188 protein-coding genes and 1 tRNA gene are annotated in these 188,408 nt (G+C 61.0%); 52 read left to right on the top strand and 137 right to left on the bottom strand.

Going from position 1 to position 188,408, the window contains the following annotated elements; genetic code table 11:
- Positions 1-175: 175 nt before the first annotated feature.
- From AC1RTP_RS20110 to AC1RTP_RS20120, 3 genes are read left to right on the top strand one after another with little or no spacing between them, the layout of a single operon-like run.
- Positions 176-532 carry a COG4315 family predicted lipoprotein gene (locus tag AC1RTP_RS20110; protein WP_498609856.1) on the top strand — a complete coding sequence of 119 codons (357 nt, stop codon included), beginning with the start codon at positions 176-178 and terminating at the stop codon, positions 530-532.
- A 4-nt stretch (positions 533-536) separates the two neighbouring features.
- On the top strand, positions 537-1,034 hold the full coding sequence (locus AC1RTP_RS20115; protein WP_498609858.1) for an RNA polymerase sigma factor: 498 nt from the start codon (positions 537-539) through the stop codon (positions 1,032-1,034).
- Complete coding sequence (locus AC1RTP_RS20120) at positions 1,031-1,840, top strand: anti-sigma factor family protein (protein WP_498609860.1); 810 nt, start codon at positions 1,031-1,033, stop codon at positions 1,838-1,840. The genes AC1RTP_RS20115 and AC1RTP_RS20120 overlap by 4 nt, the downstream gene beginning before the upstream one ends.
- Here AC1RTP_RS20120 and AC1RTP_RS20125 read toward each other — a convergent pair.
- Positions 1,837-2,334, bottom strand: a complete 498-nt coding sequence (locus AC1RTP_RS20125) for a winged helix-turn-helix transcriptional regulator (protein WP_057264480.1) — start codon at positions 2,332-2,334, stop codon at positions 1,837-1,839. The genes AC1RTP_RS20120 and AC1RTP_RS20125 overlap by 4 nt on opposite strands.
- A 231-nt stretch (positions 2,335-2,565) precedes the next feature.
- Here AC1RTP_RS20125 and AC1RTP_RS20130 point away from each other — a divergent pair, with 231 nt between their 5' ends.
- On the top strand, positions 2,566-3,333 hold the full coding sequence (locus tag AC1RTP_RS20130) for a response regulator transcription factor (RefSeq protein ID WP_498609862.1): 768 nt from the start codon (positions 2,566-2,568) through the stop codon (positions 3,331-3,333).
- On the opposite strand, the gene AC1RTP_RS20135 is transcribed toward AC1RTP_RS20130, so the two are convergent.
- Positions 3,317-5,878 (bottom strand): TonB-dependent receptor plug domain-containing protein, encoded by a 2,562-nt coding sequence (locus AC1RTP_RS20135; protein ID WP_498609864.1) that lies wholly within the window; start codon positions 5,876-5,878, stop codon positions 3,317-3,319. The genes AC1RTP_RS20130 and AC1RTP_RS20135 overlap by 17 nt on opposite strands.
- 328 nt (positions 5,879-6,206) lie before the next feature.
- Between AC1RTP_RS20135 and AC1RTP_RS20140 the strand changes: the two genes are divergently transcribed.
- From AC1RTP_RS20140 to AC1RTP_RS20155, 4 genes are read left to right on the top strand one after another with little or no spacing between them, the layout of a single operon-like run.
- Entirely contained in the window at positions 6,207-6,590 is a 384-nt protein-coding gene (locus tag AC1RTP_RS20140) for a BlaI/MecI/CopY family transcriptional regulator (protein ID WP_498609866.1), read from the top strand.
- The gene (locus tag AC1RTP_RS20145; RefSeq protein WP_498609868.1) at positions 6,583-7,830 is read left to right on the top strand and encodes a TonB family protein; all 1,248 of its coding nucleotides are present in this window, start codon (positions 6,583-6,585) and stop codon (positions 7,828-7,830) included. The genes AC1RTP_RS20140 and AC1RTP_RS20145 overlap by 8 nt, the downstream gene beginning before the upstream one ends.
- Positions 7,831-7,834: 4 nt before the next feature.
- A complete protein-coding gene (locus AC1RTP_RS20150; RefSeq protein ID WP_498609869.1) occupies positions 7,835-8,548 on the top strand; it encodes an SIMPL domain-containing protein in 714 nt (237 codons plus the stop codon).
- Between the two features lie 10 nt (positions 8,549-8,558).
- A complete protein-coding gene (locus AC1RTP_RS20155) occupies positions 8,559-10,652 on the top strand; it encodes a TonB-dependent receptor plug domain-containing protein (protein WP_498609871.1) in 2,094 nt (697 codons plus the stop codon).
- Here AC1RTP_RS20155 and pnuC read toward each other — a convergent pair.
- Complete coding sequence (gene pnuC / locus AC1RTP_RS20160; protein WP_498609873.1) at positions 10,649-11,215, bottom strand: nicotinamide riboside transporter PnuC; 567 nt, start codon at positions 11,213-11,215, stop codon at positions 10,649-10,651. The genes AC1RTP_RS20155 and pnuC overlap by 4 nt on opposite strands.
- Positions 11,205-12,704: a tetratricopeptide repeat protein gene (locus tag AC1RTP_RS20165; protein ID WP_498609875.1), complete on the bottom strand. Its 1,500-nt coding sequence runs from the start codon at positions 12,702-12,704 to the stop codon at positions 11,205-11,207. The genes pnuC and AC1RTP_RS20165 overlap by 11 nt, the downstream gene beginning before the upstream one ends.
- Before the next feature lie 204 nt (positions 12,705-12,908).
- Between AC1RTP_RS20165 and AC1RTP_RS20170 the strand changes: the two genes are divergently transcribed.
- Complete coding sequence (locus tag AC1RTP_RS20170) at positions 12,909-13,661, top strand: substrate-binding periplasmic protein (RefSeq protein WP_498609877.1); 753 nt, start codon at positions 12,909-12,911, stop codon at positions 13,659-13,661.
- Here AC1RTP_RS20170 and AC1RTP_RS20175 read toward each other — a convergent pair.
- The 3 genes from AC1RTP_RS20175 to AC1RTP_RS20185 all read right to left on the bottom strand — a co-directional run bounded on the left by AC1RTP_RS20175 (position 13,658) and on the right by AC1RTP_RS20185 (position 17,291).
- Positions 13,658-14,569: an alpha/beta hydrolase gene (locus AC1RTP_RS20175; RefSeq protein ID WP_498609879.1), complete on the bottom strand. Its 912-nt coding sequence runs from the start codon at positions 14,567-14,569 to the stop codon at positions 13,658-13,660. The genes AC1RTP_RS20170 and AC1RTP_RS20175 overlap by 4 nt on opposite strands.
- Positions 14,570-14,771: 202 nt before the next feature.
- The gene (locus AC1RTP_RS20180; RefSeq protein WP_498609881.1) at positions 14,772-15,149 is read right to left on the bottom strand and encodes a PH domain-containing protein; all 378 of its coding nucleotides are present in this window, start codon (positions 15,147-15,149) and stop codon (positions 14,772-14,774) included.
- A 57-nt stretch (positions 15,150-15,206) separates the two neighbouring features.
- Positions 15,207-17,291 carry a putative bifunctional diguanylate cyclase/phosphodiesterase gene (locus AC1RTP_RS20185; RefSeq protein WP_498609882.1) on the bottom strand — a complete coding sequence of 695 codons (2,085 nt, stop codon included), beginning with the start codon at positions 17,289-17,291 and terminating at the stop codon, positions 15,207-15,209.
- 190 nt (positions 17,292-17,481) lie between these two features.
- Here AC1RTP_RS20185 and AC1RTP_RS20190 point away from each other — a divergent pair, with 190 nt between their 5' ends.
- Entirely contained in the window at positions 17,482-18,120 is a 639-nt protein-coding gene (locus tag AC1RTP_RS20190; protein ID WP_498609884.1) for a hydrolase, read from the top strand.
- 18 nt (positions 18,121-18,138) lie between these two features.
- On the opposite strand, the gene AC1RTP_RS20195 is transcribed toward AC1RTP_RS20190, so the two are convergent.
- The 5 genes from AC1RTP_RS20195 to AC1RTP_RS20215 are packed head-to-tail and all read right to left on the bottom strand — an operon-like array spanning position 18,139 to position 21,211.
- Positions 18,139-18,549, bottom strand: a complete 411-nt coding sequence (locus AC1RTP_RS20195) for an ExbD/TolR family protein (RefSeq protein WP_498609886.1) — start codon at positions 18,547-18,549, stop codon at positions 18,139-18,141.
- Complete coding sequence (locus AC1RTP_RS20200) at positions 18,549-19,286, bottom strand: MotA/TolQ/ExbB proton channel family protein (protein WP_498609888.1); 738 nt, start codon at positions 19,284-19,286, stop codon at positions 18,549-18,551. Before AC1RTP_RS20200 ends, AC1RTP_RS20195 begins: the two co-directional genes overlap by 1 nt.
- A gap of 21 nt (positions 19,287-19,307) precedes the next feature.
- Positions 19,308-20,081 (bottom strand): energy transducer TonB, encoded by a 774-nt coding sequence (locus AC1RTP_RS20205; RefSeq protein ID WP_498609889.1) that lies wholly within the window; start codon positions 20,079-20,081, stop codon positions 19,308-19,310.
- Positions 20,082-20,093: 12 nt separating this feature from the next.
- Positions 20,094-20,753, bottom strand: coding sequence for a cytochrome b/b6 domain-containing protein (locus AC1RTP_RS20210; protein ID WP_498609891.1), 660 nt, complete (start codon positions 20,751-20,753; stop codon positions 20,094-20,096).
- Positions 20,754-20,764: 11 nt separating this feature from the next.
- The gene (locus AC1RTP_RS20215; RefSeq protein WP_498609892.1) at positions 20,765-21,211 is read right to left on the bottom strand and encodes a rhodanese-like domain-containing protein; all 447 of its coding nucleotides are present in this window, start codon (positions 21,209-21,211) and stop codon (positions 20,765-20,767) included.
- Here AC1RTP_RS20215 and AC1RTP_RS20220 point away from each other — a divergent pair.
- The 11 genes from AC1RTP_RS20220 to AC1RTP_RS20270 all read left to right on the top strand — a co-directional run bounded on the left by AC1RTP_RS20220 (position 21,210) and on the right by AC1RTP_RS20270 (position 35,099).
- Entirely contained in the window at positions 21,210-21,368 is a 159-nt protein-coding gene (locus AC1RTP_RS20220) for a hypothetical protein (RefSeq protein WP_498609894.1), read from the top strand. The two genes, AC1RTP_RS20215 and AC1RTP_RS20220, sit on opposite strands and share 2 nt — an antisense overlap.
- Before the next feature lie 214 nt (positions 21,369-21,582).
- Positions 21,583-24,378: a TonB-dependent receptor domain-containing protein gene (locus AC1RTP_RS20225; RefSeq protein ID WP_498609895.1), complete on the top strand. Its 2,796-nt coding sequence runs from the start codon at positions 21,583-21,585 to the stop codon at positions 24,376-24,378.
- Positions 24,379-24,548: 170 nt separating this feature from the next.
- Positions 24,549-27,299, top strand: coding sequence for a TonB-dependent receptor (locus AC1RTP_RS20230; protein ID WP_498609896.1), 2,751 nt, complete (start codon positions 24,549-24,551; stop codon positions 27,297-27,299).
- Between the two features lie 180 nt (positions 27,300-27,479).
- Positions 27,480-29,777: a DUF1549 and DUF1553 domain-containing protein gene (locus AC1RTP_RS20235; protein ID WP_498609898.1), complete on the top strand. Its 2,298-nt coding sequence runs from the start codon at positions 27,480-27,482 to the stop codon at positions 29,775-29,777.
- 43 nt (positions 29,778-29,820) lie between these two features.
- Positions 29,821-31,266, top strand: a complete 1,446-nt coding sequence (locus tag AC1RTP_RS20240; protein ID WP_498609900.1) for a DUF1501 domain-containing protein — start codon at positions 29,821-29,823, stop codon at positions 31,264-31,266.
- A gap of 12 nt (positions 31,267-31,278) precedes the next feature.
- Positions 31,279-31,662 (top strand): hypothetical protein, encoded by a 384-nt coding sequence (locus tag AC1RTP_RS20245; RefSeq protein ID WP_498609902.1) that lies wholly within the window; start codon positions 31,279-31,281, stop codon positions 31,660-31,662.
- A gap of 4 nt (positions 31,663-31,666) precedes the next feature.
- Entirely contained in the window at positions 31,667-32,284 is a 618-nt protein-coding gene (locus AC1RTP_RS20250; RefSeq protein WP_498609904.1) for a c-type cytochrome, read from the top strand.
- Between the two features lie 18 nt (positions 32,285-32,302).
- The gene (locus AC1RTP_RS20255) at positions 32,303-32,896 is read left to right on the top strand and encodes a peroxiredoxin (protein ID WP_498609906.1); all 594 of its coding nucleotides are present in this window, start codon (positions 32,303-32,305) and stop codon (positions 32,894-32,896) included.
- 16 nt (positions 32,897-32,912) lie between these two features.
- The gene (locus tag AC1RTP_RS20260) at positions 32,913-33,890 is read left to right on the top strand and encodes an SMP-30/gluconolactonase/LRE family protein (RefSeq protein WP_498609908.1); all 978 of its coding nucleotides are present in this window, start codon (positions 32,913-32,915) and stop codon (positions 33,888-33,890) included.
- A 30-nt stretch (positions 33,891-33,920) separates the two neighbouring features.
- Positions 33,921-34,400: a c-type cytochrome gene (locus AC1RTP_RS20265; RefSeq protein WP_498609910.1), complete on the top strand. Its 480-nt coding sequence runs from the start codon at positions 33,921-33,923 to the stop codon at positions 34,398-34,400.
- Positions 34,401-34,403: 3 nt separating this feature from the next.
- A complete protein-coding gene (locus AC1RTP_RS20270; protein ID WP_498609911.1) occupies positions 34,404-35,099 on the top strand; it encodes a lectin in 696 nt (231 codons plus the stop codon).
- Between the two features lie 60 nt (positions 35,100-35,159).
- Here AC1RTP_RS20270 and AC1RTP_RS20275 read toward each other — a convergent pair whose 3' ends face one another.
- The 21 genes from AC1RTP_RS20275 to AC1RTP_RS20375 all read right to left on the bottom strand — a co-directional run bounded on the left by AC1RTP_RS20275 (position 35,160) and on the right by AC1RTP_RS20375 (position 55,168).
- The gene (locus AC1RTP_RS20275; protein WP_498609912.1) at positions 35,160-35,804 is read right to left on the bottom strand and encodes a tetratricopeptide repeat protein; all 645 of its coding nucleotides are present in this window, start codon (positions 35,802-35,804) and stop codon (positions 35,160-35,162) included.
- Positions 35,801-36,190, bottom strand: coding sequence for a cytochrome c-type biogenesis protein (locus AC1RTP_RS20280; RefSeq protein ID WP_498609914.1), 390 nt, complete (start codon positions 36,188-36,190; stop codon positions 35,801-35,803). The genes AC1RTP_RS20275 and AC1RTP_RS20280 overlap by 4 nt, the downstream gene beginning before the upstream one ends.
- Positions 36,180-36,698, bottom strand: coding sequence for a DsbE family thiol:disulfide interchange protein (locus tag AC1RTP_RS20285; RefSeq protein WP_498609916.1), 519 nt, complete (start codon positions 36,696-36,698; stop codon positions 36,180-36,182). Before AC1RTP_RS20285 ends, AC1RTP_RS20280 begins: the two co-directional genes overlap by 11 nt.
- Entirely contained in the window at positions 36,695-38,671 is a 1,977-nt protein-coding gene (locus AC1RTP_RS20290; RefSeq protein WP_498609917.1) for a heme lyase CcmF/NrfE family subunit, read from the bottom strand. The genes AC1RTP_RS20285 and AC1RTP_RS20290 overlap by 4 nt, the downstream gene beginning before the upstream one ends.
- The gene (gene ccmE / locus AC1RTP_RS20295; protein WP_498609919.1) at positions 38,668-39,099 is read right to left on the bottom strand and encodes a cytochrome c maturation protein CcmE; all 432 of its coding nucleotides are present in this window, start codon (positions 39,097-39,099) and stop codon (positions 38,668-38,670) included. The genes AC1RTP_RS20290 and ccmE overlap by 4 nt, the downstream gene beginning before the upstream one ends.
- Positions 39,096-39,269 (bottom strand): heme exporter protein CcmD, encoded by a 174-nt coding sequence (gene ccmD / locus AC1RTP_RS20300; protein ID WP_498609921.1) that lies wholly within the window; start codon positions 39,267-39,269, stop codon positions 39,096-39,098. Before ccmD ends, ccmE begins: the two co-directional genes overlap by 4 nt.
- On the bottom strand, positions 39,266-40,051 hold the full coding sequence (ccmC, locus tag AC1RTP_RS20305; RefSeq protein WP_498609923.1) for a heme ABC transporter permease CcmC: 786 nt from the start codon (positions 40,049-40,051) through the stop codon (positions 39,266-39,268). Before ccmC ends, ccmD begins: the two co-directional genes overlap by 4 nt.
- A 23-nt stretch (positions 40,052-40,074) precedes the next feature.
- On the bottom strand, positions 40,075-40,740 hold the full coding sequence (ccmB, locus tag AC1RTP_RS20310) for a heme exporter protein CcmB (protein WP_498609925.1): 666 nt from the start codon (positions 40,738-40,740) through the stop codon (positions 40,075-40,077).
- Positions 40,737-41,387, bottom strand: coding sequence for a cytochrome c biogenesis heme-transporting ATPase CcmA (ccmA, locus tag AC1RTP_RS20315; protein WP_498609927.1), 651 nt, complete (start codon positions 41,385-41,387; stop codon positions 40,737-40,739). Before ccmA ends, ccmB begins: the two co-directional genes overlap by 4 nt.
- Entirely contained in the window at positions 41,384-42,481 is a 1,098-nt protein-coding gene (locus AC1RTP_RS20320) for a sigma-54 interaction domain-containing protein (protein WP_498609929.1), read from the bottom strand. Before AC1RTP_RS20320 ends, ccmA begins: the two co-directional genes overlap by 4 nt.
- A gap of 177 nt (positions 42,482-42,658) precedes the next feature.
- Positions 42,659-43,558: a DUF2145 domain-containing protein gene (locus AC1RTP_RS20325; RefSeq protein ID WP_498609931.1), complete on the bottom strand. Its 900-nt coding sequence runs from the start codon at positions 43,556-43,558 to the stop codon at positions 42,659-42,661.
- Positions 43,525-43,974 carry a hypothetical protein gene (locus tag AC1RTP_RS20330; protein ID WP_498609933.1) on the bottom strand — a complete coding sequence of 150 codons (450 nt, stop codon included), beginning with the start codon at positions 43,972-43,974 and terminating at the stop codon, positions 43,525-43,527. The genes AC1RTP_RS20325 and AC1RTP_RS20330 overlap by 34 nt, the downstream gene beginning before the upstream one ends.
- Positions 43,975-44,027: 53 nt before the next feature.
- Entirely contained in the window at positions 44,028-45,617 is a 1,590-nt protein-coding gene (locus AC1RTP_RS20335) for a hypothetical protein (protein ID WP_498609934.1), read from the bottom strand.
- Between the two features lie 96 nt (positions 45,618-45,713).
- A complete protein-coding gene (locus AC1RTP_RS20340) occupies positions 45,714-46,583 on the bottom strand; it encodes a CPBP family intramembrane glutamic endopeptidase (RefSeq protein ID WP_498609936.1) in 870 nt (289 codons plus the stop codon).
- Positions 46,574-47,734: a hypothetical protein gene (locus AC1RTP_RS20345; protein WP_498609938.1), complete on the bottom strand. Its 1,161-nt coding sequence runs from the start codon at positions 47,732-47,734 to the stop codon at positions 46,574-46,576. Before AC1RTP_RS20345 ends, AC1RTP_RS20340 begins: the two co-directional genes overlap by 10 nt.
- Positions 47,734-48,510, bottom strand: a complete 777-nt coding sequence (locus AC1RTP_RS20350) for an enoyl-CoA hydratase (protein WP_498609940.1) — start codon at positions 48,508-48,510, stop codon at positions 47,734-47,736. The genes AC1RTP_RS20345 and AC1RTP_RS20350 overlap by 1 nt, the downstream gene beginning before the upstream one ends.
- 77 nt (positions 48,511-48,587) lie before the next feature.
- Positions 48,588-49,784, bottom strand: coding sequence for an acetyl-CoA C-acyltransferase (locus tag AC1RTP_RS20355; RefSeq protein ID WP_498609941.1), 1,197 nt, complete (start codon positions 49,782-49,784; stop codon positions 48,588-48,590).
- A gap of 27 nt (positions 49,785-49,811) precedes the next feature.
- Positions 49,812-50,309, bottom strand: coding sequence for a PaaI family thioesterase (locus tag AC1RTP_RS20360; RefSeq protein WP_229204662.1), 498 nt, complete (start codon positions 50,307-50,309; stop codon positions 49,812-49,814).
- Positions 50,310-50,315: 6 nt separating this feature from the next.
- A complete protein-coding gene (locus tag AC1RTP_RS20365) occupies positions 50,316-52,715 on the bottom strand; it encodes a 3-hydroxyacyl-CoA dehydrogenase/enoyl-CoA hydratase family protein (RefSeq protein ID WP_498609943.1) in 2,400 nt (799 codons plus the stop codon).
- 13 nt (positions 52,716-52,728) lie between these two features.
- Positions 52,729-54,519 carry an acyl-CoA dehydrogenase C-terminal domain-containing protein gene (locus tag AC1RTP_RS20370; RefSeq protein ID WP_498609945.1) on the bottom strand — a complete coding sequence of 597 codons (1,791 nt, stop codon included), beginning with the start codon at positions 54,517-54,519 and terminating at the stop codon, positions 52,729-52,731.
- A gap of 58 nt (positions 54,520-54,577) precedes the next feature.
- The gene (locus tag AC1RTP_RS20375) at positions 54,578-55,168 is read right to left on the bottom strand and encodes a TetR/AcrR family transcriptional regulator (protein ID WP_498609947.1); all 591 of its coding nucleotides are present in this window, start codon (positions 55,166-55,168) and stop codon (positions 54,578-54,580) included.
- A gap of 328 nt (positions 55,169-55,496) precedes the next feature.
- Between AC1RTP_RS20375 and AC1RTP_RS20380 the strand changes: the two genes are divergently transcribed.
- Positions 55,497-55,982 carry a hypothetical protein gene (locus AC1RTP_RS20380; protein WP_498609948.1) on the top strand — a complete coding sequence of 162 codons (486 nt, stop codon included), beginning with the start codon at positions 55,497-55,499 and terminating at the stop codon, positions 55,980-55,982.
- A 9-nt stretch (positions 55,983-55,991) separates the two neighbouring features.
- Here AC1RTP_RS20380 and AC1RTP_RS20385 read toward each other — a convergent pair whose 3' ends face one another.
- Genes AC1RTP_RS20385 through AC1RTP_RS20395 form a run of 3 tightly spaced genes read right to left on the bottom strand, consistent with a single transcriptional unit; the run spans position 55,992 to position 58,348 of the window.
- Entirely contained in the window at positions 55,992-56,372 is a 381-nt protein-coding gene (locus tag AC1RTP_RS20385; protein WP_498609950.1) for an RNA-binding S4 domain-containing protein, read from the bottom strand.
- Entirely contained in the window at positions 56,369-57,532 is a 1,164-nt protein-coding gene (gene clsB / locus AC1RTP_RS20390; protein WP_498609952.1) for a cardiolipin synthase ClsB, read from the bottom strand. Before clsB ends, AC1RTP_RS20385 begins: the two co-directional genes overlap by 4 nt.
- A gap of 3 nt (positions 57,533-57,535) precedes the next feature.
- Positions 57,536-58,348 carry an endonuclease/exonuclease/phosphatase family protein gene (locus AC1RTP_RS20395; RefSeq protein WP_498609954.1) on the bottom strand — a complete coding sequence of 271 codons (813 nt, stop codon included), beginning with the start codon at positions 58,346-58,348 and terminating at the stop codon, positions 57,536-57,538.
- Between the two features lie 75 nt (positions 58,349-58,423).
- Here AC1RTP_RS20395 and AC1RTP_RS20400 point away from each other — a divergent pair, with 75 nt between their 5' ends.
- Positions 58,424-59,191 (top strand): CPBP family intramembrane glutamic endopeptidase, encoded by a 768-nt coding sequence (locus tag AC1RTP_RS20400; protein WP_498609956.1) that lies wholly within the window; start codon positions 58,424-58,426, stop codon positions 59,189-59,191.
- Positions 59,188-59,865: a penicillin-insensitive murein endopeptidase gene (locus AC1RTP_RS20405; RefSeq protein WP_498609958.1), complete on the top strand. Its 678-nt coding sequence runs from the start codon at positions 59,188-59,190 to the stop codon at positions 59,863-59,865. The genes AC1RTP_RS20400 and AC1RTP_RS20405 overlap by 4 nt, the downstream gene beginning before the upstream one ends.
- On the opposite strand, the gene AC1RTP_RS20410 is transcribed toward AC1RTP_RS20405, so the two are convergent.
- The 12 genes from AC1RTP_RS20410 to ubiE form a co-directional block, all read right to left on the bottom strand.
- Complete coding sequence (locus AC1RTP_RS20410; protein ID WP_498609959.1) at positions 59,858-60,763, bottom strand: DUF3667 domain-containing protein; 906 nt, start codon at positions 60,761-60,763, stop codon at positions 59,858-59,860. The two genes, AC1RTP_RS20405 and AC1RTP_RS20410, sit on opposite strands and share 8 nt — an antisense overlap.
- Positions 60,764-60,796: 33 nt before the next feature.
- A complete protein-coding gene (locus AC1RTP_RS20415) occupies positions 60,797-62,497 on the bottom strand; it encodes an ATP-binding protein (RefSeq protein ID WP_498609961.1) in 1,701 nt (566 codons plus the stop codon).
- Positions 62,494-63,780: an HD-GYP domain-containing protein gene (locus AC1RTP_RS20420; protein WP_498609963.1), complete on the bottom strand. Its 1,287-nt coding sequence runs from the start codon at positions 63,778-63,780 to the stop codon at positions 62,494-62,496. Before AC1RTP_RS20420 ends, AC1RTP_RS20415 begins: the two co-directional genes overlap by 4 nt.
- A 77-nt stretch (positions 63,781-63,857) precedes the next feature.
- On the bottom strand, positions 63,858-64,307 hold the full coding sequence (gene nudB / locus AC1RTP_RS20425) for a dihydroneopterin triphosphate diphosphatase (RefSeq protein ID WP_498609964.1): 450 nt from the start codon (positions 64,305-64,307) through the stop codon (positions 63,858-63,860).
- Positions 64,308-64,408: 101 nt separating this feature from the next.
- A complete protein-coding gene (gene aspS, locus AC1RTP_RS20430; RefSeq protein WP_498609965.1) occupies positions 64,409-66,214 on the bottom strand; it encodes an aspartate--tRNA ligase in 1,806 nt (601 codons plus the stop codon).
- A 27-nt stretch (positions 66,215-66,241) separates the two neighbouring features.
- Positions 66,242-66,829, bottom strand: coding sequence for a DUF502 domain-containing protein (locus tag AC1RTP_RS20435; RefSeq protein ID WP_498609966.1), 588 nt, complete (start codon positions 66,827-66,829; stop codon positions 66,242-66,244).
- 21 nt (positions 66,830-66,850) lie between these two features.
- The gene (locus AC1RTP_RS20440; RefSeq protein WP_498609968.1) at positions 66,851-67,138 is read right to left on the bottom strand and encodes an FmdB family zinc ribbon protein; all 288 of its coding nucleotides are present in this window, start codon (positions 67,136-67,138) and stop codon (positions 66,851-66,853) included.
- 33 nt (positions 67,139-67,171) lie between these two features.
- Positions 67,172-67,678 (bottom strand): methyltransferase, encoded by a 507-nt coding sequence (locus tag AC1RTP_RS20445; protein ID WP_498609970.1) that lies wholly within the window; start codon positions 67,676-67,678, stop codon positions 67,172-67,174.
- 166 nt (positions 67,679-67,844) lie between these two features.
- Positions 67,845-69,404 (bottom strand): ubiquinone biosynthesis regulatory protein kinase UbiB, encoded by a 1,560-nt coding sequence (ubiB, locus tag AC1RTP_RS20450; RefSeq protein WP_498609971.1) that lies wholly within the window; start codon positions 69,402-69,404, stop codon positions 67,845-67,847.
- The gene (locus tag AC1RTP_RS20455; protein WP_498609973.1) at positions 69,401-70,006 is read right to left on the bottom strand and encodes a ubiquinone biosynthesis accessory factor UbiJ; all 606 of its coding nucleotides are present in this window, start codon (positions 70,004-70,006) and stop codon (positions 69,401-69,403) included. The genes ubiB and AC1RTP_RS20455 overlap by 4 nt, the downstream gene beginning before the upstream one ends.
- A gap of 79 nt (positions 70,007-70,085) precedes the next feature.
- The gene (locus AC1RTP_RS20460) at positions 70,086-71,042 is read right to left on the bottom strand and encodes a Tim44 domain-containing protein (protein WP_498610140.1); all 957 of its coding nucleotides are present in this window, start codon (positions 71,040-71,042) and stop codon (positions 70,086-70,088) included.
- A gap of 11 nt (positions 71,043-71,053) precedes the next feature.
- Positions 71,054-71,788 carry a bifunctional demethylmenaquinone methyltransferase/2-methoxy-6-polyprenyl-1,4-benzoquinol methylase UbiE gene (gene ubiE / locus AC1RTP_RS20465; RefSeq protein WP_498609975.1) on the bottom strand — a complete coding sequence of 245 codons (735 nt, stop codon included), beginning with the start codon at positions 71,786-71,788 and terminating at the stop codon, positions 71,054-71,056.
- 133 nt (positions 71,789-71,921) lie between these two features.
- Here ubiE and AC1RTP_RS20470 point away from each other — a divergent pair, with 133 nt between their 5' ends.
- From AC1RTP_RS20470 to AC1RTP_RS20480, 3 genes are all read left to right on the top strand, one after another.
- On the top strand, positions 71,922-72,170 hold the full coding sequence (locus AC1RTP_RS20470) for a hypothetical protein (RefSeq protein ID WP_028101568.1): 249 nt from the start codon (positions 71,922-71,924) through the stop codon (positions 72,168-72,170).
- Between the two features lie 83 nt (positions 72,171-72,253).
- Positions 72,254-72,757: a hypothetical protein gene (locus AC1RTP_RS20475; RefSeq protein WP_498609977.1), complete on the top strand. Its 504-nt coding sequence runs from the start codon at positions 72,254-72,256 to the stop codon at positions 72,755-72,757.
- Entirely contained in the window at positions 72,726-72,989 is a 264-nt protein-coding gene (locus AC1RTP_RS20480; protein WP_498609979.1) for a hypothetical protein, read from the top strand. The genes AC1RTP_RS20475 and AC1RTP_RS20480 overlap by 32 nt, the downstream gene beginning before the upstream one ends.
- A 1-nt stretch (position 72,990) precedes the next feature.
- On the opposite strand, the gene AC1RTP_RS20485 is transcribed toward AC1RTP_RS20480, so the two are convergent.
- The 4 genes from AC1RTP_RS20485 to AC1RTP_RS20500 all read right to left on the bottom strand — a co-directional run bounded on the left by AC1RTP_RS20485 (position 72,991) and on the right by AC1RTP_RS20500 (position 78,572).
- Complete coding sequence (locus AC1RTP_RS20485; protein ID WP_498609980.1) at positions 72,991-73,410, bottom strand: gamma-butyrobetaine hydroxylase family protein; 420 nt, start codon at positions 73,408-73,410, stop codon at positions 72,991-72,993.
- Positions 73,407-73,865, bottom strand: coding sequence for an HIT family protein (locus tag AC1RTP_RS20490; protein ID WP_498609982.1), 459 nt, complete (start codon positions 73,863-73,865; stop codon positions 73,407-73,409). The genes AC1RTP_RS20485 and AC1RTP_RS20490 overlap by 4 nt, the downstream gene beginning before the upstream one ends.
- Positions 73,862-77,869, bottom strand: coding sequence for a DUF3683 domain-containing protein (locus AC1RTP_RS20495; RefSeq protein ID WP_498609983.1), 4,008 nt, complete (start codon positions 77,867-77,869; stop codon positions 73,862-73,864). The genes AC1RTP_RS20490 and AC1RTP_RS20495 overlap by 4 nt, the downstream gene beginning before the upstream one ends.
- Positions 77,870-78,077: 208 nt before the next feature.
- Positions 78,078-78,572, bottom strand: a complete 495-nt coding sequence (locus AC1RTP_RS20500; RefSeq protein WP_498609985.1) for a YqaA family protein — start codon at positions 78,570-78,572, stop codon at positions 78,078-78,080.
- Between the two features lie 139 nt (positions 78,573-78,711).
- On the opposite strand from AC1RTP_RS20500, the gene ilvA reads away from it, so the two are divergent.
- From ilvA to rapZ, 5 genes are all read left to right on the top strand, one after another.
- A complete protein-coding gene (ilvA, locus tag AC1RTP_RS20505; protein ID WP_498609987.1) occupies positions 78,712-80,244 on the top strand; it encodes a threonine ammonia-lyase, biosynthetic in 1,533 nt (510 codons plus the stop codon).
- A 210-nt stretch (positions 80,245-80,454) separates the two neighbouring features.
- Complete coding sequence (queF, locus tag AC1RTP_RS20510; RefSeq protein WP_498609988.1) at positions 80,455-81,288, top strand: NADPH-dependent 7-cyano-7-deazaguanine reductase QueF; 834 nt, start codon at positions 80,455-80,457, stop codon at positions 81,286-81,288.
- A gap of 95 nt (positions 81,289-81,383) precedes the next feature.
- Positions 81,384-81,866, top strand: a complete 483-nt coding sequence (locus AC1RTP_RS20515) for a PTS sugar transporter subunit IIA (RefSeq protein WP_498609990.1) — start codon at positions 81,384-81,386, stop codon at positions 81,864-81,866.
- Between the two features lie 3 nt (positions 81,867-81,869).
- Entirely contained in the window at positions 81,870-82,805 is a 936-nt protein-coding gene (gene hprK, locus AC1RTP_RS20520; protein WP_028101576.1) for an HPr(Ser) kinase/phosphatase, read from the top strand.
- Between the two features lie 26 nt (positions 82,806-82,831).
- Complete coding sequence (gene rapZ, locus AC1RTP_RS20525; RefSeq protein WP_498609992.1) at positions 82,832-83,695, top strand: RNase adapter RapZ; 864 nt, start codon at positions 82,832-82,834, stop codon at positions 83,693-83,695.
- On the opposite strand, the gene AC1RTP_RS20530 is transcribed toward rapZ, so the two are convergent.
- Positions 83,696-84,190, bottom strand: a complete 495-nt coding sequence (locus AC1RTP_RS20530; protein WP_498609993.1) for an arsinothricin resistance N-acetyltransferase ArsN1 family B — start codon at positions 84,188-84,190, stop codon at positions 83,696-83,698.
- Between the two features lie 77 nt (positions 84,191-84,267).
- A complete protein-coding gene (locus AC1RTP_RS20535) occupies positions 84,268-84,642 on the bottom strand; it encodes a VOC family protein (RefSeq protein WP_498609995.1) in 375 nt (124 codons plus the stop codon).
- A gap of 139 nt (positions 84,643-84,781) precedes the next feature.
- On the opposite strand from AC1RTP_RS20535, the gene AC1RTP_RS20540 reads away from it, so the two are divergent.
- The 3 genes from AC1RTP_RS20540 (at position 84,782) to AC1RTP_RS20550 (ending at position 87,203) form a co-directional block, all read left to right on the top strand.
- Complete coding sequence (locus tag AC1RTP_RS20540) at positions 84,782-85,522, top strand: hypothetical protein (RefSeq protein WP_498609996.1); 741 nt, start codon at positions 84,782-84,784, stop codon at positions 85,520-85,522.
- Between the two features lie 45 nt (positions 85,523-85,567).
- Positions 85,568-85,897 carry a hypothetical protein gene (locus tag AC1RTP_RS20545; RefSeq protein WP_498609997.1) on the top strand — a complete coding sequence of 110 codons (330 nt, stop codon included), beginning with the start codon at positions 85,568-85,570 and terminating at the stop codon, positions 85,895-85,897.
- A gap of 289 nt (positions 85,898-86,186) precedes the next feature.
- Entirely contained in the window at positions 86,187-87,203 is a 1,017-nt protein-coding gene (locus tag AC1RTP_RS20550) for a metal-dependent hydrolase (RefSeq protein WP_498609998.1), read from the top strand.
- Here the strand turns inward: AC1RTP_RS20550 and AC1RTP_RS20555 are convergent.
- The 9 genes from AC1RTP_RS20555 to AC1RTP_RS20595 form a co-directional block, all read right to left on the bottom strand.
- Entirely contained in the window at positions 87,200-87,661 is a 462-nt protein-coding gene (locus AC1RTP_RS20555; protein ID WP_498610000.1) for an Lrp/AsnC family transcriptional regulator, read from the bottom strand. The genes AC1RTP_RS20550 and AC1RTP_RS20555 overlap by 4 nt on opposite strands.
- Positions 87,658-88,743, bottom strand: a complete 1,086-nt coding sequence (locus AC1RTP_RS20560) for an enoyl-CoA hydratase/isomerase family protein (protein ID WP_498610002.1) — start codon at positions 88,741-88,743, stop codon at positions 87,658-87,660. The genes AC1RTP_RS20555 and AC1RTP_RS20560 overlap by 4 nt, the downstream gene beginning before the upstream one ends.
- A 65-nt stretch (positions 88,744-88,808) precedes the next feature.
- Positions 88,809-89,168, bottom strand: a complete 360-nt coding sequence (hpf, locus tag AC1RTP_RS20565; RefSeq protein WP_498610004.1) for a ribosome hibernation-promoting factor, HPF/YfiA family — start codon at positions 89,166-89,168, stop codon at positions 88,809-88,811.
- A 72-nt stretch (positions 89,169-89,240) separates the two neighbouring features.
- Positions 89,241-90,737 carry an RNA polymerase factor sigma-54 gene (locus tag AC1RTP_RS20570; protein ID WP_498610005.1) on the bottom strand — a complete coding sequence of 499 codons (1,497 nt, stop codon included), beginning with the start codon at positions 90,735-90,737 and terminating at the stop codon, positions 89,241-89,243.
- 9 nt (positions 90,738-90,746) lie between these two features.
- On the bottom strand, positions 90,747-91,502 hold the full coding sequence (gene lptB, locus AC1RTP_RS20575; RefSeq protein WP_498610007.1) for an LPS export ABC transporter ATP-binding protein: 756 nt from the start codon (positions 91,500-91,502) through the stop codon (positions 90,747-90,749).
- A gap of 2 nt (positions 91,503-91,504) precedes the next feature.
- On the bottom strand, positions 91,505-92,113 hold the full coding sequence (gene lptA / locus AC1RTP_RS20580; protein WP_498610009.1) for a lipopolysaccharide transport periplasmic protein LptA: 609 nt from the start codon (positions 92,111-92,113) through the stop codon (positions 91,505-91,507).
- A 12-nt stretch (positions 92,114-92,125) separates the two neighbouring features.
- On the bottom strand, positions 92,126-92,719 hold the full coding sequence (gene lptC / locus AC1RTP_RS20585) for an LPS export ABC transporter periplasmic protein LptC (RefSeq protein ID WP_498610011.1): 594 nt from the start codon (positions 92,717-92,719) through the stop codon (positions 92,126-92,128).
- Positions 92,720-92,731: 12 nt separating this feature from the next.
- The gene (locus tag AC1RTP_RS20590) at positions 92,732-93,268 is read right to left on the bottom strand and encodes a KdsC family phosphatase (protein ID WP_498610013.1); all 537 of its coding nucleotides are present in this window, start codon (positions 93,266-93,268) and stop codon (positions 92,732-92,734) included.
- Positions 93,268-94,290 carry a KpsF/GutQ family sugar-phosphate isomerase gene (locus AC1RTP_RS20595; RefSeq protein ID WP_498610014.1) on the bottom strand — a complete coding sequence of 341 codons (1,023 nt, stop codon included), beginning with the start codon at positions 94,288-94,290 and terminating at the stop codon, positions 93,268-93,270. Before AC1RTP_RS20595 ends, AC1RTP_RS20590 begins: the two co-directional genes overlap by 1 nt.
- Before the next feature lie 57 nt (positions 94,291-94,347).
- Between AC1RTP_RS20595 and AC1RTP_RS20600 the strand changes: the two genes are divergently transcribed.
- A complete protein-coding gene (locus AC1RTP_RS20600) occupies positions 94,348-96,327 on the top strand; it encodes a monovalent cation:proton antiporter family protein (RefSeq protein WP_498610016.1) in 1,980 nt (659 codons plus the stop codon).
- A gap of 111 nt (positions 96,328-96,438) precedes the next feature.
- Here the strand turns inward: AC1RTP_RS20600 and AC1RTP_RS20605 are convergent, their stop codons facing one another.
- From AC1RTP_RS20605 to AC1RTP_RS20615, 3 genes are read right to left on the bottom strand one after another with little or no spacing between them, the layout of a single operon-like run.
- Positions 96,439-97,578, bottom strand: coding sequence for a GGDEF domain-containing protein (locus tag AC1RTP_RS20605; RefSeq protein WP_498610018.1), 1,140 nt, complete (start codon positions 97,576-97,578; stop codon positions 96,439-96,441).
- A 19-nt stretch (positions 97,579-97,597) separates the two neighbouring features.
- Positions 97,598-98,449 (bottom strand): MOSC domain-containing protein, encoded by an 852-nt coding sequence (locus AC1RTP_RS20610; RefSeq protein WP_498610020.1) that lies wholly within the window; start codon positions 98,447-98,449, stop codon positions 97,598-97,600.
- 59 nt (positions 98,450-98,508) lie between these two features.
- On the bottom strand, positions 98,509-99,915 hold the full coding sequence (locus tag AC1RTP_RS20615) for an NYN domain-containing protein (RefSeq protein ID WP_498610021.1): 1,407 nt from the start codon (positions 99,913-99,915) through the stop codon (positions 98,509-98,511).
- A gap of 66 nt (positions 99,916-99,981) precedes the next feature.
- On the opposite strand from AC1RTP_RS20615, the gene AC1RTP_RS20620 reads away from it, so the two are divergent.
- Complete coding sequence (locus tag AC1RTP_RS20620; protein WP_498610023.1) at positions 99,982-100,467, top strand: nuclear transport factor 2 family protein; 486 nt, start codon at positions 99,982-99,984, stop codon at positions 100,465-100,467.
- Between the two features lie 5 nt (positions 100,468-100,472).
- On the opposite strand, the gene AC1RTP_RS20625 is transcribed toward AC1RTP_RS20620, so the two are convergent.
- From AC1RTP_RS20625 to ychF, 3 genes are all read right to left on the bottom strand, one after another.
- On the bottom strand, positions 100,473-102,818 hold the full coding sequence (locus tag AC1RTP_RS20625) for a BACON domain-containing protein (RefSeq protein ID WP_498610025.1): 2,346 nt from the start codon (positions 102,816-102,818) through the stop codon (positions 100,473-100,475).
- A gap of 342 nt (positions 102,819-103,160) precedes the next feature.
- The gene (locus tag AC1RTP_RS20630) at positions 103,161-105,797 is read right to left on the bottom strand and encodes a BACON domain-containing protein (RefSeq protein WP_498610027.1); all 2,637 of its coding nucleotides are present in this window, start codon (positions 105,795-105,797) and stop codon (positions 103,161-103,163) included.
- Between the two features lie 126 nt (positions 105,798-105,923).
- Positions 105,924-107,015, bottom strand: coding sequence for a redox-regulated ATPase YchF (gene ychF / locus AC1RTP_RS20635; RefSeq protein ID WP_498610029.1), 1,092 nt, complete (start codon positions 107,013-107,015; stop codon positions 105,924-105,926).
- A 69-nt stretch (positions 107,016-107,084) separates the two neighbouring features.
- Here ychF and AC1RTP_RS20640 point away from each other — a divergent pair, with 69 nt between their 5' ends.
- The 3 genes from AC1RTP_RS20640 (at position 107,085) to AC1RTP_RS20650 (ending at position 112,350) form a co-directional block, all read left to right on the top strand.
- Positions 107,085-107,624: a DinB family protein gene (locus AC1RTP_RS20640; protein ID WP_498610031.1), complete on the top strand. Its 540-nt coding sequence runs from the start codon at positions 107,085-107,087 to the stop codon at positions 107,622-107,624.
- Between the two features lie 113 nt (positions 107,625-107,737).
- Positions 107,738-110,968 (top strand): DUF2339 domain-containing protein, encoded by a 3,231-nt coding sequence (locus AC1RTP_RS20645; RefSeq protein ID WP_498610033.1) that lies wholly within the window; start codon positions 107,738-107,740, stop codon positions 110,966-110,968.
- Positions 110,965-112,350, top strand: a complete 1,386-nt coding sequence (locus AC1RTP_RS20650) for a DUF3999 family protein (protein WP_498610035.1) — start codon at positions 110,965-110,967, stop codon at positions 112,348-112,350. Before AC1RTP_RS20645 ends, AC1RTP_RS20650 begins: the two co-directional genes overlap by 4 nt.
- Here the strand turns inward: AC1RTP_RS20650 and pth are convergent.
- Together pth and AC1RTP_RS20660 are read right to left on the bottom strand one after the other, a co-directional pair.
- On the bottom strand, positions 112,347-112,931 hold the full coding sequence (pth, locus tag AC1RTP_RS20655) for an aminoacyl-tRNA hydrolase (protein WP_498610037.1): 585 nt from the start codon (positions 112,929-112,931) through the stop codon (positions 112,347-112,349). The two genes, AC1RTP_RS20650 and pth, sit on opposite strands and share 4 nt — an antisense overlap.
- 95 nt (positions 112,932-113,026) lie before the next feature.
- Complete coding sequence (locus tag AC1RTP_RS20660; RefSeq protein WP_498610039.1) at positions 113,027-113,491, bottom strand: YybH family protein; 465 nt, start codon at positions 113,489-113,491, stop codon at positions 113,027-113,029.
- A 76-nt stretch (positions 113,492-113,567) separates the two neighbouring features.
- Between AC1RTP_RS20660 and AC1RTP_RS20665 the strand changes: the two genes are divergently transcribed.
- On the top strand, positions 113,568-114,392 hold the full coding sequence (locus AC1RTP_RS20665; protein ID WP_498610041.1) for an N-acetylmuramoyl-L-alanine amidase-like domain-containing protein: 825 nt from the start codon (positions 113,568-113,570) through the stop codon (positions 114,390-114,392).
- 44 nt (positions 114,393-114,436) lie between these two features.
- Here AC1RTP_RS20665 and AC1RTP_RS20670 read toward each other — a convergent pair whose 3' ends face one another.
- The 6 genes from AC1RTP_RS20670 to AC1RTP_RS20695 form a co-directional block, all read right to left on the bottom strand.
- Positions 114,437-115,030, bottom strand: a complete 594-nt coding sequence (locus AC1RTP_RS20670; protein ID WP_498610043.1) for a 50S ribosomal protein L25/general stress protein Ctc — start codon at positions 115,028-115,030, stop codon at positions 114,437-114,439.
- 112 nt (positions 115,031-115,142) lie between these two features.
- On the bottom strand, positions 115,143-116,093 hold the full coding sequence (locus AC1RTP_RS20675) for a ribose-phosphate pyrophosphokinase (protein WP_498610045.1): 951 nt from the start codon (positions 116,091-116,093) through the stop codon (positions 115,143-115,145).
- 110 nt (positions 116,094-116,203) lie between these two features.
- Positions 116,204-116,280, bottom strand: a tRNA-Gln gene (locus tag AC1RTP_RS20680).
- A 77-nt stretch (positions 116,281-116,357) separates the two neighbouring features.
- Complete coding sequence (gene ispE, locus AC1RTP_RS20685) at positions 116,358-117,236, bottom strand: 4-(cytidine 5'-diphospho)-2-C-methyl-D-erythritol kinase (protein WP_498610046.1); 879 nt, start codon at positions 117,234-117,236, stop codon at positions 116,358-116,360.
- Entirely contained in the window at positions 117,236-117,832 is a 597-nt protein-coding gene (locus AC1RTP_RS20690) for an outer membrane lipoprotein LolB (protein WP_498610048.1), read from the bottom strand. Before AC1RTP_RS20690 ends, ispE begins: the two co-directional genes overlap by 1 nt.
- A complete protein-coding gene (locus AC1RTP_RS20695) occupies positions 117,832-119,613 on the bottom strand; it encodes a tetratricopeptide repeat protein (protein WP_498610049.1) in 1,782 nt (593 codons plus the stop codon). The genes AC1RTP_RS20690 and AC1RTP_RS20695 overlap by 1 nt, the downstream gene beginning before the upstream one ends.
- 74 nt (positions 119,614-119,687) lie before the next feature.
- Between AC1RTP_RS20695 and mutM the strand changes: the two genes are divergently transcribed.
- The 3 genes from mutM to mutY are packed head-to-tail and all read left to right on the top strand — an operon-like array spanning position 119,688 to position 123,555.
- On the top strand, positions 119,688-120,521 hold the full coding sequence (gene mutM, locus AC1RTP_RS20700; RefSeq protein ID WP_498610051.1) for a bifunctional DNA-formamidopyrimidine glycosylase/DNA-(apurinic or apyrimidinic site) lyase: 834 nt from the start codon (positions 119,688-119,690) through the stop codon (positions 120,519-120,521).
- Positions 120,522-120,531: 10 nt separating this feature from the next.
- A complete protein-coding gene (locus AC1RTP_RS20705; RefSeq protein ID WP_498610053.1) occupies positions 120,532-122,460 on the top strand; it encodes a dynamin family protein in 1,929 nt (642 codons plus the stop codon).
- Positions 122,461-123,555, top strand: coding sequence for an A/G-specific adenine glycosylase (gene mutY, locus AC1RTP_RS20710; RefSeq protein WP_498610055.1), 1,095 nt, complete (start codon positions 122,461-122,463; stop codon positions 123,553-123,555).
- A gap of 54 nt (positions 123,556-123,609) precedes the next feature.
- Here mutY and AC1RTP_RS20715 read toward each other — a convergent pair whose 3' ends face one another.
- The 9 genes from AC1RTP_RS20715 to AC1RTP_RS20755 form a co-directional block, all read right to left on the bottom strand.
- Positions 123,610-124,242 carry a TMEM175 family protein gene (locus tag AC1RTP_RS20715; protein ID WP_498610056.1) on the bottom strand — a complete coding sequence of 211 codons (633 nt, stop codon included), beginning with the start codon at positions 124,240-124,242 and terminating at the stop codon, positions 123,610-123,612.
- A gap of 61 nt (positions 124,243-124,303) precedes the next feature.
- Positions 124,304-125,434 carry a deoxyguanosinetriphosphate triphosphohydrolase gene (locus tag AC1RTP_RS20720; RefSeq protein WP_498610058.1) on the bottom strand — a complete coding sequence of 377 codons (1,131 nt, stop codon included), beginning with the start codon at positions 125,432-125,434 and terminating at the stop codon, positions 124,304-124,306.
- A gap of 1 nt (position 125,435) precedes the next feature.
- Positions 125,436-127,055: a bifunctional shikimate kinase/3-dehydroquinate synthase AroKB gene (gene aroKB, locus AC1RTP_RS20725; protein WP_498610142.1), complete on the bottom strand. Its 1,620-nt coding sequence runs from the start codon at positions 127,053-127,055 to the stop codon at positions 125,436-125,438.
- Between the two features lie 41 nt (positions 127,056-127,096).
- On the bottom strand, positions 127,097-129,352 hold the full coding sequence (locus AC1RTP_RS20730; RefSeq protein ID WP_498610060.1) for a beta strand repeat-containing protein: 2,256 nt from the start codon (positions 129,350-129,352) through the stop codon (positions 127,097-127,099).
- 38 nt (positions 129,353-129,390) lie between these two features.
- Positions 129,391-131,562, bottom strand: a complete 2,172-nt coding sequence (locus AC1RTP_RS20735; protein ID WP_498610062.1) for a type IV pilus secretin PilQ — start codon at positions 131,560-131,562, stop codon at positions 129,391-129,393.
- Positions 131,559-132,086: a pilus assembly protein PilP gene (locus tag AC1RTP_RS20740; protein ID WP_498610064.1), complete on the bottom strand. Its 528-nt coding sequence runs from the start codon at positions 132,084-132,086 to the stop codon at positions 131,559-131,561. The genes AC1RTP_RS20735 and AC1RTP_RS20740 overlap by 4 nt, the downstream gene beginning before the upstream one ends.
- Positions 132,083-132,772 carry a type IV pilus inner membrane component PilO gene (locus tag AC1RTP_RS20745; protein ID WP_498610066.1) on the bottom strand — a complete coding sequence of 230 codons (690 nt, stop codon included), beginning with the start codon at positions 132,770-132,772 and terminating at the stop codon, positions 132,083-132,085. Before AC1RTP_RS20745 ends, AC1RTP_RS20740 begins: the two co-directional genes overlap by 4 nt.
- 10 nt (positions 132,773-132,782) lie before the next feature.
- A complete protein-coding gene (locus AC1RTP_RS20750) occupies positions 132,783-133,427 on the bottom strand; it encodes a PilN domain-containing protein (protein WP_498610068.1) in 645 nt (214 codons plus the stop codon).
- The gene (locus AC1RTP_RS20755; protein WP_498610070.1) at positions 133,427-134,506 is read right to left on the bottom strand and encodes a pilus assembly protein PilM; all 1,080 of its coding nucleotides are present in this window, start codon (positions 134,504-134,506) and stop codon (positions 133,427-133,429) included. Before AC1RTP_RS20755 ends, AC1RTP_RS20750 begins: the two co-directional genes overlap by 1 nt.
- Positions 134,507-134,864: 358 nt before the next feature.
- Between AC1RTP_RS20755 and AC1RTP_RS20760 the strand changes: the two genes are divergently transcribed.
- Positions 134,865-137,132: a penicillin-binding protein 1A gene (locus tag AC1RTP_RS20760; RefSeq protein ID WP_498610143.1), complete on the top strand. Its 2,268-nt coding sequence runs from the start codon at positions 134,865-134,867 to the stop codon at positions 137,130-137,132.
- Between the two features lie 24 nt (positions 137,133-137,156).
- On the opposite strand, the gene cyaY is transcribed toward AC1RTP_RS20760, so the two are convergent.
- Positions 137,157-137,489, bottom strand: coding sequence for an iron donor protein CyaY (gene cyaY / locus AC1RTP_RS20765; RefSeq protein ID WP_498610072.1), 333 nt, complete (start codon positions 137,487-137,489; stop codon positions 137,157-137,159).
- A gap of 39 nt (positions 137,490-137,528) precedes the next feature.
- Between cyaY and lptM the strand changes: the two genes are divergently transcribed.
- Together lptM and lysA are read left to right on the top strand one after the other, a co-directional pair.
- Positions 137,529-137,705, top strand: a complete 177-nt coding sequence (gene lptM, locus AC1RTP_RS20770; RefSeq protein WP_498610074.1) for an LPS translocon maturation chaperone LptM — start codon at positions 137,529-137,531, stop codon at positions 137,703-137,705.
- 4 nt (positions 137,706-137,709) lie between these two features.
- Positions 137,710-138,978, top strand: coding sequence for a diaminopimelate decarboxylase (gene lysA / locus AC1RTP_RS20775; protein WP_498610076.1), 1,269 nt, complete (start codon positions 137,710-137,712; stop codon positions 138,976-138,978).
- 223 nt (positions 138,979-139,201) lie between these two features.
- Here lysA and msrQ read toward each other — a convergent pair whose 3' ends face one another.
- From msrQ to AC1RTP_RS20805, 6 genes are all read right to left on the bottom strand, one after another.
- Entirely contained in the window at positions 139,202-139,840 is a 639-nt protein-coding gene (msrQ, locus tag AC1RTP_RS20780; RefSeq protein WP_498610077.1) for a protein-methionine-sulfoxide reductase heme-binding subunit MsrQ, read from the bottom strand.
- Entirely contained in the window at positions 139,840-140,775 is a 936-nt protein-coding gene (gene msrP / locus AC1RTP_RS20785; protein WP_498610079.1) for a protein-methionine-sulfoxide reductase catalytic subunit MsrP, read from the bottom strand. The genes msrQ and msrP overlap by 1 nt, the downstream gene beginning before the upstream one ends.
- A gap of 132 nt (positions 140,776-140,907) precedes the next feature.
- Entirely contained in the window at positions 140,908-143,922 is a 3,015-nt protein-coding gene (locus AC1RTP_RS20790) for a TonB-dependent receptor (RefSeq protein ID WP_498610081.1), read from the bottom strand.
- 225 nt (positions 143,923-144,147) lie between these two features.
- A complete protein-coding gene (gene ccsB / locus AC1RTP_RS20795) occupies positions 144,148-145,467 on the bottom strand; it encodes a c-type cytochrome biogenesis protein CcsB (protein WP_498610083.1) in 1,320 nt (439 codons plus the stop codon).
- A gap of 26 nt (positions 145,468-145,493) precedes the next feature.
- Positions 145,494-147,584: a cytochrome c biogenesis protein ResB gene (locus tag AC1RTP_RS20800; RefSeq protein WP_498610084.1), complete on the bottom strand. Its 2,091-nt coding sequence runs from the start codon at positions 147,582-147,584 to the stop codon at positions 145,494-145,496.
- A gap of 105 nt (positions 147,585-147,689) precedes the next feature.
- The gene (locus tag AC1RTP_RS20805; RefSeq protein WP_498610086.1) at positions 147,690-148,355 is read right to left on the bottom strand and encodes a c-type cytochrome; all 666 of its coding nucleotides are present in this window, start codon (positions 148,353-148,355) and stop codon (positions 147,690-147,692) included.
- 130 nt (positions 148,356-148,485) lie between these two features.
- Here AC1RTP_RS20805 and yihA point away from each other — a divergent pair, with 130 nt between their 5' ends.
- Entirely contained in the window at positions 148,486-149,187 is a 702-nt protein-coding gene (gene yihA, locus AC1RTP_RS20810; protein ID WP_498610088.1) for a ribosome biogenesis GTP-binding protein YihA/YsxC, read from the top strand.
- On the top strand, positions 149,184-150,182 hold the full coding sequence (gene hemB / locus AC1RTP_RS20815) for a porphobilinogen synthase (protein ID WP_498610089.1): 999 nt from the start codon (positions 149,184-149,186) through the stop codon (positions 150,180-150,182). The genes yihA and hemB overlap by 4 nt, the downstream gene beginning before the upstream one ends.
- Positions 150,183-150,352: 170 nt before the next feature.
- Here the strand turns inward: hemB and AC1RTP_RS20820 are convergent, their stop codons facing one another.
- The 7 genes from AC1RTP_RS20820 to AC1RTP_RS20850 all read right to left on the bottom strand — a co-directional run bounded on the left by AC1RTP_RS20820 (position 150,353) and on the right by AC1RTP_RS20850 (position 160,587).
- The gene (locus AC1RTP_RS20820) at positions 150,353-151,816 is read right to left on the bottom strand and encodes a high affinity choline transporter 1 (RefSeq protein ID WP_498610091.1); all 1,464 of its coding nucleotides are present in this window, start codon (positions 151,814-151,816) and stop codon (positions 150,353-150,355) included.
- A gap of 191 nt (positions 151,817-152,007) precedes the next feature.
- Positions 152,008-152,910, bottom strand: coding sequence for a hypothetical protein (locus tag AC1RTP_RS20825; RefSeq protein ID WP_498610093.1), 903 nt, complete (start codon positions 152,908-152,910; stop codon positions 152,008-152,010).
- 93 nt (positions 152,911-153,003) lie between these two features.
- The gene (locus tag AC1RTP_RS20830) at positions 153,004-156,141 is read right to left on the bottom strand and encodes an efflux RND transporter permease subunit (RefSeq protein ID WP_498610094.1); all 3,138 of its coding nucleotides are present in this window, start codon (positions 156,139-156,141) and stop codon (positions 153,004-153,006) included.
- Positions 156,138-157,313, bottom strand: coding sequence for an efflux RND transporter periplasmic adaptor subunit (locus tag AC1RTP_RS20835; protein WP_498610096.1), 1,176 nt, complete (start codon positions 157,311-157,313; stop codon positions 156,138-156,140). Before AC1RTP_RS20835 ends, AC1RTP_RS20830 begins: the two co-directional genes overlap by 4 nt.
- Positions 157,314-157,322: 9 nt before the next feature.
- The gene (locus AC1RTP_RS20840) at positions 157,323-158,693 is read right to left on the bottom strand and encodes a sensor histidine kinase (protein WP_498610098.1); all 1,371 of its coding nucleotides are present in this window, start codon (positions 158,691-158,693) and stop codon (positions 157,323-157,325) included.
- Entirely contained in the window at positions 158,693-159,415 is a 723-nt protein-coding gene (locus tag AC1RTP_RS20845; RefSeq protein WP_498610100.1) for a response regulator, read from the bottom strand. The genes AC1RTP_RS20840 and AC1RTP_RS20845 overlap by 1 nt, the downstream gene beginning before the upstream one ends.
- 104 nt (positions 159,416-159,519) lie before the next feature.
- Positions 159,520-160,587: a hypothetical protein gene (locus tag AC1RTP_RS20850; RefSeq protein WP_498610102.1), complete on the bottom strand. Its 1,068-nt coding sequence runs from the start codon at positions 160,585-160,587 to the stop codon at positions 159,520-159,522.
- Between the two features lie 59 nt (positions 160,588-160,646).
- Here AC1RTP_RS20850 and AC1RTP_RS20855 point away from each other — a divergent pair, with 59 nt between their 5' ends.
- The gene (locus AC1RTP_RS20855; protein ID WP_498610104.1) at positions 160,647-161,243 is read left to right on the top strand and encodes a Spy/CpxP family protein refolding chaperone; all 597 of its coding nucleotides are present in this window, start codon (positions 160,647-160,649) and stop codon (positions 161,241-161,243) included.
- A gap of 292 nt (positions 161,244-161,535) precedes the next feature.
- Here the strand turns inward: AC1RTP_RS20855 and AC1RTP_RS20860 are convergent, their stop codons facing one another.
- The 30 genes from AC1RTP_RS20860 to rplC all read right to left on the bottom strand — a co-directional run bounded on the left by AC1RTP_RS20860 (position 161,536) and on the right by rplC (position 178,568).
- Positions 161,536-162,348 carry a hypothetical protein gene (locus AC1RTP_RS20860; RefSeq protein WP_498610106.1) on the bottom strand — a complete coding sequence of 271 codons (813 nt, stop codon included), beginning with the start codon at positions 162,346-162,348 and terminating at the stop codon, positions 161,536-161,538.
- A gap of 132 nt (positions 162,349-162,480) precedes the next feature.
- Positions 162,481-164,361, bottom strand: coding sequence for a protein-disulfide reductase DsbD (dsbD, locus tag AC1RTP_RS20865; RefSeq protein ID WP_498610108.1), 1,881 nt, complete (start codon positions 164,359-164,361; stop codon positions 162,481-162,483).
- Between the two features lie 128 nt (positions 164,362-164,489).
- Complete coding sequence (gene rplQ / locus AC1RTP_RS20870) at positions 164,490-164,885, bottom strand: 50S ribosomal protein L17 (protein WP_090436005.1); 396 nt, start codon at positions 164,883-164,885, stop codon at positions 164,490-164,492.
- Between the two features lie 181 nt (positions 164,886-165,066).
- Complete coding sequence (locus AC1RTP_RS20875; protein ID WP_498610110.1) at positions 165,067-166,044, bottom strand: DNA-directed RNA polymerase subunit alpha; 978 nt, start codon at positions 166,042-166,044, stop codon at positions 165,067-165,069.
- Positions 166,045-166,146: 102 nt separating this feature from the next.
- Positions 166,147-166,770 (bottom strand): 30S ribosomal protein S4, encoded by a 624-nt coding sequence (rpsD, locus tag AC1RTP_RS20880; protein ID WP_498610112.1) that lies wholly within the window; start codon positions 166,768-166,770, stop codon positions 166,147-166,149.
- Between the two features lie 222 nt (positions 166,771-166,992).
- Positions 166,993-167,397, bottom strand: coding sequence for a 30S ribosomal protein S11 (gene rpsK / locus AC1RTP_RS20885; RefSeq protein ID WP_028101645.1), 405 nt, complete (start codon positions 167,395-167,397; stop codon positions 166,993-166,995).
- 14 nt (positions 167,398-167,411) lie between these two features.
- Positions 167,412-167,777, bottom strand: a complete 366-nt coding sequence (gene rpsM / locus AC1RTP_RS20890) for a 30S ribosomal protein S13 (protein ID WP_028101646.1) — start codon at positions 167,775-167,777, stop codon at positions 167,412-167,414.
- Between the two features lie 15 nt (positions 167,778-167,792).
- Positions 167,793-167,906: a 50S ribosomal protein L36 gene (gene rpmJ, locus AC1RTP_RS20895; RefSeq protein WP_082507582.1), complete on the bottom strand. Its 114-nt coding sequence runs from the start codon at positions 167,904-167,906 to the stop codon at positions 167,793-167,795.
- 36 nt (positions 167,907-167,942) lie between these two features.
- Entirely contained in the window at positions 167,943-168,161 is a 219-nt protein-coding gene (infA, locus tag AC1RTP_RS20900) for a translation initiation factor IF-1 (RefSeq protein WP_005663428.1), read from the bottom strand.
- Positions 168,162-169,496 carry a preprotein translocase subunit SecY gene (gene secY, locus AC1RTP_RS20905; RefSeq protein WP_498610116.1) on the bottom strand — a complete coding sequence of 445 codons (1,335 nt, stop codon included), beginning with the start codon at positions 169,494-169,496 and terminating at the stop codon, positions 168,162-168,164.
- A 26-nt stretch (positions 169,497-169,522) separates the two neighbouring features.
- On the bottom strand, positions 169,523-169,954 hold the full coding sequence (gene rplO, locus AC1RTP_RS20910; protein WP_028101648.1) for a 50S ribosomal protein L15: 432 nt from the start codon (positions 169,952-169,954) through the stop codon (positions 169,523-169,525).
- A 26-nt stretch (positions 169,955-169,980) separates the two neighbouring features.
- Positions 169,981-170,157 (bottom strand): 50S ribosomal protein L30, encoded by a 177-nt coding sequence (gene rpmD, locus AC1RTP_RS20915; RefSeq protein ID WP_035373423.1) that lies wholly within the window; start codon positions 170,155-170,157, stop codon positions 169,981-169,983.
- Between the two features lie 14 nt (positions 170,158-170,171).
- A complete protein-coding gene (gene rpsE / locus AC1RTP_RS20920; RefSeq protein WP_057264732.1) occupies positions 170,172-170,690 on the bottom strand; it encodes a 30S ribosomal protein S5 in 519 nt (172 codons plus the stop codon).
- Positions 170,691-170,700: 10 nt separating this feature from the next.
- On the bottom strand, positions 170,701-171,063 hold the full coding sequence (gene rplR, locus AC1RTP_RS20925) for a 50S ribosomal protein L18 (protein WP_028101651.1): 363 nt from the start codon (positions 171,061-171,063) through the stop codon (positions 170,701-170,703).
- Positions 171,064-171,076: 13 nt separating this feature from the next.
- Positions 171,077-171,610 carry a 50S ribosomal protein L6 gene (gene rplF, locus AC1RTP_RS20930; protein WP_498610118.1) on the bottom strand — a complete coding sequence of 178 codons (534 nt, stop codon included), beginning with the start codon at positions 171,608-171,610 and terminating at the stop codon, positions 171,077-171,079.
- An 11-nt stretch (positions 171,611-171,621) separates the two neighbouring features.
- On the bottom strand, positions 171,622-172,017 hold the full coding sequence (gene rpsH, locus AC1RTP_RS20935) for a 30S ribosomal protein S8 (RefSeq protein ID WP_155452624.1): 396 nt from the start codon (positions 172,015-172,017) through the stop codon (positions 171,622-171,624).
- 14 nt (positions 172,018-172,031) lie between these two features.
- Complete coding sequence (gene rpsN, locus AC1RTP_RS20940; protein WP_055937643.1) at positions 172,032-172,337, bottom strand: 30S ribosomal protein S14; 306 nt, start codon at positions 172,335-172,337, stop codon at positions 172,032-172,034.
- A 6-nt stretch (positions 172,338-172,343) separates the two neighbouring features.
- Positions 172,344-172,883, bottom strand: coding sequence for a 50S ribosomal protein L5 (rplE, locus tag AC1RTP_RS20945; RefSeq protein ID WP_028101655.1), 540 nt, complete (start codon positions 172,881-172,883; stop codon positions 172,344-172,346).
- A 6-nt stretch (positions 172,884-172,889) separates the two neighbouring features.
- Positions 172,890-173,204 carry a 50S ribosomal protein L24 gene (gene rplX / locus AC1RTP_RS20950; RefSeq protein ID WP_055937637.1) on the bottom strand — a complete coding sequence of 105 codons (315 nt, stop codon included), beginning with the start codon at positions 173,202-173,204 and terminating at the stop codon, positions 172,890-172,892.
- Positions 173,205-173,215: 11 nt separating this feature from the next.
- Positions 173,216-173,584, bottom strand: coding sequence for a 50S ribosomal protein L14 (rplN, locus tag AC1RTP_RS20955; protein ID WP_028101657.1), 369 nt, complete (start codon positions 173,582-173,584; stop codon positions 173,216-173,218).
- A gap of 249 nt (positions 173,585-173,833) precedes the next feature.
- Positions 173,834-174,100: a 30S ribosomal protein S17 gene (gene rpsQ / locus AC1RTP_RS20960; protein WP_055937633.1), complete on the bottom strand. Its 267-nt coding sequence runs from the start codon at positions 174,098-174,100 to the stop codon at positions 173,834-173,836.
- Positions 174,097-174,288, bottom strand: a complete 192-nt coding sequence (rpmC, locus tag AC1RTP_RS20965) for a 50S ribosomal protein L29 (protein ID WP_028101659.1) — start codon at positions 174,286-174,288, stop codon at positions 174,097-174,099. Before rpmC ends, rpsQ begins: the two co-directional genes overlap by 4 nt.
- Positions 174,289-174,300: 12 nt before the next feature.
- Entirely contained in the window at positions 174,301-174,720 is a 420-nt protein-coding gene (gene rplP, locus AC1RTP_RS20970; protein ID WP_028101660.1) for a 50S ribosomal protein L16, read from the bottom strand.
- Between the two features lie 2 nt (positions 174,721-174,722).
- Complete coding sequence (rpsC, locus tag AC1RTP_RS20975; RefSeq protein WP_055937629.1) at positions 174,723-175,523, bottom strand: 30S ribosomal protein S3; 801 nt, start codon at positions 175,521-175,523, stop codon at positions 174,723-174,725.
- Between the two features lie 9 nt (positions 175,524-175,532).
- Positions 175,533-175,865, bottom strand: a complete 333-nt coding sequence (gene rplV / locus AC1RTP_RS20980) for a 50S ribosomal protein L22 (protein WP_207232949.1) — start codon at positions 175,863-175,865, stop codon at positions 175,533-175,535.
- Positions 175,862-176,137 carry a 30S ribosomal protein S19 gene (gene rpsS / locus AC1RTP_RS20985; RefSeq protein WP_093556914.1) on the bottom strand — a complete coding sequence of 92 codons (276 nt, stop codon included), beginning with the start codon at positions 176,135-176,137 and terminating at the stop codon, positions 175,862-175,864. The genes rplV and rpsS overlap by 4 nt, the downstream gene beginning before the upstream one ends.
- A gap of 9 nt (positions 176,138-176,146) precedes the next feature.
- Positions 176,147-176,974, bottom strand: a complete 828-nt coding sequence (rplB, locus tag AC1RTP_RS20990) for a 50S ribosomal protein L2 (RefSeq protein ID WP_057264743.1) — start codon at positions 176,972-176,974, stop codon at positions 176,147-176,149.
- On the bottom strand, positions 176,974-177,291 hold the full coding sequence (rplW, locus tag AC1RTP_RS20995; RefSeq protein WP_057264745.1) for a 50S ribosomal protein L23: 318 nt from the start codon (positions 177,289-177,291) through the stop codon (positions 176,974-176,976). The genes rplB and rplW overlap by 1 nt, the downstream gene beginning before the upstream one ends.
- Positions 177,288-177,908, bottom strand: a complete 621-nt coding sequence (gene rplD / locus AC1RTP_RS21000) for a 50S ribosomal protein L4 (RefSeq protein ID WP_498610124.1) — start codon at positions 177,906-177,908, stop codon at positions 177,288-177,290. The genes rplW and rplD overlap by 4 nt, the downstream gene beginning before the upstream one ends.
- Positions 177,909-177,911: 3 nt before the next feature.
- On the bottom strand, positions 177,912-178,568 hold the full coding sequence (gene rplC / locus AC1RTP_RS21005) for a 50S ribosomal protein L3 (RefSeq protein WP_055937618.1): 657 nt from the start codon (positions 178,566-178,568) through the stop codon (positions 177,912-177,914).
- Between the two features lie 257 nt (positions 178,569-178,825).
- On the opposite strand from rplC, the gene AC1RTP_RS21010 reads away from it, so the two are divergent.
- Positions 178,826-180,190, top strand: coding sequence for a family 43 glycosylhydrolase (locus AC1RTP_RS21010; RefSeq protein WP_498610126.1), 1,365 nt, complete (start codon positions 178,826-178,828; stop codon positions 180,188-180,190).
- 45 nt (positions 180,191-180,235) lie between these two features.
- On the top strand, positions 180,236-180,604 hold the full coding sequence (locus AC1RTP_RS21015) for a DUF2784 domain-containing protein (RefSeq protein ID WP_498610128.1): 369 nt from the start codon (positions 180,236-180,238) through the stop codon (positions 180,602-180,604).
- A 410-nt stretch (positions 180,605-181,014) separates the two neighbouring features.
- Here the strand turns inward: AC1RTP_RS21015 and creD are convergent, their stop codons facing one another.
- The 7 genes from creD to AC1RTP_RS21050 all read right to left on the bottom strand — a co-directional run.
- Positions 181,015-182,379 carry a cell envelope integrity protein CreD gene (gene creD, locus AC1RTP_RS21020; protein WP_498610130.1) on the bottom strand — a complete coding sequence of 455 codons (1,365 nt, stop codon included), beginning with the start codon at positions 182,377-182,379 and terminating at the stop codon, positions 181,015-181,017.
- A gap of 44 nt (positions 182,380-182,423) precedes the next feature.
- Complete coding sequence (gene creC, locus AC1RTP_RS21025) at positions 182,424-183,827, bottom strand: two-component system sensor histidine kinase CreC (protein WP_498610132.1); 1,404 nt, start codon at positions 183,825-183,827, stop codon at positions 182,424-182,426.
- Positions 183,824-184,513, bottom strand: coding sequence for a two-component system response regulator CreB (creB, locus tag AC1RTP_RS21030; RefSeq protein ID WP_498610134.1), 690 nt, complete (start codon positions 184,511-184,513; stop codon positions 183,824-183,826). The genes creC and creB overlap by 4 nt, the downstream gene beginning before the upstream one ends.
- Positions 184,510-184,713: a hypothetical protein gene (locus tag AC1RTP_RS21035; protein ID WP_498610136.1), complete on the bottom strand. Its 204-nt coding sequence runs from the start codon at positions 184,711-184,713 to the stop codon at positions 184,510-184,512. Before AC1RTP_RS21035 ends, creB begins: the two co-directional genes overlap by 4 nt.
- A 68-nt stretch (positions 184,714-184,781) precedes the next feature.
- Positions 184,782-187,580 (bottom strand): TonB-dependent receptor plug domain-containing protein, encoded by a 2,799-nt coding sequence (locus AC1RTP_RS21040; protein ID WP_498610138.1) that lies wholly within the window; start codon positions 187,578-187,580, stop codon positions 184,782-184,784.
- 294 nt (positions 187,581-187,874) lie between these two features.
- Positions 187,875-188,192 (bottom strand): 30S ribosomal protein S10, encoded by a 318-nt coding sequence (rpsJ, locus tag AC1RTP_RS21045; RefSeq protein ID WP_028101676.1) that lies wholly within the window; start codon positions 188,190-188,192, stop codon positions 187,875-187,877.
- A 117-nt stretch (positions 188,193-188,309) separates the two neighbouring features.
- Positions 188,310-188,408 (bottom strand): EF-Tu C-terminal domain-related protein (locus AC1RTP_RS21050; RefSeq protein WP_498610145.1); only part of this gene is annotated, 99 nt, incomplete at its 5' end.

The following is a 188,408-nucleotide window of genomic DNA, read 5'->3' on the forward strand; positions in this document are numbered from 1 at the left end:
ATCTTCCTCCTGCTTTCCCTTTCCTGCCCGCTCATCGCTTTTCTGGCACTGGAGGGGAGGCGTCCATTTCATTCTCCGTGACAAAATAGGCAGAAAAAATATTTTAGGGAGGATGGAATAAGCCGACCAAACGCTACGTATACGCAATACTTCCCACCTGTTAAGGAGACTTGCAATGAAACTGATCGCCCTGACCCTGGCCGCCCTGCTGAGCACCGCCGCTTACGCCGCCGAGCCCCTGAAGAAGGCTGACGGCGTGTACGTTGATGCCGCCGGGATGACCGTCTACACCTTCGACAAGGACGTTGCCGGCAGCGGCAAGAGCGCCTGCGTCGATGGCTGCCTGAAAAACTGGCCAGCCGTCGCAGCCAGCGGCGACCTGGCCGCGCCATGGTCCTCCATCACCCGTGACGACGGCAGCAAGCAACTGGCCTACAAGGGTAAGCCTGTCTACCTGTTCGTGGGCGACAAGAAGGCTGGCGACCGCGCCGGCGACAATATGAAAGACATCTGGCACGTCGTTAAGGATTGAGTGGATGCAGGAACTGCATGAACGCCTGTTGGCATGCCTTCCGCGCCTGCGCCGATATGCGCGGGCGTTGACCGGCGATAGCGCCAGCGCGGACGACCTGGTCCAGGACACCGTGGAACGCGGCTGGTCGCGTATCGGCCAGTGGCGTCCCGATGGCGAGCTGCGCGCCTGGCTGTTCGGCATCATGCACAACCTGCACATCGACCAGCTGCGGCGCGCCCCGCCGCCCTCCGTGGAACTGGAAGATGGCGACCTGCCGGCCGCGCCTTCCACTGGATCGCTGGAAGTGCGCGACCTTGAGCGCGCCTTGCAACAGCTGCCATCCGCCCAGCGCGAAGTGCTGCTCCTGGTGGCGCTCGAAGAGATGCGCTACGAAGACGTGGCGGCCATGCTCGATATCCCGCTTGGCACGGTGATGTCGCGCCTGAGCCGCGCACGCGAGAATTTGCGGCGGCTGATGACGGGCCAAGCGCCCGCCGCCACTCTGAAGGTCGTGAAATGAACGAAGCCGAATTGCAAGCCTGGGTCGATGGCCGCCTGCCGCCGGATCGGCAAGCAGCGGTCGAACGCTACCTGGCCGACCACCCCGCTGAAGCCGCGCGCCTGCAAGCCTACCGCGAACAGAACGTGGCACTGCACGCGCTGTTCGATGACCTGCTCGAGGCCGAGGTACCCGAGACGCTGGCCCCATTGCGCCCAAACGCCTCTTCATCCGCCACGCCGCCTGCCGGCGCCCAAGGCGCGCCCGCCTGGAGCATCCCCGCCTGGCGCCGCATGGCCGCGATGGTGGTGGTGGCCGTCGGCGCCGGCCTGATTGGCGGCACGGCTGGCTGGGCGCTGCGCGGTGCCGGCACTGGCAGCGGCCCCTCGCTAGCCCTGGCCGCACTCCCGCGCCAAGCCGCCATCGCCCACGCCGTCTACACGCCCGAAGTAAAGCACCCGGTGGAAGTCGGCGCCGACCAGCAGCAACACCTGGTCACCTGGCTGTCAAAACGCCTGGGCAAGCAACTGCGTCCGCCGCAACTGGCAAAGCAGGGATATGAGCTGGTAGGCGGCAGGCTGCTCCCGGGCGACAACGGCCCCGTCGCCCAATTCATGTACGCCGACGCGAGCGGCCAGCGCCTGACCATGTACGTCAGCTCGGGACAAAAGCAGAATCGCGACACGGGCTTCCGTTTCGCGCAAGAGGGAAATGTGGGAGTGTTTTACTGGATCGACGGCAGCTTCGGCTATGCGCTGTCAGCCGCCGTCGGTAAGAAAGAGCTGTCGCAGATCGCGAACGCGGTCTACGAACAGCTCCAGCCTTAGTTAGGCATGCGGCGGCCGGCTTCAGTGATACGGTTACGCATCACTTCCGGTGCTGCAGGCCCCGGCGCGAACATATAGTCCTCATCATTGATGGCAAGGCCGCTATTTGCATCGACGAGAACCTGGTCAGCCGGCTTGCCGGTTTCACGGCTCACCACCAGCAAGCTGGCGCCTTCCGGCGACAGATGCTCATTCCCCCAGGCAATGAAAGCCAGCAGCACAGGTTTGAAGTCACGGCCAGCCTTGGTCAGGATGTACTCATAGCGTGGCGGACGGGTGCTGTACTGGCGGCGCTCCATCAGGCCGCCCTCGACCAGACCGGCCAGGCGACGGGTCAGCATGTTCGGCGCGATCTTCAGGCTCTTCTCAAATTCATCGAAGCGGGTCAGGCCATAGAACGCATCACGCAGAATCAGGATGCTCCACCACTCGCCCACCTTGCCGAGGCTACGCGCGATCGGGCAAGGCATTTGGCCAAAGTCGGTATGTTTCATATTGCCTCCTAGTTGATTGGATCGTCTGGTTTAACCAGTTGAATGCTTCAGGCTCAATTGAACATCGAAAACACCCTCAAAAGACTCACCAAAAATCACTCTTGCAAGGAACGTAGCTATCTTCTTTCCATTCTGCGTTGTTGCGGCGCACATAACCTTTGGCGGAAGCGACAATTCCTTTGCTAGATGTGAATTGCGCAACTTTATTTGAAACATGGGCATAATGAGCCCATGTACCTGACCAGCGACGCCCAAGTGCGAAATATCCTCATCGTGGATGACTCCGCGTTTGAGCAGCGCATGCTTGTGGACTTATTGAGCGAAATGCCCTACCGAGTGTCGGTGGCCTTTAATGGTGAACAAGGCTATCAGTTGGCGTTGACCGGCCTGCCTGACCTGATCCTGCTCGACGTGCGCATGCCGAATATGGATGGCTATACCTGCTGCAGGTTGCTCAAAGCCAACCCCGCCACACGTGATATTCCCATCATTTTCCTGAGCGGCACCGAGGCGGTGGAAGACCGCATCATGGGTCTTCAGCTGGGCGGGGTGGACTTTGTCAGCAAGCCCTTCACCCCTGGTGAACTGGCGGCACGCATCCACGTGCACCTGAATTTGATGAAGCGTCCTCCGCAAGAGGCAATGGGCAATGAGCCGGCAGATACCGACTCGGTCATCGTAAATGCAGCCAAGCGCCTGATCTACGACAACCTGGCCGCCCTGCCCGGCCTGGCGGAAATCGCCGCCAGCGTTGGCACCTACCGTGAAAAGCTGAACCAGCTTTTCCGCACCCACACCGGCATGACGGTGTTTGCCTATATCCGCGAAGCGCGCATCCAGCGCGGCATTCACCTGCTGCGCGATACCGACATGGATGTGCAGGATATCGCGCTGCTGCTGGGCTTTGCCAATGCCGGCAATTTCGCCACTGCCTTCCGCGAGCGGATGGGTACTACTCCCAGCAGCTACCGCACCTCAATCCTTAAAACTTGTGATTGAGTTTGACTGACGCGAAACGGCCGCGCGGGTCGCCTTGCGTGTAGTCGAAGAAGGCGAACGAACTATCCCACGAAGGTTTGCGGTCAAACGCATTGGCCACGATCAGGTTCACGCTGGTGGCTGCGCTGATCTTGTAGCCCACGTTCAGGTCCACGGTGGCGAATGGCTTCACGCGTTCGCCGGGGCGGGTGGTCTGCTCGTAGCCGTCGACATAATTCCATGCGACGTTGGTGTTCCATTGGCCCAGCTCCCAGGTAGCGCTGGTGGTGCCGCGCCATTTCGGAATGGAGCCGAAGTCATTGGTGCCTGCACCGTTGGTCAGCGGCTCGCCTGGCGACAGCGGCTGCTCGTACTTGAACACGCGGCTCAATTGCGCGTTCAATGTCACGGTGCCGTAAGCAGTCTTCGGCAACTTGTGGCGCAGGTCAACGTCGATGCCGCTTACCACGCGTTCGCCCTGGTTGGCGTACTGGCGGTACAGGGTCAGGATACGGCCCTGTGCATCGCGCACCACCTTCTCTGGATGGGTCGTTTCGTTGGCCAGGATGGTGTCGGTGCTCTCGGTATCGATCACGCCCTTGGTGCGAATGTGATAGAAGTCCACGCCCACGCTGCTGTTGGCCGTTGGCGATACCACAAACCCCAGGTTGAAGTTTTTGGAACGCTCAGGCGACAGCTCGGTATTGGCGACCGTGATATTGGTCACGCCGCGCGGCTGGGTCGGCGTGATCGGGTCTTTTGCATCGATCACGGAGCCGTAGCTGACCGAAGTCGAATTGGTGATCTCAGGCAGCGACGGCGCGCGGAAGCCGCGCGACACGGTGCCGCGCACCAGCAGCCACGGGGCGGCCTGGTAACGCACGCTGGCCTTCGGCGAGAAGGCGGAACCGAAGTCGCTGTACTTGTCTGCGCGACCGGCCAGGTTGACGGTCAGGTCTTTCAGCACCGGCACATTGAATTCGGCGAAGGCCGCGCTCACCTGGCGCTTGCCCTGGATGATGTTGATCGCTGGACGCAGCTCGGTACCCGACAGTACGGCGGTGGACGTATTCGAATTCATTTCTTCCTGGCGCCATTGGCCGCCGAAGGCGAAGCCCAGAGCGCCGGCAGGCAGCTGCGCCAGTTCTTTCGAGGCGTTGAAATCGGCCACGGTAAGCGTCGATTCCGCCGGACGCAGGGTCGACAGGCGCAGGCGGTTGCGCACTTCCTCGCTGTTCTTCGACTGGTCGGCGAAGTTGTAGCTGCCATCTGCCAGAACTTTTTCAAATTCGTAGCGGTTGACGAAGTTCTGCACTGTTTCTTTCAGCTTGCTGCCGGAGCGGGCGATGGAAGCGTCATAGTCCCAGCCGTTCCACGCGCCCTTGATGCCTGTCAGCACACGGTAGAAGTCCACCTTGTCCTGCTTCTGGCGCGCGCCAAGGTCGAACAGGGTTGCGGTGAAAGGCAGCGGAGTCGGACTCGGATTGTTCGGGTGGCCAACCGGCAGCACCACGTTGATGTTATCCAGCTTCTGCAAGGCGTTGTTCCATGCGCGCAGGCCGCTGCCCACGGTCAGCGGGGCGCCGAAAGTCTGCTCGGCCCACGAGTAGCCGTACAGGCCTTCCGCATAGACTTCGGTGACTTCGTTCAGTTTCAGGGTGCCGCGCAGCGAGGTGTGCACGCGCTCCACACCCGGGATCAGAGTGCGGTATTCTGCCGGGTTAAAGGCCAGCACCTTGCCGCTCTTGCCAGGGGCGATGTCGCCGTAGTTCTGCACTTGCAGCGGGCCTTGCACGCCGCCCAGTTGCCTGGTCGGATCGGAGGTGCCGTAGTAATTGGTCGGCGTCCAAGCCAGCGTGCCGTTGGCATTGCCGCGGAAGTCGCTGCCGCGCAGGTAGGACACATCGGTTTGCTGCAGCTTGTCGCGCTTCAGCGCATCGAGCGAAAACACCACGCTCCAGCCCTGTTCATCCAGGCTGCCAAAGCCCGTCTGCAGCGAGGCGCTGCGTTCCAGCTGGCCGGTGCCCTGGGTAGAAGAGCCGATTTGCGCACTCACCTCGGTACCCTTGAATTCCTTGTACAGGATGATGTTGACGACGCCGGCCACCGCATCGGAACCGTAGACGGAAGACGCGCCATCCTTCAGCACTTCAATGCGCTGCACCGCTGCCAGCGGCAGCGAATTCAGGTCGACGAAGACTTCCTGCAGGTCCTGCGCGGTGGCGTAGGAAGAGACGCGCTTGCCGTTCACCAGGATCAGGGTGTTCTTCTGCCCCAGGCCGCGCAGCGACAGACCCGCCGTGCCGGCCGAAAAGCTGCCGGTGTACTGCTCGTTATAGCTGTTGCCGCTGTTGGCGGAAATGGTGCGCAGCACGTCGGCCACGGTGGTCTTGCCGGTGGCCGCCAACTCCTTGGCGCTCAGCACCTGCACGGCGCTGGCGCCTTCCTTCTGCGAGGTGCGGATATTCGAACCGGTGACGACGACGCGGGCCAGTTCTTCTTCAGCGATTGCGAATTGCGGGAATGCGGCCGCGATGGCCAGGGTAATGCTCAGGGGCTTGATCATTGTTCTTCCTTTTGGGTGTGCAGCGCCCGGCCTGCCTTATGGGCGGCTTGGGCAAAACGGTATTGCGGGGATGGGGGAAAGGCTTAGCAGCGGCACATGAACTGCGCCATGCAGCTCATGGTGACGGTGTGGCGGTGATGTGTGACTAGCGTTTTCATGCGGCAACTATAAGGGAGCCATTTCATTTCTGAAACGAATTAAATTTCAGACCTATATGCATTTTGAATATATAGACAGCCATGTCTACTTTCCGCCACAGGGAAAACACCGAAGTATACAACTCTGTCTAGACAGGCTATTCTAGTCAAAACGTTAGAAGGAAATAAACATGGCTAGCATTCCGAAACCTACTCCGGCCGAGCTGGAACTGCTGCAAGCGATCTGGCCGCTGGGCTCCGCCACCGCCAAGCAAGTGCATGAAGCGATGCTGGCCGAGAAGCCAGACCTGGCTTACGGCGCCGTGCTGCGACTGATGCAGATCATGCACGGCAAAGGCTTGCTGATCCGCGACGAGAGCCAGCGCTCCCACATCTACGCCCCCGCCGTGGCGCGCGAAGCGATGCAGGGCAATATGCTGCAAGACCTGTTGCAGCGCGCCTTCGCCGGTTCCGCCAAGGCGCTGGTGCTGGCGGCACTGAAAAGCGGCATTTCGAAAAAAGAGCGCACCGAAATCGAAGAGCTGCTGAAGCAGGAGGACAAGCCGAATGAATAACATCATCAACGCCGCCGGCTGGACCCTGATCCACTTCCTGTGGCAAGGCGCACTGGTCGGCATCGCCACAGCCGCCCTGCTGCGCATGATGCGCGGTTTCAGCCCCAGCTCGCGCTACACGGTGACCTGCCTGGCGCTGCTGGCCTGCCTGCTGTGGCCTGCCTACGAATTCGCCAGCGCGCTGCAAGCGCCGACCCGTCCCTGGCAAGTTCTTCTCGCAGCGCCCACAAACGAAGTGTTTGCGCACAGTGAACTCCTGACCAATATAGACAACCGCCTGCCGCTGCTGGTCAGCGCCTGGCTTGCCTGCGTCTGCGCGCTGGCCCTGCGCAGCGCATTCGGCCTCGCCTGGATCGCACGCACCCGCCGCACCGGCGGCCGCGACGTGCATTGGCAGCAGCGCCTGTCGCAACTGGCGGCGCGCCTTGGCATCCGCCGCGAAGTATCGCTGCGCATTGTTGAAGCGCTGGCCAGCCCGATTACTGCGGGCTGGTGGCGCCCCGTCGTACTGATGCCGGCCGCGCTGGTGGCGCGCATGCCGCCCGAGTTGCTGGAAGCCCTGCTGGCGCACGAACTGGCCCATGTGCGCCGCCACGATTTCCTGGTCAACCTGCTGCAGAACGTGGTCGAGATCCTGCTGTTTTACCACCCTGCCGTGTGGTGGCTGTCGCGCCGCATCCGCCACGAACGCGAACTGGTGGCCGACGCCATCGCCGCCGACTTGACGGGCGAACCGCGCCGCCTTGCACTGGCCCTGTCCGAGCTGGAAAAGATGCAGTTCGCCACGCAGCGCCTCGCGCTGGCCGCCGACGGCGGCGACCTGACGCAGCGCATCCGCCAACTGGTCGTTCCGCAGGAGCAGCACGGCAACTGGAAAGCACTGCTGGCCGTCCTGAGCGTGGCAGCGGCCTGCCTGACCGGCTACGCCAATGCCCGCGTTGAAGCGGCCAATACGCCTGAGGCGCGCACGCCAGCCATCGTCGACTTCAAGAGCTGCTCCAAACCGCTGTGGCCCCAAGACGACTTGCAAGCCGAGCATACCGGCACCGTCACGCTGAAATTCCATATCAGCGAAAGCGGCAATGTGACCGATTCCAAAGTCGCCCGTTCCAGCGGCCACCCGGGCCTCGACCAGGCAGCACAAGTGGGCATTTCCAAGTGCCATTTCAAACCCGCCAAGGTGCGCGGCAAGCCCGTCGCCACCTGGCAGCAAATGCAGTACGTCTGGACCCTGGAGTGATCGCATGAAGTTAAGCACCACCATTGCAGCACTGGCGCTGTGGGCCGTATCGGCCGCCTGCAGCGCGCAGGCAACGGGCGCCGGCCTGCCGCCGCATCCCTTCGTCAGCACCAGCGGCAAGGCCCAGCTGTGGATGCGTCCCGACATCGGCGAAGTCAAATTCGAAGCCGGCTCGCAGGATGCCAGCTCTGGGGCGGCAGCCGCACAATTGCAGGAAGTGAGCGCCAGCGTGATGCAACTGCTCGCCGATCACGGCGTGCAGGCAGAGGATGTCGAGTCCTACGAAGTCGAAAAGAAGACCGTTCCCGTCGACGGCGAAAAGCCGACCGTCTATTCGATGGGCCGCCTGTTCCATGCCCGCGTACGCGACCTGGCGCAGTGGCCGGACCTGATCGCGAAGCTGGTCGAAAAAGAGCACATCACCAATATCAGCTCCACTTTCGACCGCACCGACGGCGACGACATCAACACCCAGTTGATGGCCGCCGCTGCCGACGACGCGCGCAGCAAAGGCAACTCCCTTGCCAAGGCGTTCGGCCGCAAGCTCGGTCCAGTGGTCGCAGTCGCGCGCGGCCCGCTCACGCAAATTGCCGCGCCTTTCCTCGAAATGCAGCAAGGCCGTGAAACCCGCGGCACCGCCCCGCAGACAGGCAACTACAGCGTGCCCGATTCCATCGCCTATTCACAAACCGTGAATGCCATCTTCGTCCTGAAGTAAGACTAAACCCATGAAACTCCGCACAATCGCCTGCGCGGCGATGGTCTTCACACGCGCCTACGCCCAGGAAATCCCGCCTATCGTGCAGGTTAAAGCCAGCGCCGACCTGCAGCGCCAGCGCGACACAGCCGCCCGCACCACCATTACGCGGGAGGAAATCCTCAAGTTCGGCGATGCCAGTGCGCTCGACGTGCTGAAGCGCCTGCCCGGTGTCTCCGTCAGCGACGGCGCTCCGCGCATGCGCGGTCTCGGCGCGGGCTACACGCAAATCCTCGTCAACGGCGACCGCCCACCGCCGGGCTTTTCGCTGGATAACCTGACGCCCGACATGATCGACAAGATCGAAATCATGCGCGCGGCGACAGCGGAGCACAGCACGCAGGCCGTGGCCGGCACAATCAACATCGTGCTGCGCAAGTCGGCAAGCAAGCCGTCGCGCGAATGGCGCACCTCCGCCACCGCGCCCGCACACCTGCCGTCGCGCAGCGCCAGCCTCGGGCTGGCCGACAAAGGCGACGCGCACAGCTACACCTTCAACGCCAGCGTCACACAAGGTAACAACCACCGCCCGGAGCATAGCGACGTGCTGGAAACCAGCGCGGCGGGCACGGTCACCAGCCAGCGCGTCGAAGAGGAACGCAGCCGCAACCGCTTCCTTTTCCTCAATATGAACAGCCGCGTGAACTGGACCCTGTCCCCCGATGAAACATTGGGCTGGCAAACCTTTGCCAGCGCGGTGCGCTTCCACGCCGACCGTGCGCGTGAAGTGCAGCTTACCGGCGGCTCTGTACTTCCCTATGCCAGCTCAGGCTATTGGCGCAAGGACGAAGTGGAAAACCTGCGCACGGAAGTCAACTGGTCGCGGAAATGGGGCGATGGCGGCCGCATCGAATCGACAGCGAGCATCAGCGGCGACCAGGCGCAGCGCGACCGCAAGTCAAGCTACGACATGCGCGCCGGCGAACGCACCCTCGACCGGCGTTACGATGTTGACGGGAGCAGCCGGCGCGCCAGCTGGATCGGCAAACTGGCGCTACCGCCGGCACGGGGCCATTCGCTTGGCCTCGGCTGGGACGTCTCATCCAGCCGCCAGCGCGAACACGAGTTGCAGGACGAAACGGCGACAGCCGAAGCGAACGCCGCGGATTTCGACCGCGCGTCGCATGCACGGCTGCGCAGCCTGGCGGCCTATGTGCAGGACGAATGGGAGATTGGCGAAGGCTGGTCGGTGTATGGCGGCTTGCGGCGCGAGACAAGCGAAACGCGCAGCAGCGGATCGGACTTTTCCGCCGTGACCACGCGGGCCGGCGTAACCAGCCCTATCCTGCAGGCCTTGTGGAAGCTGCCTGGCGAGCAGCGCCGCCAGTTCCGCTTTGCATTGGCGCGAACCTACAAGGCGCCCACCACGAACCAGCTCATGCCGCGCCGCTTCCTCAGCCTGGTCAACACAGAACTGACGCCCGATTCGAGCGGCAATCCGAACCTCCGGCCCGAACTGGCGCGCGGCCTGGACATCGCCTTCGAATCGTACGGAAAAGACGGTGCGCTGTTTTCGCTGGCTGCGGGAACGCGCCAAATCACTGATGTGATCTTCAACGCGGTCGGCGAGCAGGATGGGCGCTGGGTTTCCTCGCCTTCCAATTTCGGGAAGGCGCGCACCAACAGCCTGGAGCTGGAATGGAAAGGCCCAGTCCCCACCACACCGCTGCGCTTTTCGCTCAATGCTGGCCGTTACTGGTCGCATGTCGATGCAGTACCCGGCCCCGATAACCGACTGGCGCGGCAGCCTCGCTGGACAGCAAATGCCGGCGGCGAATACCGCTCAGGCCCCTGGAGTGCGGGCGCTAGCTTGACTTACAGCGCAACGGGCTGGGTCCGCACTACGCAATGGCAGTCGGTCTACAACAGCGCTGAACGCAATCTTGAAGCCTACACCAGCTATCGCCCTTCGTCGGCGAGCCAAGTGCGCATCACAGCCGGCAACTTGCTGCGCCAGCCATCGCTTTCAAGGAACGTCTATACGGACGCAAACGGCCGCAAGACAAATGCGACAAGCATCGGCAACCCGGCCTGGATACGCGCCAGCTACGAACGCCAGTTCTAAACGCCGGAGGCACGCTGGCGGCGCCAGTGGCGCCACGCGACGAGAGCATTGATCCAGTAGGCTGCGTACAACGCAGCCGTCAGGTACAGCCCACGGCTGGCGTAGAGCGGCACCGAGACAGTATTCACCAGCAGCCACACCGGCCAGTTCTCGATGCGGCGCCCCATCAGCAGCACCTGGGCGATGACGGAGAACATCAGCACGGCCGAATCGATGAAGGGTGCGTAGGCATTGGTGTAATGCTTCAGCATCAGTCCATACGCAGCGGTAGCGGCAGCGCCGCCCAGCGCCATCTTCGCCAACGTGGCCAGGCGCGTGGTGCGGATATGCAGCGAATGGCCATGGTCGCCCCGCAACCACTGGCGCCAGCCGATGATGCAGGTGATGATAAAGAACAGCTGCAGCGCGACGTCGGCATACAGCTGCGATCCGTAGAACAGTACGGAGAACAGCGAGCAGCCGACAATGCCGCTCCACCAGGAATGAATGCTGTTGCGTCCCGCCAGGACGATGGACACCGCCATCACCACATTGGCGATGATTTCAAGGGCGCTAATCTGCATGGGTGCCCAATACGATCAGCAAGCCGCGCATGTCTTCGCCGCTTTCCTGGCGCAGCGTGCTCGGAGTGATTTCGCGGATAGCGAAGCCGTGGCTGCGCGCCAGCGCCTCGATGCCGGCGCGCGAATGCGCGTAGCGCCCGGAGGCGCGCAGTGCGAAGGCTTCCGCGCCCTCGTGCTCCTCCACCGAAAACGCAAAGACGCCGCCGTTGCGCAGCGCCAGCCGCGCCACCGAAAACACGGGCTTCAAATCGCCCACGTAGACAAACACGTCGGCCGCCACAATCACGTCGGCGCTGTCTGGACGCACCCGCAGGTAGCCCACCATCTCGCCGCAATACAGCCCGTCGTACAAGCCCGTATCGCGCGCCTTGTCCAGCATGTGCGGCGACAGGTCTACCCCTTCCAGCAGGCAGGCCAGCGGCCGCAGCAGCGGGCCGCACAAGCCGGTGCCGCAGCCTGCATCCAGCACATCGAGTTCGCCCAAGGGAAGGTGACGGCGCAGCGCCTCCACCAGCAAGGTCGGCGTGCGGTAGCGCAGCACGTCGACGAGATGATGGTTGAAATCGCCGGCGTATTGGTCGAACAACGCCTTCACGTACGCAGCAGGCGAGGCTCCCGGCGCCTGCTGCGCGCCCATGATGGCCAGCATATAGCCGACGGTACCGGGATCGGCGCCAAAGTCCAGCGCGGCCTGGTAGGCTTCGACCGCTTCCTCGTGGCGGCCCATGGCACGCAGGGTATTGGCCATGCCCAGCTGGGCACGCGCATAACGGGGACGCACGGAAAGGGCGTCGCTGAAACTGGCCAGCGCCTCGTCAAGTTCCTGTAGCCGCAGCAGCAAGGCGCCGCGTGCGCACCAGGCTTCCGCATATTCTGGCTGCAGTTCCAATGCGCGCTCCAGGCCCTCCAGCGCATCTACCGGTTTGCCCAGTGCAAGCAGCGAAACCGAAGCGCCATGCAGGGCTTCCGGGTAAGCACGCTTCACCGCCAGCGCGGCGCCAAAGCTGTCCAATGCTGCCTCATGGCGGGCGATCGATTGCAGGGCCAGGGCGCGGTTGCACAGGGCTTCCGCATAACCTGGCGACAGGCGCAGCGCGGCGTCGTAGCTATCGAGCGCCTGGTCGATATGCCCCAGGTGGCGCAGGACATTGCCACGGTTGCTCAGGGCCATGGCGTAATCCGGTTGCAGCGCCAAGGCGCGCTCGAAACTGGCCAGGGCCTCCTCATAGCGTCCCATATCCTGCAGCACGACGCCGCGATTGCAGTGGGCCTTGGGACGGGCGGCGTCGAGGGAAAGCGCGCCGTCGATCATGGCCAGGGCGCGATCGGGCTCACCCTGCTGGCGCGCCAACACGCCGCTCAAGTGCAGTGCATCGAAATTAAGCGGCTCGGCGCGCAGCACATCGTCGTAGAGCGCTTGCGCGCGTCCCAGTTCGCCCTGCTGGTGGAAGGCGACGGCTTGTTTCAGGAGTACATGGATTTCAGTCATGGCCCGTATTACACCAAGCCGTCACACGGGCGTCAAACCGCCGTCACATTCGGCCGCCAAAATGCGTGCATCTGGCGCTCCGGCGTCACTACCGGGGCCGGCGGTCGGGAAATATACCGGCACCACATTGACCAGCTTTCCGCTTTACAGCGACGCTTTCATCTGAAACACTGTCCAAGTGGATACTTTCGGATGCCCTCAGCCATGAGGCTGTTGCTTACTGCCCTACTGATTCAACTTGCCAGTCCTGTTGGCGCCTGCACCCTGCGCCTGGCGCCTGAAGAATGGCCACCCTATTTTTATCATAATGACAAGTCCGTGCTGGGCGGCGTCGATTTCGAACTACTCCAGGCCATACTCAGCCATGCCGGCTGCATCTTGCAGCTGGAAAAAGAAATGCCTATTGCACGGCGCAATGTCCTGTTCCAGCAAGGCAAACTCGACTTACTGATGGCTGCCTCGGCCACCGAAGAGCGGCGCGGTTTCGCCCGTTTCAGCCTTCCTTACCGGCAGGAGACCGTGGGCCTGTTCACGGTGCCGGAAAAAATGGACAAGCTACGCCATATCGACAGTTTCCAGGCCATGGCCGCCCAGCACGCCAGCTTGCTGGCGCCCCGCCTGGGTTTTTACGGCGAGGATTATGAGCGCGCCATTCCGGCGCTGAATGCCGAAGGCCGGCGCAGTACCTTCAGCACCTTCGACCAGGGCATCAAGATGCTGGAAGCCGGGCGCGCCGACTTGATCATGGGGGACGCCAACGCCCTGCGCCATGTCGCACGCCAGCTGAATGTGAAAATCGTGCAGCTGCCCTACATCCCCTACCGTGCACCGGTGCACCTGATGCTGAATGCGGCGAGCACCACGCAAGCGCAACTCACGCGTATCAACCAGGCCATTAACCAGCTCGAACAAAACGGCGCACTGCCTGCCATCCGCGCCCGCTACGGCGTCAATTAATCGAGGAATTCGCCTACGGCTTCATAAAGCTGCGTGCGCGCCGCTTCCATGTGCATGACGTGGGTGCCGCGCGGTATGACCGCGTAACGTTTGCTGCGTGCGGCATGCATTGCGCCGAGCATCTGGCGATAGTCCGCATCGTTTGGCCAGGCATCCCATTCTCCGCGCACCAGCAACACCGGCATTTCCAGCCGGCCGGGGTCGTAATAGGAACGGCCCCGCAACAGGTCCGCCAGGTCGGCGCTGGGTCCGGAGGGGAAACGCACCGACCCTTCGCTACGGCCATCCGAAGCCAGCCAGTGTGCGCCCCAGCGCTGGAAGACATCGGCATGCAGCTGCGGCGGCTCCTGCTGCGGACGCAGGCTGTCCATGGCGGCGATGCGCTGTGCCGGCGTCAGTTCCTCGTAGGCGCTTGCGGGGGCTTGCGGCAGGCCGCTGGTGTCCGCTGGCGCGGGGCGTGGCGTGATCGCCGCAAACAACACCAGCTTTGCCACCTTTTCCGCATGGTCCTGCGCATAGCGCGCCGCCACCGAGCCGCCCCAGGAGTGCCCGACCAGCAGCACCTGCTGCTTGCCGCTGCGGCGCAAAATCGCGTCGACGGCGTTGCCCACATCCTGCGCCACTTCGCGCGCGCGGCCCGGCGGCGACTCTGTATCGGCAGCGTAGCGATCCGACAGGCCGTAGCCGGGAAAATCCAGCGCATACACGTCGTAACCGCGCACCGCCAGCCAATCCATCCAGGACTGGCCATCCATGCGGAAATCGAAAGACAAGCCGGATGGAAAGGAAGACCCATGCACGAACAGCACGGGCAGCGCGCCATTGGCGCGGTCAGGCCTGGTATGGCGGACGCGCGCCACCAGCGCGGGCTGGTGGCTGGGGATGTCGATCACTTCGTATACTGGCATATCCGGCTCCCGTAAAAGCCATCATGCTAGCTGGCGTGTTCACGCAACAATTCGTCCGCGAACGAATGGTGGAAGCCTCAGCAGCCTCGGGACACGTGCAGCCACTGGCAGGCCCACATGCTGACCCGCTGCAGCATTCCGACGGGGTCGCCCCATATAAAAAGGGCGGCGACGGCCAGCAACAGAATGGTGACAAAGAGCTTCATTTGAGGACGTAGCTCGCGAGGACGGCCTGCACTTCATAGATGCTCAGGCGCTTGTTGAATTTCTGGCTGAATGGTTCAGAAGTGCTGGAAATCCAGATCTTCAGTTCAGCGTCCAGGTCCAGCGTGCCGCCAGTCTCGATGCTGAAATGCGTCACGCTCTTGTATGGGATGGAGTGATACTCCTTCTTGCTGCCGGTGACGCCCTGGATATTCACGACCACCAGGCGCTTGTCGGTAAATACGAAATAATCGCGCAGCAGCTGGTAAGCATGTTCGACACGCTCATTGGGCGCGAGGATTTTCGCGAAGTCTTCCCGCAGGTCCGCCACGTCGATCTTGGACGCGTTACCCAGCATGCCGTCGAGGATTCCCACTTCCGCTCCTATTCTCAATAATGTAACTGGAATCTACCACGAAGCGGCGACTCCCGGTCAAGCGGCGGCAGCTTCCCTTTCTTCCATCAGGTAGTTGGTAGCTGCGTATGCGGCAAGCGGGCGAGCGAAATAATAGCCTTGCAACAGGTCGCATCCCAGGTCGCGCAATTGCGCCGCCTGACCAGCGTCTTCCACACCTTCGGCGACAAGTTCCAGCCCGAGGTTGCGCGCCAGGCCGACGGCGGTGGCGCAGATTTCGAGGTCTTTTTCGGATTCGCCGATATCGCGTACAAAGCTGCGATCGAGCTTGAAGGAATGCACCGGCAGCATCTTCAGGTAGCCCAGCGAGGAATAGCCGGTGCCGAAATCATCAATCGACAGGCGCACGCCGAGGCTGCGCAAGGATTCCAGTTTCTCGATGGAGTGTTGCGGATCCTGCATCAGCACCGACTCGGTGATTTCCAGCTCAAGGTCCGCGCCCATCAAGCCGGCACGCTGCAGGGCTGCCTGCACGTTGTCGCGCAAGTCGCTTAGCAGCAGCTGCTGCGCCGACAGGTTGACCGCCATGCGCACCTCGCTGAAGCCCAGCGCGCGCCAATCCTGCAACTGCTTGCAGGCTGTTTCGAGCACCCAGGCCCCGATCGCTGCAATGGAGCCGGTCGCTTCGGCCAGCGGGATAAATTTGTCCGGCATCACCAGGCCCAGTTCCGGATGCTGCCAGCGGATCAGCGCTTCCATGCCCATCACGCGTTCGGTCTTGGCGCAAACCTGCGGCTGGTAGTGCAGGAAGAATTCGCCATTTGTCAGCGCTTCCTTCAGCTCATTCTCAAGGCCGATACGCTCGCTCAGCGACTGCTGCAGGGAGGGACGGAAGACGCGCAGGTTGCCCGGTCCAAGGTCACGCGCCTCGTGCAGCGCCAGCCCCGCCGAAGCGAGCAGATCTTCCGCTGTATTGGCGTGGTCGGGATAAATGGCCACGCCGGCGCTGAAGGTCATGTTCAATACGGTGCCGGCAGCGGTGAACGGCGCCTTGATCGCTGCCAGCACGCCCTCCACTTCGCGCTCGATGCCCGCCAGGGTCTTGTGGCCCGCAATGCCGACCGCAAAACGCGCGCTGCCCAGGCGCGCCACCAGGCGGCGCTTGCCGCAATGGTCGCGCAGGCGCTGCGCCACTTCAATCAGCACCTGGTTGCCGGCCTCGTAGCCGCGCGTTCCGTTAATGATCGCAAGTCGGTCCAGGTCCAGCAGCAGCACTGCCGTGCGGGTCAGGCTCGACTCGCTCCAGACGAACATTGCGCGCAGTTTTTCCAGCGCGCCTTCGCGGTTCGGCAGGCGTGTCAAGGCGTCATTAGTGAGGGCGCGCTCGAAACGCTGGCTGGACAACTTGTGGCTCTCCACTTCGCGCTCCAGGGCGGCGCTGATGCGGATTTTTTCGGACAGGCGCTGCGTCGCTTCGCGCCGGATCAGCAGCAGGAAGGAGGCGGCCAGGAACAGGAAACCGAACCCGGTCAGGTACGGCAGCTTCAGCATGCCCTTGTCGGCGGCGCCACCCAGTGCCCCGGCCACTGCGACCAGGGCCACCGAAGTCCATACCAGGCGGCTCCTGAAACGCGCGCGCTGGCGCCAGTCACGGACGCAAATCACGGCCGCCAATACGGCCGCTCCCAGCAAAAGCAGGTGGTTGAACCGGTACGCAATCGTCGTTTCGCCCGAAAGCAGGAAGGCGCGCTCGCCCCATGCCAGGTCGACGGGTGCATCGACCGCCAACTCCGAAAAACGGTAGCCGAACGGCGCGACCAGGTTATCGAGTACCAGAACAAGCGAAACCAGGGCGACGCCGTAACTTACACGCAGCGCGACAGGACGCTTGTCGAGCAAGGCGAGCAGGTACCAGACCTGCGGCACCAGCGACAGGGAGAAGAAATTGACCCATTTATGCGCCCGGATAGCCTGTTCCACGTCGAGCGCCAGCTGCTGCTGCACATTCGCGTACTGGAAGAACGAAAAAGTCAGGCAAATGAGGGCGAATGTCCAGCATGCCCGCACATAGGAGCTGTTGCGGGCGAGCATCGCGGCCTGGAATGCGGACATTGCTAACGCTCCCACGGAGATCAGGTAGAGCGAAGCAAGGGGGGTATTCATACGGTCATCGGCTTACTTTTGGGCAAACCCGGCTATTTTATTACATCGCCCTTAAGCCGCCATCACATTGTTCTCGAAATGGAACACTGTCGACCAAAAAATTGCCGGTATCGCACATGCACTTCATGGCACATACTGAACTGGCTTTGTCCCTTGAACGGCCCACGCCCTTAACCAGAAGGAGACTACCATGACAAGCGAAGCTATTCGTGATCCGAAGAAAGACGACTTGCTCACCCCGCAAAACTCGGCATTCGTCATCATCGACTACCAGCCGGTGCAAGTGAATTCCATCGCATCGATGGACCGCCAACTGCTGGTCAACAATATCGTTGGCACCTGCAAGGCTGCCGTTGCGTACGGACTGCCGATTGTGCACTCAACCGTCAACGTGAAAACCGGACTGAATAAACCGCCTATCCACCAGATCGGCAAAGTGCTGGGTGACTTTCCGACCTATGACCGCACCACCATCAACTCCTGGGAAGACATCGAATTCCGCAAGGCGGTGGAAGCTACTGGGCGTAAAAAGCTGATCATGACCGCGCTGTGGACCGAGGCCTGCTTGACCTTCCCTGCTCTCGACGCCCTGCGCGAAGGGTATGAAGTTTATGTGGTGGCCGATGCGGTGGGCGGCACCTCCGTTACCGCCCACGATATGGCGCTGCGCCGCATCGAGCAGGCGGGCGGCAAGATGATCAGCGTGGCGCAGCTTTTCTGCGAACTGCAGCGCGACTGGCAGCGCAAGGATACAGTGCCTGCTTTCATGAACCTGTTCATTGAGACCGGCGGCACCGCCGGCCTGCAATTCGGCTACGACCGCGCCTAAGCGGAATCCGGGAGCCGGCTAGCCGGCCGGCTCCGTCAGCACCGACAGCTTGGTCACGCCGGAGCGCTGGATGTGTGCAATTACCTTCGCTACCGAACGATAGGGCACGCCCTCATCGGCTTGCAGGCTGAGTGCAAGATCCGGGTTGCCGCCCACCAGGACGTGCAGTTCACCCTCCAGCGATTCAAGCGGTACTTCGCGCTTATCGATAAAGATGCGGTTTTCCCCGTCCAGGCTCACCGTCACGCTCTTGTTGGGCGTGGCCGGGGTCGTGGTGGAGGTCTTGGGAAGATTGATCCGCACCGCGTTGTTCAATAGCGGGGCCGTGAGGATGAATACCACCATCAGCACCAGCATCACGTCCACCAGCGGAGTGATGTTGATTTCGCTGACCACGTCGCCGCTATCCCTGCCAGTAGTGAAAGCCATTATGCCGCTGCTCCTGCCGGCAGGCCGGCTGTCGATGCGCCCTGCGACGGAACGCTGCGCTGCTGCGCCCTGGCCGCCGGAGGATTCGCCACGCGGAAGTTGTTGCGCTGCGCGAGATTGACGAAGTCGGTCGCGTAATTATCCAGTTCGGCGGCCGTGACTTTCAGGCGGCGCACATAGAAGTTAAACGCCAGCACGGCAGGCACCGCGACCGCGATGCCGACGCCGGTGGCAATCAGCGCCTCGCCGATCGGGCCGGCCACCACGTCGATGCTTGCCGAGCCGCTGGCGCCAATTGCACCCAGAGCGTGGATGATACCGAACACGGTGCCGAACAGGCCAACGAAGGGCGCAGTGGAGCCGATGGAAGCCAGGATCGCCAGGCCGCTTTCCAGCGACTGGTATTCCTTATGGATTTGCTGGCGCAGGTAGCGTTCCAGCAGTTCACGGCGGCCCCAGTCGTGTTCCAGGTCGGCGCCGGCGTCGGCATCGCTCACATACAGGGCTTCGAAGCCAACTTCTGCCAAGCGCGATTTCGGGCTGGCGCCATTGGGCAGCGCGGCGGCCGCATCCAGCGAGGCGGCGCTCCAGAATGCTTTGCCGAAGGCCTTATCGCGCTTGCTCACACGGTAGTGCTGTACGCCCTTGGCGGCGATGAGCACCCAGGTCACCACGGAGAACAGCACCAGCGCGTACAGGGAGCCCTGCACGATCAGTTCGAGGTAATGGGATTGCATTGACGGTTCCTTTCAGCAGATTCACGAGAGTTTGAAATTCAGTGGGACTTTCACCCAGCCGTCGATCGGCGTCTGTCCGCGGCGGGCGGGCTCGAAGGCCCAGCCTTGCACGGCCTTGACGGCGGCATCGTCCAGGATTTTGTGGCCGCTGGACTTTTCGACGTTGATGGCGGCAGGTTTGCCGGTGGCAAGCACCTGCACCTTCAGGATCACCTGCCCTTGCAGGCCGCGGTCCTGGGCTAGGGCCGGGTAGTCCGGCGCGGGGTTGTTGCGGTAGCCCGCAAAGCCGCGCGGTTCTGTGACCGGTTCCAGCGCCGGCGGTGCTGGCGGTGCAAGCACAGGAGCGGGCGCCGGCGGCTGCGGCGTGGTGGCAACCGCCACCGTGTCGGCGCTTGGGGGGCCGGATTCGACCACCTCGCGCACGACCGGCACGGGCTGTCGTACCGGCGCCGGCACCGCCTTTGCTACCTGCGGCTGCGGTTTGGGCGGTTCCGGAGGCGGCGGTGGCGGTGGAGCGAATTCCAGCGCCAGGGGTTCGGCCTTTGGCGGCGGAAGCCTTGCGTCGGCAGGCAGATTCTGCACGCCGATGATGACGGCGGCATGCAGTAGTACAGCGGCGCTGGCCAGCAGGCCCAGGCCCGCCTTGTTCTGCAATCCCCGCTTCAGCAGGTCCGGCCGGACGGCGGCGGCGGTGGGCTGCGGCGCTTTCACCACCGGGCGCGGCGTGCTGCGCGTCCGGCTTCGTCGCGGTGCATAAGACGCCGAATGGATACTGTCGAATGTCAGGGTTGTCATGGGATTCCTTTCTCAGATTTTTGCCAGGCCGGCGCCGCTGGCAAGGCTCATCGCCAGTACGGCGACACCGACGGCGCCCGCGAGCGCGCTCCAGTGCCAGGTGGCGACGCCTTGCCCTGTGGGCCTGGCGGCGTTCTTCCAGCCGGTGACCATCGGCTTGACCAGGTTGGTCTTGCGCAGCAAAAGGTAGGCCGCGATGGCCGCCACATGCAGCGCGATCAATCCAAACAGCACGTAGGCCAGCTTCTGGTGCAAGCCAGTCAGCTGCAGCGAGCGCGCTTCGTCAACCAGGTTGGCCAACGGCCCCTGGAAGGAGATTTCATCGTTTCCAAACAGCCCGGTGCCCGCTTGCGCAAGCAACAGGGCCAGCAAGGCAAACACGGACAGCGCGCCCAGCGGGTTGTGACCGTGGCCCTGCCATTCGCCCGCAAGATAGGCGCGCAGGCGGCCTGGTGTCGGGGCGAAATTCACAAAGCGCGCGGCCGCCGCACCGGCCAGGCCCCACACCAGCCGGAACGCCACCAGTCCGATAATGGCAATGCCCGCATAACTGTGGATGGTCATCCAGTCGCCGCCCACCAGGCCGGTCGCAATCGCCACCGACACCGACAGCACCAGCGACCAGTGGAACAAGCGGGTTGGCAGGTCCCAAACGTAAATGCGGGAACTCATAAGAGGCTTCCTTATTGCGGTGCTGCCTGGGCGACTGGGCGTGCAGGCGGTGGCGTTACGCGCGTGATTTTGCCGCCCTGCGCCTCGTAGTCTTCAGACCCGGTGGCGCCGGCCACCTTGTAGCCCTTGCTGGTCAACAGGTCGCCGACGGCGCCTGCGCGGTGGGCGTGGTTCGACACGGTCAGGATCACGCGGTCTTTCGGTATGTAGGCCAGGTTTTGCTCAACTTCCTTGGCCTGTACATTCAGGTAGACCGGAAAGCTGCCTTTGGCGGTCAATTCGTCGGGACGGCGCACGTCGACCACCAACAGCTTTTCCGGCTTGGCCAGCAGCTTGTCGACTTCGGCGCGCTCCAACTGCTTCGTCTTGTATTTCCACTCCTGCGGCGCCTGCTGCGCGAAGGACGATGCGGCCGCCAGGACCAGGCTGAAGGTGATCAGGGATTTCAGGGCTTTCATGGCATTCCTTAAAAAGCGCAGTGCGCGAATCGCACCGCTGTCGCCATGGGTGATCGCAACTACCGTGCCAGTTGCTGCTGCAACGCCGCAAAACCGGCTGCAAGCCGCGCCGTTACTGGCCTCCCGGCCAAGCTGCCGCCACCGTCCCGCGCATTGAGCACTATTGCAACTGGTGCCCGGGCAGCAAGCGCCATACTGCGCTGCTGCAAACGCAGCACCTTGCGACTTTGTTGCCGCAACAGCAGTCACGCCTATCCGGTGCTGCGGCGACATCAGTGAAAACAGCCGACTTCCAGCAACGACGGGGCTTACTTCAATGGCATGGTCCTTGCGACGCGTAAGGCATTTTCACCATGACCTGGACGCCATACATGCATAAGCAAATTCATCGCCGTCATATCATTCGCCTGCTGCCGATCGTCGCAGTGCTCGCGAGCAGCGGGATCACCGCCCACGCTGCCGGACAGTCAAACGAACCCGCCATTGCCGAACTGCGCGCAGAACTGGCCCGCATCCAGGCCGAGAATGCACGCCTGCGGCAAGCGCTCGCCGCGCAAACGCCGTCCCCTGTGCCGGAGGCCGAGCCTGCGGCCGCGCCAACGACGCCAGCCGCGCCGGAAGAGGAGGCGCAGGCCCTGGGCGCGGTCACGGTACGTGGGCGCAAGAAGATAGAGACGCTGAAGGACGTGCCGGTTTCCTTCTCCGTCGTCAGCGGGCAGGAACTGGACCGCGAACTAGCGCAGGATTTATCCTCCATCACCAAGCGCGGCGCCAACGTGCAATTCAACCAGAACAACACGCGCGGCGCCTCGCTGTCGGTGCGCGGCCTGGGCAAGCGCTCCTTCACCGAGACGCAGGACCCGAGCGTCGGCGTCGTAGTGGACGGCGTGAGCTACGGCCTGTCGCAGCTGGCCAACTTTGACTTCTACGACGTGGAGTCGGTCGACGTGACGCGCGGCCCGCAGGGCACCCTCGGCGGCAAGGGCGCCAGCTCCGGCGTCGTCAGCATCAACACGCGCAAGCCTTCGTTCTACCCCACGGCCGACTACTCGCTCACCTATGGCCGAAACGAAACCGTGATCGCCAAGGCCAACTTCGGCGGTCCGGTGATCGAGGAGCTTCTGGCCTGGCGCGGCTCCTTCATCGTGCACCGCGCACGCGGCTACTACGATAACAATTTCGACCACAACTACAGCCTGTATAACAAGAACCGCGTCAGCGGCCGCACGCAGTTCCTGTTCACCCCGAGCAGCACCTTCAACGCACGCATCAGCCTCGACGTGGAACCGCACGCCCCGCAGCTGCAGAACGGACTGACCTTTTACAAGAATGCGCCCGATACCTTCGCCGACGGCAGCCTGACCGACCCGAGCGGCACTACCGCACGCGCCAAACTGGCCGGCTTCCGCAATGCCGCCGGTGCCTTCACCGGGCCGCGCGACTGGTTCGTGGGGCGCTCGTTCAATGGCGCGCCCTACACTTACGATAACAACTACATCGGCGACGACCGCATCAACTTCAATGAAAACCAGGGCCAGACCGTGCACAGCAAAGGTGCCTCGGCGGAACTGGTGTGGGACTTGCCGGGACATACCTTCAGCTCACAATCGGCCGTGCGTACCTACTCCTTCGATGCGCACAATGACGAGGGCACGCCATTCGACATCAGCCGCAACGGCGGCGGCGGCGTCGATTACAAGCAATTTACGCAGGAATTCAAACTCAAGTCGAAGCCGGGCGGCGCCTTCGACTACGTGACGGGCCTGTTCCATATCCGCACCGACGATGACATTGCCTCTAAATCCGGCTGGGGCTCGGATGCCGGCGCATGGTTCGCCACCAATGCCCAGTACAACACTCTTGACCGCAACGCCGGCGCCAACCGGGGCGCCGGCCGTTCGCTGCTGAAGGATTCCCTGGATGACCTGGTCGTCAAGGGCGACACCGTGGTGCACACCAATAGCACCGCCATCTTCGGTAACACAAGCTGGCATGCGACCGACGCTTTCAGCCTGACCGGCGGGCTGCGCGTCACACGCGAGGACCGCACCACCACCGATACCCGGGTCCTGACGGCCAATGGCGCCGGCGCTGCGCTCAATCCGGTGGCGGTGCGAGGCGTGGCGCTGGGTGGCTTCAACAGCACAGGAAGCGGAACGCTGGCACCCGGCAACAGCCCCGAACAACTGGCGCTGGCCGATGCCGTCGCCTACAAGTACTTTGGCGCCGCATCCTACGGCAGCCTGACCGCGGTCCAGCGGGCGCAGGTAGCGGCCGCCAAGGCGCTGCGCGCTGGCCAGATCGGCCAGTTGATTCCTGGCGTCGAGAGCCGGTACAAGGACACGCTCTACACCGGCGCCCTCGCGCCTTCCTACCGCTTCAACGACCAATACACCGCCTACACCTCCTGGCAGTATGGAGAAAAGTCCGGCTCCGCCCTGAACGTGAACGGCGTCAATGCCAATGTGCGCCCCGAAAAGACCCATGCCTTCGAGGTCGGCCTGAAAACCAGCCTGCCGCAATACGGCCTCGTGCTGAATACAGACCTGTTCCTGATGAAGATCAAGGATTACCAGTCCGCCGTACGGGTGGTCGATGAATTCACCACCGCCACCAATATCTCCAATAACCAGACCAACCCGATCGCCTACGTCACCGCCCAGGGGAATGTGCCGCGCGCACGCGCCAAGGGCTTCGAGTTCGACGGGGTGTACAGCGGCATCCAGAACCTGTCGGTGCGCTTCTCCGGCGCCTGGAACGACGCCCGCTATACCAGCTTCCCGCAAGCGGCCAAGCCCGAAGAACTGGCCTACCTGCCGGGCGCCTATATCGACCAGAGCGGCCTGCCGCTTCCGGGCGCCGCCAAGTGGACCGGCAATATCGGCGCCGAATACCGCAGGCCGGTGGAAGGCAAGGAATATCATGCCAGCTTCAATACCGCCCTCACCAGCCGCTATAACAATACGGACACCCTGTCTTCCTATGGGTGGGTCAGCGGAGGAGCGACCACCGACCTGTCGTTCGGCATCGGCTTCAAAGGCGGCTTCGACGTCAGCCTGGTCGTGAAGAACGCCTTCGAAAACCGCAAGCATGAACCGGCATGGCTTAGCTACTCGCCCAATCCGTATCCGCTCTGGTATGGCGTAACCTTCAGCGGAAAGCTGTAAAGGGCCATATGCATATATGGCTTTCGCCATGAACGGTTCGGTGCAGTGAAGACTGGGTGCTGTTGCGCTGCCAACAGCACCTGTCTGAGGAATCCTTTACCTAAAGGCTTTCTGCTCTGGCACGCCAATTGCAAAACTGAGGCTATTCCCTTGTTGAACGAAAGCCTCGCATGCAGAACCATAAAAAACGCCGCTCCCCGCTCCCATTCCGCCTGTCGCCGATCGCCGCCACCCTGGCCGGCGCAGCCCTCCTGACATCGTCTCCGCTGTACGCCGCAGACCCGACGGTCGCCGAATTGCAGGCCGAAATAGCGCGCCTCAAGCAGATCATCGCAGCGCAGAATCCGCAGACTGCAGCTGCAGCCGCTCCGGAAACTGCTGCCGCTTCGGAAGCGGCGCCTGCGCCGGCTGCGGAAGAATCGCAAACCCTGGGTGAAGTCACAGTGCGCAGCCGTAACCGCCTGGAGCGGCTGCAGGACGTTCCGCTGTCGGTATCGGTCGTCACTGGCAAGGAACTGGACCGCCTGCAGGCGACCGACATCAAGTCGCTGACACAACGCGCCGCCAACGTCTCCTGGAACCAGGGCAACCAGCGCACCGCCAGCCTGGCCATTCGCGGCGTCGGCAAGCAAGGCCAGACCGAAGCCCAAGATCCGAGCGTCGGCCTGATCGTCGATGGCGTCAACTACGCTTATAACGCCCTGTCCTCCAGCTTCGACTTCACCGACGTCGATGCGGTTGAAGTCACGCGCGGTCCGCAAGGCACGCTGCTGGGCAAGAACACCAGCGTCGGCGTAGTCAACGTCACCACCCGCCGCCCTTCCTTCACTCCGGATGCATCGTGGTCGTTGACCCTGGGCCAGCAGGATACCGTGCAGGGGCGCTTTGCCGCCGGCGGCCCTATCGTCGACGGCTTGCTGGCCTATCGCGCCAACCTCTCGGTCAGCAAGGGTGCGGGCGACATCAAGAACGCCTACAACCGCGATATCACCTACACCAACAAGGACCGCGTTTCCGGCCGCCTGCAATTCCTGCTGACGCCCGATCCGTCCTTCAGCGCGCGCATCGCCCTCGACGTGCAGCCGCGCGCCGGCGAAACCACCAACGGCCGCACTATCAACACGCCAACGCCGAACGTCTATTCCAACGGCGCCCCCAATACGCTGGCCACCGACGCAGCCGTCCGCTTCGCACGCCGCTGGTTCACGCAGCAGACCGGCTACACCTACCAGGACAATTTCCTGAACGAGAAGAACGGACAGGTCAACAACGACAACCAGCGCCCCCTGGTCACCGGCAGCAACGGCGCTGCGGCGGAACTGAACTGGACCCTGGACAAATTCAATATCACGTCCATCAGCGCCTACAAGGACTATCACTTCAACGCCACCAACGACGAGGGCACGCCGTTCGACGTGCATCGCAACTCGGGCGGCTTCTGGAACGATTACCGCCAGGTGACGCAGGAGCTGCGATTGAGCTCCCAGCCGGGCGGCTTTGTCGACTACCAGACCGGCATTTTCCTCATGAAGGTGAACAACCAGGCCGACTACCGCCGTGAGTGGGGCAACGACGCCGGCGCCTGGTATGCCAACGCCGCGCAGTACAACCGCCTCGACGCCAACGCCGCCGGCCGCTACCTGCTGCAAAACTCGCTCGACCGCCTGCAGATGTCCTTCAACTCGCCGGCCGGCACACAGGATATACGCAATAAGAGCGCCGCCATCTTCGCGCAGGCCAACTGGCACTTCTCGGATCCGCTGACCGTCACCACCGGCCTGCGCTTCACGCGTGAAGACCGCCGCAACACCGGCAGCACCCTGGTCAACAACTACGGCAACGCGCCGGAACTGAATCCCGTCTCGATCAATGGCGTCTCCTTTGGCGGCTTTGCGACTGCCGCCAATGGCTCCCTACTGGCCAGCAATAGCGCGGACCAACTGGCCCTGGCCAACAAACTGGCCGCCAAATACTTCAACGCCGCTTCCTATAGCGCACTGAGCGCCGCACAGCAGCAACAAGTGGCAGACGCGAAAGCCATCCGGGCATCCCAGATCGGCGTGATCTTCCCATCGACCGAAGCGGCGCCGTTCAAGGACACCCTGCCCGCCTTCGTGCTGAGCCCTTCCTACAAGTTCAACAAGGACCTGACGGCTTACGCTTCGTGGCAGTACGGTGAGAAGGCCGGTATCTCCCAGCTGACCAATGGCGTCTCCAACCTGGTGCGCAAGGAGAAGACCAGCGCTTTCGAAACCGGCATCAAATCCGCACTGCTGGACCGCAAGCTCCTGATCAACGCCAACCTGTTCCTGATGAATATCAAGGACTACCAGCAAGCCGTGCGCGTACTTGACGTGTACACCACAAACTTGAACAACGACGGCCAGCTGTATTACACCACCGCCACTGGCAATGCGCCGAAGGTGCAAGCCAAGGGACTGGAGTTCGACGGCGCCTACTCGGGCATCCCGTACACGACCTTGCGCTTCTCCGGCGCCTATACCGACGCTTTCTACAAGGACTTCAAGCAGTCGGCGCAACCGGCGGAAAACGGCTATCCAGGCGCTGCGCCTTACCGCGACGTTACGGGCCAGGCCTTGCCGGGGGCATCGAAGTTCACCTTCAACATCGGCGCCGACTTCCGCAAGCCGGTCTGGTCGAACAAGGAAGTGCATGCCAGCTTCAACACGGCCTTCAACTCGCGCTACAACGCGGACAACACGCTGTCGAGCTATGGCTGGATCGGCGCTTCGTCGATCACCGACCTTGCCGTGGGCCTTGGCACGCGCGGCGGCTCTTTCGACGTCAGCGTGGTGGTGAAAAACGCCTTCGGCAACGACGCGCCGCTCACCCGCACCTGGAACAGCTACACGCCAGCCGTATCGCGCTGGGCGGGCCTGGTGGTCAGCGGCACGCTGTAAGCGCGTACTGATGATCCAACAACAGTGGTGCTGCCGCGCTGCCTGCGGCGCACCACCTGCCCGCCGCAATGCGGTCGCGAAGTCCTTAGGAATCAAATACTTGCGCTAAGCGACCGACCCGGCACGGGGGTTGCTAATTAGAGCTTCAGGCATAAAACCAATCCACAGGAGCTGCTGAAGATGAAACTCAGAACCACCACCCTAGCCATTCTGTTGGCCACATCCACCGCAGTCACCATCGCGGCGGACGAGAAAGCACCAGCCAAGGCGTGGCAGTACTCCACGGTCCAGGCGCCGGAAGTCCCCGCCGTCAAACAGAAGGCCTGGGTGCGCACCCCGATCGACGCCTTCGTCCTGGTCAAGCTGGAGCAGAAGAAGCTCAAGCCATCCCCTGACGCCGACCGCGCCACCTATATCCGCCGCGCCACGCTCGATACCTGGGGCCTGCTGCCGACGCCGGAAGAAGTCGAAGCCTTCGTTAAAGACAAATCGCCGGACGCTTACGAGAAGCTGGCCGACCGCCTGCTGTCGTCGCCGCACTTCGGCGAGCGCCAGGCGCGTCGCTGGCTGGACCTGGCCCGCTACGCAGACAGCGCTGGCTTCCAGAACGACAACACCCGCCCCAACAACTACCGCTACCGCGACTACGTGATCAAGGCGTTCAACAGCGGCAAGCCTTTCGACCGTTTCATCAAGGAGCAGGTAGCGGGCGACGAACTGTTCCCGGACAGCCAGGAAGCGAAAGTCGCCACCGGCTTCCTGGCCGGCTACCCGGACAACTCCAATTCGCGCGACCTGGTGCAGCGCAAATACCAGATCGCCACCGATATGACCGACACCGTCGGCGAGACCTTCCTGGCTTCGACCATCGGTTGCGCGCGCTGCCACAACCACAAAGCGGACCGCGTAAGCCAGAAGGAGTACTTCCAGCTGCAAGCCTTCTTTGCCAACACCAGCTTTGACGAAAAGGTGGCCGCCGAGAAGGGCCCGGAAGAGCTGGAGTACGAAAAGAAGCAAGCCGCTTACCGCGCCGCCACCAAGGATATCCGCGACAAGCAGAAGGCCATCCTCGACACCGTGCGCGAAGCCGGCGTGAAGTACCACAAGGAGCGCTACCTGACCGACAGCCGCGAATCGATCTTCAAACCGGAAGCGCAATGGACGGCGCTGGACCGCTGGGTCAACTTCCGCCTGAAAAGCGTCAGCACGGAAAACGACGTGGTGCAATATCTGCGACTGACTGCGGAAGACAAGGACAGCGCGGACTACAACGCGGAGAACGTCGAGAAGTGGAAGCAATACCAGAAGCTGACCGCCGACCTGCGCAAGTTTGACAAGCAGCGCCCCGATCGCGGCTCGCTGTTCCTGACCGCCGCTACGGAACTTGGCCATGCGGACGCGCCTCCAACCCATGTCCGCTTCGGCGGCGTGCACGAGGCGCCGCTCGATCCGGTGGAACCAGGCATTCCGGCTCTGTGGGCCAATGGCGCCAAGGTCGAGATCAAGCCTACCGCCACTTCCTCCGGCCGCCGTACTGCGCTCGCCAACTGGCTGGCCAGTCCGGAGAACCCGCTGACGGCGCGCGTCTTCGCCAACCGCGTCTGGAGCCAGTACTTCGCCAACGGCATCGTTGCCACGGTGGCGGACTTTGGCCGCGCTGGCCAGAAGCCGACCCACCCGGAACTGTTGGACTTCCTGGCAACCGATTTCGTGAAGAATGGCTGGAACGTCAAGCAGCTGCACCGCCAGATCCTGCTGTCCTCGGTGTACCGCCAATCGTCCACCGAGCGCGCGGATATTGCGGCGGCCGATCCGGACAACAAGCTGCTGGGCGTCTACCCACGCAAGCGACTCGAAGCGGAGCAAGTGCGCGACTCGCTGCTGGCAGCCTCCGGCCGCCTGGAAGACAAGCTTGGCGGCCCCGCCGTGTTCCCGAAAGTGCCGTCCAACTTCAGCGCCGGCAACCTGTGGACCGATTCCAAGGATCCGCATGACCAGTACCGCCGCAGCATTTACACCTTCGTGCGCCGCAGCGTGCCTTACCCGCTGACGCAGAACTTCGACCCGGCCGATCCATCGCAAGCGCACCACAAGCGCAACGTGACGACCACCCCGCTGCAGGCGCTGGCCCTGTTCAACAGCGACGTGGTGCTGGGCTGGTCGCAAGCGCTGGCGGGCCGTGTGATCCGTGAAGCAGGCAGCGATGAAAACGCGCAGCTGAACCGCCTGTACGAAATCCTGTTCGCCCGTACGCCAAGCAAGGAGGAGCGCGCCACCCTGAAAGGCTTCCTGGACCAGCAGGAAAAGATCATCCAGGCCCGCAGCAGCGTAGCCGGCGACAAGGACGAAGGCAAGTTCGAGGTAAGCATCCCGACTGGCCTGGACGGTAAGCAGAAGGTGAACCCGATCCGCGCCGCGGCGCTGGTGGACCTGGTGCACACCGTCGCCAACTCGAACGATTTCATCTACCGCTTCTGATACCGGCTTCTGAACCCGACTACAACCAAAAGGAAAAACAATCATGTGCTTCAATTCGCGTCGCGACTTCCTGCTGAAATCCGGCTTTGGCCTGGGCGCCGCCGCTGTTACCGGCCTGTTGCCGGGCGGCGGCCTGCTGCAGGGCGCCATGGCGGCCGACCTGGTCGATCCGCTGGCCCCGAAAGCGCCGCACTTCCCGGCCAAGGTCAAATCCGTCATCTGGCTGCATATGAACGGCGCCCCCAGCACGCTGGACCTGTTCGACTACAAGCCTGACCTGATCAAGCTTGCGGGTCAGGACGTGCCGGCCTCCTTCCTGAAGGGGATCAAGACCAGCACCCAGGGCGGCGTCGGCAAGCTGTACGCTTCCAAGCGTGAGTGGAAACAGCATGGCGACAGCGGCCACTGGTTCTCGGACCTGGTGCCGAACCTGGCCACCCAGTCGGACAAGATCGCCTTCATCAAATCCAGCGTGACCGTGGGCGCCACCCACGACATCTCGATCCTGAAGCTGAACACCGGCGACCTGAGTCCGGGCCGCCCTTCGCTGGGCGCCTGGATCAGCTACGCGCTGGGTTCCGCCAATCCCGACCTGCCGCCGTATGTGGTTCTGTACAACGGCAAGAACGAACCAAGCGCAGGCTCCGTCAACTGGAACTCCGGCTTCCTGCCGGCGGTGTACCAGGGCACGGCCTTCCGTCCCGGCCCGTCGCCGATCTTCTACCTGGAGCGCCCGGAACTGCGCACCGAAGGCCAGCAGCATGCCTCGCTCGATCTGCTGCGCAAACTGAACCAGAAAAACGCCGAACGCTATCCGTCCGACACCGAACTAAAGGCGCGCCTGCGCTCCTACGACCTGGCCGACCGCATGCAGGTGTCGGCGCCGGCCGCCGTCGACCTGTCCAAGGAAAGCGACGCCACCAAGGAACTGTACGGCATCAACGACGAAACTTCGTCCAGCTACGGCACCACCCTGCTGCGTGCGCGCCGCCTGGTGGAGCGCGGCGTGCGCTTCGTGCAGGTGGTGTCCGGCGCCCCGGATGGCCAGACCGAGGTCACCAGCTGGGACGCCCACAACGACTTGGAAAAGAACCACAGCGTCAACGCACGCATGATCGACAAGCCGATCGCCGGCCTGCTGGCCGACCTGCAATCGCGCGGCCTGCTCGATTCGACCCTGGTGGTGTGGACCTCTGAATTCGGCCGCACCTCGTATGGCCAGAGCGGCAACGGCCGCGACCACAACCCATGGGGCTACACGCAATGGGTGGCGGGCGGGGGCGTCAAAGCCGGCTACACCCATGGCGCGACCGACGAAATCGGCCTGCAGGTGGCGAACAAGGACCAGGCAGTCGATACCTACGACCTGCACGCCACCGTGCTGCAGTTGTTGGGCCTCGACCACCTGAAGACCACGTTCCTGAACAACGGACGTTCCGAGCGCCCGACCGTCGTGTACGGGAAGGTAATCAAGGAACTGCTTGCCTGACCTTGGAGACGCATGCGAAAAGTACTAATCCTTATCCCCCTGCTGTCTGCTGCCATCGCCCTGAATGCGGTTTGCGCTGAACCGGAAATGGGCATGGACCTGATGCAAAACATTGAGGACGCCAACAAAAGCCTGTCATCCGATATCGCCTTGGGCAACAAGCAGGCGGCCGGCGACGATGCGAAGGAGCTGGCCCGCATGTTCCTGGAGGTGCAAACCTTCTTCGAACATAAGGCCGATGCCGCCAACGCGGTAGACCTTGCACGGCAAAGCCGTGAACTGTCGACCGAAATCGTGCAGTTGGTCGCCACCGGCAAGTTCGAAGCCGCCACCGACAAGGCCACCACCTTGTCGCGCACCTGCCGCACCTGCCACACCTTCTACAAAAAGGAATAGGCGGATGGCAGCAACCCACGCCGTGCTGCTGGCAGGCCTGCTGTCTGCCGTCCTGCCCAGGGGCGACGCCGAATCCGGCCGGCTCAAGGCCGACTCGGAGCGCTGCCTCGAATGCCATGGGCAAGCTGGTGTCGGACAGGGCTACAGCGCCGGCGAGGAGGGCAAATTCGCCCGCCTCGCCGGCCAGCAGCACGCCTATATCGTCAAGCAGGTGGAGGACTTCCGCGCCGGCCGGCGCAAGGGCGACTTCATGGCAATGATGGCGGCCAGCGTCAGCGACCAGGACGTGGCCGACATTGCCGCCTACTTCGCCGCGCAGCCGGCCATGGCGGGCGCCGGGCCGCGCCAGGAAACCGTGCAGCACAGCGCCATTGCCCGATTGTTCCGGCAAGGCGATTCCGCGCGCCAGGTCACCGCCTGCGCCGCCTGCCACGGCCCGGCAGGCGAAGGCTTGGCCGGTGCAGGGCCGGTCATCGGCGGCCAGGGGCGGCGCTACCTCGCACAGCAGCTGCACAACTGGCGCAGTGGTGAACGCAGCAATCACCCCGCCATGCGCGCCGCCGCGTCCCGGCTGACGGATGAAGAAATCGACGCGCTCGCACTCTACGTGTCGGAAATGTAAGACAACAAAGGAGAGAACATGCTAAAAAAAATCGTGACCGCCGCCGCGCTGGCAACGCTGGGAAATATCAGCGCCCTGCCGGCCCACGCTGCCCTGAACGCAGGCGACGCCGCCCCCGCCTTCACTACCCAGGCATCGCAATCGGGCAAGGCCTTCGAATATTCGCTGAAGGATGCGCTGAAGAAAGGCCCGGTCGTGGTCTATTTCTATCCGTCCGCCTACACCGGCGGCTGCAATGTGCAAGCGCATACCTTCGCCGTCAACCATGACAAGTTCACCGCCGCCGGCGCCACCGTCGTCGGCGTATCGCTGGACAGCATCAAGCGCCTGAACGACTTCTCCGCCGACCCGGAATACTGTGCAGGCAAATTCCCGGTCGCTTCCGATGCCGACGGCAGCATCGCCCGCTCGTATGCCTTGGCGGTGCGCGACATCGCCGCAGGCAAAAAAGATACGCGCGGCGCCGACATCGACCATGCCGCCACCGAACGCACCACCTTTATCGTCACGCCCGATGGCCGCATCGCTGCGACCGTTGGCGGCCTGACGCCGGCAGCCAACGTTGAAAAAGCGCTGGAAGCCGTACAGCAACTGCCACGCAAACGTAGTTAAACCAAGGACCAGAACAATGAAAAAACCCCTCACCATCGCCCCTGTACTGGCAGTGCTGCTCGCTGCCTTCACTGCAAATGCAAACGCCCAGCAATCGACCGCGGCCATTTCGGGCGTGGTCGCCGCCGGCACCCCGATTGAATTGATCAAGGAAGGCTTTAATGGCACCGAAGGCCCGGTCGCCCTGCCGGATGGGAACTTCGCCTTCACCGAAACCCAGGCCAACCGCATTACGCGCATTGCGCCGGACGGCAGCATTTCCACTTTCCTGGAAAACAGCAACGGCTCCAACGGCCTGGCCATCAGCCAGGATGGCGATGTGTACGCCGTGCAGGTAAAAGACCCGCAAGTAGGCATCGTCTACCCAGCCAGCAGCGCACGCGTGCTGGCGGTGCGCTACGATGGTGCACCGTTCGGCCGCCCTAACGATATCGTATTGGACCGCAAGGGCGGCGTGTACTTCACCGACTCGGGCGTGAATCCTCCGGCGCCAGGCGCAGCACCCGCGCCGCAACCAGCGGAGAAACCGGCCAAGCCCGCCGTCTACCACATCTCCAGCGAAGGCGCACTCACCCGCCTGGCGGCCGACATTGAGCGCCCGAACGGCATCCAGCTGAGCCCAGACGAAAAGACACTTTACGTCGCCAACACTTTTGGCGAATACGTTCTGGCCTACGACATCCTCGGCGATGGCAAGGTCGGCCAGCGCCGCAATTTCGCCAAGCTGGAAGGCTACCGCAAAACCGAGACCGGCGGCACCAGCGGCGCCGACGGCTTGGCCGTCGATGAGGAAGGCCGCGTGTATGTCGCCACCACGGCCGGCATCCAGGTCTTCAGCAACAAGGGCGAAGCGCTGGGCATCATCGCCCTGCCTAAAGCGCCGCAGAACATCGCCTTCGCGGGCCCGGGCAAGAAAACCCTGTATGCAGTCGGCCGCGGTTCCGCGTACAAGATCGCCACGCTGACCCAAGGCTTCACCGGCCGCGCCAAATAACACACTTTCACGACCAACCCGAGGACCCCCATGAAGAAAGCAGCAACCCTCATCGGCGCCGCCGCGCTGGCGGCAGCCACCTTTGCCGCCACCGCCCCGGCCCTTGCCCAGCAAGCTCCCAAGCCGGAAAACCTGATCAAATGGCGCCAGTCCGCCTTCCAGGTCGTCGCCTGGAATACCGGCCGTATCAAGACTTCTCTCGAGGGAAGCTACAACAAGGAAGAAGTGCAGCGCGCCGCCGCCAGCATCGCCGCCATCGCCAACGGCGGCCTGGCGGCGCTGTTTGCGCCGGGCACAGAGCAAGGCAAGGGCTGGCACGACACCAGCGCCAAGCCGGAACTATTCAAGGACCCGAAGAAGTTTGGGGAGCTCAACGCCAGCTTCGCCAAAGAGGCGACCGAACTGGCATCGCTGTCGGCCGGCGGCGACGTGAACGCGATCAAGGCGCAATTCGGCAAGCTGCAACGCACCTGCAAGAGCTGCCACGACGACTTCAAGGCAAAGGAGTAATCCATGGCGAGCAAACTCCAAACCACCGTACTGGCCAGCGTTGCGCTGGTGACTGCCGCCCTGGCCGGCCACGTGCTGGCGCAGCAGCAGGCGCCGGATCCATCCAAGCCGCTGGGTTTCTTCGTCACCAGCGAAGGCGTTGGCAAAGGCGCCGACCTGGGCGGCCTTGCCGGCGCCGACGCCCATTGCCAGAAGCTGGCCACCGCGGCCGGCGCAGGCAGCCGTACCTGGCACGCCTACCTGAGCACCCAAGCTGCGGATGGCAAGCCTGCCGTCAACGCACGGGACCGCATCGGCAAGGGCCCATGGTTCAACGCCCGCGGCGTGCAGGTCGCACGCGATGTCGCGCACCTGCACGGCGACTCGCTGGAAGCTGCGCAGTTGGGCAATAACCTGAGCCGCAACACCGTACTGACGGAAAAGAACGAGCCGGTGAAAGGCGCAGGCGACAAGCCGAACGAGCACGATATCCTGACCGGCTCCACGCCGGATGGCCGCGCCTTCGCCGACGCAGCCGACCACACATGCAAAAACTATACGAGCAGCACGGCAGAAGGCTCCGCCCAGCTGGGCCACTTCGACCGTACTGGGGGCGGTAACACTTCGTGGAACTCGGCGCACCCGAGCCGTGGCTGTGGCCAGCAAAACCTGGTCTCCACCGGCGGCGCCGGCCTGCTGTACTGCTTTGCTGCGAACTGAGTAAGGGGATAAGCTAGCAGCCTTCGGGGGCATGCCTTGCGCATGCCCCTTTTTTTGAGACTACTGCAGCGCGGCTTGCGCTTCCACTCGCTGAATGCTGGCCTCGATTGAACGGGCCATGCTGCTGCCGGCGGGTGCGAGCGCCAGGACTTTCTTCCAGAAGCGTAGAGCGGCGGCATGGTCATTGCGTTCCAGCGCGGCGCTGCCTGATAGCGCCAACGCCTGCACATGCTGCGGGTTGAGCGCCAGCGCACGCTGCAGGACCTGCTCAGGGTCACCGGACAAACGCTCTCCCTGCGCCATGCCCAACACCACCGCATAATCAGCCAGCAGGTCCGCACTTTCCCCTTCCAGCGCAATCAGCTGGCGATAGGCTTGCGCCGCCTTGTCGAAGCGGCGCAGCGTTTCATACGAACGCGCCAGCATGCGCCAGCCATCGGCATCGCGCGGCTGGGTCTTCAGGCGCGCCGCCAGCCGAGAGACCATCGCCTCGACTTGTGGCGGAGTGGCGGCGTCAAGCGACTGCTGCGCAGGCAGCAAAGCCGCGGGTGTCCCGAGCGCGGCATACAGGCCTAGCGCCAGCAGCGGCGCACTTAAGGCGATAGGAAGTCCGCTGCGCCAGCGCTGCCGCCCTCCCAGCGGCGCCAGTACCGCTGCAAAAGCAAAAGCAGCCATTACCCCGGCCGCCACAAAGAACCAAGTCATACTTCTTCTCCTTGCTGTCTTTTCAACGCCCGCCATAGCCCGTAAAGGCCCGCACCCAGCAGGACAAAGGGGCCGAACCACAGCGGCCAGGTGCTCGGCCGAACCGGCGGCTTATACAGCACGTAGTCGCCATAGCGCTCGCTGAGGAAGGCGATGACTTCGTCCTCGCTGCGGCCCGAAGCCAATTGTTCTTGCACGACTGCCTTCATGTCTTTCGCCAGCTTCGCGTCCGAATCGGCGATGGTTTGGTTATCGCACACCTGGCACCGCAGCTCCGCCGCCAACTTATCCACCCGTGCTTGCAGATCGGCGCCTGTGGTTGGCGCAGCGGCAAAGGCGCCCGCCGCCGCTGCCAGGACCAGGCCTGCTGTCAAATCACGCACCATTCAGCTCCTTCACCAGCGGCAGCAGTTTTTCTCGCAATACCTGCTCGGTCACCGGACCCACATGGCGCAAGCGTATGCGCCCCTGCTTGTCGATGACAAAGGTTTCAGGAACGCCGACCACGCCCCAATCCATGCCCACCCGGCCATCGCCATCGAACACGGCGGCCAGATAGGGATTGCCATGCTCTGCAAGCCATTTGCCGCTATCCTCGAACTTGTCGGTGTAATTGAGGCCGACGATCGGCGCCACGCCCTGCTGCGAAAGGTCCACCAGCACTGGATGCTCTTTGCGGCAAGGTCCGCACCAGGAAGCCCACACATTCAGCAGCCAGACCTTGCCCGCCAATTGCTGCGACTGGAAAGGCTGGCCATCCGCGCCGATGCGCTTCAAGCTGAATTCGGGGGCCGCTTTGCCAGCCAGCGCCGTCGGGCGTTCGTCATGTTTGAGGCCAAGGCCAAGCAGGGCCAGTAAAGCGGCGAGGGCCGCCACGGGGATATAACGCTTCATGCCGAAACTCCTTCAAGCGAGGTAAGTTGTGAAATCTGTTCCGGCGCAGCACGCCGCACGCGGTAGCGGCGGTCGACGGCAGCCAGGAAGCCGCCGAGCGCAATGGCCAGCGCGCCGCTCCAGATCCAGGCCACGAAGGGCTTATGCTGGATGCGCACCTGCCAGCCGCCGTCGGCGGCCGGTTCGCCCAGCGACAGGTAGAGGTCGCGCGTCCAGCCGCGATCGATCGCCGCTTCCGTCATCGGCGACTGCTGCACCGGGTAATAGCGCTTTTCAGGTTGCAGCACGGTGATGCGCTGGGCGCCTTGCCAGACCTCGAATGTGCCGCGTACCGCTACATAATTCGGGCCGTCGTGGCGATCCACTGCCATGAAGCGGTACTCCAGCTCTCCCGCGTGCACCGAGGCGCCGACACGCAAGCTGGTATCGACGTGGCTCTCGCCCGATTTGACGAGGGAGACGCCTGCCACGAACACTGCCAGTCCAACGTGCGCCGCCAGCATGCCCCAATAGCTGGCAGGCTGGCGCAGCAGGCGGTGGCGCCAGCTTCCGCCCTCGCCGAGGCGATGCCACAAGTGCAGGCCGCTGGCCAGCGCAATCCACAAGGCCAATGCCAGGCTGGCTGCGGCCAGCAGGCCAAGCCCCGCGCCCAAAACCGCCGTCGCCCCGGCCACAAACGCGGCCAATGCAGCAAAGCGCAACGATGCCGGCAATGCCTGCCAGGTATCGCGCTTCCACGCGACGAAAGGCCCGGCGGCCAGCAACGCCAGCACCGGCAGCATCAGCGGCGCAAACACGGCGTCGAAATAAGGCGGGCCGACCGATATTCGGCCCATGCCAAGCGCTTCGAGCAGCAGCGGGTACAGGGTACCAAGCAGCACGGCTGCAGTTGCCGCCAGCAGCAGCACGTTGTTCAGCAACAGCAGCGTCTCGCGCGACCACAAGGAAAAGGCGCCGCCGCCAGCCAGCGCCGGTGCGCGCCAGGTGTATAGCACGAGCGCACCGCCAATCACCGCGGCCAGGAAGCCCAGGATGAACAAGCCGCGCTGCGGATCGCTGGCGAATGCGTGTACCGACGACAGCACGCCGGAGCGCACCAGGAAGGTCCCGAGCAGCGACAAGGAAAACGCAAGGATGGCCAGCAGCACGGTCCAGCCGCGGAAAGCGCCGCGCTTCTCCGTCACCGCCAACGAATGCAGCAGCGCCGTGCCAGCCAGCCACGGCATGAAGGACGCATTTTCCACCGCATCCCAGAACCACCAGCCGCCCCAACCCAGCTCGTAGTAGGCCCAGAAGCTGCCCATGAAAATGCCGAGCGTGAGGAAGGCCCATGCGGCGAGGGTCCAGGGCCGCGACCAGCGCGCCCAAGCCGCATCGAGCCGCCCACCCAGCAAGGCCGCCACCGCGAAAGCGAATGCCACCGAAAATCCGACATAGCCCATGTACAGCAGGGGCGGGTGGATGATCATGCCAATGTCCTGCAGCAGCGGATTCAGGTCGCCGCCGTCGCGCGCCGCAGGCAGCAGGCGCTCGAATGGATTGGAGGTGAAAAGGATGAAGGCCAGGAAACCCAAGGCGATCAGCCCCATCACCGCCAGCACACGGGCCGCCATGTCTTGCGGCAAGCGCCGGCTGTCATAAGCCACGGCGGACAGCCATAACGCAAGCACCTGCATCCACAATAGCAGCGAACCCTCGTGCCCGCCCCAGGCGCCGGCGAGCCGGTAATGCAGCGGCAGCATCGAATTCGAATGCGCCGCCACGTAGCGAATGGAAAAATCGTTCTGCGCAAAGCTGGCCAGCAGCAGGCCGAAAGACAGCATCACGAACAAGGCCAGCGCACAGGCCACGGGCCGCGCCAGCGCTATCCAAGACTGCCGGCCGCGCCAGGCGCCCGCCAAGGGGAAAGTCCCCAGCACCAGCGCCAGGCCCAATGCCAGCATCAGCGAAAAACTGCCCAACTCACCAATCATGGGGTACCTCCCTTGGCGTCGGCCAGCGCCTTGGCCGCTTCCGGCGGCATATAGTTCTCGTCGTGCTTGGCCAGCACTTCATCGGCGACGAACTGGCCGTTTTCCAGCCGGCCCTGCGCCACCACGCCTTTCCCTTCACGGAACAAGTCGGGGAGGATGCCCTTGTAGCGCACGGGAATCGTACGCGCGAAATCGGTGACGATGAATTGCACGGACAGGCCATCCGCCTCGCGCTGCACGCTACCCTTCTGCACCATGCCGCCAATGCGGAAGCTGCGGTGCTGCGGCGCGTCCCCAGCCGCCACCTGCGCCGGGGAGTAGAAGAACACCATGTTTTTCTGGAAGGCCGACAGCACCATGGCTGACGCGCCGCCAAGCGCCAGCAGCGAAATCGCCAGCAGCAGCAAACGTTTCTGGCGGCGCGTCATGCCTGCCTCCTGCGCGAAGCCTGGGCCGCCGCCAGCAAGGCGGAACGTTTGCGGCGTGACAGCAGCACGAGTTCAAGCGCCAGCGCGCCGGCGGCGACCAGCACCGAACCCCAGACATAGGCGCCGTAGCCGCCCATCGCGATGAATTCTTCGAAGCTGAGCCAGATCATGCGACACCTCCTTGCGCCAGGCGCGCCACCCAGGCCGAATGCCTTTCGCGTTCGAGGATGATGCAGCGCAGCCGGACCAGGGCGGCCGCGGCGGCGTATGCCCACATCGCCAGGGTCATCACCAGCATGCCTAGCAGCATGGGCGTTGCGATGGTCGGGGCCGAGGCGACAGAGACTGAAGCGCCCTGGTGCAGCGTATTCCACCACTTCACGGAGAAGTAGATGATGGGCAGGTTGACCGTTCCCACCAGCGCCAGCACGGCGCCCGCACGGTCGGCGCGGCGTGGATCGTCGATCGCCGCCTGCAGCGCGATGAAGCCCAGATAGAGGAAGAGCAGCAGCAACTCGGACGTCAACCGCGCATCCCACACCCACCACGCGCCCCAGGTCGGCTTGCCCCACAGAGCTCCGGTCCAAAGCGCCAGGAAAGCGAACAGCGCCCCGGTTGGCGCCAGCGCGCCCGCCATCATGGCTGACAAGCGCGTGTTGGCGACCAGGCCAACCGCCGACCAGAAGGCCATTGCTGCGTAAATCACCATCGAGAGCCATGCTGCGGGAACATGGACGAAGATGATGCGGTAAGCGTCTCCCTGCTGCGCGTCCGTGGGCGCAATGAGGAAGCCAACATACAGGCCCGCAGCCGCCAGCACCACCGACAGCGGCAACAGGAGAGAAACCAGCACGCCAGCCGGCCCATAAAACGCCTGCGGCGAGGCGAACTGCAGCCAGCGCCTGCCCCGCGCAGGGGCGCCTGGTTTGGCGATTGATAATTGCCCTGACATTGTGACTCCTTTGAATTACGTGTTCATTCCAGCGCAATACGCAGCGCGGCCGCAGCGGCCCATGGCGCCAACGCAAGCGCAAATCCCAGTCCTGCACCAAGCAGCAGAAGGTGTGCCGCCGCGCCGCTTGCAGCGAGCGCATCGACAGAGCCGGCGCCAAATACAAGTACCGGCGTATAAAGCGGCAATGCGAGCAGCGCCACCAGCACGCCGCTGCCACGCGCGCCCAGCGAGAGCGCGGCAGCCACCGCACCTACCAGGCTGAGAATGGGAGTTCCCAGCAGCAGGCTCGCCGCCAGCACGCCCAGCGCTTGCGCATCCAGGCCGAATTGCAGCGCCAGTAGTGGCGACAGCAGGACCAGCGGCAAACCGGATACCAGCCAGTGGGCAACCGCCTTGCCTGCCACGATCAGCACCAGCGGCTCCGACGACAGCAGCATTTGCTCGAGCGTGCCATCCGCATGGTCCGCGCTGAACAGTCGTGGCAGCGAAAGCGTGGCAGCCAGCAGCGCAGCAACCCACAGCACGCCGGGCGCCATGTTGCGCAAGGCCGTAGGCTCCGGCCCCACTCCCAGTGGAAACAGCGAGCAGGCGATGACGAAAAATCCCAGAGATCCCAATGCATCGGCGCTGCGGCGGCATGCCAGCAGCAGGTCGCGCCTGACGGTCCAGGCAAACGGCGCGATCATGCTGCCACTCCCGCCAAAGCATCGAGGTCCAGCCGCTGCTGGTGTTGCGGCCGCAGACCGTGGGCCTGGTGCGTGGTGTAGACCGCGATGCCGCCGCTATCGAGATGGGCGGCAATGCGATCGCCCAGGTCCTGGACGGCACGCGCATCGAGCGCCGTAAACGGCTCATCGAGCAGCAGCAAGGCTGGCAGGGGCTCAAGGTACAGCCTCGCCAGCGACACGCGGCGGCGCTGCCCCTGCGACAGCGCATGCGAGGGCAAAGCCGCCACGTCATCGAGCCCCGCCAGTTCCAGCGCGGTTTCGGCCTGCGCACGAGAGATGCGGTGTCCCGACAGCGCAGCGCTGCACGCCACGTTTTCCCATGCCGACAGGTCGTCCTTGATGCCCGCAGCGTGGCCGAAGAACAGCATCTGCCGGTGGAAATCTTCGCGCAATTCCCGCACCGGGCGGCCGCGCCAAAGCACCTCGCCTTCCGCCGGCAAGCCCAGGCCTGCCAGCAAGCGCAGCAGACTGGTTTTACCGCTGCCGTTGCAGCCGGCCAGCCACAAGGCCTGCCCCTCGGACAACGTGAGGTCGATCGCCTCGAACAGCCGCCGCCCGCCTCGCTCGCATGCCAGGCCGCGAGCCTGCAAAGCGGGCGGCTTCATTGCCGCAGCTCGGCACTCCGCAAGGCCGGCGCGCCAGGCTCGAAGCCGATCAAGCCAAAGCGCTTCAGCTGTGTGCGAAGGATGTTGCGGCTGATGCCCAGCACGCGCGCGGTCTGCACCTGGTTGCGGTAGCAATGTTCGAAGGCAGTTCGTATCACCGTTTCCTCCAGTGTCTCGTACAAGTCCGCCTGGTCGGCTTCGATCATGCCGCTGACCAGTGCGGCCAGGCGCTGGCGGAACCCTTCGCCCGATACCGCCGCCGGCGCGGGAATGCTTGACGGCAGGTGCGGAGCTGGAACTTCGTCGCGCGATGCCGGACGGCGGCGCGATACGCCGGACAGCTTCAGGTCATCCGGCTGGATCACGCCGTTGCGGCAGACGATCAGGGAAAAATGGATCACGTTTTCCAGCTCGCGGATATTGCCCGGCCAGTCGTACTCCAAAAGCGCCTGCCGTGCAGCCGGCGACAGCGCCGCCTCCTGCACCCTCATCTTCTCGCTGTAGACGTTGATGAAGTGGCGCGCCAGCGGAATGATGTCGCCTGGACGCTCGTGCAAAGGCGCCAGGTGCACAGTCGCCACACTCAGGCGGTAGTACAGGTCGGAGCGAAAACGGTCCGCCTCCACAGCCTTGTGCAAATCCACATTGGTCGCCGCCACCAGCCGCACATTCAACGAGATCGGCGTGCGGGCGCCAAGGCGCACCACCTGCCGCTCCTGCAAAATGCGCAGCAGCTTTACCTGCAGCGCCATCGACAAGTCGCCGATTTCATCGAGGAAGAGCGTGCCGCCATTGGCCGCTTCAAACCAGCCGGATCGTGCCTGCGTTGCGCCGGTAAAGGCGCCCGCTTCGTGGCCGAACAATTCTGCATCGATCAGCGTTTCACTGAAAGCGCCGCAATTGACTGCAACGAAAGGCCCGCGGCGGCCGCTCATTTTGTGGATATGCCGTGCGATCAGCTCCTTGCCGGTGCCGGTTTCGCCGATGATCAGCGTCGTGGCTTCGGTAGGTGCGATGCGTTCAACCTGCTCCAGCAATTCCGCGGAGCGCGGATCGTGGAACATGAGTGCCTTGGCGCGAATTGAAAGCGCCATGCCGTACGTATCTGGAAAAGTCAGTAGTTTTTCCAATGTATTACCCCCGGTTCGGCGCCAATATGCTGCAGCGCTCTGTTATGGTGATAGCGTCAGACTACCGGTGCCGGGGGAAATGGCACACGAATGATTTCAAGCTTACAAATTCGTGAATTGGATATAGCTGCGATGCGCGCGCTACCAGGAAACGACTTCGTCGCCTTCCTGGGGCTCGCAGCCAGGGCCAAGTGCATCCCACCCGCGATGGATAACGATATGGCTGGCGTTGTAGCAAAGCTCGACGCGCTGCGCCTGCGGCGATTGGCGGCGCACGAAATGCTCGATGGATGAAGGCATGCTGACGCGCATGGTCGCCGCACGCAGGTCTTCCTCCGGGTGATCCAGTACGTGCACCATCGGCACGAAGTGGGCAGCGAAGATCAGCGGCCGGCCAACGTTTACCGGCTCCGCTTCGTAGCCGCGCTCATTCAGCCAGCGCTGCGCTTCTTCCCGCTTTGCCGTTGCCGCACCCCAGGCGCTGGCGATCATTTCCACCAGCCACTGGTTGCAGTTCTGGTAGCGGGTACTGTAGGCGTACGCATTGGCGCTGTATTCGCCCGCCAGCAGCGCGAGCGGAGTCTTGCCGTCCAGCGCCGCCGCCTGCAGTGCGGCGCCCTGCTCTTGCGGCAGCAGCACCATCGACAAGTGGCCCTCGGTCGGCTGTTCCGCACCGAGCACGAAACCGGCCATGCCCTGGTCGAAGATGCGCGGGCGCGCTTCGTCGCAGGCGTAGTACAGCTGGCGTACCGACCATGGACTATTGGGATTGGATTTGAGTGCGAGGCCCGCGTGCGAATAACGCAAGCCGAAACGCGCCAGGTCAAGGCCGGCGCGCGACACCACGGCGGCAGTAGCGCCGGAGCGTTCGAGTTCTTCCTTCACGACTGCGCTGAAACGCAGCACGTGATCCTGCGCCGTCGCCGTCACTTTGGCGGGACGGTCGCAGAACATCATTCCACCAGCCTGCGCCGCGGCATGAAAGCCCAGCGCAAGGCAGGCGGCGATCAGATTGCGTGCGAGCGCAGGTCGCTTTGCCATGCGTCGTCCAGGGCCAGGAAGAAGGCTTGGCGGGTGTCCGCGTAGGCGAATTCATAGCCGTATGGACGCTCGCTCACTTGCACCAGTGCGCCCGCAGGCAGCGCGCGCTGCGCCAGGGCGGCTTTCGGCAGGTCCAGGAAGAATTCATTGCCTTCACCTTGCAGCTTCAGGCGGGTGGAGCCTGGCTTGCCTGGCGCTTCAACCACGTCGATCACGCGGTACTGGCCGGCGGCCACTTTCTTGTCGTCGCCGGCGGAGCTCTTGCTGGAGCCGCTGATCGAATCGGACACGCTGCCCGAGATATCGGAACCAGCGCTCGATGCGGAGGAAGCCGAGCTGCCAGCGTGGGCAGGGATGGCGATGGCGGCTGCCAGCGCGGTCAGCGCAGCGGCGCGGCGCAGGAATTGCATAGTCATTAATGGATCTCCGGTTGAAAACGTCGCGTGGATTATACGCGGGTACAGCGCTCTTAGAAGCGCAAGGAGTACATGCGCATTTCGTTACGGCCAGTGCTTGAATTGCCTGCCTTGCCATTCACACGCAGCGTATCCATGCCAGCGTAAACCACGACGGCTTGGCCGCTTGCATTAATCGCAACGGCCGGGGCCGATAAATTCTGCTTATTCGCGACAGCCTTCCAGTCTGTCCAACCCGAATTGAAATCGAAGCGTCGCACCGATATGACAGGGTTTTCAATGCCACGACGCAGTGCAACCACGGCCTGGCCCGAAGCGTTCATCGCCAGCGAAATCGGGAAACGGCCCATGAAATCGTCGCCGGACCCAGTAGTGTTGCTAGCGAGAGCCTGCGGCGTCGACCATGCACCGCCATACAGCGATTGTGACCACATGAGACGCACCGTATTAGCCGACGTCGCAGTCGAACGCTGGCCGACGGTCTCCATCCATACAGCCAGCGCATTGCCATCTTTGTCTACTGTGACGACCGGCGCCACGGGAAGAAATGTCCCCGCCGAATTCAGTCGACGGTTCTCAACTCGCATGGCACTCAGCGTATATACCCGGACTAACTGGAGGTTTGAGGTTGCGCAGCCGTCTTGCTCCATGGCGTTAAGCGCCAAGACCCCTTCGGACTTCACCGTCGTCGCGGCGACCATCGGTCCTTCATAGTTCGGAAGGTCGCAAAGCGGACCAAAATTCCCAACTGGAATTGGGGCAAACATGCCGCCCTTGATATCAGCCAGCCGCACGCTGATATCGGTCGTATTGTGAAGTTGTCCATTGAAAGTGGAGTCCACACTCTTGCCGGTATACAGCAAGCCGCCGCCTGTGCCTTTTGGCGCGAAATAACTGTATTCGGAAACTTTGCCACTTGGGTCGAACAAAGTTTCGAGCGCGACAACCTGTTGCCCCGCTGCTCGCGTCTGTACCACGGACACTAAATTGGAACTGGCGCCGCTAAAGGTGAAGGAGTTATCGGACAGGATGCTCAGATCCCAACTCGTGCCAGCTGTCGTCGCACGGGCGCTGCCATTGAGGCCCATTGGGTTATAAATGGCTGAATCCCAGCCACTGCCTTCAATAAACCTGGCGACCCGCGGTACGACATTGGCGCCGGCCACATTGGCGAATCCGACAACTGCGCTGCCGGTATCGTTCATGCGCATGGCGAGCCTGACCCTGCCCACGCCTTTGCCCGCCTGCGACAACACGCTCGATGGTGCAAACACGCCGGCGGTATTTGATTGGGCCCAGCCGACCTTCTGTTCGCTGACCTCAGCGCTTTCCGGAATCTGCCACACTGCCAGCGCCTTGCCTTCATACGACATGCCCACCGCCAGTCCCAAATCCTGGCTGATCAGCAGCCCTTTCGGCAATTCGGCATCCAGCAGGGCAGTTCCGGCCAGATGGCCGGCTTCGCCCATACCATCGGCGGGCTGCGTCACCACTGGAGTGGTCGGGGTGATAGGGGAATTGTTACCCGGCGCAGACGTTGTCGCCCCGCTACCGCTACCGCTACCGCCACCGCCACATGCCGCAAACGAGGTAAGGAGAAACACGGCGGATGCATTGCGCACCGGCTTAATCAATTTTTTCATCAGGATCCCGGAATGTTGTGCTTGGCAAATTACCAAAAATGCAATTATTGTACACCAATCACAACATTTTAAGAAGATCACTGCGGCCGGAGAACACTAACCTGCGCGCGGATAAGTGAACGCAATGAAATGGAGCAGGTTTAACAGGAAGTGCGCAACGATCGGGATTTCGATGCGCCGGGTTCTGGAGTACAGCAGCGCGTAACCGAGGCCGGCCAGGCTGGCGAGCGCGCCGAACTGCCAGCCTCCACCCAGGTGCGCAACCCCGAACAGCAATCCTGAAACCGCGACAGCCAAGGCGTTGCTGTATGCCGAGAGACGCTCCTGGATGACGCCCCGGAAGAATGCTTCTTCGGCGACACAAACAAACAGCAGGTTGACGATGGCGAACAGCGGCAAGTGCGGCGAAAATTTGAATTCCGGATGAACGAATCCGATTGCCCAGCCAAGGCCCAGTACACTGCTCAGTAGTACCGCAAGCACAAACGCCTGCGATTTCCATGCATCGGCAAAATCCCGCCAAGAGCTGGCCCTGCGGCAAAGGAAGGCCATCAGCACAAGCCCGACCACCCCCTTGTCGAAGTTGGCGTACATGGTGAATGGCGCCGAGTCGGCCGACAGCCGGACATCCTTCAACAGCAAGGGATTGTCGTAACCTGGAACCGCGTGCATTGCCAGCGCGAGTGACAGCAGCAGCGTCAATACGGTAAACAGTGCGCGCACGGCAGGCTTGCCATGACGGCTCGCCTGCCGTGCGAAAGCCAGCAAGGCAGCGATGCTCGCCACGGCAGTGGCATGGAGAACGTCCGCCGCCAGGCCGGCGCCAACGGCAAGTCCCAGCAGGAGCATCCAGAGATGGCCCAGGAAAGCCGGGCGCTTACCCTGCCCGGCCGCCAGGCCGGTGCTCGCAATCGAAAGGCCCAGCAAGCCGAAAGGCAGCCAGGCGGGTGTGGAGATCAGCTGCATTCGTCAGTCCGCGCTGGTTCCCAAGAGCTGCTGTAGTCCTGCTCGAGCAGTCCGCACGCCAGCGTGCCCAGTGAGACGCCGAGGGCCGCCTGCGCCGCCGCAGCGCCGCCGTCACTGCGCTCGGATGCTTTGGCGAAGCTGCTGAAACTTTCCCACTGCTTGCCCAGATACGCGACGAGGATACGCGCCAGTTCGTAGGAAAGTTCATTGCCGTCGTCTGGACGGAAGAAGGATGCGCCCGACCAGAATTCCTGGATTTCCTTTTCGCCCCAGAACGCGAGATGCCGTTCGCGCAGTTCCTTTTGCGGCGACCCATTGATGCCGAAACCAGTGAGGCGAATCTCGGTATTCACTGCAAGTCCTTCATCCAGCCAACGCGGCAGGCAAAGGTGCGCCAAAGCGCTATGCGTCAGTTCATGGGCGATGACCGGCTCGATCTGGTGCAGGCCGGCGACAGGTACGACAAAGTGCGGACAGCCGGCGTGGATGAACATTCCGCTGCTTCCCGCCACATGCCCGCCATCGCGCTGATAGCCGGATGTGTATCTGTAATACGCCTCTTCGTCGGGCATGACCAGCAGGACGCTTTTGTCCGCGACAGGGAAGCTGGCCAGGTCACCCAGCACCTTTTCAATCCGCTTGCGGGTGGTGGAGATGAATTCCGCAGTCGCCAGCACGACATTGTTTTCCAGCGGGGACAGGATGAAGGCATCGGCAGATTCATACAGCCGATAGCTCGGGCCGAGGGCATCGCGCAGGTGCATCAGCCAGGCCTTCTTACCGAGCTGGTAGCCGAGCCCTTGCGGACCTTTATCGGCCCATTCCTGGACGGCATTCCAGTCCAGCACCGGGAACTCGCCACTTACGTAGGTATGCTCCTGCACATTGAATTGGCCGGCGCCGGCCAAGATCAACTTGAGTGGCGCCTCGTCGACGATGGTGCCTGGCAGGATCGCTTGCTCCGCCAGGTTCACCTCTTTTCTTTTCGCGGTCGCGCCCAGCGAGAACAGCAGACCGATAAAGGGCGCCACCCACAACATCGCAATGCGCATGTTTTGCAGGAAGCGCGTCTCATCGTTTCGACGAATCAGGCTGGTGACCATCACATTCATGATGATCAACACCAGCACTGCCACATAGAAGGCTGTCATCAGTCGAACTTGGAGAAGTCCGGCTTGCGCTTTTCGAAGAATGCGGTGAAGGCTTCCTTGGCTTCGCCGCCGGTCAGCATGGCGCCGAACTGCGCGCTTTCCACGTCGATGTGGGCTTTCAGCGCGTCACGGCCGGCCTTCATCAGGCGCTTGGTGTGGCGGATGGAAGCGGCCGGCAGGGCCACCAGTTTTGCAGCAGCGGCCTGGGCGTGGGCGAGCACTTCGCCCGCTGGCAGCAGTTTGGAGACCAGGCCCATATCGTAGGCTTCCTGCGCACCGAACGGTTCGCCCAGCATCAGCTTCTCTGCGGCGCGGGCATGGCCTGCATTCAGCGGCAGCAGCATGCTGGAGCCGAATTCAGGGCACAGGCCCAGTTGCGCGAACGGCACCGAGAACTTGGCGTTGTCGGCGGCGTACACCAGGTCGCAGTGCATCAGCAAGGTGGTGCCGATGCCGATGGCGGCGCCATTGACGGCTGCCACAACGGGCTTGCTGAAGTTGAACAGGGCCTTCATGAACTGAATCACGGGACGGTCGGTGAACGCCACGCCGTCGTTGGCGGCGGTGGTGGTTGCGAAGTCGACCAGGTCGTTACCGGCGGTGAAAATCTCCGGTTTGCCGGTGATCAGGAGCACGCGCACTTCGGCATCGGTCTCGGCGGCATTGATGGTGTCGGCCATGGTCTGGTACATGGCGGAGGTGATCGCGTTCTTGCGGTCCAGGCGGTCGAATTCCAGGGTCAGGATGCCGTTGGCTTTGCTGGTGAGGATTGCCATTATTCCTTGTCTCCAAATGTGAAAAAGGCGGGCCATCTGACCCGCCTTGCTAAAGCGTTATTGCGTCGTCGCGCGGATTATACGCGCTCGATGATGCCTGCTGCGCCCATGCCGGCGCCAACGCACATGGTGACCATGCCGTATTTCAGCTGGTTGCGGCGCAGTGCGTGCACCACGGTCGCAGCGCGGATCGCGCCGGTTGCGCCCAGCGGGTGGCCCAGGGCGATTGCGCCGCCCATCGGGTTCACTTTGCTGGTGTCCAGGTTCAGATCGCGGATTACGGCCAGGGCCTGTGCGGCGAACGCTTCGTTCAGTTCGATCCAGTCCAGCTGGTCCTGGGTGATGCCGGCGGCCTCGCAGGCTGCAGGAATTGCTACTTTAGGACCGATGCCCATGATTTCCGGCGGCACGCCCCGTACGGCGAACGAGGAGAACTTGGCCAGCGGGGTCAGGTTGTGTTCTTTCAGGATCTTCTCGGAGACCACGATCAGCGCGCCGGCGCCGTCGGACATCTGCGAGGAGGTCGCGGCGGTCACGGTGCCCTTGGCGGCGAACACTGGCTTCAGCTTGGCCATGCCTTCCATGGAAGCGTCGGCGCGCGCGCCTTCGTCGGTATCCACGGTACGCTTGCCAATCTTGATCTCACCGGTGCGCAAGTCAGGGGTGCGGGTGATGATTTCGACCGGGGTGGTTTCGTCCTTGAAGAAGCCGGCTTGCTGGGCGGCGATCGCCTTGCGGTGCGATTCCAGGCCGAAGGCGTCCTGGTCTTCGCGGGAGATCTTCCACTGCTGCGCCACTTTCTCGGCGGTCAGGCCCATGCCGTAAGCCAGGCCCACGTTTTCGTCCTTGAAGGTGTCCATATTGATCGAAGGGTGGTGGCCCATCATCGGCACCATCGACATCGATTCAACGCCGCCGGCGATCATCACGTCGGCTTCGCCAACGCGGATGCGGTCGGCGGCCATGGCCAGGGCGGTGATGCCCGAAGCGCAGTAACGGTTGATGGTCACGCCGCCGACGGTGTTCGGCAGGCCTGCCAGCACGACGGAGTTACGGGCAATGTTGAAGCCCTGCTCTGCTTCCGGGAAGGAGCAGCCGACGATGGCGTCGACGATCAGTGCAGGGTCCAGGTTAGGCACGGCAGCCATGGCGCCGCGGATAGCTGCGACCAGCAGGTCGTCCGGGCGGGTCTTGCTGAACATACCGCGCGGTGCTTTACCGATCGGGGTGCGGGTAGCGGCGACGATGTATGCGTCTTGGAGTTGTTTGCTCATTTTTAAGCTTTCCAGTATCTGTGTTCGTTAGCGTTTGGCGGAGAGGTACCAGTCCACCTGTACTTGTGCTGCCAGCGTGCCGTGTTCGTCGAAGATGTCGACGTTGACCGGGAACGCTACTTTTCCTTCATCCTTCAGCTGGGCGCGGATCGCGGCCAAGTCGCCCGGCACCTTGCCGGAGGCGCGCGTCGCGCCCTTGGCTACTTTCTGGTACTGGATGCGCGACTCCTTGGCGACCGGGCGCATGTCCATGATCAGGTCGGCGAAGCCGCCTGCCATGGCCGCGCCGGACGCCGTTTCGGCCAGCGTGAAAATCGCACCTGCATGCGGCGTGCCGAGGTGGTTGTGCAGCTTGCCGTCGTCCGGCATCGACACTTCGGCCGTTCCCGGACCAATGCTGTCGATGCGGATGCCGAGCAGGCGCACGAACGGCAGCGACTCCGTCATGTGCTTCTTGATTTGCTCATAGACCATGCTAGGTTTCACTCGCAACAGGATTTTGAAGGCCAGCGACAGGATGGACATTTGCTCTTAGTTGCGCACCGGCTTACCGGTCTGCAGCATGCCCATGATGCGCTCTTGCGACTTAGGATGGTTCAGCAATTCCAGGAAGGCCTTGCGTTCCATATCCAGCAGCCACTGCTCGCTCACCACGCTGCCCTGGTCGATGTCGCCACCGGACACGATCTCGGCGATCATGTCGCCCAGTTTGTAGTCGTGGGCGGAGATGAAGCCGCCATCGCGCATATTGACCAGCTGGCCGCGAATGGTGCCCCAGCCGTAACGGCCGGTCACCGGCACTGGGCGCTGGATCGGAGCGCGGTAGCCTGCGTCAGCCATCGCACGTGCAGTGGTCTTGGCCACGTGCAGCAGCTCGTAGGCGTTGAACACGATGATGTCGTCTTCCTTCAGGTAGCCCATGGCCTTCGCTTCCAGCGCGGACTTTGAAACGTTCGCGGTTGCAGCGTTGGTGAAGCCGGTCTTCAGGAATTGCAGGATGTCGTTGCCTTTGGCTTCGCGGGCTGCACGTACAGCCGCTTCTTTCAGGCCGCCACCGCCAGGGATCAGGCCAACGCCCACTTCCACCAGGCCGATGTAGGATTCGATCGAAGCCACGCGCTTGGAAGCGTGCAGCGCCATTTCGCAGCCGCCGCCCAGGGCGATACCGGCAATAGCCGCCACCACTGGCACGTTGGAATACTTCATCGACATGAAGGTGTCTTGCAGTTCCTTGATGATCGGGTCGACTGCTTTCGCGCCGCCGGCCATGAAGGCTGGCAGGGCTTCCTGCAGGTCGGCGCCGGCCGAGAAGGCGCCGCCTTCGGCTGCGTCGGTGTTCCAGATCACCAGGCCCTTGAAGTTCTTCTCGGCTTCGGCCAGGCCGCGCTGGATGCCGCCGATCACGCCTTTGCCGATCACGTGCATCTTGGTCTTCAGCGACAGGATCAGGACTTCGTCGCCGGTGTGCCACAGGCGTACGGATTCGTCTTCGTGCACGGTCACGCCGGCAGTCTTAGGATCGGCGCCGCCGCCGCCCACTACCGGAGCGCGGAATTCCTGGCGCTTGTACACAGCCAGGTCGGAACGTGGAGTGTAGGACTTGTTCGCTGGCGAGAACGAGCCTTCAGGGGTATGTACGCCCTGCTCGCCCACTTTGCCTTCGAAGACCCATGCTGGCAGCGGTGCATTGCACAGCGCCTTGCCGGCTTCGATGTCTTCCTTGACCCACTGTGCAACCTGGCCCCAGCCAGCTGCCTGCCAGGTTTCGAACGGGCCGACGTTCCAGCCGAAGCCCCAACGCATGGCGAAGTCGATGTCGCGTGCATTGTCGGCGATCGATTCCAGGTGGATCGCGATGTAGTGGAAAGCGTCGCGGAAGATCGCCCACAGGAACTGGCCCTGCGGGTTGGTCGAATCGCGCAGCGCCTTCATCTTCTTGACCGGATCCTTTTCTTTCAGGATGCGGGCGATGATGTCGTCTGCCTTCTTGCCGCCGGCGACGTATTCACCGGTGGCTGCGTCCAGGCGCAGGATGTCCTTGCCGACTTTCTTGTAGAAGCCGCCTCCGGTTTTCTGGCCCAGGGCGCCCTTGGCGACCAGGCCGGACAGCACGGCTGGAGTCTTGTACAGCGCTGCGAACGGATCGTTCGGCAGGTTGTCTTCCATGGTCTTGATCACGTGGCCCATGGTGTCCAGGCCAACCACGTCGGCGGTACGGAAGGTACCGGACTTGGCGCGGCCCAGCTTGGCGCCGGTCAGGTCGTCGACCACGTCGACGGACAGGCCGAACTTTTCGGCTTCGTGGATGATGGCCAGGATGCCGAACACGCCAACGCGGTTAGCGATGAAGTTCGGGGTGTCTTTGGCACGGACCACGCCCTTGCCCAGCACGGAAGTCATGAAGGTTTCCAGCTGGTCCAGGATCTCCGGCTTGGTGGAGGTGGTCGGGATCAGTTCCACCAGGTGCATGTAGCGCGGTGGGTTGAAGAAGTGCACGCCGCAGAAGCGCGCCTTCAGTTCGTCGTCGAAGCCTTCGGCCAGCTTGTTGATCGACAGGCCGGAGGTGTTCGATGCGAAGATCGCGTTCTGGGCGATGTGCGGAGCGACCTTCTTGTACAGGTCATGCTTCCAGTCCATGCGCTCGGCGATGGCTTCAATGATCAGGTCGCAGCCGGCCAGCAGGTCCAGGTTGTCTTCGTAGTTGGCGACCTGGATCAGTTCCGCGTCGGCCTTGTCGCCGAACGGCGCAGGCGACAGCTTCTTCAGGTTCTCGATGGCTTTCAGGACGATGCCGTTTTTAGGCGTGCCTTCTTTGCCCGGCAGGTCGAACAGAACGACTGGCACTTTGGCGTTGACGCAGTGGGCCGCGATTTGCGCGCCCATCACGCCGGCGCCCAGCACCGCTACTTTTTTCACGTTGAAGTTGCTCATGTTTTTCCTTTAATTAGAACAGGTCAGCGTCCAGGGCCATCAGGTTGGCTGCGCCGGAACGCGCCTGGCGGATCAGGGTTGCGGTTTCTGGGTACAGGCGGCCGAAGTAGAAACGGATGGTTGCCAGCTTCGAGGTGTAGAACTTGTCGCCCGACGCTTCTTTTTCCAGGGCGATCTTCGCCATTTGAGCGAAGAAGTAGGAGTACACCAGGTGACCGGCGACGCGCAGGTAAGGCACGGCGGCGGCGCCCACTTCGTCCTGGTTCTGGAAGGCCTTCATGCCGATTTCCATGGTCAGCTTGGTCAGCTTCTCGCCCAGGTCGCCCAGCGGGGTGACGAATTCGGACATCGCTTCGTCGGTGCCGTTTTCTTCAACGAAGGCGCGTACTTTCTCGCCGAACTTGCGCAGCTTGGCGCCGTTGTCCATCAGAATCTTACGGCCCAGCAGGTCCAGCGACTGCACGGTGTTGGTGCCTTCGTAAATCAGGTTGATACGCGCGTCGCGCACATACTGCTCCATGCCCCACTCGGAGATGTAGCCGTGGCCGCCGTACACCTGCATTGCGTCGGAGGTGGCGATCCATGCGTTGTCGGTGATGAAGGCCTTGATGATCGGGGTCAGCAGGGCAACTTCGTCACCGGCTTCCTTACGCACTTCTTCGTCAGGGTGGTGCAGTTCGCGGTCGATTTGCAGCGCGACGTAGGAAGCGAAAGCACGCGCGCCTTCAGCGTAGGCTTTGCCGGTCAGCAGCATGCGGCGCACGTCAGGGTGCACGATGATCGGGTCGGCAGGACCTTCAGGGTTCTTCACGCCGGACAGCGAGCGCATTTGCAGGCGGTCTTTTGCGTACACCAGCGCGTTCTGGTAAGCCACTTCGGTCAGGCCCAGGGACTGCACGCCTACGCCCAGGCGGGCGGCGTTCATGAACACGAACATCGCGTTCAGGCCCTTGTTCGGCTGGCCGATGATCCAGCCCTTGGCGCCGTCCAGGTTCATCTGGCAGGTGGAGTTGCCGTGGATGCCCATCTTCTCTTCGATCGCGCCGCAGAAGATCGGGTTGCGCTCGCCGATCGAACCGTCGGCGTTAGGGATGAACTTAGGCACCAGGAACAGGGAGATGCCCTTCGAACCTTCAGGAGCGTCCGGCACGCGAGCCAGCACCAGGTGCAGGATGTTTTCGGCCATATCGTGTTCGCCGGCCGAGATGAAGATCTTGGCGCCGGTGATGTCCCACGAACCGTCGGCGTTAGGGATGGCTTTGGAGCGCAGCATGCCCAGGTCGGTGCCGCAGTGCGGCTCGGTCAGGCACATGGTGCCGGTCCATTCGCCGGAAACCAGCTTAGGCAGGTAGGTGGCTTTCTGTTCCGGGGTGCCGTGCTCTTTCAGGCACTCGTAGGCGCCGTGCGACAGGCCTGGGTACATGGTCCATGCCTGGTTGGCGGAGTTCAGCATCTCGTAGAACGAGTTGTTCAGAACGATAGGCAGGCCCTGGCCGCCGAATTCAGGATCGCAGGCCAGAGCGGCCCAACCGCCTTCGACGTACTGCGCGTAGGCTTCCTTGAAGCCTTTTGGCGTGGTCACGGTCTTGGCCGCTGCATCGTGGTGGCAGCCTTCGCGGTCGCCGGAGTGGTTCAGCGGGAACAGCACTTCGGAGGTGAATTTGGCGCCTTCTTCCAGCACCTGGTTGATGATGTCCGCGTCGGTTTCGGCGTGGGCAGGCAGCTCTTTCAGCTTCTCTTCCACTTTCAGCAGCTCATGCAGCACGAACTGCATATCACGGATTGGCGCGACGTATTGACCCATTTTTTTCTCCAGAAGGCTAAAAGGTTATGTTGTTTCGGCTGCTGCCAGGTGCGCAGCCTTAAGTCGGTTGGTAATCTTCGATCAGTCGGTTGAAGCCCACGCCGGCCCGGTCCACGCTGCCCGGAGTGCGCATGAAACGCGCCTCATGGTGCAGGGCCAGGATCAGGCCATACATCTCGTACACCAGCTGGGAAGCATCGGTATCGGCCCGCAGGTCGCCGTTGTCGACAGCCTGGCGCACGCAACGCAGCAAGGCTGCCTGCCACGCGCCGACCATTGCCAGCAGCTCTTCGCGGATCGGGCCAGGACGGTCGTCGTATTCGACGGCGCCGCTGATATAGATGCAGCCCGAGGCGATTTCCACGCTCACACGTTTGATCCAGTTGGCAAACATGGCGCGCAGGCGAGGCAGGCCACGGGCCTCCTTCATCGCCGGGTAGAACACTTCCTGCTCGAAACGATGGTGGTACAGCTTCAAAACTTCAATCTGCAAATCTTCTCGCGAGCCGAAGTGAGCGAATACGCCGGACTTACTCATGTTCATCTTATCGGCGAGCAAACCTATCGTGAGGCCTTCGAGGCCGTCACGGCTTGCCAGGTCGAGGGCCACATCCAGGATGGCCGCACGGGTCATTTCGCCTTTGCGCATGAATTTAGTTGGTGTATTTACAATAACGCCGCTCACTTTTGAACCCATCCACGTAGAAGGAAAAACCTTATTCTCTCTCTAACGGATCGGTCGCTGGTGAAAATATTTGCGAACGTTCGTACTATTATCCAGCGTGTGGCGAAAGTCAAACGGCACTACTAGAAGTGCACCTCTATTGTTGCATCGCAACAAATGTCCACCGTGGGGTCAGGAACAAAAGTGGACATTCCTGCAGGAAAATGTCCACTTTTGTTCCTGACCCCACGTTGGACATTGACAGTTATGATCTGGAAATTTACATTAATGTTTTTGCAATCCAACTTTTCCCATGAAGAAGACCTCCCTGTTTATCGCCCTGCTCTTGTCCATCTGCACCGCACAAGCGCAACAATCATTTGAGCCGAAGGAAGTGCCGGGCTTGGAAAACCTGCCTGTAGAGAAGCCTGCGCCAGTGCCGGCCGCTGCCACCAAAGTCTCGAAAGCAAAGCTCAATGAGTTTTGCCTGTTCAAAGAGTTGCCGCCAGCGGACATCAAATATGAACAACTGGGCCGCGTGAAACACGCCAAGGGCACCTACGGCGCAGCCAAAGATATCGTCCCCGCCCTCGTTGCCAAGGCCGAGGCCCACGGCGCAAATGCGATTGCACACTACAATGGCGCCCAGCACTTCGGTTTCTTCCCATGGCGCCTGGCGCGCCCTATCGTCGAGGGCACGGCAATTCGCCTGCTAAGCGACAAGCCGCTCGACTGCAATGAAATCGGCGGCACGACGGTGAGCGAAGTCCTGGCAAGCGGCCAGGGCCCATCCAAGTAAGCCGCAAGCCTAGCTATCCGTGGCGCGTTCCCACTGGCGCCTGTCGCGCTTGGTGGGACGACCCTTGTTGTCGGCAAACGGCTCAGGGAACATTTTCTTGCGCTCGATCAGCGCGGCACGGCGCGCCAGGGATTCCGCGCTTTCTTCGTAAAGCAGGCGCGCGATCGGCGCCCCTTCCCGCTTGCCGGAAATCCCCACCACCAGCACGTCCCATTCGTCCGCATCATTATCGATGTGCAGGCGCTCACCCAGCTTCGCATTGCGCGAAGGCTTGATGCGCTCGCCACTCGACAGCTTTACCTTGCCCTTGTCGATGGCATCAATGGCCAGCTGGCGCGTCTTGAAAAAGCGCGCAGCCCACAGCCATTTGTCGATCCTTACATCACTCATGTGTACTTCCCAATTGCAAAAATGCGCATCAGCGTGCGGTAGAAGAAGAACGCCACCTCATATCCAATACGCCTGAATCGCCCGATGTGTTCGAAATCAAGCTGATGGATAGGCTGGCCATCGGCAATGCCCGCTTCGATTTGCGCACGCAGGGCCAGCGCAAACTGGGCATCCTTGATCACGACGTTGGCTTCCTGGTTGAGGAACAGGCTCAGCCCGTCCACATTCGACGAACCAACCGTCGCCCATTCATTATCGATCACCGCCACCTTGGCATGCAGCTGTGTCTTGCGGTATTCCACCACCTTCACGCCGGCTTCAAGCAGCTTGGAATAAAAGGAGTGCGCCACCGCATCCTGCAGCCAAAATTCGCCCACGCCGATCAGCAGCACCACCTCCACGCCGCGTTGGGCAGTCGCGGCCAGGGCGCGGCGGAATTTACGCCCCGGGGCGAAGTATGGATTGGCCAGCAGCACGCTCTTTTTCGCCCGTCCCAGCGCCTGCAAATAGGCACGCTGGATCGTGCGGCGGTTGCGCAGGTTGTCGCGCACCACAAATCCGGCCTGCATGGTGCTCTGGCGCGCGATCTTGTTCAGCTTGCGCATCTCGTTGAACAGGGTCAGGCGCTTGACGATATTCATATGGCCCAGGCGCGTCCACTGCGCTTCCGCCTCGGCGTGGATGGATTCGACCAGTGGCCCGCGCACCACCACGGCAAAATCCCAGCGCGGCGCAGACAAGGCAATACTGCGGTCGCGGTCGGAAAACAGGTCGTCGTTGATATTGATGCCGCCGACGAAGGCTACCTCCCCATCCACCACGCAAATCTTGCGGTGGGTGCGCGTCACGCCGCGCCGGAACCAGGGGTTGAAGATGCGGTGCTCGATGCCCGCTGCAACTGCCTCCGCATGCAGGCGATAGGCGGGCTTATGGCCGGTGCCGAACCAGTCGGTAATCATGCGCACGATCACACCGCGCTGGGCGGCAGCGGCCAGCGCGGCCATGACTCGCCTGCCCGTCTCGTCCTCGGCAAAGATATAAGTCTCGAAGTAAATTTCGGCTTGCGCTGCATCAATAGCCGCGACCAGCGCCGGAAAGTAATCGGTGCCGCAGTGGAGGAGTTTGACTTCGTTATCGGCTAGAAAATCAACGTGGCGCATGTGTCAGGAAACCAGCTTCAGGTTCGCCACAATGGGCGCGTGATCCGACAGCTTGGCCCACAACGGGCCATGCAGGACTTCCGCGGATTCTACCTTGAAGCCCCGCACATAGATGCGGTCCAACCTGAAAAATGGCAAGGCTGCCGGGAAGGTGCGCGCCGGGCGCTGGGCGTTCTTTCGCCGCGCCAATGTACGCACCAGGTCGCCCACCGGGCTGCCATGATCAACCTCGTCAAACACTTCGCGCACGCCGAGCGCGCTTTGCAGCCGGTCCGTCAGTGTGTTGCGCCAGTCGTTGAAGTCGCCGGCGATGATGACCGGCTCGCCATTCGGCGCCGATTCGCGCACGGCCTCGATCAGCAAATCAGCCTGCCGCACGCGACTGCGCTCGAACAGGCCGAGGTGGACCACGAAACAGTGCACCAGCTTCCCATCCGTTTCGACTACCGAATGCAGGATGCCGCGCGATTCGTAGGCGTGGTCGGAAATATCGGTATTGGTCCAGTGCGCAATCGGATATTTGCTGAGCAGCGCATTGCCGTGGTGGCCGTGGTCATATTGCGCATTCAGGCCGTAGACGGACTGGTGCGATTCGCCGGCAAAGAATTCATGCTGGGCTTTCTTGGGCCAATGGCGGTGGCCCTGGCTTTCTTCGCCATAACGCGCCTCTATACGATCGTGCTGGCCCTGCACTTCCTGCAGGAAAACCAGGTCGGCATGGAAGGCCTCGATCGCATGGCGCAAGGCATGCACGCGGGGGTGGCTGCGGTACGACACACCCTTGTGAATGTTGTATGTGGCTACACGAATCATCATGGATTTGATTCTAACCCCAACTGCCCGGCTTGCTCAGTGTCAAAAGTGTCTGGAATTGCATTATAGTCATGCCCCATGAACGAACGACACGCGACCTTCCCGTCCGCCCTCGAGGCCTTCTTCCTGGTGCTCTGCCTTTGGGGCCTTGATTGCCTGATGGCCAGTGCCATGTACGACGCCCGCCATTGGCTGGGGATGGAAGACTTCTATGGACTTGGCACCATTGCCCAGCTGCTGGCAAACGGCATCCTCTTCACCGCGCTGCTGCAATGGAAGAACCTGAGCTACCGCGAACTGTTCACCGCCTCACGTTCGGCCTCGGCGGCGACTATTCTCCTGGTGGTACCGCTGGTCCTGCTGGCCACGCCCCTATACCTGCTGGTGATGGGCTGGCTGGAAGACCTGCTGCAAGCCGCCTTCCCCATGAACGCCAGCCTGGAAGAACAATTCCGCGTAATGAGCGAACTCAGGCTGCCGCAAATCGTTGCCGCTTGCGTGATGGCGCCCATCGTGGAAGAAATGCTGTTCCGAGGAATCGTGTTGCGCAGCTTTCTGCAGCAATACGATCGCGGCTACGCCATTCTTGGCTCTGCGGTGGTATTCGGCTTTGCCCACGGGAATATGTACCAGTTCGTTGGCGCGACCTGTTTCGGCATTGTTGCGGGATGGCTGTACGAACGCACGCGCTCCCTGCTCCCTGGCATTGCCATGCACGCCGCCGTCAATACCAGCCTCACGTTCTGGCCGGATGCTGAGGGAGCCAGCGCTGCAGTCTTGCTCACCTTGCTGGCCCTGCCGGCCTGCTATGGGCTGCGCCGCTTCCTTTCCGCTCCTGCGCGATGAAGCCGGTTTGTCTTGCCGCCACCGTGCTTCTGGCCCTGTGCTCGGTTTCGGCGGATGCCGCCAGCACCTGCCATGGCACCGTCAACAAAGGCAGTATCGAGGACAGCGTGCAGCTGCCAACCGATGGCGCCAACTTCTCGGCCTACAGCGCCTTAGGCGCGGCCATGGGCCGCAACTATGTGCACAGCGAAGTGGCGGCCATTATGCTGGACGCATATGCCAAGCTCGAACGCGCGGCGCCCGCCTCGCTCTACGTATATGGCGAAACCGGCTTCGCGCACGGTGGCCGCATCCGTCCTCACCGCACGCACAACAACGGCCTCTCGGTAGACTTCTTCGTGCCGGTGCGCGACAAGGCTGGCAAGCCGGCGCGGCTGCCGACGCCGGCCACGCAGCGCTTCGGCTATGACATTGAATTCGACAAGGACGCGCGCTACGGCGAATACAGCATCGACTTCGCTGCGATCGCCGAGCACCTGTACCAGCTCGACCAGGCCGCCCGCGCACGCGGCCACGGCCTCGCCCTCGTCATCTTCGACACCGCCTACCTGCCGCGCCTGTTCGACACGCCGCGCGGTTCCGCGCTAAAGCAGCTCAACTTCATGAAGGGCAAGCCGTGGGTGCGGCATGACGAGCATTACCATGTCGACTTCGCCATCCCTTGCTTCAATTGACGGGCGCGTGCTTCAGCGCCATGCTGCCGTACAAGGCAATCCACATACAGAAGCGGAAGCTGGTCCAGATCAGGTATGCAACTGCGGCGCCGCGCAGCAAGACAAGCAGCCAGTTTCCGCCATACACCTTGCGCATTGCCAGCAGCAGATAGATGGGCGCGGCCACCATGAAGGCGGTCCACACATAGTTGCCGCTGATCGTGGCCACCGATAACCCAAACAGGGCCGCCGCCAGCCAATGGATGGAAAACACCAGGTGCTCGCCATAGCGCCAGCCCGTGCCCAGCTGCGCGAGCTTGAGCCAGCCTGCCAGAACCGGGATCAGCAGCAGTGCGACGGTGGGCCCGGTCGCCAGCCAGAAATTCATGATTTCCTGTGTTTGCTCCTCTTTCGACAAGGAATACATGCGTCCATAGTTTTCAGAGAATGTCGTGCTGTTGCGCCGGAACGCTTCCACGACCAACTTTTGCAGGGGCACCATTTTCGCCTCTATCTCGGCCTGGGTGCTACCGGGATGCTTGGCAGCATTTGCCGGCGGCATGATCGGATTAACCATGAATGTCAGCTTCACGGCGAGAAATGCGAGCAACGAGACCGTCAGCAAGAGTCGCAACGGGTCGATAAAGCGCGTACGGCGGCCGCGGATGAATTCAAGCGTCAATTGTCCTGGGCGCAGCAGCAATGCCTTCAGCGTCGGCCAGAGCTTGCCCTCCGCCGCCACATAATGGCCGACGAAATGGTGAATGAACTCGTGGGCGCTGGCGACATGCACATGCGCCTTTTGGCCGCATTGACCACAATACGTTGCGGAGACCGGGGCGTGGCAGTTATGGCAGGCGCCGGTGTGCTGGGGACGGATGGTGCTGGCGCGTGGGCCAAGGTGGAAGAAGCGTTTCATGCGCCGCATCTTAACGAGCGGCGGCGCACTTAGTCAATTTACAACATCGTTTTCCGCTGCGGCGGGAGACATCTGTCGCGGCAGGATCACACGGAAGGTGGTGCCCTTGCCGATTTCGCTTTCCACCTCGATGCGGCCGCCGTGCTTTTGCACAATGCTGTAGGACAGCGACAAGCCCAGCCCCGTTCCCTTCCCTACCGGCTTGGTGGTGAAGAAGGGCTCGAAAATTCGGCCCAGGTATTCGGCCGCGATGCCGCTGCCCGTATCGCTCACCGACACCGTCACCATCTCGTTCTCATAGCTGGTGCGCACCGTGATGCGGCCGCGCGACTCAATGGCGTGGGCGGCGTTGACCAGCAGGTTCATGAACACCTGGTTCAGCTGCGAAGGAATGCATTCGATCTCCGGCACGCCGCCGTATTCCTTGATCACTTCCGCCTTGTATTTCAGTTCGTTCCATACGACGTTCAGCGTGCTGTCCAGGCCCGTCTCCAGGTTGGCCACCAACACATCGCCGCCGCCAACGTGCGAGAAGTCCTTCATGTCCTGCACGATGCGCTTGATGCGGTCCAGGCCATCCATCGATTCGGCCAGGAGGCTGCCAAGGTCTTCGCGCAGGTAGTCGGCGTCAATCTCCTTGCGCAGGGCATTCAGCTCGCCGCGGTCCTGGTCGGGCAAATGCATTTCCCGGGCCTCGTAAGCATCGAGAAGGCGCATCAGCGACTGCATATAGCGCTGCAGGCTGCTCAGGTTGGAGTTGACGAAGCCGACTGGGTTGTTGATCTCGTGCGCCACCCCCGCAGCCAGCACGCCGATGGAGGCCATCTTCTCAGATTGCAGCAACTGGTTCTGCGCCTCACCCAGCCTGCGGATCAATTCCGACTGGCGCGCCTTCTCGCTTTCGAGCGTGATGTTTGCCATCTGCAGCGCCAGCGTACGTTCATGGACGCGGTCCTCCAGCTGGTCGCGCGACTCGCGCAACGCATGTTCGGTGTGTTCGCGCTCCGTAATGTCGAGGAAGCCGAACACGCGGCCGATAATGCGTTCGCCCAGGAACTGCGGGCGCGAACGGCATTCGAACACGCGGCCATCGCGCAGGTGCAGCAGGTCCAGCGCCTCGTGTGGGTCGCTCACTTGCTGCAGGCGCTCGCGGCACGCATCAAGTTCAACCACGTTCTCGGTCAGGAATTCGAGGATGGCAGAATCGTTGCCGCTCCTGAGGAAGGCATCCGGGATATGCCACATCTCGCTGAACTGGCGGTTCATGCTGGCGATCTTGTTGTGCCAGTCGATCACCAGGATGCCGTTGCCGGTAGCCTCCAGCGTGGTGCGCAGCTGGGAGAGGGTCTGCTCCAGCACGTCCTCCACCTTGCGCTCCTGGCGCGCATCGCGGGCCAGAATCAGGATCAGCCAGCGCTCTTCATGGCGCAGCACGCGCAGCGATTTCATCACCATGATCTGCGTACCGTCGGCACGCTGGTACTCGCCCTCCTGCGCATCGATGTCCTGGAAATGGCCGCCGCGCACATCCTCCCAATAGAACACGTCCTGCAGCGAGCTTTCGATATCGGTGACCAGCATCTCCATCAGCTGCGCCGCCGTGTAACCCAGCACCTGCTCCGCCACCTTGTTGGCGATCATGATGCGCAAGTCGGATGGATCGACCAGCAACATCATATGCGGGCTGTGATCAAGCATCAGCTGGCGCAATTGGATTCGCAGTTCTGTGCTCACCCCGCAGCTCCCTGGCCCGGTTTGGTAGCATCGAAATAATAGCTGACGCGATTGCGCGGACTAAGGTAGGCATAGATTTCCTTCGGCACTTGCGAAGGCTTGATGGCGCGCATGATGTTCAGGTCAGCTTCCCGTTCCATGTCCACCATGATCGCGTCTTCGCGCGGCACGCCGGGCTCGAACACCACCAGCTCCGGCTTGTTGGGCTTTTCGGTATTGACGGTGGAGACCATGCCGGTGGCGCCGTTCGAGAGTTGCACGATGGTGCCGGGCGGGTAGACGCCCAGGCAGCGGATGAAGACCTGCAGCAGCTTGGGATCGAATTTGCCGCGATTCTTGGCGAACATCAGCGACAGCGCTTCATGCGGGGTCAGGCCCGGAGTACCGTTGACCGGGTTGCACAGGCGGTCGTAATAGTTGGCGATAGCGACAATGCGCGCCAGCACGCCGATCTCCTCGCCTTTCAGGTGGCGCGGGTAGCCGCTGCCGTCGTACATCTCGTGGTGGTCGCGCACGATGGCCACGGCGGCGGCCGGGAACTTGAGCTGCTGGCCCATCTCCGTGCCGACCGCACAGTGGGTTTCGTACATGTTCTGCTCGGAATGGGTCCAGGGCTCGGTCTTGCTTAGCACCTTGTCCGGGATATTGCGAACGCCAAGGTCATGGAACATGGCGCCGACGCCCATCGGGCCCGCCACCTCACGCGGCAGCTTGATGTCGCGCGCAATCATCATCGATAGCATAGTGACGTTCAGCGAGTGCAGGTAAATCTCCTCGCCACCGGTGCGGTCGCCCATCACGTGGATTGCCAGTTCCGGCGCGCTCAGGATGGAGTCCGCGATCTTGCCGATCATCTCGCTGGCCTTCTGCAGGTTTTCGGCCGGGCGCGCGAAGATGTTCTTCTCCATGTCCTTCATGGCGCGCGCAGTGTCGACAAAGGCATGTTCGATACGGGCCGCATTCTCGCGCTGCTGGCGCATGCGCTCCATCATGGCGCGCTTGGCGGCGAGTTCGGGAGATTCGGGCGCCGGCGTTGGCGGCGCTGCAGCTTCGGCCGCCGCAGCAGCGGGTGCGGTGACGGACAGCGCGACCGGCTGCACATCGCTCAGGGAAGGGTCGAAGCGGATCTTGTGCAAGCCGAGGCTGCGCAACTGGTGGATCTGCTCCTGCGACTTGATCTTGAAATGGCTGAAGGCAAATGGATGCTCGAACCACTTCAGGTCGAGGTGGACGTATAAGCCGACTTGCAACTGCTCCAGCGAGATATCCTGTGTCTCCGACATGGCGTTTGCCCCCAGCGGTCAGTCGATGTCCGATTATAGCCAAACGCCAAGAGTGCGATTAACGAGCAATATGCTAGTTAGATGTGCTGGGCGAGCTGGAGGACGGCTTCGGCGTTGGATGGGGAAAAGCAGCGGTCGGCGGCTTCGAGGTAAGGCAGCCAAACGTAGTCGGTGTGTTCGCGCGGGCTGAGCATCACGGGGATGTTGCGCGGCACTTGCACGCTGAAGATGTGTTCGAGGTTGTGGGTGACGCCAGGTTCGTAGCGGTGGCGCCAGATCGGGTAGATCTCGTAGATGTTCTGCAGGCCCCAGTCGCGCAGCACGATGTCCTTGCCGTCGGCGACGATGCCGGTTTCTTCGAACAGTTCGCGGGTGGCGGTGGTGAGCAGGGGTTCGTCGAGGGCGTCCTTGGAGCCGGTGACGGACTGCCAGTAGCCGGGATTGCCGGCGCGCTCGATCAGGAGCACTTCCATGTCGGCGGTGTGGATCACCACCAGGACGGATTCGGGGATTTTGTAGGGCTTCATTCTTAACCCGGGAAACCTGGGTCAGACCCAAGGGTCAGACCCTGTCTGCGGCGCGGTCAGTGGAGTGTCAGACCCTTGGGTCTGACACTGCCTTACCGGGTTTAGCCGGCCACCTTAGGCTCAGCCGCACGCAGGCGGATGTGCAGTTCACGCAGTTGCTTCTCGTCGACCGGCGATGGAGCCTGGGTCAGCAAGCACTGGGCGCGCTGGGTTTTCGGGAAAGCGATCACATCGCGGATCGAATCGGACTTGGTCATCAGGGTCACGATACGATCCAGGCCGAAGGCCAGGCCGCCGTGCGGAGGCGCGCCGTACTGCAGCGCATCCAGCAGGAAGCCGAACTTCTCGCGTGCTTCTTCAGCACCGATCTTCAGCGCGCGGAACACTTTCGACTGCACTTCTTCGCGGTGGATACGGATCGAGCCGCCGCCCAGTTCCCAGCCGTTCAGCACCATATCGTAAGCCTTGGCGATACATGCGCCTGGATTGGTTTCCAGCATGTCTTCGTGGCCGTCTTTTGGCGAAGTGAATGGGTGGTGGGTTGCGGTCCAGCGGTCTTCTTCTTCGTCGTATTCGAACATTGGGAAGTCGATCACCCACAGCGGCGCCCACACGTCGTTAAACAGGCCGTTGGCCTTGCCGAACTCGGAGTGGCCGATCTTCACGCGCAGCGCACCGATCGCATCGTTCACAACCTTCGCCTTGTCGGCGCCGAAGAAGATCAGGTCGCCGTCTTGTGCGTCGGTGCGCTCCAGGATGGTGTTCAGCACGTCGTCGCTGATGTTCTTCACGATCGGCGACTGCAGGCCGTCACGGCCCTTCGACTTGTCGTTGACCTTGATGTAAGCCAGGCCCTTGGCGCCGTAGATGGCGACGAACTGGGTGTACGCGTCGATTTCCGAACGCGGCATGTCGGCGCCCTTAGGCACGCGCATACCAACCACGCGGCCGTTGGCCATGTTGGCGGCGCCGGAGAAGACCTTGAACTCAACGTTCTTCATCACGTCGGTCAGTTCGGTGAATTCCAGCTGCACGCGCATGTCCGGCTTGTCCGAACCGTACTTGCCCATCGCTTCTGCAAAGTCCATCACAGGGAATGGGTTTGGCAGGTCCACATCCATGGTGTTCTTGAACACGTTGCGGATCATGGTTTCGAACAGGTCGCGGATCTCCTGCTCGTTCAGGAACGAGGTTTCGCAGTCGATCTGCGTGAATTCCGGCTGGCGGTCAGCGCGCAGGTCTTCGTCGCGGAAGCACTTGGTGATCTGGTAGTAGCGGTCGAAGTTGGCGACCATCAGCAGCTGCTTGAACAGCTGCGGCGATTGCGGCAGCGCGAAGAATTCGTGCGCGTTCACGCGGGATGGCACCAGGTAGTCGCGCGCGCCTTCCGGGGTCGACTTGGTCAGTACCGGGGTTTCGATATCGATGAAGCCCAGGTTGTCCAGGTACTTGCGCACTTCCATCGACACCTTGTAACGCAGGCGCAGGTTGTTCTGCATCTGTGGACGGCGCAGGTCCAGCACGCGGTGGGTCAGGCGGGTGGTTTCGGACAGGTTGTCGTCGTCCAGCTGGAACGGCACTGGCACGGAAGCGTTCAGCACTTCCACTTTAGCGGCAACGACTTCGATCTTGCCCGACTTCAGGTTGTTGTTAACGGTGCCGGCCAGGCGGTCTTTCACGGTGCCGGTGATGCGCAGGCAGTACTCGTTACGCACGGATTCGGCGACGGAGAACACTTCCGCCTGGTCCGGGTTGCAGACCACCTGCACCAAGCCTTCGCGGTCGCGCAGGTCGATGAAGATCACACCGCCGTGGTCGCGGCGACGATGCACCCAGCCGCACAGGCTGACGGTTTGACCAATGAGGGCTTCGGTAACGAGGCCGCAGTATTCGGTACGCATGGACATATTGATTCTCGGTTTCAGGTTAAATTTTTATTCAGGGACGACAACGCCCATCGAAACGATGTACTTCAGTGCGGCATCGACGCTCATATCGAGTTCGACTACGTCATTTTTCGGCATCATCAGGAAGAAGCCGGAAGTTGGATTCGGCGTGGTTGGCACGTAGACGGAAATGTACTCGCCATCCAGGTGCTTCTGTACTTCGGTGGCCGGCGCGCCGGTCAGGAAGCCGATGGTGCGCGAACCCGCATGCGGGTAAGGCACCAGCACGGCTTTGCGGAAAGCATTGCCGGAATCGGAGAACAGCGTATCCGATACCTGCTTCACGCTGCCATACAGGGAGCTGACCACCGGAATCCGGTGCAGCAGCTTTTCCCACTGCCTGACGACGAAATTGCCGACCAGGTTATTGGTCAGCAGGCCGGTAATGAACACGATCAGCACGGTCAGGATAGTGCCCAGGCCTGGGATATCGAAACCGATCAGGGTACGCGGCTGCCAGCGCTCCGGAACGATCAGGAGCGACTGGTCCATGGTGCTGATGATGATATTGAGCACCCAGGCGGTAATCGCCAGGGGGACCAGGATCAGCAAGCCGGTAATGAAATATTTGCGCATCGTGTTCCTTGTGCGGGGTAATTACGCCTCGCTGGTGGACTTCGCTGGTGCCGGTGCAGGCGCCGGAGCGGCTGCTGCCGGAGCGTCGGTTTTAGGCGCACTGGCGACGCCGGTCGCCGGGGCGGTGCCGCCACGGAAATCGGTGACATACCAGCCGGTGCCCTTCAGTTGGAAGCCGGCCGCGGTCAGTTGCTTTTTAAAGGTGGACTTGCCGCAGGAAGGGCAATCCGTGAGCTGCGGATCGGAGATCTTTTGCAGCACATCCTTGGCAAAGCCACATTCCTCGCAGCGGTAAGCGTAGATTGGCATCTATTACTCCGCAAAAAACATCAAAACCCTGAATTATAAAGCTTTTTTCCGGCGCCAGGCCATCCAGCGCTCCTTGCCCTGGAATACCGGGATGGAGTCACTGGCCGGTTCGTCCCACTCCTTGCTGAAGTGAGCGCTCATTAACTTCTCCAGCTGCTGGCTGTCGGCGCCGAAGGGTGGACCCTTGGGGTTGTTGTCGAAGAAGAAGTAGCCTAGCAGGAGGCCGTCTTCAGGCAACAAATCAGCCCAGCGCTTGACCACGCGCGGCCACATATCGCGCGGCATGGCGCAGAGGAAGGCGCGCTCATAGATGACGTCGAGCGCCTGGACCGGCTCGAACTCGAAGAAATCGGCCTGGATGACGTGCTCGCGCCAGCGGCCGACGGCTTGTTGCGCCGCAACAACGGCGGCGGGGGAGAAGTCGATGGCGGTGGCGTTCCAGCCGGCTTCGCAGAAGGCTTGCAGCTCGTGGCCGATGCCGCAGCCGGGGATCAGCGCCGAAAACCGGTAGGGCGGTGTCTGACCCGCAGGGTCAGACACCTCGAGACGCGGCCGCCGCAGGCCAGGTGTCTGATCCTGCGGGTCAGACACCGAACTACCGGTTTGGAGCCAAGCAGAGAGTTGCGCCGGCACCCCGCCCCGATCCCAAGGCGTAAACTCCGCCTCAAACCGCTGGTCCCAAAACTCCGCCGTCCGCGGATCGCGGTTAGTGAAGTCGGGCATAAGCCACAAACGCCACCGCGCCCACCACAAACGACCCAACAAAGAACGCAAAGAACGACAGCAAGCGATTGGTGTGCCGCTGCTCCGCCACCAGGTGCGCTAGCAGTTGCTTGGTCTCCACATCGCGATCAGCGGCTACGGTCAGCGCCTGGTGCGCCAGTCGCGGCAACTGCGGGAAGATATGCGAATATCTCGGCGCCTCCGCCTTGAACTTCTCGATAAACCCGCGCCAGCCCACCTGCTCCGCCATCCAGCGCTCCAGGTAAGGCTTGGCCGTCTTCCACAAATCCAGGTCCGGATCGAGCTGGCGGCCCAGGCCTTCAATATTCAGCAGCGTCTTTTGCAGCAGCACCAACTGCGGCTGCACTTCCACATTGAAGCGGCGCGAAGTCTGGAACAGGCGCAAAAGCACCTGGCCAAACGAAATATCCTTCAGCGGACGATCGAAGATAGGCTCGCAGCAAGCACGCACCGCAGCTTCCAGTTCGTCGACGCGGGTCTCCTTGGGAGCCCAGCCTGATTCGATATGCGCCTCTGCCACGCGCTTGTAATCGCGGCGGAAGAAGGCCAGGAAATTCTGCGACAGATAATCCTTGTCGTAATCGTTCAGCGTACCGACGATGCCGAAGTCGAGCGCGATATAGCGGCCAAACGATTCCGGCTCGATCGACACCAGGATATTCCCCGGGTGCATATCGGCGTGGAAGAAGCCATCGCGGAACACCTGGGTGAAGAAAATCTCCACGCCGTCGGACGACAGCTTTTTCAAATCCACGCCTGCTTCGATCAGGCGATCGATCTGCGACACCGGGATGCCATGCATGCGCTCCATCACGATCACATTGTTGGAGCAGTAGTCCCAATACATCTCCGGTACCAGCAGCAGCTTGGAATCGGCGAAATTGCGGCGCAGCTGGCTGGCGTTGGCCGCCTCGCGCATCAGGTCCAGTTCATCGTGCAGGTATTTATCGAACTCCTGCACCACTTCCTGGATCTTCAGCCGTTTGGAATCGGCCCACACGCGGTTGATGAAGTTGGCCGCAATATGCATCAGCGCCACGTCTTCATCGATCAGCTTCTTCATGCCCGGGCGCAGGACTTTGACCGCCACCTGGGTGCCATCCTTCAGCGCTGCAAAGTGCACCTGGGCGATGGAAGCTGAAGCCACCGGCACGCGTTCAAAGCGCGCGAACAATTCGTCAGGGTGCGCTCCCAGCGACTCTTCGATCATCTTGATCGCCAGGTCGGAATCGAACGGCGGCACGCGGTCCTGCAACTTGGACAGCTCGGCCACGATATCGAGCGGAAAAAGGTCGCTGCGCGTGGAAAGCACCTGGCCGAACTTCACGAAGATCGGGCCCAGCTCCTCCAGCGCGCGGCGCAAACGCACGGCGCGCGGCGTCGACAGGTCGCGCCAGAAGAAGACGATATCGAGGAATTTGCTGATGCGCGGCTTGTCGAAGCCGGAAATGGCGATTTCGTCCAGCCCGTAGCGGACGGAGACGCGGACAATCTTGAACAGCCGGAGGAATTTACGGATCATTTAGCCAATTTTTGTTCGAGTTTTTCCAGGCGCTTGCTGGCGCGTTCCACATCATCACGGAAGCGGGTTACGTCGGCCGCAAAGCCTTCAGCCGTCAAAGGGCGAATCAGCAGCGGGTTCTCGTCGAGGAAGTATTCCGCGACATTTTCAGCCACCTTGCGCTGGCCGTTGCGCGCGCCTTGCACCAGCGCCTTGGCGCCCTGCACCAGGCGCACAGCCGCGATCGGGCCGACCAATTTTTCCAGGTCGTACTCGGCTTCCCAGCGCAGCGATTGCGACAAGCGCGAGATGGCGTTGGCGAATTCGGCATCGCCTTCGATCTGCACGTAAGAGAAGGCGCGTTCACGATTTTGCGCAATCAGCGGCAGGTCGCTCAATTTCAGGCGGATCGTCACCGCCGCCGCGTCGCTGCCCGCCGCCTCCACCATGCCATCCGGCGCCACGCGCAGGCGCAGCACTGCCGGGCTGGCGTCGATCACCGCGACTTTGCCGGCGTGCAGCTTGAGCTCAGTGCGCGCCCATGGCTCCTGCGCCAGCAGGTGGTTGATGGTGGCGGCTGCCGGCATGCTCAGGCCGGGCAACTTTGGCGGGGATGGGAACATATTCAAGTCGGTCCAAATAAAACAAAACCGCCCCGGATAGCCAGGGCGGTCTCGATCTTACCAGTTAAAGCACGCCAGGTCAGGCCAGCTGCTGGATACCTGCCAGCATCCAGCCGGTGTTGCCGTTAAGCGGCTTGCTGAAGTTCCAGACTTCCTGGAACGATTCCGGCAGCGCATCTGCGGCAGGTTTCATTTTGCCCCAGAACTTCACGCTGACCAGGTGATCCCGGCCATCGTTTTCCATGCCCAGCATCTCGGCTTCGATCGCTACCACATCGGTGTACTCGGCTTGCGCACCGCGCTCCTGGATCTGCATACGCAGTTCAGCAAAGACTTCAGGCGTGGTGAAGGTGCGGATATCTTCCACATCACCTTTATCCCAGGCCGCTTGCAAGCGGATGTAGTTGGACTTGGCCGCGCGCAGGAAACCCGGCGCATCGAAATCAGCAGGCACACCCCAAGGAGTGTGAGCAACCGCAGGGGCAGCCAGCGGCTGAACCACGGGCTCGAAAGCCGCAGGCTGCGCCTGCTGCTGGTGCAGGCCCGAACCGATGTCCGGAGTCGAGGAGCCGCCGTTATAAGCGTTGTTGCCGCTGAAAGCCGGCTGCAGCGCAGGCTGCGACTTACGGCGCAGCATGCTGAAGATAAAGAAGATCACGCCGCCGATCAGGGCGATCATCAAGATCGAGCTGATGGCCGACGCCATTGCGCCGCCCAGGCCGAAGTGCGACAGCAGTGCGCCCAAGCCGAGACCCAGCAGCGCGCCGCCGAGAATACCCTTCCACATGCTTGGCTTCTTGGCCACTGGAGCCGCCGGCGCCGCTGCAGGTGCGGCGGCAGGACGTGCAGCGTTAGGCGCTGCAGTCGGCGCAGCCGGCGCAGGCGCCGGTGCAGCCTGGCGCGGCATGCTGCTCACGTTCGAGGACTGGCGGCCAAAGGATTTGCCGCCGCCCATAGGACGTGCCGACAATTCACTCATCATGCTCAGGGCGGTCAGCGCGATCATCGCGCCGGCCAGGAACTTCTTCATCTTCATTGTCATAAAACTCACATTTTGATGCCGGTGTGGAGGGCGGCCACGCCAGCAGTCAGGTTGTAATACTGCACACGCTCCAGACCCGCCGCCTGCATCATGGTCTTCAGCGTTTCCTGGTCAGGATGCATGCGGATGGATTCGGCCAGGTAGCGATAGCTCTCCGAATCGTTGGCCACCTTCTGGCCCATCCACGGCAGCACCGTGAAGGAATAAAAATCGTATGGCTTTTGCAAGACCGGATCCACTTTCGAGAATTCCAGCACCAGCAGCTTGCCGCCCGGCTTCAGCACGCGACGCATTTCAGAAAGAGCAACATCCTTGTGCGTCATATTGCGCAGGCCGAAAGCCACGCTGACACGGTCAAAGTAGTTATCCGGGAATGGCAACTTTTCCGCATCGCAAATCAAAGTGGGGGTCACCAGGCCCTTATTCAAGAGACGGTCGCGACCAACGCGCAGCATCGACTCGTTAATATCGGTCAGCCAGACTTCGCCGCTCGGACCCGCCGCCTTGGCGAATGCCTTGGCCAGGTCGCCGGTGCCGCCCGCAATGTCCAGCACCTTCATGCCTGGACGCACGGCAGCGTTAGCAATAGTGAACGCCTTCCAGATGCGGTGCAGGCCGCCGGACAGCAGGTCGTTCATGATGTCGTACTTGGCGGCGACGGAATGGAAGACCTTGGCGACTTCCTTGACTTTCTCGTCTTCGTTGACGGTTTTATAACCGAAATGGGTGGTGTTGGTCATTTTTAAGGTGCCTTGAGATTGCAGCATTATACATTTGTGGGGTGGCGCACAGATTTTGATGATGCTTGTCAACCAGAATGCTCAACGAGTCGTTTTATGGCTCAGACGATTTGTCGTAATTAGGAGATTTCAGATGGAGCTTCAGCAAAAATTGCCCGCGGACATTTTTTTCCCGGATATCGACGAAGCCACCAAGCAGTTCATCGATGCCACCCGCGCCCAGTCGCGCGCCCTGGCGTCCGCTGAGCCGCATCCGATGACCTTCAACGTCGAGGCAATCCGCCGCCTGACTCCAGAAGCACGTGCCGCTTTCCGCTACATCTGGGAACGCGAGCAGCAGCGCTACGAAGAGTTCCAGCGCCGTAAAATGATGGTCAACTGAAAAATCTTATTTGGGCGACAACATGCCGCCCAATCCTTGATGTATCCGAAAGCAGGCATTCGGGCCAAGCGTAAGCTGGCCCAATGCCCTGCAACATTTACCTAGACACTTCCATCCTCTGTGCCCTGGCCGACCCGCCAGCCCGCAGCGCCTACGCGCGCACCTGCCAGACGCTGACCCGGCGCTGGTTCCGCACCCTTCCCAACACCCTCAACCTCTGTACCTCGACGTTCGCACTCGACAAGATCAAGGCCGGCCCAACTGCTTTGGCATCGGCACGCCTCCGTGCGGCCGAGCCGCTCCATGTGCTTACAACTGAAAATATTTTCACGTCCGAGCTGGAACTTTTTCTGGCAGGCGGAGGTCTTAGGTCGAATACAAGCAAAATTGGTTCAGAAATTGCCTGTGCAGGCTTATTCGGCATCGATCTTTATGCCACGTGGGACTGGCAACAGTTGGAAGCATCACGCTTGGCGTACCTTCGGATCGTACTTGAGCAAGCAGGCCTTTCGGCGCTGAATTTCGTTTCACCTCTTCAATTATTGGAGACCGACTATGAAACACTACAAATTACCGGAGGACGTTGACTTTCCTGACATCGATCCTGTGGACAAGGCGGAAATGGACGCGGCTCATGAGGAAATACTGAAGATATTCGCTGGAAAACCAAAAGCTCAACCGAAGGTGATCTGCTTCACTCCGGAGTTCCTGCGGACCATGCCTGCAAAGAATCGCGCAATGTACAAATATGTATGGCTGCGCCACGTGCGCGAGTATGAGGAATACATGCGCCAGCATCCGGAGCTGGACCGGGATTGAATCAGTGGTGGTGGCCGCAGGCGTGGGCTTTGGAGGCGGCGCCAGGCAGCACGGTGCCCGGTTCGCGGCCGGAGTCGCCGGGGAAGCCGGCAGCTTCCAGGCGCTTCAGGTATTCGGCCCAGTGGTGTTCCTGGCGCTCGCCCAGGTCGTACAGGTAATCCCAGGTGTACAGGCCGGAGTTGTGGCCATCGTCGAAGGTCGGCTTGACAGCGTAATTGCCGACCGGCTCGAGGTTGGTCATGGCGACGTCGCGCTTGCCGACTTGCAGCACCTCCTGGCCCGGGCCGTGCCCCTTCACTTCCGCCGATGGCGAATACACGCGCAGCAGTTCGAAAGGGATATTGAAGCTCGCGCCATCATCGAAGGAAACTTCGAGGTACCGCGATTTGCTGTGGACAGTCAGGCCGGTTGGGTTTTTCATTTCAGGTTCAGGATAATCGCCGCGCGCAGGGCCGGCAACAAGGCCGCACGCGCTGCCACGGCGGCAGGATCGGCTTCGCGCTGCTTCGCGCCCCAGGTCGGGTTCGGGAAGTGCGCATCGTCAGTGTAACGCGGGATCACGTGCCAGTGTACGTGCGGCGTCATATTACCAAAGCTGGCCACGTTGACCTTGTGCGGCGCCATCGCGGTGCGCTGCGCCTGCTCCACTGCCCATACGACCTTCATCACGTGGTCGCGGTCTTCCGGTGACAGGTCGGTCATCTCGCGCACATGGTCATGCCACACCACACGGGTGAAGCCGGGATAGCCCGGCTCGTCGACCAGCACCACAGCCAGGCGCTCATCGCGCCACACCAGCGGGCTCGCCGCGCCGGCGGGCGCCGCATCGAAGCCGGCCAGCAGCTTGCACAGGTCGCAAGTCGCGGTCGTCGTCATACCAGCACCCGTTCGATGCCGCCGTCATTGGCGCGCGCCACATAATCCACCAGCCAGTTGGCGCCCAGCTTGTGCTTGGCGATTTCGATCACGATGTAGTCGGCGGTGGTGCCCGAATCGTCGTTGTAGCGGGTCAAGCCTTGCATGCAGGACGGGCAGGAGGTCAGGATCTTGACGTCGCCGGTGAAGCCGTCGGCACGCAGCTTGTCCGCGCCCGACACCATCTCCTGCTCCTTGCGGAAGCGGACCTGGGTCGAGATATCCGGACGCGCATTGGCCAGCGAACCGGACTCGCCGCAGCAGCGGTCGTTCTTCTCGATCTTCACGTTATCGATGGTGGACACCAGCGCATTCACGGTCTTGATCGGGTCCTGCTGCTTCATCGGCGTGTGGCAAGGATCGTGGTACATGTAGCGCGTACCCTCGACGCCTTCCAGCTTGACGCCCTTCTCCAACAGGAACTCGTGGATATCCATGATGCGGCAGCCCGGGAAGATTTTCTCGAACTCATAGGTCGCCAGCTGGTCATAGCAGGTGCCGCAAGACACCACCACGGTCTTGATGTCCAGGTAGTTCAGCGTATTCGCCATGCGGTGGAAGAGGACGCGGTTATCCGTCATCATCTTCTCAGCCTTGTCGAAATCGCCCGCGCCGCGCTGTGGATAGCCGCAGCACAAATAGCCCGGTGGCAGAACGGTCTGCACGCCCACTTCCCACAGCATGGCCTGAGTTGCCAAGCCGACCTGCGAGAACAGACGCTCCGAACCGCAGCCCGGGAAGTAGAACACCGCTTCCGTATTGGCATTGGTCTTCTTCGGATCGCGGATGATCGGGATCATCTTGTTGTCTTCGATGTCCAGCAGCGCACGCGCCGTCTTCTTCGGCAGGTTGCCAGGCATCTTCTTGTTCACGAAGTGGATCACCTGCTCGCGCACGGCCGGCTTGCCGACGGTCGGAGGCGGCGCCTTGGTCTGCTTGCGCGCCACGGCCTTGAATACTTCGTGGCCCAGGCGCTGCGCCTTGTAGCCCCAGCCGATCATGGTCTGGCGGGTCGCGTTGATGGTCGCCGGATCGGTCGCGTTCAGGAAGAACATGGTCGCCTTCTTGCCCGGATTGAACGACCGCTTGTTCATCTTGCGCAGCAGGTTACGCATATTCATCGACACGTCGCCGAAGTCGATATTGACCGGGCACGGCGTAGCGCACTTGTGGCACACGGTGCAGTGGTCGCTGACGTCTTCGAATTCTTCCCAGTGGCGGATCGAGATGCCGCGGCGGGTCTGCTCTTCGTACAGGAAGGCTTCGATCAGCGCCGAAGTGGCAAGGATCTTGTCGCGCGGCGAGTACAGCAGGTTGGCGCGCGGCACGTGGGTCGAGCACACCGGCTTGCACTTGCCGCAGCGCAGGCAGTCCTTGACGCTGTTGGCGATATCGCCGATATCGCTTTGCTGCATGATCAGCGATTCGTGGCCCATCAGGCCGAAGGACGGCGTGTAGGCGTTTTCCAGCGTCGCTTCCATGCCCGGCAGGTTAAGCAGCTTACCCTTGTTGAAGCGCCCTTCCGGGTCGACGCGTTTCTTGTACTCGCGGAACTCGCCGATTTCTTCTTCAGTCAGGAATTCCAGCTTGGTGATGCCGATGCCGTGCTCGCCCGAGATCACACCATTCAGCGAACGGGCCAGCTTCATGATGCGCGCTACAGCCTTGTGCGCGTCCTGCAGCATCTCGTAGTGATCCGAGTTGACCGGCAGGTTGGTGTGCACGTTGCCGTCGCCGGCGTGCATGTGCAGCGCCACGAAGACGCGGCCATGCAGCACGCGCTTGTGGATCGCTTGCGCTTCTTCGAGGATCTGCTTGTAGGCGCCGCCGTTGAAGATCTGGCGCAGCTGGGCGCGGATTTCCTGCTTCCAGCTGATACGCACGGTACGGTCTTGCGCCACGTCGAACAGGGTCGCTTGCGGCTGGTGCTGCAGGCGGTCGTCCAGCGCGCCGGCCAGGTGCTCCAGGCCCAGCGCCAGCAGCTCGCCGCGCACTTCGGCCAGCGGCTTATCCAGGTTGGCCAGGGTGAAGGTCCAGCGCGCATGCACTTGGTCCACCAGCGCCAGCGCCTGGGATTGACGGTCGCCCAGCATTTCAGCGTAGCCGACCTTGTCGTCGGAAGCGTCGTCGCTCTTGCCGATCGGGAGTTTGTCGGCGGCCAGGAAGGCGCGCAGCTCTTCCGCCAGCTGCAGCTTGTTTTTGATCGACAGCTCGATGTTAATGCGCTCGATGCCGTCGGTGTACTCGCCCATGCGGTTCAGCGGAATCACCACGTCTTCATTGATCTTGAAGGCGTTGGTGTGCTTCGCGATGGCCGCGGTGCGGGCACGGTCCAGCCAGAATTTCTTGCGTGCTTCCGGGCTCACAGCCACGAAGCCTTCGCCGACGCGGGTGTTCGCCAGGCGCACGACTTCGGATGCGGCCAGCGCCACGGCGTCTTCATCGTCGCCGACGATGTCGCCGAACAGCGCCATCTTCGGCAGCACGGCGCGCTTGGACTTGGTGGCGTAGCCGACCGCGCGCAGGTAGCGCTCGTCCAGGTGCTCCAGGCCAGCCAGGCGGATGGTCTTGAATTGTTCGCCCTGAGCCGGCAGGCCGTCCAGGTAATCCTTGATCTCGACGATCGACGGAATCGCATCGCGCGCCTGGCCGAAGAACTCCAGGCAGACGGTGCGCGTGAACTTCGGCATCTTGTGCAGGATCCAGCGCGCCGAGGTAATCAGGCCATCGGTACCCTCTTTCTGCACGCCCGGCAGGCCGGCCAGGAATTTGTCGGTGACATCCTTGCCCAGGCCTTCCTTGCGGAACTTGCGGCCTTCGATTTCCAAAATCTCGGTCTTGAACGGCTCGCCTTTCGATTCGCCGCGGCCGTTCGGGTGTGTCCATTCCAGCTTGAAGCGGGCCAGCGGCGTGTCGTGGATCTTGGACAGGTTGTGGTCCAGGCGCGTGACTTCCAGCCAGTCGCCGTTTGGGTCGACCATGCGCCACGAGGCCAGGTTATCCAATGCGGTGCCCCACAGCACGGCCTTCTTGCCGCCCGCGTTCATGGCGATATTGCCGCCGATGCAGGATGCGTGTGCCGAGGTAGGGTCGACTGCGAAGACGAAGCCCGACTTCTCGGCAGCTTCGCTGACTTTATTGGTAATGACGCCTGCTTCCGAGTGGACGGTCGCGTATTCGCGGTCCAGGCCCGGCAGCATCTTCATTTCAACGGCGCCCAGCTTGAGCAGCTTTTCGGTGTTGATCACCGCCGACAGCGGCGTCAGCGGAATCGCGCCGCCAGTGTAGCCGGTGCCGCCGCCGCGCGGGATGATGGTCAGGCCAAGTTCGATACAGCCTTTCACCAGGCCGGCCATTTCATCTTCGCTGTCCGGGGTCAACACCACGAACGGATACTCGACGCGCCAGTCGGTCGCATCGGTCACGTGGGAAATGCGCTTCATGCCGTCGAAGCAGATGTTGTGCTTCTCGGTGTACTTGCCCAGTACTTTCTGCGTGCGCTTGCGCAGGTCGTACATCTGGCGGAATTCTTCGCCGAAGTCGGCGACTGCCTTGCTGGCTGCCCGCAGCAGTTTCTCCACATTGCCGCTGCGTTTCTGCGATTCGGCGTCTGCTGCGTCGACGGTGGTGCGGCGCTTGTCCACTTCCGTCAGGCGGTGATGCAGCGCGTCGATCAGGGCCTGGCGGCGTTTCGGATTATCCAGCAGATCGTCCTGCAGATAGGGGTTGCGCCGCACGACCCAGATATCACCCAGCACTTCATAAAGCATGCGCGCGGAACGGCCGGTCTGGCGAGACGCCCTCAATTCATCCAGCACCGCCCAGGACTCTTCGCCCAACAGGCGGATCACAATTTCGCGATCAGAGAACGAGGTGTAGTTGTATGGAATTTCCCGCAGGCGGGTAGGGGCGTGGCCATCTGGCGATTCGGCGAGCAGTGCCTGGATTTGTGCTGGTGCGTTCATTATGCGTGGACGGGGGGCTGACGCTGGGACAGGCCATTCTATCTTATTGCGGCGCACAAGATGAAAACAGCCTTAGTAGGCAAGCGGGTTCCGTTAACGTCAATCTACTGAATATTAGCTTGAAAATTCGTAAATTACAGATCATAAATTCAGAAAATTCCGCCCCTCCCTACCCGGAATTTTGCAACTTTGCTGCTATGCGGAATCTTTAACCACCAAAAGCATTTGCAAGCGAGCGCCAGAACCCATCCGGCACGTACAGCAGCAGGGACGTCATGGTCAGGTAACGCAAGCCTTTGCCGATCGCCATGTACATCGTAGCCGGCCAGAATGGCAGCTTGAGCCAGCCACCGAGCGTGCATAAGGGATCGCCAATACCCGGCACCCAGGATAGCAGCATGGTCTTGGCCCCATGGTGCGCCAGCCAGCCGAACCAGCGGCTGGAACGCTCCTTGGTGAAGGCTTTCTTGGCGTAATAGCCGATCCAGTAGTCGACCACGCCACCCAGCGTATTGCCCAGGGTGGCAACGGCCATGGCAGGCCAGAACAAAGAAGGGTTGGCTTTACAGACGGCAAAAACGGCGGGCTCCGACCCCAAAGGCACCAGCGTAGCCGAAACGAAACTGATGATAAATACCGAGGTCAGCCCCACTTCGGGCGCCGCCAAAAGGTTCAGCAGCCAGTGGATAGCGTGTTCAATCATGGGTTCAATTATAATCATCCATACCAAGCTCAATGCACGTTAGACAGCCCGCCACCCGCATACCCGCATGGCAGGCGTGCGCCTCCTCCGGTTACCCGCCGTTGACAGTCTTTGCACCACACCTTTTACTTTGCAAATCATGACTATCGACTACCTGAAGAAAATCCTGACCTCCCGCGTCTACGACGTGGCCCATGAAACCTCGCTTGAACTGGCGCCGATTCTTTCGCAACGAATTGGAAACCAGATTTACTTCAAGCGCGAGGACATGCAGGACGTCTTTAGCTTCAAGGTACGCGGCGCTTACAACAAGATGGCGAATCTGAGCGACGCGCAATTGAAGCGCGGCGTCATTTGCGCTTCGGCCGGCAACCATGCGCAGGGCGTCGCCCTGTCCGCAGCCAAACTCGGTTGCCGTGCACTCATCGTCATGCCGGCCACCACCCCGCAGCTGAAAGTTGAATCCGTGCGTCGCCGCGGCGGCGCCAGCGTGGAAGTGGTGCTGCACGGCGAGTCCTATACGGACGCCTACAACCACGCCCTGCAACTCGAGAAAGAGCAGAAGCTGACCTTCGTGCACCCCTTCGACGATCCGGAAGTGATCGCCGGCCAGGGCACGATTGCGATGGAAATTCTGCGCCAGCATTCCGGCCCTATCCACGCCATCTTCGTGCCGATCGGCGGCGGCGGCCTGATTGCCGGCGTTGCCGCCTACGTAAAGCAGCTGCGCCCGGACATCAAGGTGATCGGCGTGCAGACCATGGATTCGGATGCGATGGGCCGTTCGCTCAAGGCTGGTGAACGCGTGACCCTGTCCGACGTAGGCCTGTTTGCCGACGGCACCGCCGTGCGCCTGGTGGGCGAGGAAACCTTCCGCCTTGCGCAGCAGTTTGTCGACGAAGTGATCGTGGTCGATACCGATGCGATTTGCGCCGCGATCAAGGACGTGTTCACCGATACCCGATCGATCCTCGAGCCTTCCGGCGCGCTGGCGGTTGCCGGCGCCAAGGCTTATGTGGAACGCTCGGAAATGGGTAAGTTTCCGATCAAGGGCGAGACTCTGGTGACCGTGTGCAGCGGCGCCAATATGAACTTCGACCGCCTGCGCTTTGTGGCGGAACGGGCAGAGCTGGGCGAGGCGCGCGAGGCAGTGTTTGCGGTCACCATTCCGGAACAGCGCGGCAGCTTCAAGCGCTTCTGCGGCCTGGTGGGTCCGCGCAATGTGACGGAGTTCAACTACCGTATAAGCGACAAGGAGCAGGCGCACGTGTTCGTTGGCGTGCAGATTGCGGACCGTAGCGAATCGTCGGCCATTGCTCGACGCTTTGAAGAGAATGATTTCAAGACGCTGGACTTGACGCATGATGAATTGGCCAAGTCGCACCTGCGCCACCTCGTGGGCGGCAAGAGCGAGCTGGCTCGGGATGAACTGCTGTATCGCTTTGAGTTCCCGGAGCGTCCGGGGGCACTGATGCGCTTCCTTGATTCGATGGAACCGGAGTGGAATATCTCGCTGTGCCATTACCGCTCGCAAGGCGGGGATGTGGGACGGATTCTGATCGGCTTGCAGGTGCCGGCGCAGGATGCGGATAAGTTTACGCAGTTCCTGGCGACTCTCGGTTATCGCTATTGGGATGAGTCGCAGAATCCGGTGTACAAGCTGTTCCTTTAAACCCGGTAAACCTGGGTCTGACCCGCAGGGTCAGACCCCGTCAGATCAGCAGCTATTGATGTCGGTTATGCGCCATTGATCTTCTCAAAAAGTCAAAGACCTCGAACCAACCCCGCGTCCCCAAGACCCTACAGGGTCTGACCCTGCGGGTCAGACCCTGATTTACCGGGTTTCAGGTAAACTGGCAGACCGTTTCAAGAAAACTCTGCCATGTCCAACCTCCCAGAACATTCCCCCCTCGGCAAAACCTCCGCCTACCGCACCGATTACGCGCCGGAACTCCTGTTCCCTATCCCGCGCCAAGGCAAGCGTGACGAGCTGGGCCTGAATGGCACCCTGCCCTTCTTCGGCGTGGACATCTGGAACGGCTATGAGCTTTCCTGGCTCAATATGCGCGGCAAACCGCAAGTCGCAGTGGCGCGCTTCACCATCCCAGCCGACTCGCCGAACTTGATCGAATCTAAATCTTTCAAGCTTTACCTCAATTCCTTCAACCAGACCAAGCTGGCTGGTCCGGACGCGCTGAAGATGCTGCTGCAGCAGGACCTGTCCGCCGCCGCCGACGCGAGCGTGCACGTCACCCTCACCATGCAGGAAGACTTCGCCAAACTGGAAATGGGTGAGCTGGAAGGCCAGTTGCTGGACCGCCTCGACATCGATGTCGACAACTATTCCCCGCAACCGGAAACGCTGAAAGCCAACTTCGACGAACTGCCAGTAGAGGAAACCCTCGTTTCCCACCTGCTGAAGTCAAATTGCCTGGTCACCGGCCAGCCCGACTGGGGCAGCGTGCAGATCAGCTACTACGGCCCGCAAATCGACCAGGAAAGCTTGCTCAAATACCTGATCGGTTTCCGGGAGCATAATGAGTTCCATGAGCAGTGCGTCGAGCGCATTTTTACGGACATCCTTCGTCAATGCAAGCCTCAACATTTGACGGTGTATGCGCGTTATACCCGTAGGGGCGGTCTTGATATCAACCCATGGCGCACCAACTTTAGTAGTGCACAGCGGCCGTCCAATTTGCGCAACGCCCGCCAGTAAAAGGTTTTTCCCAAGGGAAACATTGCGTGAAATTCGAGTTACACGGCTGAGAAACAAGCCTATAATGCGCTCGCAACAGCACCTAATGTCGTGTCATGAATAACCTGAGCAAAATCCTTTCGCTAGAGAACGTCCAGCTCGACCTGGAAGTCTCCAGTAAAAAGCGCGCTTTCGAGCAAGCCGGTCTCATTTTTGAGAACAACTGCGGCATCGCCCGATCCACCGTATCCGATAACCTGTTCGCGCGTGAGCGCCTGGGCTCCACCGGCCTTGGTCACGGCGTGGCGGTACCGCACGGGCGCATCAAGGGTTCCAAGAGCCTGAAGGCGCCGCTGGCAGCTTTCGTCCGCCTGGCCGAGCCGATCCCTTTCGAATCGCCGGACGGTAAACCAGTGAACCTGCTGTTCTTCCTGCTCATTCCTGACCACGTGACGCAGCAGCACCTTGAAATTCTGTCCGAGATCGCAGAAATGTTCTCGGACGACGCCTTCCGCACCGCGCTGACGGAAGATCCTGATCCAAAATCGGTCTACAGCCGCATCGTCAACTGGCAGCCTAGCCTGCAGGCGGCGAGTTAAGCCATGCTGCAAACGCCGCTGACGATCCAGAGACTGTACGACGACAATCGCGAAACCCTGCAACTGGGATGGTTCGCCGGCTTCCCCGGCGGCGAGCGCCTGATCTCCGGCGACGTGGCTTCGGCCGCCGACCAGGTTGGCCACTTGAATACGATTCACCCCGGACGTATCCAGGTGTTCGGCCACCAGGAAATCAATTACTACCAGCGCCTCAAATCGCTGACGCGCGCGCATGTCATCGGTGAACTGATCGCAGGCGGCCCGCCGGCGCTGATCATCGCGCAAGGCCTCGAGACGCCGCCGGACATCCTGGCGATCTGCGACGAAAAGAATATCCCGCTGTTTTCCACGCCGCTGCCTGCGGCGCAGGTGATCGACTTCCTGCGCGTCTACCTGTCGAAGAAGCTGGCGCAGCGCATCATCATGCACGGCGTGTTCATGGACGTGCTGGGCGTTGGCGTACTGATTACCGGCGACTCCGGCCTCGGTAAATCCGAGCTGGGTCTTGAATTGATTTCACGTTCGCATGGCCTGGTGGCCGACGACGCTGTGGAATTCGCGCGCATCGCGCCTAACATGATCGAAGGCCGTTGCCCGCCGCTGCTGCAAAACCTGCTGGAAGTGCGCGGCCTTGGCCTGCTCGATATCAAGGCGATCTTCGGCGAAACCGCCGTGCGCCGCAAGATGCGATTGAAACTGATCGTGCACCTGGTGCGTCGCTCCGCGCTGGAAGAAGAAGTGGAGCGCCTGCCGTTCCAGTTCCCAACCGAAGACGTGCTGGGACTTCCGATCCGCAAAGTCGTGATTCCTGTGGCGGCTGGCCGAAACATCGCGGTTCTGCTGGAAGCCGCAGTGCGCAACACCATCCTGCAGTTGCGCGGCATCGACACCTTGCAAGAATTCATGGAGCGCCAGCGGCAGGCGATGAGCGGTGATTGATGCCACTTGATGGTACTATCGGTCACATGCGAATCGTCCTACTCACTGGTATCTCCGGCGCCGGAAAATCCGTTGCGCTGAATGTCCTCGAAGACACGGGCTACTACTGTGTCGACAACCTGCCGCCTGCACTGCTGCCCGATCTCGTCAATCGCCTTTCCGTTGATGGCACACAAGCGCTTGCCGTTGCGGTCGATGCGCGCAGCGCCTCCAGCCTTGCCAGCCTGCCCGGTGAATACCGCAAGCTGAAAGAAGACGGTCACGAGGTCAAGGTGATCTTCCTCACCGCGAACACGCATTCGCTGGTCGCGCGTTTTTCAGAAACCCGCCGCAGCCACCCGCTGTCGCATGAAATCCACCCCGGCCAGAATCCGGCCGCACGCCGCACGCTGATTGAAAGTATCGCCGAAGAACGCGAGCGCCTGTCTGCCATCCAGCAGCTTGGCCACGTGATCGATACGTCGGAGATGAGCGCCAACAAGCTGCGCGCATGGATCAAGGACCTGGTGCACAGCGAGAACGCGCCACTGACGCTGCTGTTTGAATCGTTCGCTTTCAAGGTCGGCGTTCCGCTCGATGCCGATTTCGTGTTCGACGTGCGCGCTATCCCGAATCCGTATTACGACCTAGCGCTGCGCCCATTGAACGGCCGCGATGCGCCGGTGATCGCTTTCCTCGATGCGCAGGAAAGCGCAGAAGAGATGTTCCAGGATATCAAAGGCTTCGTCACCAAATGGCTCCCGCACTTCAAGCGCGACAACCGTTCCTACCTGACGGTGGCGGTAGGCTGCACCGGCGGACAGCACCGCTCAGTGTATATGGCCGAGCGCCTGGCGCGACACTTCGCGCCAACTGAAACCGTGGTGCTGCGCCACCGCGAGCAGGCCTGATCACTCCAGCCGCAGCTGCCAGTAGCTGACGTCGATCCAGCGGCCGAACTTGCGGCCGACTTCCTTGAATGCACCGACACGCTGGAAGCCCATCTTCTCGTGCAGGCCCACGCTGGCCTCGTTCGGCAGCGCCACCCCGCCGATCACCAGGTGCACGCCGCTCTGGCGCAGGATGTCGAGCAAATGCTGGTACAGCTTGCGCGCAAAACCCTTGCCGCGCATTTCCGGGTGCAGGTAAATCGAGCTCTCGACCGAGAAGCGATACGCGGAACGTTCCTTCCATTTGCTGGCGTAGGCGTAGCCGAGGATTTTGCCGTCCTGTTCGAATACCAGCCAGGGCAGCTTGGATGAGATGACTTTCGTGATACGGCTGGCCATGTCGTCGACGCCGACTTCGGCCTCCTCGAAAGTGATGGTGCTGGTTGCGACGTAATGGTTATAAATTGCCGCGATGGCGGCAGCATCGGCCGGGTGGGCAGAGCGGATGGTGGTCATGAGCGCTTCGGTAAAGTGAATGACCCAAGCGTAACAGCAAGATGCGGGCCAGCCGCCGGCCGGCCCTCTGCACCAAATTAGTCCAGCCAGTGCACCACTTCGATCGTATGCTGGTCCGGATCGGTGATCATCGTTCCAAAATAGCGCTCATTCACGTCAGGGCGCAGGCCTGGAGTGCGGAGCGAGACGGCGCCTTGCGCGATGGCGTTCGCATGGAAAGCATGTGTCGCCAGCTGCGACTTGGCCTTGATGGCGATATGCCCGCGCTGCCCTACCAGCGGCGCATCGCCTTGCGCCGGATAGATTGCGAAGGCCCAGTGGCCGTCTGCGCCGAAGATGGCCTGCCCTGCGTCCTGGTGCTGCACGCTGTAGCCCAGCGGCTCCAGGCAGGCTTTGTAGAATTCCACAGCGCGCGGCAGGTCACGGGTGGCGATGGATACGTGGTCAATCATGATGCTCTCCTTTCAAACGACGAGCGATCATCTTAGGCAGTGCGCGCGAAACGATTTCCCGATTACGTGCAGGGCCGTGGGAAATTTTTTCACTTCCCTTTATGCTAAGCTCTCCCGCCTACACATCGCTGGAGGAAAAATGAGATTACTCATATTGGTCGCCGCCTTGGCTGCCTCCGCTGGCGCCGCTGGTGCCGATATCGATCCAGATCCCGCCTGGCGCTGCACAGCGAAACATTACGGCGCTTTCCTTTCCCCTTCCGGCAGCTCGGCTAAATGGCCTGTGCTGAAATCCTTGCCGGAGCATTTGCGCGGCAAGAGGTCCATGCTGCTTACCACCTCTGGCCTTTTCGCCGGCGGAAAGGCGCATGTCATGTATGTTGATCCCAAATCGGGCAACGCCTATATCGAACAAACCGCCGGCACGCCGGACACCGTGGTGATCTTCGGCCCACTGCCAAGGATCACCTGTGCCGATCCCGCAGCCACCGACATCCTCGATCTCGCGCACTTCTTCATGGATACGTACGCGGACGACGTCACAGCTGGCGACCGCAAGGCGCTCGCCAACCGCTATTCCCGGCGCGGCGCCATTTTCATTGGCGGGGAATGGAAAGAAGAGATTTCGTTCGACAAGCTGTCCGGCGAATATGCGACGAGCTGGAAGCCGCCCGTCACGTTCCGCTGGCAAAACCTGGCATTTGAAAAGCTTGGCGACCAGGCGGTGATGATCACTGGCGGTGTCGCGCGCAGCGACAAAGCTGGCGTAGAGTCCTTCTCGCATTCCTACGCGGTCCTGCTGGTGAAGGAGGACGGCGTACTGCGCATTCGTATGGAGAGCGGCGCGCCGCCAGCCAGGCCGCAGCTCAGCAAACGGTAACAATTTAGTTCATGTGTCACTGGATTATTGATCTATTATCTGCATATGGCGATCTCATTACTGCTTGCAGCAGCGCTGGGCGCTGCACCCGTTGACCCGGATCCGATCTGGCGTTGCACAGCCGCGCACTACGGCCACTTCGTGTCGCCTTCCGGCACGCAAGAAAAGTGGCCCACCGTGCCGAAGTTGCCGGGAAACCTGCGCGAAACGCGCCAGATCAACCTCAACTCTCCCGGCATGCTACCCGGCGGCCGCGCGCACATGATGTACATCGACACCGTTGCCAAAGTCGTTTACATCCTGCAGACTTCCGGCCCGCCAGAGTCCGAAGTCGTCTTCGGCCCACTGCCGCCAGTCGATTGCCCTAAAGAGTGACTGCGCTGAAAGCGTTCGGACTCGCGGTCCTCTTTGCGTGCGCCTGGTTCGTCGGCGTCATGGCCGTCCTTGGCGGCGGCACGCCATCGCCTCTAACTCACGCCATCATCTTGCTCGTGCCACTGTTTGCTTGTAGCCTGATACAACACAAGCTGACACGCAACATTCCGTTGCCGCCGATGCGCAAGGTGATCCAAACTAGCGTCGCTGCCATACTTGCGCCAGTGCTTACGACTGCCCTGATCTGGTTCGTTTGGATGGTCGTTCTCGGGCACAGCGAGTAAGCATCATGCCCACCATCATTTCGCATGCAGCTATCCCGCTGGCACTCGGCGTAGCGCTCGGTTCGAAACGGATTTCCCGCAGGCTGCTGGTCGCTGGGATGCTTGCGTCCATGGTGCCTGACCTGGACGTGGTCGGGCTCAAACTCGGCATCGAATACGCCAACCAATTCGGTCATCGCGGCGCATCGCACTCGGTCATGTTTGCACTTGCCTTGGGAGCCCTGGCAGCCTTGGTGGCGCCGTGGTTCCGCGCGAGATGGTGGGTTGCGGGCGCCTTTGTGGCGGCCGCCTGCGTCTCGCATCCATTGCTCGATATATGCACGACTGGAGGCCTCGGAGCGGCCCTCTGGTGGCCGCTGTCGGATCAACGATTGTTCTTCCCCACGCAGTTCATCAAGGTCTCGCCTTTGACTGCGGATCGCTTCCTCGGACCTGACGGAATCGCGGTCATCAAGTCTGAAATACTATGGATTTGGCTGCCATGTTGTTCAGTGGCATTCGCGGCCTACGACATGCGGACGCGACTCCCCTCGTTTCACGTTACCGAGAATGGCATCTTCAAGCCAACCTCCATAGCCCGCGAGCTGGTTTTCTACGGAATTGCTGCTGCGTTGGTCGTGGTTTGGCACATGGTCGGCAGTGGCCATTTGACGGGCGCAGTTGGATTGTTTGCAGCCTTTGCAATCATTCGCTACTTCCAAATGCGAAAGCTCGGGCCGGATGGAGAGCCGATTGTCGCAGTCAAGGATGGGGTGCTGCTATTCCGAAATCCAGGATTCCAAAAAACCGTAGAGTCCATCCCACTGGAAGACATCGAACAAGTTAAAGTCTACGGCCAGGAAAAGAATCGGCACTATCGCTTTCTACTTAAAGGCCAGGATGCAAAAGACCTTTCGCTATTGCAGAACAACGACGCAGAACAAGCCGTAATCGCTTTCCTGCGACAGACCCTGCAAGAAAAAGTGTTTGTCGCCAAGGCGCCCGAAACCTTCTTCGAAAAGGTTCGGGGCGAACAGGCTTAAAGCGTCAGCTTGGTTTCGAACTTCGAGCAGTTCATGGCGAACAGGCTTTTGACGTTGATGACGTTGTGGTGGGAGGTGAAGACGCGGCGGGTGAAGGCGCTGTATTCTTCCATTGATTCCACTGTGACGATCAGGTGGAAGTCGAATTCGCCCGCCACCTCGTAGCAGGACATTACCTCGGGTTCGGACCGCATGCGGTGTTCGAATTGTTTGAGGATGTCGGTGTTCTGCTTCTCCAGCTCAACCGATACGAAAACCGTCAGCGGGCGGCCCGCAAGCGCGCGGTCGACCAGCGCGACGGCTTTCACCAGCACGCCGTCAGTGCGCAGCTTTTCGATGCGGCGCTGGCAGGTGGCGACCGATGAATGCACGCGCTCCGCGATCTCGCGCAAAGGCGTGCTGGCATCCTCTTGCAGGATATTGAGGATGCTGCGGTCGATCCGGTCCAGTTCCCTCATGCGAGGTGGCGCAGGGGATGCGCCCAGGCCGGCCAGCATGGTTCGAAGAAGCGCGCCACCATCGTGGGCGTGACTTCGGCCAGCGTCGCTGGATTCCACTTCGGCTGGTTGTCCTTGTCGATCGCCAGCGCGCGCACGCCTTCAAAGATCTCGCCGTGTTCGAAGTTGCGGCGCACGAGATTACGCTCCATGCGCAGGCAGTCCGACACGCCCAGCGCGGCGCCGCGCTTGAGCAGTTCGTGGGTCACGCACATCATCAGCGGGGAGCGCAGCTCCATCGCCTTCAGCGACTTCTGCGCAAAGGGCGAGCTGTCGCCGCGCAGCGATTCCATAATGGCCGGCACCGAGCCTGCGGCGAAGTGCTTGTCGATCAGCGCGCGCTGCGCTTCGAGCTCGCTGTCGCCGGCGAAGGCGTTGTGCGGGCCGGCGAAGACAGCGATCGCGTCGCGCAGCGATTTACCGGGTGTGGATTCGACCAGCGCGGTCAGGGCGGCCAGCTCAGTCTCCGGCACGAAGTAATCGGCCAGGTCCAGGTAGAGGGCATCAGCGGCGCCGACGGTCAGGCCAGTCAGGCCGAGCCACATGCCCAGCTGCCCCGGTGCGTGCGACAGGAAATGGCTCCCGCCCACATCGGGGAACAGTCCAATATTCACTTCCGGCATGGCCATCTTGGTGCGGCCGGTAACGATGCGCACGCCGCAGTCAGGGCCGCCTTGCGCGATGCCCATGCCGCCGCCCATCACCACGCCATCCATCAGCGCCACGTAAGGCTTTGGATAGAAATGGATCAAGTGGTTCAGTGCATATTCTTCGGTGAAAAAGTCTTCCAGCAGCGCGCTGTCGCCTTGCGTATTGGCGCGGCCGACATCGTAGAAAAAGCGGATATCGCCGCCTGCGCACAGGGCGCGTTCGCTGGTGCTCCGCACAACCACGGCGGCCACAGACGCGTTATCGCGCCAATCCAGCAGCGCCTGGGTCATTGCGCGCACCATGTCGAGGGACAAGGAATTGAGGGCTTTAGGGCGGTCCAGCGTGATGAAGCCGGTGCCGTTGGAGATATGGGTTTGGACGTGTTCGCTCATGCAAATATTTTAACCGCAAAAAAGGGCGCCAATTGCGCCCTTTGGTGTGCTACACGGCCAGTCCTTTACATGGCGGTGGGTGGTGCTTCGTACGTATCCGGGAAATGCTTGATGGCCGCATGACTGTGGTTCTGCACACGGTCTTTGTATTTCATGACCTGGCGATCCAGTTTATCAATCAGGGTATCGATGGCGGCGTAGAGATCTTGCGACAGGCTTTCGACGTAAACAGTTTTGCCAGACATGCGCAGGTTGATTTCCGCTTTCTGACGTTTCTCTTTCTCGGTGAGGTTATCTACAGTCAGGATGACAGCAATATCGATTACTTGATCGAAATGGCGCTTGACTCGTTCCAGCTTGCTCTGCACGTACTCGCGAATGGCCGGGGTCACTTCGACATGATGTCCACTGATGGTGAGATTCATACACACTCCTAAAGATGATGTCGCTCTCGAGTTCGTGTACGCCGAAACGCACAGAGGAACCCATGCACTGCACTACAAAGATTTGCGGAGGCTTACCGGAGGGATTTTCAACGCTTCTCGATATTTGGCAACAGTCCGTCGCGCAATCACCATGCCTTGTTCTCCCAGCATGTCCGCAATCTTACTGTCGGATAAAGGATTTTTCGGGTCTTCTGCTCCTGTCAGTTGCACGATCAGTGCCCGTATCGCAGTCGATGAAGCTTCACCCCCAGCTTCGGTCGCGACGTGGCTACCAAAGAAATATTTCAACTCAAACATGCCATGCGGGGTGAGCATATATTTTTGAGTTGTTACGCGAGAAATAGTGCTCTCGTGTAGTCCCAGTGTATCAGCAATTTCACGCAACACAAGGGGCCTCATGGCGACCGCGCCATGGCTGAAAAAATTCTTTTGTCTTTCTACTATCGCTTCCGCGACGCGCAGGATGGTGTCGAAGCGCTGGCGCATATTCTTGATCAGCCACTTAGCTTCCTGCAGCTGGCCGTTCATCTGCGACTCGCTTTTGCCCTGCTTGAGCAGGTTGGCGTACAGCGCGTTCACACGCAGGCGCGGCACCACGTCGTTATTCAGCATGACCAGCCAGCCGCCGCGGCCCTTCTTCACGATCACGTCGGGCACGACGTAATCGGAATCGCCCGATGCGAACTCGGCGCCCGGGTGCGGGTTGCACTGGCGGATGACGCACTGCGCTTCGCGCAAATCTTCGTCGTCGCAGTCGAGGGCTTTTTTCAGTTTGGTGAACTCGCGCTGGGCGAACCATGCCAGGTGCTTCTCGACGATGACCAGCGCCATGCGGCGCGTCACCATCGGCACGCCTGGCATGCGCTTGATCTGCAGCGCCAGGCATTCGGAAGCATTGCGTGCGGCCACGCCGGCCGGGTCAAAGCTTTGCAACAGCACCAGGCTGCAGCGAAGGTCATCCAGTTCGATTTCCAGCTCGGGCGGCAGACGCTCGTGGATTTCTTCCAGCGGCTCTTCCAGGTAGCCATTGTCGTCCAGCGCGTCGATGATCATTTCCATCAGGGCGCGGTCGCGCGGCTCCTGTACGGTCACTCGCATCTGTTCCAGCAAGTGTTCGCGCAAGGTGCAGCCGGAAGCTTCCAGCTGCGGGCGGCTGTCTTCGTCGTCGGCAGATTTGCTGCCGGAGCTGGAACTCCAGTCCGTGTCGTCGCTGCCGTTGCCGCCCTCGCCTTCGCCGCCTTCATAGGCGTCGCCTTCGGAGGCTGCGGCCGGGGCTTCGCCACACTCGCCCGGCGCACTTTCCTGCGCTGGCGTGGCGGGGCCTTCGGTGCCATTGCCGCTACCCTGGCTGATGGCGCCATCGGCCAGCAGCCGCACAGAGTGGTCGAGCGGATCGTCAAGACGCTCCAGCATCGGATTGTCGCCGAGCAGCTGTTCCAACTCCTGGTGCAGCTCCAGCGTGGACAGCTGCAGCAGGCGGATGGATTGTTGCAGCTGCGGCGTCAGCGCCAGGTGTTGCGAGGTTCGCAGTTGCAGTGTTTGTTTCATGGCCTTCGCTTACATGCGGAAGTGTTCGCCGAGATAAACGCGGCGTACGGATTCATTGGCAATGATGTCGTCCGGGCGGCCCGAAGCCAGCACGGCGCCCTGGTTGATGATGTAGGCGCGGTCGCAAATGCCGAGGGTCTCCCGTACATTATGGTCGGTGATCAGAACGCCGATGTTGCGCTCCTTCAGGAAACGCACGATTCGTTGGATTTCGATCACGGCGATCGGGTCGACGCCGGCGAACGGTTCGTCCAGCAGCACGAAGCGCGGATTGGTAGCCAGTGCGCGCGCGATCTCCACGCGGCGGCGCTCACCACCGGATAGCGACAGGGCCTGGTTCTCGCGCAGCTTCTCGATCTGCAAGTCCGCCAGCAGGGCTTCCAGGCGCTGGTCGATTTCGGCTTTGCTAAGCGCCTTGCCGTCGACCTTTTGGATCTCCAGCACGGCGCGGATATTCTCTTCCACCGTCAGCTTACGGAACACCGAAGCTTCCTGCGGCAGGTAGGACAGGCCCAGCGTAGCGCGTTTGTGGATCGGCAGGCTGGAGACGTCGGTGCCGCCGATATCGATGGTGCCGGCGTCCGAGGCCACCAGGCCCACGATCATGTAGAAGGAGGTGGTCTTGCCGGCGCCGTTAGGACCCAGCAGGCCCACCACTTCGCCGCAATCGACTTGCAGCGACACGTCGTGCACTACCTGGCGCTTGCCGTAAGTTTTCTGGAGGCCGCGCACGACCAGCGTGCTGGCGCAGGAATTTGCTTGCATGCTTACTTCTTCTCCGACGTGGTAGGAGGCGTGGTTGTAGCCGATGCCGCGGCCGACGCTGCGGCCGATGCCGCGGGCGGCTCGGTGCGCGAAGGCTGGATCACCATGGTGCCACGGCCGCCGCCCGGCTTGCTCTCGCCGGTTGCGGTATTGCGCACGCTGAAGAACTCCTTACGGCTGTCGTAGGAAATGAACTCGCCCTGCACTTCATCATTCTGCTTGCCGCCTTCCAGGCGACGGATGGTGGCCTTGGTGAACATCTTCACCAATTCGACCTGCTCGTCGTATTCGATTCGGTCGGCATCACCTTCCACCCACTGGTCGCCAGCGCCATCACGCTTCTGGCGGAAGGTGGCCTTCTTACCGTCACCGAACAGGGTCACCTGCTGGAAGCCTTCCGGCGACTGCTTGACGAAGGCGCGTTCGGCGGTCATGGTCAGGGTGCCGCGCGAGAGCTTGACGCCGCCCGACAGGATGGTGATCTGCTTCACGTCATCGATATCCATCGAGGCGTAATTGATGACGGTAGGCTTGTAGGAGTCGGCCTTTTCGGCCAGCGCCGGCTCGGCTGCGCAAAGCAGCAGGGCAGCCGACAACAGTAGTCGTTTCATATTCATTCCTTTTTATTGTGCCTTCGGCGGCAGCACCAGCGTGCCAGCGCCTTGCAGGTGCATTTCGCGCGTTGCGTTATTGGCGCGCATGCTGTTGGCCGAGGCAGTCGTGGCGCCGATTTTCATCTTCACCGGGACGTCGGTTTCCATGCGGTCTTCGTCAGGGAAGACCACCAGCTTTTCCGTTGCCATATGCAGCGCTTGCGCGTTCGGCGCCGGGGCGCGGTCGATCGTGACCTTGCCGTTCAGTGTGACCCGGCTATTTCCCTGGTCCACGCGCGCCGTCTCCGACAGGATCTCCATCGGCGGACGCTCGCTGGCCAGGCTATGAACACGCGGCTTGTCGATCACGGACGAATCGTCGATAGGACGATGCGTCAGCTTGTCGCCGGCAATGATATAGCTTGGCTTGCCATCCTTCGACATGTGGACGAAGGAAAAATTCTCGATGATGTAATCCGGCTCATTGGCGCGCTTGTCGGCCTGCATCTGTTCACCCGCGCGGTTCAGCAGTTCGAGCAGATAGAAGCTGCCGAGCGCCGCCAGCAGCACCAATATCATGCCGACGGAAAGGCGGAAGCGGTGGGCTATCCTCTGGTTGCGCATCGCTCGATCCTTTTACACCAGGAACTGCGCCATTACGCGCTCGTAATTACCGGTTGCGTGCAGCACGAATTCGCAGGCTTCACGCACCGCACCGCGGCCGCCCGCAGCTTCCGTGATGTAGTGGGCATGCTGATGCGCTTCCTTGCGGCCATTCGGCACGCTGACGGCAAAGCCGACACGGCGCAGCAGTGGCAGGTCCACCACGTCGTCGCCGATGAAGGCGACCTGCTCTTCTTCCAGCCCCAACTCGTTCAGCAGGGCCTTGAATGGGGTCAGCTTGTCATGACCGCCCTGGTGCACGTAATCGATACCCAGGTCCTTGGCGCGCGCCAGCACGATAGGCGTGCGGCGGGCGGAAATGATCGCGGTCTTGATGCCGGCCTCCTGCAGCAGCTTGATGCCAAGGCCGTCGTGCACGTTGAAGGTCTTCACCGACTCGCCATCGGCGCCGTAAGTCAGGCTGCCGTCCGTCAGCACGCCGTCCACGTCGAAGATGAACAGGCGTACTTTGGCAGCGCGCGCGACCAGGTCTTCACGATTGAGCGTCATCAGATCACCTTGGCGCGTGTCAGGTCGTGAATGTGCAGCGCGCCAACCAGCGTGCCGTCCGGGTCCACCACCAGCATCTGGTTGATGCGGAATTCTTCCATCACCGCCACGGCGTCAACCGCCAATTGGTCGGGGCCGATGGTGCGCGGGTTCAGGTGCATGACGTCCTTGATGACGACCTTGGTGAAGTCCTGCACCTTCTCGATCATGCGGCGCAAATCGCCGTCGGTGAACACGCCGACCGGTTTGTTCGCCGCATCGACGATGGCGGTCATGCCCATGCCCTTCTGCGTGATTTCAAGCAGGGCGTCCGGCAGGCGCGTTTCCAGGCCCACGGCCGGAATGGCGCCGTCCTTGCGCATCACATCGCGCACATGGGTCAGCAGGCGGCGGCCCAGGGCGCCACCAGGGTGGGAACGGGCGAAATCTTCTTCCTTGAAGCCGCGCAAGTCCAGCAGGGTCACGGCAATCGCGTCGCCCAGCGCCAGCGTGACGGTGGTCGATGCGGTCGGCGCCAGGTTCATCGGGCAGGCTTCCTTGGCTACCGATACGTCCAGGTGCACGTCGGCGATCTTGGCCAGGCTCGAAGTCGGCTTGCCAGTCATGGCGATCACGTGGCCGCCCATGCGCTTGACCACAGGCAGGATGGCCATCAGTTCGGCCGCTTCGCCGGAATAGGAAATCGCGATCACCACGTCTTCCGGGGTCACCATGCCCAGGTCACCGTGCGCGGCTTCAGCCGGGTGCACGAACAGGGCCGGGGTGCCGGTGGAGGCCAGGGTGGCGGCGATTTTCTTGCCGATATGGCCAGACTTGCCAATGCCGGAAACCACGACGCGGCCCTTGCATTGCAGCAACAGGGACACGGCCTGGCCCACAGTCTCGTCGTTCGCCAGACGCGCATTCAGCGCGGCCAGGGCGTCCGTCTCGATCTGCAGGGCCTCGCGCGCCAGTTCCAGGGCACGGGTTGCGGTCTTGGCATCAAAAGATTTCAGCATTGTTTTTTCATGGGTTACACTCATGCCCGAAGTATAGCCGAATTAGATAAGCAAAAAACTTGCCAGACAAAACAACAACGGATGTTCACGCCTCTTGAACTGACTCTTCTCCTCTTAGGCAGCGCCGTTTTGGGCGTGGTTGCCTTCCGTATGATGCATTTGCCGCCGATGCTGGGCTACCTGGCCGTCGGCATCCTGCTGGGCCCCCATGCCATGGGGCTGGCGGAGCAAAGCCACGCCACCGAGCTGCTAGGCGAGTTCGGGGTGGTGTTCCTGATGTTCTCGATCGGGCTGGAATTTTCCCTGCCCAAGCTGATGGCCATGCGCTCCATCGTGTTCGGGCTGGGCATGGCCCAGGTGGGGCTGACCATCGCCGCCACCATGCTATTTGGCTGGATCATCCATTTCCTGTTGCCGCCCTCCATCCACCTGGGGTGGCAGGCTTCGTTCGCCCTGGGCGGCGCACTGGCCATGTCTTCCACCGCGATTGTGGTCAAATTGCTCACAGAGCGGCTGGAATTGGAAAGCGAGCATGGCCGCAAGATCATCGGCATCCTGCTGTTCCAGGACTTGGCGGTGGTACCCCTGCTGATCCTGATCCCGGCGCTGGCGCAGAATCCGGCCGACCTGCCCAAGACCCTGGGCCTGGCGGGCCTGAAGGCGGCCGTGGTGCTGATCCTGCTGCTGTTCCTGGGCCAGAAGGTGATGCGCAAGTGGTTCACCATCGTCGTGCTGCGCCGCTCGCAGGAACTGTTCATGCTTAACCTGCTGCTGGTAACGCTGGGCGCGGCATGGATCACCGAGCAGGCCGGCCTGTCGATGGCACTGGGCGCCTTCCTGGCGGGCATGCTGATTTCCGAGACCGAATACAAGCATCAGGTGGAAGAGGACATCAAGCCTTTCCGCGACGTGCTGCTTGGCCTGTTCTTCATCACCGTGGGCATGCTGCTCAATGCGCGCGTGGTGCTGGAAAACTGGTGGCTGGTACTGGTGCTGCTGACCGGCCCGGTGCTGCTCAAATTCACCCTGATTGCAGGCCTGGCGCGCCTGTTCGGCGCTTCCACCTCGACTTCCATGCGCACCGGCCTGGCGCTGGCGCAGGCGGGCGAATTCGGCTTCGTGCTGCTGAACGTGGTGGGCGGCATGAAGCTGGTCGATCCTTTCGTAGTGCAGGTGGTGCTGGCTTCGATGGTGCTGTCCATGCTGCTGGCGCCTTTCCTGATCGAGCAGTCGGACAGGATCGTGATGAAGTTCTCCGCCAATGAGTGGATGATGCAGTCGCTGAACCTGACCAATATCGCGGCGCGCACGATGTCGGCGCAAAAGCATGTGATCGTGGCGGGCTTTGGCCGCTCGGGCCAGTCGCTGGCCACCCTGCTTTCCGAGGAAAAGATTGCTTACCAGGCGCTGGACCTGGATCCGATCCGCGTGCAGGAAGCACAGGCGGCCGGCGCCAACGTTTCCTACGGCGATGCCGCGCGGCGCGAGTCGCTGGTGGCGGCGGGCATCAAGCGCGCATCGGCGGTGGTGATTACCTATGCCTCCACGCCTTCCGCGCTGAAGGTGCTGCACCTGGTGCATGAACTCGCGCCGGAGCTGCCGGTGATCGTGCGCTCGCACGATGATTCGGACCTGGACCGGCTGAAGGAAGCCGGTGCGGCAGAGGTGGTGCCGGAACTGATGGAAGGCTCGCTGATGCTAGCGTCCCATGCGCTGGTGATGCTGGGCGTGCCGCTGCGCCGCGTGGTGCACCGCGTGCAGCGGGCGCGTGAGGAGCGGTATGCGTCGTTACGCGGCTACTTCCACGGGGCGAGCGATAGCGGTGAGGAGGCGGAGATGGTGCGCTTGCATTCGGTGCCGCTGGGCGAGCAGGCTTCGTGCATCGGCAAGTGTGTGCGGGATCTGGGGCTGGATGAGACGGGAGCGGAGATTTCGGCGATCCGGCGCGGGAAGACGCGCCTGGATGCGGAACCAGGCGTGACACTCGAGGCGGGGGATGTGGTGGTGTTGCGCGGGACGGCGGAAGAAGTGTCGCGCGCGGAGAGTGATCTGCTGGCTTAAACCCGGTAACCCAGGGTACGACGGGACGGCCATCCGGCAAGGGTCAGACCCGCACCTGCAACCGTCGCGTCTCAGGGTAAGACCCTTGGGTCTGACCCAGGTTTACCGGGTTCAGGCCGCGAACCGGATCACCCGATTCCGCCCGCCTTCCTTGGCCTGATACAGCGCCTCATCCGCCTGCTCAATCAGCTGCGCCGCCTGCTCCTCCGGCTTCGCATCCTCCGGCACCTGCGCCAGGCTGGACACTCCAACCGACGCAGTAATCGACACCTTCACCCCATGCGACAGCTCAATCATGCTGGCCGCAATCCCGGCGCGAATGCGCTCGCCAACATAGGTGGCGCTCTCCAGGTCCGCATCAATCAGCAGCACCACAAACTCCTCGCCGCCAAAGCGCGCCAAGGCATCCGACAGCCGCAGTTCAGCCTTGATCCGGCTAGCCACCTCACGCAGCACCTCATCGCCGCCGCCATGGCCCACGGTATCGTTGACCCGCTTGAAATGGTCGATATCGATGTACATGAACGACACCGGATACGACTGCCGGCGCGCACGTGAAATCTCTTCCAGCAGGCGGCGATCGACATAGCGGCGGTTGAACACGCCGGTCAGCGCATCGGTCAGCCCCATGTATTTCAGCATCTCATTGGAGATCACGTTCTCCAGGCAGATGGCGATGATGGACGCCATATGCTCAACGAAGTCCGTGCCCAGGCTAGGTGAAAAGCGCGTCGGGTCCGCGCTGCCCAGGTTCAGTGAACCAATCAGGCGCTTGTTGCGCAGCAGCGGCACCACGCCCACGCTTTGCAGGCGTGCGCCCGGTTGCGGAAATTGGCGGCCGTGCTTCTGCGCGTCGAACATGCCAAGATGTGGCTTGGGCGCGTGGCCAGGCTCGAAATCGAAGGCCAGGTCCGCCACGTCGGGAACGAACACCAGGTCGGGAAATTCAGAGAAATTGACGCCCAGCTTTTCCATCACGTTGCGGATATCGTCATCCACGTCGACCAGGGTCAGGGTCACCGCATCCAGATCGGAAATCACCGGCAAGGTGCGGAAAATGGTGCCAATCAGTTCGGGAAAGCTGGCCGCGCCGACGATTTCCAGGTCAAACGCCTGGTGGCGCGTCATGATCGAGTGATTGCGTTCGGCCTGGTCGATCAGGTAGGCAAGACGGGCGCGCAGGGACTGGTTTTCCGCCGCCAGTTCCGCCTGGGTGGGTTGCTTGCCCGTGATTTTCTGCGTGATCTCCATCGCCCGCCGCCATTCACTACTAAAACGACAGTGTAACCTCGATTTGGTCGCCAACCGATAGTTTTACGCCATCACCCGTTGTAACGATTGCATTCATGCCGAAGCAGATGCCGCCATCGACTTCCGGCTTGGCGCGGTAGCTTTGCAGGATGTCCAGCGGGTCGGGGCCGAATTCGCCGGTGGACTGGTCAACCGACGGCATAGGACAGCGCGCGCAGGGCTTAACCGGCTTCAGGACGGCCTCGCCGATGCGGAATGCTTCGGTGTAGTCCTCTTCAAAGGCATCCAGGTCGCCGACGATCAGGTTGGCGCGGAAGCGGTTCATCGGCAGCGGCTGGCGGCCCTGCTGCTGCAGTTTCTCATTGAGGTCTTGCAAGGAACCGGTGCCGATCACCAGGATCGGGTAGCCGTCGGAGAACAGGGTTGGGTGCTGGTCGCCATTGGTCCATTTGCCACTGGTCAGGCGCTTTGCGTTGGCGTGGAAGCGCACCAGGCGGCATTCGATGCCGAGGAACTTGCTGAACCAGGTGGCGGTGAGGTCGTCGCAATCGTAGGCGAGCACGGTATCGTCCCAGACCTGGACTTGCAGGCTTGGCGCGGTCTCCGGATCCGGCAGGCCCAGGGGGATCTCCAGTTGCAGCATGCCGGGCGCGCGCAGCTCCATGGTTTCCGATTTCAGGCGCGGCACGATCAGGGCCATGCGCGGATGCTCACGCTGGGTCAGGGCGATGCCGTTGGCGTCGACCAGCATCCATTCACGGTCGTAGATTTGCTCGGTCATCAGGCCGGCGCGGGTGAGCGTCGCATGCTTCAGCGACAGGCCGGCGCAGGACTTGATCGGGTAGAGTGTGAGTTCGGAGATGAAGGGCATAGTGCCCGGGAGTATGGCAGAAAAAACATCGCCGTGCGTTGCACGGCGATTGTTCGAAATTACGCTTCTGCTTTCGGCTTCTTCGGCAGCTTGCTGCGCGCGGAAGGCTTGTGCATGCCCGGCTTCTTGGCGCGCTTTGGCGCCTCCACTGCCGCCGCTTCTGCCACCACCGCAGCTTCGGAAGCCGCAGCCAGCACCGCCTCCGCCTGCTGCACCGCTTCCGCCGCATCGGCCGCGGCTTGCGCTACCTTGCTGCCGCGCGAGCTGGTCTTCTTGGCAGCCGGCTTTTTGGCCGCAGCACGGGTGCGCTTGGCAGGAGCTTTAGCAGGCGCTTCGGCCGGGGCTTCAGCGACGGCCTCCACCACCGGAGCAAGCTCCTCTACTCCCGCCACGGCGGCAACTTCGGCATCTGCCGGAACTTCAACTGCTGCAGCAGCGGGCACTACATCGCCCTCGCCACGGCGCCCGCGGCCGCCACGGTTGCCACGATTACGGCGGCCATCGCGGCCTTCGCGCTCGCGGCGCGCTTCGCCAGCTTCGCCCTGCGCAGCGGCAACGGCTTCCTCCGCGCCCTCCGCCGACTCGCCAGCGACTGCATCTGCAGCCGGCTCCTGTTCGGCCGAAGCCTCAGTCACAGGCAGCACCACCGGCTGGTTGCCACGGTACACATACGCGCCCGACTTTTCATCGCGACCGAATTCCAGCAAACCGCGCGCCTTCATTTCTTCCAGCAGGTTGCCGAAGGTACGGAAACCGTAATACGACTCGCTGAAGTCCGGCTTGCGGCGCTTGATCGCTTCCTTCAGAACGGATGCCCAGATCTTGCCCTCGCCACGCTCCGCAGCCAGTGCGTCGAACGTGGTGTAAGCGATCTCGATGCACTGGTTGCGGCGCTTGTCCATCTCCTCGCGGCGGCGCTTCTCTTCTTCCGGCGTACGCTTAGGCTGCTGCTCGCGCGAATCACGAGTAGCCTGGCGCTGGCGGCGCGATTCGCGCACCAGGTCGTCGTAGAAAATGAATTCGTCGCAGTTGGCCACCAGCAGGTCGGAAGTCGAATCCTTCACGCCCACACCGATCACGCGCTTGGCGTTTTCACGCAGCTTGGACACCAGCGGCGAAAAATCGGAGTCGCCGGAAATGATGACGAAGGTATTGACGTGGGCCTTGGTGTAGCACAGGTCCAGGGCATCGACCACCATGCGGATATCGGCCGAGTTCTTGCCCGACAGGCGCACGTGCGGAATTTCGATCAGTTCGAAGTTTGCCTCATGCATTGGGGCCTTGAAGCCCTTGTAGCGGTCCCAGTCGCAGTATGCCTTCTTGACCACGATGCTGCCCTTCAGCAGCAAGCGTTCCAGGATAGGCTTGATGTCGAATTTCTCGTAGTTGGCGTCGCGGACGCCCAGTGCGACGTTTTCGAAGTCGCAGAACAGTGCCATGCTGGCGTTTTCGTTGGGTGAAGCCATGGTAGATATCTCTTGTGCACAATCTGACGATTATACTATTCCGCTAACTTAGACCGAGGAGACAATATGAAGCACCTGCTGATCGCCGCCGCCACCGCCCTCATGATGCACAGCGCCCTGGCAGCCGATCCCGACACCGAATTCCGCCAGCAGGTCAACGCCTTCGTCGACAGCTGGCATGACGACGCCGCCAACACCCGTCCCGACTACTGGGACAAGTTCACGCCGGACGCCGTCTTCATCGGCACCGACAAGAGCGAAGTGTGGAGCTACAAGGAATTCAAAGCCTGGGCCAAGCGCTTCTGGGACCGCAAGAAGGCATGGAGCTTCACCGCACAAAAGCGCAATGTCTACTTCTCGCCGGATAAAAAAGTCGTGTGGTTCGACGAACAGCTGAACACACAGATGGGAACTTGCCAGGCCAGCGGTGTTCTGCTCAACACCGGCAAGGGATTCAAGATCGAGCACTACCAGCTCTCGCTGGCAGTGCCCAATCCTTTGATGGACAGCTTCGCTAAAACCATCCGCGAATTCGAAGCCAAGAAACCGTAATCCGTTCAGGGACCGACCGCGATGATTGCCATCATCGGGTCGTTGGTCAAGCCGATCAGCATCATGCCGTCAGAGGACACGACCATCTGGCGCGGAATCAGGCTGTGTCCATCACCGGCAAATTTGAACTGGTTCACTTGCGTGTTAAAGATGTTGTGCATCCAGACGTCATAAGGTTGATTAGCGCCCTGGATACCGCAATAGCTGCGGCCCAGGGAATCTACCTCTACATTGTTCGGATATGGCAAGCCGCCCGGGAGTGAACCGATATTCTTGAAACCAAGGGTGCTGAAAAGTTGGCACTTATAGGGGAAGGCGCTCGCGGTGAAAAACTCACCCGCGTCATAGCTAGGCGCAATATCCTCCAAATCGCTGTTAACAGGCCCGGCATAGGTCGTATGCAAAGTCCCACCTGCGATGGACGTGAAATCGAGGTCAAAAGCTCCTGTCGTGGTGTACAAACGACCAAACTTGGTCACGGCTCTGAGTGTGCCCAACTGCGTGCTGAAGCGCTGTCCAGTGCTTGCCCGGAACGCATCCCCTGCGCTGGTCAGTACAATTTCTTCGCCATTCGGATGTGCTGCTAAGAGTCCCGAATCTGGCTTAACGTCGCTGCGCAGGCTCCAGGAATCCTGTTTAGCCAGGGTTTGCGCGTTCAATACGACAACATTGCGGTTGAGCATGTCATACACGTACAGGCGGTCGCCGTTAGGGCTGATTGCCATATCGCCGAGCGCGCTGCCCAACGCAGCACTGCTGGCGACCTTCTGGCCAGTGTAGACGTTGTAGGCATCGAGCGTGCTGCCGCCATTGTGGACGTAGACCAACGGACGGATCACGTCTGCCAACACCTTGGTGTAAGTGGTCCTGATTTCCGTTTTGCCGGCCGGTGTCGCACTTCCTTTCCACAGTGCTACACGAATGACTTCCGGCGTAGTGACGCCAACTGAAGTCGTGGTGAGGGTGACTGTGGCATAGCTGATCGAATCGACTGGCAATCCAGTGGGGTCGCCAGTCAAGGTCAACGAATCGCCATAACGCGCGATCGTAAGCCAAGGTTGATTTGACGTTGCCGTCCAAGCGGTATGGTAGCCAAAATTATCACGAACATCGACGTTGCGGATCAAGCGCGACCAGCCAGGCACCGACACCATGGCCACCCCGGTTTCCGCCGGGAGAACTTTCTTCTGATCGCGGTTCATGGTCAATACGACCGGCCTTACCACTGTATCGCCATTGACCTGCACCGTAGCGTTCACTACAGCGTTGGTGCTGCCAACTGGAGCGCTGTCTGCGTTCGGCGTGATCTGGATCGTGGTACCGTCTTCATTTACTTGGCTGCTACGCGCCGATACGCTCGCCCACGATGGCAAGGGACTGAAGGTCCATGGCCAGCTGTTTTTCATGGTGTTGAGCTGCATCATGAGGTCCTTGGCCTTGAAGTCACGTCCGAACGTACCGCCGAAAGTGACGGTATCGGCCGACACGGTCAAGGTGGGCTTAGTCAAGTCTAGCGATACCAGGAAGTTGCCATCCTTGGCATTTGGCGAATGCAGCATAAGGTTGCCGACATAGTGGCCACTGGCCAGGCTGCCCTTGGCGGGATCGACGGTCAGGGCAAATGTTCCGGGCAAACTGCCGCTGGACGGCGTAACTCCAAGCCATGCTGCATTGCTTTCGGCAGTCCAGTTGCCGCCGCCGTCAAGATTGAAGCTGAATTGATGCGGATCGATCGGCGCCCCGTTGATAGCGGTGAACGCCATGCCAGTTTGGCTGACAAGGGCAAAACTTTGCGCGTTGGTGGTCAGGCTGGCGTTCAAAACGATCTGCTGGCCATCGGTAGAAGCAACTGTGATGATGCCCGACAGAACACCCACTGTCGCCTTGCTGGTATCGAATTCCACCGCAAAACTACCGTTCCCGGTACCGCTGGCATTCTTCAGGATTAGCCAAGGGGAGGTGGTAGTGGCAGTCCAATTCAACGGCCCCGCCTGCACGGCGACAGTCACCGGAGAAGGTGCGAGCCCGCCCAAGTTGAAGGTGGGGAATAAAGGACTATTCGGCTGCGCTACCAACTTCGTCGTGCCCGCCAGCACGGTGATGTCATAAGGCAGTTGCATTGGCGAGCCAGGGAAATGTTGGCTGCACGCTTGGTCACGACACAGGTTAACAGTGAAATTACCCTTGTAATTGCCAGGCGTTAACGAAGCGCTGGTCTGCAGCACTGCGGAGTACTGCGAAGGCGTCTGGCTAACGATATTTGCGGTCGGCAGCAACACGCCAGTGGTATCGACGACCTTGGCGTAGACAGTGCCATTGAAATCGGCGGGGCGATTGACGCTTGCGTTCACGGTGACCGTCGTGGACGTGCCTGAGGGAGTCGAAACGGTGGCAGTACCAGGGTTGAAGGTGAGTGCAGCAGCTGTGGTTGGGCCGGTGCTCCCGCCGGTGGTGGGGCTAGTGCTACCGCCGCCACCGCCGCCGCCGCATGCTGTCAGCAGCACCGCGCAAGCGATAAGGCAAGCTGCGGCGCGCTGATGGAAAAATTGTTCTAGCACAAGAGGCCTTTGCAAAAATACAAAAGCCTGAAGCTTACTTTACTGCACTTATAAAAGTCTCACCAATTATCACATTACTAAAATAAGGGGTGATTCAGGCAAGTCAGGATATAAATTGCGACTTGCCTGCAACACTTATGGGCCGACGGCCATGATCGACAACACCGGAGTCTGGGTCAGGCCGATCAGCATCATGCCATCCGCGCTGACCGCCATCTGGCGGTATTGCAAGGCCGCGCCGATGCTGGAGAACTTGAATTGCTTCAGCTGGACGCCGGCGCTGGAGTGCAGCCAGACATCGACTGCATTGTTGAGGCCAGCTGCGCCACAATACGCGCGGCCAAAGCTGTCCACCTTGACGCTGTTCGGGTACAGCGAACCGCCAGGAAGATAGTTGAGGCTCTTCAACGTCACGCCATCGTTAATGCCGCATAAGCCCGTGTTGGCGTTAGCGGAGTAGACACGTTTGCCATCGAGGCTGACAGCGATATCCGCTCCATTCGAACCGGCGCTGAAGCTGCCCGCGGTGGCCACGTTCAGGCCGCCGTTCGATATCTCCGTGTAATCGAGGATGTATGCCTTGGTCGTTGATGGAGCCTGGAGAGCATCCAGCACGTACAAGCGTTTGCCGTCGCGCGTGGCATCCATGGCGCCATTCAGCTGGACTGCCGTACGCTGGCCATCAGAGACGCGGAACGCATCGCCCGTGGTGGTCAGCAAAAACTCTTTGCCGTTCGGGCGCACCGAGATCAGGCGCGACATAGGGCTGGCGGCACTACTCAGGACCCAGGCGTCCTGCTTGGCCAGGGTTTGGACATTCACCACCACTACGCTCTTGTTCGCCGTGTCATACACATACAGGCGGTCGCCGTTCTGGCTCATCGCCATATCGCCCAGTGCGCCACCCAGGGCCGTGCTGCTGGCGACTTTCTGGCCGGTGTACACATTGTAGACATCCAGCGTACTGCCACCGCCGTGGACATAGACCAGGGGGCGGATAGCATCGGCCAGCACTTTCCAGTAGGTACCGGGGATTTCGGTTCGCGCAACCGGAGCCTGGCTGCCCTTCCACAGCGCCACGCGCACAGTCTCAGGTGTGGTCACGCCAGCTGTACCGGAGGACAAGGTCACGGTGGCATAGCTGATCGTATCGTCCGGCAGCTGGGATGGGTCACCGGTCAGGGTCACCGTATTGCCGCTGATCGCCACATGCAGCCAAGACTGGTCCGAACTTGCCCACCAGCCGACGTCGGCGCCGTAGTTGTCGCTTACAGTGAAGGTGCGAACCAGGCGCGACCAGCCCGGAACCGACACCATTGCCAGGCCTATTTCGGACGGCAGGATTTTCTCCTGGTCGCGGTTAATGGTCAGCGCGATCGACTTGGTCAGCGTATCGCCATTGACCTTGGCCGTCGCAGTCACCAGCGCGCTCCTGCTGCCGGTCCAGAAGATGTTCGGGCTGGCATTGAACTGAACAGCGGTGCCGTCCATATTGGCCTGGCCGCTGCTCGCCGACACACTGGCCCAAGCCGGCAGCGCGCCGATAGTCCACGGCCAGTTGTTCTTCAGGGTGTTGAGGTACAGCGTCAGCTGCTTGGCCGAGAAATCGCGTCCTGACGGACCACCCAGGACAACGGTGTCGGCCGAGGTGGCGAGCGTTGGCTTGACCAGGTTCAGCGTCACGAGCAGGCTGCGGGGGGCGGCATCCGGCGATTGCAAGATCAGGTTGCCGTTGTAGGTCCCGCTCGCCAGCGCCACCTTGCTGGGGTCTACAGTCAGGTTCAGCTGGCCAGGCATGGTGCCGCTATTGGGGGTTGCGGAAAGCCAAGTGACATCGTTGCCTGCCGTCCAGGTGCCGCCACCAGGGATGCTAAAGCTGACTTGCTGAGGCGCGATCGTCGTGCCATTGATCGCTGTGAAGTTGAAACTGTTCTGGCTCGCCGTGAACGCCTTGCCGAGAGTATTCATGGTGGCGTGCAGCACGAAAAGCTGGCCATCGCTGGCCTTCACCGTGATGCTGCCCTGCTGGGCGCCCAACGCGGACTGGCTGTTGTCGAAAGACACGGTAAAGTTGCCATTGCCGGTCCCGCTGGCATTCTTCAAAACGAGCCAGGAAACGTCGGCGCTGGCAGTCCAGCTACGCTGTGTACCGTTCACGCTCACTGTCACCGGCGCCGGCGCAGGCGCGCCCTGGTTCAGAGTCTGGCTGAGCGGACCATTGGCCACGGCAATCAGGTTCGACGCGACAGCAGCCACCGTGAACTCATATGGCAACTGCATGGGCGAGCCTGGGAAATGCTGGGTGCACGCTTGGTCTTTGCACAGGTTCACGGTGAAATTGCCTTTGTAGGAACCGGGCGCCAGCGAAGTGCTGGTGTGCAAAATCGCCGCGTACTGCGTTTCAGTCTGGGCATCGATTCGTGCATTCGGCTGCAGCACCCCGGCGCTATCGACAATCGCGGCATACACCTGGCCATTGAAGTCGGCCGGGCGCTTGACGCTTGCCGTCACGAGGATGGTATTGGTCGAGCCGGACTCAAGCGCGGCGGTAACAATATTCGGCGAGAACCCGAGTGCCGCCGCAGTTGCCGGAGGCGGCGTATTGCCGGAGGTGTTGCCGTTATTGGCGCCGCTATTGGTTCCAGTGTTGGCGCCGGTGTTGGCGCCGGAACTGGTTTTGCTGTCGTTGCCACCACCGCCGCAAGCGGTCAGCAAGGCAAGGCACGCCAACAGGCAGGCCGCAGTACGACGTTGAAGGAAGAATTTCAGCACGAAAGGCCTTTGAAAAATTACAAAAGCCGCAAGCTTACCGAACAGCAACTAGTTAAAGTCTCTCCATCTGTCACACCGACAAAAAAAGCCGCGCAGTGCGCGGCTCTTCTCTTGGGGCAAACGGGATCAGACGTTGAACAGGAAATTCAACACGTCGCCATCCTTGACCACGTATTCCTTGCCCTCAGCGCGCATCTTGCCTGCTTCCTTGGCACCGGATTCACCTTTGAAGTTGATGAAGTCGTCAAACGCGATGGTCTGGGCGCGGATGAAGCCGCGTTCGAAGTCGGTGTGGATCACGCCAGCGGCTTGTGGCGCGGTGTCTCCCACGTGGATGGTCCAGGCGCGCACTTCCTTCACGCCGGCGGTGAAGTAGGTTTGCAGGCCGAGCAGCTTGAAGCCGGCACGGATCAGTCGGTCCAGGCCAGGTTCGGCCATGCCCATGTCGGACAGGAAGGCTTCCTTGTCGGCGTCGTCCAGTTCAGCGATTTCCGCTTCGATAGCGGCGCAGATGGCCACGATAGGTGCATTCTGTTCTTCGGCGTACTTGGTCAGCTGGTCCAGCAGAGGGTTGTTGCTGAAACCGCTGTCGGAGACGTTGGCCACGTACATGGCTGGCTTGGCGGTGATCAGGCACAGCGGCTTGATCAGCTCCATCTTTTCATCGTCAAGGCGCAGTGCGCGCACTGGCTTGGCTTCGTTCAGGTGCGGCACCAGGACTTCCAGCAGGGCCACCAGCTTGGCGGCATCCTTGTCGCCGGAACGGGCTTTCTTCTGCTCGCGGTGGATGGCTTTTTCAACGGTGCCGAGGTCGGCCAGCGCCAGCTCGGTCTGGATCACCTCGATGTCGTCCAGCGGGGAAACGCGACCGGACACGTGCACCACGTTGTCGTCTTCGAAGCAGCGCACCACGTTCACGATGGCGTCGGTTTCGCGGATGTGGGAAAGGAACTGGTTGCCCAGGCCTTCACCTTTAGAGGCGCCCGCCACCAGGCCGGCGATGTCGACGAATTCCACGATGGCAGGAACGATGCGCTCTGGCTTGACGACATCAGCCAATTGTTTCAGGCGCGGATCAGGCACCTCCACCACGCCGACGTTTGGCTCGATGGTGCAGAACGGGTAGTTCTCGGCCGCGATGCCGGCCTTGGTCAGTGCATTGAAAAGGGTGGACTTGCCGACGTTTGGCAGGCCGACGATGCCGCATTTGAGACTCATGGAAAACCTTTAAATATAATGTTCTGCTACGGAATTTTCCGCAAATAGACCAAGATTGTACCCCAGATCATGCCCGGAACCGCCCATATTGCCCTGCTGGCCCGCTACAACGAGTGGATGAACAACAAGCTTTACGAGGCGGCCGCCGCGCTGCCGCCGGGCGAGCTGGAGGCGGAACGCAAGGCCTTCTTCGGTTCCCTGCTGGCGACCCTGAACCATATCGCCGTGGCCGATACCATCTGGCTCAAGCGTTTCGCCAGCCACCCGCGCTTTGCCGCCGCGCTGGCGCCGGTTGCTGACCTGCCCGCGCCCGCCACGTTGGACCAGTTGCTGTTCGCCTCCTTTGGCGAGTTGCGCGAGCGGCGTGCCTTCCTCGACCGCCAGGTGCTGGACTGGGCTCCCACCCTGCGCGACGAGGACCTGGACGCGGTCATCTCTTATCAGCGCTATAACGGCGACGCCCATCACAAGTCCCTCGGCCAGTTGCTGCTGCATTTCTTCAACCACCAGACCCACCACCGCGGCCAGGCCACCACCTTGCTATCCCAGGCTGGCGTCGACGTCGGCGTGACAGACTTGCTGATGCTGGTGCCCGAAGCGGTGCTTTGAACAGGATCGAATCCTGATACGCCCCTGGGCGACTGGCGATACGGGTATCGCCAGGGCTTGCACTATTGTTACCGCTGGCAAATAATGCCAAGAGAACAATATAGGGAGCAATCATGGATTTGCTTTGGTTGATCGTTCTGGCGCTTGTCGCGCGATGGGCCTGGCTGGCCCGCCGCGATGCGCGCCAGGCACGCGAGCACGCGCTTCAACTGCAGCGCGACTTGGCTGCGGTGGAGATCGCGCTGTTCGAACTCCAGCAGCGCACTACGGCAGCAGCATCGCCAGAAGCCGCGAAGCCGGCCGTCGTTGTGCCGCCCACCGCACCGGCTCCGTCGAAGGCTGCCGAACGCGAGCCGCTGGTCGTCCGCACTTTGGTCACGCCTCCGCGGGCTTCCTCCTCCGCCCCGCCCCAGCCCGCGCCGGCGGCGGAATCGCGTATCGTTCCGGTCGACGAAGAAGCGCTGCGCCAGCTCGCAGCCAAACGCGAAGCTCCGAGCACGCCAGACCAAGCCTGGGCAGCCGCCAAGGAAGCCGCGCGCAACGACGCGCCGCCACCGCGCCCACCGATTCCACCGGAAACGCCGCGCCGTCCACCAAGCGAACCTCCAGCCTGGTTCAAAGCTGCACGCAACTGGCTGTTTGAGGGCAACCTGGTTGCCAAGATTGGCCTGCTGATCCTGTTCATCGGCGTCAGCTTCCTGCTCAAATATGCCGCCGCCCGCATCACCGTCCCGATCGAACTGCGCCTGGCCGGCATCGTGCTGGTCGACCTGGCAGCGCTGACCTGGGCCTGGCGCATCCGCAATAACAACCAGGGCGTCAGCCTGCCGCTGCAAGGCACGTGCATGGCCGTGCTGATGCTGGTGGTGTTTGGCGCCTTCCGCATCTACCACCTGATCCCCGGCGGCATGGCCTTCGTCATGCTGTTCCTGCTCACCATTGGCACCTGCCTGCTGGCGGTGCTGCAGAACGCCCAATGGCTGGCCATCTTCGGCATCGTCGGCGGCTTTGCGGCGCCGATCCTGGCCTCCACCGGACAGGGCAGCCATATTGCCCTGTTCAGCTACTACGCCCTCCTTAACGCCGGCATCCTGGCGATTGCCTTGATCCGCTCCTGGCGCGCCCTGAACTTGCTCGGCTTTGTGTTCACCTTCGCCATCGGCACGGCCTGGGGCGTGCTGCGCTACGAGCCGCAGTTCTATGCGTCCGCGCAGTGCTTCCTCGCGCTGTTCTTCCTGTACTACGTCGGCATTGCCGTCGCCTATGCCCACCTTGAAGCGCCCAAGCTGAAAAGCTATGTCGACGGCACCCTGGTGTTCGGCACGCCGATGCTGGCGGCCAGCCTTCAATTCGGGCTGGTGAAAGGCTTCGAGTTCGGCATGGCCTACTCCGCCCTCGTTCTCGGTCTGTTCTACGGCGTACTGTCGATGGTCCTGCAGCGCCGCCGCGCCACTTACGGCTTGCTGGTAGACGCCTTCACCGCGCTGGCCGTGGTGTTCGGCACGCTGGCGATTCCGATGGCGCTTGATGGCCGCTGGACTTCCGCGGCCTGGGCACTGGAAGGCGCCGGCATTGTCTGGATCGGTTTGCGCCAGCGCCAGCCGCTGGCCTGGGGCTTCGGCCTGCTGGTACAACTGGGGGCGTGGCTTAGCTTTGTCGGCGCGATCACTGGCCTGGACAAGGAAGCCGCGCTGCATTCGAACCTGTGGCTGGGCTTCCTGCTGCTCGCAATCAGCGCATGCATCATGGCCATGCGCTTCCGAAGCCATTCCGAACAGGACGGCAACGGCAGCCTGGCTTTGCTGGGCGGCCTGTTCCTGGCCGGTTCCGCAGCGTGGCTGATCGGCGGCGCCTGGACCGAAGTCGTGCTGCGCACCACCGGCACCCTGCAAGCCAATCTGCTGGTAGCCAGCGCACTTGGCGCAGCCGTCGTGATGGCCTTGATCTGGCGCCGGCTGGCCTGGCCAATGGCGCGCGCATTAAGCATGGCGGCGCAATTGCTGGCCGGCCTCGTGCTCGCCTTCCTGATCACGCGCAACGGACAGATCGCTCCCGTGTCGCCGGACCTGTTCGCAACACCTATCGTCGGCAGCGTGATGCTGCTCGCGGGTGCGCTTTTCACCGCCTTGATGCTGAAGCGCCATAGCGAACAGACGCAGATGTCGAACGCGGTGCTCGCATACGCCGGCATGTGGTGGCTTTTCGTGGTCGCTCCAACGCTCTCCAACTGGCTGCTGGCCCATTACGAAATCGTCACCACTGGCACGTTCGACGCGTATAGCGCGCTACGCGCAAGCGCCTACAGCCTGCTGATCGCCGCCACGACGCCATTGGTCCTCAACTTGGCGAGGCGCCTGCAATGGCCTGCGCTGGATTCCGCGGCGATTCCTGCCTGGCTGCTGTTTGGTGTTTCGACCGTTTCCATGCTCGGCGTGCTGTATGGCCGTGGCGGCATGCCGGTCGGCGAAGAATGGGTCGCCTACGCCGCATTGTGGCTGCTGTCCGAATGGATGATGCGCAGCGCGTTCTTGCCGCGGGCCGCATTGGTACTGCTGCATACCGTACGCACAACCGGGCCATGGCTGATGATCTGGCCGGTCGGCGCCTACTGGATTTCGCGCGGGTTGGAAGGCAGCGGCGCCGATCCTGCCTGGGCCAACTTCCTGCCGGCCTGGCTGATGATGGGCGGCCTGGCATGGGTGATTCGCCGCGTGCGCGCCGATGGCTGGCCGGTCAAGCCTGTCGCTGCCTGGTACCGCGACGTGCTGCTGCCGCTGGGCTGTGCGTGGTCGCTGCTGCTGGTCGCAGTATGGAACCTGACGCAGGATGGCGCCATGGCGCCCCTGCCCTACGTCCCGCTGGCCAACCCGCTCGACCTGACCAGCGTGTTTGCACTCCTGCTGTCGATCGCCGCCTATCGCTTGCTGCGCGACGTGCTGGAGCCGTACCGTCCGCAGTTGCTGGCTATCGCGTCGCTGGTGGCCTATGCCTGGTTCAACCTGGCACTGCTGCGCACCGTATCGAATTACATGGGCGTGCCTTACAAGTTCGATGAGCTGTTCGCGTCGCAATTCGTGCAGGCGATGCTGTCGCTGGTGTGGAGCGTGACGGCCCTGGTGCTGATGCGCCTGGCCGCGCGCAGGCAAGAGCGCAAGCTGTGGATCGCCGGCGCAGCGCTACTCGGCGTGGTGGTGGCCAAGCTGTTCCTGGTCGACCTGTCCAACGTTGGCGGTGTCGAACGCATCGTATCCTTCCTCGGCGTTGGTGCGCTGATGGTCGGTATCGGCTATCTCGCCCCCTATCCGTCGGACCGCGACGGGGAAAAACGCAAGGAGGCCGCATGAACACCCTGCTTTTCGCCGCAGCGGTGGCCGCCGCTGCGCCAAGCGACGTGCCGCAGGATTACACCCACGTGATCCCGCTGGCAGTCAACGGCAAGCCAAGCGTGGTGCAGCTGCAGCTGCCGCGTGACGCCTATCTGAATGCGCGCTCGCCGGCCCTGAATGACTTGCGCGTGTTCGATGCCAACGGAGTGCCGCAGCCGTTCGCGCTGCGCCACCCGGAGGCCTCACCGACCATCACGCAGCGCATCCTTCCGGTACGCATCTTCCCCGTGATGGCCGAACGCACGGACGCACCGCTGGCAGGGCTGGAGGTGAACATTGGTACCGATGGCCGCATGGTATCGGTGCACTTGCCTGCGGCGCGTGATGCCGCAACTTCGCACGCGCCGCAACGACTGGCCGGGCTGGTGCTCGACTTGCGGCAGGACGCCAGCGCAGAACCTCCCTTGATCGATGCCCTGCAATTCACGCTACCGCCCGGGCGCACTACCTACTCGGGCCAGGTGTGGCTGGAAGCCAGCGACGACCTGAAGCGCTGGGATGCCATTGGCGTTGCTGAACTGAGCTGGCTCGCCAATGACAGCGCGGAAACGCTGGCCAATGACAAATTGGAATTCCCGGCGCGCCAGATGCGTTATGCGCGGCTAAGCTGGCGTGGCGGCGAGCCGCTGCATTTCGCCGGCATCAGCGCACAGTCACCGGTACAGGGCACGGCAGCAGCGCCGACGGAGTCGCTGCTGCTTCCAGCACAGCAAGGCCGCGAAGCACGCGACCTGCAGTACGCCATACCTGCCGGCGTCGCGCCGCAACGCGTGGGACTGCAAATCGACAGCGGCAATGTGGTGCTGCCTGCCATGCTGGGCAGCTATGTCGAAATGCGCCGTTCCGGCCAGTTCCGTTTTGAACCCGCTGCGCGCACCACTTTCTATCGCCTGGAACAGGATGGCAAGGCGCGCACATCGGGCGATATCGCGGTACCGTCCTGGCTCGGCTCACGCTGGGTGCTGCGCTTCGACCAGCCGCTTGCGAGCAAGCCAGCGCTGCGCGTGAGCTGGGAACCGTCTACGCTGGTGTTCGTCGCAGGCGGCACTCCGCCCTATTCTCTTGCCGTGGGGCGCGACAAGGCTGCACCGGCGGCGCGCGACATCGGTGAAGTGGCGCCGGGCTTCACGCCTGCTGAATTGCGCAAGCTTGATCGCGCAACGGCCAGCCCGGCGCAGGCGCAGGCGGAAGCGCTGGCCAGCGCCGCAAAACGTGCGGTGGAAGACAACAGCTCCGCCCAACGCCGCCTCATGGTTTTATGGGGCGTGCTGGTGCTCGGCGTGGTCGTGGTGGCGGGAATGGTCTGGCGCCTGCTGCGGCAGGCCGGCAGCACGACTTAAGGAGTATGCAGCTCCATCGTCGCCTTGGTGAAATCGCCAGCGACGGCGGTGGGGATGATGCGCAGGGATTTTTCGATCGCTTCTTCGATCAGCAATTGCTCTTCGCGGCGCGGACGGTGGAGCACGAAGTCTGCCACAGGCTGGTTCAGGTTCAGCGTGCGCGGGTGGCCAATGCCGATGCGCAGGCGCCAGTAATCCTGGGTGCCCAATGCTGAAGTGATGTCCTTCAAGCCGTTATGGCCGCCCGAGGAACCACCTTTCTTCAGCTTGGCCGCGCCTGGCGGCAGGTCAAGCTCGTCGTGCACCACCAGCACCTCATCAGGCTGGATCTTGTAGAAGCGCGCGATCGCGCCGACCGATTGGCCGGAACGGTTCATATACGTTTGCGGCTCCAATAGCCAAAGCTGGTTGCCGCCGATGATGGTCTTGGCCACCATGGCGTTGAAACCCGACTCGCGCTGCAGGCGCGCGTTCGGCAGCGAGTTGGCGAGATTGTCCACCAGCCAGAAGCCGGCGTTGTGGCGGGTTTGTTCGTATTCGGCGCCGGGATTTCCGAGGCCAACGATCAGGCGGATGGGCATGGTCTTGCGATTGCGAGTGCAAAACCGCTGATTATACCCGTGACCTCAACCAAGCAGCCCAGGCGCCATAGGCCGACGCGTGGCGCGCCACCGAATTATTTCGGTGGCGGATTGTCGGCGTTCCAGGTATCGCGCCAGTAAATCCATTTGCCGTGCACCTTCTTGTTCACGGACAGGAATTTGCCGGTCTCAACCACCTTGCCGTCCTTGTCCTTCACGACATAGCTGCCGGACGACCAGCCCAGATTGCCATTGGCGCCGCCGTCGGAGGCCTCGCCGAAGCTGAACACCATGCCGGCCTTTCCTGCGCCCTGCGCTTCCGTCACCAGGAAGTCGCGAATCGCGGCGCGGCCTTTCACTGCTGGCGCACCGGGCGGCATCAGCACCGCGTTCTCGTCGTACAGCTTGGCGATTGCCTCGCCATCCGCAGCCGTGAAGGCCTTCAACCAGTTCTGGTCGAGGGCCTTGATCCCCGCCATATCGGCCTTGGCATCGGACGCAAACACCGGCGCCGAAAACACGGCAGCCAGCACCATCACCCCTGCAAGTTGCACTTTCATTTGGCAGCCCTCCTTGTGGTGAATTGTCCTCTCAGCATAGACTACTTGACGTTACTGTCTACCCATCGGATTCAAGATGCTTGCCAGCCTGATTCTTGCCGCTGCTTTGTCGTCGGCAGTCGATACAAAACCGATTTACCAGATGACACCGCAGGAAGCGGGCGCCTTCATTGCGGAAGAACGGCGCAGCGAGCCCGACCTGCGCAAGCGCATCGCCGCCATCGGCCGCCGCAATATCGGCCAGCCATACAGGCTGAACCTGCTCGGTGAATTTCCTTACGAAGCGCATGACAGCCTGCCCATGTACAGCCTGGAAGCCAGCGACTGCCTGGTGTTCGCCGAGCATACTTATGCGATGGCCCTCAGCGGATCGTGGGAGGAATTCTTCTGGACCTTGCAGCGCATCCGCTACAAGGATGGCGTGATCGGAGTCGCCAGCCGCAACCACTACATGGAGGTGGACTGGAACGTCAATAACCATTGGCTGCTGACCGACACCAGCAAGGGCGAGAGCTACTTGATGCGCGTCGACCGCGCCCAGTTCCTGAAAACCCAGCACAATGTTCAACGCGACATTCCGGTGCAGGACACAGTGGAGGCCTACCTGCCGGTGGAGCGCGCGGCACAGGAATTCAGCACACTGGGCGAAGGCGATATGGTGGAAGTGGTCTCTGTGCGCAAGGGCCAGCACATGGTGACCCACGTCGGCCTGGTGGTACTGGACGCCCAAGGCCAGCGCCGCTTCCTGCATTCCTCCGCCCCGGCGGTGCGCGAAGAGCCCTTCGAAGCCTTCATCGCGCGAACCCAGGCGCGCGCCAACAACGGCCTGGCGGGATTCAAGTTCTTGCGCCTGAACGCCCCCATCACGGTGCCGCCGGCGGCGCCCCAGCCCCGGCCATAAAAAAACCCCGCCGAAGCGGGGTTTTTCAGTGCAGCAAAAGAGGATTACTCTTTAGCGGCAGCAGCTTCAGCAGCAACAGCGCCGGCTGGCACGGATGCGGTAGCGATGGTTGCATCGGAACCGTGGGTCACGATGGTCACGCCTTTTGGCAGCTTCAGCTGGGAAGCGTGGATCGACTGGCCAACGTCCATAGCGGACAGGTCAACGCTGAGGAACTCTGGCAGGTCAGCTGGCAGGCAGGAGATTTCGATCTCGTTGGCCACGTGGCTGATGGTCGCAGCGTGCAGTTTCACAGCTGGGGAAACTTCAGCGTTTTCGAAGTGCAGAGCAACTTTCACGTGCAGTGGCTTGTTGGCGTCAACGCGCTGGAAGTCAGCGTGCAGAACCAGTTGCTTGAACGCGTGCATCTGGAAGTCACGCAGCAGCACTTTCTGTACCGAGCCGTCGATTTCCATGTCCAGGATGGACGAGTGGAAAGCTTCTTTTTTCAGCGCGTGGAACAGTGCGTTGTGGTCCAGAGCGATGTTCACAGGGGCTTCGGTGCCACCGTAGATGATGCCAGGGGTCTGGCCGGAAATACGCAGGCGGCGGCTCGCACCCGTACCTTGCAGATCACGTTTGAATGCTACAACTTTCATGGAATACTCCAAAAAATAAAACAAGGCTCGCGCCTTGTCGGTAAAAGAAGTGCCCCGCGACCAGGGCACTTCAACAAATCGGCCGCGGCTTGCGCCACGGCCGGAAAGACTTTTAGTCGACGAACAGGGAGATCACGGAATCGCCCTTGATAATGCGCTTGAAGGTCTCTGCCAGCAGCGGTGCGCAGGTCAGTTGACGGATTTTGCCGCAAGCCTTGGCCGCTTCGGACAGCGGGATGGTGTCGGTCACCACCAGCTCGTCCAGCGAAGAGCCGGAGATGCGGTCAATTGCCGGACCGGACAGCACAGCGTGGGTGCAGTAAGCGACCACTTTCTTGGCGCCGCGCTCTTTCAGCACTTCGGCAGCTTTCACCAGGGTACCTGCGGTGTCGACCATGTCGTCCATGATCACGCAGTTACGGCCTTCCACGTCGCCGATGATGTTCATCACTTCGGAAACGTTAGCTTTTGGACGGCGCTTGTCGATGATCGCCAGGTCGCAACCGAGGCGCTTGGCCAGTGCACGGGCACGTACCACGCCGCCGACGTCCGGCGACACCACCAGCAGGTTTTCCTCAGCCTTCTTCTGCAGGTCGCCCAGCAGGATTGGCGAAGCGTAAATATTGTCAACCGGGATATCGAAGAAGCCCTGGATCTGGTCTGCGTGCAGATCCATGATCAGGACGCGCTCGACGCCGGCGCTTTCCAGCATATTGGCAACGACTTTTGCCGAAATGGCCACGCGGGCGGAGCGCGGACGGCGATCCTGGCGGGCATAGCCAAAGTAAGGAATTGCAGCGGTGATACGGCCAGCGGACGCACGTTTCAGGGCATCGACCATCAGGATCAGTTCCATCAGGCTGTCATTGGTTGGCGCGCAGGTCGATTGCAGCACGAATACGTCCTTACCGCGGACGTTTTCGTTGATTTCGACCATGACTTCGCCGTCCGAGAATTTGGAGACGACTGCTTTGCCGAGTGGGATGCCGAGATTTTTTGCGACCCCTTCTGCTAAGGCTGGATTAGCGTTACCGGTAAAAACCATCAGGTTTTCGTAAGCCATTGGGAGTCCCGAGAGGTAGTGTTGAATTCTTTGAGGCACTCCTGCGTAACAGGAGTATTTGTCTTAACCCTGGCTGGAGACTGCTGCCTCGACAGGCCCAGGGAAAACGGTGGCAGGGGAACAAGGATTCGAACCTTGGTATGCCGGAATCAAAATCCGGTGCCTTAACCAGCTTGGCGATTCCCCTACTCTTAACTGACTGTCTTCCGTCAGTAGGCCGACATTATATAGCCTATCTCACGAAAAACCAAATCTTTTTACGCTTCACAACTTTGCGATGATCGGATGCTGTTTCAGCGCCTTCGCTTTCCATCCGGTCCAGGCGGCTGGCACTTTCGCAAGCACCGCATCGGCCTGTTCTTCGCTATGGAGGGCGACGAACACACAAGCTCCGGAGCCAGTCATCCTGGCGTCACCAAAAGCGCCCAGCCATTCTACCGCTTCTGCTACTTGCGGGAATAAGCGGCACGCCACTTGTTGCAAATCGTTCTTCCCGAACTGCCGCAGATCTTGTCGATTTGCATGGTAGCTGGAAAAGTCCGACATCTTAACGGGCGGCGTATCCCTTGTCAAATGCTCGGAGGTAAAAATCTGCCCCGTCGGGCAGGCCACACCTGGCTCGATAACAACATACCAACAGTCTGGTGCATCGACCGGCTGAAGATCTTCGCCCACGCCTTCGGCAAAGCCGGTTTCGCCAAAGATAAAGAAAGGCACGTCGGCGCCCAGCGGCAGGGCCAGGGCCATCAGTTCTTCGCGCGTAAGGCTGGCGCGCCACAGTTTGTTGAGGGCCATGAAGGTGGTGGCCGCGTCGGACGAACCGCCGCCCAGGCCGCCGCCCATGGGCAGGATCTTGTCGACCGTGATATTGGCGCCAGGCGGCATCATGCCGGTGCGGCGCCTCACCTCGGACTGCAGGATGCGGGCGGCGCGAATCACCAGGTCCTGCTCGGCCGGCACGCCTTCGATATCGTTGGTGCGGTGGAGTTCCGTGTCTTCGCGCAGCGAGAAGTGCAGCGTGTCGCTACGGTCGATGATCTGGAATACCGATTGCAGCAGGTGGTAACCGTCGGCGCGGCGGCCGTTCACGTGCAGGAACAGGTTCAGCTTGGCCGGAGCCGGGCAATTCAACAGGCTTTTCATTATTCTTCGTTAATGACAATCCGCAGCGACATTTGCTGCACGTCGCCTCCACCAGGGTGTTCGGCGTCGATGCGTTTAGGCCGCGGCGGCGCACTGCCTTCCTGCCAGTCGACGTATTGCAAGTGCCAGCCTTCGCGCGTGATGACTTCACTTTTGCCAGGGCTGGCGGTCCACGATTTGCCATCGGCGCCAGTGGCGTGGCCTTGCAGCCAGCCGCGCAGGCCGGACACCGGCAGCGACCAGCCAAGTGCACGTGCGCTCAGCGCGTCGATGCTGGGGGCGCTCAGCGGCGGCTTGTTGCCGCCCTCGCGCAGGACGGCCCCCTGCGGCGTGACCTCGATCATGGCGACTGTGTTGCCGAACTGGGTAGACAGCGCCACATCGGTGCGCTGCGCATCCTGCTTCCAGCTGTAATTGACGGTGGCCGATTCCTGCTTGCCATCCTTAAGATAGCGTACGTTCAGGCGGCCGGTCAGCGACAGCGTGTCCTTGTAGGGAGCGACAGCGGCGGTGGATGGCGGTGTGGCAGGCGTCGTGGCGCAGCCGCACAGGATGGCGGCCGCGCCGGCAATGGCGGCGAGAGTTCTAAAGCTCATTAAATTCCAGCGTTGAGACGCGCCAAGGTGCTGCGCAGCGCGTCGTTTTTCGGATCCTTGGCGCGCGCTTCGCGCCACAGTTTTGCGGCGCCGGCCTTGTCGCCCCGGGTCCACAGTACTTCGCCCAGGTGCACGGCGATTTCAGCGTCGCCGCGCAGCGCGTAGGCCTGGCGCAGCGATTGCTCGGCTTCTTTCAGCTTACCCATGCGGAACAGGACCCAGCCCATGCTGTCCATGATGTAAGGGTCGCCAGGCGCCATCTTCAGGGCTTTGTCGATCAGCTCGTAAGCTTCGTCCAGGCGGACATTACGGTCGGCCAGCGAGTAGCCCAGCGCATTGTAGGCGTGATGGTTGTCGGGCACCGATTCGATCACCTTGCGCAGCGCCGTCTCCATATCGTCAACCTTGCCCAGCTTTTCCGCGGCGAGGGCATAGTCGTACATCAGGTCCGGGCTGTTCGGGAAGCGCAGTACGCCATCCTGCAGGGTCTTGAAGGCTTCGATTGCGCGGCCCGCATCGCGCAGCAACTGGCCTTCAGTCTGCAGGATTTGCACTTGCTCGGCCTGGTCGGCCGGCGTAATGTCTTTCAGCTGGGCGCGGGCGCCTTCGATATCACCCTTCGCCGCAATGACATGGGCGCGTTTCAGGCGCGCGGCCAGGAGGGTGCGCGCATCGTCGCCCTCGATTTTATCCAGCCAGGCCAGGGCGCCATCGTAGTCCCGGTTTTCTTCCGCGATCTGAGCCAGCAGCATCAGGGCCTTGCTTGGGTCGCGCTCGGGGTCGGGCTGGCTTTCCAACACTTGGATGTAATGCTTGAAGTAGCCTTCCGCCGCCTTGGTGTCCTGGCTTTGCAGGGACATGATGCCCATCGCGTACAGCGTGCCCGGATTGTCAGGCTGGTCTTTCAGCAGGATCAGGAATTGCTCGCGCGCCTGGTCGAACTGCTTTTGCTCCACCAGCAGGCGGGCGTAGGCCGAACGCACTTCGCGCGCAGCCGGGTATTTCTGCAGGAAGCCGGAGAACAGTTTTTGCGTGGCATCCAGGTCGCCCTGCATCTGGCCCAGGGTCAGGGTCGCCAGTTCGGAGTCGGGTTTGATCGCCACCGCTTTGCTCGCTTCCGCACGCGCGCGCTCTGCGTCGCCGGCGGCATTAGCGCCCTGCGCCAGCACCAGGTGCGATTCCTGGGTCTTCAGGTAAGGCTGCAGCACGCGGTCCATCAGCGCAAACGCAGCCGCCTTGTCCTTGGCGCGCTGCAGGTACTGCTGCATCTGGAACATCAGCAGAGGACGGCTGTTGACCGGCGCCGTTTTCAGGCGCTGCGCGAACAGCGCTTCCGCTTCGCCCAGGTCGTCGCCCAGCACGGCAAAGCCGAGGAAGTATTGCGCGGCTTCGTCGGACTCCGGCGCCAGTTCGCGCCACAGGCGGATCGCCGCCAGCGCTTCATTGACCTGCTTGGCCGACAGCGCCATTTCCGAAGCACGGCGCGCCAGGCGCGGATCGCGCGTCTGCTGCGCCAGCACCATCATGGTCACGTAGGCGCTTTGCCATTGGCCGCGTTTGAAATCGAGTTCTGCCTTGGTGAGCTTGTAGAACAAATCGCTGGTCAGCTCGACGCTGGGCAGCTTTTCATCGAGCGCTGCGGCCTTGGCGATCGCTTCAGCGGCCGGCGTCGGCGCCGGGACTGCGGGAGCTTCGGGTGCGGGAGCGGACTGCTCCTTGGGCACGACTGCACAGGCGGACACGATGGCCGACAGGGTTACAATGGCGAATGCGTTTTTCAAAGGAAGATCCTGCAAATCGGGCTCAAGACTTGATTCTACGCCAACCGGTAGAAAACTACCCTTATGCCTGACTTATGCCTGAATTACCAGAAGTAGAAGTCACCCGCCGCGGTGTCGCGCCCCATATTGAAGGCCGTATTGTGCGCGACGTGGTACTGCGGCGCGAAGGCTTGCGCTGGCCTTTCCCGGAGGACTTGCCTGCCCTGCTGGCAGGCCGCCGCGTCAATGCGACCGACCGCCGCGGCAAATACCTGCTGCTGCAATTCGACCATGGCACCTTGATCATCCACCTGGGCATGAGCGGCCACCTGCGCGTGCTGCCAACTGGCATCCCGCCGGAAAAACATGATCATTTCGACATGATGGTGGAAGGCGCCGACGGCAAGCATGTGCTGCGCCTGACCGACCCGCGCCGCTTTGGCGCCGTGCTGTGGCATTCCGCACAAGATGGCGATCTGGAACAACATATGCTGCTGCGCGGCCTGGGTGTTGAACCGCTGGGTCCGGCCTTTACCGGTAAACTATTGTTCGAACAGACAAGAACCCGCAGCGCAGCGGTCAAGCAAGTGCTGATGGCTGGCGATATTGTGGTTGGCGTGGGCAATATCTACTGCTCTGAAAGCCTGTTTCGCGCCGGGATCAACCCTAAAACAGCCGCCAACCGCATCAGTGCGGCCCGCTACGACCGCCTGGCGCAGGCCATCCGCGACGTGCTGGCCGAGGCAATTGTGCAAGGAGGCAGCACTTTGCGCGACTTTATCGGTGTAAATGGGCAATCAGGGTATTTCCAACAGACATATTTCGTCTATGATCGTGCTGGTGTCCCCTGCCGTTGTTGCGGCGCGCCTGTGCGCCAGATCAAGCAGGGACAGCGATCCACTTTTTATTGTGTAAATTGCCAGAAATAACGAGAGCAGAATGGTAAGGGACCTCGAACAATACAGCCAATGGCGCCAAGGCGTCATGAGCGCCGTCGCAAACTACCGTGACTGGGTCGTGCAGGCCGACCTGGCCGACGCGTCGACCGAACAGCGCTTGGCGCGCACACTGTCCAAACTGGGCGACGACAAATTGTCGGTGGCCTTTGTGGCGGAATTCTCGCGCGGTAAATCCGAGCTGATCAATTCCATTTTCTTCGCTGATTTTGGCCAGCGCATCCTGCCGTCGGCGGCCGGCCGCACCACCATGTGCCCGACTGAGCTGATGTATGACCCGGCATATCCGGCCTGCATCCGCCTGCTGCCGATCGAAACGCGCGCCGAAAACCTGTCGACCAGCGATTACCGCGACGACCCGCACGCCTGGCACGTGCTGCCGCTGAATCTCGATTCGCCGGAACATATGCAGGAAACCTTCAAGCAGGTCAGCCTGACCCGCCACGTACCGGTCGAAGAAGCCAAGCGCTACGGCCTGTACGACGAGAATGATCCCGACATGCCGGTCACGCTGGACAACGACGGCCTGGTCGAAATTTCGCAATGGCGCCACGCCATCATCAACTTCCCTCACCCGCTGCTGAAGCAAGGCCTGGTGATTCTCGATACGCCTGGCCTGAACGCCATCGGTACCGAGCCGGAACTGACGCTGAACCTGATCCCGCACGCACACGCGGTGCTGTTCATCCTGGCCGCCGATACCGGCGTGACCAAGAGCGATATCGAAGTGTGGCGCACCCATATCGGCAACGGCGCCGGCCGCATGGTGGTGCTGAACAAGATCGACTCGATGTGGGACCCGCTGAAAACCGAAGAAGAAATCGAATCGGAAATCGCGCGCCAGCGCGAACATGCGGCGCACATGCTGGGCCTCGATTCGCGCCAGGTGTTCCCGGTGTCCGCGCAAAAAGCGCTGGTGGGCAAGATCACCGGCGACCATGAGCTGGTGCACAAGAGCCGCATGAAGCAGCTCGAAAGCGCCCTGTTCAACGAAATGATCCCGGCGCGCAAGGACATCATCCGCCGCCGCCTGGGCGACGAGTTGCAAACCCTGAGCGGCGCGCAGTACGCTGCCTTGTCGGCCAGGACGCGCGGCATCGTCGAACAGCTGCTGGAACTGAAAGGCCTGCGCGGCAAGAACCAGACCGTGATCGCGCACATGGCGCGCCGCGTTGAAGCCGAGAAAAAGGAATTCGACGAGAGCCTGTTCAAGCTGCAGGCTACCCGCGCCGTGTTCACCCGCCTGTCAACCGAGCTGTATTCCAGCCTGGGCATGGACGTGCTGCGCGATAGCCTGGTCAAGGCGCGCGCCGGCATGCAGTCGAGCCGTTTCACCACCGGCCTGCGCGATTCGATCAAGGAGTACTTCGACAGCATCCATGCCAACCTGGATGAATCGCAAAGCAAGGTCGAAGAGATCCGCAGCATGATGGAAACCATGTACAAGAAGTTCTCGACGGAGCACGGCCTGTCGCTGGCACTGCCGATGGCCTTCTCGCTGGCCAAGTACCGCGACGAGATCAACGAAGCGCACGGCATCTACGAAAAGCAGTTCGGCACTGCGGTGATGCTGACCACTTCGCGCGTAGTGCTGATGGAGCGCTTCTTCGACTCCGTGGCGTCGTCGGTGAAACGCTGCTTCAAGGCCGCCAATGCCGATGCCGACGCGTGGCTGAAAGTGATCATGGCGCCGCTGGAAGCGCAGATCCGCCAGCACAAAGAACAGCTGAAGCACCGCCAGGCGTCCATCGCGCGCATCCACGATGCGACCGATACGCTGGAGCAGAAGATCGAAGCTTTCGAAGCGACCCAGGCGGAACTGGAAGCGCAGAAGGCCAAGCTGGCTGCACTGGCTGCGGCCATCAACGACGCCATCGCGGCCGAACCTGTGGTGCTGGAGGCAGCGGCGTAATTGCAGTACGAAGATCCAAGCTTTGCCGCCACGCTGGTCGCGTGGCAAAAGGAACATGGCCGCCACGACCTGCCGTGGCAGAACACCCGCGACGCCTACCTGGTGTGGCTGTCCGAAATCATGCTGCAGCAGACGCAGGTTTCAGCAGTCCTCGGCTACTACGCGCGCTTCCTTGATCGCTTCCCTACCCTGGCCTCGCTGGCTGCCGCTCCCGTCGAAGACGTGATGGCGCAGTGGGCCGGCCTGGGCTACTACACCCGTGCGCGCAACCTGCATAAGTGTGCGCAGCGCGTGGTGGCGGAATACGGCGGCGTCTTCCCTTCCGATCCGGCCTTGCTGGCAGACTTGCCGGGCATCGGCCGTTCCACTGCGGCTGCCATTGCAGCATTCTCGGCCGGCCGCCGCGCGGCCATCATGGACGGCAATGTAAAGCGCGTATTTGCGCGCGTGTTCGGCATCGACACTTTCCCTGGCGAGCGCAAGACCGAGGAAGCCATGTGGGCGCGCGCCGAAGCTTTGGCGCCTGCCGACGGCATCGAGGCTTACACGCAAGGCTTGATGGACATGGGCGCCACGCTGTGCACGCGCAGCAGTCCATCTTGCGAGCGCTGCCCGATGGCGACTCGTTGCGTAGCCTTCGCCGCCGGCCGCACTGCCGAACTCCCCGTGCGCAAGCCAAAGAAAGCCACGCCTGAGAAGTCGGCGCACATGCTGCTGATCGTGGATCGCGGCCAGGTGCTGCTGGAACAGCGACCCGCAACAGGCATCTGGGGCGGCCTGCTGTCCCTGCCTGAGATTGCCGGCCACACCGCCGAGGCCGTTGCGCCTGGCGACGCCGAAGTGGCCGCCATCGTGCAAGCATTCGGCCCGATGGAATCGCTGGAGCGACTGCTGCCTGTGGCGCATGTCTTCACCCACTACAAGCTGCACATCAACCCGCTGCTGGTGACGCTCGCATCGCGCGCAGCGCTGGCAGGCGAAGGCCGCTATCTATGGCTCGAGAGCGGCGCAGTCGCCGGCGCCGCCCTGCCCGCCCCGATCAAGAAGCTGCTGCTTGACTTGCTCGACGAGCGCAGCCAGGCCCGCATGTTCTAGCCCAAGAACAACTTCGCCATGCTTGCCACGGCGCGTTCATCTACCATAGCAAACTTAACGCAGGCGGCGCGTCATCAGCTTGGCCAGCGGGCGGGCCAGGAACAGCAGCATGAAGGCCGAGTTGGCGACGCCGGCGACTTTGCCGGCAACTACAACGGTCACGACGGCAATCACGATCATCATGCTGGTGCGGGTGCAAGTGGCGACGTAGGTGGCCTTGTCCATCGGATGCGCGCACAGCTCAGGGTGACGGTAAATGCGTGTTGCCACCAGCAGCGAGCCTATCGACATCAGGCACATCACACTGGCGTACACCACTTGCGCCACTTGCGACAGGTAGCGGCTGTTCACCGCCGAGGCAAACGGCAGCAGGCTGGCACCGGCCAGCAGCAGGATGGTGTACCAGAGCAAAGGAACATCCACATGGCGCACATAGCTGTACAGGCGATGGTTAGCGGTCCAGAACAGGGCCAGCACGAAGAAGCTGAGCACCCATGAAATGAAAGTCGGCGCGAGCTCGTGCAGGGTCTCGAGCAGCTGTGCGCTATTGGTGGCGTCGGCGTGTTCGGGCAGGCGCAGCTCGATCACCAGCAAGGTCATGGCGACGGCGAAGATGCCGTCGACCAGGGCTTCGATGCGGTGCTTGCTGAGTTGCGGGCCGAGGGTGGAGGCAGTGGTGTCGGTCATGATTCTTCTGGCAAGTTTGTACCTGCCAGAAGATTATCCCGCCACGCGCCGCGATGCAAGCTTAAAGGTTTTCCAGCGAATAGATGCGGCGGTGTTCGGCGATGGCATAGCGGTCGGTCATGCCGGCGATGTAATCGGCCACTCGGCGCGCCTGGCCGGTCTCGTCGCCCCGTTCCACGCGGTAGTCGGGCGGCAGCAGCGACGGGTCGGCGGTGAAGGCGTCGTACAACTCGCGCACCATGCGGCTGGCCTTCAGGCGCATGCGGTTCACCTTGTAGTGGCGGTACAGGTTCTCGTGCAGGAAGCGCTTCAGCTCCGTGGCATCCTTGCGCATCTGGTCGGAGAAGCGGATCAGCGGCGGCGCGGCGCGCACGTCTTCCATATTCTGCGGATTGTGCTCGGCGATGCGCTCGTGCGAGGTGGCGATCAGATTATCGGCCAGCGCCGTGATCAGCCGGCGCAGGGTTTCGTAAATCGCGCGGCGGCCCGCCAGGCCCGGATGCGCAGCCTGCACTTCGCGCCACAGTCGGCCGAAGAATTCCACCTGCTCCAGCTGCGCAATGGAGATCAGTCCCGAACGCAAGCCATCGTCGATATCGTGGCTGTTGTAGGCGATTTCGTCGGCCAGGTTGGTCAGTTGGGCTTCCAGCGAGGGCTGGGTCTTGTCGAGGAAGCGTTGCGCCACGTCGCCGAGCAGGCGCGCGTTGTTGACGGAGCAGTGCTTCAGGATGCCTTCGCGCGTTTCGAACATCAGGTTCAGGCCATCGAAGGCGCCGTACTGCTCTTCCAGCACATCCACCACGCGCAGGCTTTGCAGGTTATGTTCGAAGCCGCCATGCCCCTTCATGCATTCGTGCAGCACGTCCTGCCCCACATGGCCGAAAGGCGTGTGACCCAGGTCGTGCGCCAGGGCGATGGCTTCCACCAGGTCTTCGTTCAAGCGCAGGTTGCGCGCCAGCGAACGGCCGATCTGGGCCACTTCCAGGCTATGCGTGAGACGGGTGCGGAACAGGTCCCCCTCATGATTGAGGAAGACCTGGGTTTTGTATTCGAGGCGGCGGAAAGCCGTGGAATGGATGATGCGGTCGCGGTCGCGCTGGAACTGGGAGCGCGAAGCATGCGGCGTTTCGGGAAAGCGGCGTCCGCGCCCCTTGTCAGAATGTGCTGCGTAGGGGGCGAGCGTCTCTTCCATATTACTCCGTGCAGGCGGCCAGGGTTTGCAACAGCAGGTCTTGCGGAGCCGTGGTGATGCGGGCTTTGCCGAGCGGCTCGAGCAGGATGAACTTGATCGCTCCGCCTTCGTTTTTCTTGTCCACTTCCATCAGCTCCAGCCAGCGCTCGGTGCCAAGGTTCGGCGCCACCACCGGCAAGCCGGCTGCAGCCACCAGGTGGCGGATGCGATCCACTGCGGCTTGATCGATGAAGCCCAGGCGCTGCGACAAATCTGCCGCCATCACCATGCCGCAGCCGACCGCCTCGCCGTGCAGCCAGGCGCCGTAGCCCATCCCAGCCTCGATGGCGTGGCCGAAGGTGTGGCCGAAATTGAGGATCGCGCGCAGGCCGCCTTCGCGTTCATCCTGGCGCACCACGTCGGCCTTGATTTCGCAGGAACGGGCGATGGCATAGGCCAGGGCGCCCTTGTCGCGCGCCATCAGCAGGCCGATGTTCTCTTCGATCCATTCGAAGAAAGGCACGTCGATGATGCAGCCGTACTTGATCACTTCCGCCAGGCCGGCCGAAAGTTCGCGCTCGGGCAGCGTTTCCAGGGTGGTGGTGTCGGCAATGACGGCCTTTGGCTGGTAAAAGGCGCCGATCATGTTCTTGCCCAGCGGGTGGTTAATGCCGGTCTTGCCGCCCACCGAGGAGTCGACCTGAGACAGCAAGGTGGTCGGCACCTGCACGAAATCCACGCCGCGCATATACGACGCAGCGGCGTAGCCGGTCATGTCGCCGATCACCCCGCCGCCCAGGGCGATCAGGGTGGTCTTGCGGTCGGCCTTGTTGGCCAGCAGGGCATCGAACACCTTCATCAGCGATTCCCAGTGCTTGTGTTCTTCGCCGTCGGGCAGCACCACTTCGATCACTTCCTTGCCGGCGGCTGCCAGCGGGGCGCGCACGCGTTCCATGTACAGCGGAGCCACGGTGTCGTTGGAGACGATGGCGACCTTCTTGCCGCCCACATATTTGGCCAGCAGGCTGGCGTCGTCCAGCAGCGAAGGGCCGATGGCGATCGGGTAACTGCGCTCGTCGAGGTCGACGTTGAGCAGGATATTGGTTTGTTCGTTCATGGCAGGTTGCGCCTGGGTCAGGCAATTGGGCGCGGCCTGGCAGGCCAGCGCATCCAGCTGGTTGATGATGTTCTGGACCATCGATAGGACGTTGGGACGGCCGGTGTCGATGACCAAATGGGCCATCTCCATGTACAGCGGCTCGCGCTGCTCCAGCAGTTCTTCCAGTTTCTTGCGGGGATCGGCCGTCTGCAACAGGGGCCTGTTTTTGTCGTGCGCCGTACGGGCCAGGATCGAATTGATCGAGGCGCGCAGGTAAATGACGGTGCCGCGCTCTTTGAGAAGGGCGCGGCTGTCTGCATTGAGGATGGCGCCGCCGCCGGTGGCCAGCACGATGCCTTGCTGGCCGGTCAGGTCGCGGATGACCTCCGCTTCCCGGCGGCGGAAAGCTGGTTCGCCTTCGATTTCAAAAATCCACGGGATCGAGGCGCCCGTGCGGCTTTCGATTTCATGGTCCGAATCGATAAACCGCAAGCCCAGCTTGCGGGCGAGCTGGCGACCAATGGTCGTCTTGCCCGCCCCCATCAACCCTACTAAATAAACATTATGCATTCACGCATAATATCTTAATTCGGGTTCTTGCAGTCCAGGGCAGTGAAGTTACCAGTTGGCATTAGGTTGCCTTCACCCCACGGGCTGGTCAGGCCTGGCGGCGCCACCTTGGCGTCGGAGTAATCGGTCGCGAGACCTTGCAGCTGCGGGATGTAGGCCACATACACCGCCTCGGAACCCGAGACCGTACCGCGGATAGTCAGGTCCACGCCGAGCCACAAGGCGTTGCCGCGCGCATAGCGTAGTGTCACGAGGGTGCGGCCGGATGCGTCGGTAACGCCGCCGGAGGTCACGCTGACCGGGATGCCCGGGTCGAGTTTTCCGTTGGTGTTGGTATCTTCACCCGCATCCAGTACGCCGTTGTTGTTGACGTCTTCGTTCAGGCAAGGGAACGGCAGGGCGCCGGTGAAAGCCTGGACCGGCAACTGCCATGGGCCGTCGGTGCCCGGGAAGTACAGCTTGCCCTTGCGGTAATGGCGCGGCAGGACGCTGGCGGTAATGTTCACGCTCGGCACGGCATTGCCGCTGGCATCGGTCACCAGCACGCTGTAGGTCTTGGTGTAGGTCTCGGAATCAGGCAAGCCCACCTCGCGGCCGGTACCGGCCGAAATGAACAGGGATTTCTTCGACACGGTCAACGTCACGGTATTTGATGCGGTCGACGCGCCTTGCAGCTGGCCGCGGATCTGGACGCCATTCAGGGCGGTCGCAGCGCTGCCGGCAATATAGCTCACGGTGGCGACGCCATCGCTGCCGGTCGATACCTGAATCGGCAGGCTCAGCCTACCGCCGCTGGAATCGGTGTCGATGCTGAAGGTCACCAGTGCATCTTTCACCAGATTGTTAGCCGGGCTGCCGTCCCGCACGATGGCGCGAACCGTAGCCTGCTCGGTGCTGCTGCCGACGGTGTTGGTGCCAACCACGGCAGGATCGACCTGCAACGTGATGTTGGCGGTAGGCAGCAGCGGCGCGATGAATTCGATAGAACTCTGGCTGATGCCGCCGCCTGGGATGCTGGCGCTCAGGGTGGCAAGGCCAGGATTCGGGGCCTGGACCCAGAAGGTGGCTTCGCCCAGGACATCCAGAGCCTTGGTGCTGCCCGTCGTTGTGCAAGCGTCGGTGTATACGACGCCGCGCGAGATGCCGAGAGTGACATTACCGCTGGAGGGGCTGCCGTTGATGTCGCTGTGTACCTTGACCGAAACGCAATTGTTGATATTGCTAATCGCCTGGCTGCTGGTAACGGTGAAGTTCGAGGCGCTGATAGTTACTTTGGCCGAATTGGATTCGCCCATGGAACGCACCACGATCACGTCTTCGCCGCCGGTAGGCAAGGTGCTGACGCGGTAGGTCAGGGTCAGTTGGCCAGCAGCATCAGTTACGGCTGCGCCACCACCGCTGACGGTCAGGCTGTTGGCAACGTTGGAGGCGAAAGTTACGGGCTTGTTGACCAGGGCATGGCCAGCCGAGTCGGTCACTTTAACGCTGACGTCAGTATTGGTGTTGAGGTTCACGGTCGCGTTGGCGCTAACCTTGATCGTCGTGCCGCTCACGGTGACGCTGGCAGTAACCGGAGGAACTCCGTCCAGGTTACCGGAAATCTTGATCACGCGCGACGTGGCATCACCGCCGGTGGACAGCTTGGCAGTTACCTTGCCCTGGGCGTCGGTGAGCGTCGAAGTGCTGGTCAGCGTGCCGCTGTCGGCCGACAGCGTGACTTTCACGTTCGGCATGACAGCATTATTGGAGTCGCGCACCAGCCCCGTCACGGCGACGTCGGTCGCACCGGACGACGGCAGGGTACCGGAATCGGTGGTCAGCGTCAGGGTCTGGGTAGCTTGCACCACGTTGACGGTGATAGGCTGGGAAGTCACGCCGCCGGACGCGGCAGTTACCGTGATGGCGCGCAGGGTCGCATCGCCACCGGTGCTCAGCTTAGCGGTCACGATGCCGCTGGCATCGGATACGCCGCTGATGGTGCCCACGGCGCCGGAACTGGCGGCGAAGGACACGGTGGCGCCGGCCACCGCGGTATTGCTGGCATCCTTGACCAGGGCGGTCAGGGTCACTTCCGTGCCGGCTTGGCCGGAAGAGGCGAGCTGGCTGGAAGTGGAAGTAACCACCACGCTGGCCACTTTCGGCGCGTTCGGGTTAGGGTTGTTGGTGGTCGCACCTGGCGAACCGCCGCCGCCGCCGCAGGCGGCCAGCAGGCTGGCACAGGCTAAAGCGCCCACCCAGCCCGACAGTTTTCGGAAAACTACGTTAGTCATTTCTCTTACCCTTATTCTGGTGACACTGGAACTTCGTCTCAACGCGCGGTCAGGCGGTCGGTAACGATCTTGGGCGTAATGAAGACCAGCAGCTCGGTCTTGTCATTGGTACGCGAATTGGTTTTGAACAGGTAGCCCAACACAGGCACGTCACCCAGCAGCGGCACCTTGGAGGTGGTGTTGCGCTCGGTCTGTTGGTAGATACCGCCCAGCACCACGGTGCCGCCGTTTTCCACCATCACCTGGGTCTTCACGTGCTTGTTGTCGATGGCGAAGCCGGCACGCGTTTCCTGACCCACGGAGTCCTTGGTTACATCCACATCCAGTACCACATTACCGTCCGGAGTAATCTGCGGCATCACTTCCAGCTTCAGGTTGGCCTTACGGAACACGATCGAGGTCGCGCCGGAAGAAGTCGCCACCTGGTATGGCAGTTCCACGCCCTGCTCGATCAGCGCGGGCGCCTTGTCGGCGGTGACCACGCGCGGGCTGGAAATGATCTTGCCGGTACCGTCAGCTTCCAGCGCCGACAGTTCCAGGTTCAGGAAGCGATTGGCCGCCGAGTTGAACAAGCTGATGGCCAGGCTGCCGGCCTGGGCGCCGTTGATCGAAGCCGCCGGCAGGTTGATGAACTGAGTGTTGTTGTACGAATCAACGCCATTGTCGACACGCACCACGCCAGTGGCCTGGCCAATACCGGTCTGGTTGCCGCTCACGCCGAGGCGGGTGTTGCCGCCGCCCAAGCCCCAGCCGGCGTCGCCGCCGCGGATGCCGCGCATGTCGGCAAAGCCCAGCTTGGCGCCCAGGTTCTTGGTGAAGGTGTCGGAAGCTTCCACGATACGGGCCTCGATCAGCACCTGCTTGGTGGAGATGTCGGTTTTCTGGATCAGCTTGCGGATTTCCTCGATCTTGGACGCGATATCGGTCACGAACAGCTGATTGGAACGCGGCTCGATGATGGCCACGCCGCGCTTGGACAGCACGCGGGTGCTGCTCTTGCCGTCGCCGCCGGTGCTGTCGGCTGCGAAGATGTTGCGGAACGATTCAGCCTTCAGGTAGTTCAGCTGGAAGATCTCGGTCTTGAGCGGCTCCAGGTCGGCGATCTGGGCTTTCTGCTCCATCACCAGTTTTTCCTTGGTCAGCAGCTCTTCCTGCGGCGCGATCCACAGCACGTTGCCGTTCTTGCGCATGTCCAGGCTCTTCGCCTGTAGCACGACGTCCAGCGCCTGGTCCCATGGGACTTCCTTCAGGCGCAGGGTCAGGTTGCCCTGCACGCTGTCACTGGTGATGATGTTCAGGCCCGAGATGTCGGCAATCGCCTGCAGTGCCGCGCGCACTTCCACGTTCTGGAAGTTGAACGACAGCTTCTCGCCTCGGTAGCCTTGGGTGCCCTGCACCAGCTTGTTCGGGTCTTCCTTGATCGGCTTGACGTCCACCACCAGCTGGGTATCGCTCTGGTACACGCTTTGTTCCCACAGGCCGTGCGCTTCCACGGTCATGCGCACGTTCTCGCCCTGCGGCACGGTGGTGACGCGGGTCACTGGCGTGCCGAAGTCGGTCACGTCCAAGCGGCGGCGCAGGGTTTCCGGCAGGCTGGTTTTCAGGAAATCGACCACCACGCCGGTGGCGGTCTGGCGCATATCGACTGCAACCTGGTTGTTCGGCAGGTCGATCACCACGCGGCCTTCGCCGTTGGTGCCGCGACGGAAGTCGATGTCGCGCAGCATCTGCTTGCCAACCGGCTTGGCCGGGGCCGCGCTTGCCACAGGCAAGCCGCGCGCATCAACCGCCTGCGCCACGCCGCCGGAGCCGTCGATGGTCAGGATGATGGACTTGCCGTCGATTGCGGTGGCGTAGTTCAGCGCGCGCTTGAGGTTAAATACCAGGCGCGAACGATCGCCGGCCTGCACCACGTTCACGCTGGCCAGGTCGCCCAGGTTGATGTCCTGGCTGGTTTTGCCGGTGCCGTTGACGGTCTGGCCGAAGTCGAGCGCAATGCGCGACGGATTGGTGATCGCAAAGCCGATCGGCAGCTTTTGCGGCGCGTCCTTCATCTGGATCTTCACGATCACATTGTTGCCTTGCTGATTGGCCGTGATCGATTCGATCGCGTTGCCTTGCTGTGCCTGCGCAACCGCTGCGCTGCCAGCCAGGGCCAGCACGACGCTGGCCTGGCGGCACAGGCGCTTCAGGGTTCTGATGGCGATCATTTGGAGCTCTCCTTACTTTCCTGCAGTTCCATCTTCGACATGCGCTCGACCCAATCGCCGGCCGCATCCTGAACAATTTCACGCACCGTGATCGCGTCATCGCTGACCCCGGTGATCAAACCATAATTCTGTCCCACGTACTGTCCCTTCTTGACCTGGTAGACGGTGCGGTCAATCTGCAACAAGCCAAGCACCACATTGTTCTTTTCCATGGTGCCGACCATCTTCATGGCATCCAGCGGGAAGCTTTCGAGGAATTCCTTGCGCCGGTTCTGGTCCGGCGCCTGCGTGCCGCCCGGGCGGCTCTTGGCCAGTTCGGTCAGCAGCTTGCTGGCGTTGAACGGATCCAGCACATCGCCGGCCGCGTAGGCAAACGGCACGAACGTCTTAGGCTCGGGCAGCGGCTTGACGGTCGGCTTGGTCTGCGCCTCGACTTCCTTCATCCAGCTGCGCACCTGCTGCACGTCGCTCTCGCCGCAAGCGGTCAGCAGCAAGGCGCAAACAAGGGGGGCGAACTTCTTCATTGCTGATTCCCTCCCTTTTTCTTCTTATCGTTGGCGGCCTTGCGCTGCTCGGCCACTTCTTCCGGATCGAGGTAGCGGAAAGTTTTGGCAGTAGCGTTCAGCTGCAAGGTGCCTGCAGGCAGGTCCTTGCCGTCGCGGCTCTTGGCTTCCAGCGAAATATTGTTGAGCGTGACGATACGCGCCATGCCTGCCAAGTCGCCGGCAAAGGAGCCCAAGTCGTGGTAGCTGCCGTTCACGCGCAGTTCGATTGGCTGCTCGGCGTAATATTCCTTGACGTCGACGCGATTCGGCTTGAACAGCTCGAAGGACAGGCCGCGGCCGGTGCCGGCGTTGTTGATGTCTGACAGCAGGGCCGCCATTTCCGCCTTGCCCGGCAGTTGCTTTTCCATCTGCACCACGTACTTGTCGACCTGTTCCTTCTGACGCTTGAGTTCGTCCAGGTTAACCGCCTGGCCAACTTTCAGGGTGTACTCGTCGCGCAGCTTCTGTTCCGCCGCTGCGCCCTTTTCCAGGTCTTCGTACTGGCCTTGCCAGTAGAGGAAATAGCCGGCCAGCACCGCCAGCACAGCCACACCCACCGCCAACAGCACGCGTGGCACAACAGGCCACAGGCCTGGGTGCACGCCGTTCAGGTTCCTGAACTGGGCGCTGAGCGTATCGCCTATATTTTTCAAATCAGTTGCCATGGTTTTGCTCTCAGGACTTGACAGAAGCAACGCCCTTGGCGCCTGGTTTGGCGCCCGGCTTGCCATCCGGGTTTTCGTCCTTGTCGCGTGGACGCTTGATCATGACCGACAGCTGGAATTCGACGACATGGCGGGAAGACGCGTTCTTGCCCGAGCCGCCACCCATGGTGCCGGCTTTCACCTCCACCAGGTCGGGGCGTTCCAGCCACGGCGAATTGCCCGACAGGTTGCGCAGCAGCTCGGAGACGCGCTCCTGCGATTGCGCAATGCCGGTCAGGGTGACTTTCAGCGCTTCCTGGCGAACGGTCTTCAGGAACACGCCAGGCGGCGTCTGCTTGACCAGTTCATCCATCAAGTACACCGGCTGGTTGCGGTCCGCCTGCAAGTCTTCAACCGCTTGCTGGCGCGCTTTCAGCGCATCGATTTCCTGGCGCAGCGAGGAGATTTCCGCAATCTTTTTGTCCAAGTCCGAGATCGCGCCTTTCAGCACCTCCTGGCGCTTTTCCTGGATCGCCAGTTCGCGTGCGTTGTAGCCGCCCACCATCGCAACGATCGTGACGCCAACGGCCAGGCCAAGGCCCAGCAAAGCGTAGAAGGCGTTCTTGCGCAGCTTGCGCTTTTCCTCCCGGTGCGGGAGTAGGTTAATGCGTATCATCAGTCGAACCTCCGCATGGCCAGGCCGCAAGCCACCAGGTATGCCGGCGCGTCGGTGCGCAATGCACTTTCACGCAGGCCGGAAGCCAGCTGCATGCCCTTGAACGGCGAAATCACGGCGCTCGAAATACGGGTGCGGCTGGCAATCATTTCCAGCAGGCCCGGCAACAAGGCGCAGCCGCCGGCCAGGAAGATCTGGTCGATCTTGGTGAACGGCGTCGAAGTGAAGAAGAACTGGATCGCGCGCGTCACTTCCAGCGCCGCGCCTTCCAGCCATGGGGCCAGCACGTCGGACTGGTAGTTCTCCGGCAGGTCGCCCGCTTTCTTGCGCGCCTCGGCTTCTTCGAATGCCAGGCCGTAGGAACGCACGATATCCTGGGTCAGCGAGTTGCCGCCAAACGGCTGTTCGCGTTCATAGACGGTGGCGCCGTCGAGCATGACGGAAATCTGGGTCGACACCGCGCCGATCTGGAACAGCGCGATCACCTGGCCTGCGCCGCCATCGGGCAGTTGGGCGGTGACACGGTCCAGCGCAGCGCGCGCGGCGTAGGATTCGATATCCATCACCGAAGCTTTCAGGCCGGCCGATTCAGCAATCGCCACGCGGTCTTCGACTTTTTCGCGACGGGCCGCAGCCAGCATCACTTCAATGTCTTCGGTGGAATTGGCGACCGGGCCGATCACGTCGAAGTCCAGGCTCACCTCGTCGAGTGCAAACGGGATGTACTGGGCAGCTTCGGATTCGACCTGCACTTCCAGCTGTCCTTCGGACATACCGGCGGGCAGCACGATCTTCTTCGTAATAACGGAAGCAGGCGGCATGCCCAGCGCGACGTGTTTCGCGCGGGTGCCGCTTTTCTTGACCAGGCGGCGCACCGCCTCGACCACTTGCTCCATATTTTCAATATTGCCGTCGGCGACGGCACCGCGCGGCAGAGGCTCTGAGGCATAGCGCTCAAGACGCATGCCGTCCTTGCCCGCGTCGGACAATTCCACCATGCGCACACTCGAGGTGCTGATATCTAGGCCAACCAGCGGGCCCTGGGCACCGCCAAACAGGGCTTTCAGGTCCAATGACATGGATGCACTCCTGACAACTCCATAGACATTTACATATCCAAATTCGTTTAAAAACCCGTGTTTAGACCGCAAACATGAGACAGTACATTAGATGCTAGCAACATTGTCAGCGCAATGTAAAGGTATTTCTCCTGTGCACCATTGCAGTTTTGTGAGAGTTTTGCCACACCTAATGTTGCATTTAATGGCTATCAATTAACTAAGTTGTTTTGTTGCCCATGGTAAATATTTCCGATTATCACGTGCGCTCAGGGCTAAGAGGCCTCATTTATAATGCCTTGCATAAAACCTTCTGAAGCTGGATATGACTGCAAATAACCACGAGACCACGGCTAAGAAGCCGAAGGGTTTCTTGCTGATGGCCCTGATTTCCCTCTTGGGCCTGATCCTCGCCGGCGTGCTGCTGGTGGTGTTCGGCCTGGCCCTGGCCTACCCCAACCTGCCATCGCTGGATACGATTACCGACTACCGGCCTAAAATGCCGCTGCGTATTTACTCGGCCGACAATGTGCTGATCGGCGAGTTTGGCGAAGAGCGCCGCAACCTGGTGCACAGCAAAGACATCCCGGACGTCATGAAGAAAGCCGTGCTGGCGATCGAAGACAGCAACTTCTACGAGCACGGCGGCGTCGACTACCTGGGCATCCTGCGCGCCGCAGTCCACAACGCGACCGGCGGCGCCCGCCAGGGGGCGTCCACCATTACGCAGCAGGTAGCGCGCAACTTCTTCTTATCGAGCGAACAGACGTTCAAGCGCAAGGCCTATGAAGCGCTGCTGGCCTGGAAGATCGAGCAGAACCTGACCAAGGACCAGATCCTTGAGGTCTACATGAACCAGATCTACCTGGGGCAGCGGGCCTACGGCTTTTCTTCGGCCGCCCAAATCTATTTCGGCAAGAACCTGAAAGACATTAGCGTGGCGGAAGCTGCCATGCTGGCCGGCCTGCCTAAAGCGCCTTCGGCCTATAACCCGGTGGTCAACCCGAAGCGCGCCAAGGTGCGCCAGCAGTACATCCTGCAACGCATGGCCCAGCTTGGCTATATTACGCCCGCACAGTACGAAGCGGCCAAGAATGAACAGCTAAAAGTGAAAACGGACAGCAGCGCTTTCGGTGTCCATGCCGAATATGTTGCGGAAATGGCGCGCCAGCTGGTCTACGAGCAGTTCAAGGAAGAGACTTACACACGCGGCCTGAACGTCTTCACCACCATTACCAAGGCCGACCAGGACGCTGCCTACCTGGCCTTGCGCGCCGGCGTGATGGAATACGAGAAGCGCCACCCGTACCGCGGTCCGGAATCCTATGTCGACCTGCCGTCCAGCAAGTCCGAAGCCGACGACATCATGGAAACCGAGCTGGCCGAACATCCGGACAGCGACAATATCGTAGCCGCAATGGTGCTCAGCGCCGCCACCGACAAGGTGGTAGCTTCCACCGCCTCCGGCGAGGAAATCACCATCACCGGCGCCGGCCTGGCCATGGGCAAGAGCTGGCTGTCGGACAAGAACCCGCCCAATAAGCGCATCCGCCGCGGCGCCGTGATCCGCGTCATGCAGGAAGGGAAGGACTGGCAGATCACCCAGATGCCGGAAGTCGAATCGGCCTTCATCTCGGCCAGCACCGAAGATGGCGCGATCAAGGCCATGGTGGGCGGCTTCGACTACAACCGCAACAAGTTCAACCACGTGACCCAGGCCTGGCGCCAGCCGGGCTCCTCGTTCAAGCCTTTCATTTATTCAGCCTCGCTGGAACGCGGCCTGTCGCCGGCCACCATGATCAACGACGCGCCGATCTCCTTCGACGCGGGCCAGACCGGCGGCCAGGCATGGGAACCGAAGAACTACGATGGCAAGTATGAAGGCCCGATGACCATGCGCCGCGGCCTGACCAAGTCGAAGAACATGATCTCGATCCGCATCCTGCACCGCATCGGCGCCAAGTACGGCCAGGAATACGCGACCCGCTTCGGCTTCGACCCGGAACGCAACCCGCCTTACCTGACGCTGGCCCTTGGCGCCGGCGGCGTGACGCCGATGCAGATGGCGGGCGCCTACTCGGTCTTCGCCAACGGCGGCTACAAGGTTTCGCCCTACCTGATCGCCAAGGTCACCGACGCCAACGGCAAGGTGCTGTCGCAGGCCAATCCGGACAAGGCAGGCGACGAGAAGAACCGCGTGATCGACGAGCGTAATGCCTTCCTGATGGATTCGATGATGAAGGACGTGGTGCGCTTTGGCACCGCGACGCGCGCGCTGTCGCTGAAACGCCCGGATATCGCGGGCAAGACCGGCACCACCAATGATTCGATCGACGCCTGGTTTGCGGGCTACCAGGCCAAGCTGGTGGGCATTGCATGGATTGGCTTCGACCAGCCTAAAAACCTGGGCAACAAGGAAACCGGCGGCGGCCTCGCCTTGCCGATCTGGATCGGCTACATGGCCAAGGCATTGAAGAGTATTCCGGTTGAGGAACGCCCAATACCGGAGGGCATAATCTCCCAGGATGGGGAATACTACTATGCAGAGAATCCGCCTGGCGTTGGCATCGACAGCCTGGAAGGCGCGACACGCGGTACGCCGGCGGAAGAGAAGCAGAAGGACGCGGTCAAGAACGAGCTGTTCTAAACCGAGCAAACCGGCAAGCCGGTCTTAAGGCGCCACCACCACCGGCGCCCCACCCTGCTCCGTCACAATCTCCGACAGCGCCGCGTACAGCTCCGTACCGCGGCGCGTATCAATCCACTTGCCCTCCACCTGACGGTAGTGGAACCCACCCGAGCGCGCAGCCACCCACAGCTCCTGCATCGGCGCCTGCGAGTTAATAATCACCTTCGACCCATTCTCCACAAACTCGATCTCAAGCACATTGCCGCTGCGGCTGCACTCCACATCCACCATATCCTGTTCGCACAAGCGATCCAGCGACGCCTCGATCGCATCCAGGGTCGCTTCAGCCAGGTCCAAAAATTCCGATTCGGTCATGCTACACTCCAAGATTCCTATCAAGCCCCTATTCTAATCGTGAAGTCCCGAATCCCACTTGCTGTCCTTACAATGACAGCCCTGTTGGCCGGTTGTGGCCAGACCGGCCCACTGTACCTGCCAAAGCCCCCCGCCAAACCCGTTACCGCGGGTAAACCGGGCGTGGCGCCGCCTGAGGCTCCGGTTCCGTCCACACCACCAGCATCCCAACAGTAACTTTATGTCCCACTTTGAATACCAGAATGGCGTGCTGCACGCCGAAGGCGTTGCGCTCAACACCATCGCGGAAAACTACGGCACCCCAGCCTATGTTTATTCCAAATCCCAGCTGACCGGCAATTTCGACTCCTACGCCAACGCTTGCGCAGGCCGCGACGCCCTGGTGTGCTACGCGATGAAGGCCAACTCCAACCTCGCGATCCTGGACCTGCTGGCCCGCCGCGGCGCCGGCTTCGACATCGTGTCCGGCGGCGAACTGCTGCGCGTGCTTGCCGCCGGCGGCGATCCGAAGAAAGTGATCTTCTCCGGCGTCGGCAAGAGCGTGGAAGAGATGCGCCTGGCACTGTCGCACGACATCCTGTGCTTCAACGTGGAATCCATCCCAGAACTGCACCGCCTGAACGAAGTGGCAGGCTCCATGGGCAAGAAAGCGCGCATCTCGCTGCGCGTGAACCCCAACGTGGACGCCAAAACCCACCCGTACATCGCCACCGGCCTGAAAGCCAACAAATTCGGCGTGGCCTTCGACGATGCGCTGGCAACCTACCGCACCGCCGCCAAGCTCCCGCACCTGGACGTGTCCGGCATCGACTGCCATATTGGCTCGCAGCTGCTGGACGACGCACCGCTGCTGGAAGCGCTGGACAAGCTGATTGAACTGATCGACGCCCTGGGCGCCGAAGGCATCCACCTGCACCACCTGGACATCGGCGGCGGCTTAGGCATCGATTACGGCGACGGCGCACCGGTACCGGTGGGCGACTACCTCGGCCGCCTGTTCAAGCGCATCGACGCCTGGCGCGCCGAAAGGCACGGCGACAAGCCAATCAAGGTGATCTTCGAGCCGGGCCGCTCCATCGTCGGCAATGCTGGCGTGCTGCTGACCCGCGTGGAATTCATCAAGCACGGCGAAGAGAAGAACTTCTGCATCGTCGACGCGGCCATGAATGATATGGCGCGTCCAGCAATGTACCAGGCGTGGATGGATATGCAGCCTGTGGTGAAAACCGCCGCTGACGCCCTGATGTTCGACGTGGTCGGCCCGATCTGCGAATCCGGTGACTGGCTGGCGCGCGACCGCGAGCTGAACGTCGAACCTGGCGATCTGCTGGTGATGAAGACCGCCGGCGCCTACGGCATGACCATGGCGTCCAACTACAACACCCGCGGCCGCGCCGTGGAGCTGATCGTCGACGGCGACAAAGTCCACGTCGTACGCCAGCGCGAGAATCCAGCCGACCTGTTCGCGCTGGAAACCGTCATCAAGTAATCCTGCCGGGGCGGCGCCGCTGCCGCCCAAATTCAAAATTCGGTGCCAGGTCTGTCATTTGGACAGATAGCGCTCACGTTTGATAAATCTCAATGCGTAGAAACATGCGTTTTCGCGTATTGAGATTTATCAAATAGTCGCTTCACGTGTCCGAATGACAGACCTGGCACCGAATTTTGGCACCGAATTTTGTGGCACCGAATTTTGACAACCAGAACGGTAGTCAACGGCGGGGGACTGCCCGTGCAGTCGATACGGTGGACTTGCTGCGCGCCCACCAGGCGCGGATGCCGAGCAAGGCCAGCACGATCAGACCAAACAGGATCGGCTTGTTGAAGTCGTGCTTGCCCGCCCGCATCCACCAGAAGTGCAGGATGCCCAGCGGCGCAATCACGTATACCAGCTTATGCAAAGATTGCCAGCGCTTACCGCCCAGGCGGCGCACCATGGCATTGGTACTGGTCGCAGCCAACGGCAGCAGCAGCACGAAGGCGGTGAAACCGACGGTGATGAAGGGCCGCTTGGCGACGTCCTTCAGCATCTCCTGCACGTCGAAGAAGTGATCGAACCACAGGAAGGTAGTGAAGTGCAGCAGCGCGTAAAAGAAGGCGTAAAGACCCATCATGCGGCGCAACTTGAGCAGCCAATTCCATCCTGATAAACGCCGCAGGGGCGTCACCGCCAGCGTGATGCACAGGAAGTACAAGGTCCACGAACCGGTATTGCGCGTGATGTACTGCAGCGGCTCGACCAGCTTATCGGCTGCCACCAGATAAACCAGCGCAAAGAACGGCACCAGCGCCAGCATGAAGGAGATGGACTTGATCGCCGTCAGCTGGCGCGGTGTGGGAGTAAAGGCCATCAGTAGTACTTCTTCAGGTCCATGCCGGTGTAGAGCGATGCCACTTCCGGATAGCCGTTGAACATCAGCGTCTTGCGCTTCTTGGTGAAGAAGCCGTCTTCGCCGATTCGGCGCTCGCTGGCCTGCGACCAGCGCGGGTGGTCGACGTCCGGATTCACATTCGAGAAGAAGCCGTATTCATTGGGCGCCGATTTATTCCAAGAGGTGCGCGGCATGTCGCGCACGAAGCGGATTTTCACGATCGACTTAGCGGACTTGAAGCCGTACTTCCACGGCAGCACCATGCGCACTGGCGCGCCATTCTGGTTCGGCAGCACCTCGCCGTACATGCCCACGGTGAGCAGCGCCAGCGGGTGATTGGCTTCGTCGATGCGCAAGCCCTCCACATAAGGCCATTCCAGCACGCGGCTGCGCACGCCCGGCATTTGCTGGTGGTCGGCCAGCGTGATGAATTCAACGTACTTCGCATTGCCGGTCGGTTCGACCTTCTTGATCAACTCGGAGAAGGAATAGCCGATCCACGGCACCACCATCGACCAGCCTTCCACGCAGCGATGGCGGTAAATGCGCTCTTCCAGCGGCGCCAGTTTGAGCAGGCTGTCGATATCGAGGGTCATCGGTTTCTTCACCTCGCCCTCGATCTGCACCGTCCAAGGGCGCGTGCGCAAGGTATGCGCATTCTCCGCCGGGTCCGACTTGTCGGTGCCGAATTCGTAGAAGTTATTGTAGGTGGTGGCGTCCTTGTATGCCGTCTGCTTTTCCATGACGGCGAAGGCTGGGTTGCGTTTGGCCGCCAGCTTGGCGAGTCCGCCGCCCTGGGACTGCGCCAGCGCCAGTTCGGGGCCGAGAATGGCGCCCGCAGCAGCCAGCTTGATGAACTTGCGGCGCGACTCAAACACTTCGCGCGGCGTGATTTCGGAAGGAAGGATCAGCATGGTCAGCTCCAAAACTGGTGCAAGGTAATAGCTAAACCTTACACCAGTTTGCTGAAGCCGATATTAAATGCGTAGGCACAAAAAAAACCGCCCGGCGAACCGGGCGGAACTTTAGGTAACCAATATAAACGATCAGTACTCGTAACGAGCAGTCAGTCGCACGCTGCGTGGCTCCTGGAACGAAGTTGGGCTCAGCCAATTCAGGTTTGCCTTGCCTTCGTCTTTTGAAACGGTTGCACGGCTGTAGTCGCGGCGCTCCTGCACTTCACCCACGGTATGGCGGTTCAGGATATTGAACACGTCGATCTGGAAGGTCAGCTTGTTTTGGCCGAACTTGGTGATGTATGCCAAGTTCATGTCCAGAGTGGTGGTCCATGGCGTACGGCCGAAGGTACCACGCTGGTGCAGTTCGCTCACGCCCTGATCGTTCACGCAGTAGTACGACGATGCGGTGCCGTAGTTGGCGGCATCAGCGTAGTCAGGCGCGTTCCATGGCACATAGCCAATGCAGCTGATCGGACGGCCGGAAGCGATCTGTGCGTTGAAACCCATGCGCAGATTTTCGGTCAACTGGTACAGGCCGTATGCCTTGATCACATGGCGGCGATCGCCTGGCAGGTAGCCATCGGTGCCCTTGGTCAGCGAAGGGAAGTCGAAGTCCTGGGATACGCCAGCATCTTCCTGGTTGATGATCGAGTTCACGTAGCCTTCAGCAGTACCCTTGGACTTGGACAGCACGTAGGACACGTTCGCGCCCCACTGGCCGTTGAACGGGTGATCCAGGGTCAGTTCCAGTGCCTTGTAGGTACGGGTGTACTTGGCCAGGCCGATGTAGCTGTTCGGAACGGTTACGTCTTTCAGCTTGCCGTCGTTGTTGACGTCCATCTGCAGGCTTACGTCGTTACCCGGGTTCACCATGATGCAGGTGGCCATGGAGCTCACCTTGAAGTTCGGGTAGCCATTATCGGTTGCCCACTGCTTGAAGCCGGCGTGCGAGCAGTAGTCGTCCATGCCGTCATTGACCTTGCGGTAGATACCGCGCAGGCCCATGTCCCAGCCCTTCACGACTTGCCATTGGCCGCCCAGGATGTACTCATCCTGCGACATTGGCTTCAGGCTCGTGCTGGACACGGTCGCTGGATTCGGCGGAGTCAGGCTGCCAGTGACTTTCGACACGCCAATTGGAGCAGACAGGCCGGTTGGAGCAAAGGTGACAGGATCGCGACCAGCGAAGGTGTAGAACGATTCGGTCGATTCTTCGCCGCGGGTTGCACGGATGTTGGTGTTGGCAGCCACTGGAATGAAGTAGCGGCCGACGTTACCAAACAACTTCATGGTCGAATTGCCGTTCACGTCCCAGGCGAAGCCCAGGCGCGGCGCCAGCTGGTTGTCAGCTTTTACGAAGGACTTGCCGTCTGAGTTCTTGTTATCGAACGACTCCCAACGCAGGCCACCGTACAGCAACCAGTTCTTGGTCATCTTCCAGCTGTCTTCGATGTAGTAGGCTTCGTTGTTGACATCGAAGGTACCGGAGGTGGACAGGGAAGTACGCTTACGCACGTAGACGGTGCCAGGTGCCACTGAGTTTGGCACGCCGTTAATGGTGCCAGTGGACGAAACCAGGTAGCGCCAGTACACGCCACCTGAGTACGACGAAGAACCAGCTGCGGTCGAGCTGAATTTCTGGTTGTCGATACCACCGCGGATGGTATGGTCGCCCAGCACGTATTCGGCGTCGAGACGGAAAGCCTTGCGCTCGTCCAGATCGTCCGGTGCGGATGGGTCGCGTACCGGGGTGGCGAACGGCTCTTTCCAGCAGCCCAGCAGATTAACCGATGGGTCGTACACGGTCGGGCAGGACTCGTTTGCGGTACGGGCGCCGGTGGTCTTGTCGGTCTTTTCTTTTACTCGGCCGATCAGAGCGGAGACGGTGAGGTTGTCGGTCAGGTAGCCGGTGTATTTTCCGATCAGGGTATGGCCACCGCCGCGCAGTTCGCTGTCCTCAGGGGTGCCGGTATGGGTGGTCAGATACTGGCGATTTTCATCGTTGACTGGGTAGTCGGTGTACTTAACCTTGCGCTTGTGGGTCAGACCGGTGAACTCGAAACGATGATCGTCGGTTGGCGTGAAGTCCAGCTTAATCATGCCATTTGGCTGATTGTTGGTCGAGGCATAGCTCTTGTTCTGCTGGTACACGTCACGGGTGTTGTGTTTGCCCTCCAGGATCGCGAACATGAACAGCTTGTCCTTGATCAGCGGGCCGCCCGCATACACATCGTATGCGGTCTCGTTCGTGCGGTTAGCGCGCTGGAACAGCGTGTACTTGGAATCGCTGGTCTCTTCGCCGGCGGCGATCGCTGCGGCATAGTTTTTGTCCAGCACATCGCGCGATTTGGCGCGCAGGCTTTCCGGTTCGGTGTAGATCGCACCGCCGAACTTCCAGTCATTGGTACCGCGCTTGGTTACCAGCGACACCACGCCGCCCAGCGAGCGGCCGTATTCGGCGCCGTAGCCACCGGACTTTACTTGCTGTGCGCCGATGGCATCAAACGGCAGTTGCGAGTAGGAGAGGAAGTTACGGATGTTGGTGACATCGAAACCGTTGATGTAGTAGCCATTTTCTGCCACGGAAGCGCCCGCGAAGGCCGGCAGGTTACCGGCTCCGAGGTCGGAGTCGCCTTTGAGCACGCCTGGAGCCAGGGTGGCGACTGCGTTCACGTCGCGCATCACTGGGAGTGCCTGCAATTGTTCGGCGGTAAACACGGTGTTGGTCTCGACGCTGGAAACGTCAATCGCGCTACGGACGCCACGAATCGTGACGCGGCCAGCCATTTCCGGCTCAGCTGAGCTGGTCAGATTCACGCCGGAACCAGAGCCGATGGCCACGGTGATGTCGCGCGTCACACCGTTCGAAACTACTTTGTAATTACCCGGTTGCAGCTTAGCGGCCGTAAATGCGCCCGAAGCGTCCACCGTAATGGTGCGCTCAAAGCCGGTTTCGGCGCTGGTAATGGTGACTTTGGCGCCCGGTTGGGCTTTGCCGAAAATGGAACCTTCCGAACTTTGCGCGTAAGCAACGCTCGAAACCGCGAGACTCACGGCCAGCGCGACAGCGGTGCGACGTAACACCGTTGCGTGAACTTTCATAAACACTCCTGAGTTGTATTTGGTGCATTTCGAATTTGAGCGAATATTATTTACTGCTTATCCCCACCATCGCCCGTTGCAAATTCTTACAATTCCTTACAATCGCGTCAATTGATTAGTTGCAATTTGCAATCTTCAAAGAAAAAAATACAACACTTTTGAAAGTTACAGGCGTGCCAAGACCTCGACCAAAAGGCCGAGATCATTGCGCATTGAGGAGGGGAATTACAGCTTGCCGTAGGAATGCAGGCCGGAGAGGAACATGTTTACGCCCAGGAAGGCGAAGGTGGTGACCACGAGGCCGACCACGGCCCACCAGGCCGACGCCTTGCCGCGCAGGCCGGACATTAAGCGCATATGCAGCCAAGCTGCGTAGTTCAGCCAGACGATCAGGGCCCAGGTTTCTTTCGGGTCCCAGGACCAGTAGCCGCCCCAGGCTTCCGCCGCCCACAGGGCGCCGAGAATGGTGGCGATGGTGAAGAAGGCGAAGCCGATCGAAATCGCCTTGTACATCACGTCTTCCAGCACTTCGCCACTAGGCAGGCGGTCGGAGAAGGAGCCGCGCACCAGGTTGGTCACGGCGAACAGCGCGACCAGCACGCCGACCTTCATGCTGATCTGGCCGATCGCCGCAGTGGTGGAGGCTTCCGCACCGGCGATGAAGGCGATCAGAAAGGCCGCCGCCACGATGGCGATCGGCGCCACCACCAGCGCCAGCCACAGCGTGCGCGAATCTTCATATTTGAGCAGGTAAGCCCAGGCCACCATCGAGGCCAGTGCAAAAGTGCCGTAGCCGATGAAGTTGGCCGGCACGTGGATCTTCATCCACCAGCTCTTCAGCGCCGGTACCAGCGGTTGGATTTCGGAAGCGCCGCGCGCCACCGTGTACCACAGCAGGAAGCCGACCGCCGCCGAAATCACCAGCAGCACGAACGGGCCCAGCGCGCGCGTGGCGTAGTGCTCTTCGTAATAGAGGTAGAACATGGCCGTGATCAGCGAGAACAGCACGAACACTTCGTACAAGTTCGAGATCGGTATGTGGCCGATATCGGTACCGATCAGGTAAGACTCGTACCAGCGCACAAGCATGCCGGTCGCGCCCAGCACCACGGCCGCCCAGCACAGGATCGAACCTGCCGCGCCGCCCAGCGAGGAACGGGTAAACATGCCGCCCCAGTAAAACAGGGTCGACAGGAAGAACAAGGTGCTCATCCACAGAATCGCCGACTGGCTCGACAGCATGTACTTGAGCCAGAAACGGGAATCGGCCGAGGACAGCTCGCCGCCATACATGGCGACGCCCGCCAGCGCCAGCGCAAAGGTCAACGGCATCAGCCAGCGCAACGGCTTCCAGTAGAAGCCCAGCGCGGCAAAGGCCGGCGCGGAGGCGAGCAGGATGCCTTTCTCGTAGACGTCCATATAGGCGCCGAAGCGATTGAACGCGTATAGTGCACCTGCGCACAGGACCAGGGCGAACAGCCAGTCAAACGCGCCAAGGCGCTTGAAATAGCCCGGCTGCTGGGCATAGATTTGTGTTGCTTCCATAGCTTTCTCCAAAACCTGGCAACAGCTTACGCCGATTGCGGCAGTTTTTCCTTGAGTTCCTTGAATTCTCTCTCGAAGTCCAGCGTCTTGCGCTGGGTGCTCATGGCCATCAGGGCCTCGGCACCGCCTTCACCATCTTTGATCCATACCCAGACACGGCGCTCGCGGATATAGAACATCGCGAACACGCCCAGCACCAGGAACAGGCATCCAATATACACAACGGTCTTGCCCGGCGAACGGGTCACCTGGAATACCGATGCCTTCACTTCGATATATTCGTCCAGCTGCAGGTAGACCGGAGCGCCGTAGAAGAAGCTGTCCGACAGCGCATTGGTGGCCAGTTGCAGGAAGCGGCCGTGGGTCTCGTCCATTGCGGCGGCCGGCTTGCCATCCTTCTCGCGGGCTGCCTGCCACAGCTCCCACATCGTGCCATTCAGGATCTTCAGGAAGATTTCAGCGGCCTTGGTCTGCTCCGCCTGCGGCACCTTCTCCAGGAAGCGGCTGATGGCGAAGAAGCCAGCGCCATTAACGTCGCCGGCAAAGATCTCCATGCCCTTCAGCGCGGATGCTTCCAACTGCGTACGCAGGACGTCGCCGGCCTTCGATTGCGGCATGGCTTGCGCCGCATAGCGCGCGGCGGCTTTCTGGCGCAGCGCAGGATCCTGCACGGCGGCGCGCAGGCGCATCCACTCGCGCACGCTGTGCTCATCGTCGGCCGGGATGCGCAGGAAGCTGAACGGATCGGACGGATTGGCGCGCACGCCAGCGAGGAAGACGGTGTCGCCTTCGATCGTCACCGGCTGCATATAGTTCTGGAATTCGCGCGCCTGGCCGTTCTTGTCGCGCAGCTTGTACTGCACCGACGGGCCGACGTTCTTCAGGTCCTTGTTGTGGGCGGTCTTGGCGGCGGAACCGAGTTGCTTGTCCAGGCTGCGGGCGAAGGAGTCGTTCAGGTTCTCGCCCTTGGTCACGGCGCGCGCATCCTGGTTGCCGATGTTCTCCACGTTGAAGGGGCGGAAGTCGGTCCACTCCACCGTATAGTCTTCGCTCAGCTTGGTGGTGCTATTCACTTCACCCGTGAAGCTGAACGTTCCGTTGCCGGTACCCTTCATCGGATAGCCGACCAGTTTCAGTTTGGTGCCGCCGTCTTCAAACGAAGACTGGTAAATCGCAACGCCTTCAAAGATCAGCGGCTTGTTCACTTCGACCACGGCATCCATGGTCTTGCCGGTTTCGTTGGAGCGCACGGTCACGTGGCTGGCGAACAGTTTCGGCATGCCAGTGCTGTAGAAGTCGATAACGAATTTCTTCAGCTGGATCGAGAACGGCAGGTCTTGCACCAGCACGCCGTCCGGGCGCTGCAGGATCGCAGTATTGCCGCTAGTTCCCTCCGGCAGCGCGATGTTGCCACGGTAGGTCGGGTTGTGGACGCCCAGGCGGTGCTTGGCGGGGATGTCGGAGATCAGGCCGGTGCCTGCGAAGGCGGACTTGCCCAGCACCCATTGCTGGAAGCGGATCGGCAAGTCGGAGTCGAGCATGCCACCGATCAGGATGATCACGATCGCGCTGTGCGCAAAGATGTAGCCGAACTTGTTGCCGGCACCGCGTTTGGCCGTCACCAGGACGGCGCCGTCCTTCTCCACGATCTTGGCTGCATAGCCCGCGTGGCCCAGGCGCTGCGCGGTCTGGACCGCCAGCTGATCGCGCGTCACAGGTGACTGCCAGTGGCTCTTGTGGTGGAAATTATTGAGCGAAGCCTCGCGCACCTTCTCGCGCCAGCTGCGCATATCCTTCAGCATCTTCGGCGTGTTGTGCACCACGCACAGCGAAGTCGACACGACCAGCAAGGCGCACATGGAAACGAACCACCAGGATGAGTAGATCGCGTACAGCTGCAGCTTATTGAAGACCTCGAACCAGAATGGCCCGAACTGGTTGATGTAGTTCGGCATCGGCTGGCTTTGCTGCACGATGGTGCCGATGATCGCGGCGAGGATGATCACCACGAACAAAGCAATCGCGAAACGCATCGACGACAGCAGCTCGACGGTTTCTGCCACTGGGCCGCGCCGGTTGCGCAGCTGGATTCCGGAAGTGGATGGTGCGTCGCTCATTACTCAGGCAAAAAATCAGGAGATTAACAACAAAAAGGGCAGCCTGCTTGCGCGGCCGCCCTTTTCATGTCCAGTACCGCCCTTGCTGCGGGCGGTGCATCACAATTACTTCAAGCCTGCCATGTAGTCGGCAACCGCTTCGATTTCCTTGTCGGACATACGGTAAGCGATAGCTTGCATTTCTGCGCTGGACTTGCGGGTGCCGGCCTTGAACGCTTTCAGGGTGGCAGCGGTGTAGTCCTGGTGCTGGCCGCCCACGCGTGGGTACATGGCAGGCATGCCGGCGCCGGCTGGGCCGTGGCAGGATGCGCAGGCAGGCACGCGGTTTTCAGCGATGCCGCCGCGGTAGATCTTCTTACCCAGTTCGATGGTATCTTTGTTCTTGGCAGCGCCGGCCTTGCTTGCTTCGGTGTTCAGGTAAGCAGCGACGTTTTTCTTTTCTTCTTCGGTCAGGGCCTTGGCGAATGCGGTCATGACGGTGCCTGGACGCGCGTCGGTGGTGAAGGCCACCAGTTGCTTGTAGACGTAGGCTTCGCCCTGGCCACCCAGTTTAGGGTTGACGGTGATGGTCGATGCGCCCTTGGCGCCGTGGCAGGATACGCAAGCTGGAATACCGCGCGCGTTATCGCCTTCTGCGTACAGGGTGGCGCCTTTGGCCGGATCAGCCTTGGCAGCGGCAGGAGCGTGTGCTTCGTTGGCGGAAGCTACACCGGAAACAGCCAGCATTGCGACGAACAAGGATTTTACAAATGGCGAAAACGCACGATTCATTCAGACACCCTGGGACAGATTAAGTTATTAGTGATAGAGGAATCGTTGCAATATAGCATGGCAACAATTCGTAACCCCTTATTGTACAATAGCTTTCCTGCTTTTTTGCCCCCTTTTTGTTGCTTTCCCCATGTCTAAACTCTGGCAAGCCCGCTTTTTCACCACCGTTAACCACCTGCGCGACCTGCCGCGCACGTCGGTGCCAGAGATCGCCTTTGCGGGCCGGTCCAACGCTGGCAAGTCCACCGCAATTAACATCCTGTGCAACCAGAAGGGCCTGGCGTTCGCCTCCAAGACCCCTGGCCGCACCCAGCACATCAACTTCTTCTCGATCGGCGGCGCCCACGTGGCAATGCACCGTCATGACCCGATCAATATGGACGAACTGCAGTGCCTGATCGCCGATTTACCTGGTTACGGCTATGCGGAAGTCTCGGGCGACGCCAAGAACCACTGGCAGCGCCTGCTCGGCGACTACGTGCAGCGCCGCGACCAGTTGGCCGCCCTGGTGCTGATGATGGACGCGCGCCGCCCGTTCACCGAACTCGATGTGCAAATGATCGAATGGTTCGCCCCGACCGGCAAACCGATCCACTGCATCCTGACCAAGGCGGACAAGCTGAACCGCAATGAATCGATCAACGTGCTGCGCCAGGCCAAGGCCAAGCTTGACAGCTACGTCGATGAAGACGGCGAAGGCTTCCCCTTCACCGTGCAACTGTTTTCCGCGCTGAAGCGCATCGGCATTGAGGAAGCGACGGCCAAGATCGAAGAGCTGGCCGGCCTCGCCGCTGACGGCGAAGCGCCAACTCCTGACGAAAGCGAAGAATGATCACTCCTGATTTTCCAGCCATCCGCATGCGCCGCATGCGCCGCGACCCGTTCTCGCGCGCCCTGATGCGCGAGAACACCGTCACTGTCGACGACCTGATCTACCCGGTCTTCGTGGTGGAAGGCGCTAATCGCCGCGAGGCAGTGACCACCATGCCGGGCGTGGACCGCATCTCGATCGACAACCTGCTGAAGGTGGCCGAGGAATGCGTGAAGCTGGGCATCCCTGTGCTGTCGCTGTTCCCGAACATCGATCCTTCGCTGAAAACCAATGACGGCGTGGAAGCGACCAATCCGGAAGGCCTGATTCCACGCGCCGTGCGCGCGCTGAAGAAGAATTTCCCTGAGCTTGGCATTATGACCGACGTGGCGCTGGACCCATACACCAGCCACGGACAGGACGGCACCGTCGACGAAAAGGGCTCGATCCTGAACGACGAAACCACCGAGATGCTGGTGCGCCAGGCGCTGTGCCAGGCCGAAGCCGGCGTGGACATCGTCGGCCCGTCCGACATGATGGATGGCCGCATCGGCGTGATGCGCCAGGCGCTGGAAGACAAAGGCCTGATCCACACCCGCATCATGGCTTACTCGGCCAAGTACGCGTCCGCCTTCTACGGCCCGTTCCGCGATGCGGTCGGTTCTGCAGCGGCGTTGGGCAAGGCAGACAAGTTCACCTACCAAATGGACCCTGCCAATACCGACGAAGCCCTGCGCGAAGTAGCGCTGGATATCGCCGAAGGCGCCGACATGGTGATGGTCAAGCCAGGCATGCCTTACCTGGACATCGTGCGCCGCGTGAAGGATGAATTCAAGGTGCCGACCTATGCCTACCAGGTGTCGGGCGAATACGCCATGCTGAAGGCCGCCGCGCTGAACGGCTGGCTCGATCACGACAAGGTGATGATGGAATCGATGATGGCATTCAAGCGCGCCGGCGCCGACGGCGTCCTCACTTACTTCGCGCTCGACATTGCGCGCAAGCTGAAGGGTTAAAACCGGTAAGCCAGGGTCTGACCCGCAGGCTCAGACCCTCAACGGTACAACGGCCGCGGGGTTGGTTCTAAGTCTTTGACGTTCATCGAAAGTCAAAAGCCCAGAACCAACCCCGCGGCCGTTATGCAGACAGGGTCAGACCCTGCGGGTCTGACCCTGGTTTACCGGTTTCAGGCATTCAAGCCTTCGACATGATGCACGCCGTCATGCCGATTCTGCAGCACCTGCGGCATCAGCGAACCGACGAACATGCCGATAAAGCCCGCCAGCAAGCCTGCCAGCTGCCCCGGGAACGTTGTGCCGAGCGAGGAAATCTGAGGGAGGAACACAAGCCAGGTAGCAATGCCGGCGCCCAGCGAGAAGATCGCTCCCTGGGTCGTGGCTCGCTTCCAGTACAGGCCCATGACCAGCGGCACAAACGCGCCAACTAAGGTGATCTGGTAAGCCGAGGAAACCAGCTCATAGATCGAGGTGCCGTTCATCTTGATCGCATACAGCAGCACGGATGCCGCGAACACCACGATGGTGGCGCGCATCGCGAACAGCTGCTGCTTGTCGCCCATGCCTGGACGCAGGTTCTTCAGGATGTTCTCAACGAAGCTGGTGGAAGGCGCCAGCAGCGTCGCCGACGACGTGGACTTGATCGCCGACAGCAGCGCGCCGAAGAACAGGATCTGCATCACCAGCGGCATCTTGGTCAGCACGAAGGTTGGCAGCAGGCGCTGGTAGTCGTTCTTGGCCATTTCCAGGCCATGGTCGCCCAGCACGATGATGGCGCAGGAAACGATGAACATCGGCACCGCGGCGAACAGGATGTAGCTGGCGCCGCCAATCATGGCGCCGCGGCGCGCGGTCTTTGCATCCTTGGCCGACATCACGCGCTGGAACACGTCCTGCTGCGGGATGGAGCCCAGCATCATGGTCACGGCGGATCCGATGAACATGGCCATTTCCGTGAATGTCGGCTGCGGCATGAACTTCCACAAGTCCTTCTGCGACGCCATTTCGATCACCTTGTCGGCGCCGCCGGCCAGGTCGGCTGAGAAAATGGCGATGATGGACAGGCCCACCACCAGCACGATCATCTGGATAAAGTCAGTCCACGCCACCGCCAGGAAGCCGCCGATCACCACATAAATCAGCACCGCCAGGGTGCCGACGATCATGCCGGCCGTTTCCGACATGGCGCCATTGGTCAGTACCGAGAACACCAGGCCCAGGGCGGTAATCTGCGCGGCTACCCAGCCCAGGTAGGAAATAATGATGGCAACCGAGCAGAACACCTCGATGCCCTTGCCGAAGCGCTGGCGGTAAAAGTCGCCGATGGTCAGCAGGTTGAGCTTGTACAGGCGGGCGGCGAAGAACATACCGACCAGGATCAGGCAGGTGCCTGCGCCGAACGGGTCTTCCACGATGGCGTTCAGGCCGCCTTGCACGAACTTGGCCGGAATACCCATCACGGTTTCCGCGCCAAACCAGGTCGCGAAAGTTGTCGTAATCACCATTATCAGCGGCAGGCTGCGGCCAGCCACTGCAAAGTCGGTTGTATTCTTGATGCGGGTGCCTGCCCATACGCCAAGGCCAAGGGTGCCCAGCAGGTACAGCACAACAAAGGAAATCAGGGTGATGTTCATCGCGGCGAAAACTCAGGTTCCAATCGGCAAATTTTGCGATTATAGCGGCAGGATGACGGCAGGTTTAATGAAATTTTTGTGGGATTGCGGTAAACCCAACAAACCGGCAACCCGGTGTCAGACCCGCGGGGTCTGACACCAGTCCGCAGCCGCCGCAGGCTAGTGCCTGACCCTGCGGGTCGGGCACTGGTTTACCGGTTCAGCTTTCCATAATTCGGGAAAAACTCCAGCAACAAGAACGCCTGCAACTCCTTCTCATCCTCCTTGCGCGCGCTCATAGGTACGTTGCGCGCCAGGCGGTGCGACTCCCAGATAAAGTCGCCCGGCTTCTCCTTGCGGATCATCTCGATCATGCGCTTGATGATTGCCGTTTCAATATCCTTCTCCGCGCCCTGGTCCACGTGCACCTGCTGCTGCCAGGTGCGCTTGAAGTTGGAACTGAATCCCTTGAACTTGATATCCGCGCCATTAAAGGTCTGGTTCACGATCTGGAACATGCCGCCCGTATCATTGCGCTCGCCATTCGCATTACGCCCCTGCGCGCCCATGATATTGGCCATGGCGCGCGCCTTGCCGGTGGCGCCGGCATCTTCTTCCTGCGAAGGCTGCGGCGTATCGGCAGCCCCGCGAGCGCGGCGGCGCATTTCGATCAGCGTCGCCATGTCAGGCGCGTTTTCCGGCGGCGGCGTCAGTTTGGCCTGCTCCGGCGGAACAAGTTGTTCCTGCGGCTTGATGATTTCAGTAATCGCGTTCTTGTTTGGCGGCAGGTAAGCGCGCGAAGAGCGCGGCGTTTCCTTGGCTTGCTTGGCTTTCGGTTGCGCCTTGGGCTTCGGCTGCTGCTGCGGTTTGCCCGGGGAGATATAGACCATCTCCCCTTCCTTGGCTGGCGCCCCCAGGACGATCTTCTCATGCGGCTTGATGAAATAGATCAGTACCGCCAGCAAGTGCAGGCCAACGGTAAAGGCCATGCCCCAGCGGTTCGGTTTTTTGGAGCCGTATTCGAGCACCTTCTCTTCCGGCCAGGGCTGGCCGCAAGTCGGGCAAAGCCCGTCTCGGGCCGCAAGTTCGGCGTGGCAATGCGTGTATTGGTGCAAGATAGTGGCTTTTACTGAAGATACTGGGGTGGCAGCTTACCGATTTTCCGTCTTTATAAATGTTACAGGTTGTAAGCGCCGCCCAGCATGGTATCAATGTTTGGCCGCTTTAACCGCCCTGAGCTCCACGGGCTGCGCCAATTCTGTTGCAGATCCGTCATCCAGGTCCTCGTCCTTCATCGGGCCAGTGCCGGAATACTTATCGAGGAACAAATAAATCACCGGGGTAATGTACAAGGTGATCACTTGCGAGAACAGCAGGCCGCCGATCACCGCCAGGCCCAGCGGCTGACGCAGTTCGGCGCCGGCGCCCAGGCCCAGGGCGATCGGCAAGGCGCCCATCAGGGCCGCCATGGTGGTCATCATGATCGGACGGAAGCGCAGGATACAGGCTTCACGGATCGCATCCATCGGCGACTTGCCCTGCTCCCGCTGCGCCACCAAGGCGAAGTCGATCATCATGATCGCGTTCTTCTTCACGATACCGATCAGCATGAGAATGCCGATGATGGCGATCATGGTCAGGTCCAGCTTGAAGATCCACAAGGTCAGCAGCGCCCCCACGGCGGCGGATGGCAAGCCGGCCAGGATAGTCAGCGGGTGGATATAGCTCTCATACAGCACGCCCAGCAGGACATAGATCACGCCCAAGGCCGCCACGATCAGGATCAGCTGGCTGCTCTGGGAATCCTTGAACACCGCAGCATCGCCGCCGTAGCTGGTGATAATGGAGGCCGGCAGGCCCATTTGCACGCCCATCTGCTCGATCTTGGCAGTGGCATTGCCCAGCGGGACATCCGGCGCCAGGTTGAAGGAAATCGTAATTGCCTGCAGCTGCCCCTGGTGGTTGACGGCAGTCGGACCTACGGTGCGTTCGACCGTGGCAAAGCTGGACAGCTGCACCAGCTGGCCCGCGCTGTTACGCACCGAAATCTTGGTCAGCGAATCGTCGAACTGACGGTCTTCCGTCGCGGCTTCCAGGATCACGAAGTAGCTGGCGGCGGAAGAGTAAATGGTCGATACCTGGCGCTCACCGAACGCGAGGTAGAGCGCAGTGCGCACGTCGGCCATCTTCACGCCCAGCATATTCGCCTTGTCGCGGTCGATCTTCAGCTGTGCCTGCAAGCCCTTGTTCTGCGAATCGCTGGTGACGTCGCGGAAGTCGCTGTCGCTGCGCATCGCATCCTGGAATTTGGTGGCCCAGTCGCTCAACGCATCCGGGCTGACCGATTGCAGTGTGTACTGGTAACGGCTCTTGGAAGGGCGGCCGCCCAGCTGCAAGTTCTGCACCGGGCTCAGGTAGACCTGGATGCCGGCGATCTTCTTGGTTTCCTTGCGCAGGCTGTCCAGCACTTCGGCCATTTTCTTGCGCTCAGAACGTGGCTTCAGGACCAGGAACATGCGTCCCGAATTGCCGCCGCCGGTGAACGACGTCACGTCCTTGATGTTCGGGTTGGCCTGGATCACGGCCGCCACCTTCTCCTGCAGTTCAAGCATGGCGGAGGTGGAGATATCTTCCGAGGCTTCGGTATTGACGCGGATCTGGCCCAGGTCCTCCTCAGGGAAGAAGCCTTTCGGGATCGCGATATACAGCCAGGCCGTCAGTGCGAAGGTGCCGAAAGCAACGCCCAGCACCACGAAGCGATGGTGCAGCGCCAGGTCCAGCGTGCGTGCGTAGCCATCGCGCACGGCGTGGAAGGCGCGTTCGAAGTGACGGCCGATAAAGGTGTCGTCGCCCGACGTCTCATGCGAATCGGCCGGCATGAAGCGCGAGGCCAGCATAGGCACCAGGGTCAGCGACACAACCGCAGACACCAGCACCGACAAACCGACCACCACGGCGAACTCGTGGAACATCAGGCCCATCACGCCAGGCATGAAGAAGATCGGGATGAACACCGCCACCAGCGAGATCGAAATCGAGATGATGGTGAAGCCCATCTCCTTGGCGCCCACCAGGGCCGCCTGCAAAGGCTTTTTACCCAGCTCGATATGGCGCACGATATTTTCCAGCACCACGATCGCATCATCGACCACCAGGCCCACCGCCAGCGTAATGCCGAGCAGGGACACGTTGTCCAGGCTGTAGCCCAGGCCGAACAGCAGCGCCAGTGCACCAAGCAGCGAGATGGGCATGGTGATGGCCGGGATGAAGGTGGCGGCCGCGCGGTGCAGGAAGAGGAAGATCACCAGTACCACCAGCACCACGGTCAGCGCCAGCGTCAGGTTCACGTCGTGGATCGCTTCGCGGATCGACACCGAGCGGTCGTTGACCAGGTTGATCGACACCGACTCCGGCAACTGCGCGCGGAAGCGCGGCAGCAGCTTGCGCACGGCATCGACCACCTGCACGGTATTGGCATCCGGTTGGCGCTGCACCAGCAGCACGATGGCGCGCTCGCTGTTGTAGCTGCCGGCGGATTTGATCGACTGGTAGCTGTCTTCCACCGTCGCCACTTCCTTCAGGCGGACCGGCTGGCCATTGCGGGTGGCGATGATCAGGTCGGCGAAATCGGCAGCGCGCATCAGCTGGGCATTACCCTGGATGGTCAGTGTCTGGCTCGGACCGTCAATGGTGCCGAGCGGGGTATTGGCATTGGCGGCCTTGATGGCGGCTTGCAGCTCATCGAGCGTGAGGTTGCGCGCATTCATCAAATCCGGCTTGGCGCGTACGCGCACCGCGAAACGCTTCTGGCCGTTGACCGATACCTGGGCCACGCCAGGCAAGGTGGACAGGTTAGGCGCCACCAGGTTTTCCGCGTAATCGTTCAGCTCGGACAAGCTTAGCGATGGCGAAGTCATGGTGGCGAACAGCACCGGCGCATCGGCCGGGTTGACCTTGCGGTAGGACGGCAAATCCGTCATTTCCTGCGGTAGCGAACGCTGGGCGCGCAGCAGCGCCGCCTGCACATCGACCGCCGCTTCGTTGACGTTGATCGAAGGATCGAATTCCAGCGTCAGCGAAGTATTGCCGAGCGTGCTGGTGGACGTGATCATCGACAGGCCGCCGATGGTCGAGAATTGCTTTTCCAGCGGCAGCGCGACAGACGACGCCATCGTTTCCGGCGAGGCGCCAGGCAGGTCGGCGCTGACGTTGATCACCGGCGTGTTATAGCTCGGCAGTGCCGCAACTGGAATATGCGAATAGGCCAGCACGCCGGCCAGGATCAGGCTCAGCGAGAGCAGCACCACCATGACGGGGCGCCGGATACTCAGCTCGGACAGGTTCATTCTGCCTTACCTTTCTTGTGGCCCTTGCCGTTGTCGGCAACCGCCGGTTCGGCGATGCGCACCTTGGCGCCCGGGCGCAGGTTCTGCTTGCCTTCCACGATGACTTTCTCATCGCCATTCAGGCCGGTCACTGCAGCCAGTGCACCAAAGCCGTGGATGCGTTTGATGTTGACCACCTTGGCGGTCTGGTCCGGCGCGACAGCGTATACAAACGTGCCCTTAGTGTTGGTAATGATAGCGTTCTGTGGCACTACCAGCGCGTCCTTCAGGGTGGCGACCGTCAGCTTGGTGTTCACGTACTGGCCGGGCCACAGACGGGTGTCGACATTGTCGAACACAGCCTTGACGCGGATCACGCCGGCCACCGGGTCAACGGTATTGTCGACAAAACTGAGTTGGCCATTGATGGGCTTGTCCGAATTATTCTGGAAAGCTTGCACCGCCACCTTGCCGGCACGCTGGGCATCGAGCAGGGCCGCCAGGCTGGACTCAGGCACAGTGAAGGCGACGTTGATCGGGTTCAGCTGGGTCACCGTGGTGAGCGAAGTGCTCAGCTGAACCAAGCTGCCCGGGTAGACGTTGATAGCGCCGACGCGGCCGGTCAGAGGCGATCGGATTTGGGTAAAGCTTTGGTCCACCTTGCTGGCGCGAGCGGCGGCAGTGTCGGCTTCCAGCAGGGCGCGGGCCGAATCGACCTGGCTCTTCAGCGTATCGACGGCGCTCTGGGCCAGGAAGTTCTGGCCGCGCAATTCTTGGGCTCGCTTGTATTGGCGCTCCAGGTCGGCCAGGCTGGCGCGGTCCTTTGCCACCTGCGCATCGGCCTTTTCGACATTGGCCGCTTCGGTGCGGGCGTCGAGCGAGAACATCAGCTCGCCCTGCTTCACAAACTGGCCTTCCTTCACATGCACTTTGACGATGGTGCTGGTGGTTTGCGGGTGCAGGTCGACGGTCGAGATCGGGCTCACCGTGCCGTTGGCGGCCAGCGCTACCGGAACATCCTGGCGCAGCGGCGCTACCACGTTGACGGTGGTTGGTCCCTGCTCGCCTTTGCCCTTGCCACCGCCTTGCGCCTGCGCGGCGCCCTGCTCGCCCGAGCCGCTGTTTGCGTACCAGGCGCCGCCGCCGATTGCGACGGCCAGGCCTACCACTACTGCCAGAGTTTTCTTCTTCATGAGATCCAACTATTTTCCTGCATAAAATTCGGGGAACACGAGGGTGACTTCGAGGCCGCCGCTCGGGTGATTGGCCAGGCTCAAGCGAGCGCCGTGCTGCTCAGCGATATTGCGCGCAATCGTCAGGCCCAGGCCGGTGCCGCCGGAGGAGCGGTTGCGCGAAGTCTCCAGGCGGTAAAACGGTTCAAACACTTGCGCCAGCTGGTCGGCCGGGATGCCCGGGCCCTCGTCGCGGATGGTGACGCGAGAGGAACCAGCCAGGCGCTCCACGGTCACATGGGCGCGCTGGCCGTACTTGACGGCGTTGTCGATCAGGTTGACCAGGCAGCGGCGGATGTCGAGCGGGCGACCCATCAGGTCCATCGCGGCGCGGCCTTTCAAATCCACTTCCTGGCCAGCGTCGGCGGCATCGGCGCACACGCTGTCGAGCAAGGCGTCTAGGTCGACGCGCTGCATGACTTCGGTGGTATCCATGCTGCGCGCCAGGTCCAGGCCTTCCTTCACCATTTGCTGCATCGCCGACAGGTCTTCCAGCAGCTTGCCTTGCAGCTCATGGTCCTGCACTTTTTCCAGGCGCAGGCGCATGCGTGTCAGCGGGGTCTGCAAATCGTGGGTGATGGCAGCCAGCATTTCCGTGCGCTGGGCGATGTGCTGGCGGATGCGCGCCTGCATCGCATTGAAGGCGGCCGAGGCGGTGCGGATTTCCGTGGCGCCACCCAGCTCGATCGGCGCGTGATTGATGTCGTTGCCCAGTTTTTTGGCGGCGTCGGCCAGTTTGTTCAACGGGCCCATGGTCATGCGCGCCACCAGGTAGGCCAGTACGGCAATGCTGAGCAGGAAAGGAACGAAGGCGGCATATTCATTCTTGCCGGTCGGCGCCGGCTGGCGTGGCGGCAGGATGGAGAGTTTCAGGTGTTGGCCGTCGGGCATGGTCACGGCCAGCGATTCGCAGGTGCCGCGCCAGATGCCGGTGCCGGCGCCGAAGACCGGGAAAGCGGTATAAGTCTGCGTTGGACGGTCGCAAGCATCCGGACGCTCGTGCAGCGAACGCAACGCATATTCCTTGCCCAGCCGGTTTCCAAGCGTGGAGGCGAATTCGCTCAGCTGCGGGCTGACGTCGCTCAGCTCGCCGAGCACTTCCAGCTTGATGGCGCCCATGCTGGCCACACGCAGGTACTGGTTGCGCGAATCCGGCAGCACCACGCCGGCGGTGGAAATGATTTGTTCGGCGCGCTCGAGGGCGAAGTAATCGCGATAGCGCTGCAGGGTGCGCTGGCGTTCATTGACGGCCAGGTACTGCGTCAGGGCGGCGGAGGCAAGAATGCCCAGCATCAGGACCAGAAAGACCCGCCCCGTCATGCCCCGGAAAAAGGATTTCATCAGTCCGGCTCCACAGCCACCGTTCCGGCCAGCACATAGCCGCCGTTACGCACCGTTTTGATGATCTGCGGCAGGCGCGCGTCCTCGCCCAGTTTCTGGCGCAGGCGGCTGATCTGGATGTCGATCGAACGGTCGAAGGGGTCGGCGTCGCGGCCCTGGGTCAGGTTCAGCAACTGGTCGCGGTTCAGCACGCGGTTCGGGTGCTCGAGGAAGACCTTGAGTAGGCGGAATTCCGCGCCGGAGAGCATGATCACCGTGCCTTGCGGGTTGACCAGGTGGCGCGCGGTCAGGTCCAGCACCCAGTTCGAGAAGCGGATGCGGCTGGCTTTCTCAACGCCGCTGGCGGCGGTGGTGGTGCTGCGGCGCAGGACGCTGCGGATGCGGGCCAGCAGCTCGCGCGGCTCGAAGGGCTTGGGCAGGTAATCGTCGGCGCCCATTTCCAGGCCGAGGATGCGGTCCAGCGGCTCGCTGCGGGCGGTCAGCATGATGACCGGCAGGGTCGAGTGGGCGCGCAGCTTGCGGCACAGGGTCAGGCCATCTTCGCCGGGCAGGTTCAGGTCCAGCACGATCAGGTCGGGCTTGGTGTTGTCCAGCAGTTTCCACATGCCGGCGCCATCGCCGGCGCCGTGGGTGCGGTAGCCGTTGGTCTCCAGGTAATCCTGCAGCAGGGTGCGGATATCGCGGTCGTCGTCGACGATCAGAATTGAGGCGGCATTTTCCATGCCTACAATTATCCCTTGATACGGCAAGGCCAGGTAATCAGTTTGTATCGCCATGTGTAAACCAATCCGGTCTACACATTGCGTTACAAACTGGCGCGGCGGGATCAATCCTGGGTCATGACCCAGCTGCCGCTGGCGTAGTTCGGCGCGCTCCAACTGCCACTCAACTGCCGGAGGTTGTCGAATTTGCCTGTGAAAGTCGAGCCATAATTGCCATTATTGGAAGCGGTGAAAAACACGCTGCCATCGGCGTTGACGGTGCCGGTGATATTGAATTCCACAGCCGAGCCGACGCAGTTGCCGGTGATATTGCTGCCATCAAACGTGAGCTTGCAGAGACCGCTGACGTTCTGGCCTTGGGCAACGCCTTCGTAGCGCCCATTCCAGTTACCCATGAAGCGCATTACGGTATCGAACTTGCGCGCCAGCTTCTGCTTCGAATACCCCAGCATTGTCTCGGTGTCGACCCTGCTGCGGCTTTCGCCAGTGGTTTTGTTCGTGATCGTGAAATTCGTCACGCATTTGACGTCAATGCCCAAATCAGGCTCCCACCAGCAAGTTTGCTCGGTAAGCTGTCGCAGGTTGCCGTCTTCCTCAATGCCGTTGCGGACTACCTTCAGCACATTGAATATCCCGGCCGGCACGGTAACCTGTTCCATTGGGAAAACCTTGTCCTTGAAATCATACGTATGTTGCTCCGCAGGGTTGGTCGAACACTTGCCCTGCACAATGCCGGCTGTTTGGGTGCTCATCCCAACGGTAACCGTGTATGGCGCGACCGGATAGTACGACGGGTTAGGCGCCGCAGTGCAAGAGCCATTGCTGGTATTGAGCCAGCGGCCCAGGCTGTCAAAGTCCGAGATGTTCGTGTTCGAGACATAGGCCAGCGGGCTCGACGAGCTGATGTAGTCGCCCAGGTAGGCGGCCGACACCGCGCCATCCGGCGCCACGCTGCGAATCACTTTAGTGGAGTAGCTATAAGTATCGGCAGTGGCGCCCTGCGCCCGCGATACGAATTCCCAAGTGTAATAGTCGCCGACCGTGGCCGCAGCTGCCGCATAGGTCGGTGTGGACGACAATTGCCCGGCTTCTTTCGCGGTCGAACCGCCGCCGCCGCCGCACCCCACCAGAATTGCCGCCGCCACCATCAATCCAATCCAACTACTACGCATACATTCCACCAGATTCAAGAAATTCAAAAGGCGGCAATGTTGCCATAAAGTAATCAGATGTGCAACAACTGGATACAAAGTCTTGGGTCGGGGACACTTGGCGGAAACAGAAAATATGGAAGATGCTTCCATGTGCTGTGCGAGAGCACATTTTCACAAGTTCATTTCTGAAGGGATTTAAGATGAAAACCTTGCATAAAGCATTTGTTATCGGCGCAGCAGTTATTGGCTTTGGTGTGTCCGCCTTGCCGGCCATGGCAGAAGAAGCCCCGCAGCACCAATATGCGGCCACTAAATTCGATCCTGTAAAAATGCAGGAGCGCATGGACCAGCACGCCAAGCGCATGCACGATGCGCTGAAAATTACGCCGGCACAGGAAGGCGCATGGCAAGCCTATTTGTCGGCGCTGAAATCGAATATGCCGCAACGCGGCCAATTCGACCGCGCTGCCTTTAAAGATATGCCGGCGCCACAGCGTATGGAAAAACATATTGAGATGGCGAAGGCACATATCGTCCGCATGGAGAGCAATCTTGCCGCCACAAAGACTTTGTATTCCGTGCTGACGCCTGAACAGCAAAAAGTGTTCGACGAAAAGGCCAGCCATTTCGGCCATCGCGGACATTCGCGCATGATGCAGCATCACCAGAATTAAAACAAAGGGCGCCTCACGGCGCCCTTGTTTTAACATCCATTAGTCCTGGGTGATCACCCAGGTTCCGTTACCATAATTCGGTACACTCCAGGCACCGCTAATCTGCTGCAGGGTGTCGACCTTCCCGGTAAACGTCGGTCCCGTAACCCCATTCACAGTGAGATTAAATTCCAGTTTGCCGTCGGCGTCGATCTTGCCCGTGATGTCAAATGTGACTGCCGCGCCACTGCAATTGCCCTTGATCGTACCATCCGCGGCGAACGATAACGCGCAGTTACCAGTCGCGGCACCGCTAAAAGCTTCCTGTCCAGGATCCCACGAAACGCTGAAGCGTGTTGTACTTACGTGCCAGTTTCTGATTAGAGAAGCCTATCAGCTCATCAATGAACTCAAGATTCTTGATCGCGCCGGTCGCCTTGGTCGTCCTGACGATTTTGTCCACACATTTGACTTCCACACCCAGGTCAGGCTCCCACCAGCAGGTGCGCTCACTGACCGTTGACGCGGTTCCGGAGTCGGTAGTGGAGTTTCGAGTCACCTTTAGCGCATTGAATGTACCGGCAGGCACAGTCACCTGTTCCATAGCGCCAACGGTGCTTTTATGGTCGAGTGTGCTTTGTTTGATTTTGCCTGTGCCGCATTGGAGTTCGTAAGTGCCCGTGTGCTGCCAGCTCATGCCGGCTGATATGGTATAGGGGGCAACATAGAAATAAGGCTGTTTGTTGGTCGTAATGCAAAAACCATCGGAGTTGCTGACCCAGTGCCCAGCACTGTCGTATTCATCGGTCGAGGTCGAGGAACTAAATGATAGTGGCTCGACTGGCGAGGCATAATCCGCGAGGGTTTTAATGGTTTTCGCCCCATCCTTCGCGACATTGCTCACCAAGTTCGTCAAGTAATCGGTCGTGTCGGCCTGACCATCAACTTTGGATTGCTCTTTGAACGAATAATAGTCGCCTACAGTTGCAGAAGCTGCCGTATATGTTTTAGGGCCGGACGGCAGTTGAACTGTAGACTGCCCGCTGCTTTGTGCGTCACCACCACCGCCCCCACATGCCGCCAGCAAACAAGCCAACCCAAGCACACCGAACTTTCGAACTTCCATGAACACCCCTGAGAAATATAATCAAAATGAAAAATACATTAATTATATCGCAACATTGGTGCTGATTCATCTGCCCGACCTCGTGGCGCGCAAGTGATTGCAATGAAAAAGGCGCCTTGCGGCGCCTTTGCTTCAGTTTAACTTTTCCAGCGATCGCAGGAATTTCTCTTTATCCTGGAAGCCGATCACCCGCGCATCGGGAATCTCCTGCCCGGCGCCGTTGAACATGATGATGCCCGGCGGACCAAACAGCGTGAAGCGTTGCAGCATGGCTTTGTCGTCAGCGTTATTGGCGGTCACGTCCACCTGCAGCAAAATCGTGTTGGCCAGCTTCTGCTGCACGGCAGGATCGATGAAGGTCAGCTTCTCCATTTCCTTGCAGGACACGCACCAGTCGGCATAGAAGTCCAGGATCACGGTCTTGCCGCCGGTTTGCGCCAGCACGGCATCCAGGTCCGACACCGATTTAACGCGGGTGAATTTCAGGTGCTTGTCGGCGCGGCCTGCCAAACGTTCAATCGGATGCAGCGGATCGGTACTGCCAGTGGCCAGACCCGCGATCTGGATCAGGCCAATGGCCGCGAACAGGGCTGCAACCACCTTCGGCAGCCATTTGCCTTGCTCATGGGTCAGCAGGTAGAAGGCGTAGCCCACGCCGAGGATGGCCCAGCCGATCATCTGCACTTTGCCCGGCAAGACCGGCGACACCAGCCACAGTGCCATGGCCAGCATCAGCACGCCGAAGAAGCGCTTCACGCCCTGCATCCAGATACCGGCGCGCGGCACCAGTGCGCCGGCCGACAAGCCAACCAGCAGCAGCGGAACGCTCATGCCAACCGCCATCGAGAATAGTGCGAGGCCGCCCACGACCACGTCGCGGGTCTGGCTGATGTAGACCAGGGCGCCGGCCAAGGGCGCCGCAACGCAGGGTCCAACGATCAAGGCGGAGATGGCGCCCATGGCGAATACGCCGGCCAGTTTGCCGCCGGAGTGGCGGTTTGATGCGGTCGCCAGGCGGGACTGCATGCCCGCCGGGACCTGCAATTCAAAGACGCCGAACATGGAGAGCGACATACCCGCCATCAGCAAGCCGAAGGCGCCCAGCACCCACGGATTCTGCAGGGCAGCCGACAGGCCCTGCCCAATCAGGCCGGCAGCGATGCCCAGCGCGGTATAAACAATCGCCATGCCCAAGGAGTAGCTCAGCGAAAGGGCGAAGCCGCGCGATCGGCGGCCTGGGCCGATGCCGTCGCCTACGATGATCGAGGACAGGATAGGCACCATCGGCAGCACGCACGGCGTGAAGGACAGGCCCAGGCCAAGCAGGATGAACAGAGGTGCGATCACGAGCAAGCTGCCGCCCTTCAGCGCGGATTCGATCTTGCCCATTTCGCTGTCGCTCGAGGCTTTGACGACAGGCGAAGCGTTGCCCGCTGCAGGCGCCTGCGCAGTCGCAGAAGCTGGCGTATCAAGTGCCGCCTGTGGCGCCGCGCCCGGGACGCTCTGGCTGCCCGCCGCCGCGCCCTTCTCGCCGCCGAGGCCGAACAGGTTGCCGCCCGAGGCTGAATTGCCGCCACCCACCACCATCAGGCGCGCCGTCGATTCCATCGGCGAATAGCACAAACCCTTTTCCGAGCAGCCCTGGCTGGTCGCCTTCAGGGTGAACGGGCCCGGCGCCTGGACCGGGATCACGATCGTCACCTGGTTGTGATAGGTCTCGACGTTCTTGTTAAAGGTTTCATCGAATTTGACTTTGCCCGGCGGGATCTGCGGCTCACCCAGCGTCGCGCCCTCCGCCACGAATTTGAAGCGTTCGCGGTACATGTAATAGCCGTCGGCGATCTCGTAAGTCACGGCAACGGCCTTGCCCTCCACTACCTTGGCGGAAAACTTGAAGGCGACCTGCGGATCGAGGAATTCCTCGTCGGCGTGCGCCGCTCCGGCAAACAGGAGGAAAAAGAGCGAGAGCGCAGCAAATAGCCACGCCTGGAAGGAGGACGCTTTATGGTGCATGGTCTTGGGCGGTGAATCGATCGGGCAGGCCCATCTTACACTGGCCGGCTTAACGCCGCTTTAAGCTGTTACCAGCAGAAATAAAAAAAGCCGGGCAAGGCCCGGCTTTCTAATAAACCTGTCTGAGATTACTCAGCGGTTGGTGCCTCGTCAGCGGAGCTGACTTCTGGACGGTCCAGCAGCTCGATGAAAGCCATTGGAGCGTTGTCGCCATGACGGAAACCCATTTTCAGGATACGCAGGTAGCCGCCGTTGCGGTTTGCGTAGCGTGGGCCCAGTTCAGCGAACAGCTTCAGAACCATCTCGCGGTCGCGCAGACGGGAGAAAGCCAGGCGCTTGTTGGCCAGGGTGTCGGTCTTGCCCAGGGTCAGGATTGGTTCCACAACGCGACGCAGTTCCTTTGCCTTTGGCAGGGTGGTCTTGATCGCTTCGTGACGCAGCAGCGAAACAGTCATGTTGCGCAGCATTGCCAGACGGTGGGACGAGGTACGGTTCAGTTTACGGAGGCCGTTACGGTGACGCATGGTACTTCCTTTCGATGTTGTTTAAATCCGAGATCTTCGATCGCCTAATCTAAGCAAAGGCGCGGTCCGGTTCAGGTTTATATACACCCGCCGCAAAGCGCGACGGGTGGTACTGCTAATCAGTTGGTAACAGGGCAGAACATCGCTGCGCGATGTCCAGCACTGTCACCAAATGTTGAAATTACTTCTCCAGACCAGCAGGTGGCCAGTTCTCGAGTTTCATGCCCAAGGTCAGGCCGCGCGATGCCAGCACTTCCTTGATTTCGTTCAGCGACTTGCGGCCCAGGTTCGGGGTCTTCAGCAGCTCGTTTTCGGTGCGCTGGATCAGGTCGCCGATGTAGTAGATGTTTTCTGCTTTCAGGCAGTTGGCCGAACGCACGGTCAGTTCCAGGTCGTCCACTGGACGCAGCAGGATCGGATCGACCATTGGAGCGCGGGATGGCGCTTCAGCGGCGGTTTCGGTGCCTTCCAGGGCAGCAAACACGTTCAGCTGGTCGACCAGCACGCGTGCCGATTGACGGATCGCTTCTTCCGGGGTGATCACGCCATTGGTTTCAATGTTGATGATCAGCTTGTCCAGGTCGGTACGCTGTTCCACACGTGCCGATTCGACAGCGTAGGAAACACGGCGCACTGGCGAGAACGAGGCGTCCAGGATGATGCGGCCGATGGTCTTGTTGGCGTCTTCCGACAGGCGACGCACGTTACCAGGAACGTAGCCGCGGCCTTTTTCGACCTTGATCTGCATGTCCAGCTTGCCGCCGGCAGTCAGGTTGGCGATCACGTGATCCGGGTTGATCAGCTCGACGTCGTGTGGCAGGTCGATGTCCGACGCCATCACTGGGCCTTCGCCTTCTTTCTTCAGGGTCAGGGTCACGGAGTCACGGTTGTGCACCTTGAACACGACACCCTTCAGGTTCAGCAGCAGGTCAACCACGTCTTCCTGCACGCCGTCCAGCGAGGAGTACTCGTGAACGACACCGGCGATGGTGACTTCGGTCGGCGCAAAGCCGGTCATCGAAGACAGCAGCACGCGGCGCAGCGCGTTGCCCAGAGTGTGGCCGTAGCCGCGCTCGAATGGCTCCATCACGACTTTGGCGTGACCGTGGCCCAGGGCTTCAACATCGATAATACGTGGTTTCAACAAGCTATTTTGCATGTAAATGTCCTTTTCATTACCCTCGGCTCGTTACACCGATAAGGCTGATGGCATTAAATGGAAAAGGCGGGACCGAGTCCCGCCTTGGTACAGCACCCGAGATTAACGGGAATACAGTTCGACGATCAGCGATTCGTTGACGTCAGCAGCGATTTCGTTACGCTCTGGGAAGGACTTGAAGGTACCTTCCATTTTCTTCGCGTCAACGGAAACCCAAGCTGGCATGCCAACTTGTTCAGCCAGCGACAGCGCTTCAACGATACGGGTCTGCTTCTTCGACTTTTCGCGAACGGCGATCACGTCGCCTTTCTTCACGTTGAACGAAGGGATGTTCACCACTTGGCCGTTCACGGTGAAGGCTTTGTGGGAAACCAGCTGACGCGCTTCGGAGCGGGTCGAGCCGAAGCCCATGCGGTATGCAACGTTGTCCAGACGGGATTCCAGCAGTTGCAGCAGGGTTTCGCCGGTTGGGCCCTTGCGGCGCTCAGCTTCAGCGAAGTAGCGACGGAACTGGCGTTCCAGCACGCCGTACATACGCTTGACCTTCTGCTTTTCGCGCAGCTGGTTGCCGTAGTCGGAAGTGCGGGCGCCGGATTTCACGCCGTGCTGGCCTGGCTTGACATCCAGTTTGCACTTGGAATCCAGGGAGCGGCGTGCGCTCTTCAGGAACAGGTCGGTGCCTTCACGGCGGGACAGTTTTGCTTTTGGTCCGATATAACGTGCCACGGTATATTTCCTTTAATGATTAAATGACGCCCCAGCCGCATCGGAATGCGGTTAGGCGCTAGCCTGGTCCACTTACAACTCAGGCGTGGCTTTTGCCTCGCCGGCAAGCCGGAAAGGCGAAAATAGCCGGACAGTATAACCGTTTCCGGTTCACTGTTCCAGCGATTTTGATTCAGAAGACGGTGGCCGGTTCACACCGAACCGGCCAATGTCAGACTGATATTAGATACGACGACGCTTTGGAGGGCGGCAGCCGTTGTGCGGCACTGGGGTAACGTCCTGGATCTCGGTGATCTTGATGCCCAGGTTGTTCAGTGCGCGAACAGCGGATTCGCGGCCAGGACCAGGGCCCTTGATGCGAACTTCCAGGTTCTTCACGCCGCATTCCTGCGCAACTTTACCAGCGGCTTCAGCAGCAACCTGCGCTGCGAACGGGGTCGACTTACGCGAACCCTTGAAGCCAGCACCACCGGAGGTCGCCCACGACAGAGCATTGCCCTGACGGTCGGTGATGGTGATGATGGTGTTGTTGAAGGAAGCGTGAACGTGTGCGATACCTTCAGCGACGTTCTTCTTGACTTTCTTGCGTACGCGAGCGGCTGCTGCGGAGCTTTGTTGCTTAGCCATAGTAGTTCCCTAGATTATTTCTTCAGCGATTGAGCGGCCTTGCGCGGGCCCTTGCGGGTACGTGCATTGGTGCGGGTGCGCTGACCGCGGACCGGCAGGCCCTTACGGTGACGCAGACCACGGTAGCAGCCCAGGTCCATCAGACGCTTGATGTTCATCGACAGTTCGCGACGCAGGTCGCCTTCGACGATGAACTTGCCGATTTCTTCACGCAGCTTTTCCAGCTCGCTGTCGTCCAGATCCTTGACCTTCTTGTTGGTTGCAACGCCGGCTTGTGCGCAGATGAACTGCGAACGTGGACGACCAATACCGTAGATCTCGGTCAGGCCGATAACGGTGTGCTTGTGATTTGGGATGTTAACCCCTGCAATACGTGCCATTCGTTATTCCCTCGATTAACCTTGACGCTGCTTGTGACGAGCTTCCACGCAGATTACGCGGACCACGCCCTTGCGCTTGATGATCTTGCAGTTGCGGCAGATGCGCTTAACTGAAGCGTTAACTTTCATGATTGCACTCTCTTATGTTCGAAATTGCTTAATTAATTACTTTGTCCGGAACACAATACGGGCCCGGGACAGGTCGTACGGCGTCAATTCAACCGTGACTTTGTCGCCAGGGAGAATGCGGATGTAGTTCATACGCATTTTACCCGAAATGTGGCCGAGTACCACGTGGCCGTTTTCCAGCTTTACTCGAAAAGTTGCATTGGGCAAGTTCTCCAGGATCTCGCCCTGCATCTGAATGACGTCGTCTTTTGCCATTTATCGTGTCGGAAGTCCGCCCTTGAAGTTAGCTTTGCGCAGCAGCGATTCATATTGCTGCGACATCACATAGTTTTGCACTTGAGCCATGAAGTCCATGGTCACAACTACAATAATCAACAGCGAAGTACCACCAAAATAGAACGACACCTTCCACTGGGCTTGCATGAATTCAGGCAGCAAGCACACGGCGGTGATATACACGGCACCCGCCAGGGTCAATCGCATCAGGATCTTGTCGATGTAACGGGCTGTCTGCTCACCGGGACGAATCCCTGGCACAAAGGCCCCGCTCTTCTTCAAGTTGTCCGCAGTTTCTTTGCTGTTGAACACCAGTGCGGTGTAGAAGAAGCAGAAGAATACGATTGCCACAGCGTACAGCAGTGCATGGATTGGCTCACCAGGAGCCATCGACGCAGCCAGATCTTTCAGGAAACGGACCACTGGGTTAGAGGTGTCCGCACCTTTCGAAAACCAGTCCACGATGGTAGCCGGGAACAAGATAATCGACGAAGCGAAGATCGGCGGAATGACGCCTGCCATGTTGAGCTTGAGCGGCAGGTGGCTGGTCTGCCCACCGTAGATCTTGTTACCGACCTGACGTTTGGCATAGTTGACCAGGATCTTGCGCTGACCACGTTCCACGAACACCACGGCGTAGGTGACAGCAGCCACCAGCAGCACGATGAGGATCGCCGACGGTGCGCCGATGGCGCCTTGCGACACTTGGGAGAACAAGCCACCCAGTGCGTTCGGCAGACCAGCAGCAATACCGGCGAAGATGATGATCGAGATGCCGTTACCAAGACCGCGCTCGGTAATCTGCTCGCCCAACCACATCACGAACATGGTGCCGGTCAGCAGCGTCACCACGGTGACGAAGCGGAAGCCCATACCAGGGTCGATCACCAGGCCAGGCTGGGCTTCCAGCGCGACCGCGATGCCGAACGCCTGGAACAGAGCCAGACCGACAGTTGCATAACGGGTGTATTGGGTAATCTTGCGACGGCCCGATTCACCTTCTTTTTTCAGCGCCTCCATCGTCGGGGACACGATCGACACCAGTTGCATGATGATCGAGGCCGAGATGTATGGAGTGATGCCCAAGGCGAAGACCGTGAAGCGCGACAGCGCGCCACCCGAGAACATGTTGAACATGCCCAGGATGCCGTTCTGCTGCGATTCAAACAGTCGCGCCAGCTCTACCGGGTTGACACCCGGGACAGGGATGTGTGCACCGATACGGTACACCACCAGAGCGCCCAGCAAAAACCACAGCCGGTTCCAAGGGAAGCCGGCGGCGGCGGATTTAGCAAGCTGTTGGTTTGTTGCCAATTTTCGCTCCGATTAAGCTAGCTGACTCAGGCTACCGAGCCGCCAGCTGCTTCGATGGCTGCTTTCGCGCCAGCGGTCACTTTCAGGCCTTTTACGGTCACTGCTTTAGTGATTTCGCCGGAAGCGATAACACGTACGTCGCGTGCCAGAACATTCAGCACGCCGGCCTGTTTCAGCACCAGGATGTCGACTTCACCGACAGCCAGGGCGTTCAGGTCGGACAGACGCACTTCAGCCTTGAAAGTGGCATTCAGGGATTTGAAGCCACGCTTAGGCAGACGACGCTGCAGAGGCATTTGACCGCCTTCGAAGCCGACTTTATGGAAGCCGCCCGAACGCGATTTCTGACCTTTGTGGCCGCGGCCTGCGGTTTTACCGAGGCCGGAGCCGATACCGCGGCCAACGCGGCGCTTAGCGTGCTTCGCGCCTTCTGCTGGTTGAATGGTATTCAGTTGCATTGTTTTCTCCAGTTCCTAAGGGTCGCTTAGGAAACGACTTTAACGAGGTAGGCGACCTTGTTGATCATGCCGCGCACAGCAGGAGTGTCCTGCAGTTCGCTGACAGAGTTCACACGACGCAGGCCCAGGCCACGCACGGTTGCGCGGTGGTCTTGACGGGTGCCGATCAGGCCCTTCACCAGTTTGACTTTGATAGTGCTCATTGAAGTGCTCCCTATTAACCCAGGATCTCTTCAACCGACTTACCGCGCTTAGCGGCGATGTCAGCTGGAGTGCTCATTTTGGCCAGGCCGTCCAGGGTGGCGCGCACCAGGTTGTATGGGTTGTTCGAACCGGTGGACTTAGCCACCACGTCGGTCACGCCCATCACCTCGAAGATAGCGCGCATTGCGCCACCTGCGATCACGCCGGTACCTGGCTTAGCTGGCGACATCATCACTTTCGACGCGCCGTGGCGGCCGGTGACGGTGTGCTGCAGGGTGCCGTTCTTCAGAGGAACCTTGATCAGGTTGCGACGGGCTTCTTCCATTGCCTTTTGCACACCGACTGGAACTTCTTTCGACTTGCCCTTGCCCATGCCGATGCGGCCATCGCCGTCACCAACCACGGTCAGCGCTGCGAAGCCCATGATGCGACCACCCTTGACCACTTTGGTCACGCGGTTGATCGCGATCATTTTTTCGCGCATGCCATCATCCGGCTTATCGGATGCCATTTTTGCTTGCATTTTTGCCATGATCGTACCCTTAGAACTTCAGGCCAGCTTCACGCGCGGCTTCCGCCAGCGCCTTGATGCGGCCGTGGTAACGGAAACCGGAGCGGTCGAAGGCGACTTCGGTGATGCCCGCTTTCAGTGCTTTTTCTGCGACACGCTTGCCAACCAGTGCGGCAGCGGCGGCGTTGCCACCCTTGCCAGACTTGCCAGCCAGCTCGGCGCGCACTTCCGCTTCCACGGTCGAGGCCGAAACCAGAACTTTGGCGTCCGGGCTGATCAGGTTCGCGTAAATGTGCAGGTTAGTGCGGTGCACCGACAGGCGGTTCACTTTCAGTTGCGCGATCTTGATGCGAGTTTGACGTCCGCGGCGCAGACGAGATTCTTTTTTGTCCATCGTCAGCCCCTAATTACTTCTTCTTGGTTTCTTTGAGCTTAACCACTTCGTCCACATAGCGGACACCCTTGCCCTTATAAGGCTCAGGGGAGCGGTAAGCACGAACTTCGGCAGCCACCTGGCCAACCTTTTGGCGATCAACGCCAGAGATGATGATCTCGGTTGGGGTTGGGGTTGCGCACTTCACGCCGGTTGGCATGTCGTGAACGACTGGGTGCGAGAAGCCCAGGGACAGGTTCAGCTTGTCGCCTTGAGCTTGGGCTTTGTAGCCCACGCCGACCAGGGACAGCTTCTTCTCGAAGCCCTTGGTTACGCCCGTTACCATGTTGTTGACCAGAGCACGCAGGGTGCCGGACATGGCGTTCGATTCACGGCTGTCGTTCACCACGTCGAAGGACAGGGTGCCAGCGTTGTTTTCAACTTTTACCAGGCCGTTCAGGCTCTGGGTCAGGGTGCCCAGCGGGCCCTTGACGGTGATCGCTTGTGCGGAGATGGCAACTTCGGCGCCAGCAGGCACAACGATCGGCATTTTAGCTACACGAGACATTGTGTTACTCCTTAAGCCACGAAGCAGATGACTTCGCCACCAACACCGGTAGCGCGCGCTTTGCGATCGGTCATGACGCCTTGCGGGGTCGACACGATTGCCACGCCCAGGCCGTTCATCACGGTTGGGATCTCATCTTTGCCTTTGTAGATACGCAGGCCTGGACGCGAAACACGTTCCAGACGTTCGATCACAGGACGGCCTACATAATATTTCAAACCGATTTTCAGTTCCGACTTGCCCTCAGAGGTGGACACGGCGAAATCTTCAATGTAACCCTCGTCTTTCAGGACGTTGGCAATCGCAACTTTAACCTTCGACGATGGCATAGCCACGGAGGTCTTTTGCACGGTTTGTGCGTTGCGAATACGGGTCAGCATATCGGCGATAGGATCGCTCATACTCATTGCTTATTCTCCTATTACCAGCTGGCTTTGGTCATACCCGGGATTTCGCCACGCATGGCGAATTCACGGAGCTTGATACGACCCAGGCCGAATTTACGGAAGGTGCCACGTGGGCGACCGGTGACCTGGCAGCGGTTACGCTGACGGGTTGGAGCCGAGTTACGCGGCAGTGCCTGCAGTTTCAGGCGCGCTTCGTAACGCTCTTCTTCCGACTTGGTCTGGTCATCAATGATGGCCTTCAGAGCGGCGCGCTTGGCTGCGAATTTCGCTACCAGGTCAGCACGCTTCTGTTCACGGTTAATCAGTGCGAGTTTTGCCATGATCGTTTAGTTCCTGAACGGGAATTTAAAGGCGGCGAGCAGCGCTTTGGCTTCGTCGTCGGTCTTCGCGGTGGTGGTGATCGAGATGTTCATACCACGCAGTGCGTCGATCTTGTCGTACTCGATTTCCGGGAAGATGATCTGTTCTTTCACGCCGATGTTGTAGTTACCACGGCCATCGAAGGATTTACCAGACACACCACGGAAGTCACGCACGCGCGGCAGGGCCACGGTGATCAGACGGTCCAGGAATTCGTACATGCGGGCGCCGCGCAGGGTCACCATGGTACCGATTGGGTAGCCTTCGCGGATCTTGAAACCTGCGATTGCCTTACGGGCCTTGGTCACGACTGGCTTCTGGCCGGCGATCTTGGTCAGGTCGCCAACAGCGTGCTCGATGATTTTCTTGTCAGCCACGGCTTCCGAGAGACCCATGTTCAGGGTGATCTTGGTCAGGCGCGGCACTTCCATCACGGAGGTGTAACCGAATTTACCGGTCAGCTCAGCGACGATCTTGTCTTTGTACAGTTGTTGCAGACGGGCCATTTCTGATTACCCTTTCACTACTTCGCCGGAGGACTTGAAGACGCGGACTTTTTTACCGTCCACTTCTTTGAAGCCTACGCGATCTGCCTTACCGGTCGCAGCGTTGAACAGAGCAACGTTGGACACGTGAATAGGCATGGTCTTGTCAACGATGCCACCTTGAACACCAGTCATCGGGTTTGGCTTAACGGCTTTTTTAGCCACGTTAACGCCATCAACCACGACGTGCTCAGCGTCTACACGCTGGGTCACTACGCCGCGCTTGCCCTTGTCCTTACCAGTCAGGACGATGACTTCGTCGTTTTTGCGAATCTTATCCATTGTCTGACTCCTTACAGGACTTCCGGTGCCAGGGACACGATCTTCATGAACTTCTCAGTGCGCAGTTCGCGCGTCACTGGTCCGAAGATACGGGTACCGATCGGTTCCAGCTTGTTGTTCAGCAGGACAGCAGCATTGCCGTCGAACTTCACCAGCGAACCGTCCTGGCGACGCACACCCTTAGCGGTGCGCACTACCACGGCGTTATAAATTTCACCTTTTTTGACACGGCCGCGAGGCTGAGCCACCTTAACGGTGACCTTGATCACGTCGCCGATGCCAGCGTAACGGCGCTTGGAACCGCCCAACACCTTGATGCACATAACTTCCTTGGCACCGGTGTTGTCGGCTACTTCGAGCCGGCTTTCAGTTTGAATCATAGTTATCTCTTTCCCAACTTAAGCCGAAGAATCCACACAATGCGGATATCGGTCAGTCTTGGTCCCGCCAGCCAAAATGGCTGATTGGGTGCTTGATCTTCATACAAGTACTGACCGCTATCGCGTCTGCGGAGAGAAACTTTGCGGCGGATACATGGACGAAGCCCGCAAGTATCACATAAAACCTGCGGGCCTGCAAGAACTAATTAAATTGTGACCGGGAACTCACGCTCCCGGCTTGCAACTTACTTAGACGATTTGTGCAGCTTGCACTACACGGGTCACCGTCCACGCCTTCGTTTTGGAGATCGGACGACCTTCCACGATCTCTACCGTATCACCGGCTTTAACCTGGTTGGTCTCGTCGTGCGCGTGGTACTTTGCGCTACGGACGATGATCTTGCCATACAGAGGGTGCTTGACGTGACGTTCGATCAGAACGGTAACGGTCTTGTCCATCTTGTCGGACACGACTTTACCGATCAGAGTACGCTTCAGCTTAACTTGTTCGGTCATTTCGCTTCCTTCGAGTTCATTACCGTTTTCACGCGGGCGATGTCGCGGCGGACCTTCTTCAGCTGCGAGCTATTGCCCAGCTGCTGGGTAGCAGCTTGCATACGCAGGCCGAACTGAGCCTTCAGCAGGTCGTTCAGTTCTTTCTGCAGTGCAGCCTGGTCTTTGCCACGGAGTTCAGATGCTTTCATATTTCACTCCAATTATTGGCCAACCTGGCGCACCACGAAGGTGGTAGCCAGAGGCAGTTTAGCAGCAGCCAGACGGAACGCTTCGCGTGCCAGTTCTTCGCCAACGCCATCCATTTCGTACAGGACTTTGCCTGGACGGATTTCGGCAACGTAGTACTCCGGATTACCTTTACCGTTACCCATACGGACTTCGGCAGGCTTGTTGGAGATCGGCTTGTCTGGGAAAACACGGATCCAGATACGGCCACCACGTTTGATGTGACGGGTCATTGCACGACGAGCGGACTCGATTTGACGTGCAGTGATACGGCCACGAGCCACGGCCTTCAGGCCGAACTCACCGAACGACACGTTAGTGCCGGTGGAGTGCGAAATGCCGGTGTTGCGGCCTTTCTGCTCTTTACGATATTTCCTGCGGCTTGGTTGCAGCATGCTTATTCTCCTGCTTTGTCAGCTGCAGCCGGCTTGGCAGCGCGGCGGGCGGCTGGTGCGCCTGGTTTAGCACCGGCACCTGCTGGGCGGCGGCCTGCTGGCTTGCCGTCTTCGCGGCGCGGGCCACGTGGCTTCTTCTCTTCAGCCGGGGTGTCGATGACTGGTGCTTCGCCGGTGGCGGAGCGGTCACCCTTGTACACCCACACCTTGACACCGATGATGCCGTAGGTGGTGGAAGCTTCGGAGGTACCGTAGTCGATGTCCGCCTTCAGGGTATGCAGAGGCACGCGGCCTTCGCGATACCATTCGGTACGGGCGATCTCGATGCCGTTCAGACGGCCGGAGGACATGATCTTGATGCCCTGGGCGCCCAGGCGCATTGCGTTCTGCATAGCGCGCTTCATGGCGCGGCGGAACATAATACGCTTTTCCAGCTGCTGCGAGATCGAGTCAGCGATCAGCTGAGCGTCGATTTCCGGCTTGCGGATTTCTTCGATGTTCACGTGCACTGGCACGCCCATGATCTTGGTCAGAGCGGACTTCAGGACTTCGATGTCCTCGCCCTTCTTACCAATCACGACGCCAGGACGCGAGCTGTACACGGTGAAGCGTGCGTTCTTGGCTGGACGCTCGATCACGATGCGGCCAACGGAAGCGTTTTTCAGCTTCTTTTTCAGGAAAGCACGTGCCTTCAGGTCTTCGTTCAGCATGGAAGCGAAGTTACCGTTGGTTGCGTACCAGCGAGATGCCCAGTTACGGGTGACCGCCAGACGGAAACCGGTTGGATGAATTTTCTGACCCATCGCAGCTCCTTAGTTACCGACAGTCACGTAAATGTGACAGGATTGTTTCGAGATACGGTCGCCACGACCTTTAGCGCGTGCAGTGAAGCGCTTCAGGATTGGGCCCTTTTCGACGTAAATGGTCTTTACGAACAGTTCGTCGATGTCGGCACCGTCGTTGTGCTCAGCGTTCGCAATAGCGGACTCCAGCACTTTCTTGACGATGAACGCGCCTTTCTTAGGGCTGAACTGCAGAATGTTCAGCGCAGCGTCAACCTTCTTGCCGCGGATCAGGTCAGCGATCAGGCGACCCTTTTGATCCGACAGGCGCACGCCTTTGAGGATAGCTTTGGTTTCCATTATTTCTTAGCCTTTTTGTCAGCAGCGTGGCCCTTGAAGGTACGGGTCAGCGCGAATTCGCCGAGCTTGTGACCAACCATGTTTTCGGACACGTACACAGGCACGTGGACCTTGCCGTTGTGCACGGCAATGGTCAGACCGATGAAGTCAGGCATGATCGTCGAGCGACGGGACCAGGTTTTGATTGGCTTTTTGTCTTTGGTCGCTTGAGCGGCTTCGACTTTTTTCACCAGGTGGGCGTCGCAGAACGGCCCTTTTTTCAATGAACGAGTCATGGTTTATCCTTATTTCTTGCCGCGGCGAGAGACGATCATCGAAGAAGTACGCTTGTTGGAGCGAGTCTTCTTACCCTTGGTCTGCTGGCCCCATGGGGACACTGGATGACGACCAGCTGCGGTACGGCCTTCACCACCACCGTGCGGGTGGTCGATCGGGTTCATTACCACACCGCGAACGGTTGGGCGAACACCGCGCCAGCGCATTGCACCAGCTTTACCGATCTTACGCAGGCTGTGTTCAGCATTGCCGACTTCGCCGATGGTGGCGCGGCACTCGATGTGCACGCGGCGCACTTCGCCGGAGCGCAGGCGAACCTGAGCGTAGGTACCTTCACGGGCCATCAGGACCACAACAGCACCAGCGGTACGGGCCATCTGGGCGCCTTTACCTGGCAGCATTTCCACGCAGTGGATGTTGGTGCCGACTGGGATGTTACGGATTGGCAGGCAGTTACCGGCCTTGATCGGCGCTTCCGAACCGTTCAGCAGGGTGTCGCCAACAGCAACGCCTTTAGGGGCGATGATGTACTTGCGCTCGCCGTCGGCGTAGCACAGCAGGGCGATGTGTGCGGTACGGTTTGGATCGTATTCGATACGTTCCACTTTCGCAGGGATGCCATCCTTGTTGCGCTTGAAGTCCACAATACGGTAGTGCTGCTTGTGGCCACCGCCGATGTGGCGGGTGGTGATGTGACCGTTGTTGTTACGGCCAGCAGTCTTCGACTTCTTTTCCAGCAGGGCGGCGAACGGACGACCTTTGAACAGGTCGCTGTTCACAACCTTCACCATGCCGCGACGGCCTGGGGAGGTTGGCTTCATCTTAACGAGTGCCATTATTTAGCCTCCTCGGTGAAATTGATTTCCTGGCCTGGCTTCAGGCACACGAAAGCACGCTTGGTGTGGTTGCGACGACCGATGAAACGGCCGGAACGCTTAACCTTACCTTCGCGGTTCACGGTCTGCACCGATTCCACTTCGACCTTGAACAGCAGTTCAACGGCGGCCTTGATTTCTGGCTTGGTCGCATCCTTGGAAACCAGGAACACGATCTGTTCGTTCTTTTCCGCAACCATGGTCGCTTTTTCGGAAATGACCGGAGCCAGCAGCACCTTCATCAGGCGCTCTTCGCTGTGTTTGATAACTGCGCTCATGCCAGCATCTCCTCAATCTGTGCCAGGGCTGCCTTGGTGACCAGGACCTTCTTGTAGAAGACCAGGGACATTGGGTCAGCGTGACGTGGCTCGACAACCAGCACGTTCGGCAGGTTGCGGGAAGCCAGTTCCAGGTTTTCCTGGATGGTGTCGGTAACGATCAGGACGGAGTCCAGACCCATGCCGGTCAGCTTTTGCGACAGCAGCTTGGTCTTAGGAGCGTCGATCGCCAGATCTTCGATCACAACCAGACGCTCTTCACGGGCCAGTTGAGACAGGATCGAGCAGATACCCGCGCGATACATCTTCTTGTTGACCTTGTGGGTGAAATTCTCGTCAGGCGAGTTCGGGAAGATGCGACCACCACCACGCCACAGCGGGGAGGAGGACATACCAGCACGAGCACGGCCGGTGCCTTTTTGGCGCCATGGCTTCTTGGTCGTGTGGTGGACTTCTTCACGGTCTTTTTGCTTGCGGTTACCGCTACGTGCGTTAGCAGCGTAAGCAACGACGACTTGGTGGATCAGTGCTTCGTTGTAGTCACGGCCGAAGACGGTGTCAGCGGCGGCTACGTTGGAGGCGACTTGACCTTGCGCGTTCAAGAGCTTCAGTTCCATCGATTAAGCTCCCTTCTTTGCTTTAACTTTAACAGCTGGCGATACAACAACCTGGCCGTTTTTCGCGCCTGGTACTGCACCCTTCACCAGCAGCAGCTGGCGATCAGCGTCGATACGAGCGATTTCCAGGTTCTGGGTGGTGACGGTGACGTCGCCCATGTGACCGGTCATGCGCTTACCTGGGAACACACGGCCTGGATCCTGCGCCATACCGATGGAGCCTGGTACATTGTGCGAACGGGAGTTACCGTGGGTTTGACGACCCGATGCGAAGTTGTGACGCTTGATGGTACCGGCATAGCCTTTACCAATCGACACACCTTGCACGTCGATCTTCTGACCGACTTCGAACAGGGAAGCGGCGATAACTTCACCAGCTTTCAGTTCGTTTGCTTTAGCTGCGTCAACGCGGAATTCCTTGATAAAGGAACCAGCTTCAACACCTGCTTTAGCGTAGTGACCGGCAGCAGCTTTAGTCACGCGGGATGCGCGACGCTGACCGAAGACAACCTGAACAGCGGAATAACCATCCACTTCAGGAGTTTTGATTTGCGCAACACGGTTGTTCGATACGTCCAACACGGTGACTGGGATCGAGTCCCCGTCATCGGTGAAGATGCGCATCATACCAACCTTGCGACCGAGGAGGCCAAGGCTCATTTTTTCTCCATTCCCACCTACGATTGGGCGGGGCTTTGTTTAACTACAAAAAAAGATACGGGCATAAAAAAGACGAACCCATACCGAAGCCGGCTAGTGTACCGAGAATTTCCTCTTGACGCAACAGCTTTGTACGAGGTATGTCGCTAGTTTTCGGGCCTGGATACCAGTCTTGGTATCGCTAGAGCAAAAAATCTTATTAGCCTGTCACAGTTGCGTTTCCTATGCTGGTGTCACAACACCTACAAGGAGACCCAATGCGTAAAATTTTGGCAATACTGTGCCTGGCACTGTGCACCCTGGCGGCCCAAGCCGTCACCCTGACAGGCCTGCAGAACGCCCACGACCCCGGCACCATCACCAAGGACGGCGACACCTATTTCAACTTCACCACCGGCACCGGGATCTGGTATTCCACTTCCACAGACTTAATTAACTGGCAAGGCGGGCCGGGGCCCGTGTTCAGCACCAACCCAAGCTGGATCGCCAACAAGATCCCCAACTTCAGCGGCTCGTTCTGGGCGCCGGACGTGATCCACATGAACGGCTACTACTATATTTACTACTCCGTCTCGACCTTCGGCACTTCCAGCTCGGCGATCGGGGTGGCGCGTTCAGCGTCGCTGAAGAATCCAGCCTGGACCGACCTCGGCATCGTGGTGGAATCGTTTGGCGGCAGCAGCGAGATCAATGCCATCGACCCGGCCCTGTACCGCGACCATGACGGCAAAGTCTATATGAGCTACGGCTCCTTCTTCGGCGGCATCGGCGTCGTCGAGATCAACCAGTCGACCGGCAAGCCGGCCGGCAACGTCACCAAGGTGCTGGGCGGCGGCGGGCTCGATATGGAAGCCCCCTACATCACGCGCGATGGCGGCTACTACTACCTGTTCGTCAACCGCGGCGCCTGCTGCAAGGGCGTCAACAGCACCTATTACGTCGAAGTGCAGCGCGCCACCAGCATCACCGGCCCCTACTCCGGCACCCGCACCGTGCTGCCGAACGTGGACGGCAAGTACAAGGGGCCCGGCCATATCGGCGTGTTGAAGCAGGATGGCTGCAACTTCACCTCCATCCACTACTACGACCTGAACGACAGCGGCAACGCAAAGCTCGACATCCTGCGCATGACTTACAGCGGCGGCTGGCCCGTATTGACGCGCAACTTCAGCGACTTCTCCGGCTGCGGCGGGATGAGCGACGGCCCCTACGTGATCAAGTCGCGCCTGAGCGGCAAGGCGCTAGCGGTCGCGGGCGCATCAACCAGCGACGGAGCCATGGTGCAGCAGCAAACCTATAGCGGCGGCAGACACCAGCAGTGGTACCTGATCGGCCACGGCGATGGCCAGTACAGCATCATCAACGCCCTCAGCCTGCGCAGCCTGGATAACTGGCAAAACTCCACCACTGCCGGCACCAATATCGCGCAATGGTCCTACTGGGCCGGCAACGGCCAGCACTGGAGCTTCGCCAGCCCGTCCAGCGGCTGGTACACAGTGAAAAACCTGCTAAGCGGCTACGTGATGGATGTGCAGAACAAGAGCACCGCCGAGAACGCGCAGATCATCCAGTGGACGCTAAACAACGGCAGCAACCAGCAGTGGAGCTTCACCCGCCCCTAAATAGCCGAGCCCGTGTCAACCTTGGGGCGGAAGTAGAATGGTTGGATGCTGTTCCGACTCGCTGCAGATGCAGTCTTGCTACTGCACCTATGCTTCATCCTCTTCGCCATGCTGGGCGCGGCGCTGGCATTGCGTTGGCCGTGCGTGGTGTGGCTGCATGTGCCGGCGGCCTTGTGGGCAACTGGCATTGAATTGACCGGCGCCATTTGCCCGCTGACCTATCTGGAAAACAACTTACGCGTGCGCGCCGGCCAGCAAGGCTATGCGGGCAGCTTCATTGATCACTATCTCCTGCCACTGATCTACCCTGCCGGCCTGACGCCCGCAGTGCAGATTGTGTTGGCAGGCGTCGTCCTGGGCGTGAATCTTTTGCTGTATGCATGGTTGTGGAGTCGCCGCAGTGCCCGCAACTGAACCGCACGAAGCAATCGCCACTTGCTCTGGAAGGCGAACATAGCCACGGAATACATCAGGCTCGCTGCGCCCCAGCCTCGCATGAAGGAATTGCATCAAGTCCCCATAAGCCGCACTGCCGGGAGCAGGCGCACACGGAAGCGCCTGCCGGTAGGCCGGGGCTCTGCCATGGCCGGATACTGCGACTTCCCGGTATGCGCTAACCACCACGGCAACCAGCTCGGTCCCGGGACGCACATCGAGCTGCCATGCCACGGTCTCATAACTGGCCAGCACCAACAGCAGCCGCCCGCCGTGCTGATCCAGCACAACGCGTACCGGGCCGGCGGGCTGGCCCGCGGTATAGCCGGACAGCACCACGAGTTGCGCGCCCTCCGCGAGGGACGGCGCCAGCAGGCCGCCCGGGAGCATTACGCTTGCTCCGCCGGCATCGGGGCCGGGTTGTTCAGGTTGTACCAGTCGACCTTGCGGGTGGCGACCATGATTACGGCCAGCACGGCGAAGAGGAGGATGGCGCCGAGCATCAGGGCGTTGTTCTCCGAATTGAGCAGGCCAAACAGGATGCCGTACAGGCCGCACAAGGCGCCTGCGAATCCGACGCCGCGTTTCCAGTCATGCAGCACGTGCGCCAGGTAATAGCCAATCAGCAGGATGCAGGCGGCGCTGGCTGCAATGTATGAAGCGACAAAGGCGTAGTGCTCTGACAGGCTGACCAGCAGCAGGAAGAACAAGGCCAGCGCCAATCCAACCAGCAGGTATTGCACCGGGTGGATAGGCAGGCGCTTCATCACTTCGAACAGGAAGAAGGCGGCAAAGGTCAGCGCGACGAATAACAGGCCGTACTTGGTGGCGCGGTCTGCCATCGAGTACACATTCACCGGCTCGATGAAGCTGGCCTGGATCGAGTCCAAAGGCGCCAGGTTTTCCCGGCCCTGCCCGGCGGAGTATTCACGTTGGCGCAGCTGCGCCTGTGCTTCGCTGGCCAGCGAGGAAATCCGCCACACGGCCTGGAAGCCAAAGTCGCCCAGCTTGTATTGCTCCGGCAAGAACCGTCCGCTGAATTGCGGGTGCGGCCACGGCGAAGACATGACGAAGCGGTTATTGCGCGCCAGCGGTACGAAGCCCTGGCTATTCATGCCCGCCAGGTTCAAGTCAAAGCTGAACTTGACCAGGCCGGGCGCGGCATCTTCCATCGACAGCGTTGCATGCAGGCCCTGGCGCGTGGAATGCAGTCCGGAGCCCTGCTCGAACTCGATGCTGCGGGTGCCCCACACCAGTCGAGGAATGTCACGCACCCCACGTACGTCCGCCACGGCCATCGCGACGAAAGGCCGGTCCGGCGTAAGCTGCGAGCCTGTTTCCGTATGCGGCAACTCGCTTACCGTCGGCAAAATGAAATCGCCGCTGATCTTATGCGCGCCATTGAACATCAGCACTTGATGGATGCCGCGGTGGCGGCGCTCTGTGCCAAGGTTCGATTGCACTTCGAGCTGGTTTGGGAAAACCAGGTGCCGCGAGTGTTTGCGGTAGCGCTTCATTTCCGGCTTGCCGTCCTTGTCCTTCTCTTCGACGGTGTACACCTCATCGTACGGCATTACCAGCACGGGCCCGTAGACTTGCTGTTCGCCGACCGAATCAGAGGCGATGCTGCGCGCAGCTTCATCGCGGTAGGCAATACGCTCGCTGATGGTGGACTGGATCATGGCCAGCGGCACGCCGAGCAGCAGCATCAGGATGCCGACGAGGATGGCTTTGAATAGGAGCTTCTTTTGCATTTTGGCGCTTCCTGTTGTTATGGTTGCGCCAGTGTAGGGAGCAATTATGCGTTGCCGATGCATTCTGTGTGAAGCGGCAAAAGCAAGGTGGCGCGGCAGCCGCCGCCCTTCTCGTTCGCCACTTGCGCGCTACCGCCATGCAGCGCCGCGACCTCGCGCACAAAGGGCAAGCCAAGGCCGGTGCTCTTGGCGCCATCGGGGCGCGGCAGCGAGTAGAAACGTTCGAACAGGCGCGCTTCGGCATAGGTTGGAATGCCGGGACCAGCGTCGCTCACGCTGATCTCGACATGGCCATCACTGCGGTGCGCAGCCAGGTGTACCGTGCTGCCGGGCGGCGCGAAGCCGATCGCGTTATCGAGCAGGTTGCCCAGCGCCTGGCGCAGCAGGAGTGCGTCGCCTTGCAGTTGCAGTGCGTGATCGGCACGTGTCTCCAGCTGCAACTGGCGTGCGGCGAGGCGGGCCTGGAAGTCTCCCGCGACGTCTTGCAGCAAGCGGGCCGCATCGAGCGGCATGACATCGTCGATGCGCTGCTGCTTTTCGACTCGCACAAGTGCCAACAGCTTGTCGATCAAGTCGCGCTGGCGGGCATTCTGGGCCTGGATGGTGGACAGGAACTGGCGCCGCTGCTCGGGCGGCATGTCTTCTTCCAGCAATTCGGCCGTGGCCTGGATGGCGGCAATCGGGCTTTTCAATTCGTGCGTCAACGTGTGCATCAGCGTCTCGACATAATCCTTGCCTTCCAGCTTGGCGCGCATGGCCTCCAGCGCGTGGCCGAGGGTACTGATTTCACTGCTTCCAAGCTTGGGCATGACGGCTTTGCGTCCGTCCTGGACCGCTTCAACGAAGACCATCAGCTTGTTGACGGTGCTGGCCATGCGCCAGGTAATGACGACGCCGATCAGCAGCGACAGGCCAAGCAGCAAAGCACCCCACTTGAGGATCTTGCGCTGGCTGCGCTCAATGAAGCCTTGCACGCTGGAGATCGGCTTGCCGACGGTCAGCACGCCGATGATGCGGTCGCCGTCGCGCACCGGCGCTGCGACGTACATCACCAGGCTGCCGTATTCGCCCGGCACGTCGCTCGACATGCGGGCGCCGTATTTTCCGCGCAGCGTGAGATAGACGTCATTCCAGCGCGAGTAGTCCTGTCCGACGGCCTTGCCTTCGGAGTCGAAGCGCACGATGCCTTGCGCATCGGTGATGGTGATGCGGTTGCCGGCGTCGCGGCTTGCGGCGGCAATCTTCGACAGCAGCACGCGCGCCGTTGCGCCCTCCTTCACATCATCGGCCACGATGTGCGCCAGAAGTTGCGCGGTATCGACCATGGCCGCCTCCAGCGTGGAGCGGGCGCCGGGTTTGACTTCCTGCACGAAGATATTGAGCAGGAACCATGCGGCAAGGCCGACGATCAGGAAGTACCCAAGCAGGATGCGCAGGCCGATCTTCATGCGCCGGGCTGCAGGCTGTAACCCATGCCACGGTGGGTCTGGATCGGGTCGGCGTTGTCGTTGATGGAGCGCAGTTTGGCGCGCAGGGATTTGATGTGGGCGTCCACTGTGCGGTCCAGGGTGTCGGGCGCATCGCACCAGACCCGGTCCATGAGCTGGGCACGCGACAGCACGTGGCCTGGATGTTCGAGCAGGGTTTTCAGGAGCAGGTATTCGTAGCGCGTCAGATCCAGCAGCTGGCCGGAGAACAAGATACGGGCTTCGGCTGCGCGCAGCTCGAAGGCTGGGACAGGCGATGCGGCGGACGGCGCGGCGTTTGCACCCGCGCGGCGCAGGATCACGCGTACGCGCGCCACCAGTTCACGCGGCGAGAATGGCTTGGTCACATAGTCGTCGGCGCCGATCTCGAGGCCGACGATGCGGTCGATCTCGTCGCTGCGCGCGGTGAGGAAGATTACTGGTACATCGGAGAACTGGCGCAAGCGGCGACAGACATCCAGGCCGCTGATGTCGGGCAGGCCGACGTCCAGGATCACCAGCGCAGGCGCCAGCTCGCGCGCGGCGGCCAGTGCCTGCTCGCCCAATGTCACATGGCGCGGCGCGAAGCCCTCCTTGCCGAGCGCGAAGGCGATGCTGTCCGCGATAGCCTGCTCGTCCTCAACGATCAAAATGCTTTTGTCGCTCATTTCTGGCTGTCGTCGCCGGCTGCCTTGTCGGCCGCTTCACGGGCCTTTTGCTGGCTTTCTTCCATGGCCTTGACGGCGTCTTTTGCCTTATCGCGCTGCTCGCCCATGGCCTTGATGTCCTGCGCGGTCTGGTCGACCGGATTCTTCTTGCCGCAAGCGGCCAGCAAGGTGAATACCACGATGGTGATCAGTTGTTTCATTTGCTTCTCCCGAAAAAAAAGGCCGGACATTTCTGTCCGGCCTCTCATCATCTCACGAATTGATCAGATTACTTGAATTCGTAAGAAGCAGCTGCACCAATAGTACGCATACGCGGGTTGGTGAAGGAGTAGCCATCGCGCCAGCGAACAGCTTGCTCACGGTTGAACAGGTTGTTCACGTACACGGACAGCTTGACACCCTTGAAGCCGGTGTAAGCGAAGTTGTAGTCAATAATGACTGGCGGCTTGACGCGGTCGCAAGCAGCCATATTGTCCGCGGAGACCTTCTGGGTTTCGCAGTAGGTCGGCGAATCTTCGCTGTTGTTGCTGTATGGGCCGGCGTAATGAACAACGAAGCCGTTGTCGAAGGCGCCGGTACGCAGGTTGGTGTACAGGTTCGCTGCCCAACGGCCGCCAGCGTAGTCATAGGTGCCGAACTGGTTAGGACCATAGGCGCCGTCGCCGACGTTGTAGGTCTGGTAGTTCCAGTTGTACACGCCTTCCAGCTTGACGGTCAGTTCACCGATTGCGCCCAGTTTCTGGCGAGTCTGTGCTGCGTAGTCAAAGCCCTTCACGCGGGTCTTGCCGCTGTTGACGTATGGGTTGTACACCAGGCCCAGTTTGCCCACAGGGAAGGTTGCGCTGGTCGCACCGTATTTCTGTGCCAGTGCGATGAACTCGGCGTCCTGCGCGCTGTTGTCGATACGGGTCAGGGTGCCGGCTGGCAGCGAATCTTCCGCCTTCAGCAGGTCGGCCGTGGTACGGGTGCCGATTTCGTCCTTACGCTCGATGTGGAAGAAGTCCAGGGAGAACCAGGTGTTCTTGATTGGTTCCCACACGGTGCCAATGGTGAACGACTTCGAAGTTTCAGGCTTCAGGTCCGGATTCGCGCGAACGAAGCTTGGCAGCGAAGACAAGCAGTCGTTGTTGCGATAGGTGTTCGCCATTTGCTTCTCTGCCGGGGTCGCGTTCGATGCCTGAATGATCTTGTTCAGTTCGGTAGCGACTGGGCAGCGCTTCAGGTCGTTGACGTTGTTGGTCACGGAGGAGCGGCCCAGGCCGTTACCGGTTTCAACAATGTTCGGAGCGCGGAAGCCGCCGGAAGCGGTAGCACGGAACAGCAGGCCGTCGGTGGCGTTGATCTTCAGGCCCAGTTTAGGCGAGAAGTGCACGTCGGAGTTGCTGGTCTTGTCGGCGCGTACGGCAGCATTCAGTTCCACGCGCTTCATCACAGGGATATTCGCTTCTGCGAACAGGGCACCCTGGGTCACGGCGTCTTTAACCTGCAGGCCGAAGATACCGACCAGGTCGCCGCGCAGCACGTTGTCCGAGGACTCCATGTGGTAGTCGATACGGCGCAGGTCACCACCTACCGCGATGTTCAGCGGGCCAGCCGGCAGTTCCATCACGGTACCGGTGACGGTTGCGTCAGCAAAGGCGATCTTGTAGCCGCCCGAGGTAGTACGCACTGGGAACATGCTGTCCAGCAGAGCTACGTCATTCTGCTGGCCGAACTTGTAGGTCTTGTTGACGATGGCATTGGTGTAACCCTGGGCGCTGGTAGCGCGGGTTGCCTTGGTCGCTTCCGAAGTCATGTAGCCGACAGCCGACTTCCAGTCGTAATCGCCCACAGTGCCGTCCAGGGTCAGCATGTAGCGAGCCTGTTCGGAATCGGTCTTGTTGAAGTTGAAGCCGTCGCCGGTGTCCATCAGACGTGCGCGCAGTTCAACTGGAGTGGTGCCCGGTACCCAAGCGCCATTCTTGAAGGTCAGGTTGTTCGGGTGACCCACTGGCAGCTTAGGGTAGGAGAACGGACCGACCATCTTGCCGTCGATCGCGTTGTACCACACGCTGGAGGTGGTGGTAGGGAAAGTCGACAGTGGAGCGACTTTGTAATCGGTCTTCGCACCGGCTGCGGTGATTTCGAAATTGGCGTTGATGCTCTGGCCAATACGGAAGTGGGTGTTGCTGGTCAGCGCCCAACGTTCGTTGTCGGTGGTCGAACCGGTGTATGGCAGTACGTCGAATTTGCAGACGCCGTCAGCCGGGTCCAGCGCTTCGGCAGGGCAGCCAGGTGCAGCGACCAGCTTGTTGTTGACGAAGTAGTTGCCGGTTGGCGAGTAAGCGCTCTTGGCATCCCAGGTCGAGCGGCCAGGGGTCTTGGCGTGCCAGGCTGGTACCTTGTTACGCAGTTCGCCCTGGGTCCAACCATCCTGGCGGTAGCCTTCTACTGCCAGGTAGGTGTTGAAACCGTCGGTTTCCAGATCGCCGAAGCCGGCCAGCAGGGAAACGTTACGATTGCGGTAGTCCTTAAAGCCAGGCATGGCGGTATAGCCAGCTTTGACCTTAACGCCGGTGTACTCTTTTTTCAGGATGATGTTGACCACACCTGCGATCGCATCGGAACCGTAGATCGCGGAAGCGCCATCTTTCAGGATTTCAATGCGTTCGATCGATTCGGCGGCGATAGCGTCGACGTTGGTGAACATTTCCTGGGCGTTGTCCGACAGGCCGAATGGCGCAATGCGGCGGCCATTGACCAGCACCAGGGTCGAGACTTTACCCAGGTAACGCATGTCGACGGAGGACGAACCGGTTGCGAACGAGCCGGAGCTTGCGGTGGCCGCATTGCTGCCGACGTCGACTGCTGCCGACGAGGTCAGAACGCCCAGGGCGGTCATCGCGCCAGTGCGCTCGATATCGGCACGGTTCAGCACTTGCACGGAGCCGGCGGCTTCACGTGCAGTTTGCTTGATGCTGGAACCGGTGACTTCCACACGTTGCATCTTAGGTGCTTCCGCTTCTTGGGCGAAGGCTGGGGCGGCGAATGCAACTGCCAGAGAGGCAGCGATTACGCTCTTGTTCAAGTTTGGATTACTTTTCAACTATTTCACTCCCTAATATTTGCTTATAAAATTTAAAAGCCGTGCATCATAATCGAAAAGTTGGCTATTTGGGTAGTTTTCCCAAACTTTCAAGAATTGTTGTAAAGTGTCCTCAATATGTATTTGCTGTCAAGTTTGCAATTTACCAAATTAAATTTGTTAGCAAAAAATCAAATAAGAAAGCCCGCATACGCGGGCTCTTTCGTTCTTAGGGTGGCAAAGAAAATAAAAAAGCCCGCCGAAGCGGGCTTTTCGTGTCTTGCGACGAAACCGGGATTACTGCAGTTTGATTTCGACGTCCACGCCAGCTGGCAGGTCCAGCTTCATCAGTGCGTCAACAGTCTTGTCGGTTGGATCCACGATGTCCATCAGGCGCTGGTGGGTGCGGATTTCGAACTGGTCGCGCGAAGTCTTGTTCACGTGCGGGGAACGCAGCACGTCGTAACGCTGGATACGGGTTGGCAGAGGAACTGGGCCTTTTACCACGGCGCCGGTGCGCTTGGCGGTGTCAACGATTTCCAGTGCGGACTGGTCGATCAGCTTGTAGTCGAAAGCCTTCAGGCGGATACGGATCTTTTGGTTTGGAGCGGACATGCTTATTCCTTAAAAGAACGAACCGGCAACAATATGTTTCCGGCAATGTATGTAAATACTGCGACGGGCCGACATGATAGCACATGTCGGCCCGTTTTCGATCAGGCTAAAAAGCGATTAGCCCAGGATCTTGGCTACAACGCCCGCGCCGACGGTACGGCCGCCTTCACGGATTGCGAAACGCAGACCTTCTTCCATAGCGATCGGGGAGATCAG

This window comes from Pseudoduganella sp. GW821-FHT11H04 (assembly GCF_058807935.1).

Coding starts and splice junctions, on each gene's coding strand:
- AC1RTP_RS20110 (WP_498609856.1), top strand. CDS start 176: ATGAAACTGATCGCCCTGACCCTGGCCGCCCTGCTGAGCACCGCCGCT.
- AC1RTP_RS20115 (WP_498609858.1), top strand. CDS start 537: ATGCAGGAACTGCATGAACGCCTGTTGGCATGCCTTCCGCGCCTGCGC.
- AC1RTP_RS20120 (WP_498609860.1), top strand. CDS start 1,031: ATGAACGAAGCCGAATTGCAAGCCTGGGTCGATGGCCGCCTGCCGCCG.
- AC1RTP_RS20125 (WP_057264480.1), bottom strand. CDS start 2,334: ATGAAACATACCGACTTTGGCCAAATGCCTTGCCCGATCGCGCGTAGC.
- AC1RTP_RS20130 (WP_498609862.1), top strand. CDS start 2,566: ATGTACCTGACCAGCGACGCCCAAGTGCGAAATATCCTCATCGTGGAT.
- AC1RTP_RS20135 (WP_498609864.1), bottom strand. CDS start 5,878: ATGATCAAGCCCCTGAGCATTACCCTGGCCATCGCGGCCGCATTCCCG.
- AC1RTP_RS20140 (WP_498609866.1), top strand. CDS start 6,207: ATGGCTAGCATTCCGAAACCTACTCCGGCCGAGCTGGAACTGCTGCAA.
- AC1RTP_RS20145 (WP_498609868.1), top strand. CDS start 6,583: ATGAATAACATCATCAACGCCGCCGGCTGGACCCTGATCCACTTCCTG.
- AC1RTP_RS20150 (WP_498609869.1), top strand. CDS start 7,835: ATGAAGTTAAGCACCACCATTGCAGCACTGGCGCTGTGGGCCGTATCG.
- AC1RTP_RS20155 (WP_498609871.1), top strand. CDS start 8,559: ATGAAACTCCGCACAATCGCCTGCGCGGCGATGGTCTTCACACGCGCC.
- pnuC (WP_498609873.1), bottom strand. CDS start 11,215: ATGCAGATTAGCGCCCTTGAAATCATCGCCAATGTGGTGATGGCGGTG.
- AC1RTP_RS20165 (WP_498609875.1), bottom strand. CDS start 12,704: ATGACTGAAATCCATGTACTCCTGAAACAAGCCGTCGCCTTCCACCAG.
- AC1RTP_RS20170 (WP_498609877.1), top strand. CDS start 12,909: ATGAGGCTGTTGCTTACTGCCCTACTGATTCAACTTGCCAGTCCTGTT.
- AC1RTP_RS20175 (WP_498609879.1), bottom strand. CDS start 14,569: ATGCCAGTATACGAAGTGATCGACATCCCCAGCCACCAGCCCGCGCTG.
- AC1RTP_RS20185 (WP_498609882.1), bottom strand. CDS start 17,291: ATGAATACCCCCCTTGCTTCGCTCTACCTGATCTCCGTGGGAGCGTTA.
- AC1RTP_RS20190 (WP_498609884.1), top strand. CDS start 17,482: ATGACAAGCGAAGCTATTCGTGATCCGAAGAAAGACGACTTGCTCACC.
- AC1RTP_RS20195 (WP_498609886.1), bottom strand. CDS start 18,549: ATGGCTTTCACTACTGGCAGGGATAGCGGCGACGTGGTCAGCGAAATC.
- AC1RTP_RS20200 (WP_498609888.1), bottom strand. CDS start 19,286: ATGCAATCCCATTACCTCGAACTGATCGTGCAGGGCTCCCTGTACGCG.
- AC1RTP_RS20205 (WP_498609889.1), bottom strand. CDS start 20,081: ATGACAACCCTGACATTCGACAGTATCCATTCGGCGTCTTATGCACCG.
- AC1RTP_RS20210 (WP_498609891.1), bottom strand. CDS start 20,753: ATGAGTTCCCGCATTTACGTTTGGGACCTGCCAACCCGCTTGTTCCAC.
- AC1RTP_RS20220 (WP_498609894.1), top strand. CDS start 21,210: ATGGCATTCCTTAAAAAGCGCAGTGCGCGAATCGCACCGCTGTCGCCA.
- AC1RTP_RS20215 (WP_498609892.1), bottom strand. CDS start 21,211: ATGAAAGCCCTGAAATCCCTGATCACCTTCAGCCTGGTCCTGGCGGCC.
- AC1RTP_RS20225 (WP_498609895.1), top strand. CDS start 21,583: ATGCATAAGCAAATTCATCGCCGTCATATCATTCGCCTGCTGCCGATC.
- AC1RTP_RS20230 (WP_498609896.1), top strand. CDS start 24,549: ATGCAGAACCATAAAAAACGCCGCTCCCCGCTCCCATTCCGCCTGTCG.
- AC1RTP_RS20235 (WP_498609898.1), top strand. CDS start 27,480: ATGAAACTCAGAACCACCACCCTAGCCATTCTGTTGGCCACATCCACC.
- AC1RTP_RS20240 (WP_498609900.1), top strand. CDS start 29,821: ATGTGCTTCAATTCGCGTCGCGACTTCCTGCTGAAATCCGGCTTTGGC.
- AC1RTP_RS20245 (WP_498609902.1), top strand. CDS start 31,279: ATGCGAAAAGTACTAATCCTTATCCCCCTGCTGTCTGCTGCCATCGCC.
- AC1RTP_RS20250 (WP_498609904.1), top strand. CDS start 31,667: ATGGCAGCAACCCACGCCGTGCTGCTGGCAGGCCTGCTGTCTGCCGTC.
- AC1RTP_RS20255 (WP_498609906.1), top strand. CDS start 32,303: ATGCTAAAAAAAATCGTGACCGCCGCCGCGCTGGCAACGCTGGGAAAT.
- AC1RTP_RS20260 (WP_498609908.1), top strand. CDS start 32,913: ATGAAAAAACCCCTCACCATCGCCCCTGTACTGGCAGTGCTGCTCGCT.
- AC1RTP_RS20265 (WP_498609910.1), top strand. CDS start 33,921: ATGAAGAAAGCAGCAACCCTCATCGGCGCCGCCGCGCTGGCGGCAGCC.
- AC1RTP_RS20270 (WP_498609911.1), top strand. CDS start 34,404: ATGGCGAGCAAACTCCAAACCACCGTACTGGCCAGCGTTGCGCTGGTG.
- AC1RTP_RS20275 (WP_498609912.1), bottom strand. CDS start 35,804: ATGACTTGGTTCTTTGTGGCGGCCGGGGTAATGGCTGCTTTTGCTTTT.
- AC1RTP_RS20280 (WP_498609914.1), bottom strand. CDS start 36,190: ATGGTGCGTGATTTGACAGCAGGCCTGGTCCTGGCAGCGGCGGCGGGC.
- AC1RTP_RS20285 (WP_498609916.1), bottom strand. CDS start 36,698: ATGAAGCGTTATATCCCCGTGGCGGCCCTCGCCGCTTTACTGGCCCTG.
- AC1RTP_RS20290 (WP_498609917.1), bottom strand. CDS start 38,671: ATGATTGGTGAGTTGGGCAGTTTTTCGCTGATGCTGGCATTGGGCCTG.
- ccmE (WP_498609919.1), bottom strand. CDS start 39,099: ATGACGCGCCGCCAGAAACGTTTGCTGCTGCTGGCGATTTCGCTGCTG.
- ccmD (WP_498609921.1), bottom strand. CDS start 39,269: ATGATCTGGCTCAGCTTCGAAGAATTCATCGCGATGGGCGGCTACGGC.
- ccmC (WP_498609923.1), bottom strand. CDS start 40,051: ATGTCAGGGCAATTATCAATCGCCAAACCAGGCGCCCCTGCGCGGGGC.
- ccmB (WP_498609925.1), bottom strand. CDS start 40,740: ATGATCGCGCCGTTTGCCTGGACCGTCAGGCGCGACCTGCTGCTGGCA.
- ccmA (WP_498609927.1), bottom strand. CDS start 41,387: ATGAAGCCGCCCGCTTTGCAGGCTCGCGGCCTGGCATGCGAGCGAGGC.
- AC1RTP_RS20320 (WP_498609929.1), bottom strand. CDS start 42,481: ATGGCGCTTTCAATTCGCGCCAAGGCACTCATGTTCCACGATCCGCGC.
- AC1RTP_RS20325 (WP_498609931.1), bottom strand. CDS start 43,558: ATGGCAAAGCGACCTGCGCTCGCACGCAATCTGATCGCCGCCTGCCTT.
- AC1RTP_RS20330 (WP_498609933.1), bottom strand. CDS start 43,974: ATGACTATGCAATTCCTGCGCCGCGCCGCTGCGCTGACCGCGCTGGCA.
- AC1RTP_RS20335 (WP_498609934.1), bottom strand. CDS start 45,617: ATGAAAAAATTGATTAAGCCGGTGCGCAATGCATCCGCCGTGTTTCTC.
- AC1RTP_RS20340 (WP_498609936.1), bottom strand. CDS start 46,583: ATGCAGCTGATCTCCACACCCGCCTGGCTGCCTTTCGGCTTGCTGGGC.
- AC1RTP_RS20345 (WP_498609938.1), bottom strand. CDS start 47,734: ATGACAGCCTTCTATGTGGCAGTGCTGGTGTTGATCATCATGAATGTG.
- AC1RTP_RS20350 (WP_498609940.1), bottom strand. CDS start 48,510: ATGGCAATCCTCACCAGCAAAGCCAACGGCATCCTGACCCTGGAATTC.
- AC1RTP_RS20355 (WP_498609941.1), bottom strand. CDS start 49,784: ATGAGCAAACAACTCCAAGACGCATACATCGTCGCCGCTACCCGCACC.
- AC1RTP_RS20360 (WP_229204662.1), bottom strand. CDS start 50,309: ATGTCCATCCTGTCGCTGGCCTTCAAAATCCTGTTGCGAGTGAAACCT.
- AC1RTP_RS20365 (WP_498609943.1), bottom strand. CDS start 52,715: ATGAGCAACTTCAACGTGAAAAAAGTAGCGGTGCTGGGCGCCGGCGTG.
- AC1RTP_RS20370 (WP_498609945.1), bottom strand. CDS start 54,519: ATGGGTCAATACGTCGCGCCAATCCGTGATATGCAGTTCGTGCTGCAT.
- AC1RTP_RS20375 (WP_498609947.1), bottom strand. CDS start 55,168: ATGCGCAAAGGCGAAATGACCCGTGCGGCCATCCTGGATGTGGCCCTC.
- AC1RTP_RS20380 (WP_498609948.1), top strand. CDS start 55,497: ATGAAGAAGACCTCCCTGTTTATCGCCCTGCTCTTGTCCATCTGCACC.
- AC1RTP_RS20385 (WP_498609950.1), bottom strand. CDS start 56,372: ATGAGTGATGTAAGGATCGACAAATGGCTGTGGGCTGCGCGCTTTTTC.
- clsB (WP_498609952.1), bottom strand. CDS start 57,532: ATGCGCCACGTTGATTTTCTAGCCGATAACGAAGTCAAACTCCTCCAC.
- AC1RTP_RS20395 (WP_498609954.1), bottom strand. CDS start 58,348: ATGATGATTCGTGTAGCCACATACAACATTCACAAGGGTGTGTCGTAC.
- AC1RTP_RS20400 (WP_498609956.1), top strand. CDS start 58,424: ATGAACGAACGACACGCGACCTTCCCGTCCGCCCTCGAGGCCTTCTTC.
- AC1RTP_RS20405 (WP_498609958.1), top strand. CDS start 59,188: ATGAAGCCGGTTTGTCTTGCCGCCACCGTGCTTCTGGCCCTGTGCTCG.
- AC1RTP_RS20410 (WP_498609959.1), bottom strand. CDS start 60,763: ATGAAACGCTTCTTCCACCTTGGCCCACGCGCCAGCACCATCCGTCCC.
- AC1RTP_RS20420 (WP_498609963.1), bottom strand. CDS start 63,780: ATGTCGGAGACACAGGATATCTCGCTGGAGCAGTTGCAAGTCGGCTTA.
- nudB (WP_498609964.1), bottom strand. CDS start 64,307: ATGAAGCCCTACAAAATCCCCGAATCCGTCCTGGTGGTGATCCACACC.
- aspS (WP_498609965.1), bottom strand. CDS start 66,214: ATGTCCATGCGTACCGAATACTGCGGCCTCGTTACCGAAGCCCTCATT.
- AC1RTP_RS20435 (WP_498609966.1), bottom strand. CDS start 66,829: ATGCGCAAATATTTCATTACCGGCTTGCTGATCCTGGTCCCCCTGGCG.
- AC1RTP_RS20440 (WP_498609968.1), bottom strand. CDS start 67,138: ATGCCAATCTACGCTTACCGCTGCGAGGAATGTGGCTTTGCCAAGGAT.
- ubiB (WP_498609971.1), bottom strand. CDS start 69,404: ATGATCCGTAAATTCCTCCGGCTGTTCAAGATTGTCCGCGTCTCCGTC.
- AC1RTP_RS20455 (WP_498609973.1), bottom strand. CDS start 70,006: ATGTTCCCATCCCCGCCAAAGTTGCCCGGCCTGAGCATGCCGGCAGCC.
- AC1RTP_RS20460 (WP_498610140.1), bottom strand. CDS start 71,042: ATGAAGATGAAGAAGTTCCTGGCCGGCGCGATGATCGCGCTGACCGCC.
- ubiE (WP_498609975.1), bottom strand. CDS start 71,788: ATGACCAACACCACCCATTTCGGTTATAAAACCGTCAACGAAGACGAG.
- AC1RTP_RS20470 (WP_028101568.1), top strand. CDS start 71,922: ATGGAGCTTCAGCAAAAATTGCCCGCGGACATTTTTTTCCCGGATATC.
- AC1RTP_RS20475 (WP_498609977.1), top strand. CDS start 72,254: ATGCCCTGCAACATTTACCTAGACACTTCCATCCTCTGTGCCCTGGCC.
- AC1RTP_RS20480 (WP_498609979.1), top strand. CDS start 72,726: ATGAAACACTACAAATTACCGGAGGACGTTGACTTTCCTGACATCGAT.
- AC1RTP_RS20485 (WP_498609980.1), bottom strand. CDS start 73,410: ATGAAAAACCCAACCGGCCTGACTGTCCACAGCAAATCGCGGTACCTC.
- AC1RTP_RS20490 (WP_498609982.1), bottom strand. CDS start 73,865: ATGACGACGACCGCGACTTGCGACCTGTGCAAGCTGCTGGCCGGCTTC.
- AC1RTP_RS20495 (WP_498609983.1), bottom strand. CDS start 77,869: ATGAACGCACCAGCACAAATCCAGGCACTGCTCGCCGAATCGCCAGAT.
- AC1RTP_RS20500 (WP_498609985.1), bottom strand. CDS start 78,572: ATGATTGAACACGCTATCCACTGGCTGCTGAACCTTTTGGCGGCGCCC.
- ilvA (WP_498609987.1), top strand. CDS start 78,712: ATGACTATCGACTACCTGAAGAAAATCCTGACCTCCCGCGTCTACGAC.
- queF (WP_498609988.1), top strand. CDS start 80,455: ATGTCCAACCTCCCAGAACATTCCCCCCTCGGCAAAACCTCCGCCTAC.
- AC1RTP_RS20515 (WP_498609990.1), top strand. CDS start 81,384: ATGAATAACCTGAGCAAAATCCTTTCGCTAGAGAACGTCCAGCTCGAC.
- hprK (WP_028101576.1), top strand. CDS start 81,870: ATGCTGCAAACGCCGCTGACGATCCAGAGACTGTACGACGACAATCGC.
- rapZ (WP_498609992.1), top strand. CDS start 82,832: ATGCGAATCGTCCTACTCACTGGTATCTCCGGCGCCGGAAAATCCGTT.
- AC1RTP_RS20530 (WP_498609993.1), bottom strand. CDS start 84,190: ATGACCACCATCCGCTCTGCCCACCCGGCCGATGCTGCCGCCATCGCG.
- AC1RTP_RS20535 (WP_498609995.1), bottom strand. CDS start 84,642: ATGATTGACCACGTATCCATCGCCACCCGTGACCTGCCGCGCGCTGTG.
- AC1RTP_RS20540 (WP_498609996.1), top strand. CDS start 84,782: ATGAGATTACTCATATTGGTCGCCGCCTTGGCTGCCTCCGCTGGCGCC.
- AC1RTP_RS20545 (WP_498609997.1), top strand. CDS start 85,568: ATGGCGATCTCATTACTGCTTGCAGCAGCGCTGGGCGCTGCACCCGTT.
- AC1RTP_RS20550 (WP_498609998.1), top strand. CDS start 86,187: ATGCCCACCATCATTTCGCATGCAGCTATCCCGCTGGCACTCGGCGTA.
- AC1RTP_RS20555 (WP_498610000.1), bottom strand. CDS start 87,661: ATGAGGGAACTGGACCGGATCGACCGCAGCATCCTCAATATCCTGCAA.
- AC1RTP_RS20560 (WP_498610002.1), bottom strand. CDS start 88,743: ATGAGCGAACACGTCCAAACCCATATCTCCAACGGCACCGGCTTCATC.
- hpf (WP_498610004.1), bottom strand. CDS start 89,168: ATGAATCTCACCATCAGTGGACATCATGTCGAAGTGACCCCGGCCATT.
- AC1RTP_RS20570 (WP_498610005.1), bottom strand. CDS start 90,737: ATGAAACAAACACTGCAACTGCGAACCTCGCAACACCTGGCGCTGACG.
- lptB (WP_498610007.1), bottom strand. CDS start 91,502: ATGCAAGCAAATTCCTGCGCCAGCACGCTGGTCGTGCGCGGCCTCCAG.
- lptA (WP_498610009.1), bottom strand. CDS start 92,113: ATGAAACGACTACTGTTGTCGGCTGCCCTGCTGCTTTGCGCAGCCGAG.
- lptC (WP_498610011.1), bottom strand. CDS start 92,719: ATGCGCAACCAGAGGATAGCCCACCGCTTCCGCCTTTCCGTCGGCATG.
- AC1RTP_RS20590 (WP_498610013.1), bottom strand. CDS start 93,268: ATGACGCTCAATCGTGAAGACCTGGTCGCGCGCGCTGCCAAAGTACGC.
- AC1RTP_RS20595 (WP_498610014.1), bottom strand. CDS start 94,290: ATGAGTGTAACCCATGAAAAAACAATGCTGAAATCTTTTGATGCCAAG.
- AC1RTP_RS20600 (WP_498610016.1), top strand. CDS start 94,348: ATGTTCACGCCTCTTGAACTGACTCTTCTCCTCTTAGGCAGCGCCGTT.
- AC1RTP_RS20605 (WP_498610018.1), bottom strand. CDS start 97,578: ATGGAGATCACGCAGAAAATCACGGGCAAGCAACCCACCCAGGCGGAA.
- AC1RTP_RS20610 (WP_498610020.1), bottom strand. CDS start 98,449: ATGCCCTTCATCTCCGAACTCACACTCTACCCGATCAAGTCCTGCGCC.
- AC1RTP_RS20615 (WP_498610021.1), bottom strand. CDS start 99,915: ATGGCTTCACCCAACGAAAACGCCAGCATGGCACTGTTCTGCGACTTC.
- AC1RTP_RS20620 (WP_498610023.1), top strand. CDS start 99,982: ATGAAGCACCTGCTGATCGCCGCCGCCACCGCCCTCATGATGCACAGC.
- ychF (WP_498610029.1), bottom strand. CDS start 107,015: ATGAGTCTCAAATGCGGCATCGTCGGCCTGCCAAACGTCGGCAAGTCC.
- AC1RTP_RS20640 (WP_498610031.1), top strand. CDS start 107,085: ATGCCCGGAACCGCCCATATTGCCCTGCTGGCCCGCTACAACGAGTGG.
- AC1RTP_RS20645 (WP_498610033.1), top strand. CDS start 107,738: ATGGATTTGCTTTGGTTGATCGTTCTGGCGCTTGTCGCGCGATGGGCC.
- AC1RTP_RS20650 (WP_498610035.1), top strand. CDS start 110,965: ATGAACACCCTGCTTTTCGCCGCAGCGGTGGCCGCCGCTGCGCCAAGC.
- pth (WP_498610037.1), bottom strand. CDS start 112,931: ATGCCCATCCGCCTGATCGTTGGCCTCGGAAATCCCGGCGCCGAATAC.
- AC1RTP_RS20660 (WP_498610039.1), bottom strand. CDS start 113,491: ATGAAAGTGCAACTTGCAGGGGTGATGGTGCTGGCTGCCGTGTTTTCG.
- AC1RTP_RS20665 (WP_498610041.1), top strand. CDS start 113,568: ATGCTTGCCAGCCTGATTCTTGCCGCTGCTTTGTCGTCGGCAGTCGAT.
- AC1RTP_RS20670 (WP_498610043.1), bottom strand. CDS start 115,030: ATGAAAGTTGTAGCATTCAAACGTGATCTGCAAGGTACGGGTGCGAGC.
- AC1RTP_RS20675 (WP_498610045.1), bottom strand. CDS start 116,093: ATGGCTTACGAAAACCTGATGGTTTTTACCGGTAACGCTAATCCAGCC.
- ispE (WP_498610046.1), bottom strand. CDS start 117,236: ATGAAAAGCCTGTTGAATTGCCCGGCTCCGGCCAAGCTGAACCTGTTC.
- AC1RTP_RS20690 (WP_498610048.1), bottom strand. CDS start 117,832: ATGAGCTTTAGAACTCTCGCCGCCATTGCCGGCGCGGCCGCCATCCTG.
- mutM (WP_498610051.1), top strand. CDS start 119,688: ATGCCTGAATTACCAGAAGTAGAAGTCACCCGCCGCGGTGTCGCGCCC.
- AC1RTP_RS20705 (WP_498610053.1), top strand. CDS start 120,532: ATGGTAAGGGACCTCGAACAATACAGCCAATGGCGCCAAGGCGTCATG.
- AC1RTP_RS20715 (WP_498610056.1), bottom strand. CDS start 124,242: ATGACCGACACCACTGCCTCCACCCTCGGCCCGCAACTCAGCAAGCAC.
- AC1RTP_RS20720 (WP_498610058.1), bottom strand. CDS start 125,434: ATGGAAGAGACGCTCGCCCCCTACGCAGCACATTCTGACAAGGGGCGC.
- aroKB (WP_498610142.1), bottom strand. CDS start 127,055: ATGGGGGCGGGCAAGACGACCATTGGTCGCCAGCTCGCCCGCAAGCTG.
- AC1RTP_RS20730 (WP_498610060.1), bottom strand. CDS start 129,352: ATGACTAACGTAGTTTTCCGAAAACTGTCGGGCTGGGTGGGCGCTTTA.
- AC1RTP_RS20735 (WP_498610062.1), bottom strand. CDS start 131,562: ATGATCGCCATCAGAACCCTGAAGCGCCTGTGCCGCCAGGCCAGCGTC.
- AC1RTP_RS20740 (WP_498610064.1), bottom strand. CDS start 132,086: ATGAAGAAGTTCGCCCCCCTTGTTTGCGCCTTGCTGCTGACCGCTTGC.
- AC1RTP_RS20745 (WP_498610066.1), bottom strand. CDS start 132,772: ATGGCAACTGATTTGAAAAATATAGGCGATACGCTCAGCGCCCAGTTC.
- AC1RTP_RS20750 (WP_498610068.1), bottom strand. CDS start 133,427: ATGATACGCATTAACCTACTCCCGCACCGGGAGGAAAAGCGCAAGCTG.
- AC1RTP_RS20755 (WP_498610070.1), bottom strand. CDS start 134,506: ATGTCATTGGACCTGAAAGCCCTGTTTGGCGGTGCCCAGGGCCCGCTG.
- AC1RTP_RS20760 (WP_498610143.1), top strand. CDS start 134,865: ATGGCCCTGATTTCCCTCTTGGGCCTGATCCTCGCCGGCGTGCTGCTG.
- cyaY (WP_498610072.1), bottom strand. CDS start 137,489: ATGACCGAATCGGAATTTTTGGACCTGGCTGAAGCGACCCTGGATGCG.
- lysA (WP_498610076.1), top strand. CDS start 137,710: ATGTCCCACTTTGAATACCAGAATGGCGTGCTGCACGCCGAAGGCGTT.
- msrQ (WP_498610077.1), bottom strand. CDS start 139,840: ATGGCCTTTACTCCCACACCGCGCCAGCTGACGGCGATCAAGTCCATC.
- msrP (WP_498610079.1), bottom strand. CDS start 140,775: ATGCTGATCCTTCCTTCCGAAATCACGCCGCGCGAAGTGTTTGAGTCG.
- AC1RTP_RS20790 (WP_498610081.1), bottom strand. CDS start 143,922: ATGAAAGTTCACGCAACGGTGTTACGTCGCACCGCTGTCGCGCTGGCC.
- ccsB (WP_498610083.1), bottom strand. CDS start 145,467: ATGGAAGCAACACAAATCTATGCCCAGCAGCCGGGCTATTTCAAGCGC.
- AC1RTP_RS20800 (WP_498610084.1), bottom strand. CDS start 147,584: ATGAGCGACGCACCATCCACTTCCGGAATCCAGCTGCGCAACCGGCGC.
- AC1RTP_RS20805 (WP_498610086.1), bottom strand. CDS start 148,355: ATGAATCGTGCGTTTTCGCCATTTGTAAAATCCTTGTTCGTCGCAATG.
- yihA (WP_498610088.1), top strand. CDS start 148,486: ATGTCTAAACTCTGGCAAGCCCGCTTTTTCACCACCGTTAACCACCTG.
- hemB (WP_498610089.1), top strand. CDS start 149,184: ATGATCACTCCTGATTTTCCAGCCATCCGCATGCGCCGCATGCGCCGC.
- AC1RTP_RS20820 (WP_498610091.1), bottom strand. CDS start 151,816: ATGAACATCACCCTGATTTCCTTTGTTGTGCTGTACCTGCTGGGCACC.
- AC1RTP_RS20830 (WP_498610094.1), bottom strand. CDS start 156,141: ATGAACCTGTCCGAGCTGAGTATCCGGCGCCCCGTCATGGTGGTGCTG.
- AC1RTP_RS20835 (WP_498610096.1), bottom strand. CDS start 157,313: ATGAAGAAGAAAACTCTGGCAGTAGTGGTAGGCCTGGCCGTCGCAATC.
- AC1RTP_RS20840 (WP_498610098.1), bottom strand. CDS start 158,693: ATGAAATCCTTTTTCCGGGGCATGACGGGGCGGGTCTTTCTGGTCCTG.
- AC1RTP_RS20845 (WP_498610100.1), bottom strand. CDS start 159,415: ATGGAAAATGCCGCCTCAATTCTGATCGTCGACGACGACCGCGATATC.
- AC1RTP_RS20850 (WP_498610102.1), bottom strand. CDS start 160,587: ATGCGTAGTAGTTGGATTGGATTGATGGTGGCGGCGGCAATTCTGGTG.
- AC1RTP_RS20860 (WP_498610106.1), bottom strand. CDS start 162,348: ATGGAAGTTCGAAAGTTCGGTGTGCTTGGGTTGGCTTGTTTGCTGGCG.
- dsbD (WP_498610108.1), bottom strand. CDS start 164,361: ATGCACCATAAAGCGTCCTCCTTCCAGGCGTGGCTATTTGCTGCGCTC.
- rplQ (WP_090436005.1), bottom strand. CDS start 164,885: ATGCGTCACCGTAACGGCCTCCGTAAACTGAACCGTACCTCGTCCCAC.
- AC1RTP_RS20875 (WP_498610110.1), bottom strand. CDS start 166,044: ATGCAAAATAGCTTGTTGAAACCACGTATTATCGATGTTGAAGCCCTG.
- rpsK (WP_028101645.1), bottom strand. CDS start 167,397: ATGGCTAAGCAACAAAGCTCCGCAGCAGCCGCTCGCGTACGCAAGAAA.
- rpsM (WP_028101646.1), bottom strand. CDS start 167,777: ATGGCACGTATTGCAGGGGTTAACATCCCAAATCACAAGCACACCGTT.
- rpmJ (WP_082507582.1), bottom strand. CDS start 167,906: ATGAAAGTTAACGCTTCAGTTAAGCGCATCTGCCGCAACTGCAAGATC.
- infA (WP_005663428.1), bottom strand. CDS start 168,161: ATGGCAAAAGACGACGTCATTCAGATGCAGGGCGAGATCCTGGAGAAC.
- rplO (WP_028101648.1), bottom strand. CDS start 169,954: ATGCAACTGAATACCATTCAACCAGCAGAAGGCGCGAAGCACGCTAAG.
- rpmD (WP_035373423.1), bottom strand. CDS start 170,157: ATGAGCACTATCAAAGTCAAACTGGTGAAGGGCCTGATCGGCACCCGT.
- rpsE (WP_057264732.1), bottom strand. CDS start 170,690: ATGGCAAAAATGCAAGCAAAAATGGCATCCGATAAGCCGGATGATGGC.
- rplR (WP_028101651.1), bottom strand. CDS start 171,063: ATGGACAAAAAAGAATCTCGTCTGCGCCGCGGACGTCAAACTCGCATC.
- rplF (WP_498610118.1), bottom strand. CDS start 171,610: ATGTCTCGTGTAGCTAAAATGCCGATCGTTGTGCCTGCTGGCGCCGAA.
- rpsH (WP_155452624.1), bottom strand. CDS start 172,017: ATGAGTATGAGCGATCCTATCGCCGATATGCTGACCCGTATTCGCAAC.
- rpsN (WP_055937643.1), bottom strand. CDS start 172,337: ATGGCAAAACTCGCACTGATTAACCGTGAACAGAAGCGTGCTGACCTG.
- rplE (WP_028101655.1), bottom strand. CDS start 172,883: ATGGCCCGTCTGCAACAACTGTACAAAGACAAGATCGTCGCTGAGCTG.
- rplX (WP_055937637.1), bottom strand. CDS start 173,204: ATGGATAAGATTCGCAAAAACGACGAAGTCATCGTCCTGACTGGTAAG.
- rplN (WP_028101657.1), bottom strand. CDS start 173,584: ATGATTCAAACTGAAAGCCGGCTCGAAGTAGCCGACAACACCGGTGCC.
- rpsQ (WP_055937633.1), bottom strand. CDS start 174,100: ATGACCGAACAAGTTAAGCTGAAGCGTACTCTGATCGGTAAAGTCGTG.
- rpmC (WP_028101659.1), bottom strand. CDS start 174,288: ATGAAAGCATCTGAACTCCGTGGCAAAGACCAGGCTGCACTGCAGAAA.
- rplP (WP_028101660.1), bottom strand. CDS start 174,720: ATGCTGCAACCAAGCCGCAGGAAATATCGTAAAGAGCAGAAAGGCCGC.
- rpsC (WP_055937629.1), bottom strand. CDS start 175,523: ATGGGTCAGAAAATTCATCCAACCGGTTTCCGTCTGGCGGTCACCCGT.
- rpsS (WP_093556914.1), bottom strand. CDS start 176,137: ATGACTCGTTCATTGAAAAAAGGGCCGTTCTGCGACGCCCACCTGGTG.
- rplB (WP_057264743.1), bottom strand. CDS start 176,974: ATGGCACTCGTTAAGATGAAGCCAACCTCCCCAGGCCGTCGCGGCATG.
- rplW (WP_057264745.1), bottom strand. CDS start 177,291: ATGAGCGCAGTTATCAAACACAGCGAAGAGCGCCTGATGAAGGTGCTG.
- rplD (WP_498610124.1), bottom strand. CDS start 177,908: ATGGAACTGAAGCTCTTGAACGCGCAAGGTCAAGTCGCCTCCAACGTA.
- rplC (WP_055937618.1), bottom strand. CDS start 178,568: ATGAGCCTTGGCCTCCTCGGTCGCAAGGTTGGTATGATGCGCATCTTC.
- AC1RTP_RS21010 (WP_498610126.1), top strand. CDS start 178,826: ATGCGTAAAATTTTGGCAATACTGTGCCTGGCACTGTGCACCCTGGCG.
- AC1RTP_RS21015 (WP_498610128.1), top strand. CDS start 180,236: ATGCTGTTCCGACTCGCTGCAGATGCAGTCTTGCTACTGCACCTATGC.
- creD (WP_498610130.1), bottom strand. CDS start 182,379: ATGCAAAAGAAGCTCCTATTCAAAGCCATCCTCGTCGGCATCCTGATG.
- creC (WP_498610132.1), bottom strand. CDS start 183,827: ATGAAGATCGGCCTGCGCATCCTGCTTGGGTACTTCCTGATCGTCGGC.
- creB (WP_498610134.1), bottom strand. CDS start 184,513: ATGAGCGACAAAAGCATTTTGATCGTTGAGGACGAGCAGGCTATCGCG.
- AC1RTP_RS21035 (WP_498610136.1), bottom strand. CDS start 184,713: ATGAAACAACTGATCACCATCGTGGTATTCACCTTGCTGGCCGCTTGC.
- rpsJ (WP_028101676.1), bottom strand. CDS start 188,192: ATGTCCGCTCCAAACCAAAAGATCCGTATCCGCCTGAAGGCTTTCGAC.